Origin of the sequence: Pedobacter jeongneungensis (assembly GCF_039538295.1) — a bacterium.
GTDB lineage: Bacteria > Bacteroidota > Bacteroidia > Sphingobacteriales > Sphingobacteriaceae > Pedobacter > Pedobacter jeongneungensis.
The window spans coordinates 57,672-288,357 of the sequence record NZ_BAABBY010000006.1 but is presented as its reverse complement, the minus strand read 5'-3'; the positions used below and the strand labels follow the sequence as shown (position 1 = coordinate 288,357).

At 38.9% G+C, this 230,686-nt stretch carries 214 protein-coding genes, 2 tRNA genes, 1 other RNA gene and 1 riboswitch (2 of these 218 only partly in view); of the genes, 105 read left to right on the top strand and 112 right to left on the bottom strand.

From position 1 onward, the window contains the following. A protein-coding gene (locus tag ABD769_RS13600; protein ID WP_344851965.1) for an alpha-d-galacturonidase crosses the window boundary here: on the bottom strand, positions 1-1,789 show its 5' portion. Its footprint begins 947 nt before the window's first position; 1,789 of the gene's 2,736 nt are visible here — the first part of the coding sequence; the start codon lies at positions 1,787-1,789; the stop codon falls past the left edge of the window. A 266-nt stretch (positions 1,790-2,055) separates the two neighbouring features. On the opposite strand from ABD769_RS13600, the gene ABD769_RS13595 reads away from it, so the two are divergent. The 5 genes from ABD769_RS13595 to ABD769_RS13575 all read left to right on the top strand — a co-directional run bounded on the left by ABD769_RS13595 (position 2,056) and on the right by ABD769_RS13575 (position 6,262). Further along, positions 2,056-2,820 (top strand): SDR family NAD(P)-dependent oxidoreductase, encoded by a 765-nt coding sequence (locus ABD769_RS13595; protein WP_344851964.1) that lies wholly within the window; start codon positions 2,056-2,058, stop codon positions 2,818-2,820. Between the two features lie 23 nt (positions 2,821-2,843). Then, positions 2,844-3,698 carry a fumarylacetoacetate hydrolase family protein gene (locus tag ABD769_RS13590; protein ID WP_344851963.1) on the top strand — a complete coding sequence of 285 codons (855 nt, stop codon included), beginning with the start codon at positions 2,844-2,846 and terminating at the stop codon, positions 3,696-3,698. A 1-nt stretch (position 3,699) separates the two neighbouring features. After that, positions 3,700-4,029, top strand: coding sequence for an L-rhamnose mutarotase (locus ABD769_RS13585; protein ID WP_344851962.1), 330 nt, complete (start codon positions 3,700-3,702; stop codon positions 4,027-4,029). A gap of 8 nt (positions 4,030-4,037) precedes the next feature. Next, positions 4,038-4,859: an amidohydrolase family protein gene (locus ABD769_RS13580; RefSeq protein ID WP_344851961.1), complete on the top strand. Its 822-nt coding sequence runs from the start codon at positions 4,038-4,040 to the stop codon at positions 4,857-4,859. A gap of 233 nt (positions 4,860-5,092) precedes the next feature. After that, positions 5,093-6,262, top strand: a complete 1,170-nt coding sequence (locus ABD769_RS13575) for an alpha-hydroxy acid oxidase (RefSeq protein WP_344851960.1) — start codon at positions 5,093-5,095, stop codon at positions 6,260-6,262. A gap of 89 nt (positions 6,263-6,351) precedes the next feature. On the opposite strand, the gene ABD769_RS13570 is transcribed toward ABD769_RS13575, so the two are convergent. Continuing rightward, entirely contained in the window at positions 6,352-7,497 is a 1,146-nt protein-coding gene (locus ABD769_RS13570; protein ID WP_344851959.1) for an aldose epimerase family protein, read from the bottom strand. Between the two features lie 191 nt (positions 7,498-7,688). On the opposite strand from ABD769_RS13570, the gene ABD769_RS13565 reads away from it, so the two are divergent. From ABD769_RS13565 to ABD769_RS13555, 3 genes are all read left to right on the top strand, one after another. After that, complete coding sequence (locus ABD769_RS13565; protein ID WP_344851958.1) at positions 7,689-8,360, top strand: HAD family hydrolase; 672 nt, start codon at positions 7,689-7,691, stop codon at positions 8,358-8,360. A gap of 1 nt (position 8,361) precedes the next feature. After that, entirely contained in the window at positions 8,362-9,060 is a 699-nt protein-coding gene (locus ABD769_RS13560; RefSeq protein ID WP_344851957.1) for an NUDIX hydrolase, read from the top strand. Between the two features lie 190 nt (positions 9,061-9,250). Next, a tRNA-Lys gene (locus tag ABD769_RS13555) sits at positions 9,251-9,323 on the top strand. Between the two features lie 103 nt (positions 9,324-9,426). Here the strand turns inward: ABD769_RS13555 and ABD769_RS13550 are convergent. The 4 genes from ABD769_RS13550 to ABD769_RS13535 form a co-directional block, all read right to left on the bottom strand. After that, positions 9,427-9,921, bottom strand: coding sequence for a hypothetical protein (locus ABD769_RS13550; protein ID WP_344851956.1), 495 nt, complete (start codon positions 9,919-9,921; stop codon positions 9,427-9,429). A gap of 252 nt (positions 9,922-10,173) precedes the next feature. Next, positions 10,174-10,581, bottom strand: coding sequence for a hypothetical protein (locus tag ABD769_RS13545; protein ID WP_344851955.1), 408 nt, complete (start codon positions 10,579-10,581; stop codon positions 10,174-10,176). Between the two features lie 172 nt (positions 10,582-10,753). After that, positions 10,754-11,581, bottom strand: coding sequence for a transporter (locus ABD769_RS13540; RefSeq protein ID WP_344851954.1), 828 nt, complete (start codon positions 11,579-11,581; stop codon positions 10,754-10,756). Positions 11,582-11,798: 217 nt separating this feature from the next. Next, entirely contained in the window at positions 11,799-12,698 is a 900-nt protein-coding gene (locus tag ABD769_RS13535) for an SDR family oxidoreductase (protein WP_344851953.1), read from the bottom strand. Positions 12,699-12,939: 241 nt separating this feature from the next. Between ABD769_RS13535 and ABD769_RS13530 the strand changes: the two genes are divergently transcribed. Together ABD769_RS13530 and ABD769_RS13525 are read left to right on the top strand one after the other, a co-directional pair. Continuing rightward, positions 12,940-13,500, top strand: a complete 561-nt coding sequence (locus ABD769_RS13530; protein WP_344851952.1) for a PPC domain-containing DNA-binding protein — start codon at positions 12,940-12,942, stop codon at positions 13,498-13,500. 2 nt (positions 13,501-13,502) lie between these two features. Further along, entirely contained in the window at positions 13,503-13,799 is a 297-nt protein-coding gene (locus ABD769_RS13525; RefSeq protein WP_344851951.1) for a hypothetical protein, read from the top strand. A gap of 73 nt (positions 13,800-13,872) precedes the next feature. Here ABD769_RS13525 and ABD769_RS13520 read toward each other — a convergent pair whose 3' ends face one another. The 5 genes from ABD769_RS13520 to ABD769_RS13500 are packed head-to-tail and all read right to left on the bottom strand — an operon-like array spanning position 13,873 to position 17,739. Beyond that, a complete protein-coding gene (locus ABD769_RS13520; RefSeq protein ID WP_344851950.1) occupies positions 13,873-15,066 on the bottom strand; it encodes an ATP-binding protein in 1,194 nt (397 codons plus the stop codon). Position 15,067: 1 nt separating this feature from the next. Further along, positions 15,068-16,072 carry a PP2C family protein-serine/threonine phosphatase gene (locus tag ABD769_RS13515; protein WP_344851949.1) on the bottom strand — a complete coding sequence of 335 codons (1,005 nt, stop codon included), beginning with the start codon at positions 16,070-16,072 and terminating at the stop codon, positions 15,068-15,070. Then, positions 16,065-16,484: an anti-sigma regulatory factor gene (locus ABD769_RS13510; RefSeq protein WP_240183039.1), complete on the bottom strand. Its 420-nt coding sequence runs from the start codon at positions 16,482-16,484 to the stop codon at positions 16,065-16,067. Before ABD769_RS13510 ends, ABD769_RS13515 begins: the two co-directional genes overlap by 8 nt. Then, the gene (locus tag ABD769_RS13505; protein WP_025143602.1) at positions 16,459-16,866 is read right to left on the bottom strand and encodes an STAS domain-containing protein; all 408 of its coding nucleotides are present in this window, start codon (positions 16,864-16,866) and stop codon (positions 16,459-16,461) included. The genes ABD769_RS13510 and ABD769_RS13505 overlap by 26 nt, the downstream gene beginning before the upstream one ends. A 3-nt stretch (positions 16,867-16,869) precedes the next feature. Then, positions 16,870-17,739 carry an STAS domain-containing protein gene (locus ABD769_RS13500; RefSeq protein ID WP_344851948.1) on the bottom strand — a complete coding sequence of 290 codons (870 nt, stop codon included), beginning with the start codon at positions 17,737-17,739 and terminating at the stop codon, positions 16,870-16,872. A 360-nt stretch (positions 17,740-18,099) separates the two neighbouring features. On the opposite strand from ABD769_RS13500, the gene ABD769_RS13495 reads away from it, so the two are divergent. Together ABD769_RS13495 and ABD769_RS13490 are read left to right on the top strand one after the other, a co-directional pair. Next, positions 18,100-20,607, top strand: coding sequence for an excinuclease ABC subunit UvrA (locus ABD769_RS13495; protein ID WP_344851947.1), 2,508 nt, complete (start codon positions 18,100-18,102; stop codon positions 20,605-20,607). 251 nt (positions 20,608-20,858) lie between these two features. Continuing rightward, a complete protein-coding gene (locus tag ABD769_RS13490; protein WP_344851946.1) occupies positions 20,859-22,220 on the top strand; it encodes a hypothetical protein in 1,362 nt (453 codons plus the stop codon). Between the two features lie 192 nt (positions 22,221-22,412). Here the strand turns inward: ABD769_RS13490 and ABD769_RS13485 are convergent, their stop codons facing one another. The 4 genes from ABD769_RS13485 to ABD769_RS13470 form a co-directional block, all read right to left on the bottom strand. Next, positions 22,413-23,435, bottom strand: a complete 1,023-nt coding sequence (locus ABD769_RS13485) for an LLM class flavin-dependent oxidoreductase (RefSeq protein ID WP_344851945.1) — start codon at positions 23,433-23,435, stop codon at positions 22,413-22,415. A 76-nt stretch (positions 23,436-23,511) separates the two neighbouring features. Further along, complete coding sequence (locus tag ABD769_RS13480) at positions 23,512-24,195, bottom strand: lipid-binding SYLF domain-containing protein (RefSeq protein ID WP_344851944.1); 684 nt, start codon at positions 24,193-24,195, stop codon at positions 23,512-23,514. A 171-nt stretch (positions 24,196-24,366) separates the two neighbouring features. Further along, complete coding sequence (locus tag ABD769_RS13475; protein WP_344851943.1) at positions 24,367-25,065, bottom strand: DUF1826 domain-containing protein; 699 nt, start codon at positions 25,063-25,065, stop codon at positions 24,367-24,369. A gap of 65 nt (positions 25,066-25,130) precedes the next feature. After that, positions 25,131-25,517, bottom strand: coding sequence for a hypothetical protein (locus tag ABD769_RS13470; RefSeq protein ID WP_344851942.1), 387 nt, complete (start codon positions 25,515-25,517; stop codon positions 25,131-25,133). A 212-nt stretch (positions 25,518-25,729) separates the two neighbouring features. On the opposite strand from ABD769_RS13470, the gene ABD769_RS13465 reads away from it, so the two are divergent. Further along, on the top strand, positions 25,730-26,584 hold the full coding sequence (locus ABD769_RS13465) for a metallophosphoesterase family protein (protein WP_344851941.1): 855 nt from the start codon (positions 25,730-25,732) through the stop codon (positions 26,582-26,584). Positions 26,585-26,687: 103 nt separating this feature from the next. Here the strand turns inward: ABD769_RS13465 and ABD769_RS13460 are convergent, their stop codons facing one another. The 5 genes from ABD769_RS13460 to ABD769_RS13440 form a co-directional block, all read right to left on the bottom strand. Then, positions 26,688-28,895: a peptidase domain-containing ABC transporter gene (locus ABD769_RS13460; RefSeq protein ID WP_344851940.1), complete on the bottom strand. Its 2,208-nt coding sequence runs from the start codon at positions 28,893-28,895 to the stop codon at positions 26,688-26,690. Further along, entirely contained in the window at positions 28,892-30,097 is a 1,206-nt protein-coding gene (locus ABD769_RS13455) for an HlyD family secretion protein (protein WP_344851939.1), read from the bottom strand. The genes ABD769_RS13460 and ABD769_RS13455 overlap by 4 nt, the downstream gene beginning before the upstream one ends. Before the next feature lie 73 nt (positions 30,098-30,170). Beyond that, on the bottom strand, positions 30,171-30,386 hold the full coding sequence (locus ABD769_RS13450) for a bacteriocin (protein WP_344851938.1): 216 nt from the start codon (positions 30,384-30,386) through the stop codon (positions 30,171-30,173). A 69-nt stretch (positions 30,387-30,455) separates the two neighbouring features. After that, positions 30,456-30,689 carry a hypothetical protein gene (locus tag ABD769_RS13445; protein WP_344851937.1) on the bottom strand — a complete coding sequence of 78 codons (234 nt, stop codon included), beginning with the start codon at positions 30,687-30,689 and terminating at the stop codon, positions 30,456-30,458. A gap of 263 nt (positions 30,690-30,952) precedes the next feature. Further along, positions 30,953-31,186 (bottom strand): hypothetical protein, encoded by a 234-nt coding sequence (locus tag ABD769_RS13440; protein WP_344851936.1) that lies wholly within the window; start codon positions 31,184-31,186, stop codon positions 30,953-30,955. 457 nt (positions 31,187-31,643) lie between these two features. On the opposite strand from ABD769_RS13440, the gene ABD769_RS13435 reads away from it, so the two are divergent. Together ABD769_RS13435 and ABD769_RS13430 are read left to right on the top strand one after the other, a co-directional pair. Next, positions 31,644-33,128: an alpha-amylase gene (locus ABD769_RS13435; RefSeq protein ID WP_344851935.1), complete on the top strand. Its 1,485-nt coding sequence runs from the start codon at positions 31,644-31,646 to the stop codon at positions 33,126-33,128. Between the two features lie 49 nt (positions 33,129-33,177). Beyond that, entirely contained in the window at positions 33,178-33,417 is a 240-nt protein-coding gene (locus ABD769_RS13430; RefSeq protein ID WP_344851934.1) for a hypothetical protein, read from the top strand. A 139-nt stretch (positions 33,418-33,556) separates the two neighbouring features. On the opposite strand, the gene ABD769_RS13425 is transcribed toward ABD769_RS13430, so the two are convergent. Continuing rightward, complete coding sequence (locus ABD769_RS13425) at positions 33,557-33,787, bottom strand: hypothetical protein (protein WP_344851933.1); 231 nt, start codon at positions 33,785-33,787, stop codon at positions 33,557-33,559. Between the two features lie 407 nt (positions 33,788-34,194). Here ABD769_RS13425 and ABD769_RS13420 point away from each other — a divergent pair, with 407 nt between their 5' ends. After that, entirely contained in the window at positions 34,195-34,443 is a 249-nt protein-coding gene (locus ABD769_RS13420; protein WP_344851932.1) for a hypothetical protein, read from the top strand. Positions 34,444-34,765: 322 nt separating this feature from the next. Here the strand turns inward: ABD769_RS13420 and map are convergent, their stop codons facing one another. The 4 genes from map to ABD769_RS13400 all read right to left on the bottom strand — a co-directional run bounded on the left by map (position 34,766) and on the right by ABD769_RS13400 (position 40,274). Further along, the gene (gene map, locus ABD769_RS13415) at positions 34,766-35,530 is read right to left on the bottom strand and encodes a type I methionyl aminopeptidase (RefSeq protein WP_344851931.1); all 765 of its coding nucleotides are present in this window, start codon (positions 35,528-35,530) and stop codon (positions 34,766-34,768) included. Between the two features lie 52 nt (positions 35,531-35,582). Next, a complete protein-coding gene (locus ABD769_RS13410; protein ID WP_344851930.1) occupies positions 35,583-36,212 on the bottom strand; it encodes a TetR/AcrR family transcriptional regulator in 630 nt (209 codons plus the stop codon). 253 nt (positions 36,213-36,465) lie between these two features. After that, positions 36,466-37,098, bottom strand: a complete 633-nt coding sequence (locus tag ABD769_RS13405) for a class I SAM-dependent methyltransferase (protein WP_344851929.1) — start codon at positions 37,096-37,098, stop codon at positions 36,466-36,468. Between the two features lie 1,022 nt (positions 37,099-38,120). Then, the gene (locus ABD769_RS13400; protein WP_344851928.1) at positions 38,121-40,274 is read right to left on the bottom strand and encodes a GH92 family glycosyl hydrolase; all 2,154 of its coding nucleotides are present in this window, start codon (positions 40,272-40,274) and stop codon (positions 38,121-38,123) included. A 356-nt stretch (positions 40,275-40,630) separates the two neighbouring features. On the opposite strand from ABD769_RS13400, the gene ABD769_RS13395 reads away from it, so the two are divergent. Together ABD769_RS13395 and ABD769_RS13390 are read left to right on the top strand one after the other, a co-directional pair. Continuing rightward, positions 40,631-42,853 (top strand): glycoside hydrolase family 95 protein, encoded by a 2,223-nt coding sequence (locus ABD769_RS13395; protein ID WP_344852075.1) that lies wholly within the window; start codon positions 40,631-40,633, stop codon positions 42,851-42,853. A 196-nt stretch (positions 42,854-43,049) separates the two neighbouring features. Next, positions 43,050-43,409: a nuclear transport factor 2 family protein gene (locus ABD769_RS13390; RefSeq protein ID WP_344851927.1), complete on the top strand. Its 360-nt coding sequence runs from the start codon at positions 43,050-43,052 to the stop codon at positions 43,407-43,409. A 131-nt stretch (positions 43,410-43,540) separates the two neighbouring features. Here the strand turns inward: ABD769_RS13390 and ABD769_RS13385 are convergent, their stop codons facing one another. The 3 genes from ABD769_RS13385 to ABD769_RS13375 form a co-directional block, all read right to left on the bottom strand. Further along, a complete protein-coding gene (locus ABD769_RS13385) occupies positions 43,541-43,732 on the bottom strand; it encodes a hypothetical protein (RefSeq protein ID WP_344851926.1) in 192 nt (63 codons plus the stop codon). After that, positions 43,729-44,916 (bottom strand): GAF domain-containing sensor histidine kinase, encoded by a 1,188-nt coding sequence (locus ABD769_RS13380; protein ID WP_344851925.1) that lies wholly within the window; start codon positions 44,914-44,916, stop codon positions 43,729-43,731. The genes ABD769_RS13385 and ABD769_RS13380 overlap by 4 nt, the downstream gene beginning before the upstream one ends. Before the next feature lie 217 nt (positions 44,917-45,133). Next, positions 45,134-46,558, bottom strand: a complete 1,425-nt coding sequence (locus ABD769_RS13375; protein ID WP_344851924.1) for a glycoside hydrolase family 125 protein — start codon at positions 46,556-46,558, stop codon at positions 45,134-45,136. Between the two features lie 281 nt (positions 46,559-46,839). Between ABD769_RS13375 and ABD769_RS13370 the strand changes: the two genes are divergently transcribed. Beyond that, positions 46,840-48,027 (top strand): acetyltransferase domain-containing protein, encoded by a 1,188-nt coding sequence (locus ABD769_RS13370; protein WP_344851923.1) that lies wholly within the window; start codon positions 46,840-46,842, stop codon positions 48,025-48,027. Here the strand turns inward: ABD769_RS13370 and ABD769_RS13365 are convergent. The 4 genes from ABD769_RS13365 to mutS form a co-directional block, all read right to left on the bottom strand. Next, positions 48,024-48,629: a thioredoxin family protein gene (locus ABD769_RS13365; RefSeq protein WP_344851922.1), complete on the bottom strand. Its 606-nt coding sequence runs from the start codon at positions 48,627-48,629 to the stop codon at positions 48,024-48,026. The two genes, ABD769_RS13370 and ABD769_RS13365, sit on opposite strands and share 4 nt — an antisense overlap. Before the next feature lie 6 nt (positions 48,630-48,635). Then, positions 48,636-49,103, bottom strand: coding sequence for a TlpA family protein disulfide reductase (locus tag ABD769_RS13360; protein WP_344851921.1), 468 nt, complete (start codon positions 49,101-49,103; stop codon positions 48,636-48,638). Between the two features lie 152 nt (positions 49,104-49,255). After that, positions 49,256-49,780 carry a C40 family peptidase gene (locus ABD769_RS13355; protein WP_344851920.1) on the bottom strand — a complete coding sequence of 175 codons (525 nt, stop codon included), beginning with the start codon at positions 49,778-49,780 and terminating at the stop codon, positions 49,256-49,258. A 179-nt stretch (positions 49,781-49,959) separates the two neighbouring features. Next, complete coding sequence (mutS, locus tag ABD769_RS13350) at positions 49,960-52,572, bottom strand: DNA mismatch repair protein MutS (RefSeq protein ID WP_344851919.1); 2,613 nt, start codon at positions 52,570-52,572, stop codon at positions 49,960-49,962. Positions 52,573-53,065: 493 nt separating this feature from the next. On the opposite strand from mutS, the gene ABD769_RS13345 reads away from it, so the two are divergent. Further along, positions 53,066-53,380, top strand: coding sequence for an HPF/RaiA family ribosome-associated protein (locus tag ABD769_RS13345; protein ID WP_344851918.1), 315 nt, complete (start codon positions 53,066-53,068; stop codon positions 53,378-53,380). A gap of 226 nt (positions 53,381-53,606) precedes the next feature. Here the strand turns inward: ABD769_RS13345 and ABD769_RS13340 are convergent, their stop codons facing one another. From ABD769_RS13340 to ABD769_RS13320, 5 genes are all read right to left on the bottom strand, one after another. After that, on the bottom strand, positions 53,607-54,383 hold the full coding sequence (locus ABD769_RS13340; RefSeq protein WP_344851917.1) for a Fic family protein: 777 nt from the start codon (positions 54,381-54,383) through the stop codon (positions 53,607-53,609). A gap of 56 nt (positions 54,384-54,439) precedes the next feature. Then, positions 54,440-55,165, bottom strand: coding sequence for a menaquinone biosynthetic enzyme MqnA/MqnD family protein (locus ABD769_RS13335; RefSeq protein WP_344851916.1), 726 nt, complete (start codon positions 55,163-55,165; stop codon positions 54,440-54,442). Positions 55,166-55,304: 139 nt separating this feature from the next. Beyond that, complete coding sequence (locus ABD769_RS13330) at positions 55,305-55,928, bottom strand: histidine phosphatase family protein (protein ID WP_344851915.1); 624 nt, start codon at positions 55,926-55,928, stop codon at positions 55,305-55,307. Positions 55,929-56,036: 108 nt separating this feature from the next. Next, positions 56,037-57,230 carry an aminofutalosine synthase MqnE gene (mqnE, locus tag ABD769_RS13325; RefSeq protein WP_344851914.1) on the bottom strand — a complete coding sequence of 398 codons (1,194 nt, stop codon included), beginning with the start codon at positions 57,228-57,230 and terminating at the stop codon, positions 56,037-56,039. 332 nt (positions 57,231-57,562) lie between these two features. After that, positions 57,563-58,057 carry a hypothetical protein gene (locus tag ABD769_RS13320; RefSeq protein ID WP_344851913.1) on the bottom strand — a complete coding sequence of 165 codons (495 nt, stop codon included), beginning with the start codon at positions 58,055-58,057 and terminating at the stop codon, positions 57,563-57,565. Between the two features lie 123 nt (positions 58,058-58,180). Here ABD769_RS13320 and ABD769_RS13315 point away from each other — a divergent pair, with 123 nt between their 5' ends. Continuing rightward, positions 58,181-59,296, top strand: a complete 1,116-nt coding sequence (locus tag ABD769_RS13315; RefSeq protein ID WP_344851912.1) for a trans-sulfuration enzyme family protein — start codon at positions 58,181-58,183, stop codon at positions 59,294-59,296. Positions 59,297-59,417: 121 nt separating this feature from the next. On the opposite strand, the gene ABD769_RS13310 is transcribed toward ABD769_RS13315, so the two are convergent. Further along, entirely contained in the window at positions 59,418-60,431 is a 1,014-nt protein-coding gene (locus ABD769_RS13310; protein WP_344851911.1) for a hypothetical protein, read from the bottom strand. A gap of 212 nt (positions 60,432-60,643) precedes the next feature. Further along, positions 60,644-60,754, top strand: a riboswitch (SAM riboswitch). A gap of 7 nt (positions 60,755-60,761) precedes the next feature. Here ABD769_RS13310 and ABD769_RS13305 point away from each other — a divergent pair. From ABD769_RS13305 to ABD769_RS13290, 4 genes are all read left to right on the top strand, one after another. Then, positions 60,762-60,890, top strand: a complete 129-nt coding sequence (locus ABD769_RS13305; protein WP_344851910.1) for a hypothetical protein — start codon at positions 60,762-60,764, stop codon at positions 60,888-60,890. Positions 60,891-61,016: 126 nt separating this feature from the next. Continuing rightward, positions 61,017-62,348: an O-acetylhomoserine aminocarboxypropyltransferase/cysteine synthase family protein gene (locus ABD769_RS13300; RefSeq protein ID WP_344851909.1), complete on the top strand. Its 1,332-nt coding sequence runs from the start codon at positions 61,017-61,019 to the stop codon at positions 62,346-62,348. Positions 62,349-62,390: 42 nt separating this feature from the next. Next, positions 62,391-63,488 (top strand): homoserine O-acetyltransferase family protein, encoded by a 1,098-nt coding sequence (locus tag ABD769_RS13295; protein WP_344851908.1) that lies wholly within the window; start codon positions 62,391-62,393, stop codon positions 63,486-63,488. 108 nt (positions 63,489-63,596) lie between these two features. Then, on the top strand, positions 63,597-64,841 hold the full coding sequence (locus ABD769_RS13290) for a homoserine dehydrogenase (protein WP_344851907.1): 1,245 nt from the start codon (positions 63,597-63,599) through the stop codon (positions 64,839-64,841). A gap of 76 nt (positions 64,842-64,917) precedes the next feature. Here the strand turns inward: ABD769_RS13290 and ABD769_RS13285 are convergent, their stop codons facing one another. The 4 genes from ABD769_RS13285 to ABD769_RS13270 all read right to left on the bottom strand — a co-directional run bounded on the left by ABD769_RS13285 (position 64,918) and on the right by ABD769_RS13270 (position 67,394). Next, a complete protein-coding gene (locus ABD769_RS13285; protein ID WP_344851906.1) occupies positions 64,918-65,214 on the bottom strand; it encodes a hypothetical protein in 297 nt (98 codons plus the stop codon). 51 nt (positions 65,215-65,265) lie between these two features. Next, a complete protein-coding gene (locus ABD769_RS13280; RefSeq protein ID WP_344851905.1) occupies positions 65,266-66,063 on the bottom strand; it encodes a type II toxin-antitoxin system antitoxin SocA domain-containing protein in 798 nt (265 codons plus the stop codon). Between the two features lie 86 nt (positions 66,064-66,149). Then, a complete protein-coding gene (locus ABD769_RS13275) occupies positions 66,150-66,599 on the bottom strand; it encodes a hypothetical protein (RefSeq protein WP_344851904.1) in 450 nt (149 codons plus the stop codon). A gap of 24 nt (positions 66,600-66,623) precedes the next feature. Further along, a complete protein-coding gene (locus ABD769_RS13270; RefSeq protein ID WP_344851903.1) occupies positions 66,624-67,394 on the bottom strand; it encodes a queuosine precursor transporter in 771 nt (256 codons plus the stop codon). A 202-nt stretch (positions 67,395-67,596) separates the two neighbouring features. Here ABD769_RS13270 and ABD769_RS13265 point away from each other — a divergent pair, with 202 nt between their 5' ends. The 9 genes from ABD769_RS13265 to ABD769_RS13225 all read left to right on the top strand — a co-directional run bounded on the left by ABD769_RS13265 (position 67,597) and on the right by ABD769_RS13225 (position 76,030). Next, positions 67,597-68,823, top strand: coding sequence for a multidrug effflux MFS transporter (locus tag ABD769_RS13265; RefSeq protein ID WP_344851902.1), 1,227 nt, complete (start codon positions 67,597-67,599; stop codon positions 68,821-68,823). Between the two features lie 304 nt (positions 68,824-69,127). After that, the gene (locus tag ABD769_RS13260; RefSeq protein WP_344851901.1) at positions 69,128-70,423 is read left to right on the top strand and encodes a TolC family protein; all 1,296 of its coding nucleotides are present in this window, start codon (positions 69,128-69,130) and stop codon (positions 70,421-70,423) included. A gap of 45 nt (positions 70,424-70,468) precedes the next feature. Beyond that, positions 70,469-71,662, top strand: a complete 1,194-nt coding sequence (locus ABD769_RS13255) for an efflux RND transporter periplasmic adaptor subunit (RefSeq protein ID WP_344851900.1) — start codon at positions 70,469-70,471, stop codon at positions 71,660-71,662. Continuing rightward, the gene (locus ABD769_RS13250; protein ID WP_344851899.1) at positions 71,662-72,408 is read left to right on the top strand and encodes an ABC transporter ATP-binding protein; all 747 of its coding nucleotides are present in this window, start codon (positions 71,662-71,664) and stop codon (positions 72,406-72,408) included. Before ABD769_RS13255 ends, ABD769_RS13250 begins: the two co-directional genes overlap by 1 nt. A 12-nt stretch (positions 72,409-72,420) precedes the next feature. Next, the gene (locus ABD769_RS13245) at positions 72,421-73,644 is read left to right on the top strand and encodes an ABC transporter permease (protein ID WP_344851898.1); all 1,224 of its coding nucleotides are present in this window, start codon (positions 72,421-72,423) and stop codon (positions 73,642-73,644) included. 144 nt (positions 73,645-73,788) lie between these two features. After that, entirely contained in the window at positions 73,789-74,832 is a 1,044-nt protein-coding gene (locus tag ABD769_RS13240) for a sensor histidine kinase (protein WP_344851897.1), read from the top strand. Continuing rightward, the gene (locus ABD769_RS13235) at positions 74,829-75,527 is read left to right on the top strand and encodes a LytR/AlgR family response regulator transcription factor (protein ID WP_344851896.1); all 699 of its coding nucleotides are present in this window, start codon (positions 74,829-74,831) and stop codon (positions 75,525-75,527) included. Before ABD769_RS13240 ends, ABD769_RS13235 begins: the two co-directional genes overlap by 4 nt. A 30-nt stretch (positions 75,528-75,557) precedes the next feature. After that, a complete protein-coding gene (locus ABD769_RS13230; protein WP_344851895.1) occupies positions 75,558-75,767 on the top strand; it encodes a DUF2683 family protein in 210 nt (69 codons plus the stop codon). Beyond that, positions 75,749-76,030 (top strand): Txe/YoeB family addiction module toxin, encoded by a 282-nt coding sequence (locus ABD769_RS13225; protein ID WP_344851894.1) that lies wholly within the window; start codon positions 75,749-75,751, stop codon positions 76,028-76,030. The genes ABD769_RS13230 and ABD769_RS13225 overlap by 19 nt, the downstream gene beginning before the upstream one ends. Positions 76,031-76,224: 194 nt before the next feature. Here ABD769_RS13225 and ABD769_RS13220 read toward each other — a convergent pair whose 3' ends face one another. Both ABD769_RS13220 and ABD769_RS13215 read right to left on the bottom strand, forming a co-directional pair. Next, positions 76,225-77,541, bottom strand: coding sequence for a nicotinamide mononucleotide adenylyltransferase (locus tag ABD769_RS13220; protein ID WP_344851893.1), 1,317 nt, complete (start codon positions 77,539-77,541; stop codon positions 76,225-76,227). Between the two features lie 383 nt (positions 77,542-77,924). Continuing rightward, positions 77,925-78,359 carry an Hsp20/alpha crystallin family protein gene (locus ABD769_RS13215; RefSeq protein ID WP_344851892.1) on the bottom strand — a complete coding sequence of 145 codons (435 nt, stop codon included), beginning with the start codon at positions 78,357-78,359 and terminating at the stop codon, positions 77,925-77,927. Between the two features lie 76 nt (positions 78,360-78,435). Here ABD769_RS13215 and ABD769_RS13210 point away from each other — a divergent pair, with 76 nt between their 5' ends. Further along, a complete protein-coding gene (locus ABD769_RS13210; RefSeq protein ID WP_344851891.1) occupies positions 78,436-78,924 on the top strand; it encodes an acyl-CoA thioesterase in 489 nt (162 codons plus the stop codon). Positions 78,925-79,011: 87 nt separating this feature from the next. Here the strand turns inward: ABD769_RS13210 and ABD769_RS13205 are convergent, their stop codons facing one another. Then, positions 79,012-80,415, bottom strand: a complete 1,404-nt coding sequence (locus ABD769_RS13205; protein ID WP_344851890.1) for an FAD-binding oxidoreductase — start codon at positions 80,413-80,415, stop codon at positions 79,012-79,014. 1 nt (position 80,416) lies between these two features. Further along, positions 80,417-80,785 carry a dihydroneopterin aldolase gene (locus ABD769_RS13200; protein ID WP_344851889.1) on the bottom strand — a complete coding sequence of 123 codons (369 nt, stop codon included), beginning with the start codon at positions 80,783-80,785 and terminating at the stop codon, positions 80,417-80,419. Positions 80,786-80,898: 113 nt separating this feature from the next. Between ABD769_RS13200 and ABD769_RS13195 the strand changes: the two genes are divergently transcribed. From ABD769_RS13195 to ABD769_RS13170, 6 genes are all read left to right on the top strand, one after another. Then, a complete protein-coding gene (locus ABD769_RS13195) occupies positions 80,899-82,089 on the top strand; it encodes an acyl-CoA dehydrogenase family protein (protein ID WP_344851888.1) in 1,191 nt (396 codons plus the stop codon). Positions 82,090-82,091: 2 nt separating this feature from the next. Then, positions 82,092-84,746 (top strand): DUF3857 domain-containing protein, encoded by a 2,655-nt coding sequence (locus tag ABD769_RS13190; RefSeq protein WP_344851887.1) that lies wholly within the window; start codon positions 82,092-82,094, stop codon positions 84,744-84,746. Then, positions 84,733-85,113, top strand: coding sequence for an SRPBCC domain-containing protein (locus ABD769_RS13185; RefSeq protein WP_344851886.1), 381 nt, complete (start codon positions 84,733-84,735; stop codon positions 85,111-85,113). The genes ABD769_RS13190 and ABD769_RS13185 overlap by 14 nt, the downstream gene beginning before the upstream one ends. A 15-nt stretch (positions 85,114-85,128) precedes the next feature. Continuing rightward, entirely contained in the window at positions 85,129-85,941 is an 813-nt protein-coding gene (locus tag ABD769_RS13180; RefSeq protein WP_344851885.1) for a hypothetical protein, read from the top strand. 42 nt (positions 85,942-85,983) lie between these two features. Beyond that, positions 85,984-86,199: a hypothetical protein gene (locus ABD769_RS13175; protein ID WP_344851884.1), complete on the top strand. Its 216-nt coding sequence runs from the start codon at positions 85,984-85,986 to the stop codon at positions 86,197-86,199. Between the two features lie 422 nt (positions 86,200-86,621). Next, entirely contained in the window at positions 86,622-86,813 is a 192-nt protein-coding gene (locus ABD769_RS13170) for a pinensin family lanthipeptide (RefSeq protein WP_344851883.1), read from the top strand. Positions 86,814-86,992: 179 nt separating this feature from the next. On the opposite strand, the gene ABD769_RS13165 is transcribed toward ABD769_RS13170, so the two are convergent. From ABD769_RS13165 to ABD769_RS13150, 4 genes are read right to left on the bottom strand one after another with little or no spacing between them, the layout of a single operon-like run. After that, positions 86,993-88,876, bottom strand: coding sequence for a lanthionine synthetase LanC family protein (locus ABD769_RS13165; RefSeq protein ID WP_344851882.1), 1,884 nt, complete (start codon positions 88,874-88,876; stop codon positions 86,993-86,995). A gap of 2 nt (positions 88,877-88,878) precedes the next feature. Beyond that, a complete protein-coding gene (locus ABD769_RS13160) occupies positions 88,879-89,712 on the bottom strand; it encodes a thiopeptide-type bacteriocin biosynthesis protein (protein ID WP_344851881.1) in 834 nt (277 codons plus the stop codon). 5 nt (positions 89,713-89,717) lie between these two features. Next, positions 89,718-92,360: a lantibiotic dehydratase gene (locus ABD769_RS13155; protein ID WP_344851880.1), complete on the bottom strand. Its 2,643-nt coding sequence runs from the start codon at positions 92,358-92,360 to the stop codon at positions 89,718-89,720. Positions 92,361-92,372: 12 nt separating this feature from the next. Next, complete coding sequence (locus tag ABD769_RS13150; protein WP_344851879.1) at positions 92,373-94,574, bottom strand: peptidase domain-containing ABC transporter; 2,202 nt, start codon at positions 94,572-94,574, stop codon at positions 92,373-92,375. An 88-nt stretch (positions 94,575-94,662) separates the two neighbouring features. Between ABD769_RS13150 and ABD769_RS13145 the strand changes: the two genes are divergently transcribed. Genes ABD769_RS13145 through ABD769_RS13130 form a run of 4 tightly spaced genes read left to right on the top strand, consistent with a single transcriptional unit; the run spans position 94,663 to position 100,517 of the window. Beyond that, on the top strand, positions 94,663-96,108 hold the full coding sequence (locus tag ABD769_RS13145) for a DUF3526 domain-containing protein (protein WP_344851878.1): 1,446 nt from the start codon (positions 94,663-94,665) through the stop codon (positions 96,106-96,108). Next, positions 96,095-97,519, top strand: a complete 1,425-nt coding sequence (locus tag ABD769_RS13140) for a DUF3526 domain-containing protein (protein WP_344851877.1) — start codon at positions 96,095-96,097, stop codon at positions 97,517-97,519. Before ABD769_RS13145 ends, ABD769_RS13140 begins: the two co-directional genes overlap by 14 nt. A gap of 36 nt (positions 97,520-97,555) precedes the next feature. Next, a complete protein-coding gene (locus ABD769_RS13135) occupies positions 97,556-99,808 on the top strand; it encodes a TonB-dependent siderophore receptor (RefSeq protein WP_344851876.1) in 2,253 nt (750 codons plus the stop codon). Between the two features lie 13 nt (positions 99,809-99,821). Then, on the top strand, positions 99,822-100,517 hold the full coding sequence (locus tag ABD769_RS13130) for an ABC transporter ATP-binding protein (RefSeq protein ID WP_344851875.1): 696 nt from the start codon (positions 99,822-99,824) through the stop codon (positions 100,515-100,517). A gap of 149 nt (positions 100,518-100,666) precedes the next feature. Here the strand turns inward: ABD769_RS13130 and lysA are convergent, their stop codons facing one another. Next, positions 100,667-101,836, bottom strand: a complete 1,170-nt coding sequence (gene lysA, locus ABD769_RS13125) for a diaminopimelate decarboxylase (protein ID WP_344851874.1) — start codon at positions 101,834-101,836, stop codon at positions 100,667-100,669. Positions 101,837-102,001: 165 nt separating this feature from the next. Between lysA and ABD769_RS13120 the strand changes: the two genes are divergently transcribed. After that, positions 102,002-102,166: a hypothetical protein gene (locus tag ABD769_RS13120; protein ID WP_344851873.1), complete on the top strand. Its 165-nt coding sequence runs from the start codon at positions 102,002-102,004 to the stop codon at positions 102,164-102,166. Positions 102,167-102,168: 2 nt separating this feature from the next. On the opposite strand, the gene ABD769_RS13115 is transcribed toward ABD769_RS13120, so the two are convergent. Genes ABD769_RS13115 through ABD769_RS13105 form a run of 3 tightly spaced genes read right to left on the bottom strand, consistent with a single transcriptional unit; the run spans position 102,169 to position 103,958 of the window. Further along, the gene (locus ABD769_RS13115) at positions 102,169-102,402 is read right to left on the bottom strand and encodes a type II toxin-antitoxin system HicA family toxin (protein ID WP_344851872.1); all 234 of its coding nucleotides are present in this window, start codon (positions 102,400-102,402) and stop codon (positions 102,169-102,171) included. Positions 102,403-102,418: 16 nt separating this feature from the next. Continuing rightward, a complete protein-coding gene (locus ABD769_RS13110; RefSeq protein ID WP_344851871.1) occupies positions 102,419-102,625 on the bottom strand; it encodes a 2-oxoisovalerate dehydrogenase in 207 nt (68 codons plus the stop codon). A gap of 19 nt (positions 102,626-102,644) precedes the next feature. Then, positions 102,645-103,958, bottom strand: coding sequence for an aspartate kinase (locus tag ABD769_RS13105; RefSeq protein ID WP_344851870.1), 1,314 nt, complete (start codon positions 103,956-103,958; stop codon positions 102,645-102,647). Positions 103,959-104,299: 341 nt separating this feature from the next. Here ABD769_RS13105 and ABD769_RS13100 point away from each other — a divergent pair, with 341 nt between their 5' ends. After that, on the top strand, positions 104,300-106,036 hold the full coding sequence (locus ABD769_RS13100; protein ID WP_344851869.1) for a phospho-sugar mutase: 1,737 nt from the start codon (positions 104,300-104,302) through the stop codon (positions 106,034-106,036). A 155-nt stretch (positions 106,037-106,191) separates the two neighbouring features. Here ABD769_RS13100 and ABD769_RS13095 read toward each other — a convergent pair whose 3' ends face one another. Beyond that, positions 106,192-106,923: a hypothetical protein gene (locus tag ABD769_RS13095; protein WP_344851868.1), complete on the bottom strand. Its 732-nt coding sequence runs from the start codon at positions 106,921-106,923 to the stop codon at positions 106,192-106,194. 383 nt (positions 106,924-107,306) lie between these two features. On the opposite strand from ABD769_RS13095, the gene ABD769_RS13090 reads away from it, so the two are divergent. The 8 genes from ABD769_RS13090 (at position 107,307) to rnpB (ending at position 113,088) form a co-directional block, all read left to right on the top strand. After that, positions 107,307-107,621, top strand: a complete 315-nt coding sequence (locus ABD769_RS13090; RefSeq protein ID WP_344851867.1) for a hypothetical protein — start codon at positions 107,307-107,309, stop codon at positions 107,619-107,621. Positions 107,622-107,816: 195 nt separating this feature from the next. Continuing rightward, positions 107,817-108,587, top strand: a complete 771-nt coding sequence (locus ABD769_RS13085; RefSeq protein ID WP_344851866.1) for an MbnP family protein — start codon at positions 107,817-107,819, stop codon at positions 108,585-108,587. After that, on the top strand, positions 108,588-109,625 hold the full coding sequence (locus tag ABD769_RS13080; RefSeq protein ID WP_344851865.1) for a cytochrome-c peroxidase: 1,038 nt from the start codon (positions 108,588-108,590) through the stop codon (positions 109,623-109,625). Further along, the gene (locus ABD769_RS13075; RefSeq protein ID WP_344851864.1) at positions 109,588-110,565 is read left to right on the top strand and encodes a transporter; all 978 of its coding nucleotides are present in this window, start codon (positions 109,588-109,590) and stop codon (positions 110,563-110,565) included. Before ABD769_RS13080 ends, ABD769_RS13075 begins: the two co-directional genes overlap by 38 nt. Before the next feature lie 11 nt (positions 110,566-110,576). Continuing rightward, on the top strand, positions 110,577-111,008 hold the full coding sequence (locus ABD769_RS13070; RefSeq protein WP_344851863.1) for a hypothetical protein: 432 nt from the start codon (positions 110,577-110,579) through the stop codon (positions 111,006-111,008). Positions 111,009-111,345: 337 nt separating this feature from the next. Further along, positions 111,346-111,996: an SCO family protein gene (locus ABD769_RS13065; RefSeq protein WP_344851862.1), complete on the top strand. Its 651-nt coding sequence runs from the start codon at positions 111,346-111,348 to the stop codon at positions 111,994-111,996. 89 nt (positions 111,997-112,085) lie between these two features. Next, a complete protein-coding gene (locus ABD769_RS13060; protein ID WP_344851861.1) occupies positions 112,086-112,535 on the top strand; it encodes a c-type cytochrome in 450 nt (149 codons plus the stop codon). Positions 112,536-112,705: 170 nt separating this feature from the next. After that, positions 112,706-113,088: RNase P RNA component class A (gene rnpB, locus ABD769_RS13055), an RNA gene on the top strand. On the opposite strand, the gene ABD769_RS13050 is transcribed toward rnpB, so the two are convergent. Next, a complete protein-coding gene (locus tag ABD769_RS13050; RefSeq protein ID WP_344851860.1) occupies positions 113,088-113,966 on the bottom strand; it encodes a polyphosphate kinase 2 family protein in 879 nt (292 codons plus the stop codon). The genes rnpB and ABD769_RS13050 overlap by 1 nt on opposite strands. 142 nt (positions 113,967-114,108) lie before the next feature. On the opposite strand from ABD769_RS13050, the gene ABD769_RS13045 reads away from it, so the two are divergent. Both ABD769_RS13045 and ABD769_RS13040 read left to right on the top strand, forming a co-directional pair. Next, positions 114,109-116,565: a transglycosylase domain-containing protein gene (locus ABD769_RS13045; RefSeq protein ID WP_344851859.1), complete on the top strand. Its 2,457-nt coding sequence runs from the start codon at positions 114,109-114,111 to the stop codon at positions 116,563-116,565. Between the two features lie 170 nt (positions 116,566-116,735). Then, positions 116,736-119,906: a peptidase MA family metallohydrolase gene (locus ABD769_RS13040; protein WP_344851858.1), complete on the top strand. Its 3,171-nt coding sequence runs from the start codon at positions 116,736-116,738 to the stop codon at positions 119,904-119,906. A gap of 522 nt (positions 119,907-120,428) precedes the next feature. On the opposite strand, the gene ABD769_RS13035 is transcribed toward ABD769_RS13040, so the two are convergent. Then, complete coding sequence (locus tag ABD769_RS13035; protein WP_344851857.1) at positions 120,429-120,779, bottom strand: GIY-YIG nuclease family protein; 351 nt, start codon at positions 120,777-120,779, stop codon at positions 120,429-120,431. Positions 120,780-120,912: 133 nt separating this feature from the next. Here ABD769_RS13035 and ABD769_RS13030 point away from each other — a divergent pair, with 133 nt between their 5' ends. The 4 genes from ABD769_RS13030 (at position 120,913) to bioD (ending at position 124,023) form a co-directional block, all read left to right on the top strand. After that, the gene (locus ABD769_RS13030; RefSeq protein ID WP_344851856.1) at positions 120,913-121,689 is read left to right on the top strand and encodes an XRE family transcriptional regulator; all 777 of its coding nucleotides are present in this window, start codon (positions 120,913-120,915) and stop codon (positions 121,687-121,689) included. An 80-nt stretch (positions 121,690-121,769) separates the two neighbouring features. After that, entirely contained in the window at positions 121,770-122,219 is a 450-nt protein-coding gene (locus tag ABD769_RS13025; protein WP_344851855.1) for a hypothetical protein, read from the top strand. Positions 122,220-122,293: 74 nt separating this feature from the next. Beyond that, positions 122,294-123,415 carry an aminotransferase class I/II-fold pyridoxal phosphate-dependent enzyme gene (locus tag ABD769_RS13020; RefSeq protein ID WP_344851854.1) on the top strand — a complete coding sequence of 374 codons (1,122 nt, stop codon included), beginning with the start codon at positions 122,294-122,296 and terminating at the stop codon, positions 123,413-123,415. Then, complete coding sequence (bioD, locus tag ABD769_RS13015; protein WP_344851853.1) at positions 123,415-124,023, top strand: dethiobiotin synthase; 609 nt, start codon at positions 123,415-123,417, stop codon at positions 124,021-124,023. The genes ABD769_RS13020 and bioD overlap by 1 nt, the downstream gene beginning before the upstream one ends. A gap of 275 nt (positions 124,024-124,298) precedes the next feature. Here the strand turns inward: bioD and ABD769_RS13010 are convergent, their stop codons facing one another. Continuing rightward, positions 124,299-126,158 carry a M1 family metallopeptidase gene (locus tag ABD769_RS13010; protein ID WP_344851852.1) on the bottom strand — a complete coding sequence of 620 codons (1,860 nt, stop codon included), beginning with the start codon at positions 126,156-126,158 and terminating at the stop codon, positions 124,299-124,301. Positions 126,159-126,242: 84 nt separating this feature from the next. Continuing rightward, a complete protein-coding gene (locus tag ABD769_RS13005; protein ID WP_344851851.1) occupies positions 126,243-127,196 on the bottom strand; it encodes an exonuclease domain-containing protein in 954 nt (317 codons plus the stop codon). A gap of 184 nt (positions 127,197-127,380) precedes the next feature. Between ABD769_RS13005 and ABD769_RS13000 the strand changes: the two genes are divergently transcribed. Both ABD769_RS13000 and ABD769_RS12995 read left to right on the top strand, forming a co-directional pair. Beyond that, complete coding sequence (locus tag ABD769_RS13000; RefSeq protein ID WP_344851850.1) at positions 127,381-129,354, top strand: transglutaminase domain-containing protein; 1,974 nt, start codon at positions 127,381-127,383, stop codon at positions 129,352-129,354. Then, positions 129,355-131,262 (top strand): DUF3857 domain-containing protein, encoded by a 1,908-nt coding sequence (locus tag ABD769_RS12995; protein WP_344851849.1) that lies wholly within the window; start codon positions 129,355-129,357, stop codon positions 131,260-131,262. A gap of 141 nt (positions 131,263-131,403) precedes the next feature. Here the strand turns inward: ABD769_RS12995 and ABD769_RS12990 are convergent, their stop codons facing one another. Further along, positions 131,404-132,852: an SDR family oxidoreductase gene (locus ABD769_RS12990; protein WP_344851848.1), complete on the bottom strand. Its 1,449-nt coding sequence runs from the start codon at positions 132,850-132,852 to the stop codon at positions 131,404-131,406. Between the two features lie 214 nt (positions 132,853-133,066). Here ABD769_RS12990 and ABD769_RS12985 point away from each other — a divergent pair, with 214 nt between their 5' ends. Then, a complete protein-coding gene (locus ABD769_RS12985; RefSeq protein ID WP_344851847.1) occupies positions 133,067-133,852 on the top strand; it encodes a murein L,D-transpeptidase catalytic domain family protein in 786 nt (261 codons plus the stop codon). On the opposite strand, the gene ABD769_RS12980 is transcribed toward ABD769_RS12985, so the two are convergent. Then, entirely contained in the window at positions 133,849-134,292 is a 444-nt protein-coding gene (locus ABD769_RS12980; RefSeq protein ID WP_344851846.1) for a hypothetical protein, read from the bottom strand. The two genes, ABD769_RS12985 and ABD769_RS12980, sit on opposite strands and share 4 nt — an antisense overlap. A 200-nt stretch (positions 134,293-134,492) precedes the next feature. Between ABD769_RS12980 and topB the strand changes: the two genes are divergently transcribed. Continuing rightward, positions 134,493-136,346: a DNA topoisomerase III gene (gene topB, locus ABD769_RS12975; RefSeq protein WP_344851845.1), complete on the top strand. Its 1,854-nt coding sequence runs from the start codon at positions 134,493-134,495 to the stop codon at positions 136,344-136,346. On the opposite strand, the gene ABD769_RS12970 is transcribed toward topB, so the two are convergent. The 5 genes from ABD769_RS12970 to ABD769_RS12950 all read right to left on the bottom strand — a co-directional run bounded on the left by ABD769_RS12970 (position 136,343) and on the right by ABD769_RS12950 (position 140,516). Then, a complete protein-coding gene (locus ABD769_RS12970; protein ID WP_344851844.1) occupies positions 136,343-136,720 on the bottom strand; it encodes a response regulator in 378 nt (125 codons plus the stop codon). The genes topB and ABD769_RS12970 overlap by 4 nt on opposite strands. Positions 136,721-136,884: 164 nt before the next feature. After that, positions 136,885-138,795 (bottom strand): AAA domain-containing protein, encoded by a 1,911-nt coding sequence (locus tag ABD769_RS12965; RefSeq protein ID WP_344851843.1) that lies wholly within the window; start codon positions 138,793-138,795, stop codon positions 136,885-136,887. 151 nt (positions 138,796-138,946) lie between these two features. Next, positions 138,947-139,330: a DUF3037 domain-containing protein gene (locus tag ABD769_RS12960; protein WP_344851842.1), complete on the bottom strand. Its 384-nt coding sequence runs from the start codon at positions 139,328-139,330 to the stop codon at positions 138,947-138,949. Then, positions 139,308-140,099: a HipA family kinase gene (locus tag ABD769_RS12955; RefSeq protein WP_344851841.1), complete on the bottom strand. Its 792-nt coding sequence runs from the start codon at positions 140,097-140,099 to the stop codon at positions 139,308-139,310. The genes ABD769_RS12960 and ABD769_RS12955 overlap by 23 nt, the downstream gene beginning before the upstream one ends. A 228-nt stretch (positions 140,100-140,327) precedes the next feature. Continuing rightward, complete coding sequence (locus ABD769_RS12950) at positions 140,328-140,516, bottom strand: hypothetical protein (RefSeq protein WP_344851840.1); 189 nt, start codon at positions 140,514-140,516, stop codon at positions 140,328-140,330. Between the two features lie 111 nt (positions 140,517-140,627). On the opposite strand from ABD769_RS12950, the gene ABD769_RS12945 reads away from it, so the two are divergent. From ABD769_RS12945 to ABD769_RS12935, 3 genes are read left to right on the top strand one after another with little or no spacing between them, the layout of a single operon-like run. After that, on the top strand, positions 140,628-141,008 hold the full coding sequence (locus ABD769_RS12945; protein WP_344851839.1) for a hypothetical protein: 381 nt from the start codon (positions 140,628-140,630) through the stop codon (positions 141,006-141,008). Positions 141,009-141,052: 44 nt separating this feature from the next. Continuing rightward, complete coding sequence (locus ABD769_RS12940) at positions 141,053-141,256, top strand: KTSC domain-containing protein (RefSeq protein ID WP_344851838.1); 204 nt, start codon at positions 141,053-141,055, stop codon at positions 141,254-141,256. Between the two features lies 1 nt (position 141,257). Then, positions 141,258-142,007, top strand: a complete 750-nt coding sequence (locus ABD769_RS12935; protein ID WP_344851837.1) for an endonuclease — start codon at positions 141,258-141,260, stop codon at positions 142,005-142,007. A gap of 212 nt (positions 142,008-142,219) precedes the next feature. Here the strand turns inward: ABD769_RS12935 and idi are convergent, their stop codons facing one another. The 5 genes from idi to ABD769_RS12910 form a co-directional block, all read right to left on the bottom strand. Then, a complete protein-coding gene (gene idi, locus ABD769_RS12930; protein ID WP_344851836.1) occupies positions 142,220-142,735 on the bottom strand; it encodes an isopentenyl-diphosphate Delta-isomerase in 516 nt (171 codons plus the stop codon). Next, entirely contained in the window at positions 142,736-143,572 is an 837-nt protein-coding gene (locus ABD769_RS12925) for a phytoene/squalene synthase family protein (RefSeq protein ID WP_344851835.1), read from the bottom strand. Further along, positions 143,556-144,461: a MerR family transcriptional regulator gene (locus ABD769_RS12920; protein WP_344851834.1), complete on the bottom strand. Its 906-nt coding sequence runs from the start codon at positions 144,459-144,461 to the stop codon at positions 143,556-143,558. Before ABD769_RS12920 ends, ABD769_RS12925 begins: the two co-directional genes overlap by 17 nt. A 224-nt stretch (positions 144,462-144,685) precedes the next feature. Further along, entirely contained in the window at positions 144,686-145,564 is an 879-nt protein-coding gene (locus tag ABD769_RS12915) for an SDR family oxidoreductase (protein WP_344851833.1), read from the bottom strand. Between the two features lie 71 nt (positions 145,565-145,635). After that, a complete protein-coding gene (locus ABD769_RS12910; RefSeq protein WP_344851832.1) occupies positions 145,636-145,911 on the bottom strand; it encodes a hypothetical protein in 276 nt (91 codons plus the stop codon). Positions 145,912-146,200: 289 nt separating this feature from the next. Here ABD769_RS12910 and ABD769_RS12905 point away from each other — a divergent pair, with 289 nt between their 5' ends. The 8 genes from ABD769_RS12905 (at position 146,201) to ABD769_RS12870 (ending at position 152,823) form a co-directional block, all read left to right on the top strand. After that, on the top strand, positions 146,201-146,941 hold the full coding sequence (locus tag ABD769_RS12905) for a LytR/AlgR family response regulator transcription factor (protein ID WP_344851831.1): 741 nt from the start codon (positions 146,201-146,203) through the stop codon (positions 146,939-146,941). Between the two features lie 89 nt (positions 146,942-147,030). Continuing rightward, positions 147,031-148,134: a sensor histidine kinase gene (locus ABD769_RS12900; protein ID WP_344851830.1), complete on the top strand. Its 1,104-nt coding sequence runs from the start codon at positions 147,031-147,033 to the stop codon at positions 148,132-148,134. A gap of 147 nt (positions 148,135-148,281) precedes the next feature. Beyond that, complete coding sequence (locus ABD769_RS12895) at positions 148,282-149,040, top strand: LytR/AlgR family response regulator transcription factor (protein ID WP_344851829.1); 759 nt, start codon at positions 148,282-148,284, stop codon at positions 149,038-149,040. A gap of 113 nt (positions 149,041-149,153) precedes the next feature. After that, the gene (locus ABD769_RS12890) at positions 149,154-149,516 is read left to right on the top strand and encodes a response regulator (RefSeq protein ID WP_344851828.1); all 363 of its coding nucleotides are present in this window, start codon (positions 149,154-149,156) and stop codon (positions 149,514-149,516) included. A gap of 12 nt (positions 149,517-149,528) precedes the next feature. Next, complete coding sequence (locus ABD769_RS12885; protein ID WP_344851827.1) at positions 149,529-150,155, top strand: autotransporter outer membrane beta-barrel domain-containing protein; 627 nt, start codon at positions 149,529-149,531, stop codon at positions 150,153-150,155. A 132-nt stretch (positions 150,156-150,287) separates the two neighbouring features. Beyond that, positions 150,288-151,661 carry an exonuclease domain-containing protein gene (locus ABD769_RS12880; protein ID WP_344851826.1) on the top strand — a complete coding sequence of 458 codons (1,374 nt, stop codon included), beginning with the start codon at positions 150,288-150,290 and terminating at the stop codon, positions 151,659-151,661. 272 nt (positions 151,662-151,933) lie between these two features. Next, positions 151,934-152,350 carry a VOC family protein gene (locus ABD769_RS12875; protein ID WP_344851825.1) on the top strand — a complete coding sequence of 139 codons (417 nt, stop codon included), beginning with the start codon at positions 151,934-151,936 and terminating at the stop codon, positions 152,348-152,350. A 38-nt stretch (positions 152,351-152,388) separates the two neighbouring features. Next, positions 152,389-152,823 (top strand): SRPBCC family protein, encoded by a 435-nt coding sequence (locus tag ABD769_RS12870; protein ID WP_344851824.1) that lies wholly within the window; start codon positions 152,389-152,391, stop codon positions 152,821-152,823. A gap of 186 nt (positions 152,824-153,009) precedes the next feature. Here ABD769_RS12870 and bioA read toward each other — a convergent pair whose 3' ends face one another. The 3 genes from bioA to ABD769_RS12855 are packed head-to-tail and all read right to left on the bottom strand — an operon-like array spanning position 153,010 to position 155,746. Continuing rightward, on the bottom strand, positions 153,010-154,314 hold the full coding sequence (gene bioA / locus ABD769_RS12865) for an adenosylmethionine--8-amino-7-oxononanoate transaminase (protein WP_344851823.1): 1,305 nt from the start codon (positions 154,312-154,314) through the stop codon (positions 153,010-153,012). 9 nt (positions 154,315-154,323) lie between these two features. Beyond that, complete coding sequence (locus ABD769_RS12860; protein WP_344851821.1) at positions 154,324-154,773, bottom strand: NUDIX domain-containing protein; 450 nt, start codon at positions 154,771-154,773, stop codon at positions 154,324-154,326. Next, positions 154,760-155,746, bottom strand: coding sequence for a cation diffusion facilitator family transporter (locus ABD769_RS12855; protein ID WP_344851820.1), 987 nt, complete (start codon positions 155,744-155,746; stop codon positions 154,760-154,762). Before ABD769_RS12855 ends, ABD769_RS12860 begins: the two co-directional genes overlap by 14 nt. 112 nt (positions 155,747-155,858) lie before the next feature. Here ABD769_RS12855 and ABD769_RS12850 point away from each other — a divergent pair, with 112 nt between their 5' ends. Continuing rightward, a complete protein-coding gene (locus ABD769_RS12850; protein WP_344851819.1) occupies positions 155,859-157,055 on the top strand; it encodes a pyridoxal phosphate-dependent aminotransferase in 1,197 nt (398 codons plus the stop codon). 189 nt (positions 157,056-157,244) lie between these two features. Here ABD769_RS12850 and ABD769_RS12845 read toward each other — a convergent pair whose 3' ends face one another. From ABD769_RS12845 to ABD769_RS12835, 3 genes are all read right to left on the bottom strand, one after another. Beyond that, entirely contained in the window at positions 157,245-158,126 is an 882-nt protein-coding gene (locus tag ABD769_RS12845) for a Ppx/GppA phosphatase family protein (RefSeq protein WP_344851818.1), read from the bottom strand. Further along, complete coding sequence (gene ppk1 / locus ABD769_RS12840) at positions 158,126-160,186, bottom strand: polyphosphate kinase 1 (protein WP_344851817.1); 2,061 nt, start codon at positions 160,184-160,186, stop codon at positions 158,126-158,128. The genes ABD769_RS12845 and ppk1 overlap by 1 nt, the downstream gene beginning before the upstream one ends. Before the next feature lie 100 nt (positions 160,187-160,286). Next, positions 160,287-160,895 carry a hypothetical protein gene (locus ABD769_RS12835; RefSeq protein ID WP_344851816.1) on the bottom strand — a complete coding sequence of 203 codons (609 nt, stop codon included), beginning with the start codon at positions 160,893-160,895 and terminating at the stop codon, positions 160,287-160,289. Between the two features lie 75 nt (positions 160,896-160,970). Here ABD769_RS12835 and ABD769_RS12830 point away from each other — a divergent pair, with 75 nt between their 5' ends. From ABD769_RS12830 to ABD769_RS12815, 4 genes are all read left to right on the top strand, one after another. Further along, positions 160,971-161,462, top strand: coding sequence for a YajQ family cyclic di-GMP-binding protein (locus ABD769_RS12830; RefSeq protein WP_344851815.1), 492 nt, complete (start codon positions 160,971-160,973; stop codon positions 161,460-161,462). Positions 161,463-161,546: 84 nt separating this feature from the next. Then, positions 161,547-161,993: a GNAT family N-acetyltransferase gene (locus tag ABD769_RS12825; RefSeq protein WP_344851814.1), complete on the top strand. Its 447-nt coding sequence runs from the start codon at positions 161,547-161,549 to the stop codon at positions 161,991-161,993. A gap of 59 nt (positions 161,994-162,052) precedes the next feature. After that, on the top strand, positions 162,053-162,649 hold the full coding sequence (locus ABD769_RS12820) for a DUF4142 domain-containing protein (protein ID WP_344851813.1): 597 nt from the start codon (positions 162,053-162,055) through the stop codon (positions 162,647-162,649). Positions 162,650-162,981: 332 nt separating this feature from the next. Next, positions 162,982-164,574: a S8 family peptidase gene (locus ABD769_RS12815; protein ID WP_344851812.1), complete on the top strand. Its 1,593-nt coding sequence runs from the start codon at positions 162,982-162,984 to the stop codon at positions 164,572-164,574. 131 nt (positions 164,575-164,705) lie between these two features. Here the strand turns inward: ABD769_RS12815 and ABD769_RS12810 are convergent, their stop codons facing one another. The 8 genes from ABD769_RS12810 to ABD769_RS12775 form a co-directional block, all read right to left on the bottom strand. Continuing rightward, positions 164,706-165,605: a glycerophosphodiester phosphodiesterase family protein gene (locus ABD769_RS12810; protein ID WP_344851811.1), complete on the bottom strand. Its 900-nt coding sequence runs from the start codon at positions 165,603-165,605 to the stop codon at positions 164,706-164,708. Between the two features lie 146 nt (positions 165,606-165,751). Next, complete coding sequence (locus tag ABD769_RS12805; protein ID WP_344851810.1) at positions 165,752-167,161, bottom strand: calcineurin-like phosphoesterase C-terminal domain-containing protein; 1,410 nt, start codon at positions 167,159-167,161, stop codon at positions 165,752-165,754. 100 nt (positions 167,162-167,261) lie between these two features. Then, complete coding sequence (locus ABD769_RS12800; protein WP_344851809.1) at positions 167,262-168,800, bottom strand: DUF5689 domain-containing protein; 1,539 nt, start codon at positions 168,798-168,800, stop codon at positions 167,262-167,264. A 9-nt stretch (positions 168,801-168,809) separates the two neighbouring features. Continuing rightward, positions 168,810-170,390, bottom strand: a complete 1,581-nt coding sequence (locus tag ABD769_RS12795) for a SusD/RagB family nutrient-binding outer membrane lipoprotein (protein WP_344851808.1) — start codon at positions 170,388-170,390, stop codon at positions 168,810-168,812. Between the two features lie 7 nt (positions 170,391-170,397). Beyond that, the gene (locus ABD769_RS12790) at positions 170,398-173,877 is read right to left on the bottom strand and encodes a SusC/RagA family TonB-linked outer membrane protein (protein WP_344851807.1); all 3,480 of its coding nucleotides are present in this window, start codon (positions 173,875-173,877) and stop codon (positions 170,398-170,400) included. 147 nt (positions 173,878-174,024) lie between these two features. Further along, positions 174,025-175,026 (bottom strand): FecR family protein, encoded by a 1,002-nt coding sequence (locus ABD769_RS12785; RefSeq protein WP_344851806.1) that lies wholly within the window; start codon positions 175,024-175,026, stop codon positions 174,025-174,027. A gap of 497 nt (positions 175,027-175,523) precedes the next feature. Continuing rightward, a complete protein-coding gene (locus ABD769_RS12780) occupies positions 175,524-176,090 on the bottom strand; it encodes an RNA polymerase sigma factor (protein WP_344851805.1) in 567 nt (188 codons plus the stop codon). 60 nt (positions 176,091-176,150) lie between these two features. Further along, positions 176,151-177,389, bottom strand: a complete 1,239-nt coding sequence (locus tag ABD769_RS12775) for a sterol desaturase family protein (protein WP_344851804.1) — start codon at positions 177,387-177,389, stop codon at positions 176,151-176,153. A 161-nt stretch (positions 177,390-177,550) separates the two neighbouring features. Here ABD769_RS12775 and ABD769_RS12770 point away from each other — a divergent pair, with 161 nt between their 5' ends. The 5 genes from ABD769_RS12770 to ABD769_RS12750 all read left to right on the top strand — a co-directional run bounded on the left by ABD769_RS12770 (position 177,551) and on the right by ABD769_RS12750 (position 182,554). Continuing rightward, a complete protein-coding gene (locus ABD769_RS12770; RefSeq protein WP_344851803.1) occupies positions 177,551-178,309 on the top strand; it encodes an ROK family protein in 759 nt (252 codons plus the stop codon). 86 nt (positions 178,310-178,395) lie between these two features. After that, the gene (gndA, locus tag ABD769_RS12765) at positions 178,396-179,811 is read left to right on the top strand and encodes an NADP-dependent phosphogluconate dehydrogenase (RefSeq protein ID WP_344851802.1); all 1,416 of its coding nucleotides are present in this window, start codon (positions 178,396-178,398) and stop codon (positions 179,809-179,811) included. Between the two features lie 29 nt (positions 179,812-179,840). After that, positions 179,841-181,355 (top strand): glucose-6-phosphate dehydrogenase, encoded by a 1,515-nt coding sequence (gene zwf, locus ABD769_RS12760; protein ID WP_344851801.1) that lies wholly within the window; start codon positions 179,841-179,843, stop codon positions 181,353-181,355. 107 nt (positions 181,356-181,462) lie between these two features. Further along, positions 181,463-182,188 (top strand): 6-phosphogluconolactonase, encoded by a 726-nt coding sequence (gene pgl / locus ABD769_RS12755; RefSeq protein ID WP_344851800.1) that lies wholly within the window; start codon positions 181,463-181,465, stop codon positions 182,186-182,188. A 9-nt stretch (positions 182,189-182,197) separates the two neighbouring features. Continuing rightward, positions 182,198-182,554 carry a DUF5655 domain-containing protein gene (locus ABD769_RS12750; RefSeq protein WP_344851799.1) on the top strand — a complete coding sequence of 119 codons (357 nt, stop codon included), beginning with the start codon at positions 182,198-182,200 and terminating at the stop codon, positions 182,552-182,554. Between the two features lie 69 nt (positions 182,555-182,623). Here ABD769_RS12750 and ABD769_RS12745 read toward each other — a convergent pair whose 3' ends face one another. Further along, complete coding sequence (locus ABD769_RS12745) at positions 182,624-183,868, bottom strand: ABC transporter permease (protein ID WP_344851798.1); 1,245 nt, start codon at positions 183,866-183,868, stop codon at positions 182,624-182,626. Between the two features lie 200 nt (positions 183,869-184,068). Between ABD769_RS12745 and queA the strand changes: the two genes are divergently transcribed. Both queA and ABD769_RS12735 read left to right on the top strand, forming a co-directional pair. After that, positions 184,069-185,118, top strand: coding sequence for a tRNA preQ1(34) S-adenosylmethionine ribosyltransferase-isomerase QueA (queA, locus tag ABD769_RS12740; RefSeq protein ID WP_344851797.1), 1,050 nt, complete (start codon positions 184,069-184,071; stop codon positions 185,116-185,118). A 74-nt stretch (positions 185,119-185,192) separates the two neighbouring features. Next, positions 185,193-185,858 (top strand): 2-C-methyl-D-erythritol 4-phosphate cytidylyltransferase, encoded by a 666-nt coding sequence (locus ABD769_RS12735; protein ID WP_344851796.1) that lies wholly within the window; start codon positions 185,193-185,195, stop codon positions 185,856-185,858. A gap of 85 nt (positions 185,859-185,943) precedes the next feature. Here the strand turns inward: ABD769_RS12735 and ABD769_RS12730 are convergent, their stop codons facing one another. From ABD769_RS12730 to ABD769_RS12700, 7 genes are all read right to left on the bottom strand, one after another. Then, on the bottom strand, positions 185,944-186,102 hold the full coding sequence (locus ABD769_RS12730) for a lmo0937 family membrane protein (protein WP_139180130.1): 159 nt from the start codon (positions 186,100-186,102) through the stop codon (positions 185,944-185,946). 209 nt (positions 186,103-186,311) lie between these two features. Next, a complete protein-coding gene (locus ABD769_RS12725; RefSeq protein ID WP_010603503.1) occupies positions 186,312-186,533 on the bottom strand; it encodes a DUF2795 domain-containing protein in 222 nt (73 codons plus the stop codon). An 84-nt stretch (positions 186,534-186,617) separates the two neighbouring features. Further along, positions 186,618-187,166: a cob(I)yrinic acid a,c-diamide adenosyltransferase gene (locus ABD769_RS12720; RefSeq protein ID WP_344851795.1), complete on the bottom strand. Its 549-nt coding sequence runs from the start codon at positions 187,164-187,166 to the stop codon at positions 186,618-186,620. Between the two features lie 67 nt (positions 187,167-187,233). Further along, positions 187,234-187,992 (bottom strand): ABC transporter ATP-binding protein, encoded by a 759-nt coding sequence (locus tag ABD769_RS12715; protein WP_344851794.1) that lies wholly within the window; start codon positions 187,990-187,992, stop codon positions 187,234-187,236. A gap of 82 nt (positions 187,993-188,074) precedes the next feature. Further along, a complete protein-coding gene (locus ABD769_RS12710; protein ID WP_344851793.1) occupies positions 188,075-188,545 on the bottom strand; it encodes a hypothetical protein in 471 nt (156 codons plus the stop codon). A gap of 43 nt (positions 188,546-188,588) precedes the next feature. After that, a complete protein-coding gene (gene gatC, locus ABD769_RS12705; RefSeq protein ID WP_344851792.1) occupies positions 188,589-188,879 on the bottom strand; it encodes an Asp-tRNA(Asn)/Glu-tRNA(Gln) amidotransferase subunit GatC in 291 nt (96 codons plus the stop codon). A gap of 1 nt (position 188,880) precedes the next feature. Next, a complete protein-coding gene (locus ABD769_RS12700) occupies positions 188,881-189,606 on the bottom strand; it encodes a lysophospholipid acyltransferase family protein (RefSeq protein WP_344851791.1) in 726 nt (241 codons plus the stop codon). A 482-nt stretch (positions 189,607-190,088) separates the two neighbouring features. On the opposite strand from ABD769_RS12700, the gene trpS reads away from it, so the two are divergent. The 4 genes from trpS (at position 190,089) to kdsB (ending at position 192,856) form a co-directional block, all read left to right on the top strand. After that, entirely contained in the window at positions 190,089-191,087 is a 999-nt protein-coding gene (gene trpS / locus ABD769_RS12695) for a tryptophan--tRNA ligase (RefSeq protein ID WP_344851790.1), read from the top strand. Between the two features lie 108 nt (positions 191,088-191,195). Then, positions 191,196-191,810: a deoxynucleoside kinase gene (locus ABD769_RS12690; protein WP_025144984.1), complete on the top strand. Its 615-nt coding sequence runs from the start codon at positions 191,196-191,198 to the stop codon at positions 191,808-191,810. 78 nt (positions 191,811-191,888) lie between these two features. Then, entirely contained in the window at positions 191,889-192,092 is a 204-nt protein-coding gene (locus ABD769_RS12685) for a DUF5808 domain-containing protein (RefSeq protein ID WP_344851789.1), read from the top strand. Beyond that, the gene (gene kdsB / locus ABD769_RS12680) at positions 192,089-192,856 is read left to right on the top strand and encodes a 3-deoxy-manno-octulosonate cytidylyltransferase (protein ID WP_344851788.1); all 768 of its coding nucleotides are present in this window, start codon (positions 192,089-192,091) and stop codon (positions 192,854-192,856) included. The genes ABD769_RS12685 and kdsB overlap by 4 nt, the downstream gene beginning before the upstream one ends. Before the next feature lie 143 nt (positions 192,857-192,999). Here kdsB and ABD769_RS12675 read toward each other — a convergent pair whose 3' ends face one another. Beyond that, a complete protein-coding gene (locus tag ABD769_RS12675; protein WP_344851787.1) occupies positions 193,000-193,950 on the bottom strand; it encodes a bifunctional helix-turn-helix transcriptional regulator/GNAT family N-acetyltransferase in 951 nt (316 codons plus the stop codon). A gap of 89 nt (positions 193,951-194,039) precedes the next feature. Here ABD769_RS12675 and ABD769_RS12670 point away from each other — a divergent pair, with 89 nt between their 5' ends. The 8 genes from ABD769_RS12670 to ABD769_RS12635 all read left to right on the top strand — a co-directional run bounded on the left by ABD769_RS12670 (position 194,040) and on the right by ABD769_RS12635 (position 204,684). After that, positions 194,040-194,597, top strand: coding sequence for a DUF3575 domain-containing protein (locus tag ABD769_RS12670; RefSeq protein ID WP_344851786.1), 558 nt, complete (start codon positions 194,040-194,042; stop codon positions 194,595-194,597). A 40-nt stretch (positions 194,598-194,637) separates the two neighbouring features. Continuing rightward, complete coding sequence (locus ABD769_RS12665) at positions 194,638-195,180, top strand: hypothetical protein (protein WP_344851785.1); 543 nt, start codon at positions 194,638-194,640, stop codon at positions 195,178-195,180. 178 nt (positions 195,181-195,358) lie between these two features. Then, the gene (locus tag ABD769_RS12660; RefSeq protein WP_344851784.1) at positions 195,359-195,742 is read left to right on the top strand and encodes a hypothetical protein; all 384 of its coding nucleotides are present in this window, start codon (positions 195,359-195,361) and stop codon (positions 195,740-195,742) included. Positions 195,743-195,758: 16 nt separating this feature from the next. Then, positions 195,759-196,229 (top strand): HAD domain-containing protein, encoded by a 471-nt coding sequence (locus tag ABD769_RS12655; protein ID WP_344851783.1) that lies wholly within the window; start codon positions 195,759-195,761, stop codon positions 196,227-196,229. Positions 196,230-196,529: 300 nt separating this feature from the next. Continuing rightward, entirely contained in the window at positions 196,530-198,146 is a 1,617-nt protein-coding gene (gene pyrG / locus ABD769_RS12650; protein WP_344851782.1) for a CTP synthase, read from the top strand. Positions 198,147-198,167: 21 nt separating this feature from the next. Continuing rightward, positions 198,168-199,961: a membrane protein insertase YidC gene (yidC, locus tag ABD769_RS12645; RefSeq protein WP_344851781.1), complete on the top strand. Its 1,794-nt coding sequence runs from the start codon at positions 198,168-198,170 to the stop codon at positions 199,959-199,961. 312 nt (positions 199,962-200,273) lie between these two features. After that, on the top strand, positions 200,274-203,132 hold the full coding sequence (locus ABD769_RS12640; protein WP_344851780.1) for an alpha/beta hydrolase family protein: 2,859 nt from the start codon (positions 200,274-200,276) through the stop codon (positions 203,130-203,132). Positions 203,133-203,403: 271 nt separating this feature from the next. Then, entirely contained in the window at positions 203,404-204,684 is a 1,281-nt protein-coding gene (locus tag ABD769_RS12635) for a nucleoside recognition domain-containing protein (RefSeq protein WP_344851779.1), read from the top strand. 76 nt (positions 204,685-204,760) lie between these two features. On the opposite strand, the gene ABD769_RS12630 is transcribed toward ABD769_RS12635, so the two are convergent. The 5 genes from ABD769_RS12630 to ABD769_RS12610 form a co-directional block, all read right to left on the bottom strand. Beyond that, complete coding sequence (locus ABD769_RS12630; protein ID WP_344851778.1) at positions 204,761-204,934, bottom strand: hypothetical protein; 174 nt, start codon at positions 204,932-204,934, stop codon at positions 204,761-204,763. 163 nt (positions 204,935-205,097) lie between these two features. Continuing rightward, the gene (locus tag ABD769_RS12625) at positions 205,098-205,538 is read right to left on the bottom strand and encodes a PaaI family thioesterase (protein ID WP_344851777.1); all 441 of its coding nucleotides are present in this window, start codon (positions 205,536-205,538) and stop codon (positions 205,098-205,100) included. Between the two features lie 127 nt (positions 205,539-205,665). Then, the gene (locus ABD769_RS12620; protein ID WP_344851776.1) at positions 205,666-208,122 is read right to left on the bottom strand and encodes a TonB-dependent receptor; all 2,457 of its coding nucleotides are present in this window, start codon (positions 208,120-208,122) and stop codon (positions 205,666-205,668) included. Positions 208,123-208,544: 422 nt separating this feature from the next. Then, entirely contained in the window at positions 208,545-210,272 is a 1,728-nt protein-coding gene (locus tag ABD769_RS12615; RefSeq protein WP_344851775.1) for a glycoside hydrolase family 9 protein, read from the bottom strand. Positions 210,273-210,284: 12 nt separating this feature from the next. Then, on the bottom strand, positions 210,285-211,046 hold the full coding sequence (locus ABD769_RS12610; RefSeq protein WP_344851774.1) for a ThuA domain-containing protein: 762 nt from the start codon (positions 211,044-211,046) through the stop codon (positions 210,285-210,287). Between the two features lie 379 nt (positions 211,047-211,425). Here ABD769_RS12610 and ABD769_RS12605 point away from each other — a divergent pair, with 379 nt between their 5' ends. After that, positions 211,426-211,884, top strand: coding sequence for a MaoC family dehydratase (locus tag ABD769_RS12605; RefSeq protein ID WP_344851773.1), 459 nt, complete (start codon positions 211,426-211,428; stop codon positions 211,882-211,884). A gap of 167 nt (positions 211,885-212,051) precedes the next feature. Further along, positions 212,052-212,285: a hypothetical protein gene (locus tag ABD769_RS12600; protein WP_344851772.1), complete on the top strand. Its 234-nt coding sequence runs from the start codon at positions 212,052-212,054 to the stop codon at positions 212,283-212,285. Positions 212,286-212,320: 35 nt separating this feature from the next. On the opposite strand, the gene ABD769_RS12595 is transcribed toward ABD769_RS12600, so the two are convergent. Next, positions 212,321-212,923: a hypothetical protein gene (locus ABD769_RS12595; RefSeq protein ID WP_344851771.1), complete on the bottom strand. Its 603-nt coding sequence runs from the start codon at positions 212,921-212,923 to the stop codon at positions 212,321-212,323. A gap of 263 nt (positions 212,924-213,186) precedes the next feature. On the opposite strand from ABD769_RS12595, the gene ABD769_RS12590 reads away from it, so the two are divergent. Continuing rightward, the gene (locus ABD769_RS12590; protein WP_344851770.1) at positions 213,187-213,603 is read left to right on the top strand and encodes a hypothetical protein; all 417 of its coding nucleotides are present in this window, start codon (positions 213,187-213,189) and stop codon (positions 213,601-213,603) included. Between the two features lie 2 nt (positions 213,604-213,605). On the opposite strand, the gene ABD769_RS12585 is transcribed toward ABD769_RS12590, so the two are convergent. From ABD769_RS12585 to ABD769_RS12540, 10 genes are all read right to left on the bottom strand, one after another. Then, on the bottom strand, positions 213,606-214,238 hold the full coding sequence (locus ABD769_RS12585) for a hypothetical protein (RefSeq protein ID WP_344851769.1): 633 nt from the start codon (positions 214,236-214,238) through the stop codon (positions 213,606-213,608). A 227-nt stretch (positions 214,239-214,465) separates the two neighbouring features. Further along, the gene (locus ABD769_RS12580; protein ID WP_344851768.1) at positions 214,466-215,605 is read right to left on the bottom strand and encodes an efflux RND transporter periplasmic adaptor subunit; all 1,140 of its coding nucleotides are present in this window, start codon (positions 215,603-215,605) and stop codon (positions 214,466-214,468) included. A gap of 7 nt (positions 215,606-215,612) precedes the next feature. Then, entirely contained in the window at positions 215,613-219,977 is a 4,365-nt protein-coding gene (locus ABD769_RS12575) for a CusA/CzcA family heavy metal efflux RND transporter (RefSeq protein ID WP_344851767.1), read from the bottom strand. Between the two features lie 81 nt (positions 219,978-220,058). Continuing rightward, positions 220,059-220,439, bottom strand: coding sequence for a hypothetical protein (locus ABD769_RS12570; protein ID WP_344851766.1), 381 nt, complete (start codon positions 220,437-220,439; stop codon positions 220,059-220,061). A gap of 79 nt (positions 220,440-220,518) precedes the next feature. Beyond that, positions 220,519-221,406 carry a cation diffusion facilitator family transporter gene (locus ABD769_RS12565; protein ID WP_344851765.1) on the bottom strand — a complete coding sequence of 296 codons (888 nt, stop codon included), beginning with the start codon at positions 221,404-221,406 and terminating at the stop codon, positions 220,519-220,521. A gap of 495 nt (positions 221,407-221,901) precedes the next feature. Beyond that, positions 221,902-222,081, bottom strand: a complete 180-nt coding sequence (locus ABD769_RS12560; RefSeq protein ID WP_344851764.1) for a histone H1 — start codon at positions 222,079-222,081, stop codon at positions 221,902-221,904. Positions 222,082-222,230: 149 nt separating this feature from the next. Then, positions 222,231-223,037 (bottom strand): alpha/beta hydrolase, encoded by an 807-nt coding sequence (locus ABD769_RS12555; RefSeq protein WP_344851763.1) that lies wholly within the window; start codon positions 223,035-223,037, stop codon positions 222,231-222,233. 78 nt (positions 223,038-223,115) lie between these two features. Then, complete coding sequence (gene treY / locus ABD769_RS12550; RefSeq protein ID WP_344851762.1) at positions 223,116-227,165, bottom strand: malto-oligosyltrehalose synthase; 4,050 nt, start codon at positions 227,163-227,165, stop codon at positions 223,116-223,118. Beyond that, a complete protein-coding gene (gene treZ / locus ABD769_RS12545) occupies positions 227,158-229,044 on the bottom strand; it encodes a malto-oligosyltrehalose trehalohydrolase (RefSeq protein WP_344851761.1) in 1,887 nt (628 codons plus the stop codon). The genes treY and treZ overlap by 8 nt, the downstream gene beginning before the upstream one ends. Before the next feature lie 13 nt (positions 229,045-229,057). Further along, positions 229,058-229,291, bottom strand: a complete 234-nt coding sequence (locus tag ABD769_RS12540) for a hypothetical protein (protein WP_344851760.1) — start codon at positions 229,289-229,291, stop codon at positions 229,058-229,060. A gap of 184 nt (positions 229,292-229,475) precedes the next feature. On the opposite strand from ABD769_RS12540, the gene ABD769_RS12535 reads away from it, so the two are divergent. Further along, positions 229,476-229,673: a hypothetical protein gene (locus ABD769_RS12535; protein ID WP_344851759.1), complete on the top strand. Its 198-nt coding sequence runs from the start codon at positions 229,476-229,478 to the stop codon at positions 229,671-229,673. A gap of 35 nt (positions 229,674-229,708) precedes the next feature. Here the strand turns inward: ABD769_RS12535 and ABD769_RS12530 are convergent. Next, positions 229,709-229,782, bottom strand: a tRNA-Pro gene (locus ABD769_RS12530). Between the two features lie 57 nt (positions 229,783-229,839). Further along, positions 229,840-230,217, bottom strand: a complete 378-nt coding sequence (locus ABD769_RS12525) for a winged helix-turn-helix transcriptional regulator (protein ID WP_344851758.1) — start codon at positions 230,215-230,217, stop codon at positions 229,840-229,842. A gap of 97 nt (positions 230,218-230,314) precedes the next feature. Between ABD769_RS12525 and ABD769_RS12520 the strand changes: the two genes are divergently transcribed. Then, on the top strand, positions 230,315-230,686 hold the 5' portion of the coding sequence (locus tag ABD769_RS12520) for an NAD(P)H-dependent oxidoreductase (protein ID WP_344851757.1). Its footprint extends 159 nt past the window's final position; 372 of the gene's 531 nt are visible here — the first part of the coding sequence; the start codon lies at positions 230,315-230,317; its stop codon lies beyond the right edge, outside the window.

Here is a 230,686-nt window from a genome sequence, read left to right as displayed (position 1 = left end):
CTTCTTTTGCCACCTGAACCGGGGTTTCGCCTACATGACCCTGCTTTTTCCATTCCTTTTCTGCGTAATCTATAATCATTTCACCTTCAGGCGCTTCCGATTCGTATAATAAAGTAAAAAGGCCGTAACGATATGGGTTGATCAATTGCGTCATCAACATGCCTAAGGTCAGCGTTTGCCGGTTTCCGTCGGTAATGCCGTACCTGCGTAAAAGTTTAGGTGATATCTCTCCCGATTCTTCGTAAGCATTTAAAATGGCTTTACCACTATTCAAGTCAGTACCATACTTATTGGCAAGTTCTTTTCCCCAATAATTAATTTCCTTTGCACGGTCGCGCTGCGAATTCCATGAATATCTTGCCCATTCTTTGTACCAGATCCAATCGCGGTCTACTTCCAGCAATCTGCCTTTCACCTCGTCGGCCGAATAAGGCCAGTCCCAGTAGCTTGCCTGGGGATATAAATGCAAACCTTTAGCGCCATAAATTTTGTTCATTGCCTGAACCGATTTTTGGATAAAATCAGCTGAACCATATCGAAAAGGCTCCAGATTTGCTAAAATATGTACATTTGAGATATTAACCGTACCAATAGCCGCTAACTTTCGGTTCAAATCAGCCCATGCACCGCGTGGTGTATAAGTGGTTAAAGCTTCTCCATTAAATTTATTCTCCGTGTAAAGATTTTTATAAAGTGGTAAAGCAGCTTTCATTACACTTGGCGCATCTGTATCGTGAGCCCGCAACACAATGGGTGGTTCTTCTTTAATTCCTGCAGCTTTTAGTCCATCTTTTACGCCCGGGATAATGGTTTTGGTAAACCAGTCAATATCATCCTGACCAACGCCTTCCATCGCCTCGCCCAAAGCCACCATTAAACCCACATTGGGATATTTCTCTACAAATGCGGCGATTGATTTTCGGGTATAATCTGCAATCAACGGAATAATCGGGCGGTTTCTGTCCTGGGTTTTTAAGCCGTGTTTATCGGCAAAAGGTTTCGGGATGATGATATTGTAAAACATCTGGATCACCCAGATTCCCCGTTTATCAGCCTCTTTGGTTAAAAACTGAAAAATTTCTTCATTCTTTTTTAAAGTGGCTTCATCTACTTCAACCGCATAAGGATAGTCTTTTAACCTCAATAAAGAAGAAAAGGGATGTCCGTTCCATAAATAGAGCGAATTATACCGGTTCTCGACCATCATATCAAGGTATTTAATCCATAAGGCCTTATCGTACAACCACGGGAATGTTTCGGGCGTGTAAGGGTATTCGTAAACATCGTGCCCGGGTAGATAATCTGGTTTTTGTAAGCCAATACAGGTACCACGTAATACCATTTCGGGTTGATCGGAAAGAGTAATCTGCGCAGGTAATTTGCCGCTGTTTTTAATCTGGTCGGCAAGTTCTATACAGCCGTATAAAGCGCCCGACGCATCATTACCTATGATATAAATGCTGCCATTTTTCGCTGTATAAATATGGAAACCTTCTTTTTTGGTGACAGAAATCTGTTTTTTAACCGCTGCAGGAAGCTGATTAGTAAAAAGCTTATCAGAAAATACACCGATCGCAATTAAATTACCCGAATTACTCAGCTTGTCTTTTTGTTCTATTTTAATTGAATAATTTAATTTAGATAAGGCTTTTAAAATTCTTTCGGCGCCAAAACGGACCCGAACATGGTTTTCTGTAGAAATTACGATGTTTTTTTGTACAGGTTGAATTGCCTGAATCAAGGATATCGATAAAAAATAACAGGAAATAAAAAGCAGAAAATTTCTCATTCAATTTGGCGCTTACAACTCCTTTTTTAAGGGAATGATATGTGATATTTGGTTAAAATATTATTTAAATATAAAAATAATATTCAAATATAAGTAAATTAGCCTTTCGGATTTGTAAAATTTATGCAAGGTAAGGTGGTAGTTATAGCTATAAACGAACTATGACAATATCTGTTAATATTTAGGCAAGAAGATAAAATTTTTAACCAACAAAATTTATTTTATTTGTATTCAATATTCTAATCAATTATAAATTATAACCATACATGTTTTCACTAAAAAACAAAAAAGCCGTGGTTACAGGCGGAGGAAGTGGCATTGGAAAGGCTATTGCAACCATTTTAGCTAAACAAGGAGCCGAAGTTCACATCATCGAACTGAGCACTGAACAGGCTGAGGATACTCTGAAAGAAATTACGGAAAACGGCGGTACTGCATATAGTTATGGCTGCGATGTTTCTGATCATAAAGCGGTTCATAAAGTTTTTGAGCAAATCGGACAAATTAATATCCTGATCAATAATGCAGGTATCGCCCACATTGGCAAGGCCGATACTACTAATGAATCGGATTTCGACCGTGTAATGCGTGTAAACGTAAAAGGTGTGTACAATTGTTTGCATGCGGCTATTCCGCAGATTCGCTTAGCTGGCGGAGGTGTAATCATCAACATGGCATCAATTGCAGCTTTAATCGGCCTACCCGACCGTTTTGTATATAGCGCAGCAAAAGGTGCTGTAAAAGCCATTACCATGAGTGTGGCCAAAGATTATATTGGCGAGAACATCAGGTGTAATTCCATTTCGCCGGCCAGGGTACATACGCCCTTTGTGGACGGCTTTTTACAGAAGAATTATCCGGATAATATTCCTGAAATGTTCGAAAAGCTTTCTAAAACACAACCAATAGGCAGAATGGCAAAACCGGAGGAAGTTGGTGCACTGGCACTATACCTTTGCAGCGATGAAGCTTCGTTTATTACGGGCTGCGATTACCCGATTGACGGCGGATTTACTACCTTAAACAATTAATAAGATAATTTAAATACATTATAATGAAATTAATAAGATTTGGCGAAGCCGGAGCTGAAAAACCAGGAGTTATTATAAACGATAATTATTTCGATGTTTCTGCATTGGTAAAAGATTACAACGAAGAATTTTTTGGTGGAGGTGGCCTTGAAAAATTAAAAAAAGATATAGAAACCGCTGATTTACCCCAAGTTGATAAAGGTGTGCGTTTAGGCCCTGCCCTGGCACGTCCTTCAAAGATTATATGTGTGGGCTTAAATTATAAAGACCACGCAGCAGAAACCAATGCCCCTATTCCTTCTGAGCCGATATTATTTTTTAAAGCCACTTCGGCAATAGTTGGTCCAAATGATGACCTGATTATCCCAAAAAACAGTAAAAAAACGGATTGGGAAGTAGAATTAGCCATTGTTATAGGTAAAAAGGCCAGTTATGTTTCAGAAGAAAACACTTTAGAGCATATTGCGGGTTACGTATTGCATAACGATTATAGCGAACGCGAATTCCAGATTGAAAGAAACGGACAATGGGTTAAAGGAAAAAGTTGTGATACTTTTGCGCCAATAGGCCCATTTATTGCTACACAGGATGAAATTGCTGACGTGCATAATCTTCGCCTTTGGCTTACCGTAAACGGTAAAACATTGCAGGATGGAAATACTTCAAACCTGATTTTCAATGTTCCCTTTATGATTTCATACATTAGTCAGTTTATGACCCTTTTACCGGGTGATGTGATTACAACAGGTACTCCGGCAGGTGTTGGTTTGGGGCAAAAACCTGAACCATGGTATTTAAAAGCCGGCGACGTGGTAGAACTGGGTATTGATGGTTTGGGCTCAAGCAAACAAACAGTTAAAGCTTACAGCGAAAATTAATATGAAAAGATACTGCTTAACACTTGATCTGATCAATGATGAAAAGCTTATAGAAGAATATAAGCAATATCATCAAGCGGTTTGGCCGGAGATTAAAGAAAGTATAAGTTCTTCAGGCATAGATGATTTGGAGATATATCTTCTTGGAAACCGGTTATTTATGATTATGGAGGTTAATGAAAGCTTCTCTTTTGAAGAAAAGGCAAAAGCCGATCTGGCCAATCCAAAAGTGCAGGAATGGGAAACTTTAATGTGGAAATTCCAGCAGGCATTGCCTGGTGCCAAACCGGGTGAAAAATGGATTTTAATGGACCAGATATTTAAACTTTAACCATTTTTATGATTGATACCCACGTACATTTTTGGAATTTCGATCCGGTTAGGGATAGCTGGATCAATGAAGATATGAAGGTTATCCGGCAGGATTTCCACCCCGAAAATCTGTCAGGGGCTTATCAGGATCTCCAGATTACCGGATGTATTGCCGTACAGGCCTGTCAATCAGAAGAAGAAAACCATTTTCTGTTAAGTCTGGCTGAAAAAAATGAAATCATTAAAGGCATTGTTGGCTGGGTTGATCTGCTTGACCCAAATCTCGGTGATCGCTTAAACTACTGGAGCAATTTTAAAACCATTAAAGGCTGGCGTCATATTTTACAGGCCGAAAACAGTGCGTTTATCCTTAATTCAAATTTTATTGAAGGCATTAAGCTTCTAAAAACATACAGTTATACCTACGATTTATTGTGCTACCACAATCAGTTACCGGATATTATTAAAATGGTTGATCAGCTTCCTGATCAGCCATTTGTACTCGATCATTGTGGCAAACCGGATGTTAAAAAACAGGATTTGAAAGCGTGGGCTGAAAATATCAAAATATTGGCTTCAAACTCAAATGTAAGTTGCAAAGTATCGGGCTTGCTGGCAGAAGCCGACTGGAAAAACTGGACAGAAAAAGAAATTTTTAATTGCTTTGATGTGGTATTTGAACATTTCGGCACAAAGAGGATTATGTACGGCAGCGATTGGCCTGTAATGCTGATCAGCAGGCCTTATGAAGATTGGTTTAATTTAGTTCATCAATATACAGCGCAATTTTCTCCGGAAGAACGTCAACTAATTTTCAGCGATAATGCGAAAGCGTTTTATGGAGTTTGAAGACACATTTTGCCGCGTTTGTCATCCTGAATGTGATGAAGGATCTTTTTGATAGTGCATTATTTTCAAGGAGTTCTTTGTATTCAGCATGACAGATCAACCCTAAAAAAAATATTCTTCTATGTTCTCCGCAACTAAAACTTAAAACAGCAGATAGAGCAGGATGGAAAATATAATATAAAATATTAGTTTTCGCTTTTTAAAATAGAATCTGACCAATACAACATTTAAATATGAGTAAAAAAATTACATTCCCTTACAATCCTCAATACCCTTCTGTAGCAGACTTAAGAAAAAGGGCAAAATCCAGGATTCCTAAATTTGCTTTCGACTATCTGGAGGGTGGTTGTAATGAGGGACTTAATTTATCGCGTAACGAGAACGATTTCGATAATATTTATCTTAAACCGAATTACCTGCGTGTTGGCGGAGATATCGACATGTCGGTTGAATTATTTGGTCGTCGTTACAGTGCTCCATTTGGGATATCTCCGATTGGCCTGCAAGGTTTAATGTGGCCTAATGCACCCGAAATTTTAGCCAAAGCTGCTGCTAAAGCGGATATTCCTTATACCTTAAGCACCGTATCTACCAGTAGCATTGAACGAATTGCCGAAGTATCTGATGGAAAAGCATGGTTTCAATTGTACCATCCTACAGAAAATAGTTTGAGAGATGATATCTTAAATCGCTTAAAAGCTGTTGAATGTCCGGTATTGGTTGTACTGGTAGATGTACCTGCATTTGGTTTACGCTACAAAGAGATTAAGAGTGGCTTATCTATTCCGCCAAAAATGTCAATCAATAATATTTTGCAGGCTTGTGCCCGTCCGCTATGGGGAATAAAAACCTTACAGCACGGAATTCCGTCATTTGCTACTTTAAAGCCCTATATGGAAAAGGGAATGGACATGTCGCAACTGGGACAATTCATGAACAAAACATTTACCGGTAAAGTTGATATTGAAAAGGTTGCTGCCATTCGTGATCTCTGGAAAGGACCTTTGGTACTGAAGGGAATCGCGACGGATGAAGATATGCAGGCAGCCATCCAAATCGGTGTGGATGGTGTGATTGTTTCCAATCACGGTGGCAGACAAATTGACGCAGGCGAATCATCCATCAATTCTTTAATTAAACTAGCGGGAAATGATGCTTACAAATCAAAATTGAAGATCATGTTAGATGGAGGTATCCGTTCGGGTGTTGATTTAGCAAGGGCACATGCCGTTGGATCTGAATTTAACTTTATGGGCCGGCCTTTCATGTATGGCGTTGGCGCTTTGGGCAATGAAGGAGGCGATCATACCATCAATATGTTTAAAACTCACCTGTATCAGATTATGCAACAGCTTACCATCGAGGATATTACACAATTTCCTGACCGGTTATTAAATCCTTAAGCCGGTTTGAAAATCAGGGTAAACAAAAAAAGCAAGATCAGAAGTCTTGCTTTTTTTGTTAAAATGTGATTGATGATCTGGAGTATTATTTACAAAAACTTATAAGTGGTACTCGTTTTATACGTTTCGCCTGGTTTAAGCACGGTTGAAGCAAAGTTTGCATGGTTTGGCGCATCAGGAAAATGCTGTGTTTCCAGGCAAAAAGCAGAACGGTGAGGATAAGATTTCCCTCCTTTACCATCTTTATCTACACCCGTTAAAAAATTACCGCTATAAAACTGTAATCCAGGCTCTGTAGTGTAAACTTCCAAAGTAATTCCGGTAACCGGGCTTTTAACAACCGCTACTGGCGTTTTACCATCGTGATGCGTTAAAACAAAATTATGATCGTAACCTTTCCCGAATTTCAACTGCTGGTCATTTTCTTCAATTGCTTTACCAATGGTTTTTGCTTTGTTAAAATCAAAAGCAGTACCGGCTACAGGCTGCAGTTTACCAGTTGGAATCAAGGTCGAATCTACAGGGGTATAAGCATTTGCATCGATCGTTAGTTCGTGATCAAGAATGGTATTGTTTCCTGCTCCGTTCAGGTTAAAATAAGCGTGATTGGTCAGATTCACCACTGTAGCTTTATCGGTTGTGGCTAAATAATCGATCTGTAAAGCATTATCATCTGTGAGCGTATAGGTTACTTTTACATCTAGCTTTCCCGGATAACCCGCTTCCCCATCATTAGAAACGTAACTTAATTCTAATTTTTGTCCGTCCTGTTTCGCATCCCAAACTTTGGAGAAAAAACCATCATTGCCGCCATGCAAAGTATTTACGCCATCATTAAGCTGTAAATGATATTCTTTTCCATCCAAAGTAAATTTACCTTTACCTATGCGGTTACCATACCTGCCAATCAGTGCGCCAAAAAAGGGCTCGCCTTTTTTACGGTAAGCACCAAGGCTGTCATAACCCAATACTACATCGGTTAATTTGTTGTTTTTATCAGGTACCAGTAGCGAAACTATCCTTCCGCCATAATTTGTGATAGAAACTGAAGCCCCTTTTTTATTTTTCAGCGTGTAAAGTTTAACGCTTTTCCCATCAATGGTGCTTGCGTATTTTGAAGAATCGCTTTGTTCGGTGGCCGCTGTGCCTTTATCCGATCCGGAATGACAGGAGGTAAAAGTAACTGCTAAACATAATGCGGCAAAGGGCAAAGCCTTAAAGAATATTTTTTTCATCTGGTTAAAATTTAAGAGCATAACAGATTTCGCAATGCCTGCAAAGCTGTGTTTACTCCACGTAGATTTATTTTTGGTTAAAGCTAAAGTAACAAAAATAATTAACGTTATTGTAACGATTATAATTATTGTTAAGCTAATATTAATGATGATGATTAACAGTAAAAAAAATCACATAATTTAGCAACCTTATGTACGAGTTGAATTTCAGGCCGAAAGCCTTTCTTTTTGATTTAAATGGCACCATGATCAATGATATGGAATACCACACGCTAGCCTGGTATGCTATTATGACAGAAGATTTAGGTGCTAAACTAGATTATGAAAGTGTAAAAAAAGAGATGTACGGTAAAAATCATGAGGTATTGGCCCGTGTTTTTGGCGAAAACAGGTTTACTGCTGAAGAAGTTGAACGGCTTTCGGGTGATAAGGAAAAGCGCTACCAGCAAGGCTATATGCCACATCTGGCTTTAATTGATGGATTAAGTCGGTTTTTAGAACGCTCTAAAGCAGCCAATATCCGAATGGCCATTGGCTCTGCAGCAATACCTTTTAATATCGATTTTGTGGTTGATGGGCTTAACATCCGTCATTATATGAATGCCATAGTAAGTGCCGATGATGTAGCGCTCAGCAAACCTGATCCTGAAACTTTTTTAAAGGCAGCCTCAGCTTTAGGGATTGCACCTGCAGATTGCCTTGTTTTTGAAGATGCACCAAAAGGTGTAGAATCAGCACTGAATGCAGGAATTTCCTGTATTGTACTTACTACAACACATACAATTGAAGAATTTGAAGGTTATCCGAATATCTTAGGTTATATTAAAGATTACAACGATACCAAACTAAATACGCTATTTTAAAATGGGAAAATATTTAAATCAAAAACCTGTTCTTGTTGCAGTAGACTGCATTATTTTTGGCTATGACGGCGATCAGCTAAAACTTTTGGTAATTAAAAGGGCAATAGAACCTGTTAAGGATAAGTGGAGTTTAATGGGCGGTTTTATTGGCGAAGAGGAAGATCTTGATGAGGCAGCCAAACGGATCTTACTGGAATTGACGGGTTTGCATGATGTGTACCTGGAGCAGTTGCATGCTTACGGCCGTCCAGACCGTGACCCGATTGAGCGTACGGTTTCTGTGGTTTATTTTGCGTTAATCGATATTAATAAATACAGCAAACAGATCAATGATCAGTACCATGCAGAATGGTTTAAGCTGAAAGAAGTACCCGAATTAATTTTCGACCATAATGTAATGGTGAAGGCTGCAATGGATAAAATCCGTTATCAGGCCGCCCTCCATCCTGTTTTATTCGAACTTTTACCTAAGAGGTTTACGATCCCACAATTGCAGGCTTTATACGAACAGGTGTACGATTCGCCGATTGATAACCGGAATTTCATCCGCAAAATTACTGCCAGTGGTTTATTGATCAAACAAACGGATAAGGATAAATCGAGTTCGAGAAGAGGTGCTTTTTATTTTAAACTCGACAGGAACAAACATAAGGCACAATTCCAGTCTTTCTTAAACTTTATTCCAAAATCAAGTAAATAAGGGCTGGTTTTTGAAATTATTATGAAATTTAAAATAAAATTTAAAATTATTTTCAGTCTTACAAAATTTAAAATCAGTTAGTTATCAATACTAATTTTAACAAGCATAAAAAACATCAAAAACATTTTCTAAAAATGTTTGCAGGAAAAGGATAAATCTCTATATTTGCACCTCCTTAAACAAAAGGAATGATTCCGTAGCTCAGCTGGTAGAGCATTACACTTTTAATGTAGTGGTCCTGGGTTCGAATCCCAGCGGGATCACAGAAAGACGCAAGAAATTGCGTCTTTTTTGGTTTAATAGCATTTTAGCCTGGAAAAAAAATTCTAAGATTAATCAATCAAATACAACCTCATTCAATCTGCTTCACAATACTTCTATTTCAAAATCATCACTGAATGCAGCGTTATAAACTTTGAAAGTGACAGCCCATTCTTCTTTAACAAGTTCGGGGATAAATGAGCAAAACATCAGCCTAAAGCGGTCAAATTCTATGCCTGCCCTACAAACTACCATGTAACTGCTATCATTGTTCATGATCACCTCTTGAACAGAATCTTCCCAGTGAGCCTTAATCTTATCGGGCAGCAGGTTAAAATGTTGACTATCTATAAACTTACCGATTGAAAGAATTCTTTCTTCTCTTAAACTTCCGTTATTTACCTCTACCCATGCTCCGTTCGCTTTACTTAAGCGGCCCAGAAGATAGCCATTGCATAATACATTCCAGGGTTCACTTTCTGCAAACCGTACCAGTTGATAGGCATTTATGTCGTCTCCTTCACCGAAAAGGTAATCAAGAACTACCGTTTTTGAGCCAGCCATCAGGTTTTCCTTAAATACGTTCGAATATTGTCCCATATGGTCTGATATAATTGACCTTAACCTTTTACTTAATAATTTCAAAATCTCCATTGATCCCTTAATTTCTTTAAATCTTTGCGTAGTACCACCAAAATGTTGATTTCGCTTTTAACTGCTTTTTTGCATCGATAGTGCGGTGGCAGAATAAGCAATCGGCTGCATCACCTCAGCGATTATTTTTACATATATTCTTTCAAGATCCTCCTGTAAATGAGCAGGAATAACAATTGATACATTTAATCCTAAAAATCATTTTTTATCGGTTTTGCGGATGGCAACAACCCCGGTCAATCCTAATAAAACCATAAAAAATGCCGTCCCGTGGTCAATCGAACAATTGTAAACCTCTGCAATGGTAACATTCGATCCATTTGTTACGCCGGTAACACTGCAGCCGCCCGAATATGGGGTGGAAAATTCGACCCTTACCTCACAGTTGCCGGTTCCCTGTTTATAACTTGTTGCCAATGAATAAGTTCTGGCACCCCCTACCGGATCAATCCCCTGAAAATCAGTAAAAACGCGTTCCGCACCATCATAAAAAACAATACATCCATAAGGAAAATTATCTGCTGCAGAAGCACTGAATAAAGATAAAAGCGATATGGCAGCACATAGGAAAACCCTGGCCAAGGCATTTGGGATTAAAAATTTCATAATTGAGCGGGTATAGACGGCACTATTTAATTACGATAACAATATCCTTTTAAGAAGGTTTTAAATTATTATGTATAATTTTCATTTAAGTTAAATCAAACTTCCCGTGATGGAAATGCTGGTATGCCATTCTCCGCTAAATCCATTTTATGAGCCCTAAAATCTGTGCAGTTTAAAGCCTGAATGATACGCCCAAGAAGTAACTTTTCTTGGCCTCTTCCTGTAATCCATAATTTAAACCACCATCAATTTTAACATCTTTTGCCAGCTCAAACTGAAGGGCCGCGTTCAGGTAATTGTTCCACTGTTTTTCTTTAAGATCATAAGTGTAATAAGTTTCTCCTATCGCATCCAGATGCCTGGCAAGGGCATGCGAGAGCGTGAGTGTCTGTAAGAATTCGGTGTGGTGTGCAATGCCCTGTTCGTCCTGAAGCCGGTCGGCTTCCAACTGCATCCCGATTGTCCAACCGTGTTTCAGCTTAAGGTTCATGGGGATGATAAGACCTCCTTCGTAACGGCTTTCCTTATCTGCCGCGGATGTAGGAAACTTTAGATACGGAAGCAGTGCTATTGCAAAATCTCCCTTGTCGTTGCCAAGCATATTTTGCTTGATACGCAAGGTAATATCACCAAAGCCATGTTTCAAATGCTTCTCACCATCTTCAGAAACTTCCCGGTCAACCTGATAACTTTGAACAATAAACTGCAATGCGGTAGATTTTAACAGTCCAAACTTTAAGTTGGCCTGATTGAAAAAATAACTTTCCTTAATACCTTCTTCGCCATGCTGCCTTTCCAACCGGAAAAGATCGCTTTCATATTGAAAATGACCAGCATCTATGGTCCTTGCCGATTCAGTTACATCTGGCCTGTCTGTCTCCATATCCCTCAGCATTGCACGTGGAACCGGATTAAAAATGGAATATTTTGGTATCTCCTGTCCGAAGGAGCAAAAGATTGATAATAATAAAAATGCGGACAGCATTAAGGATTTTTTCATTTGGTTATTTTCCAGGACAACATTAAATACCCGGAATAGTTTAGAATCTGACAAATTTTACCTGAAACATAGCACGGAAAGCAAGTGTTGTGCAGCCGGTAGTCTGAAAATAAAAATCCTAGCAGAGCTAAACAAATGGTTGGCAAAACGCTTTAAAACTGGGTCAAAAAAAAAGCTCCTTCTGCCCGAAGAAGCTTTTTTTAAGCATTTAATATGATTAAGGATGGCCACTGCCACCTGCCGAACCATATATTTGTCCGGTTGCGTAACTCGCATTATTATCTGCAAGCTGAACATAAATTGATGCAAGTTCTGCGGGCTGACCTGGACGACCCAAAGGCGTTACTTCGCCAAACTTTACAATAGCTTCCTGTGGCTGCCCGCCGCTGGTTTGTAAGGGCGTCCAAATCGGGCCGGGGGCTACTCCATTTACCCTGATTCCTTTAGGTCCGAGTTGCTTGGCTAAAGATTTTACAAAGGCTACGTTTGCCGCTTTTGTTTGTGAATAATCAAACAGGTTTTCAGAAGGATCATAAGCCTGTACAGAGCTGGTAGCAATAATCACAGCACCTGCAGGCAGTATGGGCAGGGCGGCTTTGGTAATCCAGAATGGCGCATATATATTGGTTTTCATCGTTGTATCAAAGTCTGCCGTGCTGATATCCAGAAGCGAATCTACTGCCTGCTGGTGACCGGCATTGTTTACCAGAATATCAATGCCGCCAAGTTTTTCTTCAGCCTGTTTAACCAGTGATTCGCAAAAAGATTCAATGGTAATATCGCCGGGGATACCGAACCCTTTTCTTCCTGCTGCAGCAATTAATGCAATCACCTCATCAGCATCCGATTGTTCCTGAGGAAGGTAATTAATCACTACATCGGCACCTTCCCTTGCATAAGCAATTGCGGCAGCACGGCCAATACCAGAATCGCCGCCGGTAATTAGTGCTTTACGCCCCAAAAGCCTTCCACTCCCCTTGTAACTTTCTTCACCATGGTCGGGAACAGGATCCATTTTTGAAGCCAGTCCGGGTACTTCCTGTGGCTGCTTAGCAAATGGTGGTCCCGGATATTTGTTTGCCGGATTTTCTAAAGGTTTTTGATTTTGTTCAAGCATATGTTTTTCATTTTCAGGCCGGTTCAATCCAGATCATAGCGTGGCCCATGACATTGATCTGCGGGACAAAGATTACCCTTGTCCCGTTATTTGAACATCGAAAACAGAAGATTTGTTCAGTAAAATTAACAACCGGTGTGTTTTATTAAGGCGCTGGCAAAATCTGCCGGTTTTGCATATTCAGTTCTAAAGGTGCAAACAATAGGCCTGCTGACAGGGTTTAATAAATAAAACCTTGAACATGAAAAACAACTTCTTAAAAATTTGCCTGATGATGGTAACCGGTCTGTCGGCCCTTGAAATATCTGGTCAGGAATATGTTTCTCCAACCAAAGCGGTTGAACCGGGAAAGGCTCCTAAAATGAAAGTTAAACTCCTGAATACTAACGGAAAGAGCATCACCTATGTGATTGTTTTTTCTAAAGGGGATGAAGTGGTATCGGGCCTGACCGATTTTGCGAAACAATATAAAGTTACCTCTGCCCATTATACGGCTATTGGGGATGCGGTTTCTGCAAAAGCAGGATGGTATGATTATAAAAGAAAAGAATTTAAGGTGATCCCGATTGACACTGCAGAAGTAACTTCTTTTATCGGAGATATTGCCATGTACAATGGAAAACCGGTTGCCCATACTCATTTTAGTGCCGCCACCAGCGATGGCATTGTACATGGCGGCCATTTGCTCGAGCTTATTATTGGCCCGACGCTGGAACTGATAGTAACTACAGAACCCGGTACACTATACAAAAAGCTTGACCCGGAATTTAATGCTGCTTTTATAGATCCGGCGCAAAAATAAATATGGAAAACCATCATAAAATTAACCTGCGTCCCTTTAGCATGCAGGTACAACAGGGCAATTTAACTGAAACTATCAGTATCCAGTTCGAAAACGGTGTTTTTGAGATTGTTCATGAAGGACGTGTGCTGGGAGCATTGAGGCCCCCGGGCGAAGATTGGCAACTATTGCCTTATGAGCAGCTCTCTGAAGAAATAGCACTTTTTGAAATTGATCTTCAGCCACAACAGGGCGGCCCTGAACTTCATGCTGCACTGATCAATGAAATTATCGGGGAGATAGAAAACCGGCTAAAATAAGCTGTTGCCGGTATTAATTCATAAATAATTGATTACCGGCTGTTTACAATCCCGTAATGTGATCTATAATTTATTAACAAACAGGAAAAGCGAAAGAAAAAGATGATCCTTCATTCGGTACACTCTCGACCCAGATTCGTCCGCCATGATCGGATATAATCTTTGAAGTAATATAAAGGCCCATACCCAGGCCCGGATGAGAATTGCTCACTTCTTCCAAACGGTAAAACTTATCAAATATACGTTCTATACCCTCTTTTGACATGCCAAGCCCACTGTCTGTAACTGTAACCGTTATATTTTTCCCGTCAGGAGAAAGTTTGGTTAACACCTCAATGGCAGAATTTTTTGGTGAATATTTTACGGCGTTTCCCAGCAGATTGGTGAGCACCTGCTCTAAGCGCAGCGGATCTGCCTTTATCCGGCAGTTTTCGCCAAGTGTTAACTTAATTTTGTTCCCAATATGAACATTCGACAGGATTTCAAGTGCCTCTTTTATAAAAGAATTTAGGTCGACTTCTACCAGGTCATACTGCAGACTGCCATTCTCAATTTTTGACACATCCATTAACTGCTGGGCAAGAAGCGACAGTTTACTTGTCTGCAGGTCAAGCTTATCCAGTACTCCTGACACTCTTTCGGAATATTCGCCCTTCAGGTTTTTTAGCATCTGGGTATATGCCTTTACCACGGTGATTGGAGTTTTTAGTTCATGACTGGCAATGGAAATAAATTCTTTCTTCTTTTCATCAAGTTCACGGCGCATGCGGATTTCTTCTTCCTGCTCACCGGTAAGCCTGTTAAGGTGGCTATTTTTGTTTTTAATCTCCTCGTATGCATTTAAAGGCTCTGCGTTTTCGAAATAAGCCTTCAAAAGAACGAGTTTTGGTTCGTCGAGTTTAAGTGAACGGGGAAGCCCGAGGCCCATTTCGATTACATAAGCATTTCCCGATGAATTAAAGGTAAAATCAGGAAGCAGTTTTTTGGCATAAAAAAAGCCTTCGTCGCTGGCCCTGAAAACCTGATCCGAATCGAAAACAATATGTGCATATAATGAATAACGCGGAAATTTTCCGGAAATAATGATGTTTACCCTTCCGTTATCGGTGTATTCGATAGCTGTTCTGGCCACCTCCGATACCGCAGTAGCAAATGTTGTACGCGTAGCAACGGTTAATCCAAGCTGTTCGCCTACCTGCATAGAACGGCGGTGCGCCAATACCAGGTCCATTTCATTTTCAAGGGAAATATCGAGGATTTCTTTCATATTAACGAACTTTAATGATTATAACTGACATATCATCGGTCCTGCGCGCATGGTCTTTATAAATACATGCGGCTAAAATGGATGGATCATGTTTTAAAATTCCGGGATATTTGGTGATTTCCCACCTTGTTTTTATCCCATCTGAACATAAAACCAGCTGGTTATACTCGGCCGTGCTATAAATTTGATCATTCATCGTTGTTGGGATATTGTGCCCGACAATTCCGTTATATGACATGTGGTTTTTGGATGCCGATGGCCCGATCCACTTTGCTGCAATATTTCCGATCCCTGAGGAAGACCATTCCCGTTTTTCGCTGTTGTAATGGGTGACATTTGCAACCATACCCCGGGTTTTGCGGATGGAGGAATGGATAAAGCGAAGGGTTTCAACCGGACTGCTGTCGGGAAATACCCTGAACGCTGCAGCCGCTTCATTTACCGCCTTATTGGCTTCAGGACCATGGCCTAAACCGTCTCCAAGCATAAGCTTAAGGTCCAGACCATTGGTTTTCAACAGAAATCCGTCGCCGCTAACTTTTTCGCCGGGTTTGCTAACCACTATCGGTCTAACGGTTAAACCAGTTCTGGCGGGAAGTTCGCCTATGTAAATCCGGCTTAGCAAAATGGTGCCCCAGCCGGCAAGCGAATAAATATCGAAAGTGTCCGAAAGCCTCTTAATGCTTCCCAAACCAGCACCAAGGGTATTGCTGGTCGAAATACCATCCATCATCATTCTTGACGGATTCTGCATCCCCGGTCCGCTGTCTATACTGATAAGTTCGACATATGGCACTCCGTTTTCGCTAAAATTACCAAAGAGGATTTCTCCTTCATCTGCATATTTAAACAGGTTGCTGGTCATTTCTGCAACGATAATATCTACCTCTGCAATCCTGCCCGCTTCCATTCCGGCATCCATCAAGCGCTGATGGATTTCCTTTTTTAGCAGTGAAAAATAACTTCTGTCGTTAGCCTGAAGGCTTACATGTGTAGCATCAACCATTTGCCCATTTTAATATCATCACAACTGTCCCCTCACCGGGCTTGCTCTTTAAATCAAATTCGTTACATAATCTCTTTGCGCCGGGGAGTCCGAGCCCGAGGCTCTTTCCTGTAGAAAAACCATCCCGCATGGCTGCAGCAATATCTTCAATACCAGGTCCTTTGTCCGAAAAGGTAAGTCTTACGCCATTGTCGCGTCCGCGTGTTACCACTTCGATCAGGCAGTTGCCACCACCGCCGTAACGCAGCATATTCCTGAGCAGCTCACTTGCAGCGGTAATAAGCTTGGTCTGGTTAACCAAACCCATCTTAATTTTTACGGCAGCCTCGCGGATCCTGTTGCGCAAAAGAACCACATCCTGTTCCCTTTGCACCTGAACGGTATCTTTACTCAGTGAAAGTATCATCATCATCGGTTTCGTCTTCGTCCCCGTGATCATCCCCTATCATAGACTTTAGCAGGTTCATCCCTCTTTCAACATCAAGCGCGGTATGCACACCTTTTAGTGGCAGTCCTAACTCAATCAGCGTTATGGCTACAGCAGGCTGCATTCCCACCACCACAGTTTCAGCATCCAGGATTTTGGACATGCTTGCAATGTTGCCGATAATACGCCCCATAAAGGAATCGACTATGGACACTGCCGAAATATCAATCAGTACACCTTTCGAACTGGTTTTATTCACCATTTGAACCAGGTCAGCCTCAAGATCAAGCGCAAGCCTGTCATAAAGGTCAACCTGAATGGTTACCAGCAGAAAGTTTCCCATCCTAAGAATAGGAATTTTATCCATTTTTTATAAATTATTAGATTTTTGAACAGAACTGCTTTTACGAACCTCCAGCCTTAACACTTTAAATGCATAAGATAATGCACTTGCCAGGGTTGCTTTGGTTATAATATTGGATAAATCTATACCAAGGTGAACAACGGTTTGTGCGATTTCCGGTCTGATACCACTAATTATACATTCTGCACCCATTAAACGGGTTGCGCTAACGGTTTTAATCAGGTGCTGGGCCACAAGCGAATCTACAGCCGGTACGCCTGAAATATCAAGGATGGCAATGCTCGAGCCTGTCTCCACAATTTCCTGAAGCAGGTTTTCCATAACTACCTGGGTACGTGAACTGTCAAGGGTGCCGATTATCGGAAGTGCTAAAATGCCATCCCATACGCGGATTACAGGAGTTGAAATTTCTGCAATCTCGTCGGTTTGACGGAGGATTACTTCTTCCCTGCCTTTGATAAATGTTTCGAAGGTAACAATACTGAGGTTATCCATAACCCTGTTTATTTTAAGGCTTTCCTCAAATAATTGCTTTGGATCCTCAACTTCGTGCTGCAATACCTCAAGTAAAGCTTCTTTTAGGGTATGTACAAACCTGCCTGTTTCGCGTGGGGAAAATCCCTGGCGGGCACGTGTAATGGCTATACCGCCTAATATTTCTATAACCGGGTTCCAGCTGTCCCCTTCAAGGTCAACCAGGTCCTCTCCTGAAAGATTAGCAACCAAAGCAGAAATCAGTTCTTCTGACTGAGTTCTAAGATCTTCATTGCTGATCAGGTCTTCTCTCAGCCCCTCATCTGAGAGTTGGTTTTTCATCCAGGTTTCAAGGATGTTCTTTTTTTGTTTTTGTAGCAATTTCAGCGTATTAAATGACATATTAGATGAACGGTTAAGGTTTTAGACTTGACTTTCCATACGGGATTTTTAGTTGCGAAAGGTAAGCAATGTCTTTTGTAATATAAAATTAATAATTAGCCTTTATTGACCACTCTGGTAGAGAAAATATCATCTTTTGTTTCAATAACATCCAAACTGTTTCTTTCTCAACCAGACTTTTACCCAATACACTAATGTAAATATTACACTACATATCATAATTTAGTGATTTTTACTGCTTACCAAAATTTAAACAATACCATCAAAGGTGAAATTTGAAGTAGTTACTCACCTGTAAAATCCATTTTAGTAAAACCTAGTCAGCCACCTGGGTGTTGCATAAAATAAAATGATTGAAATATGGCAGGGAAAGAAAATGGGAATATGATCAGGGTGCGCGGTGCAAGAGAACATAACCTTAAAGATATCAGTCTCGATATCCCAAGAGATCAGCTTGTGGTTTTTACCGGAGTATCAGGATCGGGGAAATCTTCACTTGCGTTTGGAACGCTGTATGCAGAGGCACAGCGCCGGTATCTTGAATCGGTATCACCATATGCCCGCAGGCTGTTCAATCAGATGAGCGTACCAGAGGTCGACTCAATTGACGGGCTTCCGCCCGCTGTAGCTCTTCAGCAGCAGCGCGGTGGCACAAGTACGCGCTCCTCTGTGGGAAGCGTAACTACCTTATCCAACCTCTTGCGCATGTTATATTCAAGGGCCGGCGATTATCCGAAAGGCCAGTCCATCATTTATGCAGAGGGATTCTCTGCGAATACGCCAGAAGGCGCATGTCCTGAATGTCACGGACTGGGCAGTGTTTTTGAAGTAACTGAAAAAACCATGGTTCCTGATCCCGGCCTCACGATTCGAGAACGGGCGGTTGCCTCATGGCCGCTTGCCTGGCAGGGCCAAAACCAGCGGGATATACTGGTATCGATGGGGTACAATGTCGATATTCCATGGAAAGATCTTCCGGCAAAAGACCGTGAATGGATACTTTTTACGGAGGAAACCCCAACAGTGCCTGTTTATCCGGGTTTAACTCCGCAGGAGACTGCAAATGCCATAAAAAACAAAAGGACTCCGGACTACATGGGTACTTTCATCGGTGCGAAGCCCTATGTGCTCAAAACATTTTCTTCGAGCCAGTCAGAACTGATGAAGAAAAGGGTAAGCCAGTACATGATCAGCGCTTCCTGCCCTTTATGCCATGGCAAGAAACTAAGAAAAGAATCACTTTCGGTGGGTTTTGACGGAAAAGATATTGCGGTACTTTCAGGATTATCCCTATCCGAGCTTTCGGTCATTTTTAAAAAATATGCGGTTCTTCAAAAAGGCCCGCAGCCGGAGAAACAGATTGTAACGCAACGGATCTGCGCAGACATACTTTCCCGGATCGAAGTGATGCTGGAGCTCGGGCTTGGCTACCTGAGCCTGGAACGTACCACGCCAACTTTATCTCCGGGAGAACTTCAGCGGTTAAGGCTCGCTACCCAGGTCCATTCAAATCTTTTTGGCGTCATTTATGTTCTGGATGAACCCTCGGCCGGCCTCCATCCCTCAGATACAATGGCACTTTTAGGCATTCTGGACAAACTGAAAAATGCAGGAAACAGTATTTTTGTGGTAGAACATGAGATCGAGGTGATTAAACATGCCGACTGGATTGTTGATGTGGGACCAGGTGCCGGCGGAAACGGAGGGCAGATTCTTTACAGCGGCCCGCCGGACGGTTTAAAAAGCATAACCAATTCAACCACAGCTTCATTTTTATTTGATGATCAAACTCCCGACATCCGTACCCCAAGAAAAGCCACAAGCCAATTGAGCATTTCAGGGGCATGCCGTCATAACCTGAAAAATGTGGATGTTGATTTCCCGCTGGGCGTGCTCACCTGCGTTACCGGAATATCCGGATCCGGGAAAAGCAGCCTGGTTAGCCAGGTTCTTGTTGAGTTGGTTGCAGATGGCCTGGGACAGAAAACAGATAGTGGAGAAGAACGTGTTGAAGGACCGGAATCAACAGCCATTGCACCGGTTGAGGGGAAGATATCAGGCGGCCTGACAGAAATCACCCGTTTGGTTGTGGTTGACCAACGACCTATAGGGCGTACGCCACGATCAAACCTCGCAACCTATACAGGTTTGTTCGATCAGGTACGAAAGCGATTTGCCGAAACCGCGCTCGCCAGAAAACGCAGGTATGATGCCGGTCGTTTTTCTTTCAACGTAGCTAAAGGAAGGTGCCCGCACTGCCTTGGTGAAGGTTTTGTAATGGTAGAACTCCTGTTTTTGCCCAGTGTATATACTCCTTGCCCTACCTGCAATGGATCACGATATAATCCTGCAACTCTTGAGGTTACCTATAAGGATAAAAACATTGCCCAGATCCTGGAAATGACCGTAGATCAGGCCTGTGATTTTTTTGATGAGGATCCTGCGGTTTACCGGGCGCTCGATATTGTGCGGGAGGTAGGACTTGGTTACCTCAGGCTTGGACAGGCGGCAACGGAACTCTCAGGTGGCGAGGCACAGCGCATTAAACTGGCCACCGAACTACAAAAAAGCCAGAAAGGCTCATCGCTGTATGTCCTCGATGAGCCCACCACAGGGCTTCACCCCTCCGATGTTGAACGGTTGTTAGTGCAGCTCAACAAACTGGCTGATGCCGGAAATACCGTTGTGGTGGTTGAACATGATATGCAGGTTATTGCGCAAAGCGACTGGGTTATTGATATTGGTCCGGGAGCAGGTGAAAATGGAGGGAAAATTTTATATAGCGGTCCGGTTGAAGGACTAATCAAATGCAAAGAGAGCAAAACAGCACCTTTTCTTTCAGCATACCTCAGAAGAGATCATAAATAGGAACATTGCCGCAGCCAGGTCTAGAAATTCTGCTCAATTAACCAATCTCATGCACTTGTTTCTATCCGGGTTTATGCGCTGATTTTTCTCAGTTATTTTTTTAACCGTCCGTTTCGTCAATATGATATTTTTCATATTTTAGGCTCCCAATAGGCAAGAGCCCTTGGGTAACGCTCAATCCCTTCCGGTATTAACGATATCCAGGATTACTCCTGACCTGAATTGATACAAAACTTTAATTATTTATAGCTATGTCCACAACGCTCAAACCCGTCCCTACCGATTATGAACGCCTGATTTTATCCGGCAAAGATTTTTTTCCCTTTCCCCCGCCTTCGCCCAAATCAAGCTGGGAATCCAAAGCAAGAACAGTCGTCATTTCCCTGGCAGCCAAAGCACCCTATATCGGAAGTGCCATCAGTTACGTAATCAAAAGTTTCTGGCAGGAAGCGAAAGCTGATATCTGGGCGCAGGTTAGTGAAAATGTTTCAAGAATGGTTGAACTTGCTATACTGGAATTTGAAATCACCCGAGACGGAAGCGAACTCATGGCGATTAAAAGCGACATGGTTTCCTACGTGGTGGCCAAAAACAAATCAGAGCAGGCCATGCAGCTCAATACACTCATCAGCAAGTGCACCGAAATGTATTTCAAGCTGATTAAATCAAAAAATAAACATAAACTTATCCCCTTTACCGTTGCATTTTCGCTGGTGCACCTGGCCATACTTAAAGAAAGGGTTGATTCAGGAGAAGCACTTTACGGAGAGTTTGACGATGCCTGGGTAATTGACCTGCAGCGGCAGATAGAAAACTACCAGTCGTTTTTTAACGAACAGATTCCTGCGCTGATAGAATGGCGTGCTTCTCAGATTGTTTACGAAAGTATTACCACAGGCAAACTGATTAAAGACACCGATATCGAAATAAACGACACCTTCGGGAAAAGGTCATTTAAAAAGAGTTACAGGTTCGTTGATGGTAAAGATTACAGGAAGGAAGAACTGCTAAAAATTAAAGAAGGCTGGATGTCTTTCTGGATGGCCGATTTTGCGCAGTCATACGCCTCCTTTTTTTATACCAACCGCCTGATGCCCGGTTCAGAATCAGTACCTCCGGCCATTGATCCGGCTTTTAATAGAATTACCATAGGCCCCTTTTCACCAGGCAACGAAAACGAACTACGCCCATTGCGCCCGGCAAATGAGAGCCAGAAATCTGGAAAAATTAAGGAAATTATCTACAATTTCGGTGATAGCATGGACAGTTTCCAGGTGAACTTTGAAAGTCACGACGGGCAGCGGGCAACCAAAATTGGTGGCGATAAAACAAAAACCATCAAGGTTGATCCTGATAAAGAACTTGTTGCGTTACGGTTTTATTATTTGCAGCCTTATATCGGCCTTGCCCCTTTAAAGTCCATCAACTTTGTTTATAGCGACGGGACGGAAAGTGAAACTGCAATGTTAAAAGAAAAACAGGTATTAAAATACCAGGAAATTAAGATACCGGCAAATTATGAGATCACTAATTTACGATCTGCCCGGGATGCTACCGAACGCTTCTCCTACTGGTTCTGGCTGGAATTAACTTTCAAGCCGTATTACCCATAATATCCTTAAGCTGAATAAGTTGCATATTGAAGTGGCTAAAGCGAAGTACTAAAATGGATGATCCTGATTTCACTTCGGATCATCCATTTAAATATTGTTTAAGAGACTTGCAATTGGACCGGTTTCATACAAAACAGTCCTCCTCAAATCCCGGTTAATGATGCTGTTTTTAAACCAATGGCAATAAACCTTCTATCTCCACCCCAATTCTGGTGCAACATGTTCTAAAATAGCCGATAGCACATGGATATTGTAATCTACTCCTAAAGTATTCGGTATAGTAAGCAACAGCGTATCTGCTTCCTGTATAGCTTCATCGTTTTTCAGTTCTTTAATAAGCTGATCAGGTTCAGCTGCATAACTCTTGCCAAAAACAGCACGTTTATCGGCTTCGATGTAGCCAAAGCTATCGGCGCCTTTTCCCTGCTGTCCGAAGTAGTACCTGTCCTGATCATTAACCAGTGCAAAAATCGACCGGCTTACCGAAACCCTTGGTTCGCGCTGGTGACCGGCGTTTTTCCATGCTTCCTTGTACAACCTAATCTGTTCGGCCTGCTGGATATGAAAAGGTTTACCACTTTCATCAAACTTTAAAGTAGAACTTTGCAGGTGCATGGCATTTTCTGCCGCCCATATTGCAGTTGCATTAGAGGCAGCACCCCACCAGATGCGTTCACGCAGTCCATCCGAATAGGGTTCCAGGCGTAGCAGGCCGGGTGGGTTCGGGAACATCGGATAAGGATTTGGCTCGGCAAACCCATCGCCTTTTAATTTATCCAAAAATACCAGGGCTTTCTTACGGCCCATATCTGCATCGGTTTCACCATCTTCAGGCGCATAACCGAAGTAACGCCAGCCTTCGATTACCTGTTCGGGCGATCCGCGGCTAATACCAAGTTGCAGGCGACCTTCTGAAATCAGGTCAGCAGCGCCCGCATCTTCTGCCATATAAAGTGGGTTTTCATAGCGCATATCGATAACACCTGTTCCGATCTCTATTTTAGTTGTTTTTGCCCCTATTGCAGCAAGAAGGGGAAATGGCGATGCCAGCTGACGTGCAAAATGATGCACACGGAAATACGCGCCATCCAAACCTATTTCTTCTGCTGCCACAGATAAATCAATGGATTGCAGTAAGGTATCGCCTCCGGTACGCGTTTGGTAGGTGGGATGGTCAGACCAATGCCCGAATGATAAAAAACCTATTTTCTTCATCGATTTGCTTATTTAATATGAGTAGTATCCCGGCAGGTTCTCAAAAACCGGCGCCGGGCAGAAGTTTTCAGATATGTTATTTTAAAGAAGTAAGGCATGCTTTTATTTTAGTAACGGCATCATCCGGATCACCCTGTGAAGCAAATATCTCTGCCGGGCCCATCCCCTTTCCATAAAAAAGTGCATCTGCAGCCGTATCGAACTCAAGCGAAGCTCCATTTAATGATATCCCGGCAAAAAGCCCCTTGCTGCGCGAATAGGAATATACTTCGGCATCTAGTTTATAATCGGTATTGGCGGTAGAATTACGTCCAATCGGACCGGCTGCAATAGAAAGATCACCACCTAGCGTAAAACTGCTTTTCTTAATCGCGGTAATACTGCTGCTGTGCTTAAAAACCAATACCAGCTCAACAGATTGTATTCCAGCCTGTAAACCAACGCTTCCGCCGGTTAGGGTTACAAATACCGGATTGCTCCAGCTGCCGTCTTCCCTTTTCACCATTGCTATTCCCCTGCCACGTTTACCGCCAACTACAAAGCCGGCATTGATTAGTTTGGGCACAATAATGATCCCTTCGGTAACTTTAAGAAGCGAAGACGGGATAGACTCCTTCATTTTTCCAAAATCATCCAGCACAATACCCGCTGCCTGTAACCTTTTTTTCTCTTTATCCTGCGCATTGGCCAGAGATGGAGCTAAAAGAACCGTAATGCAGAGCGAGGCCAGGCTTATTCTGACCAATTTGTTGAAATTCATATTTTGAGGTTTAAAATTAAATGGCTGCCGGTAATTTCCACAGACAGGATGATCCTATAACGGGATGGGCAGCCAAATTTATATAACGGTTGCAAGCTTTGTAGAAAAATCTCCTACAAATTACTTTCCAGTGAAAAAACCCGCATGGCAACAAGGGGTTTAACGTAATATTTAACAGATCAGGAGCAATCTGTATTCACCATTTTTTTCGGCAGGTGCCCGGTGTACGCAAGGTAAAGTCTGTTTTTCAGGATGATCTACCGCTAATCTCCACAAATGGCCCAATCCAAGAGTAACATGCCTGGCACCAGGTTTTGGCTGATAATGCAAATCAAAATAATGTTCGTTTAAAAAGCTTTTAAAATCTGTTTCACTACCGTTATGCAGTTCTTTAAGTTTTTGCCGGATTTCCGGAATCAGAATTTTTTGTTCAACCTCATTGTTAGCTATAATTTCACTGGCGGCACCGTAATAAGTACATAAAAAAGTATCAGAACCAATCGGCGAACGGTCTACATGATAAGAATACACATCTGTTGAGATGAAATTCAGTTCCTCATCACGCTGGTAACTTTTAATTAAATTTAGTGTTGGTGATGCCCCGAAATCTGCCAGCAATTTAAAATCATTTAATATAATTTCCCTGGCCATTTTACCTTTTTCGGATAGTTGCAGCGCATGGAGATCTTCTATAGAAATTTCGGTCAGTTCTTCTTTCAATTGAAGTTTAGAAACAATTTCCTTAAAATCTCCGGCCAGGTTTCTGTACCAGCAAATTGCATTCGTATCGCCCTGAAAATTTGTATCTACAAGCTTAGAAAAAGTAGAAACCACCTTAACCTGATCATTATCAGAAAATATATTATCCATGTATTAGCATAAATTAGCCATTTAATTTCATGCAAAAATAAGGATTAGGTTAAACTTAACAACAACTAACGGACAGCCCTAACCGCTTTATCAAAAGAGAAGACCAGGTTTTTCTGGTCTACCGCAGTTAATGGAATTTCGTGGCTATCTTTCCCCTCACCTGTGGTAAAATAAACGGTCGATTGCGCTGTCTGTCCCTTTTCAAGCCCATCTTCAAAAAGTGCAATTCCGAATAAACTTGCATCTGTTTTGGAAGAAGCAATGATGCTAACCGTACCAAGATCGTAATTTCCGTTATTTTTTAAGGTAACAACTCCATTTTTATAAGTATAAGAAAGCCCCTTAACTGTGGCCAGGTAAGTTTTGTTTTTACTGGTAACCGCCTGATAAGTCTGTGCTCGTACCGCAAAAACGCTGATCAATAGAAATGAGGCCAGTATTATTTTTTTCATGGGTGATTTTTTTTATAAAAATACGCTAAAAGAAAAATATTCCAATATATTTTCAGCGTTTAATGGCAATATCCGGTTATCTCCACATTAGTCAAAAATTGCCTGCAGCAAAATAAATACCGAAAAAATTTATAAAAAACCATTACAACAGATCTTACAAAAACAAATTTACACCACGGGCTGTTTGAGATTAAATCTGATTACTCACTCATATGGAAGAAAAATACATTCCCGCAGGTCATGCCTCTGGCCCCGGCATCCTGACTACTATAGCCATCGGCATTATTGCCTCAGTTTTGCTGCCGCTTTTTTATATTATTCTTTCTCAGTTAATCCCTAACATATGGTTCATTGCCATTTGCGCATTTTTACTCGGCATGCTTCTGGGCCTGGCAATCGATCAGGGCATCAGGATTGGTAAAATCAGAAACCTTAAGGTTGCTCTGGCCATTGCAGCGGGATGCAGTTTACTCGCATTTTACATTCAGTGGGTTTTCTTTGATGCAGTAATGTATAGCCGCAAGGGTTTTACCTTTAACCAGAGTACGGCGGATCTCAAACAACTCGTATTGGATATGGGGTTCCTATTTGTTCACCCCGGGATATTATTTAAGGAAATCGTAGCCCTGAATGAAGTCGGCACCTTCCGGATTCAGGGAAGCGATAATATTTCAGGACTTCTGCTTTGGGTAATCTGGGCAGGTGAATTCCTGGTAATTACGGGAGGTACCCTTGTGGTTGCCTGGAACGGCCAGGTTAAAATTCCCTATTCAGAGCTGAACGATCAGTGGATGCAGCGCCGTTCGCCAAATCTCCTTATTCCCTTTGTACATGACAAAGAATACCTGTTGAATCAGTTGAGAAACAAGAACTTTGATGTATTGAAAAGCAGTTCGGAAGCAATTATGGAGCCTAATTATGCTGAAGTGGTGGTGTACGAATCAACCGGCGACCCTACAAAATTTATTACCGTACTAAACGTTACCGCTCCTACGGGAAGAAATAAGCAGGCGAAAAAGAAAATTGTGTTTTCCCATTATCCACTTCCAAACCATGCAGCAATTTAGCGGAATTTTCAAATAATCTGATGGGCAACATTCTGCTGTTCCCTGTAAAAATTTTAATGCGCCATTAAGAAAAACAGAATTAGTGGCTATATATTTCAACCCCTTAAACATTTACCACAGCAGGAAACTGTTTTTGCCACATACCTGTGTACATCCCTTTTAACTTTACAAGTTGTTGATGCGTTCCTTCTTCTATTAATTTTCCTTCTTTTAATACAACAATTTTATCCGCATTTATTACAGTACTTAAGCGATGGGCGATTAAAATAATGGTTTTTCCATTTTCCCTGAGTAAAGAAATGGCATGATGGATATGCTCTTCAGAAGAAGAATCAAGTGAAGAAGTAGCCTCATCGAGAATCAGAATTTCGGGATCGCGGTATAAGGCCCTTGCAATGGCTAAACGCTGCCGCTGTCCGCCTGATAAATTAGTGGCATTTTCGCCCAGATAAGTATCAAATCCATTAGGGAGCCGTTCGATAAAATCCATAATATGCAGTTGCGCACAGATGCGGATAATTTTTTTCATGTCGGGTTCCATTTCTCCTACAGCAATGTTATCGATTACATTGCCCGCAAAAAGATGCACGTCCTGCGGAACAACCGCTACCAGTTTCCTCAAACTTTCGTTGGTGAGGTAATTAATATCGAACTCCCCGATCATAATGTTGCCGGATTGTAGCGGATAAATATTTTGAAGCAGCGACAATAATGTCGTTTTTCCCGATCCGCTTTCCCCTACCACAGCCGTAATTTTCCCTTTGGGCACATGCAGGTTAAATCCATCGAACACGGTTACGCGTGTGCCATACCTGAAATTTACATCCCTGAATTCAATATCTCCGATCATATCTGGCGTTAAATCAGTTCTGTTTTCTGTTTTTTCGCGCTCAAGGTCCATAATTTCGAACAACCTGTCGGCAGCGATGCGCGCATCCTGAAAAACCTTGTTCATCCCGATCAAACTAATTACCGGACCAGTAAAATAACCAATTATGGCGTAAAATGATAATAGTTCGCCAGGTGTAATCATGTTCTGAAGCACAAAACTTGCACCGGCCCATAACAATATCACCGAAAAAATACTCGAGATAAAACCACTCGCATTGCCTACCAAAAGTGAATTGGTACCTGAAGTGTAAACTGTTTTTAAAAGGTTAATAAACCTGATTTCCGTTTTAAGGTTCGAAAAATTTTCCAGCCCGAAACGTTTGATCGTACTGACCGAGTTTACCGATTCTACCAGTTGGTTTTCCAGTTCTGCACTTTTCTCCATTAACTGGCGCTGCGTGGTTTTATTCAGCCGGTTAGATACATAATACACCAGCGCATACAAAGGCACCACGGTAAGCATAATCAACGCCAGTTTCCAATAATAGGTAAACATTAAAGCGAAAGAGAAAATCAGGATAAAAACATTTACCGCGAAACCAACGAGCACATCATTTATAAATGCCCTGATTTTAACTGCATCGTTCATCCGCGAAATAATCTCCCCAACACGCATGGTATCAAAGAAAGACTGCGGCAGTTTTAACAGATGTTTGTAATAGCCCAAAATCAACCGGGCATCAATCTGTTGTCCGGTTTTAATGGTTAAAAGGGTTTTCGCGTAATTGATAAAAATCTGCAGTAAAATGATGATAATCATCACCGTACCCATTAAATTAAGGAGATTGGTATTTCCCTCAGGCAATACGTTATCTACAATTTTCTGGAGAAATATAGAGGTTGATAAACCGAGTATGGTATAAAAAATAGCGCCGACCAACACCTGGATTAAAACCGATTTATGGGGCATCAGCAAATAAATGAATCGTTTTTCAAGCGAAATTCTTTCCGTACCTGCCGTAAAATCATCTCCGGGCAAAAGCATAATTAAAACACCCGTCCATTTTTGCCTGAACTCATCGGGCGTTAATTTTTGCATTTCGCCATAGGCGGGATCCATTACTTCTACATATGCTTCAGTAATCTTATAAAGTACAATGTAATGTGCAATGTTATTGTGGTTTACATGCGCAATAACGGGCAGCGGAATGGTAAAAAGATTATCGTAACTGGCTTTTACTCCTTTAGCCGAAAAGCCCAAACGGGCCGATGCCTCAATCAGTCCTAATACATTGGTGCCTTTTTTATCGGTAGAGGCATACTGACGGATACGTGCAATGGGCATATCCAGACCATAATGAATGGCAATTGAAGCCAGACATGCTGCACCACAGTCGGTAACATCATGCTGCCTTATAATGGTTTTCTTCGCTTTTTTATCCGATCTTAAAGCCTGAAAAAATTGTTTAATGGTTTTCATAGGTTGGTTACCTGGTTTTCTTTACTTTGAGGAATTACATTTGGGTTTAACCAATCGTCTGCTTTATCGTAAAGCAACTGGAAAAGTGTTCTCCGGGTAACAAAAAAACGGGCCTGTAAAGTCATGCCCTTTTTAATTTTACCGATATAACCATTGCGGAGCTTTAAACTGTTTTTATCCAGCAGGCACCTCACTTTAAAAAAAGGTTGCGCGCCATTCTGCATAAAAACATCGCTCGAAATGGATACCACTTTTCCGGTGGCCATGCCCCATTCGTTGTAGTTATAGGCATCAATCTGAAACCTGGCTTTTGTACCTACGCGTAATAATCCAATATCTTTCGGCTGCACATAGGTTTCGGCGATGAGGCCTGAATCAGGAGAAATTTCTCCCAAAATTTCGTTTGCCGAAATGGAACTTCCCGGCTGGATGCCTTTTAATTGCTGCACGGTTCCGGTAAGCGGAGCTTTAATGGTATAAAATTCCTTTTCTTCCTCATACTGTCGGTCGCGGGAGCCCAGTTGCTGGCGCTGGATGTTTAGCTGATTAAGTTCGGTTTGCCATTTGCTGCCCTGCTCCTCCCCAATTAAAGAAAGTTCGTTAAATACATTATCTTTTTTAAGCTTAACTTCATCATATTCTAATGCAGAAACCGCCCTTCTCTTATATAAATATGCATAACGGTCGTAATTTTTATAAGCCAGCTGATAACGGGCTTTAGCCTCGGTAACCCGCTGCATAAATAAGCTATACTGCTGACCATAAATGCCTGATTTTAAAGGGAGTTTTTTCGACCAGTCGTTTCGTTTATAGGCGTTGATCAGTAAGCCAAGATCATGTAATTGATCCTCAACATCCGTTTGCTGAAACTGGTTCAGGGCATCCTGGCTTTCGATATTTTCTTTTTTGATGGTCAGTAAAACCTGGCCGGCTTTAACATGCATGTTTTCTTTAATGAACAGCGAATCTATACGACCGGCAATTAAGGGTTTTATTTCATTCCGTTCTGCAGTTGGCCTGAAAAGTCCTGTGCTTTTAACATTAACATCAACCTTAATCAGGAACATGGCCAGAAAAGCAGCAATTAATACCACAAGTATAACCTGATATATAACTTTAGTGTACGAGTTATGGGTGTGAAAATGGTATTCAGCCGTATTTTCAATCACTTCCTTCGGAAATATATATTTATCGCTATCCATATCTAAAATTATATACGCATTTGAGCCGGTTTAGTTCTCTACATAGCAGAAAAGCTTTTACAATGCACAACAATTATTTCATTTGACCTAACAACCCCAGGTTTAAACCAATATTGTTTCCTGCAGAAAGTGTGGTTGTGCTTTTATAATCACCATCAACTCTTGTAAAGGAAATGCTCAGCAAACTATCGGTTGTAGCTGTAAGTGATATGGCCATTGTACCTGTATTTCCATCAAATAATCCACCGCCATTAATGGTGATCAACTCTTTTTCTGATAAATTTTCCATGATTCTGATTTAAATTCAACAGAAAAAGGAGAATAAATAATTATCCTCCTTTTCAACGCTTATAATATATTATTTACTTAAACTATCGAATAAGCCACTTAAGTTCCCACCGATATTGTTACCGATTGACAACGAACTTGCACTGGCTTCATCACCATCTTTACTGGCGGTTTGGAATGATAATAAGTTACCGATTCCGATTGATCCTAACAAGCCGCCGGTATTCGACGAATCGTTGCTTCCAAATAAACCACCACCATTAATCTCTTTCATTTCTGTTAAATTCAATTCCTGCATTTTCATAATAAATAGATTTAATTAGCTTACTCTGTTATAGGTTTTCAGCATCCCCTGATTTCGGCTTTCATAGCCGTTTAATTAATAAACGCATTAGTTTAACAATCAGATTTTCTAAAACAGCTGTTTTAAACAACACAAACGAATACAATAAACTATTTGGTTGTCAATTAATTAAAACAATTACCTTATCTAAAACGTTAATGTTGACGCATAAAAAAAGGACTCCCGGAGAAGTCCCTTTTTTATAAAAGAATTGTCAATTCAAATTAGCTGGTTAAGCTTTTAAATAAACCTTCCAGGCTTCCGCCAATGTTATTCCCTAAAGAGAACGAGGTTTTACTCGATTCATCTCCGTCCTGGGTTTCGTTTGAAAATGATAACAGGTTACCAATTCCGATCGATCCTAACAAACCGCCTGAATTTGACGAATCATTACCATCAAATAAACCACCACCGTTGATTTCTTTCATTTCGTTTAAATTTAACTCTTGAAGTTTCATAACGTTTCTAATTTTAATAATGCCTACTCTATTTGAGGTTTTCGGCTACTCCTTTTATAAACCGGCTTTTAATCGCCGTGGTTATTTAAGAAACGAAGCTAAAGGCGTTAAAGTTTTTGTAAGGCCCTGATTAGCAACTCACAATTAGAATACATTAAACCGTTGAGTTGTTATTTTCGGTATAAGATTTTTAACGCTACAGCGTTTCGCGCGTATATATATGGCTGTAACTAAAAATCTTTTTAAATTATTGAAGTTCCATTTTAAAATTAATTTTCTGCACTAAATTGCTTAAAATGGTTGTGACAGATTTTGCAGGGACCAGCAATTTAAAATTTTCAAGATAACGTTTTTTGTGTAACCACGGCCATTTTCCTTTGTTTTTATAAACAGATTAAACAATCTTCAAACCTTAAGCGGTAGTTACTGTTGTATCCCCATAAACTTATTATAATATATGGAAAACTATACCATGCTACAATACTTTCAGTGGTACTATCCTTCTGATGGTTCGCTCTGGAAAAAATTAAAGGACGAAGCAACAGAACTCAAATCTTTCGGAATTGATACATTATGGCTTCCTCCTGCACACAAAGGCATGGATGGCGAAAAATCAACAGGTTATGATTCTTACGACCTTTATGACCTGGGTGAATTTGATCAGAAAGGAAGTGTGAGAACCAAATATGGCACCAAGGCTGAATTGCTGGAGGGTGTACGTATGGCACAGGAAGCAGGATTACAGGTATATATGGACATTGTGCTAAACCACCTTGGTGGTGCCGATGAAACAGAAACGGTAACCGTAAGAAAAGTTGATCCAGAAAACAGGAACAATTTCATTTCTGAACCTTATGAAATTGAGGCCTACACCAGGTTTACCTATCCGGGAAGGGCTAAAAAATATTCGGCTTTTGAGTGGGATTTTCAGTGTTTTGCAGGTGTAGATTTTGATAATAAAACCGGTGAAACAGCTATTTTCAGTATTCAAAACCAATATGGCGAAGGCTGGCAGGAAGTTTTAGACAAAGAAAACGGTAATTATGATTACCTGATGCTTACCGATATCGATTACCGGAACCCTCATGTACGCGAGGAAGTTAAAAAATGGGGAGAGTGGCTTCACGAAACGATTAAATTCGATGGTTTCAGGCTGGATGCGATTAAACACATGGATCCTTTATTCTATAACGAATGGCTGGATAATATGCGTGAAAAAACAGGTAAAGAACTGTTTACTGTAGGTGAATATTGGTCGCCGGGTGATTTGGGTTCATTGCTTGAATACATCGATATCACCGAAGGCCGCATGTCGCTTTTTGATGCGCCTTTACAAGGCAATTTTTCGCGTGCATCAAAAGAAGGCAATGCCTTTAACATGAGCGAAATCTTTCAGAATACTTTGGTAGAAACCAGACCCGACCTTGCAGTTACCCTGGTTGAAAACCATGATACACAGCCTTTACAATCGTTAGAGCAAACGGTAGACCATTGGTTCCGCCCGCTGGCTTATGCACTGATCTTGTTGCGCAACACCGGATATCCATGCATTTTTTATCCTGATCTTTATGGCGCCAAATATTGCGATAAAGGAAATGATGGCAATGAACACGAAATTGTGCTCGAACCGGTAAAAGAAATACAGAGCATGCTCGGGCTAAGAAAAAACGTAGTGCATGGTACCCAGCGCGATTATTTCGATCACCCCAACTGCATCGGCTGGACTTTATCGGGTGATGAAGAACATGAAAATTCGGGTATAGCAGTGTTAATTTCTAACGGTGATGAAGGATATAAAGCTATGGAAATGGGCCAGCATTTTGCAGGAAGGGTTTTCCGCGACAGGTTAAACAATATTGAAGCTGAAGTAATTATTGATGAAAATGGTTGGGGAGAATTTTTGGTTGCTGCCGGATCGGTTTCGGCCTGGACAGCAGATTAACCCGATCGGAAATCTCAGTACATCAGTTTAATATATAAATCGAATTAATATGAAAAAGGAACTATTATCAGAGAACGTAAAAATTTTTATGGATTATGCCATAGATACAGTTAAAGCGATGGATGGCGCCCCTGAACATACCGCGGAGGAAAAAGTCGGAGTTATAGCAAGAATTACCCAACTGAAAGCATATCTTAATGATGTGGAGCAGTCTTATCTGGAAAACACACCCGGGGATGATTCTACACCGGTTGATCCCGAATATATTGCTGAAGCCGGGCATAGTTAATAGCGCTATGCATTAAGGATTGAAAAGAAGTATCGTCATTCCCAACTTGAGTGGAAATCTTAAAGCTTAGGGAATTAAGATTGCAGACTGCGCGGGAATGACGATAAATCAAATGAAATTTGCATTACCAGAATACATATTATATGTTATTCACCTCGAATCCACGATAACTTAACATTTCTGCATTGTGGGCTACAATTAAATTAAGTTGTAGCCTTGTAATGAGGTCTTTTGCCCCGGCGATGGCACGGTGAATGTCGTTTACTCCCCTAACTTCGATCCCGTTCGACATCAGTTTAAATTTGTTGGGTTCAAATTTGTCAATGAATTTCTGGAGATCCAAGCTGATCTTTGTCTGTATTTTTTCCATTTAAATCTAATCTTGCTAATGAGCGCAAAGCAAGACAACCTGTTTTAACTTACCGCTTAGTTTATGTTATCAAATGCGCATAATCCGGTACAAATCATTGTCAGTTTTCAGGAAATGTACAGCCAGAAATCCAAAGATTTTAGCCAACCCTTTTATGAATTCATGACCATATAACAATGGCTTAACACTGGCCTCCTATATTTGCGGTATCATATATTTGGTTAGCAATTGAGTTAAAATAAAAGGTCCGGAGTGGTTTCCGGACTTTGTTATTTCCAGGGAAGATTATAATACAATATTTACATCCCGATTGGATTTTCAGGATGAATATGCTTACTTTCGCCCGAAAATAAATTTGACGGTGTTAAACGCGTTGAATTTGCTTAAAATTAAAGGAATAACATCGAATGGAAGAAAACGATTTTGTATCCATCTGGCTGGAAGAAACCGGAAATCCGGCCATTGAGGAACTTGCACGGACGAATGTTGAAATTGCAGATAAAACGGCAAAAACACTGGCAGACAAAGGACTTACCAAAAATGACCTCTCTGTTTTGGTAGATATTAATCCGTTAGAAATTGAGCGCTGGCTTGAAGGCAGACATACTTTTAGTATAAATGTTCTGAAAGAAATTTCTGCAAAACTTAATGATTAATACTAAGATATAGCATTATGATCCTGCTATAGGAATCAGTTTAATTGGTTTCCGGCCAGGCCCAAACACTGTTTCTTTGTTTAGTTTTTAAGCCGGCATGGTCAATTTTTTGGAATGCAATGCCTGTGCCTTTCCGCAACCTTTAATAAAAAAATTGCGAGCCGGTAGGTTCTAAAGAAAGCGCTATTCGGCTGCGTTAAGCAGGATAAGCCACCCGCGTTGGGCAAAAAAGGCCGAAGTTAACTCAGGAGAAAATCTTAAGCGATGTTAAAAGATTTCTCCACTACGGTTTAAATGACAATTTTACTTCAGGCATTAGCCTCTAATCCCAAATGCCGTTTTCTGCTGTAAATATTATGGGCTCGCCTCCTGTTACCATAATGGTATGTTCATGTTGCGCAACAAAGCCTCCTTTATTACCGCATAGGGTCCAGCCGTCAGCCTGTGTATCTGCAATGGTTGATTGGGTGGAAATAAATGTCTCTATCGCAACCACCGAATTCTTTTTAAAACGGGTAATGTTAAACCGGTCGCAGTAGTTGGCAATCTCATGAGGTGCTTCGTGCAGGTTGCGGCCAATTCCATGGCCTGTGAGGTTTTTGATTACGGTGTAACCTGCCTTTTTGGCTTCAGTCTCGATCAACCTCCCGATTTCAGATATCCGCACGCCGCCTTTAATGTTACTGATCGCTTTTTTCAATATCTCTTTTGAGGTTTCTACCAACCGGCCATGACCATAAATATCTTCGCCAATAATAAAAGAACCGCCATTATCAGCCCAAAAGCCATTTAATTCTGCAGATACATCAATATTGATCAGATCGCCGTTTTTAAGAATTTTATCTGCTGAAGGAACACCGTGTGCGGCTTCTTCATTAATGCTGATACAGGTATATCCGGGGAAACCATAAGTTAAAAAGGGTGCAGAGCGTGCGCCCATCTCTGCCAGTAATTTGCCGCCATACTCATCCAGTTCTTTTGTCGAAATGCCGGGTTTGGCAAATTCACGCATCTTTTTAAGGGTAATGGCCACAGCAGCACTTGCCTGTTCCATTCCTGTTTTTTCGCTTTCAGTAGTGATAGACATATTTATATTTTTAGCCGGTCAAATTTAATGGCTTAATGTATTTTGATTAGCCCTAAGAATAAGCCCAGTCGATAATCTGTTTAAGTGATCTTTTTATTTCCTCCTGCCCTTGTTCCGCCTTCACATCAATGCCGCAGAAAGTTCCGTTGGTTTGAGCATATAGCGAAAGGTAATATATTCCGCTAATCAGGATAGCCTCAATGGCCCTTATATTTTTATCGCTGTCTTTAAAATGACTATCATACACAGCCGCAAAGAGCTTTTCGCCTACTTCTTCGCGTTCACGGTTGAGTTCTTTTAATGGCTCAAAATCTTCAGAAAGTCCCCAGGTAACAATTTTCCTCATCTCTTCATTAGCCATTAAAGCATTTAACTGATCTTCAAGCAATTGATACGCCATTTTCTTTCCGGCATCAGCCTTAGTTAATTCAATTACCTGCGCAGTCTGTTCATCACTAAACCTCCAGTAATCTTTTGTGAAAAGATACTCTCTTACCAATCCTTCCAGCCCTCCGAAATATTTGTAAACCAGTTTTCTGTCTACATTGGCCTTAGCCGCCACCTGCATTACATTTAAACCCTTAAAACCATTTTCGATGAGGATGACACCAAGCGAATCTATCAGTTTTTGTTTTGTTCTTTCTTTATTTCTTAAAGGTCCGTCGGTTATTTTTCTGCCCATCGAATGATTTTTAAGCGCAATTTGCAATTTTCTATGTGATATTTCAAATTGTTATGGTGGTATTGTCAACTTTTGTATAAATATTAAGCAATAACATTATTTTTAAGAAAAACAGAATCAAAATCTCAAGGTATTTCCCTTTATAAAACCTAAAATTAGGTTTAACTCAATTTAATGGAGATGATAGACGCTGAATTCGTTTTTATAATCATTTTGAGCGTAATCCCGGAAAGTTCGCAATTGGTCAATTAATTTATTTGTCACTAAAACTCCTCTTGCATTTTATCAGATAAAAAGGCTGATTTTCTTCAACCTCAGTGATTTCAAACAATCCATATTCACCAAATTCGGTTTTTATGGATTCCGTATCATAAAAATATAACTGAGCCCCTTCAAATATTTCGTAGCGGTCTTTGCTAATCAATCTCCCCTTTCCATAAGTATTGGCTGTTTTGGAAATGACGGTAAAAACCATGTAACCGCCATTTGATAGCTGGTTGTAGCAATCATTAATCAGTTTTTTTCTTTCCCCGCTATCTAACAGATGGATTAAGGCATAACAAAATATCCCATCATATTGCCTATCATCAAATGGCATTTCCGTTACCGAACCGTGATAAATTAGCATAGCATCTCCATAGTGTTTTCTGGCCATTTCGATAGCCGTTTTAGAAATCTCGATGCCTGTAACTTCGATTCCATTCTCCCTGAAAATTTGTGCATTACGTCCATAACCAAAACCGGGTATGAGGATATTTTTCACAGCTTCACGAACGAAAAAATCTTTAGTCAATATTGCCGATTTGGCCGGCTCAAGGCCCCACATTTCTTTTTTTTCATCAAAAGCTTTCTCCCAAAATTCTGGTTTTCCGGTTTCTTTTGCCATGGTATTTTTGATGTTTTGAAATGCAATTTAGCAAGAAAGATCAGGATTTTACAAGGAAGGATAGCAAAATGGCACGAGCATTAGGATTCCCGCCTGTGCGGGAATGACGCCGTGTTAGAATTATTTTATACACCAAGCTATGTGCTCCCTGTTACCGGCCTCGCAGATTTTCGCCGGAATAAGCATTGAAATTCTTGCACCCACTCTCAATATCTCACTGCCCAGGGTAATATACAGTTTCGTTTTTTCATCAGGGGCCTCCATATTGCCGCAATGGGAATTTCGATGGCTTAGTACAAGAATTGCGCAGCAATCTTTTATACCTATAAAAATAAAATAATCATATAAAAAACGGTGCAAGCCTTTTAGTTATGCCTTTGTGTTGGTTGTTTTTAATGGTAGGCATGCTTTCGCTGCGCTCAGGTTTGTTTCTTTTGGGTCAAGCCAAAAGAAAGAGCCTCTCGGCGGCGGTGAGCCGATAGAAAATTTTAATCTGTAGAGTTAAATTAATAGATTTCTCCATTACGCTGCGCTCCAGTCGAAATGACGGATTGTTCGCGGTAGAAATTACGCGTGATATTTCTCTGCTCCCTGCTACTCTCCTCGCAGATTTTCGCAGGAATAAGCATTGAAATTCTTGCACCCACCCTCAATACCTCACTGCCCAGGGTAATATACAGTCCCGATTTTTCATCGGGGCCTCCATATTGCCGCAATCAGAATTTCGAGGGCTTAGTTCAAGAATTGCGCAGCAATCTTTTATACCTATAAAAATAAAATAATCATATAAAAAACGATGCAAGCCTTTTAGTTATGCCTTTGTGTTGGTTGTTTTTAATGGTAGGCATGCTTTCGCTGCGCTCAGGTTTGTTTCTTTTGGGCCAAGCCAAAAGAAAGAGCCCCTCGGCGGTGGTGAGCCGAGACAAGACCGTGCGATGGGTAATAAAAAAAGTGCTAAACACTTAAAGATCCTTCGTACCTCAGGATGACATCATGGAAGAAAACGCAATAGAATAACCTACCTACTTCGTCTCAACCACAACCTTACCTCCATTCTTAAACAAATCATGAGAAATAAAATACCCCTGATTTATTTTTCCGTTTACTTTAATTTCAGTAATGCCCCTGCCCTTGCCAGGTTTGCTAATCGTTAATAATTTACCGGTATTCGTTTTCCATATCACCTCATCAAAAAGCGGTGCGGTAACAATATAATTTGGATCAGTTGCAGAAAAGGGATATAATCCCAGCGAACTAAATACATACCAGGCTGACATCTCCCCCGCATCATCCATTCCTGAAAGTGCCAAACCATCACTGCCTATCCCGTAAAGTTCGTTTAAGATTTTATCAATTATCTTTTGCGATTTTTCTGGCTTACCGATAAACGTATAAGCAAAGGGCGCTTCGTGATCAGGTTGATTACCCTGGCAATATTGCCCGATCATGGTTTCCACATTGCGTGCAATGTATTTAGGGTTCCATGGCAAGGTAAATAACGAATCCAATTTCGATTCAAAGCCAGCTGCACCGCCATACAGTTCAATCAGTCCTTTCATATCATGTGGCGCGTAAAACGATACCTGCCAGGCATTCGCTTCCCTGTACATGTACTCATAATATGGGTATTGCGGATTAAAGGGCTTGATCCAGTCGCCATTATCTAACCTACCCCTCATAAAACGGGTTCCGGGATCGAACATATTTTTATAATTCTTTGATCTCGCCATTAAAATGCGATAATTGGTACTGTCGCCCAGTTTTTTAGCGATCTGTGCCAGTGAATAATCATCATAAGAATATTCCAAAGTTTTAGAAACGCCCGCTTTTGCTTTCGTTTCAACATGTGGATTTTTCACATCAGGATCTGAGATATAACCTTTCTCAATATATTCTTCAATAAATGGTCGGGCACCACCCTCTACATTCGCATTGCGCAATAAAATCTCATAAGTTCCCCTCACATCAAAAGCATCAATTCCCCGTAAATAAGCTCCTGCAATAGAGGAAGCGCCGTGATCACCATGAAAAAAAGTTGGAATAAAGCCAGTTTTATCGCCTACATCTTTCATCGATTTGATCACATCTAAAGTAACCTTTGGTGTAACGAGACCTAAAAGCACATCTTTATTGCGGTAAGTATCCCAAAGCGAAGGTTCCGTATAATAATTAAAATTGCCTTTAATGATGTTGCGTTTTGCATCTTTAAACTCACCATTTACATCGCTGCGCAAGGCCGGCCATAAAAAAGACCGGTACAAACAAGAATACAGCATCTGTTTCTGTTTCTCTGTGCCGCCTTTAACCTGGATGTTCGATAAAAGGGATTCCCATTTTTCTGTAGCTTCATTACGGATCTGCGCAAAAGTTTTATTGCCAATTTCCTTTTCTAAATTTTCTTTAGCGTTGGCTGTGCTTACAAACGACAGCCCGATTTTTAATTCTACAGGCCCCTTGTTTCCATCCGCAAGGTGGACAACGGCGTAACCCGAACGTTTGCCTGCATCTTTTTGATCAATCTTATCTATTTTACCATTAACAGTGGCATAAAAATAAATGTTCTCTCCGCCCTGAAAACCCTGAATAGCCGATGTACCCACCTGTTCGATGTTCCAGGTAGAAACGCCGCTGTTTGCTTTCCCCATTAAAAAAAGCACCTGCCTGTCGTGCTTATTTTTGTATTCATATTGGTGATATCCTGTCCTCAAAGTTGAGGTGAGCTTTACATTTACCTTATAATCATCAAGATAAACCTGATAATAACCCGGTGCCGAACTTTCATTTTTATGCGAAAACTTTGAGCCAAATTTATCTCCAGGATTGGAAAGCGGTAAAATGGGAATATTGCAAAGGTTCCAGTGACCTTTATTAGTGTGTGCAAAACCATAAATGGTATCATCCTCATATTCATAACCTGCACCAGAACCAAACTCGGTAATCGGACTTAACTGCACCATGGCATTCGGTAATGAACTGCCCGGAAAAGTTAAACCAGCCCACGAGCGCCAGCCTTGAGGAAGCCCGTACCCCAATATTTTAGGATCAGTTAGCGGTGCCGTTCCGATAAAGGTATTCACGTATTTAGTGAAAGACGTTTTGCTTTGGCTTTGTGCCTGGTAACTGCCCAGTACATTTATAAACAAAATAAAGAAGAGAAATTTGGTTAGCGATTTCATTTTCATAAAACGATTTAGTGTGCAATACCAAATATATAAATTCTATTAAATTCAGCTGCTAAATATCATAATAGTTACCATTCACAAAACGCGTTATCCCGACTGAAACGTCCAGAATATTCAGGAAAGAGATCTATCCGGATAGATTCCCCGATTACGTTGCACTCCGCTCGAAAGGACGGTAACTTATTTAACCGGGTATAAGTATTAACTCTTAATCTGTTATAAACCAATGCTTAAATAATTGAATAAAATGCCAATAATCGAGATGCAATCGCACTCTGATTATCTATATCTTTGAAAACATACTAATCAAATATCCCATGCTTTTTAAACTTAGGCAAGTTATATACTTGATGCTAATTTCAAGTTTAGCGTTTAGTTTTTCGAATACCGTTTTCGCACAGAATAAACAAACTAACCAATTATTGCTCTGGGACAATAAACCGGCTAAAGACTGGATGACAGAAGCCTACCCCATTGGTAACGGACGCATTGGCGGGATGATTTTTGGCGGGGTAAACAATGAGCATGTTCAATTTAACGATAATACCCTTTGGACGGGCGATGAAAACGACCGCGGCATGTACCAGGCTTTTGGCGATCTCTTTATCGATTTCGATCAGAAAGACCAGAATTTTACCGGTTATAAACGTGAGCTAAATATTACTAATGCGGTACATTCTGTTAGCTATACCCAAAATGGAACGCATTATAACCGCGAATATTTTTGCAGTTTTCCGGATAAAGTAATGGTTTTAAGGTTTACTTCAGATCATAAAAGCAGTTATTCGGCTGCAATAAGATTGAAAAATGCGCATCAAGGTAAAGTTACAGTGGATGGCAACAAGATTCAGTTTACAGGAAAATTATCAAACAATATGCCTTATCAGGCCACTGCGCTGGTTAAAATTGAAAATGGCAAAAGTTATCCCGTAAAAGATGACAATGGTGAAAAATTGAAGATAGATCAGGCCGACGCAATCACCATTATTTTTACTGCAGCAACCAATTATAGCAATAAACGCGAACAGCAATGGAAAGGTGAAGAACCTGCTCCAAAAATTGATCGCATCCTTAAAAACGCAACATCAAAAAGTTATGCTTCCTTACTAAAAAACCACATTCAGGATTACCAGCAATTATTCAGCCGTTTAAGCCTTTATTTAGGTGGCGTTAAGAATAACAGTTTGCCAACCTACCAGAGACTGATCAATTATAAAAAAACGCCTGATCTCGACCTGGAAGCATTAATTTACCAATATGGAAGGTATTTATTGATCAGCTCTTCGAGAGAAGGCGGTTTGCCGGCCAATTTACAGGGGCTTTGGAACGAAAGCAATACCCCGCCCTGGGGAAGCGATTATCACTCCAACATTAACATCCAGATGAATTACTGGCTGGCTGAACCGACTAACCTTTCTGAATGCCATATTCCATACCTCGATTACATCAACAGCATGCGTGAGGTAAGTGCGGTTGCCACACGTAAACAATACCCAAACACACGTGGCTGGACGGTTAGAACGGAAAATAATATTTTCGGGGGCATGAGTTATTTATGGAATACGCCCGGAAGTGCATGGTACGCACAAGCGCTTTGGGAACACTATGCTTTTACGAAAGACAAAGATTATCTGAAAAATTTCGCTTATCCGATCATTAAAGAAATTTCTGAATTTTGGGATGATCATTTAAAACGGAGGCCTGATGGCACTTTAGTATCGCCATTGGGCTGGTCGCCGGAGCATGGCCCTACAGAAGACGGCGTAACCCACGACCAGCAGATTGTATTCGATTTGTTTACAAACTATATAGAAGCTGCCGAAATTTTAGGTATTGATCAGGATTATAAAAACCACATCGCCGATCTTAAAGCACATTTGTTAAAGCCGAAAATCGGTAAATGGGGGCAATTGCAGGAATGGGAAACCGACCGCGATGATCCAAAAGATCAGCACAGACATATTTCGCATCTTTTTGGTTTACATCCCGGCAGGGAAATCAGCACCATTACAACCCCGGAGTTGGCAAAAGCTGCAAGGGTAACTTTAACTGCCCGTGGTGATGAATCAACAGGATGGTCTATGGCCTGGAAAATGAACTTTTGGGCACGATTACAGGATGGGAACCATGCGTACAAAATCCTGCAGAATTTTATTACTCCCGTTGGTGGTTCAGGTACCGATTACAATAAAGGAGGCGGAATTTATGCGAACCTTTTTTGTGCGCATCCACCCTTTCAGATTGACGGAAATTTCGGTTATACCGCCGGAATTTCAGAAATGTTATTGCAAAGCCAGACAGGAGAATTACAGTTCTTGCCCGCCCTGCCCGATCAGTGGTCAACAGGAAACATTCAGGGTTTAAAAGCAAGGGGGAATTTCGAAATCACCAATTTACAATGGAAAGAAGGCAAGATCAGCAAACTATCAATCAAGTCCTTATCTGGTGAAGATTGTGTGGTAAGAAGTCCGAATGCATTAAAAGCAAAAGGAATTAAAGAAGAAAAATCAGGAAAGGATTTTAAATACAACTTTAAAACGCAGGCGGGGAAAGTGTATAGCTTTGAAGGATAAAATTAGTGAATGAGAGAATGATTGAATGAGAGAATGATTGAATGACAGAATAAGGGAATGATTGAATGAGAGAATGACAGAATTAAAGAACGAACATTACATATTTTCAACATTCAATCATTCAAAACTCATTCATTCCATATTAATTCTTCAAACATTTTCTTTTAGATTTCCGTTTTTATTAAAAAGGAATGCAATGAGTACTTCAAATAAAATACTGACTGAACATAATGCAAAAGTGGTAGTGCTAGATTTTATCAATGCATTAAATGCAGAAGATTTTGAACTGGCCAGGCAGCAACTGCAGGATGATATGACCTTTAAAGGCGTAATGGGCGAAAGAAACGGCGCCGATGTTTACATTGAAGACATGAAAAAGATGAAATTCAAGTACGATGTTAAAAAAGTATTTGCAGATCTGGATGAGGTTTGCCTTTGGTACGATATTAACATAGGTGCAAAAACCATCTTTTCATGCGGCTGGTATAAATTAGTGGATGAAAAAATACAATCTTTTCAGGTATTGTTCGATCCGAGACCAATTTTAGGGGATTAAATAACATAGCTCTATATGCAATGTTTATCCTTAAAGATTACGTCGTTTCGACCTCAGTGGAGAAATCTATATCAAGAATTTAAATGTAAATTTCTCCATTGCATTTCGGTAAAAATGAAGAACGAAAATAACTAACACACCTGCTTTAGTTTTCTCACCATAATGTGGTTACTTTCCAATTGAAACAGAAACATTAAAAATTCATCTGTTTCACTGATTTCCACCTTTTGAATAATGCCAGATTGATTTCCACTGGTAATTGCATCGCCAACCTTCAATTCCAATAGTGTAGAAGTAGGCAACTGATCGTTTACAGCTATCATTTTTTATATGGGATGTGCAGGGTAAAACAGGTTTTTTCAGGAGTAGAAGATACATCCAAAGTGCCATCATGCGCATTGGCTATTTCAGAAGCAATGTACAAACCCAAACCCAGTCCTTTTTGACTCGGTTCTACTTCCCCTCTCGAAAAAGGCTGAAACAAACGCTCCATGGCAGCAGCAGGAATCTGTTTTCCTTTATTGGCCACACAAAGATTAAACTCTTCGCCTGTACTAAAAGCTGTGATTTCTACAGTAGAATCGGCCGGAGAATAATTTAAGGCATTGGCCAGGAGGTTAGAAAAAAGTTGGGCCAAACGTTTTCCATCAGCATTAACCGGGTGATCAAAATTAAATTTCACTTCAATATTCCGGCTTGGCCAGATGGTTTTCAGCTCATCCACCACCTGGATCAGTAATTTCTCCAGATCTTCATCAGGCGTTCTGCTAATGGTAATTCCTTCACCTAAACGCCCGCTGGCAAAATCGAGCATATTTTCAATCAGTCCGTTCATCCTGAATGAAGAATCTTTAACAATTTTGGCAATCCGGATACCACGTTCATCTAAATTTAAACGCGATAACAGCTGCGCACTGCTTGATATTGCATTTAAAGGATTTCGTAAATCGTGACCTAAAATAGCAATAAACTGTTCCCTTAAAACGGCAACTTCCTGCTGCTTCTTTAGTTCCAGTTCTGTAATGGCAATTTGCTCCAATGCATCTAAATGAAAAGCAATTAAATCGGCAAACATGGTAAAGGTACCAATTACGGTGGTATTTTTTAGTTGTGCCGGCTTAGGATCAATCGCGCATAATGTTCCAAAAAAATTGCCGTTCTTTAAAGTAATGGGTACCGAAATATAACTTTGAAAACCATAAAGCAAGGGCGTATGGTGATTTGCAAATTCAGGATCTTCGGCAACATGATCAATTACCACAGGCTTTTTATGCTGTCTGATTTCGTTACAAATGGTCGTTTCCAGATTGAGTTCTCCACCAACAGCTAAGCCAAAATTAATCTCATCATGTATGGCGCAGGCAATCCATTTATCTTCTGTTACCCTGGCCACTGCAGCAAAACCCATTCCTGTAGTTCTGCAAACAATTTCCAGAATTTGGACAACAACAGGGATTTTGTTTATTGCTTCTATGTCAGTAAGGATGATTTTATTAGGATGTTGCAAGATTGGATGATTTTTTCAGCAAATTACAAAATATTTTGCCTGATAAAAAACTTAGCCCAATGTTCTAACATATGTTTTACATAAACGGGCTTAGTGGCAACAAATTGGGTATTAGTACAGGTAAAAATCTCGGAAGATGAAGTAAAGTGAAAAACCATATTGATCAGTTGTGGTGCGTAGCATCCGTGTAAATACTGATCAATATGGCTGTTGCTGATTATGCTTTTAATAAAGCAGGTTTTTCATGGTAGGTACGCCAAAGCAACTCACCAAATAAAGTGTTTGACCAGGCAAACCAGGCCCTTGTAAAATTGGCGGGATTATCTTTATTAAAAGATTCGTGCATAAAACCTTTGCCGGCATGTGTTTTACGCAAGGTATCGATACAATATTTAATCTCTGCATCATCTTTAGAAGTCAAAGCACGCATGGTTATGCTCATTGGCCAGATCATATCCTGTCCGGCATGCGGTCCGCCGATTCCTTCTGCTGCAGTACCTTTAAAGAAATAAGGATTATCTTTAGAAAGCGCAAATTTCCTCGTATTCTGATAAATAGGATCGTCAACTTTCATGGCGCCCAAATAAGGTAATCCCAGTAAACTTGGCACGTTTGAATCGTCCATCAGGTACGAACTTCCAAAACCATCAACCTCAAAAGCGTAAATTTTACCATATTTTGGGTGGTTAACAATAGCATGTTTCTGTAAAGCAGCATTTACCTCGTCAGCTAGATTTAACAGGTTACTTTCTAAAGTTTTATCACTTTGCAAAGCCTTGATCATTTCTGCCGCCTGCTTTAAACTTGACACTGCAAAAAAGTTAGATGGTACCAGGAAAGGGAAAATGGTGGCATCATCACTCGGACGGAAAGCCGAACAGATCAATCCAACCGGGTTTACCGGAAAACCATAGCCGGCCATTGGCAACGAATCGGTAGGTTGTGTGGTTTCCCTCTGGAAATGATACGGACCTTTATCGGCCTTGCGCTGCTGCTCTTTAAATGTTTTTAAAGTCGCTTCAATTCCTTTTTTCCAATCGGCATCAAAAGGTGTTTTATCGCCTGTTTTTTTCCAGTAGTGGTAAGCCAAACGGATGGGATAACATAAAGAATCAATTTCCCATTTACGCTCGTGTACGCCCGGTTGCATGGCCGTTTTATCGGTTTTCCACTCGCCTACCTTTGTGGCATCTCCATAAAAAGCATTGGCATAAGGGTCCTTTAACACACATTTTGTTTGGTGGATAATTACACCCGCAATTAATTTTTTTAGCGGTTCATCTTCATTTACAAACTGAAGGTAAGGCCAAACCTGTGCCGAACTGTCGCGCAACCACATGGCATCAATATCACCGGTAATCACATAAGTATCTGGCCGGCCATTTTTTTCTGCATAATAAACCGTAGTATCTAAAGTATTGGGGAAACAATTTTCGAACAACCAGGCCAGTTCGGGGTTTTTAACGTTCGCCTGGAAAGTTTTAATGGCGGCATCAACCGCTTTGCTCTGGAAATGTCTTTTTGCTGCAGCCACACGTACCACAGGAAATTCTGGTGCGAGATTAGCCGCAAAAGAAAATTTGGATGCGACAACCCCTGCCCCTAAAAGGCCTGTGTTTTGTATAAATGTTCTTCTTTTCATTATGATGTGTTATGATAATTTGGTTCTTTTTAATAACCGAAACCTGTCTGTATTGATTGCTCTCAATAATATAGAGAAGATTTTATTCGGTTAGCGCTTAACAAATATTATTATAATTTTTGGAACATCAAAATCATTAAGGTCAATTAGGTTATTCCTAAATCGATTTTCCTGACTATCAAACCTGAACACGTTTAATTATTACCTTAACTCATTTGAAGCCTATAAAGTAGCTAAAAATTATTATGAATACCTATCTTTAAGAAACCAAACCGATTACCATGAATGCTGAAATCCCTAACCGCTCGAAACGCATTTTATCTATAGATATATTACGCGGGCTCGTAATGATCATTATGGCACTGGACCATACGCGTGATTTTTTCCATATTGATGCGATGACGGGAGATCCGCTAAATCCTGATACCGCAACCGGAATATTATTCTTTACCCGCTGGATTACACATTTTTGTGCGCCTACTTTTGTTTTTCTCTCCGGCTTATCTGCTTATTTGTCTGCTCAGAATAAAACCCGGGCACAAGCAAGCTCGTTTTTATTAAAGCGGGGATTATGGTTGGTTTTTATAGAAATTGCGGTTGTATCACTCGGTTTAACTTTTAACCTGCAGTACAACTTCATCATTCTACAGGTAATTTGGGCTATTGGCTGGAGTATGGTCTTTTTGGCGCTTATAAGCCGCATTTCTTATCAAATTGTGCTGATTTCAGGTTTTGCTTTGGTATTTGGACACAATATTTTCAACTTGTTCCCTGCGCTAGAAAACCAAACGACCGGGTTAATTTTAAAAATATTCTTCACTGCAGCCGGAACGGTTGTGCCATTATCCGCCACTCATTTGGTGGGTGTTTTTTATGCCATCCTCCCATGGACGGGCATTATGTTTTTGGGCTATGGAATTGGTGTCTGGTTTAACAAAAACTATAATGTAGAACGCAGACAACGAAATTTGCTGATTACCGGCTCATTAACCGTATTACTTTTTATCGCTTTAAGGTTAATTAATAGCTACGGCGATCCCGCACCGCGAAAAGAATATCATGAATTGTTTAAAAATGTACTGTCCTTTTTTAATGTAAGTAAATATCCACCGTCATTGCAATATGCATGTATGACTTTAGGTCCGGCGATATTAATTTTAGCTTTTACTGAAAAACTGAATAATCGGTTTACTAAAATAGCTTCTGTTTATGGTGCAGTACCCTTTTTCTACTACATTATCCATTTTTATCTTTTGCATACCATCCTTGTAATTGCATTTTTTGCTACGGGGCATAGCACCAAAGAAATTGTACAGGTGCCGTTTTTATTCAGGCCTGTAGCCTTTGGTTTTAGTTTGCCAATTGTTTATTTAATATGGTTTGGTGTGGTGGCTTCGCTATATTTGCCATGCCGTTGGTTTAAAAAATATAAGGAAACGCACCTGCAGTGGTGGTTAAGCTATGTTTAGCCCTTTTTCCATTTGATATTGCAGCCAACAGCCTTGGTAGATGCAATTGCAGGCTTTTTACCCACCGACAATTCGTTTACTGCATTTTTAACATAGTCGATTTTGGTACTATTGGCCTCTTCCGGATCATTATCAATGGCACCGATGTATTCTACCACATTTCCTTTACTGGTTTTGTTGAGCACAAAAACATGCGGTGTTCTGTTGGCACCAAATTGTTTGGTTACCACATGATCAGGATCTGACAGATACGGAAAGCTGAACTTCTTTTCGAAAGCCAAAGCCTGCATTTTTTCGAAACTTTCATCCGGAACGGCACCTGCATCATTAGGATTGATGGCCACAACCGGATAACCTTTGGCTGCATAAGTGGTGTTTAATGCCGCTACACGGGCTTGGTAAGCTTTGGCAACCGGACAAGTGTTACAGGTGAAAACCACGATATATCCTTTGGCATCTTTATAATCGGCGAGCGAAACGTTTTTGTTATTTACATTCTTTAAGGAGAAATCCTTAACCACATCACCAACTTTATAACCTTCGGTTTGGGCCAGTGCAACTTCTGAAATGAGCACAAAAGCCATTAAAATCAATCTTTTCATCGTGATCTATTTTAAGTTTAACAAAGTATTTTTCAGTTCCGTTTCAGTAAATTCCTTTTCGTAAAATCGTCTGGTATTTTTGTTTACAAACAGCGTAGCCGGTATAGCTCCAGACCATTTTTTATCGATCCTTTCTATATATAGCTGCTGATCGGGTTCGTTTAAAAGAAATACCTCTGCATTAATTTTATGCTGTTCTACAAATGGAATTACTTCCTTTTGCAGTTTGGATTTAAAATCTAAACTCACTAAAAGCACCTTAACAGGCTTTTTTAAATTGGCTAAATGTAATTTCTCGAAATTTGGCAACTCTGCCACGCATGGCGAACACCAGGTAGCCCAAAAGTTGATCACATAAGTGGTATCTTTTCCATTGGCAATGCGCTTGTCTAAATCATCAAATTTGAGCAGTTTCACCTGTGCATTAACAGAATAAGTAATTAAAGATAAGCAAATTATGAAAAGTGTACGCATAAATGGATAACGAAAAATGATAAACTTTGTTTTTATTAACAAGTTCGTCATTTCGACTGTAGCTCCGCGATTTTTCATCGGGAGCGGAATGGAGAAATCTATATTATAGATTTCTCCATTCCGTTGCACTCCAGCCGAAATGACGACAAGAATTAATTCACTGATCCCGATTTTACCAAAACCTTTTGGTAAGCAGGTAATGTCAAATCATCAACAATTACACCCCGTGTGGTACTGGCATGAACGAAAAAACCATTATTGAGGTACACGCCTACATGATCTACATCATTGCCGCCAAAGGAGAAAAACACAAGATCGCCTTCTTTTAAATTATCAATATCTTTTCTTCTTACTGCATTAGCCTGATCGCGTGAAATTCTGGGTAATGTAATGCCATAAATTTCTTTCTCCAATAAAAAAGCAAAACCGGAACAATCGATCCCGCTTTTATCCAACCCGCCAAAACGGTACCTCACTCCTGTCCAGTCGGTTATGAAACGATAAAGCTGCTTACTTTTTAAATTGGCCATGGCATCAGCCGCTTTAGCAGCTTTGGTGTCGCTTTTAACGGTATATTTACGCGTACCGCAGGAAGAGAGGAAGGCAACCAGCGCTATTAAATAAAGAATGTTTTTGTGGCGAAAGGTATAGGGCGTAAAGTTTAAGGTTATATCCATAGTGTTGCCATTCTTATATTAACTTTTTGGGCTTAGGGTATAAGGTAATTGCTATCGCATTACATTCATAATCCTGTATTATCTTAAATTTTCAGGTTTAAGGTAATTTCTATTGTGTTATTTCTTTTAGCTTTACGGTTCTTCACCTTTCGCCTTAAACCTTATACCCTATACCGTTCTTAATTCTTAATCAATCTTTGTATTTCGTCCAATTTTAGCAAAGCCTCTACCGGAGTCAAGGCATTTACATCGAGGTTATTCAGGGTATCGCGGATTTTAACCAAAACAGGATCATCTATGGCAAACATCTGCAACTGATAAGCTTGGTTCTGCACTTTTTTAATGCTGTCTTTAATGCTCTGTCCTTCAGTACGGTCAATTTCCAGCTTTTTTAATATTTCATTTGCCCGCCCAATTAGTTTTGGAGGCATACCGGCCATTTTTGCCACGTGGATACCGAAACTGTGCTCGCTTCCACCCGGAACCAGTTTACGTAAAAAGATCACTTTATTGGTCATCTCTTTTACCGAAACATTAAAGTTTTTAATGCGCGGCATGGTATTCGCCAGTTCATTTAATTCGTGGTAGTGGGTGGCAAAAAGCGTTTTAGGCCTTGATGTTGGGTGTTGATGCAAAAACTCTGCAATGGCCCAGGCAATCGAAATACCATCGTAGGTACTTGTCCCGCGGCCAATCTCATCCAGTAAAATCAAGCTGTTATCCGAAATGTTATTCAAAATGCTGGCCGTTTCATTCATTTCGACCATGAATGTACTTTCTCCCGAAGAAATATTATCAGAAGCCCCCACACGGGTGAAAATTTTATCTACCAAACCTACTTCAGCGTCTTTTGCAGGCACGAAGGAACCCATTTGCGCCATCAGCACAATTAAGGCCGTTTGCCTTAAAATGGCCGATTTACCCGCCATGTTGGGCCCGGTAATCATAATAATCTGCTGACTATCAGTATCCAGATAAACATCATTGGTGATATATTCCTGTCCTACAGGCAATTGCTTCTCAATTACCGGGTGTCGGCCACCTTTAATATCAAGCACCTTATTTTCGGTAACTTTTGGCTTATTATAATGATTTTTAGCGGCCAGTTGCGCAAAACATAACAAACAATCCAATTGGGCAATTAAAAACGAATCAAGCTGGATCGGTTTGATGTAACTGGCGGTTTCGTACATCAGTTCGTTATACAAACGGATTTCAATTGCCTGGATTTTTTCTTCAGCACCCAAAATCTGGTCTTCGTATTCTTTAAGCTCAGGCGTAATGTAGCGCTCGGCATTTACCAGCGTTTGTTTACGGATCCAGCCTTCGGGCACCTTATCCTTATGGGTATGGGTAACTTCTAAATAATAACCAAAAACGTTATTGAACGCTATTTTTAACGATGGAATGCCGGTTGCTTCTGCCTCACGTTTCTGGATCTGCACCAGGTAATCTTTACCGCCAAAAGCAATTTTACGGAGGCGGTCTAAATCTTCGTCAATGCCATCTGCAATTACATTTCCTTTAATCAGTAATGCCGGTGGTTCGGGCTGCAGCTCTCTTTCAATTCTATCCCTGATGGCTAAACACGGATTCAACTGATCCGCTATTTTAATCAGGAAAGGATTTTTAGAATCAGCAGCCAGTTTTTTAACCGCTTCGATGTGGTATAAAGCCCTTTTCAAAGCCACCAATTCCCGCGGACCAACGCGTTGTAAACCTACTTTGGAGATCAAGCGTTCTAAATCGCCGATCTGTTTAATATTATTTAAAAACTCACCCTGTAACTCCTCATGCCCAACAAAATACTCCACCATTCCAAGTCGTTCCTGGATTGGTTTGAGCTCTTTTAGAGGCATAATAATCCACTTTTGCAGCAAACGTGCACCCATTGGCGTACAGGTATGATCCAGAATATCGAAAAGTGTTACCGCATTATCATTCGGCGAATTCACCAATTCCAGGTTGCGGATCGTGAAACGATCTAACCACATGTAACGGTCTTCTTCAATGCGACCTATTGAGCTGATGTGCTGCAAGTTACGATGCTCAGTTTCACCTAAATAATGTAAAATCACACCAGCAGCTACAATCCCGCTTTGCAGGCGCTCCACACCAAAACCTTTAAGCGAAGAAACTTCAAAGTGTTTCATCAGGGTTTCATTACCGAAATCGGTAGTGAAAGGCCATTCATCCAAACCAAAAGTATAAAAGCGATCGCCGAAGTTCTCAGTAAAGGCTTGTCGCTTTGATTTTTGAAAAATTACTTCCGTAGGTTTAAAGCCCTGCAAAAGTTTATCTATATAGTCGCTATTTCCCTGCGCAATTAAAAATTCCCCGGTAGAAATATCTAAAAATGAAATCCCAAGTTGTGCTTTATCAAAGTAAACACAGGCCAGGAAATTGTTCGATTTTTGATTTACAATATTATCGCCATAAGCTACACCAGGCGTAACCAACTCTGTTACTCCACGTTTAACAATGGTTTTTGTGGTTTTAGGATCTTCAAGCTGATCGCAGATGGCCACACGCTGCCCTGCCCTAACCAGTTTAGAAAGATAATTATCCAGCGAGTGGTGCGGAAAGCCTGCCAGTTCTAAAGCACCACCATTTGGGCCTGTACCCCTCCTGGTAAGTACAATACCTAAAATCTGAGCCGTTTTAATGGCATCTTCGCCAAAGGTTTCATAAAAATCGCCAACCCTAAATAGTAAAAGTGCGCCCGGATACTTCGCTTTAATCGCGTTGTATTGCTGCATCAAAGGGGTTTCTTTATTCGTGTCTTTAGCCAAAACTGAAATTAATTTACAAAAGCCATAAAGATAACACGAATATGCATTTTACAACCGTTTTGTTGAAAAGTTAAGAAAAATGGGTTGTTTAATCGGTTAATTGTAGGATATCACAGTTAACCAATTTATACAGTTAAACAAGTAACCTAAGAATTAATAATTAATGATCAATCTTTAAATAAACATTAACAATAGTTTTATATCCAATTAACCGATTTATGCAGTTAACCACGATTAGAAAATGAGGGGTTCTGTTCATTTCGGAGGCTGCAGCCCTGCTTTTCATTACAAGTCCGCGTTCGTTCCTCACTTACGGGCTTTTCATTGCAATCAGGTTTATAAACAAGGGGCAGTTTAAACCCAGTTGTATAAATTATATTTGGTTCAACAATTAACCAGTTTATACGATTTACCAGTTAACCCATACCAACATTTAAACAATTCACCTGATTGTATGTTAATCTTAATATAAATTTAACCTAATATTTTAATTATGACGATCCAACTTAACACCGACAAAAACTTAACGATACACCAGGAATACGACGAAAAAATCCAAAGCCAGTTAACAGAAGGTTTGAGCAGGTATAGCGATTTAATTACCCGCTTAGAAGTTCATTTATCTGATGAAAATGGCAGTAAAGAAGGTTTAGACGATAAAAGATGTTTGTTAGAAGCAAGAATCACCGGTAAAGAACCAATAGCAGTTTCGAACCTGGGTAATACTTACGATTTAGCCATTACAGGTGCGCTCAGCAAACTAAAAAGTACGCTCGAAAAAATTGCCGGGAAGATGAAAAGCCATTAGTTTATTCTATATTCATTGCAGCCAGGCTTACCAAGATGACTACCTAATCAAAACCGTCATTTCGAGCGAAGTGCAGCGAAGTCGGGAAATCTAATGTAACAAATCCCTCCTTTCGAAAATCTCAATTAAATAAAAATTAAAACAAAAAAGCAATCTGATTAGATTGCTTTTTTGTTTTAAAACGATATCGACATTTCTTCCTATTAATTTACTTAAGCATAAACAATTATAATGCTTTAGGCAGCATTAATAAAAATGGCAATGCCCCCGAATAATCTAATTCTTCATATTCTAAACCTAAAACCCTTAAATTTTGATAGTAGGTTTGATGATTTTCATAATACATTTTCTCTGATTGAACAAACCAGGCTTTTTCACCGAGTTTTTGCGAAAGAAACCATTTTTCCAACAATCTACCTGTACGACCATTCCCATCGTTAAACGGATGGATTTTCACAAATACCAAATGAATTAAGGAGGCAAAAAAGAAGATTTCTTTAATGTTTAATCTTACCGCTAACAACAAAGTTAAGTCGTGATATAGCTTTTCCATTTCTTCGGCAAGTTTTATTGGACCTACAGCTACATATTCTATGCGTCCATCTGGAGTAGAAACATACATATTGTGGTTTCTTAGCATACCCTGATAATTTTTGGCCACAATATGCTCACTCAATAACTGATGAGCCTTAACAATATTATTAACGTTTATCTGATTATCTTTAGCAAAATCGTAGGCAAAATATAAGTCATCTATCTTCTTTGTATAATCCGGTAAAAATTCAATACCAAACCTTTTATGTTTGATATAAGAATCAAGTTCTATATTCTCCCCTTCTATTTTGCTCGAATATACCGACGATACTGATGTGTAAAAGCTAAATTCACTTGTCGATATTTCTGCATCCTTTAACTGATCGAATTTTTCCTGCAGATCATCGTCAATCTGTAAAGAATAGGCCTCTAACAAATCAACAGGAATAATCTCTAACTCATCAAACATTACAAAGTGGATTTTAGGCTAATTTAGGATTTGATTCTGTAAAAAGCGATTCTATTTTATAACTGCTCAATATACCCCAAAAACAAATTCAATGCTTTTCTGCGGTCCTCTGTTACATCAAACTGAAGCCTGTGGTACAGATAATCTTCCAGATCGAAGTTTGGTGATGCTGGTAATTCCTGCAAAACTTCCTTTCTATGATCTAAACCAAATTTTAAAGCGGCATTAAACTCATCTTTAAATTCCTGTGAAATTTCTTTATTGGCCACCCATGCAGCATACATAAAAGGTAATTCCGTAAAGTTTTTCCACTCCTCGCCCATATCGTAAGCGTAGGCGAAATCATCTTTTTTACCAAAAGTTCTGTCGCCAATTAAAACAAAAGCATCTGTTTTTGCATTAGGATCAGTTGTAAACTCAACATCTTTTTTCCAGTGAAACTTAAGCAATACTTTAGCTAAATTGTTTGATGTGCGCGAATGGGCGTCCAGTCTTACTGTTTTAATTTCCTCTGCAGGCACATCGCTAAAAATAAATACTGAATTAACAGCTCCATCGCTACCAATGCAGTAATCGGCTACAATATTTGCATTCGGGACCAACGGAATGGCTGCAACTGGCATTAAACCGATATCTGCCTGACTGTTAATAACTTTGGCTGCGCAATCTGAAGGGATATCTAAACTTAAATCAATTTTATTTATAATGTCCGAATGTGTTAATCCGTATATAAAAGCTTTGGTGTTGGTGTAAGCAACAGCCGATATTTTAATCTTATTCAAGGTGTTATGTTTTATTGTCATTCTGACGGCAGGAAGAATCTGCAGCTTTGTTGCGATATACCTGTCGACTATTACTGCTCCTTACAGGTATCTCCCATCAACAAACAGATGCTTCGTTCCTCAGCATGACAGCATAAATTTATTCAATTACTAAGCCGTCTAAATGCACGGCACTGTTAAATTCAAGCACGGTAAATTTTCCATCTTCAAAACCCATTTTATACAGCACCGTATTTTGATGTGGAAATTCGGTCATCTGGCTTAATGGCCTGTCTAATAATAAACAAAGGAAAACACGCATTGCCCTGCCATGCATACATAGGAGCACTGTTTTTTCCTCTGGTCTGGTCATTAACACTTCCATAGGCTGTTTTAAACGCTCGTACACATCCTGAACACTTTCGCCACCTTCAAAATGTGCAGTATAATCGCCATTTTCCCAGCTTTGTAACATCTCACGAAAGGCATCGCGGGCGTGTTCAGTATTGGGTTTTCCTTCCCAAACACCCCAGGCCAGTTCATCCAGTCCCGAAAGTTTTTCCCATGGTAATTCCGAATCAATAAACTTTTGTACGGTTTGCCAGGTACGTTTTAAATCGGAAGTATAAATTTTATCAAAGGGAATGTCTTTATAAGTTTGGTAGAAAGCTTCGGCCTGTGCCCTGCCCAAATCATTTAAGTTAGAATTTATACCTCTGCCCTGTACTATGCCTTGTCTGTTAAGTTCCGTTTCGCCGTGGCGTATGATGTATATTTCCTTCATCTAATTAATTATTGAATGAGGGATTTTTGAGTGATTGAATGTTAAATTTAACGCTCAATATCCTCATTCTCATTCAGTCATTCTCTAATTCAATCACTAATTCAATCACTAATTCACTACTGGCAGCTTATAATATTGAGGCTTTTTCTCTTCTTCGAAAACAATGTTTTCAAAATCGGTCACCACATTATATAAAGTATCGCGTTCTATTGCTTTTCTGCCTACCTGTTTAATCAGATTAACCAGTTCTTTAGTACTCATTGCAGGTGTTTGCTCTTCTGCGCCAGCCATAGAGTATATTTTGGTGGTATCGTCTAAAGTACCGTCGATATCATCAACACCATAATTTAAAGATAACTGTGCTGTTTCTCGACTAATCATTGCCCAATAAGCTTTAATGTGATCAAAGTTATCCATGTAGATACGTGCAATGGCGTAATTCCTCAAATCTTCAATTACTGATGATTCTGGCACATTACTCATTTGGTTATGTTGATTTCTGAATTTTAAAGGAATAAACGTCTGGAAACCACCAGTGCGATCTTGCAGTTCGCGCAGTTTTTCCATGTGATCTACACGGTGCCAAAATTTTTCAATATGTCCGTAAAGCATGGTTGCATTACTTCTCATACCCAGTTTGTGCCACTCTTCATGTATATCCAGCCATTGCTGACCGGTACATTTATCTTTGGCTATCTGCTCTCTGATTTCCGGATGGAAAATTTCTGCACCACCACCTGGTATCGATTCCAGTCCGGCTTCTTTCATCAAACGCATACCTGTTGCGTAATCGATTTTAGCCTTCTTAAAGATATAATGATACTCTACAGGTGTTAATGCTTTTACATGCAAATCAGGACGATGTTGTTTAATCGCTGTGAACAAAGCGGAATAAAAAGCTACATCATACTGCGGAAGCACGCCCCCAACAATATGCACTTCGGTTACGGGCTCACCATCGTATTTTTTAACAATATCGAGCATTTGCTCCATCGTTAATGCCCAGCCCTCTTCTTTTTGTTTGATTAAACGCGAATAAGAGCAGAATTTGCAGTCGTAAACACAAAGATTAGTCGGCTCTAAATGGAAGTTTCGATTGAAATAAGCTTTATCGCCATGTTTTTTCTCCCGGATAAAATTTGCCAGGATACCAAGGTAACCCAGTTCGGCATGTTCGTAAAGATATACGCCTTCGTCAAATGTAATCCGCTCTCCGTGAAGAACTTTGTGTGCTATGTTTTGTAATTCAGTTGATAAATTGGTATCAGCTAATATTTTTTCAACTTGCTCAGTTGTATTCATTCCTGATTTATTTTGAACAAAAATACAATAATGAGGCGATTTGAAAATCATTTTCTTGTAACAAACCGCGATTTTTGAATAGTGGCAATATTAATTAACCACAAATGAACACGGATAAACACAGATGTTGAGTTTTTTATAAAGTACCTTACTTTGGCCACGGAGACACGGAAAAGCACGGATTTTATTTTTGTGTATGTATAATAGAAACTAAACCTTCGAAAAAAAATAACTCAGTGTAAATCTGTGCATCCGTGGCAAACGCCGTTGCATAACAAAAAAGCACCTCTTTTCAGAAGTGCTCAATTTATGTTTTTCACAGGTAAATTAAATTATTTTGCTTCCGGCACAAATGTTAAAATGATGTTTGCAGTTCTGCCGCCAAATTCGATTGGTGATTTTAAGATCATCTGTGTGCTCGAAAGATCGGTTAAAACTAAACGGTAACCTTCGGCAACGTTTTTAGCTTTATCGCCTTCAAATATTTTTTTGAACTGGAAAGTCTGATCTTTAGGCGCTGCGGACCAAAAAATAGTTTGCATTACCGAACCACAGGCGCTAGATGCCGGTAAAGTATAAGAGCCATTACCGCTGTTGGTTAAATGCCATGTACTGCCCTGAAAGCATTTATAAGATTTTTCGCCAAATAAGCCTTGTACAGCGCCATCAGGCAAACCTTCTAAAGCTACATTACTAACTACCCAGTCGCGAACAACTGTACCTCTGCTACCCGTAACACCAGCAGTTACCCTTTTTGCGGTATTACAACTTTGTAACATTACTAAAGTAGAACATGCTATTGCGATAGCTATAAATAATCTTTTCATTTTTTGTTTAATTAAATTTCGACAAACTTGTTACATAAATCTTGCCAAAACCATTACGAACCTTAAATTAGCGGCAAATTATTAAATTGTATCCCAATATTATTCATACCACGATAAATTATCATGAAACCTGAAACCCTTGCTATTCACGCCTCTAATCTTGTAAAAACTGCTACAGGTGATGTTACCCCACCCATTAATCTAACCACAACTTTTTTTCGTGGAGAAGATGGTGGCTATCCGGGCGGACACATGTATAGCAGGGTAAGTAATCCAAACCGGTCTGCTTTAGAAAACACTGTAGCCAAATTAGAATATGGCGAAGATGCAGCAGCCTTTTCTTCCGGCAATACCTGCGGACTGGCCATGTTTCAGGCTTTAAAACCCGGCAGCCACATTATTGCGCCCGATGACATGTACTGGGGGATAAAAAAACAGTTGCTCACTATTTTTAACGAGAGCCTGGAATTTGATTTTGTAGATCAAACTGATCTAAACCTCATACAAGCGAGCATTAAGCCCAATACGCAGTTAATCTGGATCGAAACGCCATCAAATCCCTTATTAAAAGTTACGGATATAGAAGCAATTGCCAAAATAGCTAAAGCTAAGAATATTCCTTTGGTTTGCGATAGTACTTTTGCCTCTCCTATTTTACAGAACCCGATTTTATTAGGCGCCGATATTGTAATGCACAGCAGTACCAAATATTTAGGCGGACATAGTGATGTACTTGGCGGAATTTTAGTAACCGCAAAAAAAGATGAGTTGTGGGAACGAATCAAAAACATTCAGCAAACCGGTGGTGCAGTACCCGCTCCTTTCGATTGCTTTTTATTAACGAGAAGTATTAAAACTCTGGCCTACCGCATGAAAGGCCATTGTGAAAACGGAAAAAAGGTTGCCGAATATTTAAACCAGCATCCAAATGTAGAAGCTGTTTTTTATCCCGGGTTGGAAAGTCACCCTCAGCACGAAATTGCAAAAAAACAAATGAAAGACTTTAGCGGTATGATGTCATTCCTGGTTAAAGGTGATGTTGAAGCCGCACACAAAGTGGTGAACAGAGTTCAGTTATTTGCGCAGGCCACCAGCTTAGGTGGTGTAGAAAGTTTAATCGAACACCGTTATTCGGTAGAAGGACCTGATAGTACAACACCTAAAAACCTGCTCCGTATTTCAGTAGGATTAGAGCATGTTGATGATATTATTGCGGATTTAGCACAGGCGCTGGGGTAAAAAGGAAAATTTTTCGTCATTGCGGGAAGGCTTTTTCAGCCAACGAAGCAATCTTAATGCACCCGCAACTAGCGATCGTTGTAAGATTGCTTCGTGCCTCACAATGACGATATATTTTATCTTACTTAGGATTGCAAACTGTAGTCAGTTTAAGCGAATAATTTGCCTCCAGCGGCTCATTGGTTTGCGCTAAACGTTGTGAACCTGTATTCGCCGGGCAGGCAATATCTCCTGCAGCATCATAAATCAGTTTTGTTCCATTAGCCAGTAATTCTTTTGGCACATAAACCTGAACTTTTGTAATCGAATATCCTGAAGGGAAATAACGCACATAATAGCCGTCAGGGTGTTTCGTCCAGATGCCACTTGGCACATCGCTTCTTGGCGGCGCCATGCCTGCAACAATAGCATATTTCTCCAGATCAGCATAAGTATAATTGCCCGAAGCTACCAATTGGCGGATATTGTTTTCTGCCTCAAAAACAGCCCTCACACCCGATGGCAACTGATCTTTTGCTTTTTCCATTACATCAAAAGGCAGAACACCTAAAGCACCTCCTTCTAACTGGGTAAGCTGTTTGGTTGTTAATAGTTTGATGGCGGTTACTTTAACCTGCCCGTTATAATCAGCAAATTTTGTTTTGGCAATAATCGTCCAGAGTAACGCTTGTATATCGTGCTGTTCTACTTCGGGATGCTTTTCTGCACTTTTTAATATGGAAACCACAATTTCCTCTTTCGGGCCCAAAACCGGGGCAAACATGTAACCATCACCCTTTGATGGCGCAAAGGTCCCGGCCTTTAAACAATAACTTTTATTGGTCATTTCGTACAAACCATCGCAAAGCACGAAACCACCTTCAGGGTTTTTAGGCAATAAATATAAAGGCTGGGCTTTTAATTTTAAAGCAGTAATAAAATCCGGCATTCTCTCGCCTTCCCTGCTTACATCTTCAAAACTGGTGGTAATGGCGGCAGGCTGCTTTAAGAACCTGTCGACACCTAAAGCTTTAGCGCCCTGGGCTGTACCTACTTTTAATAATTTATCTTTCAGGCCGCCAAATTGAGCGCTGGCATTGCTTAAACCTGTTACAATAAATAACAGTCCTAAACATAGGGATTTTGTGTTTTTCATGAAGTTACAATTTAGATAGGATGCACAAACTTAGAATATTAAGCGTTAATTTTATATTAAAAGTTTAAACCGCAAACACAACATAAAAATAATTAGTTCATTATTAGATTGTTAATGTAAAATCAAAATTTTATTTTGTGGATTAAAATTAAATTCAGACATTTGAAATATTATTTGGCGGAAAGCTGAATAAAAGTCAATCTTCACGGGTTGATTTATAAAGAAGTGGCGAGAGACTGGCTCGATGACCCACTGGCAACCCTCAGAAAGAGAAGGTGCCAATTCCTGACCGGATAACACGGTGTTGTTCGGAGATATAAATTAGAACTGATGAAAACATTAAATCTTCAATCGCTAAGCGAGCCCAGTGCAAAACCAGAAAAAGTAGTACAATCTTCTGTTTCTTTTATTTGTTGCGATATGCGTATGGCTACCTGTATGTGCTGTTGCATACAGTAATATAAAAATCTTCCTTTTTTGTTTTTTTCAAACTGGAAGGTCCCGGGAAATCGGGATACGCCCTGCCAGGTTTTAGGATCAGCCTAAACCGCCATATCTAATCGTTCAACAAATAAAACAGCAATCATGTCAACATCATATAAATTTGAAACTTTACAATTACACGCAGGTCAGGAAATAGATCCAACAACAGGCTCCAGAGCTGTACCAATTTACCAAACAACTTCTTATGGATTTAATAACGCTGAGCACGGCGCCAATTTATTTGCCTTAAAAGAGTTTGGAAATATCTACACCAGGATTATGAATCCGACCAATGATGTTTTCGAAAAACGAATTGCCGCTTTAGAAGGTGGTGTAGCGGCTTTAGCGGTTGCATCAGGTCAGGCCGCTCAGTTTATTGCCTTAAATAATATCTTAGAAGCTGGCGACAGTATTGTTTCTTCTTCTCACATTTACGGTGGAACTTACAACCAGTTTAAAGTAGCTTTTAAACGCCTGGGCATCCATGTTGATTTCGCAAATCCGGATGTGCCAGATGAATTTGAAAGTAAAATCACCGATAAAACAAAAGCCATTTATCTCGAAACCATTGGTAACCCAGCTTTCAGTGTGCCCGATTTTGAGAAAATTGCAGCAATAGCTAAAAAATATGATCTTCCTTTAGTGGTCGACAATACTTTCGGAGCAGGAGGGTATTTGTTTAAACCATTGGAGCACGGCGCTAATATTGTAGTAGAATCGGCAACCAAATGGATTGGCGGACATGGAACAAGCATCGGCGGTGTTATTGTAGATGGCGGAAATTATAACTGGGGCAATGGAAAATTCCCTCAGTTTTCTGAACCTTCAGAAGGATATCACGGCTTGGTTTTCAGCGATGTGTTCGGCATCGGCGGCCCATTCGGCAACATTCAGTTCATTATCCGTGCCCGTGTAGAAGGCCTGAGGGATTTAGGTCCTGCCCTATCGCCTTTCAATTCATTCCTTTTGTTACAGGGATTAGAAACTTTATCGCTCCGTGTACAACGCCATGTAGATAATGCTTTAGAACTGGCCACCTGGTTAGAAAACCATCCGCTGGTTAAAGAAGTGCAATACCCGGGCTTAGCCAGCAGCAAATACAACAACCTGGCTAAAAAATATTTAAGCAACGGTTTTGGAGCTGTTTTATCTTTTGAATTAGAAGGAAGTAAAGAAAATGCCTCACAGATAATCGATAGTTTGAAACTGGTTTCGCACCTGGCCAATGTAGGTGATGCCAAAACCTTGATTATTCAACCTTCTGCAACCACACACCAGCAATTAAGCGATGCAGAACAATTGGCGGCAGGTGTAAAACCAAATGCATTAAGGGTTTCGGTTGGTATTGAACATATCGACGATATTAAAGCCGATTTCGAACAAGCATTTGCAACCATTAACGCCAAGGTTCCTACAGAAAGTTTATTAGCCTAGATTCTTGCCCTCAAAGCGCTTTTTTAACAACAACATTACAAAATGCATAACAGTAAAAACGATAACGTAAAATCCACTTCGGGGAATTTTGCGTCTACATATCATTATAATAAACAGTTTAAATTAGAAAGTGGAAAAAAAATCCGCAACCTGCAGATTGCCTATCAAACTTATGGTAAGTTAAATGCAAATAAGGATAATGTGATCTGGGTTTGCCATGCACTTACTGCTAACGCGGATGTTTTTGAATGGTGGGACGGATTATTCGGGCAAAATGCCTTGTTTAATCCTGAAGAGCATTATATTGTTTGCGCGAATGTGTTAGGATCACATTACGGCACTACAAGCCCGTTAAATACCAACCCGGTAAATGGTTTGCCTTATTACCTTTCCTTTCCGCAGTTTACCATCCGCGATATGGTTTCGGCACACCAGTTATTGGCTGCGCATTTGGGTATCGGTTACATCAAACTGTTAATCGGTGGTTCTTTGGGCGGACAACAAGCTGTGGAGTGGAGCATTTCGGAGCCGAATAAAATTGAAAACCTGATTTTAATTGCTACCAATGCCGCACATTCTCCATGGGGAATTGCTTTTAACGAAAGTCAGCGTTTAGCCATTACAACCGACAGGACTTTCTATGCCAATCAACCAAATGGCGGTAGCAAAGGTTTAAAAACAGCCCGTAGCATTGCGCTTTTAAGTTACAGAACGTATAACGCCTATGGCAGTACCCAGGTGGAAAGTGTAAATGATAAAACGGACAATTTCAGGTCATCTTCTTACCAGAATTATCAGGGGGAAAAGCTGATCAACCGCTTTAACGCTTACAGCTACTATTATTTAACAAAAGCAATGGATAGCCATAATGTTGGGCGCAACCGCAAAAGCATTGCCGATGCCTTAAAACTGATCACCGCAAATACTTTGGTTATCGGTATAGAAAATGACGTGCTGTTCCCAATTTCTGAGCAAAAATATCTGGCTGATCATATTACCGGAGCAGCATTTACTGCATTACATTCTGACTATGGACATGATGGTTTCCTGATCGAAACAGATGCCCTGACCAACGTAATCGGAAATTTTATCAAGGAAAGTCGGGACAAGAAAATCATCAAATTGCAGCATACCGCTTAAAGGTGGAAGGTGAGTAACCGGATGTTAACACAAAATTTAAAACAAATTACAAAATAAGAACAGCTATATGGGGATAATCCGCCTTATCTGTATAATCACTTTATAACAATGAGTAAGAATTTAAAAATCGGTTTATTTGGTTTCGGGGTTGTGGGACAGGGCTTATTGGACATTATCCAAAGTCAGAACCTGAACCTGGAGATCATTAAAATCGCGATAAAAGATCCAAGGAAGAAACGTACCTTAAATAAAGATCTGTTTACTACTGATCGTAACGAAATATTGAATAATACAGAGATCAATACTATTGTAGAATTGATCAATGATGCTGATGCGGCATACGAAATTGTAACTACTGCTTTAAAAAATGGTAAAAATGTGGTATCAGCAAATAAAAAGATGATCGCTACACATTTAAAAGAACTGGTTGATTTACAGCAGGAATATGGCACCTCCCTGTTATACGAAGGTGCGGTTTGTGGCAGTATTCCGATTATCCGTAATCTGGAGGAATATTACGACAATGAGTTATTCCATGCCTTGAGCGGTATTTTTAACGGATCATCTAATTATATTCTGTCGAAAATATTTAACGAAAACCAAAGTTACGATTCGGCGTTAAAAGAGGCACAGGATTTAGGTTTTGCAGAAACCGACCCGATTTTGGACGTTGGAGGTTACGATCCGAAATATAAACTGGCCATTGCTACTGCACATGCTTACGGTTTGTTTGTAAATCCTGATGCGATATTAAATATCGGTATCCAGAACCTTTCTCAGCACGATATTAAATATGCCCGCGAGAAAAATTTCAAAATTAAGCTGGTTCCAACAGCACGCAAGGTAAATACTAAAGACATTGTGACTTATGTATTGCCAAAACTGGTAGCTAAAGATGATTTTCTTTATAATGTAGAAAACGAATACAATGCAGTTGCCGTACAGGCAGCTTTTGCTGATAAACAGTTTTTCTATGGAAAAGGTGCAGGTGGCCACCCTACTGGTGCAGCAGTATTATCTGATATTGCAGCACTACGTTACGATTATCGTTATGAGTATAAAAAATACCATTCAGAAAATGGGGTAAAACATACTGAAGAAATTCTTTTAGAAGTTTACCTGCGTTACGCAGATGAAGATCTGATTACGTTACTGGAATTTGATAACATCAGCGAGCGTTATTCGGCCAGCAGCTATAAATATGTGGTTGGAACAGTTAAACTGGAAAGTTTGATAAAAAACCGCGATTTGCTTTTAGATCAATCTGTTTTTGTTGCTTATACCGGAAGACAGATTTATAAACAAGAGCAATTGAGTGAAAATGTTTTTGCCGCAGAGCTGGCAAGCCTATAATTTATTTTTAGGGTTAATTTTTTTATTTGTTTTGTTGTTAAGTATAAAGGTCGGAGCGATTCTGACCTTTTGCGTTTTATTTAAAATGTGCTAAAATTCTATCCCTATCTTCATTTGCCTTATCATTTTTATGATAAAGCTCAATAAATATGATTTTCTTTTCATCAGCAAAATAAGCATAGATCAATCTCAATCCTGAGTTTACTCCTTTTCCTTTCAATGATTTACAAGCCATCTTTTTGATTTTAATGACACAAGTTGTTATGCCTAAATTATCGATATTGAAACTGAAAGGTGGTTGTTCATTTGGTCGGGTATTTAAAATCCCCTTTACTATTTCAAGGTCGTCATTTAATGTCCTGTATTTTTTCAAGAGAAATTTTAAATCCCTGTTAAATTCCGTTAACGAATCATAATGCATAGGCTAATTATCATCTTCATCGTAAACTCTAACCGAATAAGGTACTTCTCTGTAAAATGCCAGTTCATAACTGATATCCTTACCAATTTCCGTTACTTCCCAGGGTAAATCTTTGTGTGAATAATCGCTTATGGCATTGGCCGACCAATCGCTCATCTGATCGATTACTTTATCTATCACATCTTTTTCGCTTGCTTTAAGTTTGGTTAAATCTGCTTTCTCTAACGGCACAAAGCGTTTTTGAGGAAAGCCCCTGTAATCGGTTTTGATTATTTCGACCTGTTTCATATCAATCATCTGCTCAATGACAGCATCTAATTTTTGCGGAACAGGCCCATATGGAAGCTTTTTATAATTGGCACCAGTTAAATGCTCCTCGTATAATTCGTAATAATTAAAATCAGAAAAGTATAATAATTTATTCAGCACTGTTTCGCCAACATTGGGTTTGCCAGAACAACGTTCCAAAATATAAAGCAGCACGTTTTTAAACTTATTTATATTTAAGGTAGGTACAGAAATACGTTCTTCAATTATAGCTTCTTCCGGTTGATTGGGTAATTTTAAATGTTGATTATGGTAAAAATTGGCGGATGCAAAATCATCGAGAGAAAAGCCTATAACCATTGATAGTTTATGCATTTCTATAAAACTTATACTTCTGTTACCTAACTCTATCTGGGTTAGTGATGGACGTGAAATGCCAATGCTTTTTGCAAGATCATCCTGAGAGAAGCCATTTTTTAAGCGTAGATTGGCAATACGCTCACCTATTTCCTTTTTAGATAATTCATTTCCCATAACACAAAAATAGGGAATGTTTTAAAAACAAACAACAATATGATTGATTTTAAAACAAAATATCTTAACTTCAGAATTTATAAAAGTTAAGGTTTTACCCTGATATATTTCTCTATAATTACGCGGTCCACCCCTGCTGCTTCAACCTTTTCAATTCCTTTTTGTATCAGGGTATCCTGATGGACGGCTAATTTAAAACCAAATGTTTTTCCCTCCCAGTTTTTGTTTTTATAATATTCCAGGTGCTCGGTGTAATCCTCTCCTTTTAAAATAAACGTTCCTCCACCTGCGTCAAAACTGGTGGTATCTTTGGGATCAAGGCTATGCTTCAGGAAAGCGAAATGGCTATCGTTAAACATCTTAATCATTTTTAGCTTTCCTGAATAGTCAGTGGTTTCACTTTTTCCTTTATCAATAGTGGTGGCCGAAATCAATTGCCAGGTACCCTGAATATCCAGTCCCTTTTTATTTTCGTTTTTATTGGCACAAGACCATAACGAAAGCACAACAAAAAGCATTAAAATGTTTAATCTCATAATTTATCATATTTGGTTAAATTTTTACCCTCTGCCAGCCATTTTAATCAGTTTGTGGGCCAGATCTTTGCCTAAATATCCGTCTATAATGGTATGTACTACATATAAAATCGGCGTCATTAAAATCGCTACTACAAATTTATAGGTATAGTTAACCAGGCCAATTGCAGCAACCATTTTCCAGCTGTAATGATACTGCGGATTTAAATAAAAGGCAATAAAAATTACCACGAAACTGTCAATCAGTTGAGAAACCAGTGTTGATCCGGTAGCACGCAACCATAAGGCGCGTTCGCCGGTGATTTTCTTAATCCGGTGAAAAATTAAAACGTCTGCCAGCTGACCGATGATGAAAGCGGTAATGGAACCTACTATAATCCACATCCCCTGACCGAAAATCCCTGCAAAAGCATTATTCATATTGAGGTCTTCGCCATTGATGTTTTGATGCACCCAAAAATCGGCCGCACTTAAATGCATCGATCCCCAAACCACCAAAAAGGCAAATGCAATTAAAATGGAAGTGAGAATAGATAAAAAACGAACCTGTTTTACACCGAAATATTCATTTATTATATCAGTCATGATAAAAATAATGGGCCAGGTTAATACGCCTGCCGACATTACAAACGACAGATTGGGAACGCCCAACAAGTTGATATCGAACTTTTTAATGCCCAGTGTTTCCTCTACACTAAATAATTTAACACCTATAAATTCGGATAGTATGGCATTTGCCACGAAAAAGCTACCCAGAATGAGTAGTAAACGGCTTTCTTTTGTCTTAAAAGTCATAGAGTATAAATCTATAAATAAATCACAGATTTTAGCGTGATGAGGCTTCTATTTTTAGCTTTGATAACACAAAGATTACGCTTGTGCCCTGCTGCGAAATTAGTTCAACATAAAGTGATGATTTTTACAATCATTCGACGCTAAAAATAGGTTAACAACTTAAATCTCCCAATCTTTGCGCCATCAAATTCTGGTAAACTTCATGGCTAAAAAACAACACTTTTTCCTGATCCTTATTTTGGGTTCGCTGGCTGCACTTGGCCCCTTTTCAATCGACATGTATCTACCTGGTTTTGTGGATATTGCAAAGGATTTAAAGAGCACCGAATCTACTGTAGCACTCTCTCTATCGAGCTTTTTTATCGGGATTTCTGCCGGCCAGTTATTATACGGGCCGCTTCTGGATAAATTTGGCCGAAAAAAACCATTATACTTTGGCCTGGCCCTTTATATTTTCGCCTCATTTTTGTGTCTGGCTGTAACGGATGTAAATCAGTTAATCGTATTGCGTTTTGTACAGGCCATCGGGAGTTGCGCCACGGCCGTAGCATCTGTAGCGATGGTTAGGGATTTGTTCTCTGTTGAAGAAAGTCCGAAAGTATTTGCTTCTTTAATGCTGGTAATTGCCGTTTCACCAATGCTGGCCCCAACAGCTGGCGGATACCTAATTTCTGCATTGGGCTGGAAATATGTATTCGTATTTTTAGGTTTAATGGCTATTTTAATGTTATTGGCCTCTATCTTCAAATTACCGGAAAGTTATAAACCCGATCCGAATTATTCTTTAAAGCCAAAGCCAATTTTAACCAATTTTTATACGGTTTTAAAAGAACCTCAGTTTTATACTTATGCGTTAATCAGCTCGGTTACCTTTTCCGGTTTATTTGCCTATGTATCTTCCTCTCCGCAGGTATTTATGAAGATTTACGAAGTGAGCAAAACAGGTTACGGATGGATCTTCGCCCTGTTATCGGTAGCATTTATTGGTTCCAGTCAGGTAAATAGTCTCATTTTAAAATGGTTTACCAGCAAAAAAATTGTAACCTGGGCGTTAATTGCACAATGTGTTTTCAGTCTGATCTTTTTAATTTTCGGATTAAATAACTGGCTAAACTTATATTCCACCATTGGTTTTATCGCATTATTTCTGGCCTGCTTAGGATTAATTAATCCAAACGCTGCTGCTTTATCACTTGCGCCTTTCACCAAAAATGCAGGTAGCGCATCTGCATTAATGGGTGCCCTGCAAATGGGATTGGGTGCATTGGCCTCAGTAATGGTTAGTTTATTTAGTGAACATTCAGTGGTACCTATGCCTTTGGTTATGACAGCCGCTGCATTTATCGCTTTATTTTGTTTATTAATCGGTAGAAGGTTTATCACTACTGAAATCGAAGCTTCAGCTGATTCGGCTGTTGCAGCACATTAGTAATAAACGTCAGTTATTTTCTCAAGGGAGCCTAGGTGACTAAGTTGGTTCAAACAACCGCCCAATAATTATAAGCCTATATTTTTCACTACCTAGTCACCTGAGAACATGTAAGGCAGGTGTATTATTTTTTATCCAAAAACACGAAATGTCTAACTTCCTGGTAAAAGCCTGTTTTCAACTCATCTCAAAGTTTTAACCTTTCGTCGCAGCATTTTTCGCATTGGTCTCAATTATTAAAATGAGCCCTTAACCGGATATATTTTTGTGTTCAATAGTTATATAGACACAAAATTTATTCGCCATGCGCAAATACATCAAATATATTGTCGTACTCATTTTGCTTGTAGCGCCCTATGCAATCAGCGCACAGGAGATTCCGCAAGTTTGGGATTTAAAAACGGCTATCGAGTATGCTAAAGAGAAAAACATCAGTATTAATACCTTAAAGCTGAGTTCGCAAACAGCTGAACAGAATTTAATCGCTTCAAAAGCAGCCGTACTTCCAAATTTATCCGGAAATGTTTCGCAAGCGATTACCAATTATAAATCCGGTTTGCAAAATACCAGCGGTTTTGGTTTAAGTTCGGATATGACTCTTTACAATGGCAGCTATTTAAAAAACGACATTAAAGCTAAAGAACTCAGCTTGCAGACCGCTAATCTATCAGTAGAAGCCGCCAAAAACGACATTACCATCTCCATCACCCAGGCTTATCTCAATATTTTATTGGCCAGGGAGAACATTACCTATTTAAAAGATTTATTAATTACCAGCGAAGCCCAGGTTAAACAATCAGAACAGCAATATAAGTTTGGTACCATCGCCAAAAAAGATCTTTTGCAGCTACAGGCTACTTATGCCAATGATAAATATACTTTAGTTACCGCACAAAACACCTTACAGCAGAATATTTTAACCTTAAAACAATTATTGCAATTACCAACAACTACTCCTTTCGAAGTAAGCGCAACCGATACCGTTGCCGTTGCTCCGGCTTTGGATAATCTGGCTTCGGCACAAGATCTGGCATTGCGTACCCGTCCGGAAATTAAAAGTGGAGAATTAAATATTCAGCTGCAAACAACCGAATTGGCCAAGGCGAAATCAACCTTACGTCCAACGCTGAGTTTAGGTGGATCGCTTAATACAGGTTACAGCAATAATAATCTTGGAAGTTATGGTTATCAGCTGAATAACAGCTTTTATCAAAACCTGGGTTTAACACTATCTATTCCGATTTTTGATAGAAAAGTGACCAAAACAAATGTAGCAAAGGCAAATATTGGCATTGAGCAGGCACGTTTATCGCTTTTAGATGCTAAAACCACGTTGACTCAAAATGTAGAACGCGCTTACATTAACGTTCAGAATGCAAACAGCCAGTATGCGGCCGCAAAGGAACAATTTAATTATACAAGTGAGGCATTGAGGATTTCGAACGCGGCTTTAAAAGAAGGCACCAACAATATTGTAGAAAATCTTCAACAGAAAAACCTATATGTGCAGGCTTTACAGGCATTTGTTCAGGCTAAATATACCGCGAGCCTTTATACCAAAATCTATAATTTTTACACCGGAGTTAGTATTAGCAATTAAAATACATGATGATGGCTACCGCCTAGTCTATTTAATATTTGAATCATGAAAAAGAAAACAATATTTATTATCATCGGTATCGCAGTTGCATTATTTGCGGTTTGGTACTTCGCACTACGCAAAAAAGAACAGGTGGTTGTTCTCGAAACCGAAAAGCCAAAAATGGGTTATATTTCTGAAAATGTTACCGCCACAGGTAAAGTACAACCGGTAGATACCGTTGCTGTGGGTACACAGGTTTCGGGAACCATTAAAACGCTTTATGCTGATTTTAACTCAAAGGTTAAAAAAGGACAGCTGCTGGCCGAACTGGATAAAACTTTGTTTGAAGCCACAGTAAACCAATATCAGGCCAATTTAGTGAGTGCACAAAGTGCATTGGTTTATCAGCAGGGTAATTTTAGCCGCCAGAGCAATCTGTATAAAGTTGGTGCGGTTAGCAAAGCCGATTATGATAATGCACTGTACACTTATAATGCTTCAAAAGCTTCGGTAAACAGCATCAAAGCACAATTGGCCTCGGCGCAAAAGAACTTGTCATTGGCCAGTATTTATTCTCCGATTGATGGAACCGTGCTTTCGAGAAGTGTGAGTGAAGGAACAACCGTTGCAGCGAGTTTTAGTACACCAACCATATTCAGTATTGCAAAAGATTTAACCAAGATGCAGGTAGAAGCCTCTGTAGATGAGGCCGATGTAGGCGATATCTCAAAAGGTGAAAGGGCAACATTCACCGTTGATGCCTTTTTAAACGACACTTTTAAAGGAACCATCCAGGAGATCAGGTTAAGTCCGTCCATTTCATCAAACGTGGTTACTTATAAAACCATTATCAATACTTCAAATGATGCAAACAAGCTAAAACCGGGCATGACGGCTAACATCACCATCTTTACCAAAGAGGTGAACAATGCTTTGCTTATCCCAACCAAGGCCATAAAATTTGCACCAGACTCAACTTTGGCGGGTAAATATAAAATGACCTGGGTTAATCCAGATAGAAAGCCAGCCGGAGCTGACGAAGCTTACGTTTGGGTACAAAAAAGTCAGAAAGAACTGGTACAGAAAAAAATTAAAACCGGTATAAATGACAATACCCACGTAGAAGTTTTATCAGGATTAGCAGTAGCAGATGTCGTAATTACAGGTTCACAAAGTATGGGTAAAAATGCAGCAGCAACTCAGGGGCAATCAAGTCCTTTTATGCCTAAACGTCCAAATAGAAGCGGGAGGAAATAATGGAACAGAAAATATTGGACATCCACGACCTCAAACGTGAATTCGTAATGGGCGATCAAACCGTTAGGGTCTTGAAAGGGATTACTTTTGATATCAAGGCTGGTGAATTTGTTACCATTATGGGCAGCAGCGGCTCGGGTAAAACCACGCTTTTAAACATATTGGGTTGCTTAGATAAACCCACAGAGGGCAGTTATTTGCTTGATGGTGTTGATGTTAAAAGCTTGAACCGGGATGAACTGGCAGGTTTGCGGAACACCAAAATTGGATTTGTTTTTCAGGCTTATAACCTGTTGCCAAGAACATCGGCCCTGGAAAACGTAGAGCTACCTTTATTCTATAACAAAACCATCACTGCTGAAGAACGTAAAGAAAGGGCTATTAAATCGCTTGAATCTGTTAAACTGGCCGAGCGTTTCGATCATACCCCGAGCCAGCTTTCAGGCGGTCAGCAGCAGCGTGTAGCCATTGCACGGGCATTGGTTAATCACCCGGTAATGATTTTGGCAGATGAGGCAACGGGAAATTTAGACACCCGTACCTCTTACGAGATTATGGCATTAATGCAGGAACTGAATGCAGAAGGAAAAACCATAGTTTTTGTAACGCATGAACCGGATATCGCCGCTTTTAGCACCAGAACCATCATGCTCCGCGACGGAAAAATCCAAAAGGACAGCATTAACCAAAATCAACGTTCGGCCAAAGAGGCACTTGCCAGTTTGCCAGAATCTGATGATTATTAATTTAAAAAGATCATGAGCATTATAAATTTATTAAAAATTGCCTTTAGGGCATTAAAAAGGAATAAGCTACGTGCTTTTTTAACCATGCTGGGTATTATCATCGGTGTGGCAGCAGTAATTGCCATGATGGCCATCGGCGAAGGCTCCAAACAAAGCATCAGGTCGTCATTATCAGGCATGGGTTCGAACATGATTACCATTATGCCTCAAAGTAATGAGCCCGGGGGGGTGCGTTTGCAGGGAAGCAGTATCCAAACATTGAAACTGGAAGACATTACCGTGATTAAAAAGCTGCAATCCAAAAATATCAATGGTTTATCGCCAGTGGTTTCCACCAGCGGACAGGCCATTAAAGGAGGTTATAACTGGCCAACCACCATTACCGGAGTTAGTCCCGATTATTTAAATATCCGCCAGTTAAAGCTTCAGGATGGCATTCTTTTTTCCGAAAATGATGTAAAAAGTTTTGCCAAGGTTTGCCTTTTGGGTAAAACTGTTATTGATAATTTATTTCCCGACGGGAGCAATCCGATTGGTCAAATTATCAGGTTTAAAAATATTCCATTTCAGGTCATTGGTGTTTTAGAACCTAAAGGACAAAGTAATTTTGGTCAGGATCAGGATGATATTATCCTCGCGCCTTTCACCACTGTACAAAAAAGGATTACCGCAACCAATTACCTGCAAAGTATTTATGCCTCGGCAACAACTGAAGCTTCGAGTGCAGCTGCAACTACCGAAATTTCGGATGCCATAAGAGAAAGCCACAGGTTAACTGCCGCCGAAACAGACGATTTCCAGGTGCGTACACAAGCCGAGTTAATCAGTACCATTAGTTCTACCAGTAGTATGCTTACTGTTCTTTTAACCGCTATTGCAGGCATTTCGCTGTTTATTGGTGGCATTGGCATTATGAATATTATGTATGTATCAGTTACTGAACGTACCCGCGAAATCGGTTTGCGTATGTCAATCGGTGCCCGCGGACAAGATGTTTTAATGCAATTTTTAATAGAAGCCATTTTAATCAGCATTACCGGTGGAATTATCGGGGTTATTTTAGGTGTAAGTTCTGCTTACCTTATCTCCTACTTCTTAAACTGGCCAATTTTGATAGCCGAATCATCAATCATTATTTCCTTTGTTGTATGTGCCATTACAGGTGTTTTCTTTGGCTATTACCCGGCAAAAAAAGCATCTAACCTTGATCCGATTGATGCATTAAGGTACGAGTAACAATAGCACCTCATCCCAGCCTGCCGTCATCCCGGCGCAGGCCGGGATCTTCAGGCAATTAATACATGTCTTTGATAAATTCAGAGCGATGAAAACACCTTAAAAAATAATAACTTAGCGATGCAAAGCGCGACACAAAAAATAATGACAATTAATTTCTCCAAAAAATGGATAAAAATTACCCTGCACATCCTGGTATGGGTGGTTTTGATCACTTTGCCCTATATTATTAATGCCAACAGGAGCCGTCCGCCACACCACCTCAGCAATTACGAAGAAAATCAGTTCCTCAGGTTAAATTTTATCAGTTATTTTTATTGGATTGCCATATTTTACCTCAATAACAAAGTTTTAATTCCATCCTTTTTCTATCAGAAAAAATATCCAGGATATGGATTATCACTTTTAGGTTGCTTACTTCTGGCCATTTCGATTCATTCTACCCTATTTAAAATCCTGTTACCCGATTTCGATTTCAATCTTGGACGGACACTTTGGTTTAATACCCCCACGTTTTTATTAACGATTGCTGCGAGTACTGCCTTTACTATGATCTCCGACCGGATCAGGGAAGAAAAAAGATCTTTACAACGCGAACAGGAAAACATGAAAACCGAACTTTCATTTTTACGTTCTCAGATCAGTCCACATTTTATTTTCAATGTGCTGAACAACATTGTGGCTCTGGTGAGGCTAAAAAGTAATGAACTGGAACCTACAGTAATGAAATTATCTGGTTTGATGCAATATATGCTGTACGAAACCGACGAGGAAAAAGTATCTATCAAAACTGAAACCGAATACCTGCAGGCCTACATCGATTTGCAAAAACAACGTTTTGGAAGAAAAGTAACAATAGAAACAAACATTAATATTGAAAGTGAGTTTGATGAAATAGAACCGATGTTATTGATTCCTTTTATTGAAAATGCCTTTAAACATGGTGTCGGGATGATTGAAAACCCACAGATATTTATTGATCTAAAAACAGAAAATGAATTTTTAACGTTTACTATTCGAAATAAGTTTAACGAAGATGAGAATGAAATAAAAGATGAGGCATCGGGTATTGGTCTTGCAAATGTAAGCAGGCGCTTAAACCTGCTGTATGGTAAAGAACACCAATTAAAAATAGATAAAAAGGACGGTTGGTTTAATGTAAACCTCACTTTAAAATTAACGGTATGATAAAATGTTTAGCCATTGACGACGAGCCTTTAGCCCTGCAATTACTGGCTGATAACATTAGCCGCATTCCATTTTTAGAGTTAGTGGCCAGTTGTGATGATGCCTTTGCAGCTAATAAAATGATGCAGGAACAATCAATAGACCTTATTTTTATTGATATCCAGATGCCTGGCATTACCGGATTGCAATTTATACAGAGTTTGGTTAAAAAACCAATGGTGATTATCGTAACCGCCTATAAACAATATGCTTTGGATGGTTTTGCACTTGATGTGGTGGATTATTTAATGAAACCGGTATCGCTCGATCGTTTTATGAAAGCCTGCAACAAAGCCAAAGATCTTTACGAACTTAAACAATCTGCAGAACACACTAACCTGCCCAAACAGGATTATATGTTCGTAAATGTGGGCTATAGCTTGATGAAGATTAATTTTAGTGAAATTACTTATGTAGAAGGACTTAAGGATTATATCCAGATCCATACTTCGTCCAGCCCAAAAGCTGCAGTAGTGCGCATGAGCATGAAAAATGTGGAAGATCAGTTACCCATATATTTTGAACGGGTCCACAAATCCTTTATCATAAATATCAACAAAGTAACTGCTATCCGGAAAAATGCATTATTTATAGCAGATAAGGAATTGCCGGTAAGCGAAAGCTACAAACAAGTAATTGAAAAGTTGATTAAATAATTTCGTATTTTTGATTATACAACAATTGCTATGACTATAATCGCACATCCTAAAAATAAAAAGCAAGAAGCTGCAATTGAAGCGGTTTTAAAAGCTTTAGATATTTCTTTTCAGAAAGAAGAAGAAAGTCCTTACAATCCTGAATTTGTGGCAAAAATAAAAAAGAGCCTGTCTGATGTTAAGAAAGGGAATTACATCACTTTAGATCCTAATAAATCAATATGGGAAAATTTAAAGTAGTTGTATCAGAAAAAGCTCAAAAGAATTTACTTGCCATTAAGAAATCAGGAGATAAAGGTTCTATCAAAAAGGTCAATCAAATTATTGAAGAGCTTTATGAACATCCTGAAACAGGAATAGGAAATCCAGAAAAACTCAAATATGATTTATCCGGATTTTGGTCCAGGCAGATTAACAGAAAAGATAGGCTTATTTATCTAATTGAAGACGAAATCGTCACCGTTACCATAATTTCTGCTCTTGGACATTACGGTGATAAATAATCTAAAAAAAAACGTCATCTCGACTGAAGCGCAGCGGAATACCCGCCTGCATCGGGCAGGGAGAGATCTAAATCAAAAGTACGCTCGAGATAGATTTAGCTCTGCTGAGCACTTACGTGGTTCTCGACTTCGTTTCACTTCGCTCGAATGAAGTCATTGTGAAAGTAATTGTTTCTTAAACTTTTGCACTCCTCTTAAACCGTTTTCACCTCATCATCACTATAATCCTTAATATCAGTGATATATCCGTTTATCAAAAGAAAATCGAACAAAGGTTTTGCCTCTGGTGTAACAGGCATATTAGCAGTAGTAATCACCTGATTGGTTTGTTTATCCAGGAAAGGATACGCAAATAACCGCACATTGGTATTAAACATATCGTTCACATAGCTCAATAACTGACCTGAATAGTTTTCGCCGGTAAAGTTTTTAGAATTGAATACGAATTTCAAATTGTTAATGTTGGTGGCCAAACCAACACTTTTCGGCTTGCACCTGGCCAGATATTTCGCCAAACGGTTATGCCGCGTAAAATTAGAAACAATCACAATATTTCCTGTATCGCACATTTCCTGAGCTCTTTTAGCCACCGTTTCTAGATCAATATCATCAGGAGTTTCTTGTCCGTCGGTTAAAACATTGGTTAACAAAACCTCAATCATTACCGCAAGGTTTCCGTCTTGTACCTTATTAGTACGTTTAAACTGATCAGTAGCTTTATTGAATAAATTAAAGTTAGGCAAAGATTTCTGACCGTATTTGGTCCTTAAAATCATAATATCTTTCTTGTACAAAAGATCTTTAGCCTGACGCGGATGTGCATCTGAATCAAATATTGCCGCTGCAGAAAAATCTTTCATAATCATATAGAGATTAAGCAAGATATTATCCACTTCAGGGAAGGCTGGCCCTTTAACCGAAATCAAATCGATTTCTACTGATCCGATGGTTAAATTATCAGCTAATGATTCGACCATTAGTTTAGGATCCTGATAATGGTAAAAAGCAGCATAAAGTAGGTTTACACCGATTATGCCCAAAACACGCTGTTGCATGTTTACATCTGTATCCAGCAAACGTACGTGAAAAAATATTTCGTTTGGAGAGCCACCCGGTTCGCTCTGGAAACGAAGTCCAACCCAGCCATGAGGCTCATTAGTGCGTTTATAATTTAGGGTGGTAACGGTATCAGCAAAGGCAAAAAAAGTGCGGCTTTCGTATTTTTCGCCTGATAACCGCTCATTAAGTAAACCAAATTCATGATCGAGCATTTGCAAAAGCCTGTTCTGACTTACATAACGGCCGTTGGTTTCCGCTCCGTAAATGGCATCGCTAAAAGTCATATCGTAAGCCGACATGGTTTTGGCCACTGTTCCGGATGCTGCGCCGGCATTAAAAAAGTTCCGTGAAACTTCCTGACCAGCTCCAATCTCGGCAAAAGTGCCATAAATTCGCGGGTCAAGGTTTATTTTAAGTGCTTTACGCTTTGTATCCAGAATTTCTCGCTCCATGCCGCAAAAGTACAAAAAATGAGATTAACGTGATTTTAAGAATGTAACTTAAAATCAATCTAAATACTGTCCCCTCCCTATCCGTCATATCCACTGAGTCGTCCTCTCGACTGGAGCGCAGCGGAATGCCCGCCTGCTTCGGGCAGGGAGAGATCTATGTTTTAATGCTAGTCAGCAGATTTCTCCGCTACGATCAAAATGACGGTTTGGAAGTAAAAAAATAAGGTTAATGCCATCCGGCACTAACCTTATAAAACCTAAACTTAAATGATTATGAAACCTGCATCGGCTTTTCAACAACATCTACCTCAACCCCGGCCTGATGCAAGCTTCACTATCTAAACCAAACTATTATGAAAAATCCTCTTATGAGAATATCTTTGTTAAGATACTATAATCTCTTTGTGTTGCAATTTAGCATCGTCTTTTTTACTAATGTTAATTGATAAAATACCGTCTTTATATTCAGCAGTAATGTTATCACCATCAGCACTATCAGGTAAATTAAATGATCTTGCAAATGAGCTGTAATCAAATTCTTTCCGTGTAAAATCTTTAGCTACCTGGGTTTCGTCTTTTTTAACTTCTGCCCAAACAGAAAGGGTGTCTTTTTTTAAATTGATCTGAAAATCTTCTTTTTTCAACCCTGGAGCGGCCAGTTCGATTACATAAGCAGTTTCATTTTCATAAATGTTTACGTTTGGCGATTTATCAACCATTTTGTTTTTAGTTACTGCATCGCTAAACAATGAATCAAAAACATTGTTAAAGTAAGGAGCTGTGTTACGGGTTCTGTTGTTAAAATTTACTAGTGTCATATCGCTTATTCTTTATTTTTTTAATTTTTAAATTGATAATTCATCATATTCAACTTATATACCAAACCAAATATTTATGATTTTTAAGACATTTTGGCAAAATAAATCAAAATTAAAAGACAAATTGACAGACATTAAGGCTTTCTCAGACAAATTCAACTATAAAACCAATATTCATTTGCGCTTTATTGATTTCGATATGATGGGGCATGTAAACAATTCTATTTACTTTACTTACCTCGAAATTGCCAGAACAAAGTACTGGGAAGAAATTGTAAAATGGGACTGGAAGAAAACAGGAATCGTGATAGCACACGCAGAGCTGGATTATATTTTACCAATTGTAATGAATGATAAAATCGCCATTCACGTAAAAACCTCGAGGATTGGCAATACCAGTTTTGATCTCGACTATCAGATTGTAAAGATAAAGGGTAACGAAGAAGTAATCTGTAGTAAGGGGAAAACAGTTTGTATTGCGGTTGACTATGCCACAGGAAAGCCCACCGCTATCCCGGAAGAAGAGAAACAAAAAATGCTGGGTTTTGAACAGTTAGAAAAATAGCTAAAGTCGTCATGCTGAACTTGTTTCAGCATCTTATATGATAGTTATTATTAAGACCCTGAAACAAGTTCAGGGTGACGAATAAAACTAATCAGGCATAATCTTCCCTGGGTTTAATATCCCATTTGGATCGAAAACGCTTTTAATGCCCCGCATTAAATTAAGGTGAATTTCGGAATATTTAATCGGCATAAATTCCTTTTGCACCAGGCCAATTCCATGTTCGCCGGATAATGTCCCGCCCAGTGCTGTAGTTAATTCGAATATTTCGGCAATACCGAATTTGAGTTTGTTTTTCCAGTCTTCATCACTCATTCCGGCTTTAATAATGTTTACATGCAGGTTTCCATCGCCGGCATGACCATAACAAACACTTTCGAAACCATATTTCGCGCCAATTTCTTTTATGCCATTAATTAGTTTTGGTAAGGCTGCACGCGGCACAACGGTATCTTCTTCTTTATAAACTGAATTAGATTTTACTGATTCAGCCATGGTTCTGCGCATGCGCCAGAGTTCTTCTTTTTGAGAAGCGGTATCTGCAAATAAAACTTCTGTGCAATTGTGTGCTTCTAAAACGAGGTTGGTTTTCTCGCAGTTTTTAAAAATATCATCCAGATCATCACCATCAAACTCAATCATCAATAATGCAGCAACATCATCTTTCAAATCAAATTTAATATCATCGAATTTAATTACCCACTCCACTCCTTTTCGCTCCATAAATTCTAACGCCGATGGTGTAACCCCGGCCCTAAAAATAGCTGAAACGGCTGCGCATGCATCTTCATTGGTACTGAAAGAACCCATCATTAAAACTGATTGGCTTGGCTTGGGCAAAAGTTTGGTCACAATCTTGGTAACAACGCCTAAAGTACCTTCCGAGCCAATCATCAACTGTGTTAAATTATAACCTGAGGCATATTTTAAAGTATTCGCACCTGTCCAGATGATATCACCATTGGGCAATACCACTTCCAGGTTAAGGATATATTCGCGGATGGTTCCGTATTTTACTACCCTTGGTCCACCAGAGCCATGTGCCACGTTACCGCCAATAAAACAAGAGCCTTTACTGCTTGGATCAACCGGATACAAAAGTCCTTTTTCTCCAACAGCGTTTATAAATTCTTCGGTAATCACACCAGGTTCAACAGTTGCCTGTAAATTTTCGGTATCGATATCGATGATGGATTTAAACTTCTCCATCGATAGGGAAACTCCACCATAAACGGGCAAAGCAGCACCACTTAAGCCTGTACCACCACCCCGTGGTGTTACCGGAACATGATTTGCGTTACAGATTTTAAGCAATGCAGAAACTTCCTCAGGAGAAGTTGGTTTCACTACAATTTCGGGCTGGTAACGTAAATCTTCGGTTTCGTCGTGACTATACTGATCTAAACTTTCAGCATCAGTAAAAACTTTATCAGCGCCGATTGCTGCTTTAATTTCTGCTAAAATTTCAGGGTTTATTTTGGTAAAATTCATTTTATTTGGCTGATGTGTAAGATAGTTTAACAAAGGAGTGTCCGATTTGGCCAGGCATAGGTGGATTTAATTTTTTCATGCTCACGTTAACCGTATCAACAAAAGGATATAACTCTATCACTTTCGAAATAATATTTTTCAAAACGGTTTCTAAAAGCTTTTGGGTATGCTTCATTTCCAGGAGAATGATATTATTCAGATCCTCATAGTTGACGGTCTGAGCCAGTTCATCATCAAAGCCCTGTGGTGTAAATTCTGTTTCCAAATCCACAACAAAATGATTTCCAATAAGTTGCTCTTCCTGATAATAACCATGCAGGGCAAAGCATTTTACATCCTTTAAGGCTACGGTTTGTTTGAAATGGCTCATGTATGTTCTGTAAGCTGCAAAATTAAATTTTTATTCACGAATATAATGCCCCTTGCCGTAAATTGTTACCTTTGAAATGAACGCGATTTCTTAACCAGATAATACGAAATTACATGAGTAAATCAGCAAAAAAGGACTTTTACGAGGCACCAGACTATTATTTATTAGACGAACTGTTAACCGATGAGCATAAATTAATCCGCGCAACGGCCAGAGATTGGGTAAAAAAAGAAGTGAGCCCCATAATTGAAGATTATGCTCAAAAAGCAGAATTTCCAAAACATTTAATAAAGGGCCTTGCTGATATCGGTGCTTTCGGACCAACCATTCCGGTTGAATATGGTGGTGCAGGTTTAGATTATACCGCTTATGGAATTTTAATGCAGGAAATTGAGCGGGGTGATTCTGGCATCCGTTCTACCGCTTCTGTGCAAGGCTCACTGGTCATGTACCCGATTTATGCTTATGGCACAGAAGAGCAGCGCAAAAAGTACCTTCCTAAGCTCGCCAGTGGTGAAATGATGGGTTGTTTTGGCTTAACAGAGCCTGATCACGGTTCTAATCCGGGCGGAATGGTCACTAATATTAAAGACGCAGGTAGTCATTATATATTAAATGGTGCCAAAATGTGGATCAGCAATGCGCCATTTGCAGATATTGCTGTGGTTTGGGCGAAAGATGAATCAGGAAAAATCAGGGGGATGGTGGTAGAACGTGGCATGGAAGGATTTTCGACGCCAGAAACACATAATAAATGGAGTTTACGTGCTTCGGCAACAGGCGAGCTGGTTTTTGATAACGTTAAAGTGCCAAAAGAAAATATTTTCCCTGAAATAAGCGGATTAAAAGGCCCGTTGGGTTGTTTAAACCAGGCGCGTTATGGCATTGCCTGGGGCGCTTTGGGCGCCGCAATGGATTGCTACGATACTGCTTTACGCTATTCTAAAGAACGTGTACAATTTGGAAAACCCATTGGCGGATTCCAGTTACAGCAAAAAAAACTTGCAGAAATGGTGACCGAAATTACCAAAGGTCAGCTTTTGGTTTGGCGTTTGGGTGTACTGAAAAGTGAAAACAGGGCTTCGGCCGAGCAGATCTCGATGGCCAAAAGAAACAGTGTAGAAATTGCACTGGATATTGCCCGGAATGCCCGCCAGATGCTTGGTGGAATGGGAATTACCGGCGAATATTCGATTATGCGCCACATGATGAACCTCGAATCGGTAGTAACCTACGAGGGTACACACGACATCCATTTACTAATTACGGGAATGGACGTAACAGGATTAAACGCTTTTAAATAGATATGATCAAAAAAATTACGCTCTCAGTTTGTTTTATTTTAGCAATGGTCAGTCTGGCTATTGCACAAAAAGGAAAGGTTGCCATTAACCCGCAACTGCCCGGCTGGTTACAAAAAGTAAACGTGGTAAACAGCAAACCAGCCTACAAAAATATTCAGGATGGGTATTATCTTTTTCTTTTTGAGAAACAGAATAATATTGAAACCAAAGAACAGTATTCGCATATCATCAGAGAAATCAGTAATGGTACTGGTGTTCAAAATGGTTCTGAAATATCTGTTTCTTATGATCCAAGTTACGAAAAATTAGTATTTCATAAATTGACGATCTGGCGCGATAACAAGCCAATGGATAAACTCAGTTTGCAGAATTTCAAAATTCTGCAAAACGAGAAAGAATTATCACGTTTTATCTACAGCGGCTTATATACGGCTTACCTAATATTGGATGACATTAGAAAGGGCGACCGGATTGAATATGCCTACACAATCAAGGGAAGTAATCCTGTGTTTCCAAAGTACTCGAACACCATTTATTTCGAGGGCAATAGCCAGATTGTTAATGTTTACAACAACCTCATTTTTAAACCTGGCAGAAACATCCAGACAAAGAATTTTAATGATGTGCCTGCCTTAAAAAAATCTGTTGTAAATGGGTTAAATGTTTTTGAGTGGCAAAATTCGATGACAAAAACCTATCCTGCCAATGATTTTGAGCCTTCTGATTATGATCCGTTTGCCAGGGTTCAGGTATCAGAATATAATAACTGGCAGGAAATTGTAGATTGGGGATTAAGTTTACAACAGTATAACTCAAAAAATTCGGCCATTATAAATGAAAAAGTAGCAGAACTAAAACTAAAAGCCAGGGGAAATAAGGAAAAATACCTCGAATTGGCAACCAGATTTGTTCAGGATGAAATAAGGTATATGGGCATTGAGATTGGTGAGTATTCACACCGTCCAAACAGTCCTGAAAAGATATTAAAGCAACGTTATGGAGATTGCAAAGACAAATCTACCCTATTATGCAATTTATTAAACGCCAATGGCATCAATGCTTATTCGGTATTTCTTAGCACTTACCTTAAAAAAGAAACCGCTTCATTATTGCCAAGTCCGAGTATCTTCAATCATGAAACGGTGGTTGTAGAACTTGATGATCGAAAAATTTACATCGATCCAACGGTTGCCAATCAGCGAGGCTCGGTTTTTAACAACTATTTTCCGTACACGGCAAAAGTTTTGGTGATAAAAAATGGAAATAAAGAATTAACGGAAACTACCCAGCAAAACCTCGGTAAATTAAAATCTTTAGTGGTTTTTAATGTGGGGGATACCGCTAATACAAGCAAATCAACACTTCGCATAACCAGTTATTATTCAAACAATTATGCCGACAATTTCAGAGAGAATTTAAATACCGACGGAGCTGATAATATCGAAAAATCTTATGTAAAGTATTATTCAAATCTTTATCCTGGTTTAACCATAAAAGAACCGATCGAGATTCAGGATAATGAAACTGAAAATATAATTACCGTTACGGAGCATTATGAAATAGACAGTTTGTGGACACGCAGTGAAACTGATCAATCAAAACGTTTGGCTTATTTTTATGGGGATTTAATTAACGACCAGATCATATCGATCAAGAAATTCAGGAATGCCCCGCTCTCCTTAAAATTCCCTTGTACTATTGAGCAGGAAGTAAGGATTATTTTGCCAGAGGTTTGGGATTTCAAGAATGAAAATATAAATATTGACAATGATAATTACCGGTTTTTGTATAGTGCAAAGGCAAAATCCAATACATTAACGCTAACTTATTATTATCAAAATTTCACTTCTGTTTTACAGCCAAATAGCATAAATGATTATATAAAAGACAGTAAAGAAATACTTAATACGTTATCTTATGGCATTTATTGGAATGGAACGGGACCTGTTGAAAATGACGGGTTAAATTTTAAATTGCTTAGCATTGCATTTCTGGTGTTTTTACTCTCTGTATTTATTGCTTTTTACCTTTACACCAGAAAAACTGCTTTTAATCTCGAAGCTGTTAAAAATGCATGGAGATTAGGGGGCTGGCTGGCCCTACCAGGCATTGGGATAACATTAAACCCAGTTATTATTTTGGTTAATGCATTAAAGCAGGGCATATATACCGATAAGGTATGGCAAGGTATCCAGTTAAATACACACTCACTTTTACTTAACCTCAGTGTAATATTTACCGTTGTATTTAATGTAATCTTATTTGTTTTTAGCATTTTTATATTAATATCTTTTTACAAGAGAAGAGATCTTTTTCCGAAATATTACATTGTTTTCCTTATTTTTTCATTTTTGGTTACTTTATTAGATACCGTAGCCAGTATCTATATCAATAAGTTGGTAAATAACGAAGTTTTGGGAGCTTCAGAATTTTATTCTGTATTAAGAATTGGTATTTTTGCGGCCATCTGGATCACCTATCTCTTGAAATCGGAGCGTGTTAAGCAAACCTTTGTGTTTTCTTATCCCGATTCTGAATGGAGAAAAGCCGTGGTTCAAGATTTAAATGAAAACTTCAGGATTAATAATCTCGAACAAAAAGAAAATATTATTAAAGAGCAAGAAACAATAGATACAGAAGAAAATGAAAGACTTTAAAAAATATACCTACATACCTGCCCCTCCTGAAGAAGTTTATTTAGCACTGACCAAAGATATCAGCATAAAACTGTGGACAGGTGCTGAAGTGGAGTTTGAGGAAGTACCCGGAACCGAGTTTTCTTTCTGGGATGGCGATATTACGGGTAAAAACATCGAATTTACTTACGGTAAACAGATTGTGCAGCAATGGTATTTCGGAGATGAAAACGAACCTTCTATCGTAACGATCAAATTGCACGAAGATAAAAAAGGAACATCGCTGGAATTCAGACAAACGAATATCCCGGACGAAGATTATGAAGATTTTACCGAGGGTATCCAGGAATATTTCCTGGGTGGACTTGTTGATTTTTTTGATGAATAAACAAAAACCAAAAAAATGAAAACTAAAATTATCGCTCTTTCTTCTTTACTTTTCCTTGCCACATTTACTTCCTGCACATCTTTACTTACCCCGGCTATACTGGGTAACAACATGGGCTATATGCCAAAAGCAATGGGTGCAGATACCAATAAAACATTAACAACTGTATCGGTCAGTTATGCCGGATCCATTTCACCTAATGCCGGCACCAGCTTCTCATTCGGAATGGCAAACGTAAGCCAATCGCACACTTTCGAAAAAGCAAATATTTCCTATGGAATTTTCGGCTATGCAGGAAAAGCATCGGGTGGAGATAATGATAACAATGCAGAAGATTTAAAAAATTACCTCCCGTCATTTCAAAAATCCATTAGTGGAATTGGTTTAAGGTTATCTGCAGGATTTCACAATACCTCGGCTAACGGCAACACAGATTTCAGGTACATTAATTTTGAAAATGCACTTAGTTTTGAAGGTGGTGCTTATACCAAATTCAGACAAGAGGTTTATAGCAATCCTGTTCCCGATTATGTTGCAGTAACAAACAGAAAGGTTCTTTGGACAACAGGATTATCTACTGAAGTAATCTGGAGAGCCAGAAATGACCATGATATACGGCACGCATTCAGATTTTTTCTGGGAGGTACGCCTAACTTTGCAGACAGTTTCAGATCAGGGGTGAAAGCTTACGACGAAATTAACGGGAAAAATTCATTTGGCTGGGTATTTAACTATTTCTTATACATCAGGCGATTTTCTCTTTCCTATGAACTGGCAGACAACGTTAATTATGCGCAAAAAATAAGTTTCGGCTATTCATTTCGCTAAAACATAATGGATTGGATGCTGTTCTGATATAAATAAAATATCATGAACAGAACTGTGGGAATTATATTAATTGTTGTGGGTATCGCCATGCTCATCTGGACCGGCTTTACTTACACCAGAAAAGAAAAGATTGTTGATGCAGGTCCTATTCAAATATCTGCCGACAGGGAAAAATCTGTAAACTGGCCACCATATGCTGGTGGCATCATTTTAGTTGCCGGAGTAATTGTATTTGTGGCAACTAGAAACAAGAAGTAATTAATCTTATCACTAACAAAAAAGACTCGTTATTTCGAGCGGATTGTAGCGAAGTCGAGAACCACGTAAGTGCTCAGCAGAGCTAAATCTGCCTCGAGATAGATCTCTCCCTGCCCGATGCAGGCGGGCATTCCACTGCGTTCCAGTCGAGATGACGGGATCGTGAGTATTTTTTCACCACCCACTCCTTTTATTGCAGGTATTTCAATGTATTTCCTGAAATACAACGACTACCATAAATAATTAAAATACTGATAATCAATATCTTATTTTCCATTTAAATATTTTACGCAACATAGTTGCAAAAATATTCTTCTTTATTTTGCAACACTGTTGCAATTAACTAACTTCGTACTGTTGCAACCGGGGATAAGCCGAAACCCCGTAACCACCAGTAGGCATCAACATTAATCAATTATTTTATGAAAAATCAATCAGAAAAAATCATGTTAAGTTTAGAAGACCTTCAATTGGAGAGTTTTGTAACCAGTATTGATAGCGAAGTGGCTATGCGGTTATCTGGTGGTTTGGGTAATATATCGGAGCCTACCCACACCGAGCAAACAGATGACCATCACACGCCACCTGTTAAATGTACCACCGTTATTTGTTAGTTAGTAACAGGTGTTTTCATCTCAAGGCGTCTTTATGGCGCCTTGTTTGCTTAAGCGATGGGCGTAATGCGGTTGGCTATTGGCGCTAAGTGATTTGAGCCCGACTAACCGGTTACCCCCCTGAGCATAGTCGAAGGGTTAACAATTAACCACTGAACTAATGACCAATAAACTAATGACTAATGACCAACTAAACCAACTATCTCCACAAACCCTGCCTTAATTAATAACCTGATCTGCTGAATCACTTTATCTTCTAATTCAGGCAAAGGTTTTTCAGCTGAATTCTCTCCAAAAAGAATAGATTGAAGCGATTTTATCAACTCCACTCCTTTCATTTTCTCTTTCTCTATTGCATTTAAAATTATTGCCGCAAATACACCAACCTGTAATTCTTTTATTCCATTACCTTCACTAATCAATACTTTTATAGTTTCATTGCGTTTATAAAGTTCAACGTGTTCGCTTAACGCAAAAAATTTTTCCATTAAAGCCTGATCAGTTATTAAGAGGCTTTCGCTGATCATTTTATGCAAATACTTCTGTTTCTGCTCAAAGCAAAAATAACCTTTATGCTGTTTCCATAAATCAACCAATTTGCTTTCTAAATCGAATATGTTTTGAGTTTCTGCATCATAGGTTTTTAATACCTCCTGTTGGAACCTTATCCTAAAATCATTAATGTCTGCAGCGTCGAAAAATGTAAAATCAACAACATCGGTTTTTTCCAATGTGCTGGTGTAATATTTAGAAAAAACGGCCTTTTTAACTTTATTTTTATTGTATTTATCTTTAAAGCTATGCTTTTCATTATTTTTTGGTAATTCCGGCGCTAATATGTTATCCGTATTTTCATTATCTAAAATTCTCAGGATAATATAGCCAACACCTGATTTTCCTGAGAGTAATCCATAATCATCACACCCGCACGAAACATAGGTATTATAACTTTTCGTTTTCTGATGAAGCGCTTTGGCCCGATTTAATATGAAAAGGACCTGAGGTTCCATATGATGCTTTAATAAGAATGGGATCATGCCACAATAACCGCTAACAAGTGTAAAATCAGTCCGGTTAAAATTTTTAAGATCATTTAAACAGCGATCGAGGATGTTTTTGCAGTCATCTTTATAATTTTTCTTCCCGGTGAGTACAAAAGCCATTTCTCTTGCTATTCCTATTCCTGCAGCGCCATGTGCCCAGGCATTTACATCGGTCATTTCGGGTAAAAAAGTTTCAAGCTTCCATTCATGCACGTTGGGTTTATTTAACCGGTGCGGACCAAGACGTAAATCCAGCCAGTTTTTTGCTGGTGCATGGTAATACTGCATTTCATACTTTAAAGCCTCTTCGGCAAGATAAATCAAACCCGCAGCATTAAAATATTGTCCAACCTGCATCAATACCCAGGCAATACCAGATGCACCATGAGAAAACCCTGTCATGCTATCATAAGCCTTTTTAGAGTTTGAATAATCCCATTTTAAGCCCTGCGCTGATATCCTTGCTTCAGTAGTTAGCCTTTTAATCAGAAAATTGATCCTATTTAATACGTTATCATCATGCGTATGATGATAAAGCAAGGTTAACATCAATAAATTACCGCTGTAACCGCTTAAAAGATCAGCTTTCAATAAATCCTCTGTTAATTCTTCTTGATTAGCCAGAGTAATTTCCAGGGCTTTTTCTTTGTAAAAAACATCACCTGTAGCTTCGAAAACTTTTAAACAGGTATAAATTACACCTCCCAATCCGGTATAAAGCGCAAAGAATTTTGGGTTAAGCACTTCATTGGTATTTAAGATCCGGTGCATTCCCTTATTCACTATTCTTAAATGATCAATATTTCCATCAAATTGATATAGTTTTAAAAAAAACAGGATAATCCCACAGTTACCGTTAAAAAGATCATAACTTTCCCTGAATTCATATTCATCTTCGTTGATGTAAAAGGGTGTTGGCCACCAGATTTCATGATCATTTTCTTTGAGGCTGGAAATTAATTCTCCATGGATTTCATAAAGCTGATCTTTAAGTTTTACGGTATCTTCTTTGCTAAACATACTCAAAATTGCGGGATAAAATTTTCTTGTATAAATTGCAGACATTCTATAATGCTGTACATGAGGTAGGCTTCCTCATAGTTTGAAATACCCAAACGGTTATTGTTCATATGCATAAAGCTTGAGATTATCTGAAACAGCCTATCTTTATCAAAATGAGCATTTTGATAAAGGAAAATAACCTCAGCTGTTTTTGATAAATACTCCGTTAAATTATCATCCGCAATACCTGCGTTAAGCTCCTGCCAAAACTGATTTACCGCCTGAACAGTCTGATTTTTCTTAGCGGCAAAAACCTTTTCAAACTGCTTTAGCCAAAAAATGCACTGTTCTTTTTTGGGGTCGGTTGGATTGTACAACTTTGGCAGCCAGCCTTCTAAAAAGAAGTTGCATAATGCTATCAGTGCTTTTTTTTCCCATTTTAAAGTATGCAATAATGCCATGTGCAATTTTATGGCCTGGATAGCGGCAGATTGATTTTCCTCCCTTTTTATAATCCAGTTTAATACGTAGTTAGAAGAACATTCAAAATAACGTTCTGCCCAGGCCATGCTTTGAATATTTCCATAACGGTCTATTTCTGGCTCATATTCGGCAATCTGAACCGATTTGATCATTTCGTCTTTTAAACTAAGCGATTTTACGATTAAACCATGTTGGCTTACCGCAGCCTTTAACCTCAAACGGATATGGTCTCCGCCTTCCCAATACCTGATAAAAAACCATGGAGCTGTCCATTGCCGGATAAAGGGATGGATTGCCTGTTTTAACAGTTGATCTGCCTCTCCATTATAGAAAATATATACTGACAGCCACTTTTCTTCCAGATTTGCCATAACCACTAATTATTGTACCATTGTATCAAATATTCGCGCACTACATGCTCATCCGGCTTCGGAAATACCTCTTCAAGTGTGATATAATGACCAGCTCTTAATAACAATTTCTTAAACAGGGCAATCAACAAAGGATTATCGAAAGAAAGGTATTGTGGTTTATAATCATCGTGTAAGCCTTCCCTTTTTTCGTCAGATTTAACCTGATAGGCCCGTTTTCGAAGGAAAAGAAATACCTGGCCTGGTATTTTATTATCAATGAGCCAGTTGTTCAATCTGATCAGATATTCAAAATCTGTCTCCAATTGTTCCTTATTCGGAACAGTGGCCGTTTTTATGCGCCATGTTTTACGCCTTACCACAACATTGTCTGCATAAACTATCCTGGGCAGCACAAATAAATCTGGCGCAGGTTCAGGTTGTTTATCGAGGTAAAACTGATCAACCAATTGAATAAAAGGCTGTAAGGATACACGGGCATCAGGATTGAAATGTGCGAGCAATTGATAAAGGTTAGACCGGTTGTAAAAAGATTCTAAACTTAAATCGTAGCTATATAATTCTAAATGCTCTTTATGAAGCGTCAAGATATCTTTTTCACTATCGTATCGAACCGTTAAGCCCCGTATATTAAACTGTTTAGCCGGTGGATAGATGTTATTTCCCCCGGGAAGTTCGAGTTCGTTGGTTAATAATGGTGGGTGGATATTCGCATTGAATGTTGAAGCGTCATTCAATTCAACCTTAATTTTATCAGGATATAGTTTTTCGTTATGTTGAACAAAACTTTCGGTAACTTTTTGATCAAAGAGCGATAAAAAACGGCCACTTACTTTACCCATTCCGGGCAATAAGGCATTTATAACACCAGAAAAACCATTTTCATCGTCGGCAAACTGCACAAACATCCCTGCTGTAGAATTTTTATACAAATCTTGATCATTTGGAAGGTCTGAAAAAAAATGGTTATCGAATCTAATAAAGTTTTTATCAGCATGATTAATTTGCTTTAATTTCACCAAAACAGCCTCTTTCCAATGTTTTAATGTTGAAAAATCAGGTTCCTGAGATAATTCATTCTCTTTTTCAGGCTTTTTAACATAAAAATAGTAGTCTTTATAAAAAGCAGTTAAAGCAACCGATTCATTATTTTGATAATGTTTCAAAAAGAAATCACGCATTTTATTCCTTTCTTTACGCATTACATCAAGCGGAAGCAAGTGATTGATGAGTTGATTTGTTTTAGTGACGAAATCCTTAATCTTTGATTCCGGAAGCATTAAGTTTTCAGTGGTAAAGCAATCCTCATAAAAAATATTCCTGGCCGGAAAATAGTATGGCACAAATTTAATGACTGAAAATGTTGCTGTCTCCTGGCTTTCCTGATCCCCTTTCCTTTCAGAAACACTGGTGTAAAAAGGAAGTCCGGCTTCCTGCTGTAACGTAGCAAAAGTATTGTTCAGTTCTTGCTCTGCCTCTTGCAAAAGCCGATAACGGACAGCAGAATTTGCTAATTGATAGTCAAGCCGATGCTTCTCTAGGTTTTCAAAAAGTGTAATAAGTGGTATTGCCGATGACTCCACTCCTGTTAAAGATTTAAGAAAAAGCAATAGTTTATGGTCCCATTTCTGATCCATGCCCGAAAATCCCAGCTCCATTGCCAGCATTCCTGCTTCAACCAGCTTTAAAAGGTATTTTTTAATGCTTTCGTGATCTGGTTCTTTAAAATGATAAATAAGGTCTGAGATCAGTTTTTTAAGTGAAACGGGATACTGATTTTCATTCAGGTACTGATAAACCATGAGCTGTAGGCCATTGGCGTTGATTTGCTGAAAAGATTCTACATTATTGAAATTGCTTAAAAAGCAGATTTTATCTTCCTTAATCTCTGCGGTTATGTTTAGTTTAAGCAATAAGTGCTCATTTAGCAAAGGATGTTTTTTCAGTATAGCTTTAAGGTACTCGAATATGGCATTGTTTAACTTTAACCGACTACTAACCTGATGCGTGGCCTGCAGCTCTTGCAATGAACATGCTGTATCTAAATTCATTAAACCGGTATAAGTAAAACTGCTAAATGGTGATGTTTTAAAAGCCATCCTGCTGAGGTACCTTGCCAGACTAAACGCAGCCCGATGTTCTTTTTGTTTAAAACTGCTGCTATCTTTTTTAATAAAACTGCTTAATTGTTCGTAAAGCAACGGGCTGGACAATAAAAGGCCATTTTGAAGTTCAGGCAGTTGTGATATTTCTTGCAGCCATTTCCGCTGAAGAATTTGTTCCTGATCAAATTTTAAAGCATGATTATTTAAGAGATCAGTGAGTTCTGATAACTTTTTTAAATAAATACTAAGATCCTTCTGCAGTTCTTCCGGCAATAAATAAACGTGATCGAAATTTATTCTTTTATTATTGAATATATGACGTTTAATATTAATTATCTGCTGTCTTACTTTATCATCTTTTTGTAACTTTATTACCGGATATAATGCATCGCAAAGGCTGTTTTTCAGCTGCTCTTTTTCATTGGTGATTTTATTATAAATTATGAGCAGGCTGGCTAAGTCTTTAAGTTTTAGCTGATCGAAAAGTTGATGGTGCAATCCGGCATAACGCACCAAAGAATAAGGGAAAATTTGTAAGCTCATATTAATAGGTATTTATTTACCAAGTTCGAGTTGATTTTTGATCAGGTTATAATAGCTTCCTTTATTTAATAAAAGCGTTTCATGCGTACCACATTCCTTAATTTTCCCCTGATGTAATACTATAATCTGATCGGCATGTTTAACAGTACTCAGTCTGTGCGCCACTATCAGTACCGTTTTGCCTTTAAAAAAGGTATTCAGGTTATTTACAATTGAGCGTTCATTCTGCGCATCGAGGGAATTGGTGGCTTCATCCAAAAACACATAGTCGGGATTGCGGTAAATCATCCGGGCGATTAAAAGACGCTGTTTTTGTCCTTCACTGAGGCCGTAACCATCTCTTCCTACCACGGTATCGTAACCAAAAGGCATTGACGAGAAAAAATCATGCATGTTCGCCATTTTTGACGCTTCGTAAAGTCGATTGAGATCTTTTACTGTGGCTCCCGCAAAAATATTATTGGCAATAGAGTCCATAAAAACATAACCATCCTGCATCACCACACCACAATGTTTCCTCCACGATTTGGCATTCACCTGACTGATGTTTTGCTCACCAAGAATAATTTCTCCCTCAGTGAGGGCGTAAAATTTCAGCAACAGCTTAATCAGGGTTGTTTTACCACTACCACTCATGCCTACAATTGCGGTAACTTTTCCAGCCGGAATTAGCAGATTAATATCTTTTAAAACATATGGAGCATGCCTGCTTCCATATTTAAAGGAAACTTTATTTAGCATGATATCAACAGGCCTCGTATTTTTCACTTCCTCCTTCACTTCCAGGTCTTCCTCTTCTTCCTGCTGCACCTCATCCATCCGCATTAAACTGAATCTGGTATTTTGCGACACCCTGGAAAACTCGACCAGCTGATTAACCGGTGCATTAAGCTGACCACAAACGTAAGTAACCGCCAGCATGCCACCCAGTGTAATCTGATCGTTAATGACCAGCATGGCCGCAGCATAGGTAATTAATACATTTTTAACCTCATTAATAAAAGAACCGACCCCTTGCATCCGCTGATCAAGCTGAAGTGCTTCCAGTTTAAGGTCGAATGACTGATCCTGCAGACTTTCCCACAGTTCTTTTTTGGCCTCTTCGCTACCCGTGAGTTTGATTTCCTGCATGGCATAAAAAATTTCCAGAAGCAATTGCTGATTTGCGGAAAGGACTTTAAACTTCTTCTGATCGATGATTTTTCGTTTCTGCTGAAAAGAATGAGACCAAAGGATGCTGATTGCCGCACCAATGATAAAAAGGAAAAATATTTGCCAGTTGTAATAGCATAGTACGCCACCAAGTACCACTAAAGTAATGGCCGATAGGATAAAATTGATCAGAAAATTTGTTAAAAATTCTTCAATACGCTGGTTGTCGTTTACCCTTTGCATATTGTCGCCTGCCTGCCGGTTATCGAAAAATGAAAAAGGCAGTTTCATCAATTTTGCAAGAAAATCTTTTAACATGATGATGCTGGTTTTAGCACCAATCCTGAAGAGAATCCTTGCCCGCATAAAATCCATCAGCATCTTTCCCGAAAAAAGCATTAACTGACCAAGACAAATTAGCAGTAGCAGATTGGTGTTTTTTGCATTAATACCTTTATCAACCACCATTTGGGTAAGTAACGGGATAATAAGTGAAAAACCACTGGCTAAAAGTAAACTGACCAATATGGGCAACCAGCCCTTGCGGTGCATTTTGAGGTAAGGCAATAAAGACCACAGTGAGGTTTTATGCTCGGGAATTTCTTTTAAATCAGCAAAAGCCTGATCTGGTTGAAGCAACAAAACCCTGCCCGTTTCCTTTTCTGTATTTATTGCCCAACCGGCTAAAAAATCATTTTTACTGATTTTAACTTTACCATTTAAAGCCGGGTCGGCAAGGTAAACATATTGATCATTAACTTCATAAAGCACGACATAATGTTCTTTCTGCCAATGTAATATACAGGGTAACGGAACGTTTTGCAGTTTGATTAATGGCAACTCTGCGGCGAGTGTTTTAAAGCCAATCTGATTGGCAGCATCAATCAGATCGAGCAAGGTTGTTCCCTGCTTTCCAATCCCACATAACTTTCTTAAATGCTGCATGGAAATATTTTTACCGTGATACGCTGCAACTATTTTTAAACAAACAGGGCCGCAATCCATGGCATCGGGCTGCTTGTAAAACGGATACTTATTTCTACGGATAAAATCTTTAAACATGAAGAAAAGAAAATTAGTAAATGCAATATAGTTGCAAATATGTAAAATATAATGCAACTTTGATGCATTAAATAAAACAAAATTTCAGATGAGAACGGAAGGTTTTGCCACCTGGCAGATGCTGATCAAAAAAGAATTATTACTATGCTACCGGAACAAAACTGTCCTGATTTCAGCAGTCATGATCTGGTTATTGTTTATTGCCGCTACAGTTTGTACACTCTTAAATTACAATACAAGCCATAAACAACGATTGGCTGCCAACACTTTATTCAGGCAACAATGGGAACATCAACAACGCAATCCGCATGATGCAGCCCATTTTGGAACCTACCTCTTTAAGCCTGTAAATATTCTGAATGTATTTGATACGGGAATTAACGATTACACGGGAAATACTTACCGGATAGAAGCCCACATTCAGCACGAAATCAGCAATAGCGAAGCGGAAAACAACGACACAGCTATGCGTTTTGGCAACCTCACTTTCGCACTTATTTTACAGTTGCTAATTCCGTTATTTCTTTTGTTTAACACTTCCACCAGCATTACCAGTGAGAAAGAAAGCGGTACACTTAAAATGCTTTTGGCACAGGGCTTAAGCAGCCTTAAAATTATCTGGGCAAAGGTTTGGGCCAATTACCTGGTTATTGTGGTGATTATATTTCCCCTTTTTTTATTAATGACCATAGCGGTTTTATGCTCGGAAGATTCGGCTTTGCTTTTAACCCGGTTGCTATGGATATTCATTACTTTCTTATTGTACTATTTGCTGATTGCCCTGGCAGGTACTATCATTTCGGCCATAAGCAATCATTCAGGGAAGGCATTGCTGGCTGCCTTATGTTTCTGGATCTTCATGAGCATTATATTTCCGAAAGTAATTACTGGTATGGCCGATCGTAGTTATCCATTAATGTCGCGGGCTGTATTTAGCGATTTGGTTGAGCAAGGTTATAGAAAAGGATTAAATGGAAAAAATCCTTATAATGTTCGTGGTGAGCGCTACATTAACGCTTTGTTAAAGAAATATCAGGTGGATAGTGTTTCCGCGCTGCCATTTAATATTGAAGGCTTAACGCTTCAGTTTAATGAAGATTATCGTACCATGGCTTTTAATCATTATTTCAGGGAAGTTGAACATACTTTTAATCAGCAGCAACGTTTTTTAAGTCTGTGGGGCATTTTTGATCCCTTTCTATCTACAAAACGCCTTTCGATGGCTTTGGCCGGCTCAGATTACCATCACCATGAAAGCTTTTTTAAACAAGCGCAGGTTTACCGCAATAACCTCATCAGGCAGCTGAACATGCAACTTGCCATGCATGGTAAAAATGTTAAAGGTGAATATACGGTTGGACCTAAATATTTCAGTCAGCTTAAAGATTTCAAATATCGTGTACTACCGCTTAATCAGGTATTACAGCTCAGAAAAATAGCCTTACTTTCTTTAACCGGGTGGATTTTAACGCTTGTTCTTTTACTTCAGTTTATTGCCTCACGCGCTTTAGCCTTTAATTATGCATCTGTTTAAAACTATATTTTTATTTGAACTGCGACTGCTCGCCAGACAAAAATTCATGCTTTTTTTAATCAGTTTTTTCTTTGCTGCCGGCATTTACAGCATCTACTGTGGTTATCGTTTTACCCAAAAACAATTAGCAACCATTGACAGCCTTCAGCGCGGATATCAAAAAAAATATGATGAGGTGGTGGCCGGTTTTTCTGCTGATACCACTACCGAAGAAGGTAAAAGCTTATTTAATCAGGCTGGTATTCCGGCTGTAATTGAATATAAAAATCCTTTATATGCCATCCATAAGCCTCATGCAATAAGCATGTTATCTATCGGACAACGTGATTTAGCACCATATTATGATATAATTACACGCAAGCGCAATTTTATGCAGGGTGCAACTGCCGAAATTTCAAATCCCGAGGTGCTTGCGTCCGGTAATTTCGATCTTGCTTATGTAATCATCTACCTGCTCCCCTTGCTTGCCATCGCGTTAACCTATAATACCTTGTCGAAAGAAAAAGAACAGCAAACAGATAAACTGCTTTCTTTACAAGGAGGATATTTTGGCAAAATTATAACTTATAAACTGGCTTTCAGGTTTATGCTGACAGGTATAATGGCCTGGTTGCTCAGTATAATTGGCTTTGCAGTTGCTGCCTTACTGATTTCCTTTGATCCATCAGCCGCAATATTATGGATGCTGGGCATCAGTGCTTATCTTTTCTTTTGGTTTGCCCTTATTTTTTTCATTATCAGACTGAACCAGAGCTCCGTACATAATGCGCTTTATCTGTTTGGTTTATGGAGTTTTTTCTTGCTGCTGTTGCCTGCATTGTGCAATGCCATTGTCAGGTTGTACCATCCAATTCCATTAAAAACCGATGCAGCCCTTGCATTAAGAGAAAATAGCGAGGCCGTTTGGGCATTGCCCCGCAAACTTCTTATCGATACTTTTTACTTAAATAACCCCAAATATCGCCACTTAAGATTACCAACGGATACAAGTGAAAACAGCAACAAACGCTTTGCGGCTTATTATGACCTTTTAGGGCGAAGGATGACACGTAGTATCGAAAACTATAACCAATATCCGGAAAAACAAAACACCGCAGCTATAAGCCTGAGCTGGCTCAACCCAGCGAGCAAAATGCAATATATGCTAAACGGAATTGCAGAAACCGGACTAAAAGATTATCTCTCTTATCAGGATCAGGTAAATGCTTTTCAGAAAAGATGGGTAGATTTTATGAGTGATTATATTATTTCAGATAAAAAACTAAGCTTAAATGATTTAAAAACCTTACCTCAATTTAAACTTAAACCATTAAAAAACAAAAATGAAGACATTTTAGCGGGTATCACATACCTCTTCAGCCTTAGTTTTTGCATCATTTTCCTTTCCGCAAAGTTTCGCATCAAGAATTGACTCCAAACCATATTATACAAGACCAATCACACAAAAATGAAGAAAACACTTTACCTCACCTTACTTTTAATCATTTCCTTACAAGCTTTTGCCCAGCATGATAAACGAAACAAATCTATCCAAGATTCAACGGCGAAAGTGCGCCAGCTCAACGAAGTTAGGATTGATGGTCAAAAAGCAGTAAAACTAAAAAAGGATACCTTATCTAATACCTTAAAAATGCAGGTTCCGTTGTTGCAGATGCCACAGAACATCATCAGCATTTCTTCTGCGCTGATACAACAACAGGGCGGGTTGCAGTTAAAAGATATGGCCAAAAATGCCAGTGGTGTATATTTTGGTTACAACAGTTCGCCATTCGATAATTCAGCATCGATAAAAGTGAGGGGATTTAATGCCGCCACTACCATAAACGGGATGCCTAACCGCCTGGTTTTGGGCGCAACCCTTGATGATGAATCTATTATAGAAAACCTTGAATTTATTAAAGGTCCGGCAGGGTTTATCAGTGCTTTGGGCGAACCAGGCGGAACTTTAAATATTGTAACGAAGTCGCCAAAAGAGAAACTATTGAATGTACAGGTTACCGGTGGCAATTATAATCTTTTCCGTGCCACTGCAGATATCGGGAGCGCTTTAAAAAGCAAGGGCTTTTCTTACCGTTTTAATACCGCTTTTCAGCATCAGGACTCATACCTCAACTACATGAAAACCACCAAATATGTGATTGCACCTGTGCTGCAATACAATTTCAGTCCACGCACTTACCTGATTGCCGAATACAATTACATACGAGGAGAGGTTAAAAATGGTTCCTCTATCAATAAATTACGCCAGGATAAAGATGTATTGCAGGATCCGGTCAGTTTAAATTTTAGTGCGGGGATTGGATTACCTTTAAGTGTTTCGCAAACCCATACGTTCAGGTTCAGTGCTGTTCATAAATTTAACGAAAACTGGCAGCTTACTTCACAATCGAACTTTGTGAAGGCACCGGCCAATCAATGGTACATGGTATCGGCCAATAACCGGACTTCGATCAGTTTTAATGATCAGGGCAAAACCAACCGCATTGCCAGTAACTCGAACCTGTTGGGCGAAACCTACAACACCAACCTGTTTTTATCAGGAAAATTTAAAACAGGCGCATTTAAGCACACTTTATTGGTCGGAAGCGATTATACCACTGGTAAAGACTCACTTTCTACCTATTACGGGAGTAATGCTACCCCATTTGACAGGAGTAAACCTGGTTTTTACGTAGACCCGAATACGGTCAGTATTACCAAAAGATCAATCAGACAGGAAAACCACATTCATTACTCTGCAGCTTATGTTTATGATAACATTGTACTTGATAAATTTTTGCTGACCATTGGTGCGCGTTACACAGATTACCGTAACCGCAATATTTTAACCACCACAAAGGGGCCACGTACGCCTGATTATTATAAACAACATGCATTTTCGCCGCGGGCAGCCTTAAGTTTTATGCCTGACTCTACATCTTCTGTTTACTTTCTGTTCGATCAGTCATTCTTGCCTAAAACCGGTCAGGTGGTTAGCGAAACCATTGATGGCCCGCAAGCCGGACAAAAAACCGTTACGGCATCAAGGCCTGTCGAACCGGAACTCGGCAATAATTTAGAAATTGGGATTAAAAAGAACTGGTTTAACGGCCGTTTATTAACTACCGTAAATGGATTCCACACGGTAAAAAGAAATGTTGCGGCAAGAGATTTTAGAAACTATACAGCTTCTGCAGGCGCAATTGCCTATTATCTCCAGCTGGGAGAAGTGGTAAGCAATGGGTTTGAAGTAGATGTGATTGGTAACATTACCGATCGCCTGTCGCTGATTACAAATTATACATACGTAGATGCTAAAATAACCAAAGATAATAACCTCAATCCAACAGCTGATGATCCATCTATTATTGGCCAAAAGATGCCTGATGTGCCTCAGCAAGTGTTTAATACCTGGCTGCAATACAGCATTCCGTTAAAAGGTTATAATAAAATTTCAATCAGCGCCGGGCAAAGTACTATTACCAAACTTTCTGCTATTAGCCAACGGGATACCTACCTGCCTAATTACACCAAATTTGATGCAGGACTGAGTTTTAGCAATCCAAAGTATATGGTGAGGCTAATTGCAGATAATTTAACCAACAAGCGTTATATGGCTTCGGGAGATATTACCACTGATTTTCCATATACAGGCAACAACTATTTCTTTATTGAGGGTGAGCCATTTACCATCAGACTTTCTTTAGGCGTGAAATTTTAATCTTTTCTTTAATATGTTAGAAGCCATTGGATTAACCAAGAAGTATCAGGAGCATGTTGCCCTGAATAACCTGAATTTAAAAGTAGAAGCCGGAGAAGTATTTTGTTTACTGGGGCAAAATGGTGCAGGCAAAACCACAACCATCAATCTCTTTTTGGGTTTTACAGCAGCCAGTAGCGGCGAAGCGAAGGTAAGTGGCCTGGTAGTTAGCCCTAACAATGAACAAACGAAACAGTTTTTAGCCTACATCCCCGAAGTGGTGATGCTGTATGGTCACCTTAGCAGTATAGAAAACCTCGACTTTTTTAGCCGTATCGCAGGGTACACTTATAAAAAGGATCAACTCGAAGGATTTTTATTACAAGCTGGTTTGCAGCCTGAAGCTTTCCATAAAAGAGTGGGCAGTTACAGCAAGGGCATGCGCCAGAAAGTAGGAATTGCCATTGCAGTGGCTAAAAACGCCAAAGCTATTTTAATGGATGAGCCCACAAGCGGCCTCGATCCTAAAGCTACTGATGAGTTTAGCGAAATTGTAAAACAGCTTTCGCAGGATGGCCGGAGTATTTTTATGGCCACACATGATATTTTTAACGCGGTAAATGTGGGTACAAGGATCGGGATTATGCGGCAGGGATCGCTAATACATACGCTGGATGCAAAGGATATTTCGGCAGTTGATTTACAGAAATTGTATTTGGAGACGATTTAAACAAAAAACGTCATTGCGATACACTTACAATAAAAAACGTCATCTCGACTGAAACGTCCCGAATATTCGGGAGAGAGATCTGCTTAGATAGATCTCTCGACTACGTTGCACTCCGCTCGAGATGACGGTCTCTGTCACTAAAGGATCAATTATATCTCGTAACTATAAACCGATCTTATTGCATCTCTTAAATTGTATTTCGAAGCCATCACCTCGCCATAAGCTCCTGCACTGCGGATAGCAAAAATATCGCCCCTGAAAGATTCAGGTTGTTCTACTTCTTTTCCAAAGCAATCGGTGCTTTCGCAAATTGGTCCTACTATATCATATTTTACGGCTGTTGATTGCGGACTTCCGACTCCGGACTGGCTAAGATTCTCGATCTTGTGGTAAGCCTGATATATTGCAGGACGCATCAATTCGGTCATACCGGCATCTAAAACCACAAAATTTTTCTTTTTACCGTTTTTAATGTAGAGTACACGGGTAATCAATGAGGCTGACTGACCAACCAATGCCCTACCCAATTCAAAATGAACTTCCTGACCAGGTTTAACCGTCAAAAATTCATTAAAAATCTTGAAGTATGATTCGAAATCAGGAATCTGGTGATCAGGGTTGTAATAATCGATGCCTAAACCGCCACCAACGTTTAATACCTGTAGATTAAAACCTTTATCTTCAAACCAGGCTGCAAATTCGTTAACACGTACGCAAAGGTTTTTATATACATCCAGATTGGTAATCTGCGAACCGATATGAAAGTGAATACCGATAAATTTTAGGTTAGGCGAAGCTTTTAAAGTCTCGGCACATTCTGGTAAGTCCCATGAGTTAATTCCGAATTTATTTTCATCCAAACCAGTGGTAATGTTATGGTGGGTGTGTGCATCAACATTTGGATTAATGCGGATAGCCACCTGTGCCGTTTTACCTTTTTTGCCGGCAAGTTCGTTAAGCACCTCCAGTTCCTGGATAGATTCTACGTTAAAGCAGAAAATATCAAGATCAAGAGCATCATTTATTTCTTTATCAGATTTACCTACTCCGGCAAAAACGATTTTTTCATTGTCGAAACCCACCTCTACAGCTCTTCTTACCTCTCCTGCGCTCACGCAATCTGCACCAAAACCAATCTCTTTAATCTGGTTTAACAGGACAGGATTGAAATTTGCCTTTAATGCATAGTGGATATGAAATTGATACGGAGCCGCTGCATCTGCACAGGTGCGCAAGGTTTTTTGCAACAAATCGGTATCATAGTAGTAAAAAGGTGTTTCTATATTGTTAAACTTTGATATATCTTTATCGGCGAACATGTTCAGATTCCTTATTATAATTTTAATTTTATTCTTTGGGCTAATTTATTTGGGTAACTACCTGGATTTAAAGCATGGAAGAATTACCCGGAAACAATACAATGGAAAAATCCGCTTTTTTATCGTGTTACTCCTTATTGTTTTGTTCCTTTTATTTATCAAAAAATGAAGATAGCAGCTGCCATATTTATTGTCGTTATTCTTTCTGCAGGCTTATATAACTCCTACAAAAAATATAAAAATGGATTACTACCGGCAAGCTTTCTGGCTTTTCACTTCCTGATCGGCCTATTGGTAGCAATCGGTGCCTTTTTCCTCTTATTCGAATAATTTTACTTTAAAATTTCAGTTTTTGGGATTTTTAAAAAATCGCTTACATTACTAACTATTGATAATGTTGTGCCTAATTTTAAAGGATTGTGGTTGGGAATGGTAACATGATGTGTTATTTCTCCAACGGTAACCGATAACCGAATATGACTTCCTTTCTGACGGGTAGCCTCGTAACCAAATTTCTTCAGTATCTTGATTAAATCTGTAGCAGATAGATCACGGGGTGTTTTCATAAAAAGGAAACAATTTTTACACAGTTAAAAGTTCCTCTTTAACAGAATGAATCCGGATAATTTTTGGCAGCTTATCTTCATCAAAATGACAAAGTACGGCCTCTTTGATATTGATTCTCAATTCATCCATGTTCTCTGCCTCAGTAAAAATAGATTCACCTAAGGCTTTGGCTACATAGCCCCCTTCTAAACTTTCTTCTACCAAAAAAAACACCTCGTTCATAATGCTAATATAAGATTTTTTATTCGAATAATCTATTGTGCAGGCTTCTTAAAGCTTCGGTTTTATACTCACTTAAAATCAAAAGCGAAACGTTATAATTACTTCCACCATAAGAAATCATCCGGATCGGAATGTGTTTTAAGCCTTCTAAAACCCTGCTGGCAAAACCATGTTTTTCAGAACCGAAATCACCAACTACACACACAATACTGTGATCGGTATCCACTTCAACTGTTCCAAAACTTTCCAGTTCTTCGATAATCTGTGGTAAATGAGCCGTTTCATCAATGGTTAACGATACGGCAACCTCAGAAGTGGTAATCATATCGATAGGTGTTTTATAACGTTCGAAAACCTCAAAAACACGACGTAAGAAACCATAGGCCAATAACATCCTGCTCGATTGGATACGAATTGCCGTAATGCCATCTTTAGCAGCAATCGACTTAATTTTACCTCTTTCGCTATCATGCGTAATTAAAGTACCGGCTGCAGAAGGTTCCATGGTATTTAATAAACGAACCGGGATTTTGTATTTCTGTGCCGGGAAAACCGATTGCGGATGTAAAATCTTCGCACCGAAATAAGCCAGCTCGGCTGCTTCATCAAATGATAACTGCGCAATTGGTTTAGTGCCTTTAACAATGCGTGGGTCGTTATTATGCATCCCGTCGATATCCGTCCAGATTTGAACTTCCTCGGCCAGAATTGCAGCACCTAGCAATGATGCTGTATAATCGCTACCACCACGGCGCAGGTTATCTACTTCGCCAAAACTGTTTCTGCAGATGTATCCTTGCGTAATAAATAATTTATTGTCTTTATGCTGCTCCAAAAGCGGCATTAAATGTTTGGTGGTAAACGGGATATCAGGTTCATTGTCTTCATCAGTTTTCATAAAATCCAAAGCCGGCAACAATACCGATGGCACGCCGATAGATTTTAAATAAATATGATATAAAGTAGTAGATAATAACTCACCCTGCGCCAATACCACTTTTTCTTCAATCGAAGTGAAAATATCGTTTGCCAATCCGGCTAAAAAACTGAAGTGATAATCGATTACTTCATTGCCCTGCTCCTGAAACTCGGTAGCTGGCAACAATTCAACAACAAAGGCTTTATATTTCTGGTATAGATTTTCAACACATTCGCTTCCCTTCTTCTTATCTCCGGCTAAAAAATAATTTGCAATTTCCACTAAACTATTTGTAGTACCAGACACGGCTGACAATACTACAATCTGCTCTACATTTGGATTAATGATATCCAACAACTTCGTCATGCGCTCGGGACTACCTACAGAAGTACCCCCAAATTTTAAAATTTTCATCGATGTAAATTTATTTTTTTCAATGGTGATGAAGCTATCCGGTTTTCATCCCACGCTGTGGTTTGAAAAATCATGATGGTTTCATTTTTATCAATTACTTTATCCGGATCAAATGGCGGTAACATTGAAGTTTAAAACTATTTTAAAAAAGTTACAATCGCCCGCCATTAATACTGGATTTTCTTTATTATTGTATCGGGGCGTGAAAATAAGCAAAAGCAGCTTAAAAGCAACACCCTCAACAAAATAAAATTTGGGCGGATGGAAATAAATTGCTTTCAGCCAAACATCATCCGCTAAAATTTGTTCAACACCAGATATTAAATTAAAAAAACAGCTCAATGCAGGCAATTGACCAATCAACACAAGCTACAATTAATCAGTGGTTAAGTGGAAATTATGATGAAAATACCAAGGCAGAAATACAGGCCCTTGTAGATAAAGATGCGACTACCGAATTAACCGATGCATTTTATAAAAGTTTAGAATTTGGAACGGGCGGCTTACGGGGCATTATGGGTGCAGGTTCTAACCGCATCAACAAATATACCATCGGTACCGCTACCCAGGGTTTGGCAAATTATTTAAACAATAAATATCCTGGCGAAAAAATCAAAGTTGCCATTGCACACGATAGTCGTAACAATTCTGATTATTTCGCAAAAATTACTGCAGATGTTTTTTCTGCAAACGGCATCTATGTTTATTTCTTTAAAGCCTTAAGACCAACGCCAGAATTATCTTTCGCGGTGCGCCATTTTGGTTGCAAAAGCGGAGTAATGTTAACGGCATCGCATAATCCTAAAGAGTATAACGGTTATAAGGCTTATGGTGCAGACGGTGGTCAGTTTACCTCTCCTGATGATAAATTAGTGATCGATGAGGTAAATAAAATTAAAAGCATCGACGAGGTTAAATTTGATCGTGTTGAAGCAAATATCGAACTGATTGGCGAAGATGTAGATAAATTATACTTAGACGGCATTACAGCACTATCCATTTCTCCTGAAGCGATTAAAAGGCAACACGATTTAAAAATTGTGTATTCTCCTATCCACGGAACGGGAATTACCCTGGTTCCGAAAGCTTTAGAACAGTTTGGTTTTACAAATGTAACCGTTGTTGAAGAGCAAAGCACACCGGATGGAAATTTCCCGACAGTGGTTTATCCAAATCCGGAGGAAAAAGAAGCCCTTACTCTGGCGATGAACAAGGCAAAGGAAATTGATGCTGACTTAGTACTGGCAACCGATCCTGATGCCGACCGTGTTGGTATTGCAGTAAAAGATAATAATGGCGAGTGGGTATTGCTTAACGGCAACCAAACCGGTAGTTTATTGATTAATTACCTGTTATCATCATGGCAGGATAATGGTAAATTAGATGGCAATCAGTTTATTGTAAAAACGATTGTTACTTCTAACCTGATCGAAGAAATTGCCAAAAAGAAAAATGTAACCTATTACAATACTTTAACTGGATTTAAATACATCGGTCAGTTAATGACAGAACTGGAAGGTAAAAAATATTTTATCGGTGGTGGCGAAGAGAGTTACGGTTACCTGATTGGTGATTTGGTACGCGACAAGGATGCAGTAGTTTCTGCTGCCTTTATTTCTGAAATGACAGCCTATTACAAAGATAAAGGTGCGAGCTTATACAACGCCTTGTTGGATATGTATGTAGAATATGGCCTTTATAAAGAAGATTTGGTTTCATTAACCAAAAAAGGTAAATCTGGTGCTGAAGAAATTAAAGCCATGATGGTTAAATTCAGGGAAAATCCTCCTGCTACATTAGGTGGATCGAAAGTTTCGGTATTGAAAGATTATGAATTAAGCCAGGAAACTGATTTGGCAACAGGTAAAGTAACCAAACTGGATTACCCGACTTCGGATGTTTTACAGTTTATTACCGAAGATGGAAGTATTGTTTCGGCACGTCCGAGTGGTACAGAACCAAAAATTAAATTTTATTGCAGTGTAAACGCGCCTTTAGCCGATAGAAAAGATTTTGATGCGGTTAATGCACAGCTTGGAGAAAAGATTAAAGCAGTAATGGCTGATTTGCAGGCCTAATTATTTTATTACTAATTAACCACAGATAAAAAAGATAAACACAGATGAATAAGCTTCATCTGTGTTTTTTGTTTAGTGCCGTCACCCTTTTGTTTTGCTACATCTTATTTTATTTGCCAGGGAGTCATGAATTAGCACAGATGATCTTTGGATGATTATTTAATCAATTCCTTAATGTTTTTCTTAGAAATATAAATGATAGCAGGCTGATTTTTTTCAGCTGAAACAGACTTTCCTGTTATTTTATCGTGAATACTCTGCGTGGCTGAGACATACAATCTTCCCAGCTCATCTACATGTAAATTGGTAATCTGATTATCAAATGGAACGGGAAATATTTTTGAAAATCCATGTTCTAGAATTTCGATATCGCGTTTTAAGATATAATTATAATCCGGATTACCGTTAATGGGTTCTAAATTTTCTTTTAGTTTAATTTTCACCTGATTATCTAAAGAAATGGTTGCAAATTCCTGTGATCGTTCTTCAGAAACATTATATTGAGTACATCTTTTCCAGGTAAACCCTTTGTCGAGCGTAAAAAATTGACTAAATGTGGCAAGCAATTGATTGTCTTTGTCTTTAAGGCTGTTGGCCTGCAGAGCAAAAATCGTGTCCTTAACTGATAAGAAGCCGTATGTAGGCTGGTAATTTACCTTTGTTCTTTGCCACGTTTTACCATGATCGGTAGTTTGATAAATTTCAGTAAGGGTAGATACCATTAATGTATCGTCAATATTCCCATAAACAGCATGGGCTTCTCTCCCGTTAGCAATTTCAAGCCTGGTCCAACCCGGGTCGCTAAAGGTTGGCGGTACATCTGGAACTTCTTTTTTGGCGCATGACGACAATACCATCATCACCGCAATAGTTTTAAGTAATTTCATAGGTTTCATTTTTGTGTACGGCAAGATAAAAAAAAATTACTTGAACTAAAAATACAGGTAAGTTTGAGCACTGAGTTTTTAAAATATTAACCACAGATGCACACAGATAAACACAGATTTATTTCTGGTTTAGCTTCCTGTTAAGAACCTTGCGTTTTGCCACGTTATATTTTTTGCCACAGAGGCCCAGATTGGCACAGAAGGGTTATAGTTAAGAATGATAAGAGAGTTTTCTGTGACCTCCGTTAATCCGTGGCAAAAAACATTACATAATATTTTTTCTTTGCTGCAATCATTTTCTTTAATACTTTTGCAGCGCAATTAAAATGTTCAAGAAAGTCCTCATATATCTTTTAATTACATGTACCGTTTCTAACGGTTTCATGCAACTGGCGATCTATTCTGGCTACAAAATGAATAAGGAATACATCACAAGCGTGTTTTGTATCAACAAAGAGCATCCCGAATTGCATTGCGACGGACAGTGTTTCTTAGCTAAAAAACTAAAAGAACTTGAAGGTAAAAACAAACAGGCCCAGGAAAATTTGAAAAGAGTTACTGAGGCTGAACCACAATTTCAGTCGGTATTTTTAAACCATCATCTTCCCTATTTCATCATCACTTCAGAAAATCTTTACATCGAAAAACCGGTAAAAGATCTTTCCATTTCTATTTTTCATCCACCGAAAACGGTTTAAGTATTTTATGGTTTAATATGAATGCTTATGCTATTGCAAAGTTTGACTATTTGTCATTCTGAGCGAAGCGAAGAATCTCATCAAGAACAACTACCTGTCATTTTTTGTAATGTTAATTTCTGCTAAAACTCCAGAGATTCTTCATTGCATTCAGAATGACGGCAAATTATTTTTTACTTATTTAATTTTCTTAAAATGAAATTATCACAATACTTTTTGGCATTGCTATGCCTTATTATACTATTATCTTCTTGTAAAAAAGACAGCGATGAGGTTGCTGCAGATTCCAAATCTACTTTCACCATGGAATTCGAAAACCAGGTAAACGGAAGTCCTTTGGTGTTAAATACCACCACTTATAAAAATGCCAAAGGCGAAGATTTTAAAATCAATGTATTTAAATATTATGTAAGTAATATCAAATTAAGCAAAGCCGATGGATCAAGCTATCTTATTCCGGAAAGTTATTTTTTAATTGATGCTTCAAAAGCAGAATCGACAAATATTACCTTAAAAGACGTACCAACCGGCGATTATACCAAAATCGAATATACCATAGGTGTAGATTATGCCCGTAATTTTGCTGGTGCACAAACAGGTGCGTTAGATCCGGTTAACGGTATGTTCTGGACCTGGAACAGTGGCTACATCTTTGTTAAGCTTGAAGGAACTTCACCACAATCAACAGATGCAGGCAATAAGCTTACCTTCCATATTGGCGGTGTAACCGATCCGAATAACACCATCAGAACCTTTGCCACGGAAATTAATTCGGCAAATCCGCTCCGCGTACGTACCGATGGCAAGCCAAATATGCACTTTATTGTAAATGCAGCAGCATTATTTACTGGTAAAACCGACATCAGTTTCGCTACGCTAAATTTTACCATGGGTGGTGCAAATTCTGTAATTGTAGCTAACAATTATGCAAATGGTTTATTCCGTTTAGATCACATCCATAACTAAATGTTAAGGAAAATAACCATTATCGCAGTGCTTTTATTAAGCATCGCGATGATGTATGCCTGTAGCAAAAATGAAGATGAAGTAACACCGGAAGAAAAGAAGATTACCTTTTCTGTTCCGGCTAATTTCCCTGCTCCGGCATACAATTTTGAAGACAATAAATTAACCAATGCAGGTTTTGCGCTGGGCAGGAAATTATTTTATGAAGCCAGGTTATCAGCTGATAAAAGTGTTTCATGCGGAAGCTGCCATCAGCAATTTGCTGCTTTTACCCAACTGGATCATAAAGTGAGCCATGGTGTAAACAATTGCCAGGGAAAGCGGAATACACCTCCACTTTTTAACCTGGCCTGGCAAAAGGCTTTCTTTTGGGATGGTGGGGTGAAAAACATCGAAACTTCACCGTTAAACGCCATTACCGACGCCTGCGAAATGGGTACAGATATAGAAACCATTGTTGCATTTCTGAAAAATACTGCACCTTATCCTGATTTATTTAAACAGGCCTTTGGTTCAACAGAAATCAATTCGCAACTTATTTTAAAGTCGATAACGCAATTTACGGCAGTATTGGTTTCGGGCAATTCGAAATACGACAAGGTGATGCGTAAAGAAGGTGGTATCTCTTTTACGGCTAACGAATCTGCAGGCTTTGATCTTTTTAAACAAAAATGCACTTCCTGCCATGCAGAACCCTTTTTCACTGATTTTTCTTACAGAAGTAACGGCCTGGATTTAGTAAGTACCGATGAAGGGCGTTCGCACATTACAGGCCTGGCATCCGATTTTGGAAAATTCCGCGTCCCTACTTTACGTAATATCGAATATACCAGTCCGTACATGCACGATGGGCGTTTTTACAGCTTAGATGAAGTGTTAGAGCACTATAATTCGGGCGTTAAAGCCTCAGCCAATCTCGATGCACAACTAAAAAACGGCATCCCGTTAAGCTCAACGGAGAAAGAACAGATTAAAGCATTTTTAAAAACATTAACAGACAATGAATTTATCAAAAATACATTATACAGCGAGTCATAAACTATTAATTCTGGTTTTTGTACTTATAGGCAGTCAGGCTTTTGCCTGCGATATCTGCGGCTGTTTTATGGGCATTACGCCTTATTACAACCGTAATAGTATCAGTCTTTTATACCGTTATCGTTCTTTTAATGGTTACGAAGGACAATCGCATTCTTTATTTCCAAATGGAGGAAATTTCTTCATACCCGCGCGGAGTCAGGATTCGCCTATTACTAATCATGCAGGTAATCCAGGAGATTATGAACTTTACCGTTCTTTAGAAATCAGAGGGAAATATTTCATTAACAGTAAACTCGAAATTAATGCTATTTTGCCTTATGTTTCGAACAGTGAGCGCTACAATGGTTATACTTCATCTATTTCTGGCGTGGGCGATATCAATCTGTATGCAGGTTATCACCTTGTCCAAAAATTAGAAGACAACTTTAAACAGCAGCTAGTTGCTGGTGCCGGTGTAAAATTGCCTACCGGGAAAAACGATTTCAAAAACAATGCTGGCATCCGTTATTCGTCCTTAATGCAGGCCGGAACAGGCAGTACTGATGGTTTTGTGTACCTCAATTACATGGTTGGCCTGGGTAAGTTTGGGGCAAGTTTAAACACCTCTTATAAAGTTAACGGCACCAATAGCCGAGATGAAGGCATTGCAAATAGTACCACGAGTTTCCTGAATATTTTTTATACCCAGAGGATTGGAAAAGATGTTCAGCTAATGCCATCAGCACAGTTTTTTTATGAATATTCGGGCGGAGAAAAATACAAAGGTCAAAAAACCGGAGAACATGTCATGAATAACCTGATGGGTGGCGCAGGTATAGATGTTTTTTATAAAAATGTAGCACTAAATGCAGGTATCCAGAAGAATATTTGGGAAGCTGAAACTGATCACCCAATGAGTGCCGGAAAGGTTTATGTCGGTATTACCTATAATTTTTAAATCACCATCATATGAACAGATTAAACATTGTACTATTCAGTCTTGTAGCAGCCTTGCTTTTTTCTTGCAAAACAGAACCTGATTCGACAGCAATACGCAAAGAAGTGCTTAATATCCATGATAAACTCATGATTGATGGAGAAAAAGTAATGAAGAATAAAATGAAGTTAGATCAAATCCTGATATCCGGTCAGGTTAAACTTGCTCAGGATTCAACATTGCAAAAACACAAAATCAACGATTTGATTACGCGATTAAATGCCGCAGATGAGAAAATGATGGATTGGATGCATTTCTTTAAAGATGATTTTAAAGGAAAAACAGAACAGGAAGATCTTGATTATTATAAAGCAGAGATGGTTAAAATAAGGGCCGTGGAAGATGGTTATATTAAGGTTATGCGAGAATCAGATTCATTAATTAAAGTGTACCACGTAAAGTAAAAAGTCGGAGGTCCGATAGTCGGAGGTCAGAAGATATTGAGCCATATTTTAAACGCCCAAACTTCCGACTTTCGGACTTTTCCAACAATTAACAAAAATAAGTCAGGAGTGCGATGATATGAAATCATACATCTCAATCACCCAAACTTCCGACTTTCGGACACCTGACCCCGGACTTTTCCAACAATTAACAAAATAATTCAGAAGCCCGATGATATGAAATCATACATTTTAAACGCCCAAACTTCTAACTTTCGGACACCTGACCCCGGACTTTTCTAATGAATTAACGTTCTAGACAAAATTACCTCGTATATTTACATTTTAAAATAAAATCATGAATAAAATTACTGCTTATCTGGCAACAGCCCTTTTGGCTATTTCTATATTTACCTCATGCCAACAAGATAGAAGACTTCCGTTTTATGGCGAGCGACATGCCGAAACCGTTAAAGATGCCGCTGGTGTAGAAAAAATCGATACGGTTTATCAAACCATTCCGGATTGGTCTTTCCTGAATCAAGACAGCGTTGTAACCACTAATAAGGCAACTGACGGAAAAATTTATGTAGCCGATTTCTTTTTTACCTCATGTACCACCATCTGCCCTACCATGCACCGCAATTTAATGACAGTTTATAACGACTTTAAGAGCAATCCAGATGTGATGTTCGTTTCTCACACCATTGATTTCAAATACGACAAACCTCATGTTTTGAAAAAGTATGCTCAAAAATTAGGTGTAGATGGCCCAAAATGGCAATTCCTTTATGGAAGTAAGGATAGTGTGTACACTTTGGCTGAGAAAAACTATTTAGTGGCCGTTGGTGAAGACAGTACCGCTAAAGATGGTTATATCCACCAGGGATATTTAGTTTTAATTGATAAAGACAGACGGATCCGCGGTGCTTATGATGGTACCAAAGAAGATCAGGTAGAACAATTAAAAAAAGATATTCCGGTTTTATTGGCGGAGTATAAAAAGTAGAAATCTAAGTCGTCATCTCGACTGAAACGCAGTGGAATGGAGAGATCTATCTATATAGATTTCTCGACTCCATTTTTATTCCGCTCGAAATGACGATTTTCACAAATAAAACATACATGCGCAAATACATCATCAACGCTATCTTTTTCCTTTCTATTATCGCTATCATTATTTCCTGCCAGAATCAGGAGACTATTGATTTGCAAAATTACATGTCGAACGGAAAAGACATTTATAAAGCCAAATGTCAAAACTGCCATGGAGAAAATGGCGAAGGCTTGGGTGAGCTTGCGCCACCCCTAACCGATTCCGTTTTCCTAAAAGCAAACAAAACGCGTCTGGCCTGTTTTATCAAAAATGGCGCGAACGAAACATTGATAGTTCACGGAAAAGAATACAAGGAAAAAATGCCAGCTTTCCCCGAACTGGCTGATATTGATGTAGCGCAGGTAATGGTTTTTGTAACCAATTCGTTTGGAAATAAGCAAGGATTTGTACCTTACACCAAGGTTTCGAAAGATTTGCAGGCTTGTAAATAAAACTCGTCATAAAAAAACTCGTCCTCTCGACCGAAACGCAGTGGAGCGGAGAGATCTATCTCGAGATAGATTTCTCGACTTCGTTGCACTCCGCTCGAAATGACGGCAACTTTCGAGAAATTTAATTATCAATTGTATCTTTCTGATCAAAAAACCCCATCTTTGCGCAAAATGCAGGTTGTTCTATCGCTGTTTCGAATAAAATCGGAAGAGAGGAAAGTCCGGGCAACGCAGGGCATCCCGCTTTCTAACGGAAAGGGGTTCAGGAATGAAAACCTGAATTACGGATTAGTGCAGCAGAAAATATACCGTCCCGACTTTATGTCGGGATAAGGGTGAAAACGTGCGGTAAGAGCGCACGAGCACTGCAGGCGACTGCAGTGGTTTGTAAACCCCGGGAGTTGAAAGACCAAATAGGCTAACGTACGTAGGGCTGCCCGTCCGATGTTAGTGGGTAGGTCGTTAGAGATAAACGGCAACGTTTATAGTGGATAAATGATAGAAATTCTGAGCAATCAGAAAACAGAACCCGGCTTATAGACCTGCATTTTTTTATTCACTTAATAAGATATTCTTTGTTTCGCTCAGTTTAGCTGTTTCTCCTTCTCCCAATACCGGAAATTTAAGATCCAGTTCTTTTAATTTATCAACAATAATCTCACTAATAGCCAATCGGGTAAACCATTTTTTATCCGCAGGTATAATATGCCATGGAGCATCTGTTGTACTTGTTTCATTAATCGCATGTTCGTAAGCTTCCATATATTTATCCCACAAAGCCCTTTCTTTAATATCTCCGGAAGAGAATTTCCAGTTTTTAGTCGGGTCTTCTATCCTATCCAAAAAGCGCTGTTTCTGTTCAGCCTTACTTACATTTAAAAAGAATTTTATAATTACCGTTCCGTTAGCCGTTAAATGCTCCTCAAAGTTTTTAATGCTTTTATAACGTTGTTGCCAAAAACTTTTATTGATTTTTTTTACATCTGCGAAACCCGGTATGTTTTCACTTAGAATATATTCAGGATGTACCTTGCAAACCAACACGTTTTCATAATGCGAACGGTTATGGATGCCGATCCTTCCACGTTCTGGCAAGGCTTTATAATGTCTCCACAAAAAATCATGCTCATATTCTTCAGATGTAGGAACTTTAAAACTATATACCTGGCATCCTTGTGGATTTAAACCACTCATTACATGCTCAATAGCACTATCTTTCCCTGCAGCATCCATCGCCTGAAAAATAATCAGCAACGAATTTTTTCCTGATGCATATAATTTTTCCTGCAGGTGGTTGAGCTCAATTTTAGAATTTACCAATGCATCTTTAGCTTTTTCCTTATTATATCCGCCAGTAAAGTCGGTTTTATGATTTTTTAAGGAAAACTTCTTATCTCCCTGTACAATTAAGCTTTTAAATTCGTTTTTCATAATCATGTATTATTTAGATAAATCGATGCATCTGTAATTTAAATATAGAACTAAAAAATAAGTAAATTAAATACGTTAATTTGCATATAGAGTTTTTTATATTTAACGCCACAGCAATTACCTAAAGATCACCTTATCCAATATGTTTAAAGAGATAAAAAACAAGTACTTACGTTATTCTACAATAGTTTTATTTTTTATAATAATTTTCTTTTCTGCGCTTCAGCTAAACTTTTTGTGGCTGTTTGGCTATTCTCCAAGTGTTCATGATATCAAAGCACCTACTCTTCGTGTAGGGTCAGAACTTTACACTGCTGACGGAAAACTGATCGGACGGTACTTTAAAGAGAACAGAACCCCTGTAAACTATGAAGAAATTGCGCCTAGTGTGATACAAGCTTTGGTAGCAACAGAAGATGTACGTTTTTACAAACATTGGGGAATCGATGTTCAGGCTGTGGGCAGAGCTGTTATAGGCTTAGGTAAAGATGGCGGTGCAAGTACCATTACGCAACAATTGGCAAAAAATCTTTACCGTACACGTTATAATAAATCGCAGGGCTTATTAATCAAAATCCCCTTAGTGAGAACATTGATTGTTAAATTAAAAGAATGGCAAACTGCAGTAAAACTGGAGTCGAACTATTCTAAAAACGACATCATAACGATGTACCTCAATACCGTTTCTTTCGGTAATAATACTTATGGAATAAAAACCGCCAGCCGCATTTATTTTGATAAAGAGGCCAAAGATTTATCTACTACCGATGCAGCCATGCTTGTAGGGATGTTAAAGGGTACAACGATGTATAATCCTACAAAAAACCCTGTAAAAGCAATCGAAAGGAGAAATGTGGTGCTGGCGCAGATGAATAAATATAAATACCTGAGTAAAGATAGTTTGACTGAATTATCAAAAGAGCCGATCAAACTTAAGGAAGGTAAAATGCAGGATGGCAGCGATGGTGACTCTTATTTGAGGGCAGCCGTGGCAAAATACCTCGAAAAATGGTGTACCGATAACGGCTACGACCTTTATGAGGATGGCTTAAAAATTTATACCACTATTGATTCAAGGCTTCAGGGTTATGCAGAAGAAGCGGTTGCCGATCAAATGAGAATTTTACAGCGCAGGTTTTACAGCGTTTGGGGCAAAGAAGATCCCTGGTACGATTCGGAAAAGCAAAAGGTTGATTATCCGGACAGGGCGATGAAAAACCTGCCAATCTACGCACTTTTACAAAAGAAATTCCCGAATAATCCTGATTCTGTTAAGGCCTATTTCAATAAAAAGAAAAGAATGCAGATCTTCACTTACAAGGGCGATCGCGATACACTATTTTCTACATTAGATTCTATCCGTTATTATGGAAAAATCATGAATACTGGCATGATGACTATGGAACCCGCCAGCGGAAAAATTAAAGTATGGGTTGGCGGTATAGATCATAAATTTTTCAAATACGATCATGTTAATCAGGCTAAACGTCAGGCAGGGTCTACTTTTAAACCTTTTGCCTACTTAACTGCTTTAGAACAAGGCATGAGTCCTTGCGATAAATTTACCGATAAACCGGTTAAAATAGCTTATCAGGATAAAGGCGAAACCAAATATTGGGAGCCTAAAAATGCCGATTACAGTGTTTCTTATCGCGAGATGAGTTTACGCTGGGCCATGGCAAAATCAGTAAATACCATTACCGCACAGGTTACCGAAAAAGTTGGCTGGGATAATGTAGTGAAATATGCGCACGAGTGTGGGATTGACAGCCATTTAGAATCCGTTCCTTCAGTAAGTTTAGGTTCAAATGATGTTACGGTTTACGAAATGGTAAAAGCTTATGCCACTTTCATGAATAAGGGCATTAAAACCGATCCCATTTTGGTAGAAAAAATTACCGACCAGGACAATAATGTGATCGATGAATTTAAGCCGAAAACAAAGCGTGTTTTAACAGAAGAAATTGCCTGGTTAATGACCTATATGTTCCGTGGTGGCATGGAAGAACCGGGCGGAACCTCTCAGGCACTATGGGAATGGCCAAATTTATGGAAGAAAAACAATCAGATTGGTGGTAAAACAGGTACCTCTTCCGATTATGTGGATGCCTGGTATATGGGCTTAACCAAGGATTTGGTTACCGGCGTTTGGGTAGGTTGTGATGAAAGAACTGCACACTTTAAAAATGGCGAACAAGGTGAAGGTTCAAGAACTGCACTGCCGATTTTTGCAAAATTTATGGAGAAAGTTTACCTCGATCCAAAATCAGGCTACACCTATGGAGCTTTCCCTAAAGCAACTGTTGATATTACAAGAACCTACAATTGTCCTAGTCCACAGATCGTTAGAGACACCACATCAACTGACAGTGTAGCGGTCGATTCTACTGATTTTACTGTCCCTGCTGAGGTACCTGTTACTACTGAACCGGTAAACAATGAGCCTGAAGTTAAAAAAGAAGAAAAGAAAACAGAGCCGGCTCAAAACCCGGTTACCCCCACAGTTCCATTAACCAGAAAAGAAGAACGCGAGCTGAGGAGAAAACAGCGTCAGGAAGAAAAGGAAAGAAAGAAAAACGAGAATAACAATCAGCAATAATTTTCTATTCAAGATAAATCAGAATACTCATTACCTGTGCAAACAGGTAATGAAATTTTAAAAAGTGTTAAATTTTAAATAGTCTTTTAAACTATTGTTATTTTTATTTCCAGATTTTTTACCATTTCATTTTTGTAAATTATTGAACAATCATTACTAAAACCATACATATGAAAAAAGGCTCTACTTTATTAAAGCGGTATTGTTCCTTATTGCTCTTGCTTATTCTTTCTTTTTCTGTTAAAGCTCAATACTTCGGCCAAAACAAGGTGAGATATAAAACACTTGATTTCAAGGTTTTACAAACACCCCATTTCGAAATTTATTATTACATTAAAAATGAGAAACTTTTAAAACGCTTTTCTCAGGATGCAGAAACCTGGTACAAAATGCACCAGGAGGTATTCAGGGATACATTTTTAAAGAAAAATCCAATCATTTTATACAATAACCATCCTGATTTCCAGCAAACTACCGTACTTAACGGAGAAATTGGCATTGGAACAGGAGGGGTTACGGAAGCGCTGAAAAACAGGGTAATTATGCCTGTTATGGAGTTAAACAGCCAAACCAGGCATGTTTTAGGTCATGAGTTGGTTCACGCTTTTCAATATCACCTTTTATTAGAGAAAGATTCAATTAGTTTGGAAAATGTTGGCCAAACCCCGTTGTGGATGGTTGAAGGGATGGCCGAATACCTTTCAATCGGCAAAAAAGATGCCTTCACGTCTATGTGGATGCGCGATGCCATGCTTAACCGCGACATTCCTTCTTTAAAAGACTTAACCAATTCTAATAAATACTTTCCTTACCGTTACGGACAGGCCTTTTGGACCTATATCGGTTCGCAATATGGCGATACCACCATCGTTCCATTATTTAAAAATACGGCAAAATATGGTTACGAAAATGCCATCCGATATACATTTGGGTACGACGACAAAACACTGTCTGGTCTTTGGAAAAACTCCATTGATGCGCATTACAAACCCATGTTAAAGGCTGATAGTTCTCAGATAAAAATTACAGGCACAAAAATCATCGATAATAAGAATGCAGGAAACATGAACGTTGCTCCTGCCCTTAGTCCTGACGGAAAATACCTGGCATTTATGTCTGAAAAAGATCTTTTTGGTATCGATTTATTCCTTGCAGATGCAAAAACGGGACGCATCATCAGGAAACTGAGCAGCCAGATATCCAACGGCCATATAGACGATTTTAACTTTATCGAATCTGCCGGGGCATGGTCGCCGGATAGTAAACAATTTGCCTTCAGTATTTTCAGTCAGGGAAAAAACCAGATGATGATCATCAACGTTGCCAACGGCAATACTGTTTCTCAAACCCCGATGGCGCAGGTGCAGCAATTTGGTAATTTAACCTGGTCGCCAAATGGTAAAGACATCGCATTTTCAGGAATGGTAGAAGGGCAAAGTGATATTTTCTCTTACAACCTCGATACCAAAGCAGTTACGCAAATTACTGATGATGTATATTCTGATTATGCGCCAAGTTATTCTCCTGATGGTAAAAAACTGGTATTTTCATCAGATAGGGCCGCAATTCAGGCAAATGTAATTAATGCGGTGTTGCCGATCAACCTGGCTGTATATGACATTGCATCTAAAACGGTAAGTAATCTTGATGTTTTTCCAGGAGCGAACAACTTAAATGCACAATTTTCTGCTAACAGTCAGAACATCTATTTCCTTTCTAACAGAGATGGTTTCAGGAATTTGTATAAATACAATTTCGCAGATAATACAGTCGATCAGTTAACCGATTATTTTACCGGTATCAGTGGAATTACGGAATTTTCGCCAGCCATTTCCGTTTCAACAACCGATGAAATTGTGTACAGCTATTACCGCTACCAGCGCTACACCTTATATAATGCCAGGCTGAGCAGTTTTAAAGCCAGGCGTATTGGTAACCGCGACGAAAACTTTGATGCCGCAATCCTCCCTCCTATGGAAAACATTGGGGTGAACATCATCAATTCCAATCTGAATAATTTCGATCGTTTCGAAAAAATTGTAGCCGATTCAATGAAAACGGTTCCATATAAACCAAAGTTCAGACTAGATTACCTGGCAAATAGTGGCGTAGGCGTTTCTACCAGTCGCTTTGGAACCGGTGTTTCTGGTGGTATTGTAGGAATGTTTAGTGACATATTAGGAACAAATCAGATCATCGCAAATATTTCCGTTAACGGAGAAATATACGATGCCGGAGGTTTGGTAGGCTATATTAACCAAAAAAGCAGGATAAACTGGGGAGCAGCCATTTCACACATTCCTTATGTATCAGGTTTTAGATCATACGGTTACGAGGACATTCCAAATGGTGATAATCAAACCACTAAAGCACAAGTAGACAGAACGGACATTGTAAGAACATTTGAAGATCAGCTTCAGGTTTTTGGCGCTTATCCATTTAGTAAAATCCACCGATTTGAACTGGGCGGAGCATTTTCGCATTACAGCTACCGCGTTGACAGATATAGCAATTATTACGATGCAAACGGTTATTACATCGGCTCAGACAAAAGCAGGGTTGCCAATGATGTTGCCGCCGATGCAATCGGAATTCCGTTAAATTCATTTACATTATATCAGTTAAATGCTGGTTTTGTTGGCGATAATTCTATTTTTGGTTTAACAGGTCCGCTTGATGGTTACAGATATCGTGTAAGTGGTGAAAAGTATTTTGGTACTTATAATTTTGCTGGTGTAACAGCCGATCTTCGTAAATACTGGAGAGCGAAACCGGTAACTTTTGCCGTAAGAAGTTACAATACATTAAGGATTGGTAAAGATGCTGACAGGCTTTATCCGATGTATGTGGGTTATCCTTACCTGATCAGGGGGTATGAATCGAACTCGATTTACAAAAATACATCAGCCCAATCGTCCGAATCCTTTGATATTAATCAGTTAGCAGGAAGTAAAATAGCTGTCTTTAATTTCGAAGTCCGCTTACCATTTACAGGACCTAAAAAATTAGCAGCAATACCATCTAAGTTTCTGTTTTCCGATTTGAACTTATTTTTTGATGCAGGTTTAGCCTGGACCAACGATACTAAAGTAAAATTTAAAAGCGAGCCTACTTACACTACAGAGCCTCTATTAGACAAAGGTGTACCTGTTTTAGATTCGAAAGGCAAGCCAGTTACTTATCAGGCCACAACAGAACGTGTACCGGCCATGAGTGTAGGTGTATCGGTAAGGGTAAACATTTTCGGCTATTTCGTATTAGAACCTTATTATGCAATCCCTTTTCAAAGGAAAGATGTTAAAACCGGGGTATTTGGTTTAACCTTTGCTCCTGGGTGGTAGTTTGAGGATGTTAAAAGGGTTGGAAAGTTGAAATGTTGTAAAGCGCTATAAACGCAGATGTGCTCAGCGGGAGAATGATTATATAATCTAATTCATTTTATTTAACAGCAACTTAAAATTATTCCAAAGAAAGATTTTCAAATTGTCGTAAACCGAAATGTTGCAAAGCGCTATAAACGCAGATGTACTAAGGTGAATTAAAATGGTGAAAAATTATAGCCTAATTATTGGCCCTACTCATACAATTGAAATTACTCAACTGGTAAGCTTTTCAAATTGCTGAAAAGTTGAAATGTATTAAAGCTATAAAAGCGCAAATGTTTTCAACTAGCTTAAGTAGTGAATAAATGATACTTATTCAGCAGCTGGCTATATTTTTTATAAGAATAAATTACCTTATTAAAATTATTATCAAATGCTTGAATGACTGGATGCCATAATGGAATCGATCATTCAGGCATTAATTTTATACATACCTATCTGTTTCATTATAATCATTTAAAATTAACACTCCCTATTAATTTAAGATAAGCTCGAAAACGATAATTTAACCTGATTGGTAATGTTCCTGTGTAAAAGAATATTTTCGAAATCAAGGCCTATAGTCAAATCAATCCAGTCAGGGTTACAAGACCTCACCAAACGCTCCTTTTGCATGCGTGTAAACCTGCTGATCGATTTAAAACGCGTCAATGCCTGTGCTTCTGTTTTAAACTCTTCAAAATAAACCAGGCGGGTTAATTGCTGGCCGCTATCAAAAAATAAGTTTGGCATCTGTTTGTAGAAATCCAGTGTCTTAATCAAATCTGAGCTCATGCCCACGTGCATACTTGTACGATTTCTGTCGGTAACGATATAAACAAACTTTTTCATCAATCTTGTATTTAAATTTTAAACTAAACTATTTAGTATATGTTCTTGCAATTCAAAATAATATTACTAACTTTATGAGCATAAAATTACTAACTATTTTAGTAATTCCAAATTTATTTTAAAATTTATTTTTATGTCGAATATTTCAAATAATTTAAAGTACCTCAGGAAGAAAAAAGGCCATACACAGCAAAATTTCGCTGATATCATGGAAATCAAAAGATCGCTTATCGGCGCTTATGAGGAAGACCGGGCGGAACCTAAATATGATTTGCTAAAAAAAATAGCCGAATATTTTGATCTGACCATTGATGAGTTCATTAATGAGAAAATATCCGACAGCTGGAAACCGAAGCCAAAAAGCCAGGGTTCTAACCTTCGCGTACTCAGCATTTCAGTAGATCAGAATGACCGTGAAAACATCGAGCTCGTACCGGTTAAAGCAAGTGCTGGTTATTTAAACGGCTTTTCCGATCCGCAATATATTAGCGATCTTCCAAAGTTTCAGCTTCCTTTGCCCGCTTTGAGGCAAGGTACATTCAGGGCTTTTGAAATTATGGGCGATAGCATGCTGCCTGTTCAGCCGGGCAGTGTGATCATTGGCGAATATTTAGACAACTGGAATGAAGTAAAAACCGGAGAAACCTATATCGTTATCAGTAAAAACGAAGGTGTAGTATATAAAAGGGCCGGCAACCGCTTCAGGGAAAATAAAGATTTGAAATTGGTATCCGATAATAAGGTATATGATGCTTACACCATTGCCGCAGAAGATATCCTTGAAATTTGGAAAGCTAAAGCCTATATATCAACCTCATTGCCAGAACCTGCGCCAGATCCAACCATGGAAACACTAACCCAAATGATGGCTCAAATGCAGAAATCAATTTCACAATTAAATAAAAATTAACATTTTTTAACAACAGCCGATTAAACCGTTTGCGTTTTTATGTATCTATTAATTCAACAAACACATAAAAAGAACATAACATGAAAAAGGCAATTTTAACAATAGCAATTGCAGTAATGGGTTTAACCGCTGCATTTGCTCAAGACACAACAAAGCATGCCAGAAGGCCAATGCCGAAAATGACTGCAGAACAAAGGGCAGATAAAGTAACCGCGAGATTAGAGAAACAGTTAAGTTTGACCGCCGATCAGAAAACTAAAATCTATGCCATTGAGTTAGAAAACGCAAAGAAAATGGATACCTGGAGATCTGCTGATCAGGGTGACAGAAAAGGCAAGATGAAAGAGCGCAAAGCGGCAATGGATGAGCAAAAAGCTAAAATAGATGCTGTTTTAACTGCAGATCAGAAAACAAAAATGGATGCTTTCCGGGCCGAAGCCAGAGAAAAAGGAGAGAAAATGAGAAAAGGAATGGGCAGGGGCAATAAAGATAAAGCACCGGTTGTTTCAAATCCTCCTGCACAAGGATAGATAAAATAAAAGAGTAATTAATTAATTTTTAAAAGCGTTCCGTTTATTCGGGACGCTTTTTTTACTTTTGACCAATGAGCAAAATTGAACAGTTTCTTAATGCTAAACTTCAGGAACGCAAGGATAATCTTTCCATCAGGAATTTGTCAACCAACCACCCTCCTTTTGATTTTTGCTCAAATGATTATCTGGGTTTTGCCAGATCAACTGAACTCAGAAAACATATTGAGGATAATATAGCAACAGTCGCGCAATATTTAAATGGTGCAGGAGGTTCGAGATTGCTAAGCGGCAACACTCAATATACCGAAGAAACCGAGCAGTTTATTGCTGATTTCCACCTGGCAGAAAGCGGATTGATTTTCAACTCCGGTTACGATGCGAATGTAGGCCTGCTTTCGAGCGTTCCCCAACGCGGTGATACCATTATCAGCGATGAACTGATTCATGCGAGCATTATAGATGGCTGTCGTTTAAGCCATGCTACCCGTTACAAATTTCTTCATAACAACATTAACGACCTCGAAACAAAACTTCAGCTGGCAAAAGGAAACATTTTTGTGGTAGTAGAAAGTGTTTACTCTATGGATGGCGATATTGCTCCGCTTCTCGAAATATCAAACCTTTGCGAACAGTATCAGGCCAATTTAATAGTAGATGAAGCCCATGCCACAGGTATTTTTGGCGATAATGGACGAGGATTGATTAACCAGTTAAACCTAACAGAAAAGGTATTCGCCAGGATCGTAACTTTTGGCAAAGCGATTGGTACACACGGCGCTATCATTTTAGGAAGCAAAAACTTGCGCCACTACCTGATTAATTTTTCACGGTCGTTTATTTATACCACAGCAGCTCCAATTCATAATATTGTAGCCATTAAATCGGCCTATGAATTTTTAAATAAAATCGATCACCAGCTGATCCACCAGAAAATTGCCTTATTCAGAAAAGCGCTGATGGAACAAAATATCCGCGCACTTGATAGCGAAAGTACCATTCAGGGGATTGTCTTTTCTTCAAATGAAGCGACCAAACATGCCGCAACAACATTACAAAATAAAGGATTCGACGTCAGGGCAATTTTAAGCCCCACGGTAGCCCTGGGCAAAGAACGACTGAGGATCTGTTTACACACATTCAATACCGACGGAGAGATCATTTCATTGGTTAACCACCTTAAAGCATTAAACTAATGGCAACATATTTTATAACAGGAATAGGAACAGGAATAGGAAAAACGCTAATCAGCGCCATCATAACAGAAAAATTAAAAGCAGATTACTGGAAACCGATTCAGTCGGGAGATTTGGATACGAGTGACAGTATCACGATTAAAAGTTTAATCAGCAATGAAAAAACAATTATCCATCCTGAAAGCTACAGGCTAACACAGCCCCTATCGCCACATTTGTCTGCCAGGATTGATGAAATAGAGATTGATCTCCAAAAAATAAATATCCCGGAAACTGATAATAATCTGATTATTGAAGGTGCAGGTGGTTTAATGGTGCCGTTAAACGAAAAGGAACTCATTGTTGATCTGATTAAGAAATTAAATGCAGAAGTAATATTGGTTTCACAAAATTACCTGGGGAGCATTAATCACACGCTTTTATCACTTAATTTGCTTAAACAATATCAAATTCCGGTAAAGGGAATTGTTTTTAACGGTGATGAAAATGAGGAGACCGAAAGGTACATTCAGCAATATGGAAAAGTAAAAAGCCTGGGGCATGTACCTAACTTAAACCTTATTAATAAAGAAAATATTATAGCGGCAGGCGAAAACTTATTTATTTAAGTTTATTAGTTCTAAACTGGAAGGTGTGTATTGTTGCGTATAATTCAATAGCAGGATAGTTCTTCATAAAGAACAATAAGTATTACGGAAAGTAAAAGAGATATATGATTTAGAAGAATCGTCATTTCGACCGCAATGGAGAAATCTTTAAATTTAACTTTAATAGCCAAGGCTAAAAAGATCTCTCCATTTCGTTTCACTCCAGTCGAGATGACGATTTTTCTATTTGAAATCTGTCAAATAACTTGACTCTGAATAATCAAGCTTCTCACTTATTAATTCACCGAAAAGCTATTATCGCTTTTCACTTTATCAGGCGTATGCGGATTTCCCATCACTATTTTTGAAAGCTTTTTATTTGTCTTCACTTCAATTTTCACTTGCTTATCGCCTTTTTCCCATACACCAATGGTACTGTGGCTTTTTTCAACTGAACCATCAGCGAAGGTCAAAGTTAAATCGACCGGCAAAGGCTTAATGCTCTTATTTTCGATGGTTACAACGTAACCAGCTGAAGTTTTATCAACAGCTTTTATCGCCATATCAGTTACACCACCTTCAAAAAACCAGGCTTTCCAAAACCAGTTTAGATTTTTACCACTGCCTTCGTTTATGCTATTGAAAAAATCGTAAGGCATAGGATGTTTCCCGTTCCAGTTTTTAATATAAGTATGTAAAGCTTTGGTAAACAGTTCATCTCCCAAATAATCTTTAATAAAAAGATAAGCCAGTCCGGGTTTAGGATAAGAGTTGGTAAAGGACCCAGATCCTTTTAAATCAGGCGTTAGTGTCATAATCGGGGTATCATCTTTTCCGCCTGAAGAAGAAGCCGTAGGCTGCACGCCATATTCATCTACAATACTCGGGTCAATCATAGGAGAAATTAACCACTCACCAATGGTAGCCCAGCCTTCATCCATCCAGCCGTATTTGGTTTCATTTATGCCCATATAAAACGGAAACATGGTATGGAAAATTTCATGATCGGTTAAGGTAATGGCATCAGTACGGTTATCAACCGGATTATCGTTCACCATCATCGGATATTCCATCTGGTCTAAACCATCAAAAATGGTTTCATGGTTATATGGATAAGGCCATTTCGGGAAAGTATAACTCATCGCTTCTACCGTTTTACGGGCAAAATCGATTACCTCATAATAATCTTTATGTTTTGGATTAAAAACGGCATCCACACGCGTTCTTCTTTTTGTTTTAGGATCAACCACCAAACTGCTCGATTTCCACAAATAATGATCACTCAATGCAAATACAAAATCGGTCACATTTTTGGCTTCAAACTTAAAGGTATTGAAAGCATTTGGCTGCGTTACTTTTTTATCAGCCAGATCTTTATCCGTAATCACATCAATAACGGCATCATTTTTTTCGGCAGATAACATTCTTGAAACCACATCTTTCTGGAAAACCTCAGAAGGATTTTTTAAATCGCCGGTTGCCCAAACGCCATAACCACCCGGTACCGTAATAGAAGCATTAAACTGATCAAAATCATTATAAAACTCTTCAGCCCCGGTGTAAGGATATTTGTTCCATCCATCTACATCGTCATATACAGCGATGCGCGGAAAGAAATAAGCCACAAAATATGAACCTTCATCTACCTGACCGGTACGCATGTGCGAGCCTTTATTTAAAGTATAACTATAATCAATTAAAAAACTGATCGTTTTACCCGGCAAAACAGCCGGAACGTTTACCGTCATGTTGGTGCCGTCAATTTTAAAATCAGAAATGGATTTTCCGTTCGCAGCCAGTTTTTCGATCGCCACGCCATCACCCAAATCCGATTCTGCGAATTTTGATTTCCTGGGTGTTCCTTTTTTGTAGAGGTTGGGATAAAGCTTAAACCATATCTCTTTCAAAGTATCGGGACTATTATTGGTATAAGTTACCTGCACCTTCCCCTTTAATAACCTGCTGGCAGGATTAAAATCTACATTCAGATCGTATTTTGAGGTATTTTGCCAATAGTTTTTACCAGGTTTTCCATTGATATTTCTGGTTTCCTTTTGATAGGTTTGCTGAAATTCAGGCGCTATCGGTAAAGTTGTTTGCGCACCAGCATAAACCGCACAGAACAACAAGAAGGATAATAATTTTATAGATTTCATTTTTTGAGCATAGGGCTTTGCGTAATGCGCATAGCGTTTAACAACAATTAACCAATTTGAACAATTAACCGATTAACCAAATACCTACTTTCCAAATTTCATTTTCAGCTGCTCCAACATATCGTTATTAATTGGTTGTGCAGGTTTCTCTGGTTTTGGTTGTGGCTTCTGTTGGTAGGCAGGTTTATTTCCTGGTGTATTGTTTTGAGGCTTTGCAGCTCTATTTTCATTTTTCCTGGCATTAAACTTTGCCCATTCCTCATCCAGTTTCTTCTTGGTATAAAGTGGAAAATCGCCGTTTTTCATCCAGGCATAATAACTCGGTTCTACAGAGAATACCTGTTGGGTGGTTTTACCTTTATGTTTACCGAAATTGAAACACACTTCATCATTATCGTTGTAAACCATACGTCCGGCAAAATCGACCGGTTTATTGATATTGGTAAAAATGTGCAGGGCATCCACATCATTTACAACCGGGATACTTTTTACACCTTGTTTGCTTTCAAATTCGGTTTCTTTGTACATTTCCAACTGACCAAGTAAAACTTTATAAGTGGCAATTACATCCGCTTCAGCGGCGTGGGCGTTAACCAGGTCTTCCTGACAATAAAACTTATAAGCAGCTTTTAAAGTACGTTGTTCCATCTGGTGGAAGATATTCTGCACATCAACAAACTTGCGGTTATTCATGTCGAAATCTACTTCAGCCCTTAAAAATTCTTCCAAAAGCATCGGAATATCAAATTTATTCGAATTGTATCCCGCCAGGTCGCTATCTCCTATAAATTCGGCTATTTCTGCGGCAATAACTTTAAAAGTGGGTTCATTTGCGATGTCTTCATCATAAATACCATGTATTAACGAAGTTTGCAAAGGAATAGGCATTTCGGGGTTTACACGCCAGGTTTTAACAATTTCGGTACCATCAGGCATGGCTTTTAAAATGGCAATTTCTACTATTCTATCGGCTCCAACATTTATCCCGGTAGCTTCAAGATCAAAAAAGGCTAAAGGGCGTTTTAAATTTAATTTCATTTTGTAAGATGTGAGATTGGCGACATTTAGATTTGAATCGGAATGTCAAATTCTTTTTTTCAAAAGTGCTAAAAAGGTTTCATTAGTTCTGTAAAACCCCTTTATTAATTTATAAATTTAATTGTCAAATTATTTCAGAATGTTAGTTTCTACCACTAAATTGCGCCAATTTATATACGCTCAAATGAATAAGACGTTAAGTTTACTATTTCTATTAATTACATCATTAACCACTCAGGCTCAAAATTTTAACTACGGGGCCATTACGCACGACGATTATCAGTTCGACAGAAAAACACTGGATAGTAATGCAAATGCCATTGTTTTAAAAGAATTTGGAACAGCTTCGATCCAGCTAGACGACAATACCCATAGCCTGGTTTTGATTTTTGAACACCACGTAAAAATCAAAATTTACAACAAAGAGGGCTTTAAGGAAGCTAATATTGTGATTCCAACCTATAAAGACAGTAACCGGGAAGAAACCATAAGCGAGTTAAAAGCGTCAACCTTTAATTATGTTGATAATAACTTTGTAGAAACGGTGATGGATAAAAAAGCTGTTTTTACAGAAAACCGCTCGAAATACACCCGCCTCACCAAATTTACACTTCCTAATTTGAAAGAAGGATCGGTGATTGAATACAGTTATATTTTAAGGTCGCCAAATTTGTTCAACTATAAAACATGGGAGTTTCAGGGTGATATTCCAAAGGTTTCGAGTGAATACGTGGCCTATATTCCTGGAATTTACAATTACAATGTTTCCTTACGTGGTTTCCAGAAACTAACCGATCAGAAATCGGAACTTAGTAAAGAATGTTTACGTTTATCAGGCGTTGCAATTGATTGTTCGAAGATGACTTACCTGATGAAAAATGTTCCTGCATTTATAGAGGAAGATAATATGACGGCGCCAAGTAATTTTAAATCAGCCATTTATTTCGAACTTTCTGACGTACAGAATATCAATGGCGGTAAAACCTCTTATACCAAAACCTGGAAAGATGTGGATTATGAACTTTCTAACTATAAAACCCTGGGCGACCAGATGAAAAGGAAGGATGTTTTTAAAGAGCTTATCCCAACCATAACCAAAGGCAGTACAGATGACCTTGAAAAAGCGAAAGCCATTTATAATTACATCAAAAAACAAATTAAATGGAATAATTATTACGGGATATATTCGGAAGATAATATAAAAAGGGCGCTTGATACCAGAACAGGTAATGTGGCAGATGTTAACCTGAGTTTAATTGCTGCACTTTCTGCTGCAAACCTCGATGCTGAGGCCGTGCTCTTATCAACACGTGATAATGGAACCGTAAATAAACTTTATCCGGTAATGAGCGATTTTAACTATCTGGTTGCCAAAGTAAATATTGGCGATAAAAGTTATTTGCTTGATGCCACGGAGCCGCTTCTGCCCTTTGCGCTTCTGCCGTTAAGGTGCATTAACGATCAGGGCAGGGTAATTAACCTGAAAAAACCATCGTACTGGATCGATTTAATAGCCAGCCAAAAATCGACAACCAATTATGTACTGACCGGAAAAATGACAACCGACGGAAAAATTATTGGCACCCTGCTAACGCATAGCATGGGTTACTCTGCTTATGCAAAAAGAAAGGATATTTCGCGCTACAACTCGCCTGATGAATATGTAGAAAAACTGGATGAACGTTTAACCAGGATAAAGATTTTAGAACACAGCATCTCCAATTTAGACAGCGTGGAAAATGCTTTAACAGAAAAATACGAAATCGAATTTACAGTTAACGACGGCTCAAACAACAAGCAATTTTACTTTAGTCCGTTTTTTATCAACCCCATTTCGAAAAACCCATTCAACTTAAACGAACGTACTTACCCTGTTGATTTGGGTGCCGCATCTGATGAGCGCATTGTTATTAATGTAACATTGCCTGGTAATTATGAACTGTTAGAAAAACCTAAAGATATGGCTGTCGGTTTACCAAATGCCGGCGGAAAATATTTATTACAAACCGGTTTGCAAGACAATACCATTTCGGTGAACCAGATCATGCAACTTAATCATGCAATTTATCAGGCAGATGAATACCTTTACCTTAAAGAATTTTACAGCAAAATTATTCAAAACCAAAAAACTGAGTTTTTATTAAAAAAAGCAAATTAGATGAAATCTTTATTCACGGCGGTATTTTTGCTTTTGTGCTTTCTTACAGGCTTTGCCCAGGATAATTACGACGTTGATTTAATTCCGGCAAACCTGCGTAACCGCGCCAATGCCTGTATCCGTAACCAGGAAACCGTAATCGATATGCGCGCACCTGATAATGTGATGCTGAGCGTAAAAAAAGCCATTACTGTGTTCAACCAAAATGGAGAAGATGAAGCCCGCCTGGTAATTTATTATGATAAAAACATTTCTATTAAAGGAATTAAAGGCGAAGTGTACAACAGTGTAGGCCTCCCCATCACGAAGTTTAACCAGAATAATTTTTCAGATATGAGTGCGGCCGATGGTTTCTCTCTTTTTGTAGATAGCCGCGTGAAACATTACCTTCCATCAGTAAATGAGTACCCTTATACAGTGGTTTACAATTATGAAATCAGGAATAAACAAAACCTCATTATCCCCGACTGGACACCCAAACCGGCCGACGATGTTTCAGTAGAAAAAAGCACTTATACTTTTATCTGCAAACCTACTGATCAGGTAAGGGTAAAAACCCAGAATTATAACGGAACACCGGAAGTAACTACAGATGAAAAGCAGAAAAAAACCGTCTGGAAAGTAAATAATATACTGGCCGTTAGAACAGAGCCTTACAGTCCTGCTCATGAAACTTATGCCACCAGCATACAAATTGCCCCGCTCGATTTTTACTATTACAGCCACAAAGGGAATTACACCAACTGGCAGGAACTGGGAAAATGGATTTACGATGATTTGTTAAAAGAGCGAAAAGCTTTACCACCTGCAACCGTTCAAATGGTGAAAGATCTGGTTAAAAATGAAAAAACGGATAAAGATAAGGCACGCAAAATTTACCAGTACCTGCAGGATAAAACCCGGTACATTAGTGTGCAGATCGGTATTGGTGGTTTTCAACCCATTGCTGCCAGCGAGGTAGACCGCTTAGGTTATGGCGATTGTAAAGCATTGGTAAACTACATGCAAAGCCTGTTGAGTGCAGCAGATATAGCATCGGATTATTGTGTGGTAGAAGCCGGTTCAGAAAAAAAGAGCATGGACCCAAAATATGCAAGTATGGTGCAGGGTAATCATATTATTCTTTGCATGCCTTTAAAAGGCGATACCACATGGCTGGAATGTACCAGTCAGAAAATTCCATTTGGCTTTTTAAGCGATTTTACCGACGACCGACTGGTGCTTGCCTGTACGCCTGAAGGAGGAAAATTGCTGCATACCCCTAAATTAACAACTGCTGAGAACCTGCAGATTCGCAAAGCAAATCTCACCATCGAAGCCGACGGAAACATCACCGGAAAAATGAATACGGTTTACGAAGGTGCACAGTACGAGAATCAGGAAGGATTGATCAGTAAATCCATTACCGAACAACATAAACTGCTTAAAGAAACCTATAATATTGACAATATAGATTTCGAAGCGGTGGCCTTTGCACAGAAAAAGGATATCGCTCCTAAATTAACAGAAGATATTTCGCTTAATATTCGTAATTATGCCCCCGTTAACGGTAATAAAATGTTTTTACAGCTCAATGCCTTTAACATCAAAAAATCAATTCCGGAAATTAAAAACAGGACTTTGCCGGTGTACATTAACCGTGGTTATACCGATGAAGATACCATTGTTTACACCCTGCCGGATAATGTAGATACGACATTAATTTTTAACCAGGATAAAACTTTTAAAAGCGATTTTGGCCAATATGTTTGTAAAACATCTGTAGAAGGCAAAAAACTAACCTATTATAGAAAGTTTGTTTTAAACGACGGGACCTTTCCGGCAGAAAAATATGCTGACTTTTCTAAATTTATTAACGATGTAAATGCGGCAGATTATTTAAAACTGGCACTTAGCTTAAAAAAATAATCCCCAAACCGATACCAATAATCATAATCAGATACATTAAGATTTCTGTAGAAGCAAACCTCTTGTATTTTGTCCAGAAGGAATAATCATTGTCTTGATTGGCCATTTTTTGATTTATTTGGCAAAAATAGCTAAATAGATTTAATTATTGGGTTTGTAAGTGGTAATCTCTTTAGCCATGCCTTTAAAAAGTACAATATGAAAAGGCCACATGGCGTACCAATAAATCCTTCCCCATAAACCTTTGGGCCTGAAAGTGGCAATCTGTGATAGAAAAGCTTTTCCATGAAACTCCACTAATTTCAGTTCGAGCCAGGCTTCCCCCGGTACTTTCATTTCTGCATATAAAAGCAATCTTTTGGCTTTTTTGTCCGCCAGTAAAACCCGCCAGAAATCCAGTACATCACCTGCCTGGAGGTCGATGTTACTTGTTCTGCCCCTGCGTGTTCCAACCCCTCCAAACATTTTATCTAAAAACCCGCGTAAATGCCAGAGCCAGTCCATAAAATACCAGCCTCTATTACCGCCTATACTCCAAATATTATCAAAAACCTCTTCTGCTTTACGTTCAAAAGGCATCTTAACTTTATACTGCAAGGTCCCGTTTTGTGGTACCTTAATCTGATCCATAAAATTAGAATTGAGGTAACCGCGGTTCAGGGCATCCTTCCAGCTTGAAACAATAGAATTCTGATCAATTTTTTCAAAAGCCAGGTGTAACGCTTCTGCATAGGTTAAACATTTCCTCGGTACAACTTCCTGGATGTGGTTATCCTTGCAAACCACTTCATTCTTCATGCTATCTACCAAGCTCCGGGCTAATGAATAAGGTACCGGTGTAATCATGTTCAGCCATAAAGAAGATAATCTTGGTGTTAGTACAGGTACAGTCACAATCCATCGCTTTAATCCCCGTTCTTTGGCATAACCCAAAAGCATTTCGCGATAGGTTAAAATATCAGGTCCGCCAATATCAAAAGTTTGATGATAAGCCTTATCATTGTGTAATACACCGATCAGGTACGCCAAAACATCACGGATCCCGATTGGCTGGCAACGTGTTTCTACCCATTTTGGCGTAATCATAAAAGGGATTTTCTCCGTTAAATCGCGTATAATTTCGAAAGAGGCACTGCCAGAGCCAATAATAATGGCGGCCCTTAAAATAGTACAGGCTTTTCCTGATGATTTAAGCTCTTCTTCAACCGCTAACCTCGAACCTAAATGTTTGGATAAATGTTCATCGTTGGCAATGCCCGTTAAATAAATAATCTGTTTACAGTTTGTCTTTTTTATTGCTGCCGAAAAATTTTCGGAAGAAGCTTTTTCCATGTCTGAAAATCCACTTTGGCTGGATGACATAGAATGCACGAGGTAATAAGCGGCATCTATATCTTCAGGAATTTCATTTAAGGTTTCTGCATGGAGTAAATCGCCGGTAATAATCTTTACCCGATCGCTTAAATCAGAGTCGGAAATAAACCTGCGTTTATCCCTGACCATACAAACAATTTCATGATTATCTTCCAATAAAAGCGGAAGTAATCTCGTACCGATATAGCCATTTGCACCAGTTAATAAAATTTTCATAGATGAGGGATTTAAGAAATAACACTAAATAAATTGCTTTGTTAGGTTTATTGTATGAAAAACAGGAAAATCATATTCCTGATAGCTATACTACATTTATTAAAGTCATGAGAGTGTAAAACCATCTGTATTTGTAGCACTACAAAATCAATATGCACAACATTTTACTGAAACAACCGTATAAATAGCTCAATATCAAACTAAACTGTACTGAATGAAGAAATACATCCTGGGCATTGCTACGATTTTTTTAGCGGGTATGAGCATTGTCGGAACAAGTTGGAAAGCCGTGGAGCTTCCACACACACAACAAGACGCAGTTAAAGCCATTGCTGCAGACAGTTTGTACAATAAATACATTTTAAACATTTATCATCTGGTACATTTAGATTCTGCAGGACTAAGTGAACAGGTTTTTGAAAAAGCGTTAACCGGATTCTTTAATATGAAATATTCGGGTTTACTGCATGCAAAATCCATCTTAACCATTGCCGATTTCGACCAGGAAAGCTGCAAAAAGCGCCTTTACATTATCGATCTGGCCAATAAAAAACTTTTAATGAACACCTGGGTGGCCCACGGACAGAATAGTGGTGGCGATAAACCCTCGGCATTTTCCAATAACATTAACTCCAACCAAAGCAGTTTGGGATTCTATTTAACAGGCGAAATTTATTATGGCAAACATGGCCGTTCGCTAAAATTGGATGGCATGGACCAGGGTTTCAACAGCAATGCGAGAGAAAGATCAATTGTGGTACATGGTGCGAGCTATGTAAGTCAGCAAAGTATCGATCAACTGGGCCGGTTGGGCAGAAGTCAGGGCTGCCCGGCTGTTCCTGCAAAGTTAGCCGATCAGGTAATCAACACCATTTCAGACCGGACTGTACTTTTTATTAATAACTCAGAGCAGCAATATAACTCAGCATTTTTAAACGAAACCCTGGCTGCAAGCGTGGTTTTAAACCAGGAACAGCTTTTTGCTGCACAGATGGATTAGTGTTGCTTAATATTTCTGGCGTTCAGGTTTTTAGGAAGGATTCGGATAAACAGTGATTTGCTGCCCGCCAGTAAATCCCACACCCAACGGTTACTATCTATACTTTTCTCGCCACAGTCGATCACCTCTGCCCTTTTGAGCAATTTTTCGACTAATTTTTGGATCCATTTTACCCGAACGATGCGGTTAAAATTCAGGCCCAGGTAATCGCAATATACGTGTATGATGATTTCTACAAGGAGTGAGTCGTTCGAAATGGCGAGCGGCTGCCCAAATTGTTCTTCATAATCTGTTTTAATCACCTCAACCAGCAGCTTAAAGCGGCTACCGGCTTTTCCATCAAGGTATTTCCAAAGTGAAGCATTGCTATATACGCGTACCAGCTTTGGTTCGAGCGTTACTTTTATCTGGCTTCCCTGCAGATCGTAAATTTTATCCATTAACAAAAAAATTGCAGCAGTTAGATTAGTGTTTTACCAGATTGTTAATCAATTTGATATAAAAATAATCAATATGGCTCATGGACAAAGTTAACAGATAATTGTTTTTAAAAAGGAGCATTAAATGGCATTGTGAGTAATTTTTTTAAGCTATTGCCATTATTTTAAGCATCTTTGGGGTTGAAAAGATAAGCCCATTCATGAAGATTGTAATTGCAGAAAAGCCCTCTGTTGGTCGTGAACTTGCTAAAGTTTTCGGAGCAACCACCAGAAAAGACGGATACATTGAAGGTAAAGGATATTCTTTTACCTGGGCGTTCGGGCACTTATTACAATTGGCACCTCCACAGGATTACGGCTTTATTGGCTGGCGAAAACAGCATTTACCCATGCTGCCGCAAAAATTTAAGCTTGCCATAAGAAAGATCAAAACAAAAGATGGCTTTGTAGAAGATCCTGCGGTGAGGAAACAGCTGGATACCATTAAGAAACTTTTTGATGAAGCTACGGAGATTATTGTGGCAACGGATGCGGGACGAGAGGGTGAATTGATTTTCAGGTACATTTACTATTATTTAAAGTGTAAAAAACCTTTTAAACGCCTGTGGATTTCTTCGCAAACAGATGAAGCCATAAAAGATGGTTTCAGAAACCTGAAACCAGGTACAGATTACGATACTCTATTTAATTCTGCCCATTGCCGTTCGGAGTCTGATTGGCTGGTGGGGATGAATGCCACGCAGGCTTTAAGCATTTCTGCAGGCAACCGTACCGTACTTTCTTTAGGAAGGGTACAAACACCTACCCTGGCGATGATTTGTGCACGTTTTTTAGAAATTAAAAACTTTGTGCCGCAAACTTATTACCAGATCAGCATTTTGCTTACCAAAGATGAGCAGCCCTTTAAAGCGATATCAACCACAAATTATAAGGATAAAGAGGAAGTAGAAAAATTATTTGCACTGATAGAAGATGTGGCTTCGGGTTTCACGGCGGGAGGTAACATTACGGCCGTTGAAGCAAAACCACGTAAAGAACCGCCACCGCTGTTGCACGATTTAAGTAGTTTACAACAGGAAGCCAATAAGAAAAAAGGTTATACAGCCGATCAAACGCTTAATATTTTGCAAAATTTGTACGAAAGTAAACTGGTTTCCTATCCCCGTACCGGATCGCGGTATATTGGAGACGATGTTTTTGCAGGCGTGCCGGATCTGATTGCAAAATTTACCGGTCATCCAGATTTTGGCAAGCAGGCGCAGTTTTTACAAACCGTTACGTTAAATAAACGGAGCGTAAATGCGAAAAAAGTAACCGATCACCATGCTGTTTTACCTACCGGCGAACAGGCTTATGGCCTAAGTGCAGATAAACAAGCCGTATATGATATGGTGGTAGGCCGGATGATTGAAGCTTTCCACCAGGAATGTTTAAAGGAACTTACCAAGATCACCATACAATCGGGTCTTACCTTTGTGGCCAATGGAACTGTAATCCGCTCTGCGGGCTGGCGGGCTGTTTTTAATGATCCGGAAGATGATAAAAAAGATGAGGATAATGCGGCATTACCAAAAGTTACGGTTGGCGAACTGTTACCCATTACCGAAAAATCTTTATTAGAAAAGCAGACCAAGCCAAAACCAATGTACAATGAGGCATCGTTATTAAAAGCACTCGAAACCTGTGGTAAAGAAATTGAGGATGAAGAATTGCGTTACGCCATGAAAGACAGCGGTTTAGGTACCCCGGCAACACGTGCATCCATCATCGAAACTTTAATTACGAGAGAATACATTACGCGGGAAAAAAGAAACCTGGTGCCCACCAATAAAGGCCTGGCTGTTTACGAAGTAGTTAAGGATAAGCAGATTGCACAGGCAGAACTTACCGGACAATGGGAAAAACGTTTGGAAGAAATCCGCTCAGGATCTTCGGTAAAAGATTTTAAATCAGAAATAACAGAATACACTAAAACAATTACCCACGAGCTGTTAATAGCAGGTGCAAGTATATCTGGCAAACTTGAAGAAGAAAAGAAACTCGTAAAGGCTTAATTAAAAACGCTGTTAATTACCTGCTGCAGGGAATCGCCCATTTTTTCATCTTTCTGAACAAAACCAACGGCACCTGCGGCTAAAAAATCTTGTTCAAGCAGATCTTTATCATTACCACTGAACATGCAGATTTTAATATCAGGCTGGATGGTTAAAATTTCTCTTATGGTATCCGGGTTGCTATCACCCTGCGGCATATTGATATCCAAAAGCAGAAAATCTATCGCTTTTTCTTTCAGGTAGTTTATGGTATCAGGTAAATTCCTGGTTTCAGAAATATTTGGCGAAACAACGTATTTGGTAAACAAACGCTTCATTACAAGCCTCATCATCTCGCTATCATCAGCGATGAGAATTTTAACAGTTTCAGTCATGAATAATAAGTATAGTAAGCCCGCATACAATATTTACCGGCATAAATATTTTCAAAAAACTTATTTAACAAACCAGGTTTTACAATTTAATTATGAGGCTATTAAGCGTAAAAATAACAAATTTTATTCAGCTCTTTCAGATATTGAAAGTAACAGTTTTATAACTATAGCTCCATAAATTCCCAGGCACTGTGGTAGGCATTCAATTCTTCAGCATATTGTATAAAATCTGCATAGAACTTAGATTTTGAAAGTGTAGAACTATCCCCAACAATTATCAGTTTTTTCCGGGCCCTTGTCATGGCTACGTTCATCCTTCTGGTATCAGACAAAAAGCCGATGCTTCCTTCCCCGTTACTCCGGGTTAAACTAATGTACACCACATCACGCTCCTGTCCCTGAAAACTATCTATAGTATTCACCGCGATTTTATCCAGGTATGGGCTTAATATTTCATTTTCCTGTACCAGCTCTTTCAGGATCTGAACCTGTTGCCTGTAAGGAGAAACAATCGCAACAGATGGGAAATCCCCTGAATACTGAACCGTTAAATTACTCACAAGATGTGTTAAGTGTTTAACCAAAAATGCAGCTTCATCAGGATTGGTGGTGCTTGTTCCATCTAATTTCTCATCATAACTGCAACCTGCCGTATCAATAAACTGAATGGGCTGATCACCTTCAAATAATAAATGACCGGCCACCGTGTGATGCGCTTTTAATTCATTATTATAAAATACCTGAGATGAATAACCCATAATATCCTTATTCATCCTATACTGCTCATTAAGCAACACAACAGCCTCTGGATGAAGACTTACAGCCTTTTCTAATAAAGTATTACTTAGGCCATTTCTTGCGGCTTCATTTGATTTTATGGTTGGAGAAAGCTGAAAATGATCGCCGGCTAAGATCACCTTTCGTGCTTTTAAAATAGGGATCCAACAGGCCGGCTCCAAAGCTTGTCCGGCTTCATCGATTACAATCGTATTGTACTTTAAGTTTCTAACGGTATAATGGTTCGCTCCTACCAAAGTTGCGGTAATAATCTGTGCTTTGGTAAACAGGTTATCCATAATATACTGTTCCGTTTTTTCGACTTCTTTTCCAATTTTATGTGCTTCATCAAACAGGGCTTTGCGCTGCTCGCGTTCTGCCCTGCCAAAACTGCGTTTGTATTTATGAGCCATGTTTTTGTACTCGCTGGCCTGTTTTTTTAATGCTTTAATGGTTTTCATTTCAGCATGATCGGCCATTTGATGATCGAGTGTAGCAGCAAGTAATCTCTCTGAAACCCTGGCCGGATTACCCACCCTGATTACTTTTAAGCCTTCGGCAGCCAGTTTTTCAGTCAATAAGTCAACTGCAGTATTACTTGGCGCCACAACAAGAATTTTCTGATCACTGTGTTTAGCCAACGATTTTATGGCATGTACTAGCGTTGTGGTTTTTCCGGTTCCCGGCGGACCATGCACTATGGCCAGATGATCTGCCGAAACAATTTTATTTACCGCCAGCTGTTGCGAATCGTTTAAAGTATTGGGAATAATAAACTTTTCTTCCCCTCTAAATGAAGGTTTATCACCTTTGGTTAAAATTCTGATCAGCTTATTTTCCGCCTCATCTTCGGCAAGGTTTGTGGCCTGCTTAAGGGCTTGCTGCATCTCATCATAACTGTTGTTATCAAAAAGCAGATCAACGCCAAGTTTTCCGTTTCTGGTCCAGTCAGGCAGTTCATCTACCCGCAAGCTGATTTTCATCCTGCTCCCACTCTGATGCGTTATAATTCCTTCAATCCGGTCTTCTTTAGCATCGTGATTTGAAAATAACACCACAGCAGAGCCAAAACGAAACTGATGTGAAAAATCCTGATGGGTAGTCCGTTCTAACTCTACGGTTAAATAATCGCCGCGGCCAATTTCTGTATTCCTGATCGCAATCGGATACCATGTTAAGCCTAATGCCCTCCTGTCTGCAGCAGAAGTATTTTCAGTAAGTTTTAAATAAGATTGTAAATCTTCTTCGCGCTCGGTATTAAGGAGATCCTGAAGTTTTTTGAAATATTCTTTTGGCAAGGTTAGATGGTTAAATGTTTAAACTGGTTAATCGGTTAATTGCTGGATAGTTAAATCGGTTAATTGTTTAACTGTTTAATTGTTCGCAGACTAAAAGTATTTGCTGTTAAGGTAAATTAAACGCTTAGCGCCGGGCGCTATACACAAAGCGTTACAAAACCAGCTCCTGATGCAACCTCAATAATGTTTCTTCGGCATCATCGCAAAAACCAGGATGTACTTTTGAGCATTGCACCACAGTACTTCTGGTAGCGGTAAGCCATCTGAAACGCGAAGCCTGATCGTATTGCCCAATTGGTCCAGATCCTTTAGCCGCGATACTGATGCGCTCAAAGGCACATAAATTTTCTTTCAGTTCTGCCAGATCAATACCCGGCGAAAAAGCTTTTATCCTCGCTTCGTTTAACACAAAAATGCTTTTTAAATATTTTTGCTTTGCACAGAACAAGATAATCCCCACGTTCATAAATTCTTCACGCTCTACCCTGGGCATTACGCGGATTACAGCATACTCAAATAAGAATTTCCCTTGCATGCTGTGCTTCTTTTAAAAATACGTCAACGTGTGACAATCTTTCGGTGAGGAAATAAATGTAGGCTTTGCGGTGATCTTCTTTGGTTTCGAAATTCGTTTCGCCTTCCAGCCAGTCATCAGGAATAATATCGATTACTGCTTTTATTTTTTCGGGTGTAAGGATTTTTGTAAATTCCTCGTGTACACTTTCCAGTTCGGTAGCCCACGGCAATAACACATGGTCTTTTACCAAAAAGAATGGTTTAACAGCTTGTTCCTGCCAGTTTTGCCACGAATGGTGAAAGTATAAAGATGCCCCATGATCAATTAACCAGAGTTCTTTATGCCAGATCAACATGTTGGTGTTGCGGCAGGTACGGTCCATATTAGTTAAAAAGCAATCCAGCCATACAATCTGCGAAGCTAATTTAGCGTCAACAGTAGTGACTGTCGGATCGAAAGTAATGGCCCCGGAAAGATAATGCAGTGCTAAATTTAACCCTACGCTCGCTTTTAATAAATCCTGGATTTCTTCGTCAGGTTCTGTCCTTCCAAATGCCTCATCAAGATTGGCAAAAACCAGTTCGGGAACACGTAAACCCAGTATCCGGGCAATTTCACCGCCTATTAATTCTGCAATTAATGCCCTGGTGCCTTGTCCAGCTCCCCTAAATTTAAGCACGTACAGGAAATTATCGTCGGCCTCTGCAATGGCGGGCATCGAGCCCCCTTCGCGCAGCGGCGTAACGTAACGGGTAACATTTACTGTTCTAAGTTGTAAATCGTTCATATTGGAAGATAGGATGGCCATTTGTTTATGCAGGCACAATTCTAAACTTGCGGCAAATTTAGCAGAATTTAGGCAATAAATCAGTCAGCGTTAGGTAGTAATGCCATAAATTATAACATCTTGCTACATAAGCTTCGGGTTTATATTTTCTTCAATGCCTGCTATGGTCAAAACAATACTGATCATAACTAATGATATTATTAAAAGTATTTCTACTCCCAATTCGATTTAATCATGTCCTAAATAAGCATTTCCTGCAGGCGTCATCGCTGCCGACCATTGCACAGATTCACGGTTAATCGTAATCAGGCCCATGCTTTCCAGTTCCTCATAGTCTTCTTCCCTCCCACCTAAAACTGACGAACTCACCTGTTGATTAATAACTTCAAGCAATGATAAAATTTCTGATCTTTCCATAACAATATTGATTAAATAGTTAATTAACATAAATATACTTAAAAATGTTTCTTACCCGGTTAAACATTTCCCCGCCTTTGAGGTTGTACTTATACCCGGATCTGATTGTTTATGGAAGCACACATTTATTACCTTTTTATTATGGCACTGCCCGTTGCATGCATCGCCTGGACGGTTACCAAAGAAGAAATTTTTAGGGAGGCACGAGAATTTTGTGTAGACCGTTCGAAAAACTGCAACAAACTTGTTAAAAGAAAATTTTTCTACGTTTTTACCTGCGAATATTGTTTTAGCCATTACGTTACCGCACTGTTATTGATTATTACCAGGTTTACTTTAATTTATCCCGATTGGCGGGGTTACATTATTGCCTTTTTCTCCATCGTGTGGATCGCAAATGTGTATATGAGCTTGTATAACATCATCCGGATTGACCTTAAAAAGGAAAAAATCAAGGTGGCAAAAGAAGAATCAGAGCTTAAAAACGAGTAAAACCATTTTTAACAGCAGCTGTTTTTAAATATAAACTGCAGGTTATGCCATCATCAGTAATTAAATATTTTAGTTATGATACCGCTACCGAAACGTTGAAAATCATATTTACAACAGATATGGTTTACCTGTACAAAAAAGTGCCTGAAAAAGTTTATAAATTATTAAAAGCTTCAGGATCAAAAGGGCGGTACTTTAATGCCCATATAAAAGACAAATTTAAATTCCGGAAACTGGAGGAAGAATAATATGCCAGAAGGCCCATCGATTGTAATATTAAAGGATTTAATAAAAGACCTTTACCTGGGCAAACCTGAGGTACTGGAAGTTGCAGGAAATGCTAAAAACATTGATAAAGACCGGTTATTACATCAAAAAATAATCGATTTTAAAAGCTGGGGCAAACATTTTCTGATTTGTTTTAAAGATTTCACCGTCCGCATCCATTTTATGCTTTTTGGCACCTACCTTCTTAATCAGGAGAAGAAAACACCATTAACTTTAGGACTCGTTTTAAAAAAAGATGTGCTAAACTTTTACACCTGCAAAGTCGATCTGCTGGAAGGAAATGTTAAAGAACATTACAACTGGGAGAATGATATTATGGCTGAGGAGTGGAACAGCAGAGCCGCTATCAAAAAACTGAAAGATATGCCCGAGGCTTTGGTTTGTGATGTGCTCATGGACCAACAGATTTTCAGCGGTGTTGGCAACATCATTAAAAATGAAGTTTTGTACCGTATCCGTGTACATCCGCTGACAAAAATTAAAAGTTTACCTCCTGCAAAATTAAAAGCTTTGGTTAAAGAGGCACGCAATTACAGTTTTGATTTTTTAAAATGGAAAAAGGAAAATACATTAAGCAAACACTGGGAAGTTTATAGCCAGAAAGAATGTCCCCGAAAACATAATATAGAGAAAAAAGAACTGGGAAAAACCCACCGGCAAACCTATTATTGCGAGAAATGTCAAAAATTATATCACCAAAAAGAAAAATAATTATCATTTCTTCAAAAGAAGTCAAAACACTAATCTCTTAAATATTAATGGCTTAGCAAATAATAGTTTTCAAACGAAACTTTTAAGTATAATCTCAAAGTAAAAGAAATGTTAAACTTTTAGGATTTTTATAAAGTAGTCCTATATTTGTCCTCGAGAGCGTTAATTTAGATACGGGTATATGGCTTAGGCTGTATGCCCGTTTTTTGTTTTTATGCTTTTACATGCTCCATTACCTTATCTAAACAAATCCGCAGCCAGGGTGTGTAAAGACCAGGATTAAGCTCAATATCAGCTGCCAAAGCTTCTAGCCTGATGTATTTAAACGTTTCTACTTCAACAGGGTTAATCAGTGGCAGTTCATCACTTGTACCAAAAAAAACATGGTCTACCTCATGCTCAGTTAAACCATCTTCAAATTTTGCCTTATAGGTAAACTTAAACAGATAATCCAGCTCGCAATCCATTCCCATTTCTTCTTTTAAACGTCTATTGGCAGCATCCATATTGGTTTCGCCCATTCTGGGGTGACTGCAGCAAGTGTTGGTCCACAAGCCACCAGAATGATATTTACTTAATGCCCGTTGCTGTAGCAAGAGTTCATTTTTCGAATTGAAAATAAAAACCGAAAAAGCACGGTGAAGCAAGCCTTTTTCATGTGCTTCCATTTTTTCCATCTGTCCCACCGGCACATCATTCTGATCTACCAGAATAACCTGTTCTTCCATTTAAATTACGTTTAACTTATTGCGGATGATAGAATCAAACATCAAACCAACTTTGCGTGTGTTCGAAATCCTGATCCTTTCCGTCATGATTTTTTCAGCACTCAGGCGTTTTATTTTGGCAAATAATTTTTTGTAATAGATGTACGACAAATACACGCCATTACGGGCGCCTGGAGGTAACATCTTTATTCCAGCCAGGGCAACATCGAATTCGGCCTCAATTTCATGCTCTATCTGCCGCTTCTGGTTATCACAAAATACCGCGAGGTTAACATTTGGAAAATAATTACGGTTAAGTGCCTGATGATCAGCCTTAACATCCCGCAGAAAATTTACTTTTTGGAAAGCAGAGCCCAGTTTCATTGCATATGGCTTTAGCTGCTCATAATGTTCATCATCTCCATTGGTAAAAACCTTTAGGCACATTAAACCAACCACTTCTGCAGAACCCAATATATATTCATTGTATAGTTCGGGAGTATATTTCTGTTCCGAAAGGTCCATTTCCATACTTTTTAGAAATAAAACAATGAGTTCATGATCAATCTGATAATGATTGACCACCTTTTGAAAAGAATTTAAAATCGGGTTTAAACTAATGCCCAGATTAATGGCCTCAAAAGTATCCTGTTTAAATTTTCCGAGCAGAAATTTTTTATCAAAGTGATGGAAACTATCTACAATCTCATCAGCTAAACGCACAAAACCATAAATAGAATGAACAGGCAGACGCAGTTCCTTACCAAGAAAATAAATACCGAATGAGAAACTGGTACTATAACGCCTGGTAGTAAGCCGGCTGCAATCGGCAGAGAGTTGATCAAAAATTTCTTTCATGTAAGAGTGGATTGGGAATGGATGCTTCAAATTCATCAAGGGTTTTAAACCAGTTGATGTGACCGATATTTTGTAATTTACTGATAACCTGACCATTTCCGGCGAGGTGGATTTGGGCAGATGCGCATATTTCTGATAACTGACCGATATATTTCTGTGCCACAGATGCTGATCGTGATTTTATCATAAAAAATAAAACCTGATCTACATTTAAGGAAGCAAATACGCGTTTGATGGAATCCAACGGAACTTTACTACCTAAAAAAATAACCTGATGGTGGTGCATCCTCAACATATAATTTGCAAAAAGCAGTCCGATGTCGTGATCTTCATCTTCTGGCAAAAAAAGAAGCCACCTTGCGGCTGAAGATGGTGCTTCCGGAAGATGATTAATATGTGTAAATATTTTCTGACGGATAATATTGGATAAAAAATGCTCGTGAGCAGGACAAATATCGTCTTTTCGCCACATTAATCCCAAACGGACCAGCAAAGGATACATAATTTTGCGGTAACAACCTGATAAACCCAGCTTCTTAATCCCTTCATCTATTAAATGATTAAAATGGGGCTCGTCAAAAGACAATCCATAACCAATCAGCTTCGAAATGTAATATTCTGCCTCTTCGTCGATAGAAGGATAAGTAAGCTGCTCATCTAAAAGTGTTTCAATGGCTTCATCAGAAAGGCGGCATATTTTGGAAATTTTTAGGCCGCTTTTATTTAAACTAACGATGTTTAGCAATTTTCTTAACTGTTTATCATCGTACAGGCGGGTATTGCCCTCAGTCCGCGTTGGACTTAAGGCATTATAGCGCTGCTCCCAGATCCTGATGGTATGAGAATGAATGCCCGAAAGCTGTTCAAGATCTGAAATGGAATAATTCATTATTTTGTTTAAATATATCTAATAAAACTTAAACAAAATAAATAAAGGAAAGTTTTTTAAAAAGTGCAGTCAGATGTTTCCATCTAAAGTGTCGGATGGTAATATCCAACACCACGATGAAAGATATATTTCAAATTAATGAATTGCCGGATGGTAACATCCGGCAACACGATGGCAAAATATGCATATAAAAATCTGTGCGTATCTGAGGTTAAACAATAACATTACTCAAAAGCAGACCTGTATTCCTTAACAAAATTTGTAAATGTTCCCGGCGCTTTACCGGTTACTTCCATTACATCGTGGCTAACCATAGCTGCTTCACCACGGGCATAATGTGCATAATCTTCTATTAAACCAGCTGCCTGCCAGGATGGAAAACCGGCCTGTAATAAAGCCGCTTTCAGTTCTTCATCAGATACGTTAATATATTTAATTTCCTTCTCTAATATTTCGGAGAGGATTTCTGCTATATCATTGTGACTTAGGTCTTCAGGACCTGTAATGTTGTAAATCTTACTTTCATTATCTCTGCTAACCAACGCTTGTAAGGCCACAGCGGCGATATCGCGGGTATCAACCAAACTGATTTTTGCATCACCTGCAGTAGAAAAAAATTGCTGCTGATATTTTATGGGATCTGCAAAACCAAGTAATCCCTGCATAAACAGATTTGGTCTTAAAAAAGTATATTGTAAACCTGTATCCTTTATTCTTTGTTCTACAGCAGCATGGTAACGGAGAAAACGAACTGGCGAATTCATATCTGCAGCAAACTGAGAAAGTTTAACAATGTGCTTAACATTACTTTCCATAACTGCATCAACAAAATTGCATTGCAAGCTTTCTGCCGTTTCAGAAGAATTACTCAGGAGAAAAACTTTTTCGATACCTGCTAAAGCATTTACAATACTTTGCTTATCGTTAAAATCGCCGGTAACTATTTCTGCGCACTTAAGCTGCTTTAAATTGCTGGCTTTATCCAGGCTTCTTACCAATGCCCTGAAAGGAATGTTTTTAAAAGCTAACTGTTCTGCCAATACTGAACCTACGCTTCCTGTTGCACCGGTAACCAGTATGGTGGGTTGGGTTAAATGTGTCATATTTTAATTATTTATAACACAAATTTCAGCCCTTAAGCAGAAATAAAATTGTAAGAAAACGAAAGTTACAACTAAAATGCTTTCTCGGTTAAAAGCACTCCCCTTTCGCCATTCCCGGTTTCTATGGTATGTACATGTTTATAAGAGTGGCTAAAGAAATCGTAACCATGTTCCATCTGCTTAATAGAAACCGTATTTAAAGGATATTTAAAATTGGTTTGCATGCACAACAGGCTGCCGTTTGCCAGTAAAAGGAAATCACAATCGTATCCTCTTTCCTGCAGTTCGATAACTTTTTTGGTAATGGATACGTTTAATCTATTTGTGGTGCGGATTTTATTTTTCATAAAAAATAGGTTTTAGGGATTTTCAGGGTGAATATTCAGGATAATAAATATATCTATTAATTACTACGATTCAAAATACAATATATTGTTATACAAGTAATTAAATCATTTTGTTTTCTTTTCCGCAGGTCCGATATTGTGGTTTCCTTTAATTAAACCGGCGATTATGCCCGGAAAACATATTCGTATCATATTATTTACAATAACCACTAATCACAAATACAAACAGAAAATAATTTCTTTATTTAAAAATGCATGCCATAATTTAGTAGAACATAACACACACCTAATGAAACTTACATGCATCGTAATCGATGACGACAAACATGCCGTCAACGGGATAACAGCGTATATTAATAACCTTACAAACGTTCAGTTAATACAATCTTATACTGATCCTTTACAGGCTTTAAAAGAAATTACTGCAGGAGAACAGGTTGATATTATTTTTATAGATGTAGATATGCCCATGATTTCGGGGCTTGAACTTTCAAAGGCCATCCGGCATAAAACCGACAAATTAATATTTACCACTTCACATTCTAAATATGCTTACGAAGCTTTTGAAATGTATGCAAGCGCCTATTTATTAAAGCCTTATACTTTTGCGCGTTTTGCCGAAACCATTAATCACCTTTTTCCATACGCGCCAAGTGTGCCCAATGTTACCGTAAAACAGGAAGACGATTATTTCTTTGTGCGCAATAAAAGCGAAAAGAATAACCTGATTAAAGTAAGGTATGCAGATATTGTTGCAATAGAGAGCCTTCAAAATTATGTAAGGATTTTTACACTTAACGAAACTATTGTATCCTACATTGCCTTGTCAGAAATCAGGATTATTTTAAAGGATTATGAGAATTTTGTACAGGCACACCGCTCCTTTATTATTGCTAAAAATTACATCGAAAAAGTGGAGGGCAATACATTAAAAATGATTAACGACCTTACCATTAACATCGGAAATAATTACCGCGAAAGCATACAGGAGTACATTAAAGAAAAAACCATCAAAACAAGTCGTTCTTAAAACTAAATTTTTAGTATTTTCGTTGTTAAACAATTAAGCCTTTGGTTTTTTTTGTTAACTATTTAGCCGTCCCCCAATTAACTAGCCAGATGATCGCAACAAACGAAAGCGTAAACAAGAGACAAAACCCGTTAGTAAAATGGGTAACCAGCAAAAAACTCCACATCATAGTCTGGATAATTTTTATCTTTTACGAATCTATTATTGTAGGGCTGATTAACGGGAAATTTGGTCGCCTGCCTCCATATATTTTATACTATACGCTCAATATCATTACTTTTTATGTGCATGCCCATGTGGTGCTGGCAATAGCTTTTACAAATCCAAAACAAACCGTATGGAAACTTCCTCTGGCTGTTTTGCTCGAAATTACGGCTTATTTAATGATCGCCGTTTTACTCGATTATATTATCATTTTCCATACAGCCTATACCGGATCCGGTAAGATTGAGCTAAATCTGCAGTATTTTCTGGCCCCACTGTACCGGTGTGTCTATTTTATGTGTTTCTCTACAGGATATTATTTTTTAATGCGTTACATTAAGGAGCGAAAAAAGACGGAGGAACTGGAAAAACAGCGTTTATATAACCTCATCCAGATCGCCCGTTCAGAAAATGCCTTTCTTAAAGCACAGATACAACCTCATTTATTATTTAATACTTTAGATTTCATTTATCAAAATGCCCGCGATTCGTCTCCCTTTGCAGCTGAAGCCATCCATTCGCTCGCAGAAATGATGCGATATTCGGTAGACAGTAATAAAGACCGCGAATTTATATTGCTGGGAGAAGAAATTAACCAGGTAGAAAATCTGATCAATTTACATCAGCTCCGCAATGACCATAACATCCGGCTCCGTTTTTGGTACGATGATGAAATCAGGAACCTGCAGATCATTCCGATGGTACTCATTACCCTGGTTGAGAACATATTTAAACATGGAGAACTATCTGCAGAATCTAACCCTGCAGAGGTGAGTTTAAAAATTGAGCAAGATCACCTCATTATCGAAACATCAAATTTAATTAAAGCTATTAAAAATACATCTGGTTTAAGTTCGGGCATAGAAAACATCAAAAAGCGATTGGATTATGCCTATGGCGAAAATGCATCGTTTAATTATTTCAGCGATACTAAAAATTACTTTAAGGTAATATTAAAAATAAAGCGCACAACCTCTACTTTGATTTAATATTTTTACTTAAAACCTTAAGGTTCTGCAACAATTTCAAAAGAAAAGGCTTTTTTCCTTGCCGAATAGATAAAAATCCTTTACCAAGATGTTTTTTTTCCTTTTTATTAGGTGAAATTGTAATTTGCATCACCTAAACATGAAAAAATGCCAATAAGTTGCATCGCTATTGATGACGACCCGCACGCTCTCGAAAGCCTAATTGCGTATATGGATAAGTTGCCGGATTTAAAACTTATCAAAACTTTTACCGAACCGCTTAAGGCACTCGCTGAAATATCTGTTTCCAATCCAGTAGACATTATTTTTATGGATGTGGAAATGCCTTCGCTTTCGGGACTGGAACTGGCTGGTTTATTAAGGCAAAAAACGAAACACCTGGTTTTTACCACAGCACATGCACGTTATGCCATTGATGCTTTTAAGGTTGAGGCTGATGCCTATCTGCTTAAGCCCTATTCAATTTTGCATTTCACTAAAACCATCAATAACCTTTATCCTACCGGTAAAGAGGCACCCAATATGTTTTCAGTAAGTGATGAGTATTTCTTTTATATCCCCCTGCAGGGAGAAAACGGAGATTTGGTACGGATTGACCTGAACGAACTGATTGCAGTAGAAGAATTCGGAGAAGATATCCGGTTTAAAACCATTAAGAATACATTTTTAAGCTCAAGATCAAATTTTATCAAAACTTTGAAAATGCTGAAGAAACATTCGGCATTTATCCAGATCAGCCACACAGTAGTAATTGCAAAACAACAGATTAAAAGCGTATTGGGAAATAAAATTTTCCTGTCGGAGGAAACTTCATTTACTTTATCTCCAACCCATGAAGCGCATTTTGCTGATTTTGTAAAAAACAATTTCCCGCAGGAAGAACAAAAATCAGATCCCACCACCTAGCGCTCCGTGCCTAACCTTTTTCTTTAGAATTATTTTTTACCGGCACCTTAAAACATTCCTCGCCAAACTTTGTATTAGGATAGTCTATTTAGTTATTAATTGATTTATCTGTTTTGAAAAGAGTATTGGTTGTGGACGATGATCCTGATGTATTAGAGGTTTTTCAGGAGGTTTTGGAAACTGAACATTATAAAGTTTTCCCCCTGTTATCGCCAAGGTATATCTTTAAAACCATCAGGGATTTTGCGCCAGACCTGATTATTCTCGACATTATGTTAAATGGAATGGATGGACGTGCTGTATTTAAAGAACTGAGGCTAAACCCTGAAACAGAAGGGATTCCGATTATCCTCGCTTCGGCCAGATACGACGAAAATTATATTGCATCCCAAAAATATCATCCCGACGATTATTTAGAGAAACCATTTAATATGGCTGATTTACTTCAAAAAGTAAACGCCTTAACCCTAAATTAAAAAAAAACAGATATGAAACTAAAATTATTAACACCAATGATATTACTCTGTGTGGTGATGTCAATTAAAGCGAAAGCGCAGGGCAGACCTGATAAACTTTACTCGATGAGTGGAATTGGATTTGCTTTCCCCATGGGCGAAACTTCAGACTATTTTAAACCTAAATTCTCCACTTCTTTGGGGCTAAATTTGGGTTTAGGCAATGGTGGCCTGTTTTTATATCCTAAAGTAAGCTTACATGCTTTCACTTTTAACCAGATTATACCCGATGCAGGCTATACCTACACTTTACAAAAAGGCAGGGCGACCACTTACTTATTAAATATGGCATTGGGTTACCGCAAAATTGTAAATAAATGGGCATTTTATGGTTTTGCAGGTGCCGGCGGTGGTATTATCCTCACCCCACAGGTTGCAGTAAATACTTCAAACCTACAGGTGACGCAGGATAATAAATCAAACGGAATGGGCATTGCAGAAGGTGGTGCGGGTATTGAATACAATATTGGTGGTGCCAATTTATTTGTAGAGGCCAGTTACATGTATGGTTTCAGCAAAATCCAGAACCGGGCTTTTAACACAGTACCAATCAATATCGGTATTAAGCCGAATTTAAGCAAACTATTAAGCAAGCTTTAGTAAAACTGATATACAAAATACCGGAGCGGTTACGTTAAATAATGTAACCGCTCTTTTTTTATGCTAAAGAAATCATCAAAATTATTTTTATACTAATTATTTTAGCATAGATTTGTATCTCAAATCAATTTAATGTTATACGCAGTTGTAGATATCGAAACCACTGGTGGTCATGCCTCAGCAAATGGCATTACCGAAGTTGCCATTAACATCCATGACGGCAATCAGATTGTTGATTCTTATACTACCCTGGTCAATCCTAAACAACCGGTTCCGGATTACATTACAGCGCTAACGGGCATTGATAATGCCATGTTAAAAGATGCGCCGGCTTTTGCTGATGTTGCACTACAGATTTACCAGTTGCTGAGTGATAAGGTTTTTGTGGCACACAATGTGAATTTCGATTATTCTTTTTTGAAACACCATTTAGCTGCTGCGGGTTTTGATCTGCAGTGCAGAAAACTTTGTACGGTAAGGTTGAGCAGGAAGTTAATTCCCGGAAAAGCATCATACAGTTTGGGTAAATTGTGTACTGCTTTGCAAATTCCATTACAGAACCGCCACAGGGCTGCGGGCGATGCCGATGCCACGAGCATCCTCTTTAACATGTTATTAGATAATGACCTGGAAGGAATTATTCCGGAAATGTTAAAGAAAACTTCGAAAGAACAGGTTTTACCTCCACATTTGGATAAAGCTTCTATTTTAAGATTGCCTAATCAGCCGGGAGTTTACTATTTTAAAGATAGTAAAGGTAAAATTGTTTACGTTGGCAAGGCTAAAGACCTTAAAAAACGGGTTACCAGTCACTTTACAGGGAATACCCCAAACCGCCAGCGCCAGGAGTTTTTACGGACCATCCATCATGTAGATTTTGTGATTTGCGGAACGGAGCTGATGGCTTTGATTTTAGAAGCAAATGAAATTAAACGCCTCTGGCCCGAAAATAACCGTGCCATGAAACGTTACGAGCACAAATACGACCTGTATGTTTTTGAAGATCAGAACGGATACCTGCGTTTAGCTGTTGATAAGCATAAAAAAAACAACAATGCCATACAGAGTTTTAACAGTTTATTGGAAGGCTACAACTTTTTAACCCAATTAATTGATAAATACCAGCTTTGTGCCAAGCTCTGCTACCTCCAAAAAACAGCAACAAAATGTTATGCGCATGAAAACGGACAATGTTTTGGTGCCTGCAGCGGAATAGAAACGGTAGCTGTTTACAATAAAAAATTAAATGCAGCTTTAAATGATATTCAAAACCAGCAACCCAGTTTTGCACTGGTTGATGAAGGCAGAAAAGACGAAGAGTTTAGCTGTTTGCTTGTAGAGAAAGGTAAATTTTATGGAATGGGCTATTTTACCGATAAAAATTATCTTTCGGATGGTTTGGCTCCGCTTAAGAATGATTTATCCATTTACCAGTCCAACAGTTATATCTTAAATTTAATTTTAAACCACGCAGAACAACATCCGCAGAAATTGTATAAATTGTAGGGAATGGATTAATTACCATTGATAGATTTTAAAGCGGGCTTCCCGCGCCTGCAGGAACCACGAAGTGTTCAGCGAAGCTAATCTTAATACAATAATCTCCAAGATTTCCAATTAAGTTGGGAATAACATCTCTAGCCAACTATATTTTTTCAAAAATCCTGTTTAATAGTGATATTATAATTGTCTCAAATAGCCCTGTAATTTTTCGTTTTTAGCAAGGTCAATTCCATCATCCGTTCCTTATCTTTACTTACAACAAAATATAAAACGTTATGACAAAATCACTTTGGATAAACCTTCCGGTAAAAGACATTAATAAATCGAAAGCATTTTTTACAGCCTTAGGCTTCAACCTTAATCTACAGTATGGCGCACGCGAAGATTCAGCCTGTTTTTTAGTGGGTGAAAGCAATTTAGCCATTATGCTTTTCGAAGAAGCATTATACGAAAGCTTTGCCGGTACTAATATTGCCGATATACGCCGCGGTGGTGAAGTATTATTTTCTATTGATGCAGAAAGTCCTGAAGAAGTTGATGAGCTTGCCCAAAAAGTTGTAGCTGCAGGTGGTACAATTTATGGCGAACCCGGTTATAAAGATGGCTGGATGTACGGCTGTGGTTTTGTGGATCTGGACGGACAAAGATGGAGCATTTTATATATGGATATGAGCAAAATGCCATTAGGCTAAGCGAATAATTGCTATCATAAAAACCAAATCTAATAAACATGGAAAACGAACCAGTTATCGTAAAGCGGATCTATAATGTTCCTATCGAAAAAGTGTGGAATGCTTTAACTGATAATAACGAAATTAAGCAATGGTATTTTCAATTGGCCGATTTTAAGCCTGAAGTTGGCTTTAAATTTCAGTTTAGCGGTGGAGCTGATAATGGTCATCAATACCTTCACCTTTGTGAGGTGACGGAAGTTATACCCGGTAAAAAAATCGCATATACCTGGCGTTATGATGGCTTACCCGGCAACTCTGAAGTAAGCTGGGAGTTGTTTGAACAAGGTGATAAAACCTTATTGAAACTGACACACACAGGCTTAGAAAGCTTTGTAACAAACGGACCAGACTTTGCAAAATCAAGTTTTAATGGCGGCTGGAATTATTTTCTTAATGAGGCGCTTAGTAAATATTTGGAGCCTCGAGTATGATTTACACTGTAGGTAATTCGTGGAGACATGAACCACTGTGATATAACCAAAATTGTCATTCTGAACACAGTGAAGAATCTTTTCTAGTAAAGTCAGGTGTTATAACCTGACTTTGCATAAAGTTTTAATGGATTGTAAGATGGTAACATGTTACACCACTACTAAGAACTGCTCCATGGCCTTAAACTATATTTCTTCCAATGCCGTTTTTATAGTCGCGTAAATATAATCCAGGTCTTCATCACTAATTACATAAGGTGGCAGGATATAGATAATATTTCCCAGTGGACGTAAAATAATTCCCTTATCTAAGAAATAGGCATACAGTAAATTACGCAGGTTACTTAAATAAGATGTTTCATTGCCTGTTTCCCACTCAATGGCGATAATAGTACCTGTTTGCCTGATGGCCTTTACTTTGGAATGGCCTTTAATTTCATCCAGAAATATGGCGTGTTTGGCCTCTACCCTTTTAATATTCTGCAGTGTTTCACTTCTTAAAAGGATATCCAGACTCGCCAGAGATGCCACACAGGCAATTGGATTGGCCGTAAATGAATGTCCGTGGTAAAGCGTTTTTAATTTATCATCACTTAAAAAAGCTTCAAAAATTTCATTGGTACAGGTAGTTACGCCCAAAGGCATTGTTCCGCCGGTTAAACCCTTACTTAAACAGATAATATCAGGTTTATTGGTTAGTTTTTCGCAGGCAAAATAAGTTCCTGTTCTACCGAAACCTGTCATTACTTCATCAGCGATGGTTAAAATCTGTGCATCTTTACAGGCAGATAAAAGCTGATCCAGGTATTTTGCTTCATACATTAACATTCCACCTGAACCTAAAATTAAAGGCTCGAAGATGAAACAAGCAGCCTCAGTTTGGAGTTGGGAGATTTGATTTTGAAGTGCTGAAATATTTTCTTCGTTTGGCAGATCGATAAATTCTACATCGAATAATAAACTGTTAAAAGCATCGGTAAAAATGCTCCGGCCACTAACTGACATGGCGCCAAAGGTATCACCATGATAAGCATTTTTAAATGCCAGAATCTTTGTTTTCGGTTTTTCTTTATTGTCCCAGTATTGCAAACACATTTTTAAGGCCACTTCTACTGCGGTAGAACCATTATCGGTATAAAAAACCTTATCCTGCTTGCCTGGTAATATCGGTAAAAGACGTTCTGCCAATAAAACTGCCGGCTCGTGCGTAAAACCGGCAAAAATAACATGCTCCAGCACTTTAAGCTGTTCTGCTACTTTTTCGGCGATGTATGGATGTGAATGTCCGTGAATGTTTACCCACCAAGACGAAACGGCATCAATATATCTTTTACCATTCTCATCAAAAACATATACACCTTCTCCCCTTACAATCGGGATGTGCGGGAGGGCATTTTTCATTTGGGTATAAGGGTGCCAAATCACCTTTTGATCGCGTTCAGTTAGATTTAGTTGGGTGTTCGGAGTTTGGATTTCGGAAGTATCTGACATAAATATTTATTATTTAACTGAATATTGTTCTTTTAAAAGTTGGGCAACGGTTTTATCGGTTTTGAAGGTGATTGATTCGATATCCAAATCCTCTATTTTTACCCATCTGAAAGCCTGCAAAATTTCACCTTCGCCATCGAAATCGTAAATGGTATCTTTAAATGCCAGTTGTAATGGTGCTTTTTCTTTAACTAAATAATAAACACTGATGACCTGGCTATCATTAAATGATGATTTTTCATAAAAGTCGGTGGTATAAAAGTGAGATAAAACTTCGATTTCGGCTTCACATTCTTCTACAAATTCTCTTTTCAAACCGTCAATCAAACCTTCACCAAGTTCTAATCCACCGCCGGGGAATTTGCTGAAACGGAAACCGTATTCTTCTTCATCACTCACCAGAACTTCGTTGTGCTGGTTAATCAATAACCCATATACCCTTACATTAAAGTAGCTCATTTTCGAAATGTTTTTTGTTTTTTATGACTATTTCTGGTGTCCAGACGATTTCTTTTTTAAAAGCCTCAGCCCTTACCTTACATTCGCTCATATGGCAATAATGGCAACATTCGGGCAAACAAGGATCAGCGTGGATAAAAAGTTCGGCTTTGCGTATCCCGTTTTTATTGATCAGTTCATCTATCTGCGAAATTTCGCGGTGAACCATATTTAAATCAAAATAATAGGGTAAAGTTACATGGCAATCGATGTGAAATTCTGGGCCATATTGTTGTGTACGCAGGTTGTGTACGTCAATCCATGGATTATGGCGGTACTTCTGCAATACCGCAACTACTTCCTCAACCAGTGTAAAATCACTTTCATCCATTAGTCCGCCAACCGAGCCGCGTGTGAGTTTATAACCCGAATAAACAATATAAAAGCCCACTAACACAGAGAGTAAGCTATCTAACCAAATAATATTTGTCAGTTGAATCAGTATTAGGCCAATAACAATGGCTCCACTGGTGTAAGTATCGGTTAACAAATGTTTACCATCTGCCTGTAAAGTAACAGAATGCACTTCTTTGCCAGTGCTGATCAGATAAAGCCCCACGATGAGGTTAATCAATCCTGTAATGCCGATAATCAGGGTTCCTGTTAAGAGTTCGCCAACGGCATGAGGATAAATCAGATTGTAGGAAGATTTAAAAATAATGGCTATACCTGCAATCAGGATCAGGATGCCTTCTACAAATACAGAGAAAAATTCAACTTTCCCGTGCCTGTAAGGGTGGTTTTCATCTTTAGGCTGTGTACTCAGGTAAATGCTGTAGAAAGCAAAACTACCGGCAATAACGTTCACAATGCTTTCAGCAGCATCGGTTAAAATGGAGTTGGAACCGGTAATAAAGTAAGCAATAAACTTGGCGAGCATCAATACAATACTTACTACAAGGGAAATAATGATGGCTTTCTTTTTAACCGACACAATATATTTTTTTCAAAAATACGGTTAACCGATAAATTAAATGAGAAAAACTCTGCCTTTTTTAGTGCAGAATAATATTTGGTTTATATATTTGCGCTCAAAGTAATTAACCATGAGCACCTTATCGAAAAGAATCAACAGTCTGTCAGAATCTGCAACCCTTAAAATGACCAAATTAGGCCGCGAATTAGCGTCTAAGGGCATCAATATCATCAGTTTAAGCGTTGGCGAACCCGATTTTAATACGCCTGACCATGTAAAAAATGCTGCTAAAAAAGCGTTAGATGAAAATTATACGCGTTACTCTCCGGTACCGGGATACCCAGATTTGCGCCAGGCGATTGTAAATAAATTAAAAACAGAGAACAACCTTGATTATGATATTTCTCAGATCGTTGTTTCTACTGGTGCCAAACAATCTTTATCGAATGTAATTTTAACGTTGATCGATCCGGAAGATGAAGTAATTATCCCGACTCCTTACTGGGTTTCTTATTCGGAAATGGTTACCCTGGCAGAAGGAAAATCTGTTTTTATTGATACTGATATTGAAAGCAATTTCAAAATTACACCAGCACAGTTAGAAGCGGCCATTACACCGAAATCGAAACTTTTTATGTTTTCTTCTCCTTGCAACCCAACCGGTTCGGTTTACAGCAAAGAGGAATTGGCTGCATTGGTTGCTGTTTTTGAAAAACATCCAAATATCTATATTCTTTCTGATGAGATTTATGAGCATATCAACTTTGTTGACAAACACGAATCAATCGCCCAATTCGATAGCATTAAAGACCGCGTAATCATCGTAAATGGTTTCTCAAAAGCTTTCGCCATGACGGGCTGGAGATTAGGTTATATTGCCGCAAATAAAGAAATTGCAGCTGCTAATGATAAATTACAGGGACAAACCACTTCTGGAACATGTTCTATTGCACAAAGAGCGGGTATTGTTGCTTATGAACAAGGATTAGCAAGCGTTTTAGAAATGAAAGAAGCATTTTTACGCCGCAGAGAGCTGGTTTATAACTTATTAAATGAAATTCCGGGTGTAAAAACCAACCTTCCTGATGGTGCTTTTTATTTCTTCCCTGAAATCAGCTCATTTTTTGGCAAAAAAGATGCTGAAGGAAATGTAATTAAAGATTCTTCGGATTTAGCTTTATACTTATTAAACGTTGGTCACGTAGCAACTGTGGGCGGCGATTCTTTCGGTAACAATAACTATATCCGTTTATCATACGCTGCATCAGACGAGAGTTTGGTAGAAGCACTGAAAAGAATTAAAGAAGCGTTGGCTAAATTAGCTTAATCAGTTTACAGTTGACCATCTTGAGTTAACTGTTTTATAAAAAGAGGTTATATTATTAAATAATTTTCATTCAAACTGTCATGTTGAGCCTGTCGAAACACTTAATCGTGTATTAAACAAGTTCCTTCAACAAGCTCAGGATGACAGATTTATTTAAATATAACCTCTTTTCTGTTATTATCTTGTTAGCTAATCCAGCTTCTCTTCGATTAATAATTTAATGATCCCATCAGCCATTCCTACTTTAGGTACATAAATTTGTTTAATTCCTGTCCATTTCATTAAAGTGAGGTAAATTTCGCAGGCCGGGATAATAACATCAGCACGGTCGGGGTTTAAACCTAAGGTATTAATGCGTTCTTTTAAGGAGTAACTCGTCAGTTTATTATACATGGAATTTAACTTCTGTAAAGATAAAGGTGCATTTTCCTTCTCGTCCGACATGCGGAAAAGTTTGTTAATGTTGCCGCCTGTACCAATTCCAGCAAGATGTTTATATGCTTTGGTATGTTCTTTTACCCAATCTTTCATTTCTTCCCAGGTTTCTTCTTTATCCTGATTATCAAGCATCCTGATGGTACCGATATTGAAAGACCTTGAAGCTTCAGGCGCTCCTTTTACAAACACAGAAAGTTCGGTACTGCCACCGCCAACATCAATGTATAAATAGGTTTTATTTTCATCCAGTTCCTCTTCAATATGATTGGCATAAATAATATTGGCTTCGCGCTGCCCTTCAATAATTTCAAGAGTCAGGTCGATTTCTTCTTTAATCAGTTTTACGATGTCTTGTCCGTTCCTGGCTTCCCGCATGGCAGATGTTGCACAGGCCAGGTATTCTGAAACATGATAAACATCCATCAGATTTTTAAAAGCCGTCATGGTTTTGACTAAATCTGACGATTTTTTATCTGAAATATGCTGATCTAAAAACGCATCATCGCCCAAACGGAGCGGCACACGGATTAAAGTATTCTTTTTGTATTTATATTTTCCGTCCTGTTTGCTGATATCAGCAATGAGTAACCTCACTGCGTTCGAACCGATATCTATAGCTGCGTATCTTAACATTATGATTGATGCTTGGTTTTTAAATAGTTGTAGATGTCTACCTGTGCCCTTATTTTTTTACTTAATCTGTTTTTATGGTACTTATTGTTGTTTAAAGCATTAATCTGCCTCGATTTTGTATTGTCCTGCAGTTGCAGATCGATAATATCCTGAATCTCCTGTTTCACATCATGATCCAAAACCGGAAAACCTACCTCTACACGGTGCTCAAAGTTCCGGCTCATTAAATCGGCAGAGGAGAGATACATGTCGTTTTTGCCATTGTTTCCGAAAATATATACCCGGGCATGTTCTAAAAATTTATCAATAATGCTAATCGCTGTTATATTTTCACTAAAACCCTTTACGCCTGGTACCAGGCAACAAATCCCTCGGATAATTAACTGGATTTTAACTCCGGCATTGCTTGCATCATAAAGTTTGGCAATAATTCCTTCATCGGCTAAACTATTTACTTTAAGCATGATATAAGCCAGTTTGCCCTGTTTGGCATTTCTGATTTCGCGGTTAATAAAATTGACTAATTTAGACCGGCTTTCTAAAGGGGAAACAATTAAATGCTTAAAGCCTTTGGTTACAGTACGTTTATTCAGGGCATCAAAAAGTTTTACCAGATCGTTGGTAATCTCCTTTTTGGCAGTAAAAATACTATGATCGCAATATAAACCAGCGGTTTTTTCGTTAAAGTTACCTGTTGCTAAATTGGCATAATACACCGGTTTATCTTTCTCAATCCGTTTTACCAAACAAATTTTAGAATGGACTTTATAATCGGTTAAGCCATAATTTACCTTAACGCCTTCTTCCATTAAACGGGTGGTCCAAAAAATATTTGCCTGTTCATCAAAACGCGCTTTAAGCTCTAATACAACAGAAACAGCCTTTCCGTTTTTAGCCGCGTTGATCAAAGCATTAATTACTTTGGAGTTTTCTGCCAAACGGTATAAGGTAATCTGTATTTCGGTAACCTTTGGATCGATAGCAGCCTCGCGTAAAAACAAAATAATGTAATCGTATGATTGGTAAGGCAGGTTAACCAGGTAATCTCGTTGTGCTACTTTACTAAAAACACTTTCGGTACGGTGTAAACCACGAACTTTTAAAGGCACATTCGGGGTATATTCAAGTTCCTTTTTACCAACGTTCGGGAAAGCGATAAAATCGCCAAATTTATGGTAACGGTTACCGGGAATCAAACTTTCTGCTTCAAGCTTTAATTTATTCACCAAAACCGTAAGCATATTCAAAGGCATGGCCGAATCGTACAATAAACGCATCGGTTTACCTTTTTTGCGTTTTTCCAAACTGCTTTTTAGATCCTCAATAAATTTATCGTTGATGTTTTTATCAATATCCAGTTCCGCATCGCGGGTGAGCTGAATCGAATAAGCCTCTAAATTATCGTAGGTGAAAACGTAAAAAATATCATCCAGGCAATAACGGATAATATCTTCGGCCAGAATGATAAATTTTAAGTCATTTGTTTCAGGAAGGACTAAAAACCGGGGTAAATTAGGTGGAATTTCGATAAGGGCGTATTTTTCTCTTACTTTTGTATCCTTTTTAGATAATTTTACAAAGAAATACAGGTAACGGTCCTTTAACTCCGGAAAAGGCTTGTCCATATCCAGCATAATGGGCACCAGGTTGGATAAAATCTTATCCCTGAAATGGTTTTTCACAAACTCACCCCTGCTCACGTTCAACTGGGTATCGTTTAAGATAAAAATCCTGTTCTGCGCAAGTTCGTTGATTAGAGTAGCCTGAAAAAGCTGGTCGAATTTTCTTTCCTGCTTTACTACAATATTTTTTATTTCGTTCAGGATTTTCTTTGGGTTAAATCCTAAAAGTGCCTTTGCTTTATCATTCAGGTTGGTAAGGCGTGTCATGGTGGCCACCCTCACCCGGTAAAACTCTTCTAAATTTGAAGAAAATATGGATAGAAATTTAATACGCTCAATTAACGGCACGGTTTCATCGGCAGCTTCCTGTAGTACGCGGTCGTTAAAGTAAAGCCAGCTAATTTCGCGGTTAAAAAAGGGGATCTTCTTATTGCTCATTTAAAAAAATAAAAATCCCCGTTAAAAACAGGGATGCTCAAAACTGCATATTAATTTGTTAAATCGATGTTAATTCATTTACGCATTAACGTTAACAAATTTATTTTTTGGCCGGGGCTTTAACCACTTTCTTAACGGCAGGTGTAGTTTTAGCCACTGTTTTTTTAACAACCGGCACAGCCTTTTCCTGATCAGCTGCAGGAGCTTCGACTATATTTACGGCTGCAGTTGCTTTTGCCGGTGCTTTTTTAACAGCAGTTGTAGTTGCTGCAACAGCTTTTTTAACTTCTGTAACTGGTTTTGCCAACACTTTTTCGGCTTTTTCTTCAGTTTCAATTGCGGCCACTTTAATGCTCTGCACCACAGGTTTAGCTTTAGAAACGGCTTTTTTAACTACTTTTTCGGCAGATTTTTCAGCTTTGCTTGCCGCTTTAGCAACTGGTTTCTGTTCTTTTTTTGCCTTTTCTTTTGATGCCTGCAACAAACCATCTATTTTTTGGCCTACATCGGCTTTTACGATCGTAAATTTCTTAGTTAATTTTTTAGCCACACGTTTACTCGCCTTTCCAACCTCTGTACTAATTTCAGACACATCATGACCTAAACTTTTAATTACTTCCAGAAACTTATCGGTAATCGACTGTTCTAATTGTTTTTTAGCTTCTTTCTTCGTGATCTTTTTTTGAGACTTTGGTTTAGTGGTTTTCATATTATTTTTCGTTTTTTTGTGAAGTAGATTAATTTCTACTAAATCTACTTATTTTTTTACTTTAAAGCTAAAACCATGCCTTCTTTTGATATAGTGAGTAAAGTTGACGCGCAAACATTAGATAATGCGATCAACAATGCCAAAAAGGAAATCCTTAACCGATTCGACTTTAACGGATCAAAAAGCACCGTTGAACTGGATAAAAAAACAAACGTTGTAACCATTGTGACCGAAGACGACATGCGTCTTAAAGCCATAGAAGGTTCGATTATTTCGAGGATGATGAAACAGAATTTAGATCCTAAAAGTCTGGATTTTGGCGATGAGCAACAGGCTTCAGGCAACATGATCCGCAAAGAAATCAGCATTAAGGAAGGATTGGATAAAGAAGCAGCCAAAAAAGTTGTAGCCAAGATTAAAGCCAGCGGATTAAAAGTTCAGGCTTCTATTATGGATGACCAGGTGCGTGTAACAGCGAAAAAAATAGATGATTTACAGGCAGTGATCACTCTTTGCAGAAACGAAGATTTCGGTCAGCCTTTGCAGTATATTAATATGCGTAATTAGGTTAACTGTTGAAACGGGTTAATTGTTAAGAATAATCACACAATTAACCAGTTGACCAATTTATACTATTAACCAATTTCAACTATGGAAATCAGCGAAAACGGATTTATATTTTCAGATAATAAGGAGCTTTTAGATATTACAGCTATCCACCATTATTTAAGTACGGAATCTTACTGGGCCAAAAATATTCCGTTTGATACCGTAAAGCGATCTATTGAAAATTCGCTATGTTTTGGTATTTACAAAGGTTCTGAACAGGTAGGTTTTGCCCGTTGGGTAACGGATAAAGCTACATTTGCCTGGCTATGCGATGTGTATATCAAGGATAGTTACCGTGGTTTGGGTTTATCTAAAAAGCTGATGTCGTTTATGATCTTTCATCCGGATCTGCAGGGATTACGTCGCTACCAACTGGCAACATTGGATGCCCATGGCTTGTATGAGCAATTTGGTTTTTCGGTAATTGAAAATCCGGACAGGCAAATGGGGATCGTGATTACGGATATTTACAGCAGGGACGCAGAATAGTTCAAAAAACCTTTTTTAAGTTCTCTTGTTTTCAATACACATCAAAATATAGAGAAAACATGAAAAAGATATTTTTATTATCTACAGCTTTTGCATTAGCAATCTCATTTCAGGCTTGCCAAACTGCAGATAAAAAATCGGCAACAACAAAAGACAGTGTGTCTGGCGATACCACTATGGTTAACGGTAACCATGTTGCAGGATCGGAAAGCACCGAAACAGGCATTGATGAAGCAGGTGCAACTTTTTTAAGAAAGGCAGCTGTTGGCGGTATTATGGAAGTTGAAGCGGCAAAAATTGCAGCTAAAAATGCAAAAAGTACTGAAGTAAAAGATTTTGCGGCTAAAATGCTGGCCGATCATACCAAAGCCAACACGGAATTAAAAGCTTTAGCCCAAAGCAAAAAAGTAATTACACCGGATGCTTTACCTGCCGACCAGCAGATCCATTTGGATGAAATGAAAAAAATGACGGGTGCCGCTTTCGACAAACATTATATGGATATGATGGTAACCGATCATAATAAAACGGTTGCATTATTTAAACAAGGTACCGAAAACCGCGACCAAAGTGTTAAAGAATGGGCAAACAATACTTTAAAAGTAATTGAACAGCATGATGAAATGGCAAAAAAGATTGTAGCGGGTTTAAAATAGACAAAGTTTATTTTTAACAAAAAAATCCTGGACTAATTGTTTCAGGATTTTTTTGTTAATGGTGTTATAAGTTAATGGTTCGTGCGGATACGAACTATGCATAGATTGGTTATTTTTTAATAGAGATAGGTCATCATTTCGAGCGAAATATCGAAGTCGTGAAATTTATCAAGATATATTTATCTATTCCGCGATGCTCCGATCGGGATGACTTTTTTATAGAAACCTGTCTAAACACAACAGCAAATATGCCAAAAGCATAATTTTTGCTACAATTTCTTTCAATAAAAAAATTAAAATTAACTTTCCGCGTTTAATACAAAAATAAATAAATGAATAAGAGTAGAATTTTCAGAACGCTTTTAAGTCTGGCGCTTGTAAGTGCGGTGCCAACATTAGTTAACGCACAAAAAGCCAATTGGCAAAATCTTGATCTCAAAAGTGACAGTACATTCGGAATCAGTACCGAAAAAGCATATAAAGAACTTTTAAAAGGTAAAAAATCGGTTAAAGTGATTGTTGCTGTTAACGACGGCGGTGTTGAAGCCACACATGAGGATTTAAAACGCATGATGTGGGTAAATACCAAAGAAATTGCCGGCAATGGTAAAGACGACGATAAAAACGGTTATATCGATGACATTAACGGCTGGAATTTCATCGGCGGCCCGAAAGAATCAGTAAATTTTGAAACACTGGAATTAACGCGTTTGGTGCGCCGCGATCAGGACCGCTTTGCCAGTACTACAGATGCCAACGTTGCAGAAAAGGATAAAAAAGACTGGGAAACTTTTAAAGCAGAACGTGCAGATTTAGAAAAACAACTGGCAGAAGCTAAAGAGAATTTAGCTGGTATTACCGGTTTCAAAAATGCTTTAGATGCAGTTGTAAAAAAGATCGGCAAAGAAAATCCAACAGTTGAGGATTTCAAAAATTTCAAGCCATCTACCGAAGTTGAAGGCAGGATACAGAATGTTTTAAGTCAGCAGCTGGAAAAAGGCAGTTTTAAAGATTTTTATGAAGATCAGATTGTTGAAGGATTGGATTATTACACCCGCCAGGCCAATTATAATTTAAATCTTGATTACGATCCGCGCTCGATTGTAGGCGATGATCCGAACAATGTAACCGAAAAATTTTATGGCAATAATGATGTTGCTGGTCCGGATGCGATGCACGGAACACATGTTGCCGGTATTATTGCGGCTGACAGAACCAACAAACTAGGTATTTTAGGCGTGGCAGATAATGTTGCCATCATGGGTGTGCGTTGTACGCCAAATGGTGATGAAAGGGATAAAGACGTTGCCAATGCCATCCGCTATGCGGTTGATAATGGTGCAAAAGTAATTAATATGAGTTTTGGAAAAGCTTACAGCTGGAATAAGGCGATTGTTAACGAAGCCATGAAATATGCAGCATCTAAAGATGTATTGATTGTACAGGCAGCAGGAAACGAAAATAAAAATATTGACGTTGAGAACAATTTCCCTAACCATAAAGATTTAGATGCAAAAACCATTGCTTCATGGATTACAGTTGGTGCATCAGGGCCAAAAGATGATGAAACCCTTAAAGCAAGTTTCTCTAACTTTGGTAAAGAACAGGTAGATGTTTTTGCTCCTGGTGTGCAGATTTACTCTACTGTACCGGGTTCTAAATACAAAAATTTAGATGGTACGAGTATGGCCTCACCTGTTGTAGCTGGTTTAGCCGGCTTAATCCGTTCTTATTACCCAAAATTAACGGCTGCCCAGGTAAAAGAAATTATTGTGAAGTCGGTTACTAAAGTGAACCATAATGTAGAATATGCCAAAGGCGAAGAGCCAGGTGCTGAAAAAGTTTCTGTTCCTTTCTCTGACCTTTGTATCAGCGGTGGTGTTGTGAATGCTTATAATGCATTGAAATTGGCAGCAACTTATTAGACTATTTGCGTTGAGGTTCCCGCCTGCGCGGGAATGACGATTATTCTAATACAATTTATCACTAAATAAAAAAAGCGAACCATGAGGTTCGCTTTTTTTATTTTATATCATTCTGAGCATAAGTCTTTTTCTTATTTCGCCTGCACTAAAACATCAGGATAATCAGAAATAATTCCATCAACATTTAATGCTTTTAATTTTTGAATATCAGCTAAAGTATTTGCTGTCCATGGGATGATTTTTACCCCATCTGCATGTGCCTTTTTAACGAACTCTTCATTTACCATTTGCCAAACCGGACTTAAAATGAAAGGTTTATAACCCAAATCTGCAATATTTTCTTCGTAAGTTTTTTTATTGGCTACCAGAAAAGAAGTTTTCAGTTTTGGATACTTTTCGTGAATAATCTGAATGGTACGCTTGTCGAAAGATTGAATCACGACAAAATCAGTGATCTTTTTCTTGATAATGACCTCAACCAAAAGTTTAACAAATTCTTCCGGTTTAGGATTGGTGATCCCATCACCGCTTTCGCTGCATTTAGTTTCGATGTTGTAGAAAAACGGTTTGCGTTTATTGGTTTTAATATCATGCTGTACGGCATCGATGAGATCAGCGAGTAAAGGCAAATGCGTTTTTTCTTTCTTTTGTTGCGGAAAAAGATCATAATATTTGGTTCCCAAATCGAACTGTTTAATTTCATCGTAGTTCATGCCAAAAATCGGATACTTTTTAGCATCTGAAGCCGGAATATCTTTTCCGTCAGGTGTAAGCATAAAAGCAGGACTCAGGTAATCATCGTGAGTGACAATAACTTTACCATCTTTTGAGATATGTATATCCATTTCCAAAGTGGTAATGCCATCGATTTTCATGGCATTTAACATTGCCTGGATGGTATTTTCGGGCATTAAACCACGTCCGCCACGGTGCGCCTCGGCACTAAATGCGGGGAATTTAACTTCCTGAGCATTCGATTTTACCACAAATGCAGATAAAAAAATAAAGATTGCTGTTTTTTTAAGTTTCATATCTAAAAAAGAGATTTTATAGTGGCGTTTAATGTTGCCATTCAACGCTATTAATTTAGCCCAAGATAGAGATATCAAGCGTTTCCATTTAACGCGGTTAATTAAATCTATATTAAATTTCTAACCCCAGTCATCTGACAAAATTGTTAGGCTTCTATTTCTGCTTCAAATTTTTCACCAAAGCGATCGGTAGCTACAACTTTTACTTTTTTAACTTCCGGCCCGAAATGTGCCAGAAATAAATGATCGGTAGAAATCGGCTCAACAAATGGTCTCTGATTTGGCAGTTTATCGCCTTTATATAATTTAACTGATAAAGGATCAAATCCATCCTGCTGCGCTAAGGTACCCATTGCTTTACCATCTAAAAAGTACTCAACTTTCCATTCGGGATCGTAATTCCAAACATTGACAATCAATCTTTTTTGATTGGTCAGGGTATCAACATAAATGCTTAATTGTTTTTTACGGTCTTCGCCGGTTGATTTATAATACCATTTTAAATCGGTTCCGTTTACTTCATAAACACCATATCCACGGGGTGTTCCGTCGCCACAGATTGGGCCTGTCCACCAGCCACCGCAAACCGTACCATGATTATGCTCGTAAATGCCATTTTTAATTACATTTTTATTGAAATGCGTATGACCTGACATGATATGCACATTTTTAAAATCCTTTAACACGGCATAAAAATCTTCATTGTTTTTTACTGAATTGTGCACCGGGATATGCAGGCAAATAATTAACAAAGCATCTTTTGGTACCAATTGTAAATCTTTGGCCAGCCATTCTAATTGTGTGGGTGTTATGTATCCATCATAGGTTCTTTCTACGCCTAAATAGCGAACATCATCTAAAACCACATAATGTGCTTTGCCCCTGTTAAAAGAATAGTATGTTGGGCCATAATGTGCCTGAAAGGTACGGTCCGACGTATCATCGCCACCTTGCCTGTAATCCTGATCGTGATTTCCTAAAGCCTGAAAAAAGGGAATTCCGATGTTGGCAATAGCTTCGTCGTAAGCCGGAAAAAGGTCGAAGTTATCCCAAACCAGATCGCCTACACCAATACCATGTACCAATGTTTTTCCCATGCTTTTTACCACTTCACGGGTATCGGGCACAGAAGTTTCCATCATTTGCTGCACATCTTTTTTGGTTTTTACCTGTGGATCGGCCCATATGATGAAATTATGCTTGTTATCGTTTTGTTTTAAGGGTTTAAGATCAAAGTTTAATTTACCAGCGGTATCTGGTTTATAATAATGACGGGCAATGCTGCTCTCAGTTTTAAATTCGTAGCCTGATGGTGTACTGATCCATACGAAACGGGCAAGTTCATGCAGTTTTAGTTGATAATTTCCCGTTTTATCGGTTTGGACTACGCTGTAGCCATCAGAGATGACAGCACCAGCCACAGCTTTTCCCTTACTGGTTACGGTGCCACTTACCAGACCATCAACAGAAAAAAGTGAGGAAGGAAAGGATTTTAGGCTAACGAATAAGGTGGTGGTTAATAAAGTTGATTTTTGTATAAATGATCTTCTGTTCATGGTTTTTATTAATACCCGTTTATAGGGTTTAAATTCTATTATAACAAGAAGACCAGTTTCTACTGATCTTCTTGTTTGAATTGATATTCTTAATGTTTTGTTATTTATCGATCAAGGTTGTAACACCTCCGGTTTCTATATCGTTGAGTACCGAGGTATTGCTTAATACAACACTGGTCATGGTTCTCACCGATTCCCATCCGCCTTTGGTTGCTTTGTAAACACCGCCTAACTTTGCAAAACTTACAGCTGTTGGAAAACCCGCGAAACGTTTAGAAATATCATTGGTTCCTTTTCCATAATATTCTTGCGGAACTTTTCCGGCATAGGTAGCAAATTTGTCTGTAATGGTAACCCTTAGTCCGTACTCGGGTGGCCCGGCGGTATAAAAACTTCCACCAGCCCCACCATAAAAAATAACATCTAATGGTATTGTGCTTGGCGTAACATTTGTTCCTTCAAAGATGGCGATACCTGCAACATTGCCACTGTTGGCCAACAGGTTACCCGTTACATCACCTACACCGTTTGCACCTGGCACTTTAGTGTAATCTACAGGTGATATCCATTTTGAGGCTGCAATAACTGTTGATGCAGAACCATTAATCCGCTGTCCGGCACCACCAACATAGAAAAACTCTCCTTTTTTCACTGATCCCGAGGTAAGATTAAATTTATAGGTCCTCAGTGCACCAGTGTTCCAGCCTAGTGTAGGAAAAGCAGTTGCACCAGCATTATTGTTGGTATAAACCGAAAATGGTGTGGCAGCAAAATCAATATCCTTAGTGGCCAAAAACTGGATATATTCGTAATTTCCGTCTGTGCTGTTCGGATCAACCAAAAATCCGGAGATGATGGCAGGCGAAAGTTTAGGCATCGGAACGTAGAAAAAATCGTCTGCTGTCCGCATCCTATATTCAATCTTTTTGGAGTTTCCGCTACCGGTAACGTACACTATGCCTGTAAAATTACCCGATGGTTGTATCGCCGTATTGGTAAAAGTAGCATTGGCACTGGTACGTAAGGTTGCCACGCCAAAACCATCGTTCAATATCTTATCGCCAGAATATACCGTACCGCTTGTAGGTTCCGGATCGTACGCCGCATTGTTGATTGCTACCAATGTACTTTCGTAGCGATCAGGGTTAGCCAAAATGGTATTCGTATTTGCGGCCTGCAACTTAATGGTTCTTCCTGAGGCTACTTTGGTTATGGCCGAACTTGTTAAACCGGTGATTTGTAAAATGCCATCAACCCTTTTTAACACGCCTCCATCCAATTTGATGTGCAACGAATCGCCGGGTACAAAATTTGAAGCGGCTGTGCCGATATTGAATGAAATTCCCCTTAGCGAATCTGCTGTACCATTGATACGGCTATTCTGCAAAGCAATCAGTCCCGCTACCGAATTGCCCGACCTAAAATCTGAAACCACTACGCCCCTGATGCTGGTAGCACCACCTATAGCCTCTGGATTGAGCGGGAGATCTGCATTTTTATAGTACCTTCTTAAATCGAAGTTGGAAATGAAACCACTTTCCGAAAATTTATAGCGATAGTCATCATCCCTTTTACAGCTGGCATAAATTGCTACAACAGCTGTTAACAAAAGAAAATATTTTATTGTATTTTTCATCATTAATCGTATTTAAGGTTTTTGCCACCACATTAGTGTATTCACATCATCTGGTCCCTGTGCGGCCAGCACATTTTTATAGTTTGTTGGATTTGTTGATTGGGCAAGTATTGGATAATATAAACGCACCGGCATTTTGCCTCCATTTAATAAACTAAATCCTTTTGGAAGCAGCGGGTGACCAGTTCTTCTGTACTCAAACCACTGCTGAAAATCGACCAAAAACAAGGCATAATATTTCTGAAGATGGATTTGCTCAAGTTTGCTGTTTGCGCCAACTACTTTACTATCCAAAGGCAATGCATTGTTCCATGCAAAATCGCCTTTAAAAGCGTAATCTCTTACAGCGGCATCATTACCATTTGCATATAAGCTTGGTATCCAATAGTTAATACCATCTGCTATCCCTTTATAATAATAGTTCTCGCCAGTTCCATTAATCCAGCCTTTGGCAGCTGCTTCGGCCAAGATGAAATCAACTTCGGCCACATCCATGATCACCCCTGTTGAAGCATCAGTTTGCAAACTTGCCGGATTACCCGATTGTGCGTCGGAATAAAAATAAGCCTGTTTTATCGGTGCTCCACTTCCGATCGGATAAGCACTCTGTACACCAACATATCCCGCCGGACCAGCTGCAATACCCCATCTGTTTATCCCATTTTTTCCATAGGCTGGGATTATCCTCGGATCGTTCCAGCTGGTAAGATTATTGATAAAAAAGTCGACAATGGCTGAGGCCCTGAAATCAGCTGGCCTAACATTTACCATAAATGGTGAAGAATATACTGCCGTACTGCTGTTTGTACCGTTCCAAAGAATTTTAGCGGTATGGGTATTATCCATCATAATAGGATACTTGGCAGGATTGGTATCAACAATCTCTTTAATTTTGGCTATTACCTGAGCGCTTACCTCGGCCTTGCCCGAAATTCGTAATAACAACCTCAAATACAATGAATTACAAAATCTACGCCATTTATCGGTATCGCCATTATAAACCGGATCGCTATTGGCTACAATCTTCTTTCCGGCAGCAAGAAGCGTATTGGCTTCTTCCAGCTTGCTCAGCAGCGACATGTAAATATCTTTTTGTTTATCGAAAGCGGGTTCAAGCACACCAAATTTACCCTGGTTTGCCTGTGTATAAGGCACATCGCCATAAGTATCAGTAAGTAATTGCATGGTCCATGCTTCTGCAATCTTTGAAATCGCCTGATAAGAAGTATTAACCGAATCTGGTCCGCTGGCAATGGTATTGATATCCTTGATATTGGTAAGTTCCGAATACCACGAATTCCACATGGCATCAGATAACTGCCGTCTGATATCGTATCTGTAAATCCTGCCTTCCAGCACTTCATCAAGCGTAGAAACGGTAACTTGCATCAACTCGTTATTAATGCTCCTGTTACGAATCAGGTTGGCACCCAAAACATTTGTTAAAGTAGGTGCCAGTAATTTATCAGCTGCTACTTTGGGTACACCTATCGGATCGGTATTAATTTTATCGAAATCTTTCTTGCAGGAGAAAAATGAGGTCCCCATTACCAGTAAGAAAGTATAACCTGTAATATTTTTAATCTTTTTCATTTTCTTATTAGTTTATACCCACTACTAAACGTGCACCAAAAGTTCTGGTTGATGGCAGCTGCCCTACTTCAAAACCTGTTACAATATCGCTACCGGATAATGTACCAAACTCAGGATCGAAGGCTGGCCATGGCGACCAGGTATACAGGTTACGTCCATACACCCCAATAGTTATCCTGCTCAGGCCTAAACTAGACACTAACCGCTTTGAAAAGGTGTAATTGATATTTGCCTCTCTAAATTTTAAGTAATCTGTTCTGAAGGTACTTCCTTCAGCATTGGTAGAACCATACATGGCTTCATAAAATGCACCAACATCAGTTGCAACCGTTGTATTAGGGCTATAAGTAACGCCATCAGGATTTAACATCACTCCTTCTCCAATCAAACCACCATATCTGCCTGGCAGGGTTAATTTTAATTTACCAAGGCCTGCCATTCTGGCAAATGTTAATGAGTGGGCAACAGCTCCTAATTGCGCATCAAATAATACGTTGGTGCTAAATCCCTTATAAGTAAAACCTGTGCCAAAACTAAATCTAAATTTAGGCATGGTGTTGCCGAGGTATTTTAGTTGCGTTTGATCTGGAATGGCTTTACCGGTATTATCGAATATCACTTGTCCATCAGGCGAACGTTTCAACCCAAAACCGTACATATCGCCCAAACTACCCCCAACATTCGCTACTATCTGAGTACCTCCAAGCGGTCCGGTACGCAATATCACCGAACTATCGGCTAGTTCTTTAATGGTATTTCTGTTTGCAGAAAAAGTTCCGTTAATGGTCCATTTGAATGAGCGGGTTTGTAAAGGCGTTGCATTTACCGACATTTCTAAACCTTTGTTATCTACACGCCCGGCATTGAAAACCGCAATCGAATAACCAGTAGCCCTATCAATGGAACGGCTTAAAATCTGGTTTTTCGTATTTCCGGTGTACGCTGCAAAATCGAAATTCAATCTGTTTTTAAATAATTTCAACTCTGCACCTACCTCAACTGTGGTTGTAGATAACGGCTTTAAGTTGATGTTTGGAAGTATGGTAGGGTTGGTCATCGCACCACCCGGATAAATCCCGTTTGAAGCCAGTGTATAGTTATATGCCGTGCGGTATGGCGTTGTTCCGCCACTACCCACCTGAGCAATAGATCCACGGAGCTTGAAATAGCTGATTGCAGAAGGCATTTTCCAAAAATCTGAAGCAATAAAAGATAAACTTGCAGATGGATAGAAGAAGCCAACATTATCAGTACGGAGCGGTGAGGCTAAAGTACTGTTCCAATCCTGCCTTCCCGTTAAATCCAGGTAGAGGTAACTTTTTAGCGATAGCGACAGTGTACCGTACAAACTATTAATGTTATAGCGGGCAGTATCGGGTACAGAAATTAGCGGATTCTGATTGTTATCCAGGCTATAATATCCCGGAATAACCAATCCATCGGCACGTAACTCTGATTTATAGTAACGGTTTCTTAACTGGCTACCTCCTACCGATGCCGAAAGTTTTAAATCTCTTGATAAGTCTTTATTATACCTTAATAAGAAATCTGCATTGACTTCGTACGAATTTATATCCTGAACACGATAAGAGCCCTGAGCAAATTTTGCACCTGCTGCATCCCAAGGGCGACTTGTTTCGCGAATATCGTGGTTATAATCAATAGATGAACGTACCAACAAAGTTAAATCGTTGGTAAACTTATAGGTGGCCTGAATATTCCCAAGAATACCGTTTCTTCTTTGTCCATTCAGGTATTGTTCCGATATGGCATAAGGGCCTTCGGGGAAACTTGAAGTTAAGTCGATAAATTTACGTTGCTCCTGTCCGGCCACCCAATAGTTTTTAAACCAGTCCAGATTCATATTTGGATGTGCAAACATAAACCAATACATTAACGACTGATTGCCATAACCTGTTGCTGGTAAGTTATCGCTATGCCTGTTGTTATAACTTGCCTTAAAAACGATATTCAGCTTTTTGGTTACGTTACTATTTCCTGATAAAGAAACTGAAGTACGTTCTAAACTTGTATTAGGAACAATCCAGTCGTTATTGCCATGGCTGGCGGTAAAGCGCAATCCCACTTTTCCGGCATTTCCATCTAAACTAACGGAGTTTGTGGTTTCAACGCCGGTTTTGAAAAATGCATCAAGAGCATTTGGATATGCAACCCAGGGTGTACGTGTTGTTCCCCCCTTTTGGGTGGTTGGGTCATACTGAAAAAACATGCTGGTACCATCAAACCTTGGTCCGTAAGTAGAACTGGTTGCATGTGTATCTGCACCATCGGCATTTGTTCCGAAACTATAATAACTGGCACCGCCAACACCTGCACCATACTCTTGCTGAATATCCGGTCCCCTATTGATCTGCTCAAAAGCTGTATTGGAAGTATAGGTGATGTTGAATTTCCTCTTTTTGCTTCCGGCCGATTTAGTGGTTATTACAATGGCTCCGTTGGCACCACGCTGACCGTAAAGGGCTGATGCTGCCGGACCTTTCAATACCGTAACATTTTCAATATCATCAGAGTTTAAGTCGTTAAGTGCGCTTCCAAAATCTGTAGGTAAGATATCACCTGATGTACCGTAAACGCCACCACCGGTTCCGGCGGTACGTTTTGCGCTGCTACTGGCCACTACACCATCAATAACAATAAGGGCTTCATTATCTCCCGTTAAATTATTTTCTCCACGGAGGATAATTTTGTTCGATCCAGCGAGGCCACTGTTGCGAACCAAATTCAGACCGGCTACTTTTCCAGATAATGCATCTGTCCAGTTAGTGGCTACTGCATTAGTAAACGCAGAACTATCTAAAGAGGTAATGGCATAGCCCAGGGCACGCTCAGAACGTTTTATACCCAAAGCTGTAACCACCACATCGTTCAGCGAATTATCTGCCGGTACCAGTTTAAAGTTAACACTTGTAGTTGCACCAATGCTTACCTTAACTTGTTGTTTTCTGGCAACATCGTAAGAAATAAATCTTGCCTCAACCGTGTAAATGCCCTGGGCAACATTAAAACTATATTCGCCATTGTTATTGGTTTGCCCAACCGCGTTAAGTTCAACAATTTTAATGGTTGCAGCCGGAATAGGCTCGTTATTTTCATCAACAACCTTCCCAATGATTCTGCCGGTGCTGGTGTTTTTTGCTGTAATCAGAATGTTGCCGGCACCACCTGCTTTATAGGTAAAAGGCATTCCTTTTAGAAGCAGATCGAGTATTTCGAATACCGACCGGTTCCCGCGAGAAACATATACCCTTTTTTGATCGTCGAGCTGATTATTATTATAGGCAATATGATTACCGCTAAGCTTTTCTAAAGATTCAAAAGCTTTTTTTAAAGTCATGCCATCAGCTTCGAACAAAATTTTCTTGTCATTTTGGGCATGGATATATTGAGAGAAAGAGAGCATATTCAACATCATTATGGCGATAATCACCATAATTTTTGAGGGATACTGACAGACGTTTTCCATCCATCGGGTATTAATTTTCATATCTTTACTAAGTTTTACTTTGTCAAATGAGTTTAAACAGTTTTTAGGGCTTGAAATGTGTCCAGCATTTCGAGCCATTTTTCGGCTTTAGTAATTTTATATCATATCTATCTTTATAGTTTATCGTTAATAAATGATTACTTTATTTTCATAGATTTTGTATTTTGAGTCCGATAGCCTGGCAATTACATCCATAATCTGCTTCGCCGAACATTTATCAAATTTTGCGGTAAGCTTTACCTTTTTTAAAGCTTCGTTTTTTATTTCAATATCAAGATCATACTCACGCGCAATTACCTCAGCGATTTCGCTCAGGGGTTTATCGTAAAAAAAGATTTTGTATTCCCTCCAGCTATCAAAATCAATTGCGTGTACTTGTTTCTTGGCAAATTTTCCGTTGTTTTTGTTAATGGTAAGTTGTTCGTCAGGCAAAAGAAACTGCACAGGAGATGTGTTTCCCTGATTTTTAAACAGTACCCCTACTTTTCCCGTTTGAACGGTGATGGTAATGTTTTTTAATGATGGATAAGCATTGACGTTGAATGAAGTACCCAGAACAGTGGTACTTACTTTACCGGTGTACACTACAAAAGGCTGTTTGTTACGGTGCTGCACATCAAAAAAAGCTTCGCCATCTAAATAAACGATCCGTTGGGCGGAGGTATTAAAATTGAGTGCGTAACGAATCTTGGTATCACCATTGAGGTAGATATTAGACCCATCAGGCATGGTAACCAATCTTTTCTGTCCGCGTGGATTATAGATTTCATTATAAGCCACAACTTCGGTCTTTTTTGGATGAAGGGTATTGAAATAGAGAACCGGCAATAACGCAATGATCACAATAGCAGCTGCGATGGTAAAATACTTCCGGTAGTTGATTTTCTTTATTATAAGCGATTGATCAACGCTATTTTGGATGTGCTGTTGAATGGCCAGCCAGCTTTTTTGCTGATTAGCAGGTTTGTTTAGCGAATAATCTGCGGCCTCAAAGGCCTGTAAAGTCTCCCTGAAAATCTGCTGATTCCGCTGGCTGCTTCCAACCCACATCAGTAAATCAGTTAAATCTTCACTGCCGATGGTTTTCTTGCTGTAATTTTCTATTAATCTGTAGTAACGTTCGTCCATTTAGTAATGCTGTTCTGGATGTAAGACAGATTAAACGGCACCAGTACGTAGCGAAAAAGATCAAGTTATTGTTAACAAATTGTTAAGTGTAAAGAGTGACCAAAATAGATTAATAATGTAGAAGGATTGTTTCATTCAAGGAAAAACATAAATGCTTTTTTTGGAAATGAAGGGTCGGTATTTTATAGATCCTTTAACCTCGCTATCCTGATTGAAAAAACCGGAGATCCGCTCCTGTCATGTGTAGGTGCAACAGCCTGATACAAAATCAAATTAATCTGGTATTTCCGGTGCAAGTGGTTTTAGGTTTCAGAGCACCAGCCTTACTTAAATAAACCCGATTGCAGGGAAGAGCTTCCGATCCTTCATCGGAACTCGTACCAAAAAGCGGGACTGAAAGGGCCAAAAGCCAGAAACCACACATTTCCTATTAAACTGAATGTAAATCATGTTTAGAAAAATGACTTTCATTAAAAATTGGAAAACAAAGAAACAGATTAAATCTTCGATCGGTCGGCGGTCAGTGATCTAAAGTTTTTCACGGCCTGATATAGTAAAGTTTCTACTGTTCTTACCGAAATACCCAATAAATCGGCGATGATATTTTTTTCCAGCAAATCGATGCGACTCATTAAAAGCACTTCTCGCTGCCGGTCGGGCAATAAGTTAATCAAACCTATAATTTCAGAATAGGATTCTCTACTGGTAAGCTGTTCGTGTGGATTTAAATAAGTATCCGGATAATCGAGTGTATCCTCGCGATCGTTTATACTTAAAATATGAAGTTTTACGCGCTGAATTTCATTAAAGGCTAAATTTTTGGCGGCAGTAAACAGGTACTTTTTAATCGATTTAACCTGAAGCTCGTTTCTTCTGTCCCACAGCTTCATAAACAGATCAGCAATAAGCTCTTCGGCTTTATTATAATCCTTAATGTAAATGGAGGTAAATTTACACAAGGCAGGGTAATACCTGTTAAAAAGCGTTTCTAATGCAAGGTTGTCCTGATTTGCCAATAAAGACATTAAATCTTCATCACTTTTGCTTAAATATACATCCTTCATCTTGCCAGCAAAAGTAGTCTGCCAACGTTACGGTAACGTTAAGCAAACTTTGCCTTTAAGTTACGGATGTATTAATTGTGTTGGATTTATATTGAGTACATGTTTTTTATATAAAGCATTAAGCGAGAATGTTCTTTCGAGTACAATCAGCCCAACAACAGGAAATATCAGTAACTCGGTAATATTAAAAGTGTAGAAAAAATAACCGAATATCAGGATTAACCTGAAACACTCCAGGTAATAAATCCATTTGCGTTGCTCTAGCAGCGCTCCGATATTGATCAGTGTAACCAGAATAAAAATTGCTATAGCCACTTTATGTACCGGAGTTAAGTATCCGTAAAACATAGTAGTACTGGTTAGCATTGCCACCACTATCATCAGCTGCACATTTAAATAAATTTTAAATTTGGGTTTAGGTTTAGCCTCGTGCTGTATCTTATTTTGGTAATAACGTTCTTCTAAAACCGGCCTGATATTCTGGTCCATTAAAGCCGGACTGCCAAAAACAGCATCCCATTTTGCTTTAAATCCATTTGCACGCCGGTAAGCTTCCGCAATTTCGAGGTAATAATGAAAATGCTGCCATAAAAAGCTATAGCTTTTAATTGGATGCGTTAAGCCATATTTCGGGGCTTCCTCTTCTTTTTGGAAAGTACCAAACAATTTATCCCAGAAAACGAAAACATCTCCATAATTTTTGTCGAGGTATTTTTCATCCGATGCATGGTGAACCCCATGTAATGAAGGAGTTATAAATACATTTTCGAGCCAGCCCAGCTTGCCAATCAACTGTGTATGTGTAAAAAACGAATAAGCTCCATGCGCCAAAAGTATGGTAATAATCATATTGGGGTGAAAACCGATTAATGGTAAGGCACACCAGAAAACGTTGCGAAAAATAGCCTGAATGGTGGTAATACGGGCAGCTGCAGATAAATTAAATTCCTCGCTCTGGTGGTGTACGATGTGTGCCGCCCATAAAAAATTAATCTCGTGTCCTAACCTGTGGTACCAGTACCAAACCAGATCGGTAGCAAGGAGCAACAGTATCCATACATACCATTTGGTAGAAATATCAAAAATGGCATAGTTTACATACACCCATTTATATACCTGGTAAAAGCTGGCAGCTATAAATAAATTGAGCAACCTTTCGGCAATACCTACACTGAAATTTGCAACGGTACTTTCGTATTTAAATATCTTCGCTTTTTTCTGATGCTGTGCGATCTTAAACTCAATAAATACAAAAATAAAAAATGCTGGTATCGCAAATGCAAGGTAATTTACGCTCATAAACTGTGGTCTTTTTTATGTTAACGTCACAAACATAATTATATTCTATTAAATACATAGATTTTATAGATAATATTATTACACATAAATTACTTCCTTATTCATTTAATGTTTGTTGTTTTAATTTATTTGTAGAACTTCGAAATTATAAATACATCACTATGGCGATTAAGAAAAAAGCTGAAAACAACAATATATTATCGATCGATATTGGCGGTACCAGTATAAAAACAGTACTTTTAGATGAAGGCGGAAACATGCTTACTGAATATTTAAAAAGCAAAACCCCACCAGAAGCTACTCCAAAAGATATCGTTTCGGGCATTGTAGACTTAATTAAGCCTTTTCCTGATACTTATAACCGGGTGTCGATCGGATTTCCGGGTTATGTTAAAAATGGTATTGTTAAAACCGCCCCCAACCTGGCTAAAAATAAATGGGCTGGTGTAGATCTTGCCCAACGCGTAGCCAACGAATTAGGCAAACCCGTACGTTTGGTAAACGATGCCGATCAGCAAGGTTTAGGTGTGGTAGATGGCAAGGGTTTCGAAATTGTTTTTACAGTGGGTACAGGTTTCGGTACAGCATTGTTATTTGATGGAGAATTACTTCCGCATTTAGAACTGGCACATTTCCCGATCAATAAAGAAGAAGATTACGACGATTACATCGGCAATAAGGCCTTTGAAAAAATTGGTGGCGAACGCTGGAACAAAAGGTTGAAAAAAGTAATCGAAATCTATAAAACGGTTTTCAATTATGATACCTTATATATAGGTGGTGGAAATTCGAAACAGATCGATTTTAAGCTTGAAGACAACATTAAAATCGTAACCAACAGAGATGGTATTAAAGGCGGTGCAAAGCTGTGGAAGCTGGCCGATAAGTATAATATCTTTACGGTTGAACCCGAAAAATAATTGACCTTTATTACAATCTTTTAACAACAAAATCTGCATTATTAATTTGTAAACCCTAATTTTGGGTGCATTCTAAAAAATAAAAAATGGCAAATAACGATTCGAAAAAATATAAATTGGGAATGATCGGTTTGGGTACAATGGGCCGAAACTTATTATTGAATATGGCTGACAAGGGCTTTTCTGTAACCGGTTATGATAAAGACCAAAAAATGATCTCGAAACTTGAAGAAGAAGGCAAAGAACATCATTTAGAGGGCTTTAGCGAGATTGAAAGCTTTATTTCAAGTTTGCAGACACCCCGTACGTTAATTTTATTAGTACCAGCCGGACCAATTGTAGATAGTGTTATTGCAGAATTAAAACCACTTTTGAGCAAAGGTGATATTATTATTGATAGCGGTAACTCACATTTTACCGATACCAACCGCCGTGTGGATGAACTGGAAAAAGATGGTCTTCATTTCTTCGGAATGGGCATTTCTGGTGGTGAAGAAGGAGCACGTTTTGGTCCTAGCATGATGCCGGGTGGAGATAAACAAGCTTATAACGTAGTTAAAGATGTTTTTGATGCCGTGGCTGCAAAAGTTGGTACCGATCCATGCGTAACTTATATTGGTCCGGGTGCTTCTGGCCACTTTGTTAAAATGGTACACAATGGTATCGAATATGCCATTATGGAGCTGATTGCCGAAGTTTATGGCATTCTTAAAAATGGTTTAGGTTACTCAAACGAAGAAATTTATAAAGTATTTAAAAAATGGAACGAAGGCAGGTTGCAATCTTTCCTACTTGAAATTACTGCTGAAATTTTCTTATTTAAAGATACCGAAACACAAAATGATCTTTTAGATCAGATTAAAGACGAAGCTCGTTCAAAAGGTACCGGAAAATGGACATCAGAGGTTTCTATGGAACTTCAGCTGCCAATCCCAACCATTAACGAAGCTGTTTCAAACCGCGATTTATCTAAATTTAAAGCATTAAGGGTTTCTTTGGAAGAAGCTTTCGGTAAAAAAGATACCAAAATCGAAGTAACGGTTGAAGAACTGGAAGAAGCATTTTACTTCTCCATGATCAGCGCTTACGCACAGGGCATGCACTTATTGGTTCAGGCTTCCAAAGAATATAAATACGATTTACAATTACAGGAAATTGCTAAAATCTGGCGTGGTGGCTGTATCATCAGGGCTAAATTCTTAGAAGATATTTATCAGGCTTACGAAAAAAACAATGCTTTAGAGCACTTGTTTGGCGATGCCGGCATTCAAAATATCATTAAAGGTACTTTAGCAGGCACACGTAAAGCCATTGGCGCCTGTATCAGTTCTGGTCTAGGTATTCCCGCATTTGCTTCTACCCTAACCTATTTTGATACCATTACTACGGGCAGAATGCCTTCTAATTTAATCCAGGCACAAAGAGATTACTTTGGTGCGCATACTTTTGAGCGTATTGATAAAGAAGGCGTTTTCCATGCCGATTGGAATAAATTATCATAACCCATTTGATTCACGAACAAAAACATAAAATGAAAACCAAAACCGCATTAAACCCTACCATTTTTGTAATATTTGGTGGAACAGGTGATTTAAACAAAAGAAAATTAGCACCTGCCCTATATAACTTATTTATAGAGGGTTACATGCCAGAAAAGTTTGCCATTATTGGTACGGGCAGAACTGAATTTACCGACGACAGCTATAAAGCTGCCCTGGAAGATGCTGTAAACCAGTTTAGCCGCAGTGGTAAAGTTAAAAAGGAAAAGTGGGAAAATTTTGGAAACACCATCCACTACTGTCCTACCGATTTTGCACAGCCAAAAACCTTCGAAAACCTTAAAGAGGCGGTAGAGAAATATCAGAAAGAATATGGTGCCGGTACACAGGTAATTTTCTACCTGGCTGTTGCGCCTAACTTCTTCCCTATCATTGCCGAATGTTTACAGAAATATAAATTAACGCAGGATGAAGATAACAGCCGTATTGTTATCGAGAAACCTTTTGGCCACGATTTAGAATCTGCAAAAGAACTGAATGCTTTACTGGCAACTATTTTTACCGAGAAACAGATTTACCGTATCGACCATTATTTAGGTAAAGAAACGGTTCAGAATATGATGGCTTTCCGTTTTGCAAATGCCTTATTCGAGCCGTTATGGAACAGGTCATACATCGATCACGTGCAGATTTCTGTAACCGAACAATTGGGCGTTGCCGATCGTGGTGGTTATTACGAAGGTTCTGGTGCGTTAAGGGATATGATCCAGAATCACCTGTTGCAATTGCTTTGTTTAATTGGCATGGAAGCACCGATCAATTTTGATGCCGATGAAATCAGAAACCGCAAAGTGGAGGTTTTAAAAGCCATGCGCCCATTTTCAGCCGAAGATATCCGTTTCCACACCGTTCGTGGTCAATACAGTAAGGGTTGGGTTGAAGGTAAAGAAGTTCCGGGCTACCGCCAGGAAAAAGGTGTAGACCCGCATTCAAATACGGAGACTTTTGCCGCGGTTAAATTCCATATCGATAACTGGAGATGGCAGGGCATTCCTTTCTATTTAAGAACAGGAAAACGCTTAAACCAGACTTCATCGTTAATTACCATCCAGTTCAGGGATGTGCCGCACCAGATTTTCTCTTCAGGTGTAACCGAAAACTGGCAACAGAACAGGCTGGTAATCAGCATTCAACCAGAAATGAGTATCCGTATGCAGGTACAGGCCAAAAGACCAGGTTTAGACATGGTGTTGAACCCTGTTGATATGGTTTTCGATTATAAGGGAACTTATGAGGGCGATACCCCTGAGGCTTACGAAACCTTATTACTGGATGCCATGATGGGCGACCAGACATTGTTTATGCGTGGCGATCAGGTAGAAGCTGCGTGGGAACTGGTAATGCCGATTTTAAATACATGGGAAAGCAAAAAATCTATCAATTTCCCTAACTACCCTGCCGATAGCTGGGGACCGGAAGAAGCCGAAGCATTAATTGCAAGAGATGGTTTCCATTGGTTTAACCTGCCATTAAAGAATAAGGAATAAAACTCATCCGTCATTGCGAGGTACGAAGCAATCTTAAATCTATAGGTTTCGAATAGCGACCGTTGTAGGATTGCTTCGTTCCTCGCAATGACGATTAATATATTAGCATGAATCTACTTATATACAAAACATTAGAAGAACTTAACCAGGACCTGGCAGATTATGTAATTAAAATTGCAGAAATGTCTATCGAAGAAAACGACCGTTTTAACTTTGTATTAACGGGTGGGAGTTCTCCTAAAGCACTTTATCACTTCCTCGCAACAGAAGGTCAGCATCGCATTGATTGGGAAAAAGTATATTTTTTCTTTGGCGATGAGCGTAATGTTCCGGCCGATGATGATAATTACAACGGATTAATGGCTAAAAAAACCATTTTAGATCCACTCGGCATAAAAGAAGATCACATTTTTTATGTAGATACTACTTTAGCGCCCGAAAAAGCAGCTATTGAATACAAAAAAGCCATTGATAAACATTTTAATGGTGAAGATATCGCGTTCGACCTTATATTATTAGGCATGGGTGATGATGCGCATACCGCTTCTATCTTCCCGCACACTACTTTGGTTAAAGATGAAGAAGTTAATGTAGCTTCGGTTTATGTAGAAAAACTGGATACTTACCGCATCAGTTTTACCGCTCCGTTAATTAATAAAGCTGATAATGTAGCATTTTTGGTTTTTGGAGAAAATAAGGCAGAAGCCTTAAAACATGTAATTGGCGATACAGAAAAAAATGTTGATTTATACCCTTCTCAGTTAATCGATCCGATTGATGGGAAATTAACCTGGTTTGTGGATGAGGCTGCAACAAAATTATTAGAAGATTAAAAAGAGTATATGTCTGAAGAAAAACAAGTATCAGACTTCTTAAATGGGAAAACGGAATATACCTTAGGGTTATTCCGTTTTTTTATTGAGCAATTGGCTGAAATGAGTAAAGTTAATCTTCGCGCCACGAAATCAATGATAGTCATCGAATCCAAAACTCCCTTTGCGTACCTCACACAACTGGGCAAAAATTTCATCCATGTGGTTATTCCATTTGATAAGCCTTATGAAAATAATCTTTGCTTCACCAAAATTGCACAGGTTCCCGATACAGAACAGTTTAACCACCATTTAAGAATATATTTTAAAGAAGATATCAACGAGGAAGTAAAAACCTTTTTAAAAATGGCAATAGATCAGTGCTAAACCAATTTAAAATTATAGTTTATAATTAATTGTTAACTGATAATTGTCAACTGAAAACTGTTAACTGAATTAGCTTCTAATCGCTTCTACCGGATCTAATCTTGATGCAGAATAAGCCGGCCAAAAACCTGAAATTGTGCCGATAATGATTGATATTCCAATCCCTAAGGCAATATTGTTTAGCCCAAGGATGATATGGAAATCTGTTGCTGCTCCAATAGCCAAAGCGAGCAAAAAGACGAGCAGCAAGCCCAGCAATCCACCTAAAATACAAAGTGAAATCGATTCAAATATAAATTGTAATAGTATAAAGTAGTTTTTTGCACCTAAAGATTTTTGAATACCGATAATATTGGTCCGTTCCTTAACCGATACAAACATGATATTGGCGATACTAAAACCACCAACCAGAATTGAAAAGCCCCCAATTACCCAGCCTGCAATGTTTACCATTTTGAACATCGAATCCAGTTGATTAGAAATAATAGTCGTTTTATTCAGTGCAAAATCTTCTTCCTGTCCGGGCCTGATTCTATGGATCGAGCGCATTAAACCTTTCAGTTCGCTCTCTACTTCCTCCAAACTCACATTATCTTTGCCACGAACGGTAATCTGCGGACCATAACGTTCGTTCTGGATATCTAAAACACCTTTAGCAAAGCTGATTGGAATGTTAACGTTTTTATCGAGTGAAGTACCTAACATGTCTTCACCCTCTTTTTTGAAAACGCCGACAACAGTTAATCTGCGACCTAAAATTTGCACCTGCTTGCCTACAGGTTCATCTTCGTCAAAAAGTCCTGCAGCTATATCAGATCCTAAAATACATACCGGCGTGCCGTTTTTACTTTCATTTTCTGTAAAATACCGGCCATCCTGAAGCTCAAAGTTCCAGGTTTTATTAAAATCATGAGAGGCGGCCCAAACCGAAATCCCTTCTACAGAGCTGCTTCTGTATTTGATGGTTCTGTCGTTAGTTGATATTTCGAAAGTAACCCCCTGAGCGTTTTCAATACGTTCTCTTAGGGCTTCAAAATCACGGAGTGAAGGCTGAGGGCGGTTCATATATTTCCACCAGGGATAATTATCACCAAAGCTCCATGGCCATTTTTGAACGTAAATGGTGTTAGAACCTAGTTTATCTACACTCGACTGTAGTTTACCACGAAAAGTATCTACCGCAGAAAACACGGCGATAATGGTAAAAATACCGATTGTTATGGCTAAAAGCGATAACATGGTGCGTAATTTGTTCTGGCGCAACGCATCAAATGCAAAACGGAAACTCTCGCCTATTAGCCTAAAGATTATCATAATTAAAGGTTAGATGCAAAGCCATTGAAAAGGTTACAGCTGATCATCAAAACTAATTAATTTTATACGTACAACGCATTTAATCACCGTATTATTTGTTTCAAAATGAAGTAAAACATAATATACCTTAAAAGCGTTTGATAAAATACGGAAAAGAAAAATTAAATTCGTATTTTTGCACCTCAAAAAATTCATCAAGAATGAAATTATCACAATTCAAATTCAACTTACCAGAATCATTAGTAGCCAATAATCCGGCCGAACAACGCGACGAAGCCCGCCTAATGGTATTGCATAAAGACAGCGGTAAAATTGAACATAAAATTTTCAAAGACGTTTTAGGTTATTTCGATGACAAGGACGTAATGATATTAAATAACACTAAAGTTTTTCCTGCACGTTTATATGGCAATAAAGAGAAAACCGGTGCAACTATCGAAGTTTTCTTATTGCGTGAATTAAACAAGGAATTACGTTTATGGGATGTTTTGGTAGATCCGGCCCGTAAAATCCGTGTAGGTAACAAATTATATTTTGGCGACGATGATTTATTGGTTGCTGAGGTTGTAGATAATACCACATCACGCGGACGTACCATCCGTTTCTTATTTGAAGGTACTGACGAAGAGTTTAGAAAAAACGTTGAAATTTTAGGCGAAACCCCGCTTCCTAAATACATTAAACGTAAAGCAACTGCTGAAGATAAAGAACGGTACCAAACAATTTTTGCCAAGCATGAAGGTGCTGTGGCTGCACCAACTGCAGGTTTGCACTTTAGCCGCGAGTTAATGAAACGTTTAGAGCTTAAAGGTATTGAGTTTGCAGAAGTAACTTTACACGTTGGTTTAGGAACTTTCAGAACTGTTGAGGTGGAGGATTTAACCAAACACAAAATGGATTCTGAACAGTTTATCATCGAGCAGAAAGACGCGAACATCGTAAATAAAGCGATAGAAGATAAAAGAAAAATCTGTGCGGTTGGAACAACTTCAATGCGTGCTATAGAATCTGCTGTTTCTGCCAACAGAACATTAAAAGCAGCAAACGACTGGACGAGTAAGTTTATCTTCCCTCCATACGATTTCAGTATTGCAAACTCAATGATTACCAATTTCCACACGCCAGAATCTACTTTATTGATGATGGTAAGTGCATTTGGTGGTTACGAAAACGTAATGAATGCTTACGAAGTTGCAGTAAAAGAAAAATATAAATTTTACAGCTATGGTGATGCCATGCTAATTATATAGATTTGAGTAATGAGATATGAGATTTGAGTTAATCAGGTCTCATATCTCAAATCTATAATCTCATCTCTTAAAATATGAAATACTACGCTATAATTGTAGCAGGCGGTTCTGGCAATCGGATGCAAACAGAAACCCCAAAACAATTTCTATTGCTCAAAAACCTGCCGGTTTTAATGCATACCATAAAAGCTTTTGCACAAAGCGATACACAACCCAAAATTTTATTAGTACTTAATAAAGACCAGCAAGGTTACTGGAACCGTTTATGCGAAGAATTTAATTTTCGCATTCCACATGAGGTTATTGATGGTGGAAAAGAACGTTTCCATTCGGTTAAAAACGCGATTCATAACATAGAAGAAGAAAGTCTGGTTGCCATACATGATGCGGTAAGGCCATTGGTATCCAAATCGCTTATCGACAACTGTTTTAAAGCAGCTGAAGCTCAGGGAAACGTAATTGCAGCGGTACAATCAAGCGACAGTGTCCGGATGCTGAGAAACGAAAAAACATCGGCACTAAAGCGCGATGAGATTTACCTGGTGCAAACACCCCAAACCTTTAACATTAACACCCTCAAAGAAGCTTATAACCAGGATTTCGCCAGTCATTTTACTGATGATGCCAGCGTAGTGGAATCGATCGGCTACCCAATCAATATTATAGAAGGTGAAAGGGGAAATATCAAAATCACCTACCCTATCGATCTCGAACTTGCAGAGTTGCTGTTAAAAAATTAAGATATAATAAAAGGAGTCCTGAAATTTCAGGACTCCTTTTTGTTTCAATAGCATTTGAGGCTACTGAATGTCCGCTAAATATATTTTATGCGGCCCTGCCAATTACTTTAAGCAGGATTGCAATAACTGCGATTACCAATAAAACGTGGATTATTCCGCCAACGTCACCGAAGCCGTGAAATATAAATCCGATCACCCATAGTATTACCAATACTACTGCGACTAAATACAATAAATTTCCCATAGTGTTAATTTTTTAAGCAATGTTATATTTCAGTAATGTTATATTATTGCTCTATTAACACCTGTCTTTTAAGTTTTGTTTAAAAAATGTAAGTTTTTTATTAGCAGGGCACCGGGAGCGTTGAGTGTATGGCAGTTGGCGTAATTCCGAAAAAACAAAAAAGCAACTTCTTTTCGGGAAATTGCTTTTCTTTCTATTCGGTCAGATTATTAATATTCATCTTCGTTAAAGAAGAAATCTTCTTTAGTGGGATAATCTGGCCAGATTTCCTCAATCGTTTCATAAGGCTCGCCATCATCTTCTAATGCCTGTAAGTTTTCGATTACTTCTACAGGGGCACCAGAACGGATACCATAATCAATTAATTCGTCTTTAGTTGCAGGCCATGGTGCGTCTTCCAGGTGCGATGCTAATTCTAATGTCCAATACATATCTTCAATTCTATTAAATTCTTATTCTTATTAAGCGCAAAGTATATTAAAATTTTTGAGCAAAACAAACTTATTTTTCCACTATTAAACACGTGGTATCCAAATGTTTTCTTCTGCTTTAAAATAGGCGCTCAGTTTTCGTGCCAAAACAAACAAATAATCACTCAACCGGTTCAGGTAAATCGTTACGTGCTCATCTACAAAGCTATTTTCTGCAAGTTCTACTGTCAGCCTTTCTGCCCTTCTGCAAACGCAGCGCGCAATATGACAGAAAGAAACAACAGTGTTTCCGCCAGGCAACACAAAATGCTTTAAAGCTGGCAGTGTTTCGTTCATTAAATCCATCTCATTTTCTAACAAAGTGATGTCAGTTTCATGCAGGTCGGGGATTTTCATTTTAGACTTTTCCGGATCGGCAGCAAGCGATGCGCCAATGGTAAATAACCTGTCCTGGATTTCTTTTAGCAGCTGTTGATTATGCGGATCAATGTCCTGACACATAATTAAACCAATGTACGAATTTAACTCGTCAACAGTACCATAAGTTTCGATGCGTAAATGATATTTTGGAACGCGGGTGCCACCAATTAATGATGTTTGTCCCTTATCGCCGGTTTTAGTGTAGATTTTCATGCCCCTAGCCCCCTTAAGGGGCAATAATATGGTTAGTCCTAAATTCCCCTTCAGGGGATTTAGGGATTTAATTGATTTTTTCCCAATCGCTGCCGTTATCTTTCAAGGCCTGCAAACGCGGAGAAACATTTTTGATATCGGTATTCAGGTAATCGTTTTCGATCAGTCCATCACGCATCCTTACAATGCGGTGTGCATGTTGTGCAATATCTTCCTCATGCGTTACCAGAATAATGGTATTTCCTTTACTGTGAATTTCTTCCAGCAAGCCCATAATTTCTACCGAAGTTTTGGTATCGAGGTTACCTGTTGGCTCATCGGCCAGAATAATGGATGGATTGTTGATCAATGCCCTGGCTACAGCCACACGCTGGCGCTGACCACCAGAAAGTTCATTAGGTTTGTGGTCCATACGGTTGCCCAACCCTACGTTCTCTAATGCTTTGGCAGCCCTTGCGGTTCTATCTTTTTTACTGGTACCAGCATAAATTAAAGGCAAAGCCACATTATCTAAAGAAGTGGAACGTGGTAAAAGGTTAAAAGTCTGGAAAACAAAGCCTATTTCCTGGTTACGTACTTCTGCAAGTGCATCATCAGTCATGTGACTCACATTTGTACCATTTAAAATATAAGTTCCGCTGGATGGTGTGTCCAAACAGCCTAAAATATTCATCAGGGTTGATTTACCGGAACCGGATGGGCCCATCAATGCTACAAATTCGCCTTTGTTGATATCTAACGAAACTGATTTTAGCGCATGAATAACTTCAGAACCAATAACATATTTACGGCCAATTTCTTTTATAGTAATGAGTGGTTTCTCCATGTTTTTTCTTTTTTAGACAAGCGTAGCGGGTAAGATGTTACAAAATTATTTATTTGATTGTCCTTTTTGCTAAAATACTAGTTCATGTGTTTGAGTTCATTCCAATTTCTGCAAATTTAAAACGGTTCATCAGATCAATAATAGCGTTGTGAGGTTTGTCAAAATTATAGGTTGTAATATCAAATGTTTTACTCCAGTTTCGAAAATAAATAAAGAATATAAGATTTGTCATGTCTCCTGCATCCCCACCGGTTGACTTAGACTCAATAGAATATGTACCATATCTTATTATATCATCCCATTTATAAAAGACATAAGATAATTGTTTTTTAACTTTAATCCCATCGGGTATTATTATAATTTCTGGCCATAAATTGTAAAGTAGTACGATGATAAGAGGCAAAAGAAGAACGGATAACACTATCAACAATTGAATGGCGTCAGAAAGGTTGTGAGATGATAATACTATAAACACGAACAAAGCTATAAGGAAAAACAACAATGCAATCCAAAGTACCGGTTTTTTTGATCTTCTTATCAGAATCTTTTCCATTCTTTTCGCATCATTTGCTAGCCGTAAATAAAGTTACGGCTAATTATTTTTCAATAATTTTTGGGACCATAAAAAACTGATCTGTATGCTTTGCCGCATTTTTTAATCCATCGGCAGTAGAAATTTCCTGTTTTACTACATCTTCGCGCCAAACATTTACCGATTCGTTCATGTAAACCAATGGTTTTACATTGGAAGTATCCAATTCGTTAAGCTTTTCCATAAACGACAAAATTTTGTTCATTTCAGGGATCAGCGTATCAACTTCTTTTTCGTCAATATGAATTCGGGCCAGGTCGGCTATTTTATGGATGGTTTTTGCGTCTAAATTCATATTATACTAACTTACTGTCAATCAATTTAAAAACCTTTTCTTTTAAACCATCAGCATCAACATCGGCCAAAACTGAGGTATTTATAGGTTTGTGGACGTAAATATCGCAAATTCCGGGCTTACTTCCATACTTTGCTCCATCATCCCAGTTAATTTTCCAAACATTGGTGATACTAACAGGCACTAACGGGATATTTTTATCTATTGCCAGCCGGAAGGGGCCATTTTTAAACTCGCCCAGTTTTGGCGGATAATGATCATCGATCTTTCCTTCGGGGAAAATAACCAGGCTCATTCCCTTTTCTAAATTCTCACCGGCTTGTTTAAAGGCCTTAAAGGCTGAAATTTTACTGTCGCGGTTAACAGAAATATCAATGGTTTTAAAAAATATGCCCAATACGGGGTTTTGCAGTAATTCATCTTTACCCATAAAATGAAATTTACCATGCCCCATGATACAGAAAATCATAATATCGAGATTGGAAGTATGATTGGCGCAATAAATATAGGTTTGTTTTGGGTTGAGCTTTTCTTCGTAATGGTAACGAAAAAATACTCCCGAAAAGAGACTGCATAAAAAACTATTGGCTTTACGGCAAAAGTTTAAAATACCGTAATATTTTTCATTACGTGAGGTAATGTAGTAAAAAGGATAAAAAAGGGCGAAAAAAAACAGGATCCAGAATAAAAACCAAACCCGGTGTACTTGCCTTAGAAAGTTGATCATAGATATATCAAAAATATAAAATAGTTTGAAATTTCAAACTAAGGATAAAGATTGTGGTGAGGATGGATAGAGAAGGTAAATGCACAGATCCCTCCACTTCGCTGTGCGGTCGGGATGACGACTTAGCCTATGAACTCTGTCGGGATGACGGACGCCTCTTAGCAGAAAACATTGTTTATAAACCTTATTGAAGTGAAAAGCCCGCAATCCCGATTTTTCATCGGGAGAGGACTTGTAACGGAAAGAAGGACTACAGCTTCCGATGAAATGCTGGCTTTCATTTCCAAATTATTGATATTTTTTATAGTTAGTGAGACAACAACCAACTGGAAATTTACAGGTTAAAGATCACTCCGCTTCGGTCGGAATAACGGCCGCAGGATCTACCCCAGTCGGGATGACGGTCCTTTGGAAAATTTCTTACCATGAAAATTAAGGTGATTTGCGGATTGCTTGTATTTTATTTTTAATTTCGTGCCATTATGAAAGAAACAGTGGTGAGCGGCATCCGCTCAACAGGAAAATTACATTTAGGCAATTACTATGGCGCGGTTAAAAACTTCGTGCAGATGCAGAATGACTACAATTGCTATTTTTTTATTGCCGACTTACATTCTTTAACAACCCATCCCACCCCGGCCGATTTACATGGCAATATTAAACATGTATTGGTTGAATATCTGGCGAGTGGAATTGACCCGGAGAACAGTACTATTTATATACAAAGCGATGTTCCGGAAATTGCGGAGCTTTATTTATACCTGAACATGAATGCTTACATGGGTGAGCTTGAACGCAGTACTTCTTTTAAGGATAAGGTGCGTGCAAATCCTGACAATGTTAATGCAGGTTTATTAACCTATCCGGTATTGATGGCGGCTGATATTTTGATACATAAAGCAACTAAAGTACCTGTAGGAAAAGACCAGGAGCAGCATCTGGAAATGGCACGTACATTCGGAAACCGCTTTAACAGGTTATACAATACCGAATATTTCCCTGAGCCTTATGCGTTTAGCTATTCTGACAAACTGGTTAAAGTACCAGGTTTGGATGGCAAAGGAAAAATGGGAAAATCGGAAGGGGAAGCAAATGCGGTTTATTTATCAGATGATCCTGAAACCATCCGTAAAAAAGTAATGAGAGCAGTGAGTGATGGCGGTCCGACAGAAGAAAACCAGGCAAAACCAGAACCGATCCAGAATCTTTTTGATTTAATGAAAGTGGTTTCGAGCGCTGATACACTTGCACATTTTGAAGATTTGTATAGTAAAATGCAGATCCGTTACGGCGATTTCAAGAAACAACTGGCAGAAGATATGATTATTGCTACGGCGCCAATGCGCGAGCGTATTCAGGATATTGCCAAGGATGATTCTTATTTAAGACAGGTTGCAAAGCATGGCGCATTAAAGGCCCGCGAAAGTGCACAAAAAACCATCAGGGAAGTACGCAGTTTAATCGGGTTTAAAAGTTTTTAATTATTTTAATAGATTTGAGATATGAGACACTAGATTTGAGATAAGTTAATGCTTTACTCCAAATCTTATATCTCACATCACATATCTCAAATCTCATATCTAAAAAAAATGCACATAGCAATTGTAGGAAATATTGGTGCCGGTAAAACCACTTTAACAGGTTTATTGGCTAAAAATTATGGTTGGGAAGCTTTATATGAAGCGGTGGATAACAACCCGTACCTGGAAGATTTTTACAGCGACATGAAACGCTGGAGCTTTAATCTTCAGATTTATTTCCTGAACAGCCGTTTTCAGCAGATTACGGATATTGAGGTAAATAAACGTAATGTGATTCAGGACAGGACCATTTATGAAGATGCGCATATTTTTGCAGAAAACCTGCATGATATGGCTTTAATGACCACCCGCGATCATGATAATTACCGTGCAATTTTCGATAACATTACGTCATTTATAAAACCGCCTGATTTACTGGTTTATCTGCGTGCATCAGTACCTACGTTGGTAAACAATATTCAACGCCGTGGTCGTGAGTACGAAGCAGGTATCCGCATCGATTACCTTTCTAAACTAAACGAAAAATACGAAGCCTGGATAAAAGGTTATAACCTTGGTAAATTATTGATTCTAGATAAAGACAAACTGGATTTTACCAATAATCCGGAAGATTTGGGAACGGTAATTCAATCAATTGAAGCTGAGATTAATGGATTGTTTTAATTTGTAGACTAATCTGGTTTAACCACAGATGTACACAGATTAGCACAGATTTTGTACCTTATTTTATAATATAATATTATGGAAAAAGATTTCGAACATGAAAATCCGGAGAACTGGAAATGGGGCACTTTTTATTTCAATAAAAAAGACTCCAGATTAATTGTTCCAAAGCGTGTAAAACTCTTGGGCTGGACATTTAATTTTGCCCATCCTGTTTCTTATCTCCTTATTGCACTGATCTTTATATTTGTTTTTTATCAATTCTATCGGAACAATATATGAGCGATAGAAATTTAAAGGCCATTGGCATTATTCCTGCACGCTACGCCTCCACCCGGTTTCCGGGAAAACCTTTAGTTGATATTGCCGGAAAAAGCATGATCCAGAGGGTTTACGAGCAGGCATCGAAAGCCAAAAGCTTATCTAAAGTAGTTGTCGCCACTGATGATACACGCATTGCAGATGAAGTGAAAAGATTTGGTGGCGAATTTGTTTTTACTTCATCTGATCACCAAAGCGGAACAGACAGGTGTGCTGAGGTAATAGAACAATTGCCCGGCTATGATATCGTAATCAATATTCAGGGCGACGAACCTTTTATCGAACCGGTACAGATAGAATTATTAGCAAGCTGTTTTTCAGAAGAGAAAGTACAATTGGCTACCCTGATCAAATCTATTCATAGCCAGGAAAGTGTGTACAATCCAAATAGTCCGAAGGTGGTGATCGATGTAAACGGGCGCGCCATGTATTTTAGCCGCAGTCCGATTCCCTTTATCAGAAACGGCGAACCGGGTGTTTGGGCAGAGAAGCATCAGTTTTACAAACACATTGGCATTTATGGCTATCGCACCGAATCGCTAAAAGCGATCACCAAACTTCCGCCATCCTCCTTAGAGATCGCCGAAAGTCTGGAACAGCTCCGCTGGATTGAAAATGGTTTTTACATTCAAACCAAAGTTACCGACCTTGAAACAGTAGCCATTGATACGCCAGAGGATTTGCAGAAATTGAATAACCTGCTGGAAGCATTAAAACTCGAGTAAGTATAAAGTTATCTTTAGAATGATTGAATTTTGAATGAATGAATGAATGATTGAGTTTTGAATGAATGATTGAGTTTTGAATGAGGGAATGGGCACTTTGCATGAAACATTCAAAACTCAATCATTCAAAACTCAATCATTTCCTAAAGCACAAGTTCCATCTGAATGTTACAGCGCGTGTAAGGCGTTGGTTTACCAGCCACCTTCTGGAAGCCCAGTTTATGGTAAAGGTTTATCGCTGGTTTCAAAATGGTATTACTTTCTAAATAAATTTTAGCAGCGCCCAGCGATTTTGCTTTCTCCACAACCGCACCTGCCAGTAAAAACCCAACATTTTTGCCCTGTGCCTTTGGCGATACAGCCATTTTGGCGAGTTCGAAATTATATTCACCGTCATCCATCTTAATCAACGCACAAACACCTAGTGGCTCTCCTTCATATAAAGCAAGCAATATGTAACCTCCTCTATCTAAAATGTAGCCTTGCGGATTATCCAGTGCCTTATAATCAGATTCTTCCATGGTAAAATAATGAGAGATCCATTCTACATTTAAAGCCCTGAAAGCTTCCTGGTATTCGGGTTTGTAATCAACAATCTGCACCTTTAAACTGTCTCTTTCCTTCTTCTTTTCCATTACCCTTCTTAATAAAGATTTCTGCTCCAATAAAAACTCCCACTCGCCTATGGCTTCCCAAAGCTTATTCTGCGATTGGGCCGATATTTCTTCAACTGCCGCATTAACGTCGATGAGCTGATCTTCTATCTCTTTCGAAATCTCAACACCTTTTTTAGAAAGGCTTACCAGGTTTCGGCGGCCGTCCGTTTTATCTTTACTTTCTTTCACATAGCCTTTTTTGAGCATTTCGCTGATGATTTTACTTACTGAAGGATGCGAATGCCCGATATCTCTGGCCAGCTCGGTAATAGTTTTCTCCTCTCCTTGCGCAAGCGAATAAAAAACCGGGAACCACTTAGGTTGCATATCAATGTTATACAATTTATAAATCTGGGCACCATCTTCTGTTACCTTATCGGTTAACATTCTTAACCTGCTGCCGATAGCTACCTTACCCGTTTGTTCGAAAAAATTCATAATAATAATTAATTACGTAATCAGTTACGCAAATATATAAAAAAAATAATTGTGACTACATATCGGGTAAAATATTTAATTTGTCATAAATGAAAAAAATCATCTATACGCTCTCATTTATCCTATTAGTAACGGCTGCCCGTGCACAAGAGCCGATAGGAATTGAGGTAAAAAGCAATCTGCTTAACTTAGTTGCAAAACGTCCATCCTTCTCCATCGAAAAAACCTTCTCTAATCAATACGGTTTAGAACTTTCATATACATCAGGAGTGCTTAATATTGGAAGAAATTATAAATATGATGGCTTTTTACTGAGGGCCAAAAAATATTCAGACGACATTAAACCGGGCGACCTTATCCCCTTTTATGGCTTATATCTTGGTAACTTAAATAAAACGATAAATAAGGAAGGATATGCGGATCGTACAGGTTTTATCAGTGTTGCCGGACGAAATTTTACGGCTAATTCTATCCGCGCAGGAGGAAACATTGGCTTTTTATTTATTCCTAAAAAGCGGTTTTTGCTGGAAACAACGGGTGGTTTAGGTTACGGGCGGTATTTTAACGTAAGTAATTATGCTGCTAATCCTAATCCGAAAGGCTACCTCGATTTTCAATTTTGGCTTTCAGCAGGCTATATTTTTTAAATTTGGAGAGTTGTTTAAATTAGAATTTGTAGTTTTGATTATGAAGAAATTATTACTTTTCGTTGCCTTTGGCGTGATATTACTGGCCGCCTGCAAATCGGGTGGAGAAAAAAAAGCTGATGCCATTGAGTTTAAAAATGTAAATCAAACGATAGCCAAATCTTTTTCGGATTTAAAAAAACCGGATACTTTTAAAATCGAACTCACAGGAAGAAAACCTGAAGAAATGGTATTGAATTTCACCATTAAAAACGCCAATGGAAAAGAAATATACAATGCCAAAATAAAAGGCGCAGATTTGGTGAGCAATACAGATCCTAATGTAGACTTATCAAAAGAAAAAGACCAGGTTATTTTCTTAAAAACAATAGCAGACGACTTTTTCAGCGACGATAATTTTCTTGAACCCGCAGTAATGCCCGAAGACAAGGCTGATAAGTACACCCCGGACAAGGCCCTTTATGAAGAATTAAAAAAGTCGGGACTAAACGGCTTTAAATACCGTTTAGGCAAAGAAAACAATATTTACATTGCCTGGAGCGAAAAAGAACAGAAGGTGAAAATTTATTATAAATGTTGTTAAGTTTTATCATGGTTCTAAAGGAAGTCTTTAATCTTAAAATTAAATCATATATTTATTAAGGTAAACATACATCATTATCCTAAAATCCATTCCTATCATCAGTTTAGTTGAAATATTTATAGACTTAACAGTCGTGTAGCACAATAAAACATCCCATGAAAATTATAAAAAGAATAATATGGGATATATTAATAGCGAAATTATTTCTGAATATTTAAAATCGGAAAGGGTTAAATTACTTTCAACACACAACAAACTTTCGATACCGATAATTAACCGCATGTACAGGAAGATGGTTAATGGTATTAATTTTGATAATATTAAGGTATGTGATAATTTAATAATAGATGGTCACCACCGCTATATTAGTTCAATTTTGGCTGATATTGATCTAGGATGGATACCATCATGTAAAACCAGCGCAACAAATGTATATGATTGGACTAATGTAGAATTTGTTGATGAAGAATGGGATACTGAATTAAAGATTCAGAGAATGAATGAGTTAGATGCAGAATTCAACAACATATCTATCGAAAAAATATCTGAAATAACAAAATAAACCGTAATTTAGTGCTATGCTTTTATTATTAGACATCGACGGCGTAATGGTGCCTGCTAACTCATGGAGAAGACCTGAGATTTTAGCAGATGGCTTTGTTGAGTTTGACTCAAAAGCAGTTAAAGCATTAAATAAAATCCTCCATCACAAGGATTTTGAAATTGTTCTTACCACTTCGCATAAGTTTAAATACAGTTTGAATCAATGGCTGGATATTTTTAAAACCAGAAATATTAATTTAAATAAAATAAGCCGTCTTCCTGAGAACATTGATCTTACAGATAGAAAAAATGAGATCTTAAACTGGTATAAATCACAGGGCAACATTTATAGCCTCATTATTCTTGATGATGATAAATCGCTTAATGATTTACCCCGATCTTTAAAAGAACGATTGGTTCAAACCAGTGCATCTGTTGGTTTAACTGATTATCTGGCAGATGAGGTACTCGAACTGGCCGAGAAAAATCATAGCGAATTCGCTTAAAAAATTTCTTTTATGAAAAAATCTGACTTAATGGCAAATCGCTTAAGAGAGGTTTTTTTAAATGGATATTGGATCAATAAACACGATTGATGACAGACCATTAAAAACCACTTTATAATCGCATATAATTTTTCCGGAAATTAGAATCAAACTTACTTTAACGCTATTTTACTGAATCACATCCCTTTATCATATTTAAAATATCTTCTTTTTTCCTGCTCGGAAACAAGGAATTTTCTTACCTTTGTATCCCGTACAAAAAGCGGCAATAATTACATTTTGCCGTAAAAAATCACAAACATGACTAAGTATATTTTTGTTACGGGCGGTGTTACTTCCTCTTTGGGTAAGGGCATCATTTCCGCATCTTTAGCTAAACTTTTACAGGCACGTGGCTACCGTGTAACCATCCAAAAATTCGATCCGTACATCAATATCGATCCGGGAACTTTAAATCCTTACGAACATGGCGAATGCTTTGTAACCGAAGATGGTGCCGAAACCGACCTGGATCTTGGTCATTATGAGCGTTTCCTTAACGTTCCAACTTCACAGGCAAACAACATTACTACCGGCCGTATTTATCAGAACGTAATCAGCAAAGAACGTAAAGGCGAATATTTAGGCAAAACTGTTCAGGTTGTACCGCACATTACCGACGAGATAAAACGCAACATGCGTATTCTGGGCGATAGCGGTGACTATGATATCGTAATTACCGAACTTGGCGGAACTGTTGGCGATATTGAATCTCTACCTTTTATCGAAGCTGTTCGTCAGTTTAAATGGGAAGAAGGAAGTACCAACGCCATCGTGATCCACTTAACTTTGGTACCTTATTTAGCTGCTGCAGGTGAGTTAAAAACCAAACCAACACAACACTCCGTTAAAGCTTTGTTAGAGTATGGTATCCAACCGGATATTCTGGTTTGCCGTACCGAACACCACCTTGGTCCTGATTTAAGAAAAAAAATCGCTTTATTTTGTAACGTTAACATCAATGCGGTAGTCGAATCGATGGATGCATCTACTATTTATGATGTGCCATTGTTGATGTTAAAAGAACAACTGGACAAAACTGTATTAGCGAAATTAAAGCTACCGACCAAAAACGATCCGGATATGGAAAGCTGGAAAGATTTCCTCGGTCGTTTGAAAAACCCAACTGCTGAAGTTAAAATCGGTCTGATTGGTAAATATGTAGAATTACCTGATGCCTATAAATCAATTATCGAATCTTTTGTACACGCAGGTTCGAAAAATGAATGTAAGGTAAAGGTAGAATATATCCACTCTGAAGGCATTTTCCCTGATAACGTAAAAGAAAAACTGGGTCATCTGCAAGGCGTTTTAGTGGCGCCTGGTTTTGGTAGCCGCGGTATTGAAGGTAAAATTGATGCCATTAAATACGTAAGGGAAAATAATGTTCCTTTCTTTGGAATCTGCCTGGGTATGCAATGTGCAGTTATCGAATTTGGTCGTAATGTTTTAGGCTTAAAAGATGCGCACACTACAGAAATTGAAGAGAATGCTGCTAATCCGGTAATTAACATGATGGAAGAGCAGAAAAAAATAACCAATAAAGGTGGAACAATGCGCCTGGGTTCTTATCCATGCGACATTAAAAAAGGAACAAAAGCTTTTTCTATTTACGGAAAATCGCACATTAACGAACGTCACCGTCACCGCTACGAATTTAATAATGCTTATTTAAAGCAATATGAAGATGCCGGAATGACTGCATCTGGTATTAATCCCGAGAGTAATCTGGTTGAAATTGTAGAGCTTAAAAACCATCCTTTTTTCGTTGGCGGACAGTTTCACCCAGAATTAAAATCAACAGTTGCTAATCCTCACCCACTTTTTGTTAAATTTGTCGCCGCTGCGATGGAGTTTGCGAAAAAGAAAACGAATTAAAAGCAGTATTAAACATAAATAATGGATAGAAATACCTTCACAGGACTGTTCCTGATCATGATCATTTTGGCAGGATCGTTCTACTTTTTTAGGCCGAGTGAGGCCGAAATGAAAAAAGCCAGAGAAACAGAGCGTCTGGATTCTTTAAAAAAAGCTGGTGTTACACCGGTACAAAAAGACACCACTAAAACTGCTGCAATTGCCAACCCGGCTGTAGATTCATTAGCTTTAAAAGGCCCTTTTGGTACTGCAATAACCGGTACAGAAAGCAATACCATTTTAGAAAACGAAAATTTATTAATTACCTTAAGTAATAAAGGTGGTAAAATCAGTTCCGTAGAAATTAAAGGACAGAAAACTTTTTCCGGAAAACCTCTTGTTTTATTTGCAGGGAGCGAAAATAAATTTGGTTTAAATCTTAATGCAGCTGGTAAAGTAATTAACACCAACGATTTATATTTTACGCCTGCCAAAACTGGTAATACGGTTACCATGCGTGCCAATTATGGCGCTAATGCTTATGTAGAATATGTATATGATTTGAAAGCATTAAGCAATAAAGTGGCATTTAATGTTAATTTGGTTGGTTTACAACAGGTAATTGCAGGTAATAACATTGGCTTAAACTGGCAAACTACCTTGTTACAACAAGAAAAATCAATTGAAAGTGAGCACCGTTATTCAGCACCTTACTATAAATATTTAGATGGTGATGTAAACCATTTAAGTGTTTCGAAAGATGAAAAAGAAGAGTTATCGAAAGGTAAAATCCAGTGGTTCTCTTTTAAGCAACACTTTTTCTCGGCTTCTTTAATCTCGAAACAGGCTTTCGAAAAAGGAAGTTTAGAAGTTAAAATCCCAACTGCTCCTGGTCAGGTGAAGTTTTATGATGCCAATATGCAATTGCCATATGCACATACAGCCAATCAGACTTATGAAATGGAATTCTATTTCGGAACAAACAAATTCTCTGCTTTAAAAGCACAGGGTTACGATTTAGAGCAACAGGTTGATATGGGTTACTGGCCATTAAAATACATTAACCGCTTTATCGTGTTACCTGTATTTAACTTTTTAAACAGTTTTGGCTGGAACTATGGTTTAATCATTTTGGTATTAACCATTTTACTAAAAGTTGCATTATCGCCGCTTACCTACAAGTCATACTTATCAATGGCTAAAATGCGTGTTTTGAAACCAGAAATGGACGAAATTAAAGCAAAAGTAGGCGAGGATAATCCAACCCTGGTTCAACAGGAATATTTAAAATTATATAAGAAAGCCGGCGTAAATCCACTCGGAGGATGTTTGCCTATGGTGCTGCAATTGCCCCTGGTAATGGCCTTCTTCTTCTTCTTCCCGAACTTGTTTGAGTTGCGTGGAGAGAGTTTCCTTTGGATGAAAGATTTATCAACTTACGATGAGTTTATCAAATTCGGGGTAAAAATTCCATTTATTGGCGATCACTTAAGTTTGATGTGTGTGCTGATGACGGTTTCTACCTTAATCATGACCTATTTTAACAACCAGGTTTCTGGTGCAACCGGTCAGATGAAATACATCGGTTACATTATGCCGATCATTTTCTTAGGCGTATTGAACAGCTACCCTGCGGGATTAAACTATTATTATTTCTTAGCCAACTTAATGACTTTCGGACAGCAGTTCTTAATTCGTAAAATGGTTGATGATGAGAAAATCCATGCTTTAATTCAGCAAAATAAAGCGCGACCAGCTGATGAGAAAAAGAAAAAATCTAAATTTCAACAGCGTTTAGACGATTATATGCGTCAGCAGCAACAAGCTAAAAAGTAATTTTGCTTTCAACTGATATGAAATCCCCGGTTACCTAAAAGTGACCGGGGATTTTTGCTTGGAGCTTAGGGCATGGAGCTAAGAGCATTAAGCGCATGCTGTTAAGCGTTAATTCCAGGTAGCATGAACATCGGTCCTCCGATACCGGACTTCTTACAAATTCCATCATCAATCTTACATTCCTCATTTTACATCTTCCCTCCCCAATTCCCTTTTTAATTGTAATATTTGACATACAAGTTTCCGAATAAGCTAAAAAATTCCAATTTTAGGAGATTAAATCTGAACCAACAAATTACTTAACATTTCAAAATGCAAAAGAGACTAACAATTATTCTGTTTTTCGTTGTCAGCTTTGCCTACGCACAAAAGAAACCATTAGATCATAACGTTTATGATACCTGGGAATCAGTAGGTACAAAGCAATTATCCAATAATGGCATCTGGGCCATGTACAGCATCTTACAGCAAGAAGGCGATGCGCAACTTTACCTTACCAATATCAAAACCAATACAAAACTGAACGTTCCAAGAGGAATGAATTCGCAGTTTAGCAACGACTCTAAATTTGCGGCATTTAATATCCGTCCTTTAAATAAAGATTTACGTCAGGCTAAAATAAAGAAGAAAAAGGCTGATGAATTGCCAAAAGATTCGTTGGGTATAGCCAACCTGACTACCAACACCATTACTAAGGTAGCGAGAGTAAAATCGTTCAAATTTCCTGAAGAAGGCTCAGGAGTTTTAGCTTATTTGACCGAGAAACCAGATACAGCCAAAAAAACTGTGAAACCTGCTGAGAAAAAAGATGGGGAGACGGATTTTGCTGATGATGAACCGGCCGCAAAGGGTAAAACTGAAGAAGGAACTGATTTAGTAGTCAAAAACCTTTTAACCGGTACCGATAAAACCTATAAATTTGTAACCGATTATTATTTCAGTAAAGATGGTAAACAACTGGTTTTTGCCTGCAGCGGATCTAAAAAAGATAAAACGGCTCCACAGGGTGTATTTTTATTAAATACAGAAAAAGGAACACTTAAAACACTAATTAAAGGTAAAGGAAGTTTCAAAAATTTCACTTTTGATGAAGAAAGTGAACATGTGGCTTTTGTTGGAGAACAAAGTCCTGAAAAACAGGAAATAAAAGACTACAATGTTTATTACAATTCATTAAGCCTGGATACTGCACAGATATTGGTTGATTTCGACATGCCCGGCTTGCCTGCAAAATGGTCGGTTAATGGCGACGGAAAGATCACTTTCAGCAAAGACGGTAAGAAATTATTTTTTGGAATCTCTCCAATTAAAAAGCCGAAAGATACTACCATTGTAGATTTCGAAGTAGCAAAAGTTGATGTTTGGAATTACAAAGATGATTATCTCCAACCCATGCAACTTAAAAATGCAGACAGGGATAGCAAAAAAAGCTACTTATCCGTAATTGATGTTTACAGCAGCGATCCTAAAGTAATTCCGCTTACAGATTTAAAATTGCCAGATGCCAATATGATTGCTGAAGGTGATGCCAATACCGTTTTAGCCTCAACAGATTATGGCCGTAGGATTGAATCTCAATGGAGTGGTTCTACCTCAAAAGATTATTATCTCGTTGATACAAAAAATGGTCAGAAAAAGAAAATCATTGATAATTTAAGCGGTTATGCAATGGCTTCTCCAGGAGGAAATTATGTGCTATTCTTCGATAGAAAAGCAGGTAGCTGGAGCACTTATCATATTGCAACAGGAAAAGTAACCGTTTTAACAGCTGGTTTAAGCGAAAAATTTGTTGATGAAGAAAATGATGTGCCAGATTTACCTTCTGCTTATGGTTTAGCCACCTGGACAGAAGGCGATAAGGCGGCGTTAATTTATGATAAATATGATATCTGGTCGTTCTCACCAGATGGAAAAACAGCGCCAAAAAACATTACTGCCGGGTTTGGGAGGGCTAATAACCTTACTTTCCGTTACGAAAGGCTACAGCCTGAAAACAGGTTTGAACGCAATGCAGATAGTAAATTTGTTAAAGCGAATGAGTTGGTTTGGTTAAATGCTTTTAATAACGCAACCAAAGAAAATGGTTTTTACCGTACAAATGTAGGTTCGGTTAAAGCACCGGAATTGGTGGTGATGGCCAAATTTAAATATTCTAATTTGGTAAAAGCCAAAGATGCGGACGTTTACATTTACGATAAAGCCAATTATATAGAATCGCCTAATGTTTATGTTTCCGCAGATCTTAAAACCGAAACTAAATTAAGCAATACCAATCCTCAGCAACAAAATTACAACTGGGGAACGGCAGAACTGGTAAAATGGACCACGCCAAAAGGTTATAAAGCGGAAGGGATTTTATACAAACCTGAAAATTTCGATCCGAATAAGAAATACCCGATGATTGCGTATTTCTATGAGAAACTTACTGATGGTTTATACACTTACCAGGCTCCAGCTCCTACTCCGTCACGTTTAAATATCTCATATTTTGTAAGTAACGGTTATTTGGTTTTTGCACCGGATATCAGCTATGAAACTGGTCACCCGGGCCAATCTGCAGTTGAATTTATCAATTCAGGCGTAGAAAGTTTGAAGAAAAACAGTTGGGTTGATGGCACTAAAATCGGTATCCAGGGTCAAAGCTGGGGCGGCTACCAGGTGGCGTATCTGATTACTCAAAATAATATGTATGCGGCAGCCTGGGCGGGTGCACCTGTTGCCAACATGACTTCTGCTTATGGCGGAATCCGTTGGGAAACCGGTATGAACCGTCAGTTCCAGTACGAAAAAACACAAAGCCGTATCGGTGCAACCCTTTGGGAAAAACCTGAATTATATATCGAAAACTCTCCGTTATTTATGTTCCCGAAAGTAAATACGCCGGTTGTGGTAATGGCAAATGATGCTGATGGTGCGGTGCCATGGTATCAGGGTATCGAGATGTTTACAGGTCTTCGCCGTTTGGGTAAACCGGTTTGGATGTTAAACTATAATGGTGAGGCACACAACCTGGTTCAACGCCAAAACCGTAAAGATATCCAGATCCGAGAACAACAGTTTTTCGATTATTATTTAAAAGGAGCAAAAGCGCCGGCATGGATGACAACCGGAATCCCTGCAACTGAAAAAGGAAAAACCTGGGGTTTTGAATTAACTGACGAGAAACCTTAGTTGAGTTTGGAGTTTTAAGCTGCGAGTCTGGAGGCCATGGTGCATAAGAAATAGCTTATAGCAGAAAAAAAATTAAAATCCATAGTGAATAGTAATTGCTATTTATTATGGATTTTTTCGTTGACCATAATATTAAAGCATCTTGTTCCATACCGATGAATATGGCTATCGCTAGCGACTCCAATCCCAAAGCTCCCAACTCCAAACTGTATGCTATGAAATTCGGCTTAAAAAAGCTATTTTCACGCATCAAAAAAACAAAACAAACTAAATGGCATTAAGCAGGATTTGGTCGGGATTTATTATTGTAGCTATTCTTGTAGCTTGTATTAAGTGCTTCTTCTTTGGACAAAGCGATATTTTTAACTGGATGGTAATTGGAAAGTCTGATGATCCGGCCAACCCGCTTAAATTAGATGGTATTATTCAAACCTGCTCCATTGCGGTAAAACTCTGCATTGAATTGGTGGGTACTTTAGCCTTATTTATGGGCTTTATGTCAATTGCCGAGAAAGCGGGTGGTATCCGTTTATTATCGAGAATTATCAGTCCGTTTTTTTCAAAGCTTTTTCCTGAGGTACCAAAAGGTCACCCTTCTATGGGACACATGATTATGAACTTTTCTGCCAATTTATTGGGATTGGATAATGCTGCAACTCCTTTTGGCATCAAAGCCATGGAAAGTTTGCAGGAGTTAAATCCGAATAAAGATGTAGCCAGCAATTCGCAGATTATGTTTTTATGCCTGCATGCGGCAGGATTATGTTTAATCCCGGTGAGTGTAATTGCAATCCGTTCTACCCAAAATGCTCAGGATCCTACCGATATATTTATTCCCTGCATGATTGTCACCTTCGTAGGAACCATGGCAGCCATGCTGATTGTATCTTTTAAACAGAAAATCAACATTTTACAACCCGTTATCTTAACATGGGTTTTAGGTATCTCAGCGGTAATAGCAGCAATAGTCTGGTACGTTAGCCGCTTAAATGCATCTAGCGTTACCTCTTTTTCGGGCTTGTTAAGTGGCGGACTTATTTTATTAATCTTTTTGTTGATTGTTCTTGGTGCACTTTATAAAAAGATAGACATTTTTGATTCTTTTGTTGAAGGTGCTAAAGGGGGATTTGAAACCGCAATTAAAATTATTCCATATTTAGTTGGGATTTTGGTCGCGGTTTGTATGCTGAGGACAAGTGGAACATTTGATGTGATCATGAACGGAATTAAACACGCCTTTATATTTTTGGGTGCAGATACCCGTTTTGTTGATGCACTGCCTACTGCTTTAATCAGGCCGTTAAGTGGTGGTGCTGCAAGGGGCATGATGGTAAGCACGATGATTGCCAACGGACCAGATTCTTTTGCCAGCAGGTTATCAGGGGTTTTTCAAGGGGCATCAGACACCACTTTTTATGTAGTAGCTGTATATTTCGGTGCGGTAGGCATCAGGAATACCCGTTATGCAATTGGCTCGATGTTACTGGCTGATTTAGCAGGTGTAATTACGGCAATCACCATGGCTTACCTGTTTTGGCCGGGATTAAAATAACGACACAAAAAATCTCCATTTGACAAAAGCCAAATGGAGATTTTTTTATTGAGCATTAGGTTAAATGTGTACTAAACTACGAAACCGGAAAGGAAATCCTACTGATGATTTCATCAATGGCATCCGGATCGATTGCTGCATTTTTCGATGCACACCATTTTTCGCTTTTGTTATCCAGCCAGATACAAAAAGAATGGTAACCGTCTAAAACAACAGCATAGGTTTCATGAAAATCATCTTGGATACGCATGCAAAATCCCTTAAAAATTTTGCCTCTCACAATGAATTGCAGGGTGGAATAATTTTCTAACATGGCTCATTATATTTTTGGTTAAATTACAACAAATTATAACTGAGAATGTTTCGTTAATTTAAAGGAATTAATAATTAATTCTTAAACCATCTAACAAGGCTTAACCTATGTTTAACATATTAGAGTAACCCTTTGCTATTAAACGCTTTTTTGAGGGTAAATATATTTCACATTGAAGGTTTAATATAGTCCTGCCCTTTTTAACAATAGAAGTTTCGGCCACTACTTCATCCCCTTCGCTGGCTGGTGCAAAATAATCAATGTAATTGTTTACTGTTGTATAACGTTCGTTTAATCCCATGGTAAAAACCGTCGCTCCGATCAGGTCATCAATGATGCCTGCAGTTACACCACCGTGCAAAATATGATAAGGATTGGTCATTTCTTTACGGATGGTGTATTGACAAACCAAAATACCATATTCTGCCCTGATCAGCACAGGCGCCAGCCAGTTCATAAAGTTAGACGGTGAATCGGTAACTACCCTTCCGATTGATTGCCTTAAAAAATTGAGACGTTGTTCGCTTAAAGATAAATCCATGTTTGATGTAAAAGTAGGGAAAATATGTAAGATGTAATAATGTAAGATGGATGATGGACATGGCAGTGAACAGTTTCCAGTTGGCAATTGCAGTTCCATCATTCCCTTTTCCATCTTACATATTCCACTAAATTGGTACAATAATTTTAAAACTGAAATTCCTGCCCATATTGTAAATTCCCGATCGGCCATTTGGCGATTGGTTATAATATTCGAAATACTTCAGTCGATTTAGATTTGATTGATAAGCGACATTGAAAATATTATCTGCCTGAATAAAAATATCACAAAGCATTTTTCCTTTCTTAGATTTTAATGTTGAGCCTATCCCACCGTTAATCAGCGTATAACCTGCGGTAAAGGTTTCTGTATTATCTAAAGCATAAAATTTATTCTGATCACCAAAAACAGCTGCATCGATTTTGATGTAAGGCTGAGAAAAAATGCCAATTTGTTTTTGTGCAGTAGCCTTAATCTCTGTTCTAAATTGTAAAGGAGGAATAAAAGGTAAATATTTACCTGCCTGGCCATGTTGGCTTAATAAATCCTGATTTTGATTCAACCCCACAATATATGCCAGACTGTTGTTAAAACTTAACCATTTCATTGCCGTTGGATGCAGGTTAACCGATACTTCTGCACCATATAACCTGGCTTTTGACTGTTGATACTGATAAGTTAAATTACCGGGCACAATAACCACCGGATTGCCATCGGCATCGGTTAAACGCGATTGATAAATATAGTTCTGGATATTATTATTAAACACTTCCATACTGATATCAGCATCTTTTAAATAAGCAATAATGCCAATATCTTCCTGTAAATTAAATTCGGGCTTAAAAGTACGGTTGCCCAGGTACACAATGTGTGCGCCCGGATCTAAGCCATTTGAACCAATTTCAGTGATGTTTGGTGCGCGGTATCCCCTTGCTATATTTGCTTTAATCAATAGTTTTTCGGAAATGTTATAGGTAAAGCCCAAACTTCCAGACAAACCGTAATAATTTTTATTAAAAGAAGGGAATTGCAAGGTTCCGCTGGCATCTGTAGCACTTACCTGCTTACCAAAACCTGTTTGGCTATCGGTACCTACATAAAAATTGCCCCAATTGATGTTTCTTCTGTCTAACCTGATTCCTCCTGAGATATCGATTTTTCCCATTGATTTCTTAGCAAAATAGAAGGCACCAATATCAAAAAGATCATAATCCGGAATGGGAAAATCTGTAGCGGCCTTGCTCCTGTTCCCCTGATACATGCCGTTTACGCCAATGGTACTTTCGATTCCGGCAAAATCGGGAAGATTGTATTTGAGATCGTAATTAAAGGTATTGAGTACAACGTAAAGTCCGGCCTGACTGGGTACAGTTGGATGATTATATTCCCGCCTTACGCTCTGCTGAGCACCAATTAATACATTTAAATCACTCGTTCCAAATTTAAACTGGCTGGCATTGTAAAAACGGTAGTGTTGAATGTGCTGGTGTAAAGGATTAATTGAATAGCTGTTCAAGTCATTTTCAGGCACAATTGGTCTGTTTTTAATATCATCGCCGTTGTCTAAAACCTGCCGGGTAAACTTTCGGGATAACGAATCGCGGCTGCCATCGGGTATTTCCATTAAGTTATCGTAATAAGTGATGGCTGTTTTAGAAAATCCCCAGGTTTTATCTACCCTTGCACTGGCCGAAAGGTTATATTCCCTGAAAGCGGTTCCATAAACCATTCCATCTATTTTATTTTTGTAATTATGGGCGGTTTTTCCGGTTGCCCTGAATGTATATTTCCAATCGTTTTTAATATAGGCTAAACCGATTGACGAGCCTAACATGCCATTATTGCTTTGATAATTTGCAGTAAAATCGCCTTTTAGCTTTCCATTTTCAAAATTCGGAGCGTAAGGGATCATATTGATTACTCCGGCAAGGGCATCAGAACCATAGGTTAAACTGGCAGGACCTTTAACTACCTCCACTCTTGTAACCCCGTATTCGTCAACTTCGATTCCGTGCTCATCGCCCCATTGCTGTCCTTCCTGTCTTAAACCATCATACAGGGTTAAAACACGGTTATAGCCCAACCCACGGATAAAGGGTTTAGAAACGTTTGGTCCTGTGGTAACCGCAGTAACACCCGGAACTCCTTTAACAATGGCTTCGATTAAGTTGGTATTAACATTCTGATCCATCGATTTTCGGGAGATGACGGCTATAGGCACAGGACTTTTTCGCAACTGCGTAGCCCGGTTTACGCCTGTAATCACCACATCATTCAGATTTGACGACAGACTTAACAGATCTGCATTAACGATTACTGTATCTCCTTTTAGTAACACTTTAATCCTTTTCGATTGGTAACCGATCCCGGTAAAAATAAGATCATAATTTCCTGTTAAGAGATTATTAAACTGATAATTACCAGAAATACTTGATTTCGCAGATCTGTTGGCGCCCAAAATCTTTATCGTAATATTTTCTACAGGTTCATTTTGAGCGGTAACCAAACCTTTGAGGGTTACATTTTGCGCGGATAGATTTAGCGATATACAAAAACAGAGGCAGTATAGTAAGAATGATTTCATGAGATGACTATTTATCTAAATATAATTTTAGACAAATCTAAATTTTAATTTAAATATATCAAATTAAATTTTTAGAGGAGTGGATAGCCCTGAGCGGAGAACGTTGAGCGGAAAGTGGAAAGCGGTTGGTGCAATGGATAACTAAGTGTAGTTAGGAGGAGGAACGACAGCCATCCCGACTTTTCGGGGAGGCAATATTTCCTGCTAGCAATCCTTGTGAGAAAGATTGCTTCGTCGGCTGAAAAAGCCTTCTCGCAATGACGAATTTGGCGGCTTATCATTGCGCCAAGATTCTTATGTCACTCATATTGATTTTTAAAAAATAAAATATCCCTCAGGATGACAGACCGCACCTTCATAAAACGAGTTGATGAGGACGAAATATAGCCGAGTACAGACTAAGGAAACTGAACTAGACTAAATCACTCTTTTTCTAATTCGGTTATCGCTTGCAGAAACCAGGCCGCATGCGGCAACCACTGCTCCGTCCAGCGCCATTCGTTACCGCTGGCCTCTTTTTTAAAATCTATTCCAGAACCATCAGCTGCGCCATCTTTGCCCGTAATGCCGTTAGAAATGCCTCCTTTTTGAGAGCCATGCCCGTAATTTGATGCCATATAAGGAACATTTTCTTCACCAAAGCCATACATAAAGCACATATTATATGGATTTAAACCTAAAATCCAGTTCAGCTGATTGGTTGCGAAGTTTTTATTAGCCGGTTGATTACCTTGGCTAAAAGCTGCTGCTGCAAGTGAAGCCAGTCTTGCGTTTTCGCCCTGCCACCACCAGCCGGTTTCGTTTTCCTGGGGAATGAAAAAAGTGTCCTTCACGCCTCCCGGAGATTTAAAGGTTTGCCTGGCATAACCAAAAGGATTCTCAACTGCTGAAGTAACTTTTATCTGATAAGCTAAATTAGCATTCAATGCCCGCAGGGCATCTTTAACTAAATTTTTATCGGTTTCTACTGCCAGGTAACGGTTTAAAGCCATTAAAGGTAAACCAGCATCTGATGCATGAAAATATGGCCGGTCAGTATCATCGGAAATGAAATAACCTTTAGGATTTAAGCGTTTTTGCAGATGCTGTACCCTAGTTCTGGCTTCCTGCAAGAAATAGTCTTTTTTTGTAGCCTGATAAAGTTCGGTGGCGGCCATTAACGCACAATAATCGTCGATAATGTTTTCTTTTCCATCATCACAATATTTTAAATTGTTGATTTTTAAATGTTCGTAAGCACGTTGTGAAGCATCAATATATCCGTTTCTTTTGGTGCGATCTAAGTTCTCCCAGGTAGAAATTTTGGCCAATGCCGCAATGGCCATTCCACCGCCTTCTCTAAATGCGCACTGATATTCGCTGGTGGTTACACTATTGGCATGTAAACCTACCACACGCCTGGCTTTCGGATCCTTATTAAAATAACTAAAAACAATCATGTAAAAATAACCTTCATCACTTAACGATTTCACCAGATAATCAGCACCGTAAACGGCTTCATCTTTTATAGAATCAGTCAGTTTTAAACTTTTAAGCAATTTTGGCAGTTTATTCGCAGCATCTATCAAGGTATAGGTTACGAGCGGGATCTGTTGTGGCGACATAAAATTGGCATAAGCCAGGTGTGAGAAATATTTGCTTACATCGCCTGATGCATCACACCAGCCACCGGCTAAATCGACCGTCTTTGAAGAACCAAACAATTGTACATGTTTATCATTTTCGAGTTCTATATTGGTATTAGCCCGCTGGTTCCTGAAATAATGGAGTAAAGAAGGTAAAGTTGATTTGGCCAGTAAATTTTCGCCAATTTTAAACTTCGGCGAATGAACCTTTGTGAGGCCTTTTAGTTGAATGATGTATTCACCTGTGGTGTTAAAGCCTGAAAAATCAAGATTGTAATAATATTTTTCTCCCCATTCTTTAAATGATCCGCCGGGCTTTAATAAGCCTTTAAATAATATTTTTTGATTGGCTGTACTCACAATTTCGAATGCTTTTACATCATTTTGCTGCATATCTGAAACAAAGATTGCTCTTTTAAGAGAATTGATATCGTACCCGATCTGGTTAACTAAAATCTGCTGTGCTTTTACAAAAGTGGTTTGGGCAAGCAAAAACAGGCAAATTATACTTAGAACGTTTTTCATAATAGTTTAGCTTTATTTCAGATAGGGTGCACTTGCCCAAAAAATGGCGTTTTTAAACAATTTTTGATAGGTTTTATCCTGAAACAGTTCGGGGCTATGGCCCATAAAAATATAGATGTTTCTGGCTTTCATTTTTTCGTTCGTCCAGATTACGGGGTGATCGCCCATTTTTGGGACATCGCCTGGCTGATAGGTGTTTTCATCAACGCTAGCCAGTACGTTTACCTGTTGCCTGGGACTTTTATTGTAGGTGTACCACTCTTCTTTTTTGATCAGAAATTTCTTTGGAAGGCCTTTAAATACCGGATGATTCGTTTTTTCAACCGTCACTTCTCCCTGAGCAAAATTAGGAATATAACTTTTAAACGTAATATCGCCCATGAAACCACTAAACCAGGGCCACATTTTATAGCCGTCGAAATCGCCCAGCAATGTTGCATGGTGAAAACCGATCCAGCCACCTTTTCCGTTCTCAGTGTAATCTTTAAAAGCTTGCTTTTCGCTGTCTTTCCAGGTGTAGGGAGGATAATCCAACTGAATGATTAATTGATAGGAGGCTAAAAATTCCACAGTAAATTTTCGGGTATCATTCACATAATCGACCTCAAAATCTTCTTTTTTTGCCAAACTATCCAGCCAAACACGCGCCACTTTAGAATAAGCCAAATGATGACCGCCATTCTCGTAAATGGCAAGCGCTTTAAAAAGTGGTTTTGCCTGAACAAAACCGCTAAGGCCAAATAAAAATATTATTGCTGCTGGTATTTTTTTCATTTATTTCAGTAGAAAGTGCGAATAAGCGTACGCAAAAATTAAAAATAATGAAAAAGAGCCATTTTAAGCCAGATGATGATATGTTTAAACCAGAATACCGGTGCATTTTGGTTTACAACGTTTGAAATAATTAGTAAAGCAGATCTTTAACATTAACCTGTAATACCTTAAAAAAAACTAAAACAACTGAATATTAGCACATTAACTGCATTCTCCTCGAATGCAGTAAAATCTTTTAAACATTTTTTGACGTTGGCTGTTAAAGGCACAGTTATTATGATTATAATTGGGAACAGAACAGTAAACCAACTATATCCCTGAGGGAAGTGCTGTAACCTAAAGGACTTGTTAAACAGTGCTAAACCGATAAAAGAATTATATGTTGGTGATCAACAATTTTGAAGAATATCAATCACACCTTGGTAAAGAACTAGGTGTTTCACAATGGCATACCATAGACCAGGAGCAGATCAATAAATTTGCTGATGCAACTTTAGACCATCAATGGATACATACCGATCCGGAAAGAGCCAAAAATGAAGGACCATTTAAAGCCACTATTGCGCATGGTTACCTTACTTTATCTTTGATTCCGTATTTGTGGAAACAGATTGCAGATGTGCGAAACATTAAAATGGAAATCAATTACGGTATAGAAAGTTTCAGGTTTGGACAGGCTGTTCTGGTAAACAACGAAGTGCAGTTAAAGGCAAAACTAAACTGCATTACCAACCTGAGGGGAATTACGAAGGTTACCATCCAGGCTACATTGGTAATAAAAGATCAACCAAAACCAGCTTACGTTGGCGATGTGGTGTTTTTATATCATTTTATTTAAACTCTGCGGTGATCAGTTTAATCTGCGGGAGGATAATCGGCAACACTTATTTTCCCGCTGATTTAAGAGGATTACACAGGGAATATTTTCATCTTTGCGATCGCCCGGAAAACAATTCTGCTTCAGATACGTTAAAACTATATCTAAACGAACATTAAATTTGAGATATGGAAAACATCATCACTCCTGCCCAGCTAATCATCAACCACGCTAATAATGGTAACAAGGCAACTTTAAAAGTTGGCAGTAAATTTCAATGGGACCAACGATATGCTTCAAAAGAGGCTCCATCGTTAGATTCTTTCATAAGTGAAATCGATAATTTCTACGACTATAAATTAGTTTCAGGGTACGAAGGAGCTGTTGGACAAAATATTTATATGGTAACCGGGGTGAAATAATACACCCAAATCAATCCTGTTGACAGTTATCTGATTCATTCAGCATCTGCTACATAGTTTCTTTTAAATTCAAATTTACCATCAGGTAGCTTGATTTTTGCTATCACAATTTCTATTGAAACGGATGGATTGGGCTTTCTTGCCAGTGTTGCAATGCTGGAAGTAATTTTTCTCATACTCCTTAGTGCCGCAAAATATTGCCGGTCTAATGCTTTAATGGTTTCGAGATTACGCTTTTTTACCTGATAGGCTAAATTTGCCTGTTCAGAACAATATTGTTGAATCTGATCTAACTTCATCATTTTTCCGTTTAGTGTGGTTAATGCAAATAACGATAACTTAATGCCTTTAACCCCCACAATTTTGTTTTGCCTGATGATGTAATCGAAGCCATTAAATGAAATGGTGCCGGCAGTTGCAATATCGAGTATTGAAATTACCCGTGGATATTGTTTTTGAGGATCGAAACCGTTTTTGATCAGCATTTTATTGAACATGAACCTTTGAGTCAGCATTGCTTCAATCAGCTGATCACCATCAAGCTTTCCGGCAGGTTTAAACTTTTCAGGCAAACTGAGGTCAATGCTATTCTGTGCAATTAAATTTTTATTTGAGTTACAACTGGTGTGTAACAGCATAAACAGAGCAATTAAAAGTGAGAGAGGGACGGCGTTTTTCATTAGATTTTTTTAATACAATGCAAATTATAAAATAAAATTCACTTTTTTGTATTATTTATCACACAAAAAACAACATATTCTGTTTAAGAATAATCTGATCTATCCTGCCTCTGCAACATTTGGCTTCATTCTTTCCTGAGTAAAATATTTTAAGCGATCAAAAAAAATTACTATTTTGATTTAAATCATTCTTATTGATCACTACCTAAAACATCCGCAACATGAAAACTTTGTTTATTTTATTATTGATGTCAGCCGGCATCCACACTTATGCCCAAAATAAATCCGCTTTAGATCAGCGTTTAGTTGGCAAATGGAAAGTTATATCTAAAATTGAAACCGATAAAACCGACGGAAAAATTACGGAGAGCGATAAAGAGCTGTATAAAGCAAACGAAAAAACATATGAATTTACGAAAAAGAATACTGTAATCATTACACAGGGCTTTGGCAAACACAAGGAAGAATTACCGGCTGTAAGCGATGGTAGCAAACTGTTTATTGGTAAACCAAACAAAAACAAAACACCTTATCTTGTCAATTTACAGCAAAATAAACTGACGTTGCTAAAAACTGAAACGAAGACTAAAAAGGGCAGAACTATTGTTGAAACTGAAGAAGTACTTCTACAGCGCTAGCTTTATTTAGTGTGGTGGTTACCTGTTACATCCACCTGAGGAAGATATCCTGCCCTGAACATTTTTACTATTGATTTCGGAGTTAAAACACTCACAGTACCCAAATCGGGTAATGGGATGGATTTTTCGTAACCCCCAGGTGTCCAGGCATACAGCTGGCTATTTTTTAGCAAATATGGACGATCCTGAAGAAGGATAAAAGTGCCATCAGGAAGATCTGCTAATTTTTCTTTGTAAGTAATTTTGGCTTGATCAGCATCAACTCTTTCCCGGTGAAGGATATCATCTATTTCAGCAACAGGGGTTTTCATGTTAAAGCCAAATTCCGGATTGCCCATTAACCAGGATGTTTTAAAACGCTGATGATCTTCGTAGCGGCATTGAAAACAAGGTCGGTGTCCGGCTGAAAATGCGGTGGCTTCATCTAAAAAGAATAGTTCCGTCCAGCGGTTGGGTTGCATCACCTCACGGTGCCTCCCCCTGAATGATAATGCACAGGTAATCCAGGCTCTTATTTTATACGGACGAATAATTTGTTGCTGCTTGTTATGTAAAACCCCACGGTTACCTAGCCATGCACCACGGTGGGGCGTTTTAATGATTTCTCCGGATGGATTTACCCTGTTTTGCAGCATGGTGTTAAATTATAGGTGATTACGCTGGCCAAATTGTTATCTAGAATGCAACTAAGAACCTAAAATGCTTCGAAGCAAAATCTTTGGATTAAATATAATCCAAAGATTTTACTATTCAGACTGAATTTTATCAATTTTCAGCGAAAGAATTTAAGGAAACAGACTTCCGACTTCACTGTGCTTTGCCCAAAGTGACGATTTTGGGACTAAACCATCTAAAACATTAACTATTCCTCTCCGCTATTTTTCATTTTCATTAAAATGGCATAAGCGTTTTTGGTTACAATGCTGGTTAATTTACTTTTAGACCTGATTTCTATAAATCCATCAAGGCTGGCTCCGGTTTCTACGGGAATCATTTTATAATGGTAATTCCCCAGATCGGTAAAAACATAATATTTGTTTTCCCATTTTACAATGGCATCTTCGGGCGCGGTTTCTACAAGCGCATTGGATACGGCAATTGATGCATTTAAAAAAGTACCGGGCAATAATTTATTATCTGTATTTTCAAGATCGCAATGTACGCTTGTGGTGCGGTCGTCTTCTATATTAGGCGTAATCAGGTGTATTTTTGCCTTGTACTTTTTATCCGGATTAGCTGAAGTGGTGCAAATAATCTCCTGCCCCACTTTAAGGTTTGCGGCATCTTTTTCAAAAATGGTGAGGTTGGCGTGCAATGCTCCGGGACTAATCAGTTCGAAAAGAATATCGGATGAATTAACATATTTCCCGGCATTGGTATTTACCTTAGTTACATAACCGCTGATGGGGGCATAAACTTTAATGCTCCTGCTGATATTGTCCTCATTTAAAATACCAGGATTAATATCAATCAGTCTTAATTTTTCAGCCAGTGATTTAACCAGGACTTTTTGATTATTAAAATCGCTTTCCGTTTGTTGAAAAATCTTATCGCTGGTGGCTTTGGTCTGGTTTAAACCTTTTTGCCTGGCATAATCTGCTGAGGCAAATTTAAGTTTATTTTTTGCTGTAAGATAGTCTTGCTGTAACTGAATATATTGCTGATCTTCTACAATGGCGAGTACGGCTCCTTTTTTTACCATCATACCAGGGATAAGCATCATCTTTTTGATGTAGCCACCCATAGGCACGCTTACCGAATAGGTATTTTCGGGCGGAACATCTACCACACCGTTTACATTAATGGTATTGTGCATGCTTTTGGTTTCAGGTTGCCCTACTTCAATACCTGCATTTTTAACCTGTGCGGCACTTAGTTGTACTTCATCGGTTTTTACCTGCACTGTTTTTTCTGCAGGAGCACTTTTTTCATTTTTATCTGGACTGGTGCAAGCCGACAAAATAGCGATGCCCAATAATCCACTTATTATTTTATACTTCATTTGTATGTTATTTATCTGTTGCGGTGAGTTTTTCAATTTCAAAAGCGGCTTCGTTAAACTGCTGTACTTTATCGTAATATTCGGCTTTAAGCTGTATAGATTGATTGATCAATATCACCCAATCCAAATAGGCAATTTCCCCAGCATTTAATTTATCGGAAGCCGTTCTGATGATATCTCCTGCGTTTGCCAGTGAAATTTTCTGATAAGATTTTAGGAGTTTATCTAGCTGTGTATAACGGTTAACCGCATTTTCCAGTTCTGCATCAAGGGTCTTTTTCATCAGTTCCAGTTCCTGGTTTTTTTGCTGCACGGCAATGCCTGAGGCTTTGATGCGTGATTGTTGCACGCCAAAGAAAACCGGAATGCCCAAACCCAAACTGAAAGAAGAAAATCTTTTATTTTTATCGAAATATTGTTCAGTACCCATGCTGTTGGTTTGCCAACCGATAATGCTCGAATTGTTGTAACCGAAAATCAGCGAAGGCATCAGTTTGCTTTTCTCTACCGATTTTTGTTGCTGGGCAAGCGTTAACTGCGCTTCGTTAAGTTTAAGCAAAGGATTGTTATTGATTTCCGCTTTAACCACCGGATTAAATCCATATACCGGACTTTCTGCCTGAGGAATCAACAAGCGATCGCTGTTTAACAGGAACTTAAACCTGTTTAATTGTTGAGTATAATCTGTTTGCAGCATTTCGAGCTGATTTGCGATTTGCTGTTTCTGGTTTTCGGCAGTACGGAGTTCGAGTACATCTACATCGCCTGATTTAAAACGTTGAGACGACTTTTCTTGGAAAGCACTGTAAACACTATCGGCCCAGATCAGGATTTTGCGTTTTTCGCCCAATAAAATCAGGTTGTAATAAACCGATTTAACCTGTGTTTTTAAGTCAAGCTGTTTATTATCCAGCTGTGCTTCACTAATGCGCACGTTGGTATTATTTACTTTGTACTGTCTGGAATAAACCGATGGAAAATCAAAGCTCTGTGCAATGGAAAACTTATTATCGTTGGCCAGGCTGTTAAACTTACCATAATCAAAAGTTACAGCTGTTTTAGGCACATCAAAAGCATTTTTGCCCAGTTGTTTATAGTACTGAATTTCTGTTTGCGCCACTTTTAAGGATACATTATTTTTTACAGCGGTATCAATTGCGGCTTTTAAACTGATCTGCTCCTGCGCATTGGCACTAAATGCAGCAGATAATGCCAGTAAAGTAACAATAGCAAGCTTTCTTTTCGGTTTGAAATAACCGAATCCTTTTTCGAACAAAATGTATAACATGGGTAAAACGAATAGAGTTAACAGGGTGGAAACCAGTAATCCGCCGATTACCACAGTTGCCAATGGTTTTTGAACGGCACCACCGGCACCGGTACTGATGGCCATCGGGATAAAGCCCAGCGATGGTACCAGAGCAGTCATTAACACAGCGCGTAGTTTAGATTTGGTAGCATGGATTACGATGCGTTTTACATCTCCCCAGCCTTCTTTTTTGAGGCGGTTAAATTCGGTAACGAGTAAAATCCCGTTCAGTACAGCAACACCGAATAATGCAATAAAACCAACCCCTGCCGATATACTGAAAGGCAAATCCCTCATCCAAAGGGCAAATATGCCTCCTGTGGCAGATAGCGGAATGGCAGTGTAAATCAATAGCCCTTGTTTTACCGAACTAAAGGCAAAATAGAGCAAGAGGAAAATCAATAACAGCGCAATGGGTACCACAATGGCCAAACGCGATTTTGCAGCCGTCATGTTTTCAAAAGAACCGCCATAAGATATGGTATAGCCTTTAGAAAGGTTAAGCTGCTGTCCGGCTTTTTGCTGTAATTCTTCTACTATCGATTGTACATCGCGGTCTTTAACGTTAAAACCCACAATAATGCGGCGTTTGGTATCTTCGCGCTGGATCTGGTTTACACCCTCCACCTCTTCGATACTGGCCACGGTACTTAAAGGAATCTGGTTGCCTGATTTGGTGAGCACCATCAGGTTTTCTACATCTTTAATGTTTTTCCGGGCGGCTTCATCCAGTCGCACCACCATATCAAAACGTTTTTCGCCTTCGTAAACCTGTCCTGCAATTTGTCCGGCAAAGGCGGTGTTTACCACACGGTTTACATCGCCAACATTAATGCCGTATTTGGCCATGCCATCCCTGTTATATTTAATTACTACCTGCGGCATTCCGGTTACCTGCTCCTCGTACACGTTAATGGCACCTTTTACCGTACCGATAATATTGCCGAGGCGTTTAGCATAGCCGGCAAGCGAATCGAGGTCCTCGCCGAATATTTTACAGACTACATCCTGTCTGGCTCCCGTCATCAGTTCGTTAAAACGCATCTGTACCGGAAACTGGAAACCGACGGTAATGCCCGGGATAACTTCTACGGCTTTGGTCATTTTGGCGCTCAACTCGGGGAAAGATTTAGCCGAGGTCCACTCCTTTTTCGGTTTTAAGATCACCATCATATCCCCTGCTTCAAAAGGCATCGGGTCGGTAGGTACTTCGGCGCTACCAATTTTAGTAACGATCTTTTGTACCTCCGGAAATTTCTCCAAAAGGATTTTTGAAGCTTTCTGTGTGGTTTCGATGGTATTATTCAGGTTGCTACCGGTTAATAACCTCGTTTCTACAGCAAAATCGCCTTCTTCCAACTGGGGAATAAATTCGCCACCCAAAGTCCCCATTATGAAAACAGATAGGGCAAAGAGAGAAACGGTAACAATCAATATCGTTTTGGGGAACTGAAGTACCCTGCTTAATATGGGCTGATACCTTCTTTCCAGCAAGGCCATTAATTTATCGGTGAGGTTCTTTTTATGGCTGATGGTTTTATTGAGGCATAACGCCGACATCATGGGCACATAAGTAATGGAAAGGATAAATGCACCCAAAATGGCAAAGGCAATTGTCCAGGCCATGGGTTTGAACATTTTACCTTCAATCCCTTCCAGTGAAAGGATAGGCAGGTACACAATCAGGATGATAATCTGACTGAATACTGCGGATTTGATCATCGACCCTGTTGATTTTTCAACCTCGGTATCCATCTGATCCTGATTAATACGATTAAGCGACCTGAAGTGTTTACTGTGCGAAAAACGGTGCAGAATGGCTTCTACCACAATTACCGATCCGTCAACGATTAATCCGAAATCTATTGCTCCCAGCGACATCAGGTTACCGCCAACACCAAATTTATTCATCAGAATAATGGCAAATAACATCGATAAAGGAATTACCGACGATACAATTAAGCCGGCACGTAAATTACCGAGGAAGAAAACCAACACAAAAATTACGATTAGTGCACCTTCCATTAAATTGGTTTCTACGGTACTAATGGCATTGTCAACCATTTTAGTCCGGTCGAGAAAAGGCTCAACCACAACCCCATCGGGCAGCATTTTTTGTATGGCGGCAATTTTATCCTTTACTCGCTTTACTACAACAGATGAATTTTCTCCTTTCAGCATCATCACCACCGCTCCGGCAACTTCGCCCTGTGCATTATAAGTCATGGCACCGTAACGAATGGCTGAACCATATTGTACTTTCGCCACTTGCCCCATCAATACGGGCATACCGTTATCCAGTGTTTTAACTACTATTTTTTCGATATCACTCAGGCTGGTAGTTAAACCCTCACTCCGGATATACAAAACGGTTGGTCCTTTTTCGATATAAGCACCCCCGGTATTTTCGTTGTTTTTTTCCAAAGCATCAAAAATTTCGGCAATGGTAAGTCCGTAGGCTTTAAGCTGGTCTTGTTTAACAGCCACTTCGTATTGTTTAAGCCTGCCACCAAAGCTCGATACTTCGGCAACACCTGGCGTGCCCAAAAGCTGCCGCCTTACAATCCAATCTTGTATGGTGCGGAGCGCCTGCTCATCGTATTTGCCTTCGTAGCCTTTTTTAGGGCGCACCACATATTGGTAAATCTCGCCTAAACCAGTAGAAACCGGTGCCATTGCCGGCGAGCCTATGCCCTGTGGAATTTCCTGCTGTACCTGTTGCAGGCGTTCGGCAATTTGCTGCCGTGCCCAGTACACATCAGTTTCTTCGTTAAAAACAATGGTGACCAGCGAAAGCCCGAAACGGGAAAAGCTTCTAATCTGTTTCAGTCCCGAAATACTGCTACAGGCCTGCTCAATGGGAAAAGTAATTAAGCGTTCGATATCCGGTGCACCCAGTGAAGGCGAAACGGTGATTACCTGCACCTGGTTATCGGTAATATCAGGCAGGGCATCAATAGGGAGTTTAGTTACCTCGTACGCACCCCAGCCAATAAGGGAAAGTACAAACAAGGCAATAATCAGCTTATTCCGAACGGAAAAGCCGATAATCTTATTCAACATAATAATTATTTTAAATGGATCGACATGATATTCAGGCGGAGCATAAAGACTTCACCTGAAAAAAAAAGAAATAAGTAGAAATTATGCTGATGCCATTGGTGGCCTGAAAAGGCTTCCGAAAGTAGGGTTACTGTATTTTGGTTCGTAACTAAATGTACAGGCTGGTAAAAGATTTAAACAGGCTGCCTTTAACAGGATAAATCTTTCGGCGGGAACGGCAATGGAGATTACGTGATGACCATCTATTTTTTTAAACGGCAGTTTCATGTCCTCCTCGTCATCATTATCGTTCAGATCGTGCCCAAAATAGTGCATTTCCAGAAAATCAATAAAACTGATCTGCGCATCGAGCTGATGGTGCTGGATAAAATGAGAAATTAACTGAGGCGCCTTTATCACTTCACGTACAGAAGCGTTAAAAACAATGACCGGGAACAGCAGAAAGATGACAACTTTGTTCACGGGAGCAAATATAAGGCAAGCGTGCTTCGAAATCAAGCAATCAATTTATCATATCTGTTACTTTTAAGCTGAAAAGGCATTAATGGCGATGACCGGCCGGTTCAATGTGGATTAAAATATTGCCGAGTTCGGGGATATCCTGATGGAGGGTATCCTGAAGTTTGTGCGCCAGCTCATGTCCGTCTGTTACCGAAAGACTGCCGTCAACCAAGGCGTGAAGGTCTACATGATATTTCATCCCTGATTTACGGATAAAACATTTTTCGGTACCCAAAATGCCCTGTACGGTGATGGCAACCTTTCTGATTTCCTCTATGATATCTTCGTACATGTTTTCGTCCATAATTTCGCCCAAAGCCGGCCTGAAAATATGGTAACAGTTGTAGAGGATAAAACCCGCAGCAAATAATGCCGACCAATCATCGGCAGCTTCGTAACCTTTGCCCATAATCAGGGCTACCGAAATTCCGATAAAGGCAGCAACAGAAGTGATGGCATCGCTCCTGTGGTGCCAGGCATCTGCTTTTAAGGAAGAACTGTTGGTCTCTTTACTTCTTTTCATTACCAGGCGGAAAGAAATTTCTTTCCAGATGATGATTGCCCCAAGAATAAATAAAGTAAAAGGCTTGGGTAAACCATGAGGGGTTTGTATGTTTTCGATACTCTCGTAAGCAATGATGGTGGCCGAAGTAATCAAAAAACCAACTACTAAAAAGGTAATCAGCGGTTCTGCCCTGCCATGGCCATAAGGATGGTTTTCATCAGCAGGACGGTTGGAATATTTGATACCGAAAAGCACCAGAACTGAGGAAAAAATATCGGCAGTTGATTCGATGGCATCTGCAATGAGGGCGTACGAATTACCAAAAATCCCGGCGGCGCCTTTTATCAGGGCTAAAGACGTATTACCAATAATACTGAAGTAAGTTGCCTTTATTGCTATTTGCTCATTTGTTGCTTCCGCCATATTTACACCCATCATTTAAGCTCAGGACTGCAAAAGTAAATAAATTATAAGTGCGCAGGCATGAAGAAAGCACAAAAAAAGGCAAACATTTGCATGTTCGCCCTTTCCTTTGCTTAAAGTCATCACAAGTTAAACAAATCCTACTTACATGAACGGACAGACAATCAAATTCATGTGCAACAAAATTAATACTATCCTTTAATAGTAGTTAACCGCAAATGGTGATTGTAATTGACATTAGTCAAAAAATATGCATAAAGCGTGGTAAAAAATTTCAGCAGGCAAATAATCAGAGAATCAAGCAGTTGAAACAGATAATTACAGCTACAAATTGAACATATAAGAAAATATAAGCCAGATTTATCTAGCATATGAGATAATGCATATCCTGGGAGAATTAGCTGGTCACACAGGTAAAGACCAATTAACACATCCAAAAAATAAAAAAAGCCCCCGGCTATTGCCAGAAGCTTTATATGCGAAAATGCGGTTTAACTATTTTGCAGTATTTTTCTTTTCAGTTACTTCAGCTCTGATTTCCTGAGCCAGTACTTTTAAATCCTGCATAGCTTTACGTACACGTGTACCTGCTGCAGCGTTACCACCATCATAAAATTTAGCTACATCAGCTTCAACTGAAGCGATAACTTCCTGTACTTTTTTAAATTTGTCCATAATTGTTTTTAATTGGGATCTTTTACGATCCAGGTTATACTTTGTTTTCTTTCCGTAAGCAATATACGGGCCGCAAAACTAAACAATTCTATTAAAAAACAATATCTGGATGTAAAAGAAAGGCATTTTACTCATTTTTCGGTAAAAACTTACTGATAATGCGCTACAATGGGATCTGAAATATTTGTTTCAGGACGTTGCGCGATCCAGTTTTCGATGCTTGCAGCAATGGTTTCCCAGCCGGGCTCGTTGCAGATAAAATGACTTTTGCCGGGTACAATCTCCACGGCAGTTGCGCTTCCCTCGTCAGTGTAAGCTTTGGCGATTTTGTTAATCAGATCGGCCGGACAGATTTTATCTTCTTCGCCACCGATAAATAATAGCGGTGCATGCGGAAGTTCTACGTCAATTTGTGCCGAACTGCCCATACAATCCCTGAATACATTACGGCTATCGTGCGTAGCCGTTTCATCATAAGCTAATCTGCTCTCCGCTTCTGATAAAGTATTGGCAAAAGCACCAAGGAAAGTTTCCTCGTCCATATAAATCGGTTCGTCGCCTTTAAATGGATTGGCAATGGTTGCGGCATTTTTAATGAACGACCAATCGAAAGTAACCATACTGTTTGGTGCTACAGAACTGATGGCCACCCCAATTTTAGCAAGGCCCCGGTTAACCAAAATCTGTGTAATTAAGCCTCCAACAGAATGACCGATAACAATCGGTTTTTCAGGCAAACCGTAAATCAGCGTTTCGATGGCTGTAATAATGGTATCGAGTTCCAGTGTGCCTAAGCCTGCAGGCGGATTTTGCCTTAATGCAGCGGGCTCACCTTCGTGCAATGGCCAAGCCGGTGCAATTACATCATATCCTTTTGATTCAAAAAAAGAAATCCAGTTTTCCCAGCTTTTTGGATTCTGGAACATGCCGTGTATTAAAATAATTGTATTTTTCATAGTGATGTTTTTTTAATAAAGACATGTTTCGCTAAAAAATTGTTTAATTCAAAACACAACCCAAAAGAATATTGCAGTTTAAATGCTCCTCCCATACATTTCTGTCTGTTTTTTAAGCCAGTTTGTTAGTGCGGCGGTTAACTTTTCCGGTTTTAAGCGCCACAGCCAGTTGCGTTCCATGCTTCCGGGAGTATTCATGCGGGTATCTTCACCTAAACCTAAAATATCCTGCACCGGCAAAATGGCTGTTTTAGCGATAGAAGCGTAGGTTGTTTTAACCATGACTTCGTTTACATTCTGCTCATTAACTTTAAAGCCCGCATATAAATTTAACCTTTCTTTAGCCTTAACGTTCATTTCGCTTATAAACCAGCCTTTAACCGTATTATTATCATGTGTTCCGCTATATACAATGCAGTTTGTTGAATCGAAGTTATGCGGAATATGCGGCGAGGCCAGCAGGTCTTCTCCAAAAGCAAACTGAAGAACCTTCATCCCCGGAAACCGGAGGCTTTTTCGCAACAGATCAACATCGTCCGAGATTTCACCTAAATCTTCAGCAATAAAGGGCAGTTCGCCCAGTGCATTCTTAACCGTTTCAAAAAAACCGGCTCCAGGTCCTTTTACCCATTTACCGTTGGTGGCATCTGTGTCTCCTGCCGGAATTTCCCAAAAGGAAGAAAAAGCCCTGAAATGATCAAGACGGATTAAATCGAATAGTTCTATATTTTTCTTCAAACGTTTTATCCACCAGGTGAATCCTTCAGCTTTCATCCGCTCCCAGTTAAAAACTGGCATCCCCCAAAGCTGCCCTTTCTCATTAAAATAATCGGGCGGAACACCGGCAACTTTTTCAGGATTAAGATTAGCGCCGAGTTTAAAAAGTTCGGGATGGGCCCATACTTCAACAGAATCGCGGTCTACATAAAATGGAAGGTCACCGATCATCTCTACGCCATTCTGGTTGGCATATTGTTTTAACTGCGTCCACTGTTTGTAAAAGATAAATTGTTGCCATTTAATTTCATCAATTTCCTGGGCATTGGTGTTACTAAAACTTTCAATGGTTTTGCGGTCTTTTTTCTTATAAGTATCCGGCCAGTGGTACCATTCTAACTGTTGATGGTGTTCTTTTACCGCAGCATAAATGGCAAAATCATCCAGCCAGTCTTTTTCTTTGTTACAGAAATCCTGATATTGCATTTGCAGTGCCTGGTGCTCACTTTTTATAAATCGTTTATACGCCTGCCTGAGTAATTTAATTTTCGATTTTTCTACTGCTTTAAAATCGATCTGATCGGTAAATGGAAGCGTGGCCTTTTCCAGTTCATTTTCGGTAAGTAACCCATCCTCTTTTAAATACCGGGGACTAATCAGCAATACATTGCCTGCCATAGCCGAATTGCTCGAATAAGGCGAATGTCCGTTTTCTGCCTTTGTCGGATTAAGCGGCAAAATCTGCCAGTAACGTTGTCTTGAAGCAGAAAGAAAATCAACAAATTGTTTAGCGTCGGCTCCCAGATCGCCAATACCAAATGATGAAGGCAAAGAAGTGATGTGCATTAAAATGCCTGCAGATCGTTCAGGTTTCTTCTCTTTTAGCGCAATGATGGCCAAAGGAATTTCAGTAAACAACTGATTGACCTGAATCCCTTCAGTTAAAAAATCTTTCACGGCAGATTGCGCTGATAACAATTCCTGCCAGGAAGTTGGTGCATTTTGAGGGAGTAAAATCTCCGTATTGAGCCAGTCAAAGGGCTTATCGGATATGGTTTGGGTTAGTGAAGCCAATCCCAACGGAACGGCCACTACAATCCACTGTTGCTCCAGTTTCCGGGCAAAAGCAAAAATATTTTTACGATATTTCCCCTGAACTGTTAACGGAATATAATCTCCTTTTTCAAAAAGCGCATGATTCCCTTTTCTAATCTCTAAAAGCGTTTTGGTAAGCCATAGCTTTATTTTACCCGAATAACGCTGCTGCCAAAGATTTTTGGGTGTCGAATCTTCAAGATCAGCTATAAAACCGACTCTTTTCTGGTAATCTACAGCCCTGCGGTTATCCGGATCAACGAGGCTCAGATCCCAAAGTTCTGTTCCCTGATAAATATCGGGAATGCCCGGGCAGGTAAATTTCAACAGCAACTGCGATAAACTGTTTACAACCGCGAAATCGGCAATCTCTTTTAAAAAACCTGAAAGTATCTGATACCCTCTGCTCCCCTGACTCATGAGCAATTGGGCAAAATCTTTTAAACTATTTTCATAATCTTCATCAGGTTCGGCCCAATCAGAACGTTTTTTAGCTTCGCGTAAGGCCTTTTCTATGTACTGACTTAAACGGTCATTCATATCATCTTCCTCTTCGCCCGGCATGGTAAGTGCCCCTAAAATAGTTTGAAGGATGAGGTAAATATCATTCTGGTGCAACCATTTAAACGAAGGTGTTTTTTGTTGCAGCGACGCTGTTAGCTTTAATAGTTCATCAACAACTTTAGCCCAGCGCTCCGGAATATCGCTAAGTACATTTAATCTTGCCCGTACATCTTCTCCTCTTTTGGTATCGTGTGTTGAGCTTCCGTTCATAGACAATGGCCAGTTCAATTGTCTTTGAACCATATTCTGATGAAATTCTTCGGCAGTTATGCCAAAAGCATCAGCCGCATCGCCAACCTCGCTATGGCCAACAAAACGGTTGTAGGTAAACATCAGGGTATCTTCTACCCCTTTGGCCATTAAAGGCCCTGTAAACTGCATGCAGCGCTGGTAAAAAGCCTGTAATTTCTGGTTATATGTTTTATCTTGCTTGTTCGGAAGAATTAACAGCACTTCTTCGAGTAACTGGCCTGCTTCAGTTAATTTTTGGTTCTTTATTACCGGGCGTAATAAATCCTTTATCTTGCCAGAATCTTCCGCAGATAATGGAAAGGTATAATTGTAGTATCGGTAAACAGGCATCTGGATCAGCATTTCGCCTAACGCGTGTTTAATTTTTTCTTCACCAACAGAAAGGATACGTTCATGATCAACCAGGTTCGATTTCACAAACAGGTTAAAAAGATTATCCAGTTCGCCATGCATGTGCTGGTATAAAATAGCGGTTTTCTTTTCGTGCATCAGTTTTGCAGGATCCTGCTTTTTACCGGTAACTTCCTGATAAAGCTTGTTGAATGGCTTTTCTGCGGTTTTATTGGTAAACAGGTTATTGCTCATGGCCAGAAAATCGTAGCCGGTATTACCCTGTGCTTCCCATTTGGCTGGCATTTCTTCGTTACGGGCCAATATTTTTTCTACCACTACATAAATATCATCGCCTGCATGCTTTCTCAACTCACCGAGATAAGCTTCAGGATCGTAAAGCCCGTCGATATGATCAATTCTTAAACCCTGAAATATGCCTTTTTCTACCAATTTTAAGATGTATTGATGGTAAGTTGCAAAAGCTTCAGGATTTTGAATATTTAAACAAATGAGGCTATTTACCGTGAAAAATCGCCGATAATTGATCTTTTTATCCGTTTCCTGCCAGTTGCAAAGGCGATAATGTTGTAAATCGACCAGTTTTTTTAAATGGTCCTGATTTTTATTGATTTGCTCTAAACCATTTTTTTCAATAAAGCTTAAGCCGGCAGCATTAACCGGCCATTTGCTATCTCCATACCTTAAAGCATAATCCTGATCCGTTTTTGTTACCTGTATAGCTGAGTTGGAAATGGCATTGTCCAGATCTTCTCCCAAAAAAGGAACCATTAACTTTTCAGTATAATCGATGTCGAAAAATGTGGCGTACTGAGATTTTTCTCCATTTTTCAGCACGTCCATTAACCATGCATTATCAGCATGAAATGCCATGTGGTTCGGTACAATATCCTGTAGCCAGTTAATGCCTGCTGCTTTTAGTTTTTTACTAATGGCTAACAATTCTTTTTCGGTGCCGATTTCAGGATTGATTTTTAAAGGATTAACCACATCGTAACCATGGGTACTTCCCGGCGATGCCTCGAAAATCGGTGATGCGTAGAGGGTTTCAATCCCTAAATTTTCGAGGTAAGGGATAATATGATCAAGCGATTTAAAGTTAAACTCTTTATTAAACTGGATACGGTAGGTAGACTTGGGATTATACATTGTGGTTGTCGCTTGTAAAAATTAAAATGGTTTCGGGATTAATGGTAATGTGGCCCTGATCAGAAACTGATGGTATTTCTTTGTTTGCGCCTCCCCATTGCACACTGTCAGAATTGAGCAGGATTTCCAGGTTAGATAAACCGGGTATGGAAAGCTGTTGTTGCTGACCGGAAAAGTTCAGTAAACAGGTAATTTTTTGCTTGTCGTGCCAACGGTTTAAGATTAAACAATTTTGATCTGTAATGGCTTTTGCCTTAACCTGGTTACGGTTTAAATGATTTAACGCAGTGTTGCTTTTTCTTAATTGAATTAATGTTTTATAATAATCCAGTAACAGTTTGTGCTTGTGTTCGTTCAAACTATCCCAGTTGAGTTTAGAGCGGTTAAAAGTAGCCTCACTTTGTGGATCAGGTGTATCTTCTGAATGGTGGAAAGCTGCAAATTCGGCTTTTCTTCCTTTCCTAACCGCTTCTACCAGTTGTTTATCGGTGTGGCTTATAAAAAACTGAAAAGGATTTTCTTCGCCATACTCTTCGCCCATAAAGATCAGTGGTAAATAAGGGCTACAGAACACTGCCCCGGCAAGGAGTTTTACCATTTCGAAACTTAATAAAGTGCTGGTTCTTTCGCCGAGCATCCGGTTGCCAACCTGATCGTGGTTTTGAGAAAAAACGATAAACTGTTCTCCGCCATTTTCTTTTGCCTCTGCTCCAAAAGTTTTTCTCCGGTGTGGCGAATACTGTCCGTCGTACACATAAGCGGTTTCATATGATTTTGCAAGATGTTCAATCCCGTTAAAATCAGCATAATAACCGTTTTTCTCCTGTCCGGCTGTTACACGGAGCGCATGGTGAAATTCGTCAACCCACTGTCCGTCCATGCCATAGCCACCTTTATTTAAAGGGTTGATATATCGGTTATCGTTCAGATCGAGTTCTACAAAAAGCTGGTGGCTTTTACCTGTAGAAGAAGAAAGCTGATCGGTATATTTTTTAATTTCCGCCAGAATGTGCTTTGCACCAAGGTCTTTTATGGCATGCACCGCATCGAGCCTCAGCGCATCTATATGGAAATCCCTGAACCACATCAAAGCATTCTCAATAAAATAATGGCGTACAGGATCCGCATCTGCATCATCAAAATTAATGGCCGATCCCCATGGCGTATGGTATTTGTCGGTAAAATAAGGACCGAAATCATTAAAAAAATTGCCTTCTGGCCCCATGTGGTTATACACAACATCCAATATCACGGCAAGTCCATTGTTATGGCAGGCATTTACCAGGTGCTGTAAAGCTTCCGGACCGCCATAACTGTTTTGAACGGCGAAAGGGAAAACGCCATCGTATCCCCAGTTTCTTTCGCCCGGAAACTGCGCAACAGGCATAATTTCGATAGCAGTAATGCCTAAATCAAGCAAATAATCGAGTTTAGTTTCTATTGCTTTAAAATCCCCTTCCGTTGTAAAGGTTCCTGTATGAAGTTCGTAAATGATGTATTCTTTTTGGGCCAATCCTTTCCAGTTTTGATCGGTCCACTTAAAACTATTTGTATTGTAGGCGGTGGAAAATTCACCAATTCCATTTTTAAAAAATAATGCAGCGGGATCGGCTCTTCGCAGTTTAGAAGGATTTGAAGTGTATTTTTCTTTCTTTTTTTCATTCCAGATCTCAAAACCATATTCATCTCCGGGTTTTATCTCGTCGGTTTGAATAAACCAGTAGCCAAATTCCTCTTGCTCCATTTGTATAGGTGAAACGATATTTTTGGTCACCAGAAATACTTTTGAAGTATAGGGTGCCCATAGCCGTATTTCTGCGCTTCCATCTTCTAAAAAGTTTAAACCTATTGTGCGTCGGCTGGTATCGGTCTGCGTCATCTGTAAGATAAGGTTATTGGTTTAAGGAAAAACTTTCTTTCAGTTCCCCATCAGGTGATACGAGATTTATTTTTCCCAAAGTATTTTCATCAACAATTTCGATTATGTGGGCCTGTAAACGGGCCAACAAAGCCTCAATGTTTTCGTTCTCATTAACTACAATATCTATTTCTGCGGGTCCTTTAACCTTAATGGCCCGGGCACTGTTACCTAAAAATGTTTTCAGTTGCCTGATCAATTCTTCCATATCTTTTTATTTAGAAAAGCGTGGTTTAGCCAAAAAAGTTTTGTTTATCCGATAAAAAAGGTTTTCAAATAATTCCAGGTTTGGTATAACCTGAAATTATTTATTGCGAAAATGAAAAAACTCAAAACCTTTGTAAAAAACATCATGTTATATCATTAGTATTTAAACTCTTAAATCTACTCCTATGAAAAAGTTAATGATGATGTTGCTGGCCTGTACCATCAGTTTCGCAAGTTTTGCGCAAACCCGTCAGGACACTACAAAAAAGAAAACAGAAAAAACAAAACCTGCAAAAAGCAAGTCGTGGCCCTCTAAAAAAGACACGAGCAAGCGGGATACGTTGAAACGCGATACCATGCGTAAAACCAATCCACCACGTTAAAAAGAAAAAGGCCCGAAAGGGCCTTTGTTATTAAGTCGGGATGAGAAGATTCGAACTTCCGACCTCCAGCACCCCATGCTGGCGCGATACCTGGCTACGCTACATCCCGTATTAAAAGATTTTTTTTTGCAAAGATAATATCCGTTTCAAAAAAATCAAGTCCAAATTAAATTGCAGGTTGCTTTTCTTCATCTAAAGCTTTGTGTTTTTCTCCCCAACTTTCAAGCAGTTTAATAATGGGTTTAAGTTCGTAACCAATCGGCGTAAGTTCGTATTCTACCCTGGGTGGTACTTCGGCATAAACCGTACGTGTAATGATTTTATTTTCTTCAAGTTTACGAAGCTGCAAAGTCAGCATCCTTTCAGTAATGTTTGGTAATCGTTTTTTTAGCTCACCAAACCTGAGTTTTCCGTTAATTAACCACGAACAGATAACAATGGCCCATTGTCCGCCGATAATGTTGGCCGCATAAACTTCCGGACATTCGTCTGCCAATGCTTGTTTATTCGCGAAATTAGTTGAGGTTTCTTTGATTTTAGACATTACTTACATTTTTTATAGTACCCTACAATTGGATGCTAATGTACATCTTTTAGGTAAGCTGCCTTATTTTTGTAACCATAATTTTAAAATCAAGAAGATGAAAACATTAATCATAGTAACCCATCCCGACATGAAAAATTCTATTGTGAATAAGAGATGGGTTAATGAACTCCATAAATTTCCAGATCAGTTTCATGTTCATCAATTGTACGAAGCGTATCCTGATGAAAAAATCGATGTTGCTGCAGAGCAAAAACTGATAGAACAATACGATAAAATTGTATTCCAATTTCCCTATTATTGGTTTAATGCACCTGCTATGCTTAAGAAATGGCTGGATGAAGTTTTAACCTATGGATGGGCCTATGGCAGTAAAAGTGGCTATAAAGTTGGCGGGAAGAAAATTGCTCTGGCTATTTCGCTTGGGGTTGATGAACAGGAACTTAGCGCAAACGGAATCTATAAATAC

What these genes read in the sequence shown, in the direction of transcription:
- ABD769_RS13595 (WP_344851964.1), top strand. Translation starts at nt 2,056, where the DNA reads ATGTTTTCACTAAAAAACAAAAAAGCCGTGGTTACAGGCGGAGGAAGT.
- ABD769_RS13590 (WP_344851963.1), top strand. Translation starts at nt 2,844, where the DNA reads ATGAAATTAATAAGATTTGGCGAAGCCGGAGCTGAAAAACCAGGAGTT.
- ABD769_RS13585 (WP_344851962.1), top strand. Translation starts at nt 3,700, where the DNA reads ATGAAAAGATACTGCTTAACACTTGATCTGATCAATGATGAAAAGCTT.
- ABD769_RS13580 (WP_344851961.1), top strand. Translation starts at nt 4,038, where the DNA reads ATGATTGATACCCACGTACATTTTTGGAATTTCGATCCGGTTAGGGAT.
- ABD769_RS13575 (WP_344851960.1), top strand. Translation starts at nt 5,093, where the DNA reads ATGAGTAAAAAAATTACATTCCCTTACAATCCTCAATACCCTTCTGTA.
- ABD769_RS13570 (WP_344851959.1), bottom strand. Translation starts at nt 7,497, where the DNA reads ATGAAAAAAATATTCTTTAAGGCTTTGCCCTTTGCCGCATTATGTTTA.
- ABD769_RS13565 (WP_344851958.1), top strand. Translation starts at nt 7,689, where the DNA reads ATGTACGAGTTGAATTTCAGGCCGAAAGCCTTTCTTTTTGATTTAAAT.
- ABD769_RS13560 (WP_344851957.1), top strand. Translation starts at nt 8,362, where the DNA reads ATGGGAAAATATTTAAATCAAAAACCTGTTCTTGTTGCAGTAGACTGC.
- ABD769_RS13550 (WP_344851956.1), bottom strand. Translation starts at nt 9,921, where the DNA reads ATGGGACAATATTCGAACGTATTTAAGGAAAACCTGATGGCTGGCTCA.
- ABD769_RS13545 (WP_344851955.1), bottom strand. Translation starts at nt 10,581, where the DNA reads ATGAAATTTTTAATCCCAAATGCCTTGGCCAGGGTTTTCCTATGTGCT.
- ABD769_RS13540 (WP_344851954.1), bottom strand. Translation starts at nt 11,581, where the DNA reads ATGAAAAAATCCTTAATGCTGTCCGCATTTTTATTATTATCAATCTTT.
- ABD769_RS13535 (WP_344851953.1), bottom strand. Translation starts at nt 12,698, where the DNA reads ATGCTTGAACAAAATCAAAAACCTTTAGAAAATCCGGCAAACAAATAT.
- ABD769_RS13530 (WP_344851952.1), top strand. Translation starts at nt 12,940, where the DNA reads ATGAAAAACAACTTCTTAAAAATTTGCCTGATGATGGTAACCGGTCTG.
- ABD769_RS13525 (WP_344851951.1), top strand. Translation starts at nt 13,503, where the DNA reads ATGGAAAACCATCATAAAATTAACCTGCGTCCCTTTAGCATGCAGGTA.
- ABD769_RS13520 (WP_344851950.1), bottom strand. Translation starts at nt 15,066, where the DNA reads ATGAAAGAAATCCTCGATATTTCCCTTGAAAATGAAATGGACCTGGTA.
- ABD769_RS13515 (WP_344851949.1), bottom strand. Translation starts at nt 16,072, where the DNA reads ATGGTTGATGCTACACATGTAAGCCTTCAGGCTAACGACAGAAGTTAT.
- ABD769_RS13510 (WP_240183039.1), bottom strand. Translation starts at nt 16,484, where the DNA reads ATGATGATGATACTTTCACTGAGTAAAGATACCGTTCAGGTGCAAAGG.
- ABD769_RS13505 (WP_025143602.1), bottom strand. Translation starts at nt 16,866, where the DNA reads ATGGATAAAATTCCTATTCTTAGGATGGGAAACTTTCTGCTGGTAACC.
- ABD769_RS13500 (WP_344851948.1), bottom strand. Translation starts at nt 17,739, where the DNA reads ATGTCATTTAATACGCTGAAATTGCTACAAAAACAAAAAAAGAACATC.
- ABD769_RS13495 (WP_344851947.1), top strand. Translation starts at nt 18,100, where the DNA reads ATGGCAGGGAAAGAAAATGGGAATATGATCAGGGTGCGCGGTGCAAGA.
- ABD769_RS13490 (WP_344851946.1), top strand. Translation starts at nt 20,859, where the DNA reads ATGTCCACAACGCTCAAACCCGTCCCTACCGATTATGAACGCCTGATT.
- ABD769_RS13485 (WP_344851945.1), bottom strand. Translation starts at nt 23,435, where the DNA reads ATGAAGAAAATAGGTTTTTTATCATTCGGGCATTGGTCTGACCATCCC.
- ABD769_RS13480 (WP_344851944.1), bottom strand. Translation starts at nt 24,195, where the DNA reads ATGAATTTCAACAAATTGGTCAGAATAAGCCTGGCCTCGCTCTGCATT.
- ABD769_RS13475 (WP_344851943.1), bottom strand. Translation starts at nt 25,065, where the DNA reads ATGGATAATATATTTTCTGATAATGATCAGGTTAAGGTGGTTTCTACT.
- ABD769_RS13470 (WP_344851942.1), bottom strand. Translation starts at nt 25,517, where the DNA reads ATGAAAAAAATAATACTGGCCTCATTTCTATTGATCAGCGTTTTTGCG.
- ABD769_RS13465 (WP_344851941.1), top strand. Translation starts at nt 25,730, where the DNA reads ATGGAAGAAAAATACATTCCCGCAGGTCATGCCTCTGGCCCCGGCATC.
- ABD769_RS13460 (WP_344851940.1), bottom strand. Translation starts at nt 28,895, where the DNA reads ATGAAAACCATTAAACAATTTTTTCAGGCTTTAAGATCGGATAAAAAA.
- ABD769_RS13455 (WP_344851939.1), bottom strand. Translation starts at nt 30,097, where the DNA reads ATGGATAGCGATAAATATATATTTCCGAAGGAAGTGATTGAAAATACG.
- ABD769_RS13450 (WP_344851938.1), bottom strand. Translation starts at nt 30,386, where the DNA reads ATGGAAAATTTATCAGAAAAAGAGTTGATCACCATTAATGGCGGTGGA.
- ABD769_RS13445 (WP_344851937.1), bottom strand. Translation starts at nt 30,689, where the DNA reads ATGAAAATGCAGGAATTGAATTTAACAGAAATGAAAGAGATTAATGGT.
- ABD769_RS13440 (WP_344851936.1), bottom strand. Translation starts at nt 31,186, where the DNA reads ATGAAACTTCAAGAGTTAAATTTAAACGAAATGAAAGAAATCAACGGT.
- ABD769_RS13435 (WP_344851935.1), top strand. Translation starts at nt 31,644, where the DNA reads ATGGAAAACTATACCATGCTACAATACTTTCAGTGGTACTATCCTTCT.
- ABD769_RS13430 (WP_344851934.1), top strand. Translation starts at nt 33,178, where the DNA reads ATGAAAAAGGAACTATTATCAGAGAACGTAAAAATTTTTATGGATTAT.
- ABD769_RS13425 (WP_344851933.1), bottom strand. Translation starts at nt 33,787, where the DNA reads ATGGAAAAAATACAGACAAAGATCAGCTTGGATCTCCAGAAATTCATT.
- ABD769_RS13420 (WP_344851932.1), top strand. Translation starts at nt 34,195, where the DNA reads ATGGAAGAAAACGATTTTGTATCCATCTGGCTGGAAGAAACCGGAAAT.
- map (WP_344851931.1), bottom strand. Translation starts at nt 35,530, where the DNA reads ATGTCTATCACTACTGAAAGCGAAAAAACAGGAATGGAACAGGCAAGT.
- ABD769_RS13410 (WP_344851930.1), bottom strand. Translation starts at nt 36,212, where the DNA reads ATGGGCAGAAAAATAACCGACGGACCTTTAAGAAATAAAGAAAGAACA.
- ABD769_RS13405 (WP_344851929.1), bottom strand. Translation starts at nt 37,098, where the DNA reads ATGGCAAAAGAAACCGGAAAACCAGAATTTTGGGAGAAAGCTTTTGAT.
- ABD769_RS13400 (WP_344851928.1), bottom strand. Translation starts at nt 40,274, where the DNA reads ATGAAATCGCTAACCAAATTTCTCTTCTTTATTTTGTTTATAAATGTA.
- ABD769_RS13395 (WP_344852075.1), top strand. Translation starts at nt 40,631, where the DNA reads ATGCTAATTTCAAGTTTAGCGTTTAGTTTTTCGAATACCGTTTTCGCA.
- ABD769_RS13390 (WP_344851927.1), top strand. Translation starts at nt 43,050, where the DNA reads ATGAGTACTTCAAATAAAATACTGACTGAACATAATGCAAAAGTGGTA.
- ABD769_RS13385 (WP_344851926.1), bottom strand. Translation starts at nt 43,732, where the DNA reads ATGATAGCTGTAAACGATCAGTTGCCTACTTCTACACTATTGGAATTG.
- ABD769_RS13375 (WP_344851924.1), bottom strand. Translation starts at nt 46,558, where the DNA reads ATGAAAAGAAGAACATTTATACAAAACACAGGCCTTTTAGGGGCAGGG.
- ABD769_RS13370 (WP_344851923.1), top strand. Translation starts at nt 46,840, where the DNA reads ATGAATGCTGAAATCCCTAACCGCTCGAAACGCATTTTATCTATAGAT.
- ABD769_RS13365 (WP_344851922.1), bottom strand. Translation starts at nt 48,629, where the DNA reads ATGAAAAGATTGATTTTAATGGCTTTTGTGCTCATTTCAGAAGTTGCA.
- ABD769_RS13360 (WP_344851921.1), bottom strand. Translation starts at nt 49,103, where the DNA reads ATGCGTACACTTTTCATAATTTGCTTATCTTTAATTACTTATTCTGTT.
- ABD769_RS13355 (WP_344851920.1), bottom strand. Translation starts at nt 49,780, where the DNA reads ATGGATATAACCTTAAACTTTACGCCCTATACCTTTCGCCACAAAAAC.
- ABD769_RS13345 (WP_344851918.1), top strand. Translation starts at nt 53,066, where the DNA reads ATGACGATCCAACTTAACACCGACAAAAACTTAACGATACACCAGGAA.
- ABD769_RS13340 (WP_344851917.1), bottom strand. Translation starts at nt 54,383, where the DNA reads ATGTTTGATGAGTTAGAGATTATTCCTGTTGATTTGTTAGAGGCCTAT.
- ABD769_RS13330 (WP_344851915.1), bottom strand. Translation starts at nt 55,928, where the DNA reads ATGAAGGAAATATACATCATACGCCACGGCGAAACGGAACTTAACAGA.
- mqnE (WP_344851914.1), bottom strand. Translation starts at nt 57,230, where the DNA reads ATGAATACAACTGAGCAAGTTGAAAAAATATTAGCTGATACCAATTTA.
- ABD769_RS13320 (WP_344851913.1), bottom strand. Translation starts at nt 58,057, where the DNA reads ATGAAAAGATTATTTATAGCTATCGCAATAGCATGTTCTACTTTAGTA.
- ABD769_RS13315 (WP_344851912.1), top strand. Translation starts at nt 58,181, where the DNA reads ATGAAACCTGAAACCCTTGCTATTCACGCCTCTAATCTTGTAAAAACT.
- ABD769_RS13310 (WP_344851911.1), bottom strand. Translation starts at nt 60,431, where the DNA reads ATGAAAAACACAAAATCCCTATGTTTAGGACTGTTATTTATTGTAACA.
- ABD769_RS13305 (WP_344851910.1), top strand. Translation starts at nt 60,762, where the DNA reads ATGAAAACATTAAATCTTCAATCGCTAAGCGAGCCCAGTGCAAAACCA.
- ABD769_RS13300 (WP_344851909.1), top strand. Translation starts at nt 61,017, where the DNA reads ATGTCAACATCATATAAATTTGAAACTTTACAATTACACGCAGGTCAG.
- ABD769_RS13295 (WP_344851908.1), top strand. Translation starts at nt 62,391, where the DNA reads ATGCATAACAGTAAAAACGATAACGTAAAATCCACTTCGGGGAATTTT.
- ABD769_RS13290 (WP_344851907.1), top strand. Translation starts at nt 63,597, where the DNA reads ATGAGTAAGAATTTAAAAATCGGTTTATTTGGTTTCGGGGTTGTGGGA.
- ABD769_RS13280 (WP_344851905.1), bottom strand. Translation starts at nt 66,063, where the DNA reads ATGGGAAATGAATTATCTAAAAAGGAAATAGGTGAGCGTATTGCCAAT.
- ABD769_RS13275 (WP_344851904.1), bottom strand. Translation starts at nt 66,599, where the DNA reads ATGAGATTAAACATTTTAATGCTTTTTGTTGTGCTTTCGTTATGGTCT.
- ABD769_RS13270 (WP_344851903.1), bottom strand. Translation starts at nt 67,394, where the DNA reads ATGACTTTTAAGACAAAAGAAAGCCGTTTACTACTCATTCTGGGTAGC.
- ABD769_RS13265 (WP_344851902.1), top strand. Translation starts at nt 67,597, where the DNA reads ATGGCTAAAAAACAACACTTTTTCCTGATCCTTATTTTGGGTTCGCTG.
- ABD769_RS13260 (WP_344851901.1), top strand. Translation starts at nt 69,128, where the DNA reads ATGCGCAAATACATCAAATATATTGTCGTACTCATTTTGCTTGTAGCG.
- ABD769_RS13255 (WP_344851900.1), top strand. Translation starts at nt 70,469, where the DNA reads ATGAAAAAGAAAACAATATTTATTATCATCGGTATCGCAGTTGCATTA.
- ABD769_RS13250 (WP_344851899.1), top strand. Translation starts at nt 71,662, where the DNA reads ATGGAACAGAAAATATTGGACATCCACGACCTCAAACGTGAATTCGTA.
- ABD769_RS13245 (WP_344851898.1), top strand. Translation starts at nt 72,421, where the DNA reads ATGAGCATTATAAATTTATTAAAAATTGCCTTTAGGGCATTAAAAAGG.
- ABD769_RS13240 (WP_344851897.1), top strand. Translation starts at nt 73,789, where the DNA reads ATGACAATTAATTTCTCCAAAAAATGGATAAAAATTACCCTGCACATC.
- ABD769_RS13235 (WP_344851896.1), top strand. Translation starts at nt 74,829, where the DNA reads ATGATAAAATGTTTAGCCATTGACGACGAGCCTTTAGCCCTGCAATTA.
- ABD769_RS13230 (WP_344851895.1), top strand. Translation starts at nt 75,558, where the DNA reads ATGACTATAATCGCACATCCTAAAAATAAAAAGCAAGAAGCTGCAATT.
- ABD769_RS13225 (WP_344851894.1), top strand. Translation starts at nt 75,749, where the DNA reads ATGGGAAAATTTAAAGTAGTTGTATCAGAAAAAGCTCAAAAGAATTTA.
- ABD769_RS13220 (WP_344851893.1), bottom strand. Translation starts at nt 77,541, where the DNA reads ATGGAGCGAGAAATTCTGGATACAAAGCGTAAAGCACTTAAAATAAAC.
- ABD769_RS13215 (WP_344851892.1), bottom strand. Translation starts at nt 78,359, where the DNA reads ATGACACTAGTAAATTTTAACAACAGAACCCGTAACACAGCTCCTTAC.
- ABD769_RS13210 (WP_344851891.1), top strand. Translation starts at nt 78,436, where the DNA reads ATGATTTTTAAGACATTTTGGCAAAATAAATCAAAATTAAAAGACAAA.
- ABD769_RS13205 (WP_344851890.1), bottom strand. Translation starts at nt 80,415, where the DNA reads ATGAATTTTACCAAAATAAACCCTGAAATTTTAGCAGAAATTAAAGCA.
- ABD769_RS13200 (WP_344851889.1), bottom strand. Translation starts at nt 80,785, where the DNA reads ATGAGCCATTTCAAACAAACCGTAGCCTTAAAGGATGTAAAATGCTTT.
- ABD769_RS13195 (WP_344851888.1), top strand. Translation starts at nt 80,899, where the DNA reads ATGAGTAAATCAGCAAAAAAGGACTTTTACGAGGCACCAGACTATTAT.
- ABD769_RS13190 (WP_344851887.1), top strand. Translation starts at nt 82,092, where the DNA reads ATGATCAAAAAAATTACGCTCTCAGTTTGTTTTATTTTAGCAATGGTC.
- ABD769_RS13185 (WP_344851886.1), top strand. Translation starts at nt 84,733, where the DNA reads ATGAAAGACTTTAAAAAATATACCTACATACCTGCCCCTCCTGAAGAA.
- ABD769_RS13180 (WP_344851885.1), top strand. Translation starts at nt 85,129, where the DNA reads ATGAAAACTAAAATTATCGCTCTTTCTTCTTTACTTTTCCTTGCCACA.
- ABD769_RS13175 (WP_344851884.1), top strand. Translation starts at nt 85,984, where the DNA reads ATGAACAGAACTGTGGGAATTATATTAATTGTTGTGGGTATCGCCATG.
- ABD769_RS13170 (WP_344851883.1), top strand. Translation starts at nt 86,622, where the DNA reads ATGAAAAATCAATCAGAAAAAATCATGTTAAGTTTAGAAGACCTTCAA.
- ABD769_RS13165 (WP_344851882.1), bottom strand. Translation starts at nt 88,876, where the DNA reads ATGTTTAGCAAAGAAGATACCGTAAAACTTAAAGATCAGCTTTATGAA.
- ABD769_RS13160 (WP_344851881.1), bottom strand. Translation starts at nt 89,712, where the DNA reads ATGGCAAATCTGGAAGAAAAGTGGCTGTCAGTATATATTTTCTATAAT.
- ABD769_RS13155 (WP_344851880.1), bottom strand. Translation starts at nt 92,360, where the DNA reads ATGAGCTTACAAATTTTCCCTTATTCTTTGGTGCGTTATGCCGGATTG.
- ABD769_RS13150 (WP_344851879.1), bottom strand. Translation starts at nt 94,574, where the DNA reads ATGTTTAAAGATTTTATCCGTAGAAATAAGTATCCGTTTTACAAGCAG.
- ABD769_RS13145 (WP_344851878.1), top strand. Translation starts at nt 94,663, where the DNA reads ATGAGAACGGAAGGTTTTGCCACCTGGCAGATGCTGATCAAAAAAGAA.
- ABD769_RS13140 (WP_344851877.1), top strand. Translation starts at nt 96,095, where the DNA reads ATGCATCTGTTTAAAACTATATTTTTATTTGAACTGCGACTGCTCGCC.
- ABD769_RS13135 (WP_344851876.1), top strand. Translation starts at nt 97,556, where the DNA reads ATGAAGAAAACACTTTACCTCACCTTACTTTTAATCATTTCCTTACAA.
- ABD769_RS13130 (WP_344851875.1), top strand. Translation starts at nt 99,822, where the DNA reads ATGTTAGAAGCCATTGGATTAACCAAGAAGTATCAGGAGCATGTTGCC.
- lysA (WP_344851874.1), bottom strand. Translation starts at nt 101,836, where the DNA reads ATGTTCGCCGATAAAGATATATCAAAGTTTAACAATATAGAAACACCT.
- ABD769_RS13120 (WP_344851873.1), top strand. Translation starts at nt 102,002, where the DNA reads ATGAAGATAGCAGCTGCCATATTTATTGTCGTTATTCTTTCTGCAGGC.
- ABD769_RS13115 (WP_344851872.1), bottom strand. Translation starts at nt 102,402, where the DNA reads ATGAAAACACCCCGTGATCTATCTGCTACAGATTTAATCAAGATACTG.
- ABD769_RS13110 (WP_344851871.1), bottom strand. Translation starts at nt 102,625, where the DNA reads ATGAACGAGGTGTTTTTTTTGGTAGAAGAAAGTTTAGAAGGGGGCTAT.
- ABD769_RS13105 (WP_344851870.1), bottom strand. Translation starts at nt 103,958, where the DNA reads ATGAAAATTTTAAAATTTGGGGGTACTTCTGTAGGTAGTCCCGAGCGC.
- ABD769_RS13100 (WP_344851869.1), top strand. Translation starts at nt 104,300, where the DNA reads ATGCAGGCAATTGACCAATCAACACAAGCTACAATTAATCAGTGGTTA.
- ABD769_RS13095 (WP_344851868.1), bottom strand. Translation starts at nt 106,923, where the DNA reads ATGAAATTACTTAAAACTATTGCGGTGATGATGGTATTGTCGTCATGC.
- ABD769_RS13090 (WP_344851867.1), top strand. Translation starts at nt 107,307, where the DNA reads ATGCAACTGGCGATCTATTCTGGCTACAAAATGAATAAGGAATACATC.
- ABD769_RS13085 (WP_344851866.1), top strand. Translation starts at nt 107,817, where the DNA reads ATGAAATTATCACAATACTTTTTGGCATTGCTATGCCTTATTATACTA.
- ABD769_RS13080 (WP_344851865.1), top strand. Translation starts at nt 108,588, where the DNA reads ATGTTAAGGAAAATAACCATTATCGCAGTGCTTTTATTAAGCATCGCG.
- ABD769_RS13075 (WP_344851864.1), top strand. Translation starts at nt 109,588, where the DNA reads ATGAATTTATCAAAAATACATTATACAGCGAGTCATAAACTATTAATT.
- ABD769_RS13070 (WP_344851863.1), top strand. Translation starts at nt 110,577, where the DNA reads ATGAACAGATTAAACATTGTACTATTCAGTCTTGTAGCAGCCTTGCTT.
- ABD769_RS13065 (WP_344851862.1), top strand. Translation starts at nt 111,346, where the DNA reads ATGAATAAAATTACTGCTTATCTGGCAACAGCCCTTTTGGCTATTTCT.
- ABD769_RS13060 (WP_344851861.1), top strand. Translation starts at nt 112,086, where the DNA reads ATGACGATTTTCACAAATAAAACATACATGCGCAAATACATCATCAAC.
- ABD769_RS13050 (WP_344851860.1), bottom strand. Translation starts at nt 113,966, where the DNA reads ATGAAAAACGAATTTAAAAGCTTAATTGTACAGGGAGATAAGAAGTTT.
- ABD769_RS13045 (WP_344851859.1), top strand. Translation starts at nt 114,109, where the DNA reads ATGTTTAAAGAGATAAAAAACAAGTACTTACGTTATTCTACAATAGTT.
- ABD769_RS13040 (WP_344851858.1), top strand. Translation starts at nt 116,736, where the DNA reads ATGAAAAAAGGCTCTACTTTATTAAAGCGGTATTGTTCCTTATTGCTC.
- ABD769_RS13035 (WP_344851857.1), bottom strand. Translation starts at nt 120,779, where the DNA reads ATGAAAAAGTTTGTTTATATCGTTACCGACAGAAATCGTACAAGTATG.
- ABD769_RS13030 (WP_344851856.1), top strand. Translation starts at nt 120,913, where the DNA reads ATGTCGAATATTTCAAATAATTTAAAGTACCTCAGGAAGAAAAAAGGC.
- ABD769_RS13025 (WP_344851855.1), top strand. Translation starts at nt 121,770, where the DNA reads ATGAAAAAGGCAATTTTAACAATAGCAATTGCAGTAATGGGTTTAACC.
- ABD769_RS13020 (WP_344851854.1), top strand. Translation starts at nt 122,294, where the DNA reads ATGAGCAAAATTGAACAGTTTCTTAATGCTAAACTTCAGGAACGCAAG.
- bioD (WP_344851853.1), top strand. Translation starts at nt 123,415, where the DNA reads ATGGCAACATATTTTATAACAGGAATAGGAACAGGAATAGGAAAAACG.
- ABD769_RS13010 (WP_344851852.1), bottom strand. Translation starts at nt 126,158, where the DNA reads ATGAAATCTATAAAATTATTATCCTTCTTGTTGTTCTGTGCGGTTTAT.
- ABD769_RS13005 (WP_344851851.1), bottom strand. Translation starts at nt 127,196, where the DNA reads ATGAAATTAAATTTAAAACGCCCTTTAGCCTTTTTTGATCTTGAAGCT.
- ABD769_RS13000 (WP_344851850.1), top strand. Translation starts at nt 127,381, where the DNA reads ATGAATAAGACGTTAAGTTTACTATTTCTATTAATTACATCATTAACC.
- ABD769_RS12995 (WP_344851849.1), top strand. Translation starts at nt 129,355, where the DNA reads ATGAAATCTTTATTCACGGCGGTATTTTTGCTTTTGTGCTTTCTTACA.
- ABD769_RS12990 (WP_344851848.1), bottom strand. Translation starts at nt 132,852, where the DNA reads ATGAAAATTTTATTAACTGGTGCAAATGGCTATATCGGTACGAGATTA.
- ABD769_RS12985 (WP_344851847.1), top strand. Translation starts at nt 133,067, where the DNA reads ATGAAGAAATACATCCTGGGCATTGCTACGATTTTTTTAGCGGGTATG.
- ABD769_RS12980 (WP_344851846.1), bottom strand. Translation starts at nt 134,292, where the DNA reads ATGGATAAAATTTACGATCTGCAGGGAAGCCAGATAAAAGTAACGCTC.
- topB (WP_344851845.1), top strand. Translation starts at nt 134,493, where the DNA reads ATGAAGATTGTAATTGCAGAAAAGCCCTCTGTTGGTCGTGAACTTGCT.
- ABD769_RS12970 (WP_344851844.1), bottom strand. Translation starts at nt 136,720, where the DNA reads ATGACTGAAACTGTTAAAATTCTCATCGCTGATGATAGCGAGATGATG.
- ABD769_RS12960 (WP_344851842.1), bottom strand. Translation starts at nt 139,330, where the DNA reads ATGCAAGGGAAATTCTTATTTGAGTATGCTGTAATCCGCGTAATGCCC.
- ABD769_RS12955 (WP_344851841.1), bottom strand. Translation starts at nt 140,099, where the DNA reads ATGAACGATTTACAACTTAGAACAGTAAATGTTACCCGTTACGTTACG.
- ABD769_RS12950 (WP_344851840.1), bottom strand. Translation starts at nt 140,516, where the DNA reads ATGGAAAGATCAGAAATTTTATCATTGCTTGAAGTTATTAATCAACAG.
- ABD769_RS12945 (WP_344851839.1), top strand. Translation starts at nt 140,628, where the DNA reads ATGGAAGCACACATTTATTACCTTTTTATTATGGCACTGCCCGTTGCA.
- ABD769_RS12940 (WP_344851838.1), top strand. Translation starts at nt 141,053, where the DNA reads ATGCCATCATCAGTAATTAAATATTTTAGTTATGATACCGCTACCGAA.
- ABD769_RS12935 (WP_344851837.1), top strand. Translation starts at nt 141,258, where the DNA reads ATGCCAGAAGGCCCATCGATTGTAATATTAAAGGATTTAATAAAAGAC.
- idi (WP_344851836.1), bottom strand. Translation starts at nt 142,735, where the DNA reads ATGGAAGAACAGGTTATTCTGGTAGATCAGAATGATGTGCCGGTGGGA.
- ABD769_RS12925 (WP_344851835.1), bottom strand. Translation starts at nt 143,572, where the DNA reads ATGAAAGAAATTTTTGATCAACTCTCTGCCGATTGCAGCCGGCTTACT.
- ABD769_RS12920 (WP_344851834.1), bottom strand. Translation starts at nt 144,461, where the DNA reads ATGAATTATTCCATTTCAGATCTTGAACAGCTTTCGGGCATTCATTCT.
- ABD769_RS12915 (WP_344851833.1), bottom strand. Translation starts at nt 145,564, where the DNA reads ATGACACATTTAACCCAACCCACCATACTGGTTACCGGTGCAACAGGA.
- ABD769_RS12910 (WP_344851832.1), bottom strand. Translation starts at nt 145,911, where the DNA reads ATGAAAAATAAAATCCGCACCACAAATAGATTAAACGTATCCATTACC.
- ABD769_RS12905 (WP_344851831.1), top strand. Translation starts at nt 146,201, where the DNA reads ATGAAACTTACATGCATCGTAATCGATGACGACAAACATGCCGTCAAC.
- ABD769_RS12900 (WP_344851830.1), top strand. Translation starts at nt 147,031, where the DNA reads ATGATCGCAACAAACGAAAGCGTAAACAAGAGACAAAACCCGTTAGTA.
- ABD769_RS12895 (WP_344851829.1), top strand. Translation starts at nt 148,282, where the DNA reads ATGCCAATAAGTTGCATCGCTATTGATGACGACCCGCACGCTCTCGAA.
- ABD769_RS12885 (WP_344851827.1), top strand. Translation starts at nt 149,529, where the DNA reads ATGAAACTAAAATTATTAACACCAATGATATTACTCTGTGTGGTGATG.
- ABD769_RS12880 (WP_344851826.1), top strand. Translation starts at nt 150,288, where the DNA reads ATGTTATACGCAGTTGTAGATATCGAAACCACTGGTGGTCATGCCTCA.
- ABD769_RS12875 (WP_344851825.1), top strand. Translation starts at nt 151,934, where the DNA reads ATGACAAAATCACTTTGGATAAACCTTCCGGTAAAAGACATTAATAAA.
- ABD769_RS12870 (WP_344851824.1), top strand. Translation starts at nt 152,389, where the DNA reads ATGGAAAACGAACCAGTTATCGTAAAGCGGATCTATAATGTTCCTATC.
- bioA (WP_344851823.1), bottom strand. Translation starts at nt 154,314, where the DNA reads ATGTCAGATACTTCCGAAATCCAAACTCCGAACACCCAACTAAATCTA.
- ABD769_RS12860 (WP_344851821.1), bottom strand. Translation starts at nt 154,773, where the DNA reads ATGAGCTACTTTAATGTAAGGGTATATGGGTTATTGATTAACCAGCAC.
- ABD769_RS12850 (WP_344851819.1), top strand. Translation starts at nt 155,859, where the DNA reads ATGAGCACCTTATCGAAAAGAATCAACAGTCTGTCAGAATCTGCAACC.
- ABD769_RS12845 (WP_344851818.1), bottom strand. Translation starts at nt 158,126, where the DNA reads ATGTTAAGATACGCAGCTATAGATATCGGTTCGAACGCAGTGAGGTTA.
- ppk1 (WP_344851817.1), bottom strand. Translation starts at nt 160,186, where the DNA reads ATGAGCAATAAGAAGATCCCCTTTTTTAACCGCGAAATTAGCTGGCTT.
- ABD769_RS12835 (WP_344851816.1), bottom strand. Translation starts at nt 160,895, where the DNA reads ATGAAAACCACTAAACCAAAGTCTCAAAAAAAGATCACGAAGAAAGAA.
- ABD769_RS12830 (WP_344851815.1), top strand. Translation starts at nt 160,971, where the DNA reads ATGCCTTCTTTTGATATAGTGAGTAAAGTTGACGCGCAAACATTAGAT.
- ABD769_RS12825 (WP_344851814.1), top strand. Translation starts at nt 161,547, where the DNA reads ATGGAAATCAGCGAAAACGGATTTATATTTTCAGATAATAAGGAGCTT.
- ABD769_RS12820 (WP_344851813.1), top strand. Translation starts at nt 162,053, where the DNA reads ATGAAAAAGATATTTTTATTATCTACAGCTTTTGCATTAGCAATCTCA.
- ABD769_RS12815 (WP_344851812.1), top strand. Translation starts at nt 162,982, where the DNA reads ATGAATAAGAGTAGAATTTTCAGAACGCTTTTAAGTCTGGCGCTTGTA.
- ABD769_RS12810 (WP_344851811.1), bottom strand. Translation starts at nt 165,605, where the DNA reads ATGAAACTTAAAAAAACAGCAATCTTTATTTTTTTATCTGCATTTGTG.
- ABD769_RS12805 (WP_344851810.1), bottom strand. Translation starts at nt 167,161, where the DNA reads ATGAACAGAAGATCATTTATACAAAAATCAACTTTATTAACCACCACC.
- ABD769_RS12800 (WP_344851809.1), bottom strand. Translation starts at nt 168,800, where the DNA reads ATGATGAAAAATACAATAAAATATTTTCTTTTGTTAACAGCTGTTGTA.
- ABD769_RS12795 (WP_344851808.1), bottom strand. Translation starts at nt 170,390, where the DNA reads ATGAAAAAGATTAAAAATATTACAGGTTATACTTTCTTACTGGTAATG.
- ABD769_RS12790 (WP_344851807.1), bottom strand. Translation starts at nt 173,877, where the DNA reads ATGGAAAACGTCTGTCAGTATCCCTCAAAAATTATGGTGATTATCGCC.
- ABD769_RS12785 (WP_344851806.1), bottom strand. Translation starts at nt 175,026, where the DNA reads ATGGACGAACGTTACTACAGATTAATAGAAAATTACAGCAAGAAAACC.
- ABD769_RS12780 (WP_344851805.1), bottom strand. Translation starts at nt 176,090, where the DNA reads ATGAAGGATGTATATTTAAGCAAAAGTGATGAAGATTTAATGTCTTTA.
- ABD769_RS12775 (WP_344851804.1), bottom strand. Translation starts at nt 177,389, where the DNA reads ATGAGCGTAAATTACCTTGCATTTGCGATACCAGCATTTTTTATTTTT.
- ABD769_RS12770 (WP_344851803.1), top strand. Translation starts at nt 177,551, where the DNA reads ATGGCGATTAAGAAAAAAGCTGAAAACAACAATATATTATCGATCGAT.
- gndA (WP_344851802.1), top strand. Translation starts at nt 178,396, where the DNA reads ATGGCAAATAACGATTCGAAAAAATATAAATTGGGAATGATCGGTTTG.
- zwf (WP_344851801.1), top strand. Translation starts at nt 179,841, where the DNA reads ATGAAAACCAAAACCGCATTAAACCCTACCATTTTTGTAATATTTGGT.
- pgl (WP_344851800.1), top strand. Translation starts at nt 181,463, where the DNA reads ATGAATCTACTTATATACAAAACATTAGAAGAACTTAACCAGGACCTG.
- ABD769_RS12750 (WP_344851799.1), top strand. Translation starts at nt 182,198, where the DNA reads ATGTCTGAAGAAAAACAAGTATCAGACTTCTTAAATGGGAAAACGGAA.
- ABD769_RS12745 (WP_344851798.1), bottom strand. Translation starts at nt 183,868, where the DNA reads ATGATAATCTTTAGGCTAATAGGCGAGAGTTTCCGTTTTGCATTTGAT.
- queA (WP_344851797.1), top strand. Translation starts at nt 184,069, where the DNA reads ATGAAATTATCACAATTCAAATTCAACTTACCAGAATCATTAGTAGCC.
- ABD769_RS12735 (WP_344851796.1), top strand. Translation starts at nt 185,193, where the DNA reads ATGAAATACTACGCTATAATTGTAGCAGGCGGTTCTGGCAATCGGATG.
- ABD769_RS12730 (WP_139180130.1), bottom strand. Translation starts at nt 186,102, where the DNA reads ATGGGAAATTTATTGTATTTAGTCGCAGTAGTATTGGTAATACTATGG.
- ABD769_RS12725 (WP_010603503.1), bottom strand. Translation starts at nt 186,533, where the DNA reads ATGTATTGGACATTAGAATTAGCATCGCACCTGGAAGACGCACCATGG.
- ABD769_RS12720 (WP_344851795.1), bottom strand. Translation starts at nt 187,166, where the DNA reads ATGAAAATCTACACTAAAACCGGCGATAAGGGACAAACATCATTAATT.
- ABD769_RS12715 (WP_344851794.1), bottom strand. Translation starts at nt 187,992, where the DNA reads ATGGAGAAACCACTCATTACTATAAAAGAAATTGGCCGTAAATATGTT.
- ABD769_RS12710 (WP_344851793.1), bottom strand. Translation starts at nt 188,545, where the DNA reads ATGGAAAAGATTCTGATAAGAAGATCAAAAAAACCGGTACTTTGGATT.
- gatC (WP_344851792.1), bottom strand. Translation starts at nt 188,879, where the DNA reads ATGAATTTAGACGCAAAAACCATCCATAAAATAGCCGACCTGGCCCGA.
- ABD769_RS12700 (WP_344851791.1), bottom strand. Translation starts at nt 189,606, where the DNA reads ATGATCAACTTTCTAAGGCAAGTACACCGGGTTTGGTTTTTATTCTGG.
- trpS (WP_344851790.1), top strand. Translation starts at nt 190,089, where the DNA reads ATGAAAGAAACAGTGGTGAGCGGCATCCGCTCAACAGGAAAATTACAT.
- ABD769_RS12690 (WP_025144984.1), top strand. Translation starts at nt 191,196, where the DNA reads ATGCACATAGCAATTGTAGGAAATATTGGTGCCGGTAAAACCACTTTA.
- ABD769_RS12685 (WP_344851789.1), top strand. Translation starts at nt 191,889, where the DNA reads ATGGAAAAAGATTTCGAACATGAAAATCCGGAGAACTGGAAATGGGGC.
- kdsB (WP_344851788.1), top strand. Translation starts at nt 192,089, where the DNA reads ATGAGCGATAGAAATTTAAAGGCCATTGGCATTATTCCTGCACGCTAC.
- ABD769_RS12675 (WP_344851787.1), bottom strand. Translation starts at nt 193,950, where the DNA reads ATGAATTTTTTCGAACAAACGGGTAAGGTAGCTATCGGCAGCAGGTTA.
- ABD769_RS12670 (WP_344851786.1), top strand. Translation starts at nt 194,040, where the DNA reads ATGAAAAAAATCATCTATACGCTCTCATTTATCCTATTAGTAACGGCT.
- ABD769_RS12665 (WP_344851785.1), top strand. Translation starts at nt 194,638, where the DNA reads ATGAAGAAATTATTACTTTTCGTTGCCTTTGGCGTGATATTACTGGCC.
- ABD769_RS12660 (WP_344851784.1), top strand. Translation starts at nt 195,359, where the DNA reads ATGGGATATATTAATAGCGAAATTATTTCTGAATATTTAAAATCGGAA.
- ABD769_RS12655 (WP_344851783.1), top strand. Translation starts at nt 195,759, where the DNA reads ATGCTTTTATTATTAGACATCGACGGCGTAATGGTGCCTGCTAACTCA.
- pyrG (WP_344851782.1), top strand. Translation starts at nt 196,530, where the DNA reads ATGACTAAGTATATTTTTGTTACGGGCGGTGTTACTTCCTCTTTGGGT.
- yidC (WP_344851781.1), top strand. Translation starts at nt 198,168, where the DNA reads ATGGATAGAAATACCTTCACAGGACTGTTCCTGATCATGATCATTTTG.
- ABD769_RS12640 (WP_344851780.1), top strand. Translation starts at nt 200,274, where the DNA reads ATGCAAAAGAGACTAACAATTATTCTGTTTTTCGTTGTCAGCTTTGCC.
- ABD769_RS12635 (WP_344851779.1), top strand. Translation starts at nt 203,404, where the DNA reads ATGGCATTAAGCAGGATTTGGTCGGGATTTATTATTGTAGCTATTCTT.
- ABD769_RS12630 (WP_344851778.1), bottom strand. Translation starts at nt 204,934, where the DNA reads ATGCGTATCCAAGATGATTTTCATGAAACCTATGCTGTTGTTTTAGAC.
- ABD769_RS12625 (WP_344851777.1), bottom strand. Translation starts at nt 205,538, where the DNA reads ATGGATTTATCTTTAAGCGAACAACGTCTCAATTTTTTAAGGCAATCA.
- ABD769_RS12620 (WP_344851776.1), bottom strand. Translation starts at nt 208,122, where the DNA reads ATGAAATCATTCTTACTATACTGCCTCTGTTTTTGTATATCGCTAAAT.
- ABD769_RS12615 (WP_344851775.1), bottom strand. Translation starts at nt 210,272, where the DNA reads ATGAAAAACGTTCTAAGTATAATTTGCCTGTTTTTGCTTGCCCAAACC.
- ABD769_RS12610 (WP_344851774.1), bottom strand. Translation starts at nt 211,046, where the DNA reads ATGAAAAAAATACCAGCAGCAATAATATTTTTATTTGGCCTTAGCGGT.
- ABD769_RS12605 (WP_344851773.1), top strand. Translation starts at nt 211,426, where the DNA reads ATGTTGGTGATCAACAATTTTGAAGAATATCAATCACACCTTGGTAAA.
- ABD769_RS12600 (WP_344851772.1), top strand. Translation starts at nt 212,052, where the DNA reads ATGGAAAACATCATCACTCCTGCCCAGCTAATCATCAACCACGCTAAT.
- ABD769_RS12595 (WP_344851771.1), bottom strand. Translation starts at nt 212,923, where the DNA reads ATGCTGTTACACACCAGTTGTAACTCAAATAAAAATTTAATTGCACAG.
- ABD769_RS12590 (WP_344851770.1), top strand. Translation starts at nt 213,187, where the DNA reads ATGAAAACTTTGTTTATTTTATTATTGATGTCAGCCGGCATCCACACT.
- ABD769_RS12585 (WP_344851769.1), bottom strand. Translation starts at nt 214,238, where the DNA reads ATGCTGCAAAACAGGGTAAATCCATCCGGAGAAATCATTAAAACGCCC.
- ABD769_RS12580 (WP_344851768.1), bottom strand. Translation starts at nt 215,605, where the DNA reads ATGAAGTATAAAATAATAAGTGGATTATTGGGCATCGCTATTTTGTCG.
- ABD769_RS12575 (WP_344851767.1), bottom strand. Translation starts at nt 219,977, where the DNA reads ATGTTGAATAAGATTATCGGCTTTTCCGTTCGGAATAAGCTGATTATT.
- ABD769_RS12565 (WP_344851765.1), bottom strand. Translation starts at nt 221,406, where the DNA reads ATGGCGGAAGCAACAAATGAGCAAATAGCAATAAAGGCAACTTACTTC.
- ABD769_RS12560 (WP_344851764.1), bottom strand. Translation starts at nt 222,081, where the DNA reads ATGGACAAATTTAAAAAAGTACAGGAAGTTATCGCTTCAGTTGAAGCT.
- ABD769_RS12555 (WP_344851763.1), bottom strand. Translation starts at nt 223,037, where the DNA reads ATGAAAAATACAATTATTTTAATACACGGCATGTTCCAGAATCCAAAA.
- treY (WP_344851762.1), bottom strand. Translation starts at nt 227,165, where the DNA reads ATGTATAATCCCAAGTCTACCTACCGTATCCAGTTTAATAAAGAGTTT.
- treZ (WP_344851761.1), bottom strand. Translation starts at nt 229,044, where the DNA reads ATGACGCAGACCGATACCAGCCGACGCACAATAGGTTTAAACTTTTTA.
- ABD769_RS12540 (WP_344851760.1), bottom strand. Translation starts at nt 229,291, where the DNA reads ATGGAAGAATTGATCAGGCAACTGAAAACATTTTTAGGTAACAGTGCC.
- ABD769_RS12535 (WP_344851759.1), top strand. Translation starts at nt 229,476, where the DNA reads ATGAAAAAGTTAATGATGATGTTGCTGGCCTGTACCATCAGTTTCGCA.
- ABD769_RS12525 (WP_344851758.1), bottom strand. Translation starts at nt 230,217, where the DNA reads ATGTCTAAAATCAAAGAAACCTCAACTAATTTCGCGAATAAACAAGCA.